Source organism: Microbispora sp. CA-135349 (assembly GCF_050947365.1).
GTDB lineage: Bacteria > Actinomycetota > Actinomycetes > Streptosporangiales > Streptosporangiaceae > Microbispora.
This window is the reverse complement of the sequence record NZ_CP192001.1, coordinates 2782616-3009782: the sequence shown is the minus strand read 5'-3', so window position 1 is coordinate 3009782 and position 227167 is coordinate 2782616. Positions and strand designations below refer to the sequence as shown.

Genomic DNA, 227167 nt, shown 5'->3' with positions numbered 1-227167 from the left:
GCGGCGGCGCCGGGCCTCACGTCCGGCGCCGCCGGAAGCTCCGGTCCTTCCCACCACCCGCTATGGGCGAACAGCGGGTTGTTCGCGCGCAATCGAGGCGTGGGCAGGCACCTGTCCATCCATTGGGCCCTTCGTTAGGTGTCGCTCCTGTGGTCCCGTTGCGCCACGTGTTGGGATTTATGCGTGACCCCCCACCACACGTACCAGCGGGGTCGCGCCCTTGGCCCGCTTAAGGCCTGCGGCTCCCTGTGGTTTCCTACGCAAGGAGTCATATGTTCCGGCACAACCGTCGCCTGCAGTTCGAGGCCCGGCCAGAAAAGCCCGACCCCGTGTACGCGCGCAAGCTCCAGGAGCTCATCGGCGGTGCCTTCGGCGAGATGACGGTCACCATGCAGTACCTGTTCCAGGGCTGGAACTGCCGCATGCCCGGCAAGTACAAAGACCTGATCATGGACATCGCGACCGAGGAGATCGGGCACGTCGAGATGCTCGCCACGATGGTCGCCCGCCTCCTCGAAGGCGCGCCCTCGACCGCGGTCACGAAGATGGCCACCGCCGACCCCGTGCTCGGCGCGGTGCTCGGGGGAATGGACCCGCAGCAGGCCATCGTGGCCGGGGGCGGGCCCCTGCCGGCCGACAGCAACGGGTACCCCTGGAACGGCCGCTACATCGTCGCGAGCGGCAACCTGCTCGCGGACTTCCAGGCGAACGTCGCCGCCGAGGCGCACGGCAGGCTGCAGACCGCCCGGCTGTACCACATGACCGACGACCGGGGCGTGAAGGACATGCTGAAGTTCAACCTCGCCCGCGACACCCTGCACCAGAACCTGTGGCTGAAGGCCATCGAGGAACTGCGGACGGACGGCCTGGAGGACGTCGTGGTGCCCAACGCGCTGTTCGACGAGGAGCACGCCGAGCACGCGGAGACGATCTGGGACGTGTCCGACGGCACCGAGGCCCAGGCGGGCGGCTGGGCGAGCGGGCCGCAGCCCGACGGCCGCCACCGGTTCGCCTATCTCCTCAACCCCGAGCCGCTCGGGGATCCCGCCATGGCCCCGCCGCCGGACCCGAAGCTGTACGACACCTACGACGGCAGCATGGGCGAGCCGAAGGGCCCCGCCCTCGGCACCGAAGTGGGGCCCGTGGGGAAGCTCAAGGACAAGCTCACCTGACCGGCTCCGCCGAGGCGTGAGCGAACGCGGAGGCCGGTCGGGCACCGGCCCTCCGCTCCGGCCGCTCATCTCACCCCCGGAGCCCGCACGGGCCCGCGTGCCGCGCCCGGTGGGCCTGAAGGCCGCCCCGGCGGGGCGCTTGTTCCACGACCGCCTGCCCCGATGGCCGCGCCGATCGTCGGCCCGCGGCACCGCGCCGCGCCATGCCTGTGGGCCGCACGGCGTCACCCTGTGGGCCGCACGGCGTCACCCTGTGGGCCGCACGGCGTCACCCTGTGGGCCGCACCGCGCCACGCCTGTGGGCCGCACGGCGCCACGCCCCAGCACGGCGGGCCGCGACCGCCATGCCGCGAGGCCGCCGCCTCCCGTCCAGACCTGTTTCCTGTGAGGCTTTCGTGCTCGACTCCCGCCGTCCCGTGAACGGGCCCGCGCCCGCCGATCCCGCCGCCGCCGTCCCCGCCACCGCCCATCCCACGGCCGATGCCACCGCGCTTCCCACCACCGCGGATCCCGCCGCGCGGCGGTCGTCGCCGGGCCGCCTGGCGCGGCTGGCCGGCCTGTGCGGCCCCGCCTTCGTCGTCTCCGTGGCGTACGTCGACCCCGGCAACTTCGCGACCAACATGTCGGGCGGCGCCCAGTACGGCACCATGCTGCTGTGGGTGATCGCCGTCGCGAACGTGCTGGCCATGTTCGTGCAGGCGCTGTCGGCCAAGCTCGGCATCGCCACCGGCCGCAACCTTCCGGAGCTGTGCCGGGACACCCTGCCGCGCCGGGTGAGCCTGCCGCTGTGGGTGCAGGCCGAGCTGGTCGCCGCCGCCACCGATCTGGCCGAGTTCATCGGCGGCGCGATCGCCCTGAACCTGCTGTTCGGTGTGCCGCTGCTGCCCGCCGCCGCGATCACGGCCGTCGTCTCCTCGCTGCTGCTGATGCTCGCGCCGCGCGGGCGGCGCAGGTTCGAGGCGACCGTCACGGCGATGCTCGCCGTGGTCCTGGCCGGTTTCGCCTACCAGGTGCTGCTGTCGGGGTCGCTCGCGGGTGTGGCGGGCGGTTTCGTGCCCCGCCTGGCCGGCACCGACAGCCTGCTGCTGGCCACCGGGATCATCGGGGCGACCGTCATGCCCCACGTCGTCTACCTGCACTCGGCCCTCACCCAGCACCAGGGCGGGCACGGGGAGGCGGCGCGCAGGGAGGCCGTGCGCGCCAGCCGGATGGACATCGCCGTCGCCCTCGGCACCGCCGGGCTGGTGAACATGGCGATGCTGACCGTCGCCGCCGCCACGTTCGGAGGCGGCGATCCCGGCAGCCTGCAGGCCATCCACGCCGGTCTCGGGCAGGTCCTCGGCCCCGGGGCGGCCGTCGCGTTCGCGCTCGCCCTGCTCGCCTCCGGACTGGCCTCCTCCAGCGTGGGGACCTACGCCGGGCAGGTGATCATGGCTGGGTTCCTGCGCCGCAGCGTGCCGCTCCTGGCGCGGCGCCTGGTCACGATCATCCCGGCCATGGCGGTCCTGGTCGCAGGGGTGGATCCCACCCGGGCGCTCGTCCTGAGTCAGGTCGCGCTGTCGTTCGGCATCCCGTTCGCCCTGGTGCCGCTCGTGGCGTTCACCGGCAGCAGGAAGCTGATGGGCGACCTCGTCAACCGCCGCCTCACCACCGTCGCCGGCGTCGTCGTCGCCGCCGTGATCAGCGCGCTGAACGGCTTCCTGCTGGTGGAGGTGTTCACCGGCTGAGGTGGCCTTCCTTCACCGAATCCTCCGGAGGAAGCCCGGTCCGCAGCCGGGAAACGAAGTCAAAGCAGTGCGGCGAACCGGGTCGCGACGAGGTCCCAGCGCCACTCCTCCTCGATCCAGGCCCGGCCCCGCTCGCCCATCGCCCGGGCGCGGGCCGGGTCGGCCAGCAGATCGCACAGCGCCCGGGCCACCGCCGTGTGCGACGTGCCGTCGACCACCAGGCCCGTCTCGCCGTGCCGTACGGCGTCGGGGGCGCCTCCGGAGGACCCGGCGACCACCGGCAGCCCGGTGGCCGACGCCTCCAGGTAGACGATGCCGAGGCCCTCGACGTCCAGGCCCCCGAACCTGCTGCGGCAGGGCATGGCGAACACGTCGCCCGCGTCGTAGTAGGCCGGGAGGGACGCCCAGGGGACGGACCCGGTGACGACCACCGAGCCGCGCAGGCCGGCCCGGGCGACCGTCCGCTCCAGCGACCGTCGTGACGGGCCGCCGCCGACCAGGAGCAGGGCCGCGCCGGGGACGCGCCGCAGGACGAGCGGCCAGGCCCGCAGCAGCACGTCCTGGCCCTTGCGCGGCACCAGCCGCGAGACGCACACGACGACCGGGCGGTCTCCCAGGCCGAGCGACGCGCGGACCCGGTCGCCGCCCGCTCCCGGGCGGAAGGCTGTGGTGTCCACCCCCGGCGCGAGCCGTACCAGCCTGGATGCGGGAACGGCCCGCGCGATCCGGCGGCGGGTGTACTCGCCTAGGTAGGTCACGACGTCGGCCCCCGCGCCGATGCGGCCCAGCAGGGCGCGCGCCCCCGGCAGGCGGGCCCACGACGCCTCGTGCCCGTGGGTGAGCATGACGATCCGGCCCGCGCCGGCGGCGCGCAGGGCGGGGGCGAGCAGCCCCAGCGGCGCCGCCGCGCCGAAGACGACGGTCGCGCCGTCCTCGACCAGCGCCGCCGCCCTGCTCGCCACCGAGCGCGTCGGCAGCATCAGCGAGGAGGGATGACGGACCACCTCGTACGGCTGGCGGGCGTCGAACTCCTCGCAGCCCTTCCAGCACGGGGCGTACACGACCACGGAGCCGGGCGGCCTGCGCGAGGCGAGGCCGTGCACGAACGCCTGGATGCCGCCCGGTCTGGGCGGGAAGTCGTTCGTGATGATCAGCGTCCGCTTCGTCATCCTCACCCCCGCTGCCGGCGTGGCCGGGCGGTCCGCCCGCGCGCCGCCCGAGAACGCATTGTCGCAGCCGCGGCCTCGCCGTCGCCCTGTGAAAACGCCCTGTGGTGATCAGGACGGGGCGAGCTGCTCGCGCGTGTAGGACCGCCATTCGCGGGTCAGGCCTTCGGCGGTCAGCCCGAGCACTTCGCGCAGGGCCGCGCCGATCTCCTCGCGCGACGCGGCGCGGTAGAGCGCGACCAGGCTCCGCTCGCCGAACCGGACGGCGATGTAGCGGCAGGCCAGCCACGCCTCCTCATACGCCTGGGCGGGCCTGGCGGCGAAGTCGGCGGACCCCGGCAGATTGTGCAGCGCCGCCTTCCCCGCGGCCACGTCGGCGGCCAGCTCGGCGGCGATCGTCCGGACCGGCAGGCCGCTGTCCAGATAGCCGACATAGTCGGCGAAGCCCTCCATGAGCCACATCGGCACGGCGCGGGGGCCGGCGGTCGCGACGTGCGTCAGCTCGTGGGTCACGACCACCAGACGGCCGGTCGCGGTCAGGCGGGCGAACGCGGCCGGCTGCACGATCACCCGGCCGGCCGTGGCGACGGCCGCCAGATCGTCCACCTTCGCCGGCGCGGCCAGCACGGCCGCCTGCTCCTCGGTGCGCGGCACGAGGACAACCGCGCCCTCGTGCCCCCGGCCGTGGTTCCCCCAGACCCTCGACACCGTACGGTCCGCCTCGCCGGCCACCGCGGCGATCCCGGCGATCAGCGACCCGGGCGATCCGACGACGACGACGCGCTCGCCGCGGACGACGGAGGCGCCGGTCCACATGTCCGGATGCTCCCGCACGGCGGCGCGGGCACGCGTCAGCAGGGGACGCAGCGGGTCGGGCGGGGCCGCGGCGGCAGGCCCGGCCAGCAGCACGGCCAGCGCGACGGCGACGGCCGCCGTGCGGCGGAGACGGAACCTGTGGGGCGGGTCTGCGGGGTGGCGCCGATCGGCCCGCGCAGGCGCCGCCACGCTCCCGGGCACCGCGGAGGCCTCGCCGGGCGCCGCCCGCGGAGCCGTCCGCTCTGGCGAGGGGACTGCCGGGTCCATCCGGCAGGGGGACATCTCAGCCGGACAAGGCAGGAGACCGTCCCCTTCAGGGGATGGAGGAGTCACGCCGTGCATGCTAACCAGCACATGTCACGGCCCCGCCCACCTCGGCGAGGTGGGCGGGGCCGTAGGGACGGCGCCGGTCGAGGGGGCTGGTGACCGGTGCCCGTCAGACGCCCGGACGGACGGCACCGACGAAGGTGCTCCTCCGGTAGGCGTCCAGCTTGTCGATCCGGACCCGCGTGCCGGTGTGCGGAGCGTGGATCATCTTGCCGTGCCCGACGTACATGCCGACGTGGCCGCCGCCGCTCGTGAAGATCAGGTCACCGGGCTCGAAGTGACCCCAGGACACCTTCTTCCTGACCGCGCTGCGGATGGACCACGTCGTGCGCGGCAGCCGTACGCCCGCCTGGCGCCAGGCGTACTGGACCAGGCCCGAGCAGTCGAACGCGCCCGGTCCCGTGGCGCCGTAGCGGTAGGGGTCGCCGATCTGCTTCTTGGCGGCCTTGACCGCGCGCTCGGCCTTGACCTGCTGGAGCACGCCCCTGCCGATCTTCCGCTTGGCGGCGCGTTGCCTGGTCTGCTGCTTCTTCACGGCGGCCTTGCGAGCGGTGGTGCCGGTGCTCGCCTTCGTGTCCGTCTTCGTGGTCGTCTTCGCGGCGGTCTTCGCCGCTGTGTCCGTCTTGACGACCGTGACCGTCACCGTGTCGGCCGCCGCCGGCTGCGCACCGGCGACCCCTACGGATGCCGTCAAAGCGGCACCCCCAAGGGCAATTCGGGCAAGACGGGACAGACTAGCGGGGGTGGTAGACAGGATCTCTCCTCGGGTCTTCCGCTCACGCCTACCGGGTTAGCTGACGGGTTCGGGCGGGGAAGTCGCCCTACGGCGCGCGACGCGCCGATTCACCCCGGACCTTCGGTGAAGGTCGATGGTTCCCCGGCTCCGTGCCTCCTGACTGCACGGACTCGGCATGCCACCGGCGCCGGGGGGATCCCGCGAAGGGGAGAGTGGTGAAGGGCGCCGATGACGGTGGATGACTGCGCGACCGGCCGGCCGGACCGGGCTCGCGACGGCGAGGCGTGCTCGCCGCGGCCCAGAAGCTACCGAGGACCCGCCGCGTTCGGCAAAGCCCTCCCGCCGCGTAAAGATCAGATAACGAAGGTCACCAAGAAGAAACGGCAGCGTACCCGCAGGGCGAAAGGGCTAAATGTGACTCTGCTCACAATCCTGGCAACGAGCGGCGAATCCGGTCACAGCAGCCACAAAAAGCACAGAAGTCGCGGACGTCAGGGGCGGACGGCGCCGATCGCGTGATACTCGGCAAGTGTGACAATCTTCACAACATCGCCGGTCTGCGGGGCGTGGACGACCTTGCCGTCACCGGCGTAGATGCCGACATGCCCGTACCCGGCGTGCCAGAGCAGGTCTCCCGGCTGGAGCTCGTCCAGCGAGACCCGGCGGCTCGCCCCCCAGGCCCACTGCTCGTAGCTGGTCCGGGGCAGGGTCACCCCGGCCGCCGCCCAGGCGCCCTGCACGAGCCCTGAGCAGTCCCATCCGTCCGGTCCGGTGCCCCCGTAGCGGTACGGCTTGCCGACCTGCTTGTAGGCGAACTGGAGAGCCGCGAGCGCGTTGCCGGACGCGGGCCCGGTGTAGACGACGCCGGGGCTGTTGGGGTTGCCGGGGTTGAACGTCCCGAGTGAGCGCAGGAGCTTCATCTGCTCCCTGACGAGCTTGTCGACCTTCTCCTTCTCGCCGGCGAGCTCGCCCCTGACGTCGGTGGCCTCCTTGTAGAGCGCCTTGCTCCGGTCGCGGCGGTCCTTGAGGTCCTTGATGGCGCTCTCGTACTCCTTGAGCCGCCCGGCACGCTCGGCGGAGATGTGGTTGAGCGTCGCGAGGCCGCTGAGCATCGCGTCGGGGTCGCCGCCGGAGAAGACGCCGCCCAACGACCCCATGTCGCCGACCTGGTAGCTGTTGACGGCCATCGTGACCAGCCCGGAGCGGAGCGCCTCCACCCGGACGTTCTGCTTCTTGTAGTCGCCGTTGATCGCGAGGTACTTCTCCCTCGCCTTCTTCCACTTCTCGTTGGCCGCGTTGTAGCGGTCCACGATCGTGTCGGCCTGCTTGTTGAGCTTGCTCAGCTTCGCCTTGGCCTGCGCGACCGTGGGCTTCGGATCCGCCTGCGCGCCCGTCACCGGCGTCAGCAGGACCACCGTGGCCAAACCGGCGGCCACCGGCACACGCCCTCGCACTGAGCCCCCTCTTGGATCAACGAAACCTGCGGCGCGACTCTATCTAGGCGATCATGAAGTCTCAACCTATTCGCAGGTATTCGCGGCAGTCATCACGCGCGGCGACGACGCCGGAGCGGAGCGTGCGCACGTCGTTCAGCTTCGGCCGAGCCGGCGCAGCAGGAGGAGCGAGGGCACCGGCCGGGCGCCCATCCGGCGCACCGACTCGGCCACCTCCCGGTCGGAGGAGACCACCGCGATGGCCCGCCCCGGCGGCTCCGCCCGCACCAGCGTGCGGATGAGGTCGTCGGCGATCTCCCCGGGCGGGCTGAACACCACCCGCACCCCGCGGGGCGCGGACACCTGGACGGGCCCGTTCAGCTCGGCGCCGTCGAAGACGCAGGTCACCTCCGCCCGCGTCTGCACGGCGAGCCCGCCGAGCCCGGTCAGCAGCCGGGCCCGCTGGTCGGCGAGGGTCAGCGACGGGTAACCGGTCTTGGTCACGTTGTAGCCGTCCACAACCAGGTGCAGGTGGGGGATGGCCAGAAGCTGGTCGAGGAGCTGGGGGTCGTCGTTGGCCAGCGCCCGCGCGGGCACGGCCGTCACCCCCGGCTCACCCGGCACCACCGCGTTCACGTAGTCGGCCGGCCTGCTGATCGTCGTGGGCAGCCCGAGCTCCTTGCGCAGCCCCGCGGCGGCGTCCTGGAGCGCGTCCAGCAGCACCCGCACCCGGGCGTCCTCGATGCTGCGGCCCTCGCGGGCGGCCCTGCGGCTGGTCTCCAGCTGGCGCTCGGCGTCCGCCAGGCGATCCCTGAGCCTGCGCAGCTCGGTCTCCGCCGCGCCGTTGGCGTTCGCGGCCTTGGCCCGCGCCTCGGCCGTCTCGGCCTCCAGCTCCGCCGCCCTGGCCTCGGCGGCCTTGACTCGCTCACGGGCGTCGTGAAGCTTGCGCCGCAGGTCGGAGTTCTCCGCGCGGGCCGCTTTGAGCTGCTCGCGCACCCGGTCGATCTCCTCCTTGGCGGAGGCACGCTGCGCCGCGAGTTGCTCGCGCAGCCGCGTCTCCGCCTGCTCCCGCTGAGTGCCCGCCGCCGCGGCCTGCTCCAGGTCGGCCCGCGCCTGCTCGACCAGCTCCGGCCAGCCGGGCGGGCGGGTCAGGTACGCCGCCGCCGCGACCAGCACCGGCTCGGCCGCGGGGGGCACCGTGCCCTCGGCGAGGCTCCCCACCAGCTCGGGCCAGGCGGTCTCCACCGTCTCGGCCACCCGCTCGCGGAACTCCTTGTCGTTCTCCAGCTGGGCCGCGATCGGAGCGCTGCCGAGGCGGGCGCGCTTGCGAGGGTCGAACTTGGCGATGTTGCGCAACGGCGGCGGCACGGCCGCGGCGGGCATCGAGCCCAGCACCTGCGCCGCGACCTCCACCACGTGTAAGCGGACCTGCTCGGGCAACGGACGAGACAGGCCTTCTCCGGCTGAACTCATCTCGTCGCTCCTCGGCCGTGTCCTACAGATCTTCTGCCCACTGGGGTCGCCCCGGCGGCGCCTCGCGGTGCTGTCGCCCCCGAGTGCGAGAACGTCCCGATGCCCGCCGTCCGCGAGGCACGAGGCACGCGGCGCGCCCACCAGGCCGCCCTCACACGGCAAGATCTGCGAGACACTCCCATGTTCCTGTCTTCTTTCAAGGGTACGGCCGTCGCACCGTGTCCACGTCGCGTTCATGATCTGTCACCGCGGCCCGGCGCCCGTACGGACCCGCGCGCCCGGACCGCGGGGCGGGACACCGGCCGCGAACTCGCTGGCGGGGGCCGGGCTCCGTCCCTACGCTCTGCGGCGTGTACACCCCGCCGTATCCCATCACGACCTCCCGGCTGGTCCTTCGCCCCTTCACCGAGGCCGACCTCGACGACCTCCACGCCTTCCACTCCCTGCCCGAGGTGACCAGGTATCTCTACTGGGACGCCCGTACGCGGGAGGAGACGAAGGCCACGCTCGACCGGAAGATCGCCTGCGCGTCGCCCGGGGAGGACGGCGACGTGCTCAGCGTGGCCGCCGCACTGGCCGGCGGCGGGCCCGTGATCGGGGACCTCACGCTGTTCCTGCGCAGCCGCGAGCACCGCCAGGGCGAGATCGGCTTCGTCTTCAACCCGGCCCACCAGGGCCGCGGCCTGGCCACCGAGGCGGCCCGCGAGATCCTGCGGATCGGGTTCGAGGGTCTCGGGCTGCACCGGATCCACGGCAACTGCGACGCGCGCAACACCTCCTCGGCCCGCCTCATGGAGCGGCTCGGCATGCGCCTGGAGGCCCGCCTGGTGGAGAACGAGTTCTTCGCCGGCGCGTGGAGCGACGAGCTGGTCTACGCGATGCTGGCCCGCGAGTGGCGCGCCGGAGCGGCCTCCGCGTAGCTCCTCACCTGGCACATCCTTTGCCATCGCATGGGGCCGGTACGGCAATTGTCGGTCGGAATCTCTATGGTCATGGGCGTGGATGCGGTACAGGGCACGCTGGACGAGCTCGGAACTCCCCTGCGGGAGGTGACGTTCGTCGTCTTCGACCTGGAGACCACCGGCGGGTCGGCCGCGGAGCACGCCGTCACGGAGATCGGCGCCGTGAAGGTGCGCGGCGGCGAGGTGATCGGCGAGTTCGCCACGCTGGTCGATCCCGGCGGCCCGATCCCGCCGTTCATCTCCGTGCTGACCGGCATCACGGACGCGATGGTCGTGGCCGCGCCGAAGTTCTCCGAGGTGCTGCCGAGCTTCCTGGAGTTCATCGCCGGGACGGCGCTGGTGGCGCACAACGCGCCGTTCGACATGTCGTTCGTGAAGGCGGCGTGCCAGGTGAACGGCTACCCGCCTCCGGTCAACCCCGTGGTGGACACGGCCGATCTCGCCCGCCGGGTGCTGACCCGCGACGAGACCCCCAACTGCAAGCTCGCCACCCTCGCGCGGGTCTTCCGCAGTTCCACCGAGCCCTGCCACCGGGCGCTGGCCGACGCGAAGGCCACGGTCGACGTGCTGCACGGCCTGATCGCGCGGGTCGGCTCACTCGGCGTGCACACGCTGGAGGACCTGCGCGGCTTCGTGCGCGCCCCCACCCCGGAGCAGCAGCGCAAACGCCATCTCGCCGACGGGGTGCCCGGCGCGCCCGGCGTCTACGTCTTCGAGGACGCCAAGGGCGAGGCGCTCTACATCGGGAAGAGCTCCAACCTGCGCAATCGCGTGCGCAGCTACTTCACGGCGAGCGAGACCCGCTCGCGCATACGCGAGATGGTCGGCATCGCCGAGCGGGTCAGGACGATCGTCTGCGCCACCGCGCTGGAGGCGGAGATCCGCGAGCTGCGGATGATCGGGACGACCAAGCCGCGCTACAACAAGCGGTCCCGCTTCCCCGAGCGTGCGGTATGGCTCAAGCTCACCGAGGAGCCCTTCCCCCGGCTCAGCGTCGTCCGGGAGGTGCGCGACGACGGAGCGGCCTATCTCGGCCCGTTCGGCAGCAGCCGCACGGCCGACGACGCGCGGACGGCCATGCACGAGGCGCTGCCGCTGCGCCAGTGCACCGAACGGCTCTCGGCCCGCGTGCGGAGGCCCGCCTGCGCGCTCGCCGAGATCGGCCGATGCGGCGCGCCCTGCGAGGGCGGCGAGAGCGAGGAGAGCTACGCCCGTCACGTCCGCCGCGCCCGGCACGCGATGGAGCTCGACGCGGAGGCGGTCTTCTCGGCGATGGAGGCGCGGATGAGCCGCCTGTCGGCCGAGCAGCGCTACGAGGAGGCGGCCGTCGACCGGGACCGGCTCGCGGCCTATGTCAGGACCGCCGCGCGCATGCAGCGCCTGCGGTCGCTGACCGGCATCCCGCAGATGGTCGCCGCCAGTCCCGCGTTCGACGGCGGCTGGGACATCCACGTCATCCGGTACGGCAGGCTCGCCGCGGCCGGGGTGATGCCCCGGGGCGCCCATCCCACTCCGTACGTGGACGCCCTGGTAGCCACGGCGGAGACGGTCGCCCCAGGTCCCGGCCCGACTCCGGCCGCGAGCGCCGAGGAGACCGAGTGCGTGCTGCGCTGGCTCGACTCCCCCGGCGTGCGTCTCGTCCAGGTCGACGGCACCTGGAGCCTCCCCGCCTACGGCGCGGGAAGACTGATGGAGCGCATCGAGCGCGCCTACCGGCACCAGCGGAGCGACCGCCGTGAGGGGCGGCCGCTGCGGTGACGCTAGTCTCGGGGGCGACAAGCCGAAGCCGCGAGACAGCAGGAGAGACGCGAATGGTCACCGCGATCGTCCACATCAAGGCGGACGTCGACCGGATCCCCGAGGTCGCCGAGGCGATCGCCGAGATCGAGGGCGTCAGCGAGGTGTACTCGATCACCGGCGAGTTCGACCTGCTGGCCATGGTCCGGGTCGGCCGGTACGAGCAGGTGGCCGAGGTCGTGCCCGGCCGCGTGAACAAGGTGCCCGGCGTGCGCCACACCGAGACGCACATCGCCTTCCGCACGTACTCCCGCCACGACCTGGAGGCGGCCTTCTCCATCGGCCTCGCCGACGCGGACTGATCCCACCCGGCCGGCCGGAGCGGGCAGCCGGACAGAAAGACAAAGCACGGCAGGCCGGGCAGAGCAGGGCAGGGCAGACAAGGCAGGGCCCGGCCGGGCGAGGGCCGAGCAGTCCGGCCGGACGAAGCACGCGGCGGAAGGGCTCCGTGAGGGCGCGGCGGTTCAGGCGGGACGCAACAGCCGGACCCGGACCTCGAACCCGCCGGGGAGCGGGTGCGCGGCGACCGCGCCGCCGAACAACGCCGCACGCTCCCAGGTGCCGATGAGCCGGTCGCGGGGCAGGCCGTCGTCGTGGACGACGACCTCCAGGACGGCGGGCAGCCACCGCAGCGTGACCGTCGCCGTACGGGCCATGCCGTACCACAGGGCGTTGCCCAGCGCCTCCTCCACGATGCGATATGCCGACAGCTCCAGGGTGGGGCCGCTCCCCCGGGCGCCGGCCTCCGCGAACGAGACGGCGAGCCCGCTCGCGCGGAAGTCGTCGATCAGCACGGGCAGATCGCCCAGGCACGGCTGGGGGCCGCGGCGCTGCCCGTCCATGCGCAGCAGGCCCATCATCCGGCGCAGGTCGGACAGCACCCGGCGGCCCGACTCCTCGGCCTCGCGGAAGGTCTGCCGCGCCCGTTCCGGGTCCTTGTCCATGATCATGCGGCCCGCTCCCACTCCCAGTGTCATCACGCTGAGATCGTGGGCCACCAGATCGTGCAGTTCCGAGGCGATCCGCAGGCGTTCCCAGACGACATCGTCCTCGTCCGCTGGGTGAACCGTGCGCCCGGGCGCCGCCGTCTCCCCGTCCGCCACCCGCACCGGCCGGCCGCCCCTGCCGCGTTCCGGTCCCGGGGAGAGCATGCGGGAGCGAACACCGGCGGAGGGCGCACCGCGGAGACCGGCGGCGAGCAGGGTCATCCGGCCGCGGGCCGACGCGGCCCAGCGGCGGATGACGCGAAGGGCGAACACGCGCATCATGGCGGGCACGGTACGGCTCGGGCCGAGCCCGGCACGTCCCCATCACGGCGGACGCCTGATCCCCCCCGCGGTGGAGGCGATTCTGATCAGGAGCGCGGTCAGGCCCTGCCGCCGAGCGCGCGGCTGATCTCGATCCAGCGCTCCAGCGTCTGCGCGGCCCTGCCCGAGTCGACCGCCTCGGCCGCGCGGGCGTACGCCGCGCGCAGGTCGGCGACCAGGTCGCCGCCCGGGCCGTCGTAGGCCACCAGGCCGGCCGCCGCGTTCAGCAGCACCGCGTCGCGTACGGGCCCGGTCTTGCCGCGCAGCAGGTCGCGGACCGCCGCGGCGTTGAACTCGGCGTCGCCGCCGCGCAGGTCGCCCGGCTGCGAACGGGGGATGCCGAGGTCGGCCGGATCGATCGTCGTCTGGGTCGCGGTGCCGTCCCGGACGACGAAGACCGTCGACGGGGCCGCGGTGGACAGCTCGTCCAGGCCGTCGTCGCCCCGGAAGACGAGTGCCGACACGCCGCGCTCGGCGAAGACTCCGGCCATGACCGGCAACATGCGCGCGTCGAACACGCCGATGGCCTGGGCGGCGGGGCGCGCGGGGTTGGCCAGAGGCCCGACGAAGTTGAAGACCGTCGGCACGCCGATCTCCTTGCGCGGCGGGCCGGTGAAGCGCAGCGCGGGGTGGTAGTGGGGCGCGAAGCAGAACGCGATGCCCGCCTCCACCGCGACCCGGGCGGTGGTCTCCGGGGTCAGGTCCAGGGCGACGCCCAGGTGTTCCAGCACGTCCGCCGCTCCGCACAGAGAGGAGGCGGCGCGGTTGCCGTGCTTGACGACCCTCGCTCCGCCGGCGGCCGCGACGATCGCGGCCATGGTCGAGACGTTGACCGTGTGCGCACGGTCGCCGCCGGTGCCGACGATGTCGAGGACCGGCCCCTCCACCGTGAGCGGGGTGGCCAGCTCGAACATGGTGCGGACGAGTCCCGTCACCTCGGCGACGGTCTCGCCCTTCGCCCGCAGGGCGACGGCGAAGGCGGCGATCTGCGCCGGGGTGGCCGCCCCCGACATGATCTCCCCCATGACCCAGGCCGTCTCGTCGGCCGTCAGGTTCTCACCCGCCAGCAGGGCGTTGAGCGTGGAGGGCCAGGTGGTGCGCGTGTCCATGTGGGCTCCGCGGGTTCGATGTCAGGACGGTCGGATCGGAACGGGTCGGGACGGAACGCTCTTCGTTGCGGTGCTGCCGGCTGGGCGTCGGCACGCCCGGGTGATGCCTGTGCCCATTGCGCCGTGGGGCCGTTGAGCCGTGGGGCCCGTCGAGCTGTGGGGCCCGCCGGGCTGAGGCGCCACGGCACGCCGGGTCGCACCGCAGGCGATCCCCGGCGCCCGTGGTGGGATGCGCCGCGCTCGGTGGACCCGTCTCAGCGGGCCCCCTCGTGGGCCCCTCTCAGCGGGCTCCTCTTATTGGGCCCGGGTGAGGCTGAGGCGGCGCCGCATCAGGTCGGCCACGGCCTCGGCGAGGACGACGGGGTCGATGGGCTGCGCGACGACGCCGTCGGCACGGGACCAGTTGGCCAGCCAGCGGTCGTCCCTGCGGGCGATGAGCACCAGGATCGGCGGGCAGTTGTGCACCTCGTCCTTGGCCTGCCGGCAGATTCCCATGCCGCCGGCGGGCTGCGCCTCGCCGTCGAGGACGGCCACGTCGATGTCGCCGGAGTCGAGGTGCTTGATCACGGCCGGCTGGGTCGCGCACTCGACGATCTCGACGAGGGGCACGTCTGCGGCGGGGCGCCGCCCGATGGCCAGCCGCACCTTCTCCCGGGTGCCTGCGTCGTCGCTGTAGACGAGAACCCTCATTTCACGCTCACTGTCGAATCGCGGGGTATGGTCATCGTGATGCTACCGGCGCGGCTGCAGGGCTCGCAGCCCCGGGGCGATTGCCGTGACATGCCCGTTTCGTAGGCGCGTGTGGACCCTAGCGGGGGGTCGTGGGGCGACCCGACCTGGGGAGCCGCAATAATGCTGGGCGTGGCGACAGCATCCGCAATTACTACGACGACGAGACCGCACGGGTCCAGCCGGCCGAACCTGGTTCAGGTCGGGACCATCGTGTGGCTGTCCTCTGAGCTCATGTTCTTCGCGGCGCTGTTCGCGATGTACTTCACCATCCGGTCGGTCAGCCTCGGACAGGGCACCCACTGGCCCGAGGCGCACCTCGAAGTCCCGTTCGCGACCTTCAACACGACCGTTCTGGTCCTGTCGAGTGTCACGTGCCAGCTGGGCGTGTGGGCCGTGGAGCGAGGCCAGGTCAAGAAGCTGCGATTCTGGTATGTCGTAAGCTTCCTGATGGGCGCCTTCTTCGTGGGCGGACAGCTCTACGAGTACGGGAACCTGGCGCGCGAGGGCCACGTCCTCTCGCACTCCCCGTACGATTCGGTGTTCTTCCTGACCACGGGCTTCCATGGCTTGCACGTGACGGGTGGTCTGATCGCGTTCCTGTTCATCCTGGGACGCACGTACGCCGCGAAGCGCTTGACGTATGAGCAGCAGACCAGCGCGATCGTCGTGTCCTACTACTGGCACTTCGTCGACGTGGTCTGGATCGGCCTTTTCGCGACCATCTACATCATCAAATGATCGGAACGGGGATTTCGGTGAACTCCATCACCGCCCGACGGCGCCATCCCCTCGCGCGAGTCGCCGTCGTGGCGCTCGCGCTGGGCCTGCTCGGCGGCGGCTACGCGCTCGCGGCGCCGAACGGCAGCACCGCGGACGCCGCGATCGCGTCCGGCAAGGCCGACGACGTGGCGCAGGGCAAGAGCCTCTTCGTGGCGCACTGCGCGAGCTGCCACGGCATGAACGCCGAGGGCACGAAGAAGGCTCCGACGCTCATCGGCGTCGGAGCCGCCGCCGTGAACTTCCAGGTCAGCAGCGGTCGTATGCCGGCTGCCGACGCGGGTCCCCAGGCTCCGCGCAAGCCGCTCCCCGAGTGGGCGGACGAGCAGGCCATCGACCAGCTCGCGGCGTACGTCCAGTCGCTGGGCGGCGGCCCGACGGTGCCCAGCGCCGAGCAGGTCGACCCGGCCAAGGGTGACCCCGCCAAGGGCGGCGAGCTCTTCCGCGCCAACTGCATCCAGTGCCACAACTTCACTGGTTCGGGCGGCGCGCTGACCTACGGCAAGTACGCGCCGCCGCTGAACCCGGCGACGCCGACGCAGATCTACGAGGCGATGGCCACCGGCCCGCAGGCGATGCCGGTGTTCAACGACTCGACGATCACGCCGGAGCAGAAGCGCGACATGATCGCGTACATCACCCACGTGCGGTCGCAGGTCGACCCGGGCGGTTCGGGTCTGGGCCGGATCGGCCCCGTCACCGAGGGCCTTGTAGCGTGGGTCGTGGGTCTCAGCCTCCTGATCCTGGCCTCCATCTGGATCACAGCGAAGAAGCGACGGGCGGCATGACAGAGCACAACGAGTACCCCGAGAGCGGCCGGGTGCGCGAGCGCGTCCTCGGCACGCCGCCCGCGGACGCGCCGATCGTCGACACCGATCCGATCCGCGCGCCCGAGGGCGTTCCCGGCGTGATCCCGCAGGACCCCGTCAAGGCCCGTAAGGCCGAGCGCCTCGTCTCGCTGCTGTTCCTGGTCACCTTCCTGGCCGGCGCCGGGTTCATCGCGTCGTACGTGATGTTCCAGGTCGGCACGATCGGCAAGACGGCCACGTCGAACTACGCACTCGGCGGCACCCTGGCCCTGGCCCTGCTCGCGCTGGCCGCGGGCCTCACGGTCTGGGTGCGGCAGGTCATGCCGAAGTACAACCTCGTCCAGGAGCGCCACGAGATGCGCTCCGACGACGGCACGCGTGAGTACGTCAAGGAGACCTTCCTCCAGGGAGCCGACGAGAGCGGGTTCGTCAAGCACAGGCTGCTGCGCCGCACGCTGCTGCTCGCCGCCGCCCCGCTGGGCCTGGCCCCGCTGGTGCTGCTGAAGGACCTCGGCCCGCTTCCCGGGACCTCGCTCAGGCACACCGTCTGGGGCGAGCCCACCAAGAACGGCAAGCCGCGCCGCCTCGTGGTCGAGGGCACCGGCCAGCCGATCCGCGCCGCCGACTTCAACTCTCCCGGCGGCATCCTCTCCGTGGTCCCCGAGGGCTACGAGGAGGACCTGAACGCGCTGGCCAAGGCGACGCTGATCCTGCTCAAGTTCCGTCCGGAGGAGATCAAGTCCGGCACGAACCTGAACTGGACGCACGACGGCATCGTCGCCTACTCCAAGATCTGCACCCATGTGGGCTGCCCGGCGGCGCTCTACGAGCAGACGACCCACCACATCCTCTGCCCGTGCCACCAGTCGACCTTCGACGCGGCGGACGGAGCGAGGGTCGTCTTCGGCCCCGCCGCCCGGCCGCTGCCGCAGCTCCCCATCGGAATCGACGAGGAGGGCTACCTCGTCGCGAAGTCCGACTTCAAGGTCCCCGTCGGTCCCAGCTTCTGGGAGCGTGGCGACGCTGAAGCCGAAGCTAGGGAGAACGCATCATGAACGCTCCCCCGAAGGCCATCGCAGGCGTCTCGACGTTCGTCGACGACCGCATCGGCGCGGGGAACTTCCTCAAGCGCAACCTGAGGAAGGTCTTCCCCGACCACTGGTCGTTCCTCCTGGGGGAGATCGCGCTCTACTCGTTCATCATTCTGCTGCTGACCGGTACGTTCCTGACGTTCTGGTTCAAGCCGAGCATGGGCGAGGTCGTGTACACGGGCAACTACGCCCCGCTCTACGGCGTGAAGATGTCGGAGGCCTACGCCTCGGCGCTGCACATCAGCTTCGACGTCCGTGGCGGTCTGCTGATGCGGCAGATCCACCACTGGGCGGCGCTGCTGTTCGTGGGCGGCATGACGGTTCACATGCTCCGGATCTTCTTCACCGGCGCGTACCGCAAGCCGCGCGAGCTCAACTGGATCATCGGCATCCTCCTGCTCTCGCTGGCGCTTCTCGAGGGCCTCACCGGATACTCCCTCCCCGACGACCTGCTCTCCGGTGCGGGTCTGCGGATCACCCAGGGCGTCGCCCAGTCGATCCCGATCGTGGGCACCTACGTCTCGTTCTTCCTGTTCGGCGGCGAGTATCCGGGCCATGACGTCATCTCGCGGTTCTACTCGATCCACATCCTGCTGATCCCGGGCATCCTGCTCGCGCTCGTCTCGGCGCACATGATCCTCATGTGGGTGCAGAAGCACACGCAGATGCCGGGCAAGAACAGGACCGACAAGAACGTGGTGGGCGCCCCGTTCTACCCGGCCTTCATGATCAAGTCGGGCGCGTTCTTCCTGTTCACGTTCGGCGTCATCGCGCTGCTCGGCACGTTCGCCCAGATCAACCCGATCTGGTTGTTCGGGCCGTACACTCCGGCGGACATCTCGGCCGGCTCCCAGCCCGACTGGTACATGGGCTTCCTGGAGGGCGCGCTCCGTCTCATGCCGTCGTGGGAGATCAACTTCCTCGGCCACACGGTGACGCTGAGCGTGCTGATCCCGGCGCTGGTGCCACTGGGCCTCGTCATGACGGGCCTGGCGCTGTATCCGTTCCTGGAGCAGTGGGTCACGGGCGACCGCCGCGAGCACCACGTCGCCGACCGGCCGCGCAACAACCCGCACCGCACCTCGATCGGCATCGCGGGCATGACGTTCTACGGCATCCTGTGGCTGCTGGGCGCCAACGACGAGATCTCGGCGAACTTCCACCTCGACCTGTACACGACGACCTGGTTCGGGCGGATCGCCATCTTCGTCGGCCCGGCCATCGCGTACTGGATCACCTACCGGGTCTGCATCGGCCTCCAGCGCAAGGACGCCGAGGTGCTGTCCCACGGGGTGGAGTCCGGCGTCATCAAGCGGCTGCCGAACGGCCAGTACATCGAGGTCCACACGCCGCCGGCGGAGGACATCGCCGAGCACATCCGCGGCAAGAAGGAGATCCCGGTTCTCGAGAGCGCCGAGGACGGCGAGGGCATCCCGCCCAAGGGCGCCCGCAGCCCGCTCGGCCGGCTCCGCGCCAAGATGAGCCAGGCGTACGGGACCGACCATGTCCCGCTGACCGACGGCCACCACGAGGAGGGCCACGAGGAGGAGCACGCGGGCGTCGGCGCCGGCGACCGCAAGGAGCTCCACTGACGAGCGCCTGACCGACCGGCACGAAACGGCCCGGCAGGGGGAACCACTCCCCCGCCGGGCCGTTGTGTTTCCCGATCGGTGTTTCCCTGTCAGTGTTTCCCTATTGAGGGGTCGGTGACACGAGGCACGCCTCGTAGGCGATGATGACGAGCCGCACGCGGTCGCGGGCGTCGAGCTTGGCGAGCAGCCGCGTCACGTACGTCTTGACGGTGGCGGTGCTGATGAACAGCTCCGCGGCGATCTCCGCGTTGGACATGCCGCGCCCGACGAGGGTCAGCACCTCCGCCTCCCGCTCGGTGAGCCCCGCGACCCGGCGGGGCCGTGGTCCGGGCGCGATCCTGCCGGCGAACCGCTCGATCAGCCGGCGGGTGACGCGCGGGGCGATCAGGGCGTCGCCCGCGGCGACCACCCGGACGGCGGCGAGGATGTCGTCCAGGGCCATGTCCTTGACGAGGAACCCGGACGCGCCGGCGCGCAGCGCGCCGTAGACGTACTCGTCGTCGTCGAAGGTCGTCAGCACGAGGACTCGGGCACCGCTGCCTTCGGTGATCAGCCGGGTGGCCTCGATGCCGTCCATACCGGGCATGCGGATGTCCATGACCACCACGTCGGGCCGCAGGTCCTCGGTCATCCGCACCGCCTCCGCGCCGGTGCCCGCCTCTCCGGCGAGGTCGAGGCCGGGCGCGTCGGCGATGACCATCTGCAGGGCGGCGCGAACCAGGGGCTGGTCGTCGGCGAGCAGCACGCGGACGGTCATCGGACTCCCGCGGGCACGGGCAGCCGGGCCTCGACGCGGAAGCCTCCCTCGGGACGCGGCCCGGCGGCGAAGGTCCCGTGCAGGACGCCCACCCGCTCGCGCATTCCGATCAGGCCGTAGCCGTTTCCGGCATCACCGCCGCGTCCGTCGTCGAGCACCTCGATGCGCACCTCGTCGTCCCGGTAGTCGACCGACACCCGGCAGGATGCCGTGCCGGCGTGACGCACCACGTTGGTGACGGCCTCCTGGATGATCCGATAGGCCGAAACCTCGATCTCGGGCGGGAGCGGACGCGGCTCCCCGGCCCGGGAGTCCGCAGCGCGCCGAGCATCCGGCGCAGCCCGGACAGCGTCTCCCGGCCGGCCGTCTCGATCTCCCCCAGCGCGTCCCGCGCCCGCTCGGGCTGCGTGTGGATGACCCTCCGGGCCGCGCCGGCCTGGAGCGCGATGACCCCGATGCTGTGCGCGACCATGTCGTGCAGCTCGCGGGCGATCCTGAGCCGCTCGTCGGTGACCGCCTGGGCCGCCGCGCGGGCGCGCACCTCCTCGGCGTGCTCACGAGACTCACGCACCGACTTGCCGAGCAGCCAGGCGATGACGGTCGTCAGAGCCACGGCGGTCTCGGACGACGCCGAGATCGGCCACCCGCACAGCAGCCGCACCCCCAGGTAGCCGCCCAGCGCGGCGAGGGCCACGAGAACGGCGACGACGCCGGTCGCGCGAGGCCGTCCGGTGGCGATGAAGAACACCGCGACCTCGGCCGCGAGAAACTGGGGCAGCGGAATCTCCGCCACGCCCAGGGGCGTCGTCCCGAGGACGGACGCGGCGATCAGCAGGACCAGAGCCGGCAGCGGTCTGCGGCGCAGCAGAGCGCCCCCGGCCAGCGCGAGTGCGGTGGCCGTCGCCGTGGGGGCGAGGCCCTCCCACCGGAAGAACTGCGCCCCGGGGCGTGCGGCGGGATACCACTCTCCGGGCAGCCGCATCCGCATCAGGAACGTGAACGCCGTTCCCCCGCACCAGGCGAGGACCACCCAGGCCCCGGGAGGCAGCCGCTTCAGAAGGGGACTCGGGGGTGTGACCTGCATGATCAGAGCGTAACCGGACGTCCCTTCTGCGGGCATCCGACCAGAGGTCTACGTCCGTGGTCGACCGGTTGCCGCGGCGAATGTCCCTCGCAGTCCGATGTGCTCGGGACCCGCCACTCGGCAGCGTGAACCGGGTGATCGACACCGCACAGCCGCCGGAGGCCCGCGACCGGCCGGCGCCGCTCCCCCTCCCCCACGGCGGCACGGGCGCACGCCGCGTCCCGCCCGCGCGCCTTCGCCCCGGCCCGATCCGGAGCCGCCTGCGCCGGATGCTGCTCACCGCGCTCTTCGCCGCCGCGCTCGCCGTTCCGGTGACCGGCGCGGCCCGGCCCGAAGCGGTCCCCGCGCCCGCCCCGCCGCCTCTGCCCCCGCTGCGGGCCGCGACCACCGCGAGCCTTGCCGAGCGATACGCCTCCACCCGCCGCGCCGTCGAGGCGGCGGCCTGGACCGCCGCGGCGACCGGCCGGCAATGGCGGGCAGCGATGGTGCGGGCGATGGCGGACCCCGCGCGGCACTTCCTGTCCTTCGACGGACGCGACGGCGGCCGGGCCGTGGAGGTGTTCGGCGACCTGGCCGCCGCCGACCGAATCGCGGTCGTCGTCCCCGGATCGGGCACCGGTCTCGACACGTACGGGCTCCTGCGCGGCGGTTCGATGAGGCTGCAGCGGGCGCTCGGCGAAGGGGGCGCCGTGGTCGCCTGGCTCGGATACCGGACCCCGAGCACCGTGAGCCTCGAGGCGCTGACTCCCGGCCGTGCGGACGAGGCCGTCCCCGCCCTGCGCGCCTTCGTCCGCGACCTTGCCCGGCTCAAGCCCGCCGCCCGCATCAGCCTGTTGTGTCACTCGTACGGCGGCGTGCTGTGCGGCCGCGCCGCGCCCGGGCTGGCCGTCGCGGACATCGTCCTGTACGGCAGCCCCGGCGCGGGCGCGGACGACGCGGCGGCGCTGCGCACCCGGGCCGCCGTGTGGGCCGCCCGTGGCACCGGGGACTGGGTGGGTCACCTGCCGCACGCGACGATGCGCCTGCCTTTCGGCACGATCGGGCTCGGGGAGGACCCCATGTCACCCCGGTTCGGGGCGCGGATCTTCGCCGCGGGCGACGGCGGTCACAGCGACTATCTGAGGGACGGATCCCTCGCGCTGGCGAACATCGCCCTGATCGTCTCCGGACGCACTCCCGCCGGGGTGAGCCGTGATTGACGACGTCGTCAGGCACGCCGACGCGGCGGCACCGGCCCGGCACCACCGCGCCGCAGAGGATCCCCGCGACCCCGCCACAGAGACCCCACGCGGCCCCGCCGCAGAGACATCGCGCGACCGCGCCGTCGACGCCCTTCGCGCCGTAGCCATCCTCGGTGTGGTGCTCGGCCACTGGCTGGTGACCGCCGTGGTCGCCGACGGCGGCGCCCTCCGCGTCACCAGCCCGCTGAAGTATCTGCCGCAGCTCACGCCCGTCTCCTGGCTGCTCCAGACCATGGCGGTCTTCTTCTTCGTCGGCGGCCGGGTGGCCGTGGAGAGTCGCGGCCGTGCCCGGGACCGGGGCGCCGGCCACGGGCGGTGGGCCACCGCCCGGATGGCCCGCCTGTTCCGCCCGGTCGCGCCCCTGCTGGGGGTGTGGATCACGGCCGCGGTGGCGATGCTCGCGTGGGGCGCCGACCCTGGGACCGTGTACGCGCTGGTCAAGCTGGTGTGGTCGCCGATGTGGTTCCTGCTGGTCTTCACGGCGCTGACGGCGGCGACCCCGCTCGCCGCCCGGCTGCATCCGGGGTGGCCGCTCGCCGCCGTCGCGGCCGCCGATCTCGTGCGGTTCGGCCTGGGCGGCCCGTCCTGGATCGGCTGGATCAACCTGGGGACAGGCTGGCTGGTGCCGTACTGTCTGGGCGCCCGCTGGGCGTCCGGGCGGCTGGACGGCCGGATGACCGGCTGGGCCCTGCTGCTCGGCGGGGCGGCCGCCACCGCGGCCCTCGTCCTGTGGGCCGGCTATCCGGCGTCCATGGTCGGGGTGCCGGGCGCCCCGGTCTCCAACCAGGCCCCGCCCACACTGGCGGCCGTCACGTTCGGGCTGGCGCAGTGCGGAGCGGCCCTCGTGCTGTCCGGGCCGCTGCGGCGGCTCCTGCGCCGCCCCGCCGCCTGGGCGCTCGTGGCGGCGGCCAACCTCACCGCGATGACGATTTTCCTGTGGCACCAGACCGCGATGATCGCCGTCACGGCGACGGCCCTGCGGCTCGCGGACCGGGCGCTGCCCGGCCTGCACACCACCCCCACCGATCCCGGGTGGGTGGCCGCCCGCCTGGCGTGGCTGCCGATGTTCGCGATGGCCTTGACGGGGTGCCTGGCGGCCTTCCATCGCCGCGAAAGGCACGCCGTACGCCCCGAGGGATGAAGAGCGGTCAGGGGCGCAGGCGGCCGTGCTTGAGCCGGGGATCGATGCGCCGGCTCTGGACGCCGGTGGTGACGGGGTCGGGCGTCAAATATTGATCAAGCCCCATGTCGCCAGGTGTTGCGGGGCCGCTGATACGAGGACCGATCTGGTGAGCTTGTGAGCCACGGCGGAGGAGTGCTGGGCGTACAGGCGCGCGTTTCGCGCCCGCCCGTGCATCGTCTTGTCCGCGCATTCCGCCCAGCGGATCTCGGATGACCCGATGTGGGTGGTCCAGGTCTGCCCGCCCAGGGATCACGTCGCTTCCGGAGGGTTTGCTATGGGCGTCGCGCTGGAGGCCGCTCCGTATGTGGACACCGGGAAGGTGGACCACCCGCCGTCCGCATCGCGGGTGGCGTCCGCGCCTTTCCTGCTGCTGGTCGCGGTGGGCGCCGGGCTGTCGGCGGTGTCCGTGCCCATGCTGGCCACGATGGTGTTTCCCGGTTTCGGCGCCGCACCGATGGTGTGGTGTACGTGTCTCCTGTTCGTGCAGGCCATGCTCTGCGTGGGCTGTTGTTGTGCACACGTCGCGCATCGGCTGCTCGGTGTGCGCGCCCAGGTGTGCGTCCTGGCGGCGGCACTGATCATTTCCACGGTGACGCTGCCCTTCGCCGTACCGGCGTGGTCGGAGCCGCGGGGACCCGCACCGGTGCTCTGGCTGCTCCTTGTCCTGACCGCGGTCGCCGGTGCCCCGCTGTCGGCCGTCGGCATGGCCGGGTCGCTTGTCGTCGGCTGGCACTGCGGGACGGGCGGCGGGACCGGCCCGGGCGGGGGCGTGCGCCTGTGTGTCGCCGGTGCCACCGGTGGCATGCTGGCGCTGATGGCGTATCCGTTCGTCATCGAACCCATGGCGGAGCCGGTCGGCCAGGCGGGATGGTGGAGCGCCGGTTACGCAGTTTTCGCCGTTCTGACGCTCGTGTGTGGGTGGATCGCCGGATTCCGCATTCCCGGATGCCGGCTTTCACCGACTGCACCGAGTGCGCGGCGGGTGTCATCGGAGCGGCGGGCACGCCGGCTTTTCCTGGCGTTCGTGCCCTCGGCCCTTGTGCCGGCCGCCACCGGCGGTGTCCAGGCGGGGTCCGCGCCGGCCTTCACGGCGGGCTTGGTCCTGTTCGCGGCCGGGATGGCCGCCATGGCCGCCTCGATCCCGATCAGCAGGGCGCGTGTAGTGGAGCGGTGCCTGACGGCGGCGGCCGTCTGCTCGATGGTGTTGCCGTGGACGATGTATGTGGCGGGGTGGCGTGCGCCGTTCGCTGCCCTTCCGCTGACCGTGGCCGTGGTGGGCCTCAGCGGTCTGGTGTGTTATGCACTACTGGCTGGTGATCTGCGCGACTCCTCCCACCTCAGTGAATTCCTGCTGGTCGTCTCGCTGGGAGGCGCACTCGGTGCGGCGTTCAGCGTGGTGGCCGGGCCGATGGTCTTCGGCTGCGACGCCGCGCTGCCCGTCGCCGTCACCGCCCTGGCGATCCTGCCTCTGCTCGGCGACCGGCGGGCGGACACCGGCGTACCCGTGCGGTGGCCGGGGGGCACGGCGCTGGTCAAAGCGGTGGTGATGGGCGGGCCACTGGTCGCCGTGGGGGTCTACCTCACCCTCGGCGAGGCATGGCTCGTCGTCGTGGTCATGATGGGATGCCTGCCGTGGTGCGTTCTGGCGGTCCGGCGCCCGCAGGTGATGGCGACGGGCGCCGCGCTGACCACAGCCGTCCTGCTGTGGTACCAGATCCCGGATGACGCCGTACGGGAAAGAACCCTGTTCGGCGCCTACCAGGTCCATCCCGACAACGGGTGGCGGGTGCTGTCCGATGGCACGACATTGCACGGCTACCAGTACCCCTCGGGTCCGCAGCGCACGACGCCCGTGTCGTACTACGGCCGGCCCGGGCCCCTGGGAGACCTGTTCACCGCCTACGGAGACCACAGCGCCCGCCTCGCCGTCGTGGGTCTGGGCACGGGCGTGGTCGCCGCGTACGGCCGCCCGGGACAGCGCATGGACTTCTATGAAGCCGACCCGGCGCAGGTGGACATCGCCACCGAGCGTTTCACTTACCTGACCGACAGTTCCGCCGCGATCACGTTGATCGGCGGGGATCCGCGACGCCGGCTCGCGCAGAGGCCCGCCGGCGCCTACGGCATGGTCGTCGTGGACGCGTTCACCACCGCCACTCCGCCCCTTCACCTGCTGACACGGCAGGCGCTCGAGACCTTCGCCCGCGCGCTGAAGCCCGGCGGCGTGCTGGCCTTCCACCTCACCAACCCGCACGTGGATCTCGTGCCCTCGCTGGTGGCCACCGCCCGTGCGGCCGGCCTGACCACGCTCGTCGGGTACGGCCAGGCCGACGCCGGCCGTGTCTACCAGGCCTCGGCATGGGTGGCCGCCGCCCGTGGCGCGGCCGATCTGACCGCGCTCGCCGCCGGGACCGGACGCTGGCAGGCGCCTGCCACCGACGGGTCCGTACGGACCGACGCCCACCCCGGACTGTTCACCTCGTCCCGATAGGCCTCACCCGATGCGTACAGACGAAATCACCTCCGCGACGCGCGCGTCCGACCGGCGTGACCAGGACACGGGCCCGGGCCCGGGCACGGTCACACGGGTGCCGAACCGGGTGTGGTCAGCGCTGATGCTCGCAGGCTGGGCCGGTCAGGTCGCCATCCGGGTGTGGAGCACCTGGCGCCAGGCGATGCCCAGCCTCACCCCCGACGAGACCGGCTACCTGATCGGTGCCCGCGTCCTGGCGGGGGGAACGAGTGCCGACCTGTCGGGGAACGGGCTCTACCGGGCGGGCTACTCGCTGCTCATCTCCCCCGTCTACTGGCTCACCGACGACCCGCACCTGGTCTACCGGCTGGTCGTCCTGCTCAACTGCCTCATCAGCTCGGCCGTCTTTCCTTTGGCCTATGCCTTGTCGCGCCGCCTGTCGCTGCCGCGCGCGGCGGCCGGCGCCCTCGCCTTCGCCTGTGCGCTGCTTCCCGCCGTGGTGTACTACGTCCAGTTCGCGATGGCCGACGCCGTCCTGCCGGTCGTCGTCCTCGGATGGCTGCTGCTGACGCACCGCTGGATCAGCGACGGGCGGCTGCGATACGGCATCGCGGCCGGCGCCCTGGCGTCGTACGCCTACGCGGTCCACTCCCGCGGGACCGTCATCCTGCTGGTCCACGCCGGGCTGCTCGGCGTCGTCCTGCTGCGCCGTGGAGCCACCAGGCGCGATGTAGCCGTCGCCGCCCAGGTCATGGCCACCACGGCGGCCCTGGCCTGGGCGATCAATCACTGGCTCCAGTCGCGGGTGTATCCCGGTGGGATCCTGTCGATGTCGGATTACCTCGTCGACCGGCTCACCAGCGTCGACGGGCTCGTCTGGACGTTGTCCCTGACCGCCGGCCAAGTCTGGTACCTGATCACCGCCACCTGGGGGCTGGCCGGTCTCGGCCTGCTCGCCCTCACCTCAACGGTGATCAGCCGCACGGCACCGCCGGCGATACGGACGATGGCCGCGATCGTGCTCGCCGTCGTGCTCGGCGTCGCGCTGGGCAGTTCGGCCGCGCTGCCGGACGAGCACAGCGTCAACAACTTCTTCTACGGCCGCTATCTCGCCTGCGTGGCACCGGTGCTGTTCGCCATCGGGGCCGCCGTTCTCCACCTGCGCCGCACCAGGCTGCCGCGGGCGTTCGCCGCCACCGCCGCGGGCGCGATGCTGTGCGGAGGCATCGCCTCGCTGTACGCCGGGGAGCGCCTCACCGCCTACCCGTACCTGAAGTTCAACTTCCCGGAGATATCCGCCCTGACCAGGCAGTGGTCCTCCCTGCACGTGGGACAGGCCACGGCCGGCGCGATCCTGCTGCTGGCTCTGGTCATCGCGATCACGGCAACAACAGGCCGGGAAAGCACGATCCTCACCGCGACCGCCCTCGCTTTCCTCAATTTCGCCGCCGTCATCGTCGTCACACTGAATATCTCCTGGCCCATGGCGGCGAGTACTCGCGCCGCCGCCGACCTGACCGACGCGGGAATATCCAGTGACGACAGGATCGCGATCGACCGAAATGGTGTCAATTTCCGAATCTGGATGCTCCATGCATTTCAGGCACCCTGGCACCCGATCACACCAATGCGTCCCACCGATCCCACATCACTCCCCTCCGAAACCACCCTGGTCATCGTGCCCAGAAGCCCGGGCACCTCCGAAAGGTCGAGCTGGCCGGCCGCCCCGGCCGCCTGGCATCCGGTGCTGGCACGCGACAGTTGGGTCGCCTGGCGCCCCGCTTCAAGGTGAAGGGCAGGCCGGCGGCCGGACACCTGACCGGCCCGGGATGGAAATAACGGGAATTGGCAGCAGGGCGATGGGCAATAGTCCGATTTGATCGACCCGTCGCGACACAACACAGCTTTTCTGGCCAATCCTATTTTGCCCAAGCACGACCTGTGCCGCCAATTCCCCTCCCTTCTTTCCGGGTACGCATGCACTACTTCCTGACATGCGTGAGACCAAAAGTCCGATTGGCCGTTTTTCTTGAGGGAAACGAGCGTGACTCGCGTGAACAAGCTGGCTACCTTCGCCAGCCGATACCCATGGGCCTTGGGCGTGGCGACGGTGCTGGTCAGCGGCCTCGCCCTGGCATCGATGCACCGTTCGTCCGGCAACTCCGGCCATGCGGCGGCCGGCCTCACGACTACCGGCTTCTCTGGCCGCTGGTCCCTCTGCGCGTCCCACCCGAGCGACTGCGAGTTGCGGATCCGCCAGGGAGGACCGAGAGGTCGCCACAAGGATCCGCGCGGCAGCCGGACCGGCGGAAGGACCAAGCTGCCCAAGAATGCCCTCGGCGATTCCCATCGACTCGAGCACACCCAGCGCGGGCATCGCAACGAGGGGACCTCGCGACGCCGCCAGGCCGATCGGCGAATCCCAGTACTCGACCTGAGGACCGAGGGGAGAAAAGAGACCAGGGTAATCGCGCCGAAGCGCTGGTTCCCGGACTTCATCAACTCCTCGGGCCCCTTCTGGTACTTCACCCCGGGTGGGCCAGGCTTCGTCACGCCCGGCCTCGCGGGAACAACCGGCAGCCCGCGACCTATCGGACCAGCTGGCGCTACCGGCATACCCTGGCTCCCCCGACCTGTAGACCCAGCGGACCCGCCCGGAACAGCAGGACTGGCGGGCGACCTCGGGCCGGCCGGCGCCACCGGGCCGACCGGGCCCACCGGGCCGACCGGGCCCGCCGGACCAGCAGGCACAACGGGGCCGGCCGGACCGACAGGGGACACCGGACCCACCGGACCCGCCGGACCAGCAGGCACAACGGGGCCGGCCGGACCGACAGGGGACACCGGACCCATCGGACCCACAGGCGCAACCGGAGCCACCGGACCAACCGGACCGACAGGACCCACCGGCGCAACCGGAGCCACCGGACCAACCGGACCGACCGGACCCACAGGCGCAACCGGAGCCACCGGACCGACAGGACCCACCGGCGCAACCGGAGCCACCGGACCAACCGGACCGACAGGACCCACGGGACCGACGGGCGACACCGGACCCACCGGAGCCACCGGCGCGACAGGACCCACCGGATCCACCGGGCAGACCGGCGCGACGGGCGCGACGGGCGACACCGGACCCATCGGACCAACCGGACCAACCGGAGCCACCGGACCACCCGGACCAACCGGACCAACCGGATCCACCGGACCAACCGGACCCACGGGACCGACGGGCGAGACCGGACCCACCGGACCAACCGGAGCCACCGGCGCGACCGGAGCCACTGGAGCCACCGGACCAACCGGACCCACCGGGCCGACCGGAGCCACGGGCGACACCGGACCAACGGGAGCCACCGGACCAACCGGACCAACGGGAGCCACCGGAGCCACGGGCGACACCGGACCAACCGGACCCACCGGACCAACCGGACCCACCGGGCCGACCGGAGCCACGGGCGACACCGGACCGACCGGGCCGACCGGACCCACCGGACCCACCGGCGCGACCGGCGCCACCGGACCAACCGGGCCGACCGGACCGACGGGAGCCACCGGACCAACCGGACCAACCGGGCCGACCGGACCAACCGGACCAACCGGACCGACGGGAGCCACCGGACCCACGGGAGCCACCGGAGCCACCGGAGCCACTGGAGCCACCGGACCAACCGGACCAACCGGGCCGACCGGACCCACGGGAGCCACCGGACCAACCGGACCCACCGGACCCACCGGACCCACCGGACCCACCGGACCCACGGGAGCCACCGGAGCCACGGGAGCCACCGGAGCCACCGGACCGACAGGACCAACCGGGCCGACCGGACCCACGGGAGCCACCGGAGCCACCGGAGCCACCGGACCGACAGGACCAACCGGACCAACCGGACCAACAGGCCCCACTGGGCCGACAGGGCCTACTGGACCGGCGGTGAGCAATGGCACGGTGGTCAACGACACCACCGAGTTCATCGGGCTCGTGCAACCCGGCGGGGTGCTGATGATCCGTGATCCTCGGACGGCGCCGCCATGGCACAATCTGACAACGCTGACCGGTTATCCTGCGGGCGTGGTCGACGTGTCCCTGTCCAGCCAGAACACCGTGGTTTATGTGACGGTCAACACGTCCACCGGTGGCGTATTTCAGACCACCTGTACGGTTCAGCCCACTCCGGGCACCAGTGGCAACCCCGCCTGGCCGGGCAACTGCACCGCGTTCGTCAACGTCACTCCACCGCTGTAGACCCGAGCGCGACAGTGAGCCCTTCGGCCTGTGCGGCACAAGCGCAGGTCGGCGGGATAGTCGTGGTTCCCATTCCTGTCCCCGCCGGAGCGAGTCGATCCTCCGGTGGGGACAGCGGCCCGCTCAGGGCCAAGCAGCGGTCGCGGCGCACACCGGCCCATACGAGGTCATGATTGTGGTGACTGAACAGCGGAGTTGGGCCGGGCGGCGTGCTTGTTCGCCGCCCGGCCTGCATCCGGTGGTCAGAGGCCCGCCGTACGCCCTGAAGGATGACGGGCGATCAGAGGGCGTCGGAGGGGGCGGCGCGCAGGCGGCTGTGCTTGAGCCAGACCGGCCAGGAGTCCTGCCAGTAGCTCCAGCCATTGGTCGCCTCCAGCCGGCGTGGCGTGCCCTCGACGATGATCGGGTCACCGATCAGGGTGTTGTTCTTGAACCACTTGGCGTTCTCCGGGCTGACGTTCACGCAGCCGTGGCTGACGTTCGAGTTGCCCTGGTCGCCGACGGACCACGGGGCGCCGTGGACGTACTCGCCGGTGTTGGAGATGCGGACGCTGTTGTACACGGTCGTCTCGTAGTAGCCGGCCTGCCCCGGCGAGGCGTCCGGCGAGGTCATGACCGTGACGTCCTCCCTGGACATCGCCACGTGGATGCCGCTGGTGGTGTGGTGGCGGAGCACGTCGCCCATACCCGCGCTGATCGGCATGTTCTTGATCTGCTTGCCGTCCCGCTCGATCTTCATGTGGTGGGTCTGGGTGTTGGCCACGCTGATCTGCGAGCGGCCGATCTCGAAGTCCCGGACGTAGTCCTGCTTGCCGTACATGCCCTCGCCGCCCCTGGTTCCGGCCAGGCGTGCGGTGACGCGGACCTTCGTGTACGTCGGCCAGTACTTCTCGGGGCGGAAGACCACGTTCTTGTCGTCGAGCCAGTGCCAGGCGCCCTCGATGGGCTTGGACGCCTGCAGGATCAGGTTGCGCTCGACGGACACGCGGTCGGTGATCGGCTTGTCGAAGGTGATGATGATCGGCATGCCGACGCCGACCGTCAGGCCGGTGTCCTGTTTGTTGGGCAGCAGGGTGGAGATGCCGAAGGTCTTGGCGGCCTGTTTCGTCGCGAAGCGGACGGTCCTGGTGGCCGAGCCACCGGAGCCCGCGGCCGTCGCCTCGACGCTGTAGGCCGTTCCCGGGGCCATCGGGCGCTCGCTGCGCCACTGCGTGCGGTCGGGACTGAACACCCCCGCCACGGGCCGTCCGGCGGCCTTTACGGCCACATGAGTCAGCTTGCCGTTCGCCGTGCCGATCAGGATCGGAAGCTCGGGCGGCAGATCGGCGGCGCCGTCGAGCGGGCTGATGCTGATGGCCGTTCCGGACCCGCGATCGTCGTCCCGCCCACCTGACGTGGAACACCCGGCAACCACCACGAGAAGGGCCAGCGCCCCCGCACCAGCACGCACGTTCGTCCCCCTAGCGTCGCTTTCCGGGGGTTATTCCCAGGTGACGTACCGTTCGGGCAGCCTGGGGACCGCGTGGCGGCAAAGAACGCGGACGGCCGGTCGGCGAGATCGCCGACCGGCCGTCCGACGGGGTTCACGTGATCAGTGCGAGAAGTTGCCCCGGTAGTACTGGAACACGAACCCGATCATGCTCATGACCGTGCAGAACAGGCCGATGAAGAACAGCCACCAGCCGACCGCGAAGCCGAAGAAGGTCAGCGCGGCCGACAGGCACACGAACAACGGCCACCAGCTGTGCGGGCTGTAGAAGCCGATCTCGCCCGCGCCGTCGCTGATCTCGGCCTCCTTGTTGTCCTCCGGCTGGTCGCCGATGCGACGCGCGGTGAACAGCAGGTAGTAACCGATCATGAAGGCCAGGCCGACGGAGATCGCCATGGCCGTGGTGCCGGTCGGCTCCTTGGACCAGAACCAGTAGACCACGTCCGCGGCGGCGAAGAAGATGCCGCAGAGCAGGAACATCCATCCCTGGATCTTCATCGGGACTCCTCCACCAGCTCAGGCTTGGCGGTGATGTGCGGGTACTTGAGGTCGAACGCCGGGCGCTCGGACCGGATGCGCGGCAGCGACAGGAAGTTGTGCCGCGGCGGCGGGCAGGAGGTCGCCCACTCGAGCGAGCCGCCGAAGCCCCACGGGTCGTCCACGGTGACCTTGGGCGCCTTCCGCCACGTCACCCAGACGTTGTAGAAGAACGGCAGCGTGGACAGGCCCAGCAGGAGCGCGCCGGCCGAGGAGACCATGTTCAGGTCGGTGAAACCGTCGGTCGCCGAGTAGTCGGCGTAACGCCGGGGGAAGCCGATGACGCCCAGCCAGTGCTGCACCAGGAAGGTCAGGTGGAAGCCGAAGAACAGCAGCCAGAAGTGAAGCTTGCCGATCTTGTCGTTGAGCATCTTGCCGGTGAACTTCGGCCACCAGAAGTAGAACCCGGCGAACATCGCGAACACCACGGTGCCGAAGACCACGTAGTGGAAGTGGGCCACGACGAAGTAGGTGTCGCTGATGTGGAAGTCCAGCGGGGGCGACGCCAGGATGACGCCGGTGAGACCACCGAACAGGAAGGTCACCAGGAAGCCCACCGCGAACAGCATCGGCGACTCGAACGACAGATGACCCCGCCACATCGTGCCGATCCAGTTGAAGAACTTCACACCGGTCGGCACCGCGATCAGGAATGTCATGAACGAGAAGAACGGCAGTAGCACCTGTCCGGTGACGAACATGTGGTGCGCCCAGACGGTGACCGACAGGCCCGCGATGGCGATGGTCGCGCCGACCAGGCCGACGTACCCGAAGATCGGCTTACGGCTGAAGACCGGAAGGATCTCGGTGATGATGCCGAAGAACGGCAGCGCGATGATGTAGACCTCGGGGTGCCCGAAGAACCAGAACAGGTGCTGCCACAGCATCGCCCCGCCCGTGGGCGAGTCGAAGATGTGCGCGCCCAGCTTGCGGTCGGCCTCCAGGGCGAGCAGCGCGGCCGCCAGCACCGGGAAGGCCAGCAGCACCAGGATGCTGGTCAGCAGGATGTTCCAGGTGAAGATCGGCATCCGGAACATCGTCATGCCGGGGGCGCGCATGGTGAGGATCGTGGTGATGAAGTTCACCGCGCCGAGGATCGTGCCGAGGCCGGACAGGGCCAGGCCCATGACCCACAGGTCGCTGCCGAGGCCGGGCGAGGTGACCGCGTTCGACAGCGGCGCGTACGCGGTCCAGCCGAACGACGCGGACCCGTTCGGGGTGAAGAAGCCGGAGACGGCGATCGTGCTGCCGAACAGGTAGAGCCAGTAGCTCACCATGTTCAGCCGGGGGAACGCCACGTCGGGGGCGCCAATCTGCAGCGGCATCAGCTCGTTGGCGAAGCCGGCGAACAGCGGCGTCGCGAACATGAGCAGCATGATCGTGCCGTGCATCGTGAACAGCTGGTTGAACTGCTCGTTGGACACGACCTGCAGCCCCGGCTGCGCGAGCTCGGCCCGCATCACCAGCGCCATGAGGCCGCCGATGAGGAAGAACACGAACGACGTGATCAGGTAAAGGTGCCCGATCACCTTGTGGTCGGTCGAGGACAGCCACTTGGCGATGACCGTCCCCTTGCGGTACGGCCGTACGGAGACGCCGACCGGTTCCTGGATGGCGGTCACTGCGCACTCCCCGCCTGGCTCTTGATGTACTGGTCGAACTCGGCCTGCGGGACGAGCTTCACGGAGAACAGCATCTTGCTGTGGTCGGTGCCGCAGAGCTCGGCGCATCGGCCGATGAAGACGCCCGTCTTGTCAAGCGTCGTGATCTGGAAGTGGTTGTGCACGTTGCCCGGGAAGACGTCCTGCTTGAACAGGAACGCCGGCACCCAGAACGAGTGGATGACGTCGGGCGAGTGCAGGTCGAACTGCACCTGGGTGTTGACCGGGAGCACGAGCTGCGGGCCCTGCGGGTTCTCCGCGCTCTGCTTGCTGAGGTCCACCGGCACGCCCGCGACCACGGCCTTCTGGCCCTGGTATTCGGTCGTGAAGCGCCAGCTCCACTGGTAACCCTCGACGGCGACCTTGACCGGGGCGGCCTTGGTGATCCGCGTGATCTCGGTCTCGTCACGGGCCGTGAAGTAGAAGAAGACCGCCACCATGATGACCGGGACCACCGTGTAAAGGATCTCGATCGGCAGGTTGTAGCGCACCTGCGGAGGCAGCTGATCGGGGCTGTTCTTCTTCTTGCGATGGAAGATGCACGCCCAAAGGATCAGTCCCCAGACGACCACACCGGTGGCGAGAGCCGCGATCCAGCTCCCGTTCCAGAGCGTCTGAACGATGCCGGCCTGCTTGGTGACACCTTCCGGCATGCCCCCACGGGACCACTGATCGATCGCCTGGTTGCTACACGCCGTCCCGGACGCCACCAGCAGCGCCACGGCGGCGGCTCCGGGCAACCGGCGGCGTGCCCACGGTCGCCGTGTCGTACGGCGGGTCGGACTCACGGATCGCCTACCCCACAGATGAAGCCCAAGGGTTCCTCCCTTGGGCGGTTTTTCCAATTGACCCTTGGGTGAGACCGGCGCCAACGTTCTGGCCGGTCTGCCCTTTACTTGGTTGAGTTCACGCTGGGGGACACATTAGCGCGGACCGGCGCCGCCCCTCTGAGCAGCCCCCGTTAATGTCCTAACTGTGGCCTACCTCGACGCGGCTTCGACCGAGCCTCTCCATCCCGCGGCCCGTGACGCCTTGCTGGCGGCGATCGACGCAGGTTGGGCCGATCCCGCCCGCCTGTACGGCACGGCGCGCCGCGCCCAGATGTTACTGGAGCGCGCGAGGGCGGAGGTAGCCGAACTGATCGGCGCCCGGCCCGACGAGGTGTCGTTCACCACGTCGGGAACGCAGGCCGTCCACCTGGGGGTGCTCGGGACGCTGGCCGGCCGCCGCAGGGCGGGGACGCGCCTGGTGGCGGGCGCCGTCGAACACTCCAGCGTCCTGCACGCGGGCGCCCTCCACGAGCGCGCGGGCGGCGAGGTGGAACTCGTGGGCGTGAGCCGTACGGGCCGGGTGGACGCCGACGCGTTCGCCGGGGCCGTGGCGCGGCCCGGCACGGCCCTGGCATGCCTGCAGACGGCCAACCACGAAGTGGGGACCCTCCAGCCGGTCGAGGAGGCGGCGCGGGCCTGCCGGGAGGCGGGCGTGCCGCTGCTGGTCGACGCCGCTCAGTCGGCGGGCCGGCTGCCGGTCCCCGAGGGCTGGTCGGTGCTCACCGCCAGTGCCCACAAATGGGGCGGCCCGGCCGGGGTGGGCGTGCTGGCGGTGCGCAAGGGCGTGCGCTGGCGCTCGCCCCTGCCCGAGGACGAGCGGGAGCGGCGGCGCGTGCCGGGGTTCGAGAACGTGCCCGCGATCGTGGCCGCCGCCGCGGCGCTGCGCGCCCGGGCCGAAGAGGCGGAGGCCGAGGGGCGACGGCTGTCGGCCCTGGTCGACCGGATCCGCGCCGAGGTCCCCCGCCTGGTGCCCGACGTGGAGGTCGTCGGCGACCCCGCCCTGCGGTTGCCGCACATCGTGACGTTCTCCTGCCTGTACGTCGAGGGCGAGGCGCTGCTGACGGAGCTCGACAAGTCCGGTTTCGCCGTCTCATCCGGCAGCTCCTGCACGGCGAGTACGCTTCGTCCATCGCACGTTCTGGAGGCAATGGGCGTGCTTACGCATGGGAACGTGCGGGTATCGCTGCCCCGTGGCGCGTCCGAGGACGACATCGATCGCTTCCTCGCGGTGCTCCCGGACATCGTGCGGCGGATCCGGTCGAGCTTGGGGGTGCACTGATGTGGCGCAGACGGACGGGCGGCGGCGCCAGGCGCTCATCGGAGACGGCTCGGGAAACGGCCCGGGAGGCGGCGCAGGACGGGCCCGCCGAGCCTGTACGGCCGGCTGAGCAGCCCGCGCTGACGATCGACGCTCTGGGCCGCAAGTGCCCGATCCCGATCATCATGCTGGCCGAGCGGATCAACCAGGTGGCGACGGGCGGCGTCGTGGCCGTGCTGGCCGACGACCCCGCCGCGTTCACCGACGTTCCGGCCTGGTGCCGGTTGAAGTCACACGAGCACGTGGGGAGCTACGAGCTGCCGCAGGGCGGCTGGTCCATCCACGTGCGCCGCAACTACTGAGAGCCTGTCTCAGGCGTGGTGGCAGCGGGCGTGCGCGCCCACCTCGTCGGCCGCCTCGGAGCCGTACGCCGCCGCGAACCGCTCCAGGAAGACCCGCTGGCTCAGCTCGTACTCCTGGCAGCCGACCCGCTCCAGCACGTGGGTGGCGGTGAGGTTGCCGATCTGGCCGCAGCGCTCCAGGGACAGTCCCCACGCGAGGCCGGCGAGGAACCCGGCACGGAAGGCGTCCCCGACGCCGGTCGGGTCGGCCTTGCCCAGCTCGGGCGCCGGCGGGATGTGCAGCGGCGGCTCGCCCTTGCGGTCGATCCTGGCGCCCTTGGGGCCGAGGGTGGTCACCCGGACGCCGACCCGGTCGAGGATCTCCTCGTCCGACCAGCCGGTCTTCTGCCCGATGAGCCCCAGCTCGTAGTCGTTGCTGAACAGGTACGCCGCGCCCTCGACCAGCTGGCGGATCTCCTCGCCGGGCATGCGGGCGAGCTGCTGCGACGGGTCGGCGGCGAACGGGATGCCCCGCTGGCGCGCCTCGTCGGTGTGCCGCAGCATGGCGGCCGGGTCGTTGGGGCTGATCAGGACCAGGTCGAGCCCGCCGAAACGCCCGGCGACCGGGCCCAGCTCGATCTCCCTCGCCTCGGCCATCGCACCGGTGTAGAACGAGGCGATCTGGTTGTGGTCCTCGTCCGTCGTGCACAGGAACCGCGCGGTGTGGTGCAGTTCGGAGATGTGAACCGAGTCGCAGTCGACGCCGTGGCGCTCCAGCCAGGAGCGGTAGTCGGCGAAGTCGGTGCCGACGGCGCCGACGAGGATCGGGGCGAGCCCGAGGCAGCCCATTCCGAAGGCGATGTTGGCCGCGCATCCGCCACGGCGGATCTGCAGATCGTCGACGAGGAACGACAACGACACCCGGTCGAGTTGCTCGGCGATGAGCTGGTCGCCGAAGCGGCCGGGGAACGTCATCAGGTGGTCGGTGGCGATGGAGCCGGTGACGGCGATGCGCACGGGGTCATTCTCCTCGTTGTCAGCATCAGGGAGACGGGGGCAGGGATGGTGGTGATCCCGCCGAACCTACTGAGCGTACCGTCTCGGAACATGACGACGCCCCGCACGAAAGAATCCGTGCGGGGCGCTGCGTGCACGTCGCGCCGGGGGCGGTCCGGGCGTCGCCGGACGCGCGCTCGCCGTCGATCGCGGCGCTCGGCAGTTGCGCCGTTCGTCAGTTGAACGAGTCGCCGCAGGCGCACGATCCCGTCGCGTTGGGGTTGTCGATGGTGAAGCCCTGCTTCTCGATGGTGTCCACGAAGTCGACCGTGGCCCCGATGAGGTACGGCGCGCTCATCCGGTCGGTGACGACGTTCACGCCGCCGAAGGTGGAGACCACGTCGCCGTCCATCGACCGGTCGTCGAAGAAGAGCTGATAACGCAGGCCGGAACAGCCACCCGGCTGGACGGCCACCCGAAGCTGCAGCCCTTCCTCGCCCTGCTGCTCGAGCAGGCTCTTGACCTTGGCGGCGGCCGCGTCAGTCAGGATCAGGCCCTGCTGCGTGGTCTCGCTGCTCTCAACCGTCATGTGCTGACTCCCGCGTCTGCGCCAACCGCCCATCGGGGCGGTCGATTGGTTCTGACGTCCTACCTAGACGCTACCAACACCCGTGCAGCCCTACACATTCCATGTCCCGTTCCCCACCGGCAACCTCGCGACGAACCACGCGGCGCGTTGTGTAATGATTAGTCGTCAGTTAGACGATAAGTCCCCGAGGGGGTGTGGTCGTGACGATCACCGAGACCGGCCTTCCGCTCTTCATCCTCGGCCAGGGCACCGACCCGCACAGCGAACGCGGCGTCGACTGCCCGGGCGAGCTGCCTCCCGCGTCCGACCCGACCCTCGTGGAGCGCGCCCGCGCGGCCAAGGAGCGGCTGGGCGACCGGCTGTTCGTGCTCGGTCACCACTACCAGCGCGACGAGGTCATCCAGTTCGCCGACGTGACCGGCGACTCGTTCAAGCTGGCCCGCGAGGCCGCCGCCCGGCCCGAGGCCGAGTACATCGTGTTCTGCGGCGTCCACTTCATGGCCGAGTCGGCCGACATTCTGACCAGTGACACACAGAAGGTGGTGCTCCCCGACCTGGCCGCCGGCTGCTCGATGGCCGACATGGCGACGTTCACCCAGGTCGAGGACTGCTGGGACGCCCTGGAGGACGCCGGCATCGCCGACCGGGTGGTGCCGATCACCTACATGAACTCCAGCGCGGACATCAAGGCGTTCTGCGGACGGCACGGCGGCGCCGTGTGCACCTCCTCCAACGCCCGGCGCGCCCTCGACTGGGCCTTCGAACAGGGCGAGAAGGTCCTGTTCCTGCCCGACCAGCACCTGGGCCGCAACACCGCGGTGCTGGAGATGGGGCTGTCGCTCGACGACTGCGTGGTCTACAACCCGCACCGCCCGAACGGCGGCCTCACCCGCGAACAGCTCGAGAACGCGAAGATGATCCTGTGGAAGGGCCACTGCTCGGTCCACGGGCGTTTCTCCGCCGCGTGCGTGGACGAGGTGCGGGCCCGTATCCCCGGGGTGAACGTGCTCGTGCACCCCGAGTGCCGCCACGAGGTGGTGACCAAGGCGGACTTCGTCGGCTCGACCGAGTACATCATCAAGAAGCTCGACGAGGCCCCGGCCGGGTCCGCCTGGGCCGTCGGCACCGAGCTCAACCTGGTGCGCCGGCTGGCGAACCGGTTCTCCGACAAAACCATCACGTTCCTCGACAAGACCGTGTGCTACTGCTCGACGATGAACCGCATCGACCTGCCGCACCTGGTCTGGGCCCTGGAGTCGCTGGCCGGCGGCGAGGTCGTCAACCAGATCACGGTGGACGCGGACACCACCCACTGGGCCAAGGTCGCCCTCGACCGCATGCTCGCCCTGCCGTGACGCCCGGGCGGGCGGCCACCCGGCTCGATCCGGGTGGCCGCCCGGCGGGCCGGGTGTGATCGGCTCAGGTGATCCGGGCGCGCTCGCGCCAGAACCGCAGCAGTTCGTCGTCGCCCCGGACCGCGTCGGGCTCGCGCCGGTTCCACAGCGTCAGCATGAGGTCCCCGGCCGTCGGCGCGCTCACGGTGACGTCGGCCGGGCCTTCGGACCTCTCGTAGGTGAATCCCGTGTGGGTCAGCCGGACGAGCCAGGCCCGGCCCGTGCCGGTCCGCCAGGCGATCGCCTCCCCGTCGCTTCTCAGCTCGGCGACGAGCGGCTGCCATCGAACGTACGGGAGCACGTCGAAGAACTCCTCCACGCCGTCGGCCGCGACGTCCTCGTCGATCCGGGGGGCGATGCCGAGGGCGATCTCGGCGTCCGCGCGGTGGACGACGGTCTCGTGGAGCTGACGCCGGGACCAGAACCGGGCGTGCCGGTCCCCCGCCCATCCCCACATCTCGGTGTCCGGGTCGCGTCCCTTCAACGCGTCCGTGAGCAGGACGCCTCCCGCCTCCAGCCAGCCGGCGGCCTCGGCGAAGTCCTCGGGAAAGCCGTGGTCCATGGCCTCGCGGTCGTACCGGCGCGGCGCGGCGTCGCGCACCATCGCGGCCGCCCACCGGTGGATGGCCCCCGTGTGCTCGACCAGGGCGCGCAGATCCCAGCCGGGACAGGTCGGGACGGGGATGGTCGCGTCCCGGCCCCTTACGGCCTCGGCCATGCGGGCGATCTCCGCGGCCGCCGCCTCGGTGTGCCGCAGGTGGGTCCACTCGGTCATGAAGGCTCCTGGGACGGTCAGAGGCCGGGGGCGCCCCAGACGGGGAACCAGCTCGCCAGCTCGGGTTCGATCTTCAGCTCGCGCTCCAGGACACCGCGGACCTGCAGTTCCAGCGCGTTGTCGCGGCGCGGTTCGCCGGTGGGGGCGAAGGGGTAGAACGTGCCGCGCTTGTAGAGGTACACGATCGCCAGCTTCCGGTGCGAGGGATCGGCGAAGGTGACGAGCGAGCACAGCAGCGACGGGCCGAACCCGGCCGACTCCAGTGACGAGTTGGCGGCGTGCAGGTCGGTCACGAGCCCGGCCACGTCCGGGTTGCGCACCTGCAGCCAGGTGTAGCCGTAGGAGTCCCGGGAGACCTCGACCCTGCCCATCAGGGCCTCGATGTCCTGTTCCAGCCGGGCGAAGGCGCCGCCCTCGGCGGCGCGGAAGCACACCGAGCCGGTGCCCGCCGGGGCGAAGCCGGTGGCCGCCTGCAGCGTGACGGCGGCGGACGGCAGGGCGAACAGCGCGTCCAGGTCGGGCCTGGCGGGTTTGGAACGGCCGAGCAGGGCGTCGAACCAGCCCATCAGCGTGTCCCCGGCATCAGCGGCGCCCTCATCAGCGCCCCAGCGCCGCGGAGATCCTGGACAGCTGCTCCAGCCTGCGCTCCAGCGGCGGGTGGGTCGACAGCAGCGAGGCGACGCTCTGGCCCGACAGGGCGGGCGCGAAGAAGAACGCGTTGAACGGCTGGGCCTCCCGCAGGTCCCTGGTCGGGATCCTGCCGATGTCACCGCTGATCTTGACCAGGGCGCTGGCCAGGGCGCTCGGCTGCTGCGTCAGCAGTGCGCCCGCGCGGTCGGCGGCCAGTTCGCGGTAGCGCGACAGTGCCCGCGTCAGCAGGAAGCTGACGGCGTAGACCAGGCCGGAGACCGCGAAGATGATCAGCCCGATCGGGGGGCCGTTGTCGTTCCTCCGGCCGCCCAGACCGGTGTAGAGCGCGAAGCGCGTCATCAGGCCGGCCACGACCCCCAGGAACGAGGCGATCGTCATCACCGCCACGTCCCGGTGGGCCACGTGGGACATCTCGTGGGCCAGCACCCCTTCGAGCTCCCGCGCGTCGAGCCTGCGCAGAATGCCGGTGGTCACGCAGACCACCGAGTTCTTCTGGTTGCGGCCGGTGGCGAACGCGTTCGGCATGTCCGAGTCGGCGATCGCCACCCGCGGCTTCGGCATCCCCGCCATCGCGCTCAGCCGGTCGATGATCCCGTGCAGCTCGGGGGCCTCCTGCGGCGAGACCTCCCGTCCGTGCATCGCGAACAGCGCGATCTTGTCGGACAGGAAGTACTGCGCCAGCAGGAGGACCCCGGCGATCACGAGCACCGTGACCGCCCGCACACCCGCCGCGACCAGGACGGCCACGAACGCGACATAGAGCAGCCCGAGCAGGAACATCGTCACGGTCATCCGGACGCTGAGGCCGCGATCAGGGGCGAACCGCGTGGAGGCCATCAGCCAGGGATGAGCCCGGTGTCCCCGAGCATCTCCCGCACTTCCTCGATCGAGGCGTCGGCCGGCGGCAGGATCAGCTCGGACGGCTCGAGCGAGTCGTCCGGAAGAGCCTTGCCGACGTGACGCACCTTGTCGAGGAGCGCGTGCAGCTTCGTGCGGAAGTCGTTCTCGTCGCCCGACTCGATCGCGGCTTCCAGCTCGCTGTCGAGCTCGTTGAGGACGTCGATGTCGGCGGCGCCGATCTCGACCTGTCCCTCACCCATGATTCTGACGATCACAGTCCCTCCCCCGGCTGGCGCAGCTGCTGCGTGTGCTGCGGGCTGGACGGCGCGGCCTGGCCCTGCTGCTGGCCGGGCTCGATCGCGCTCCTGGGCGCCGGGCCCTGGCCGAGCTCGGCCTTCATCTTGGCGAGCTCCAGCTCGATGTCCGAGCCGGCGCCCATGCGGTCGAGCTCCGCCTGGATGTCGTCGCGCTGCCCGGTGAAGTCGTCCAGGGCGCCGCTGGCCAGCAGCTCGTCGATGGCGCCCGCGCGCGCCTGCATCTGCGCGGTCTTGTCCTCGGCCCGCTGGATGGCCAGGCCGACGTCGCCCATCTCCTCCGAGATGCCGGAGAACGCCTCGTTGATCCGCGTCTGGGCCTCGGCCGCCGTGTAGGTGGCCTTGATGGTCTCCTTCTTCGTACGGAAGGAGTCGACCTTGGCCTGGAGCCGCTGGCTGGCGAGGGTGAGCTTCTCCTCCTCGCCCTGCAGGTTGCTGTACTGGATCCGCAGGTCGGCGATCTGGGCGTTGAGGCCGTTGCGGCGGGTCAGCGCCTCGCGGGCCAGATCCTCGCGCCCGGCCGACAGGGCCTGCCTGCTCTGGTTCTCCAGCTTCGTGGCCTGCCCTTCGAGCTGGTTGATCTGCAGCTCCACCCGCTTGCGGCTGGTGGCCACGTCGGCCACGCCCCGGCGGACCTTCTGCAGCAGCTCAAGCTGGCGCTGATAAGAGTAGTCCAGCGTCTCCCGCGGATCCTCCATCTTGTCCAGGGCCTTGTTGGCCTTGGACTTGAAGATCATGGAAAGTCTCTTCATCACGCTCATGCGCGTCGGCCGTCCCCTTCTCCAAGGTTGTGCGTGGGTGATCCCAGCCGTCTCAAGCCCCTTGTCAGGCGGCGTAACCGCCTGGGTTCACCCTACGCATAACGCGCGAGGGCGTCACTAAGTTGCACTCCCGGTAGGCTGGGCGACGTGTTCCGACGTCGCACTCAGACCTCAGCGGAGGACTCCCCCGTCCCTGTAGAGGATCCTAAGCCCCAAGGCACCCCGGGGAAGGGCCGTCCCACCCCGAAGCGGCGCGAGGCGCAGGGCCGCCGCCGCTCCCCGGTGACCGCCCCGGCCAACCGCAAGGAGGCCTACCGCCAGGCGCGCGAGCGCGACAAGGCGCTGCGCGCCAAGCAGCGCGAGGCCATGCTGCGCGGCGACGAGCGGGCGCTCCCCGCGCGCGACCGCGGCCCCGTGCGCAAGTTCGCGCGCGACTGGGTGGACTCCCGGCGGCTGCCGGGGCAGTACTTCCTGCCCGTCGTGTTCGTCATCATGCTGTTGTCGATGGTGCCGTTCCCGATTCCGGTCCGCTCGGCCGTCATGCTGGCCTACACGCTGTCGCTGCCGATCGTGATGGTGCTCGTGCTGGCCAGCTCGTTCTACGTGGCGGCGAAGGTCAAGAAGGACGCGGCGGCGAGATTCCCGGGCGAGGACCTCAAGGGCATCGGCTTCTACGCGGCGATGCGCTCGTCCCAGATGCGCCGCCTGCGCTTCCCCAAGCCCACGGTCCTGCCCGGCGGCATCCCGGTCGCGCTCAAGGACACGGCCGGCGCGAAGAGGTGACCCTCACGGCCGGCACGGCCTGACCGCGGGGGTCTCCGGAGCTCTCCGACGGTCCTCACCCCCGGCACGGGTGATCGTGGCAGGCGTCCGCCGACGGCTCCGCCGTCACGCCTCGATCCACTCCAGCGCGCCGTTCCTGGTCCTGGGGACGAGGCCGTCGAGGGGCGCCCCGGAGACGAGCGTGTCCGCCGTGGCCTTGAGCAGCGCGTAGTACGACGACCAGCCGGCCTCCTCGTCCGGCAGGTCCCGCACGTCGCCGCGGGTCGGATCGGCCACGAGATACCCGTCGCCCCCGTCGTACGCGAAGGGCAGGCCCGGACCCGTCACGCAGGACGTCCGCCACAGGACGACCATGTCGCGGGCACTTGCGAGGACCTGCCGCGGAGGGAACCGGAAGGCCCCGGGCCCGCGGGCGCCGTCGTGGCGCAGCAGCGAGGCCCGCAGCGAGTCGGGGATGGGCATCCCCAGCCGCGCCTCGGCCCTCGCCAGCAGCCGCTTGCTCGCCGGCCCGTTCAGCGAGGCGTACGTTTCTGGCGCATGTGCCTTGAGCCATCTCTCGATGCGCCGCCACTGCCGGTTCACCGCGGTCGTCACGCGGCGCGAGATCGGCCGTACGACGGGAGTCGTCGATGCCTTCCGGACCTCGCACGCGGGATCGGCGGACGGCGCGGAGTCCGGCGCCATCCCGCACCCGGCCGCCGGACACGACCGGCCGTGCCGGCCGGAAACCACCGCATTCCCCGCCACCGCGTCCCCCGCCACCGGGCAACCGGCCGCGAGGCAGGGCCCTGCGGAATCTCCCACGTACACCGTCCAGCCGAACGACGCCTCGGGCGCCGGGCCGAACACGGAGTCGTCCAGCATCTGCGCGCCGATGGCCAGCAGGCCGAGCGCCGCGGCCGCCACCACCCAGCGGCGCGGCACGATCCCGCGCGGCCGCTCGCCCCTGGGAAGCCCGGCGAGGAGACGAGCGATCGGCGCGCCGCCCTCCGGCCGGTCGTACCTCTCGAGGTCTTCCGCCGTGGGCCACCCGAGCACGGGCTCGGGGCCGCGCCCGGCCGGCTCCGGCACGGTCTCCTGCCGCTGGTCCGCGCGCGAAGCGGACGGCACCGGCACGGCGACGCGGCGCCGGCGAACCGCGATGACCAGCCCGGCGGCGACACCGGCGGCCAGCGCGACGACCAGGGCCAGTCGTACAGGGCGAGAGATGATCAACCGGCGCACGCCGGGCACCCTACCGCGAACCACCCGAAGGGCTTGTCCCGGCGAGATGACCTAGGGTCAGAGGCATGGAATACCGTCATCTTGGCCGCAGTGGCCTCATGGTCAGCGAGATCAGCTACGGCAACTGGATCACCCATGGGTCCCAGGTGGAGGAGGACGCCGCCGTCGAGTGCGTCCGGGCGGCTCTCGACGAGGGCGTCACGACCTTCGACACCGCCGACGTCTACGCCGGAACCAGGGCCGAGGAGGTCCTCGGCCGGGCGCTGAAGGGCGTACGCCGCGAGTCGCTGGAGATCTTCACCAAGGTCTACTGGCCCACGGGTGAGGGCAAGAACGACCGCGGTCTGTCCCGCAAGCACATCATGGAGTCGATCAACGGGTCGCTCCGCCGGCTCCAGACCGACTACGTCGACCTCTACCAGGCGCACCGCTTCGACGTCGAGACGCCGCTGGAGGAGACCCTGCGCGCCTTCGACGACCTCGTCCGGCAGGGCAAGGTGCTGTACGTCGGCGTGAGCGAGTGGACGGCCGACCAGATCGCCCGGGCGCTCAAGATCGCCGACGAGATGGGGTTCGACCGCCTGGTGTCGAACCAGCCGCAGTACTCGATGCTCTGGCGGGTCATCGAGGCCGAGGTCGTGCCGCTGTGCGAGAAGGAGGGCCTGGGCCAGATCGTCTGGTCGCCGATCGCGCAGGGCGTGCTGACCGGCAAGTACCAGCCCGGCCAGCCGCCGCCGGCCGGGTCCCGCGCCACCGACCCCAGCGGCTCCGGCTTCATCAGCCGGCTGCTGGAGGACGACGTGCTGCGCCGGGTGCAGGACCTCAAGCCGATCGCGGCCGACCTCGGGCTCACGATGGCCCAGCTCGCCGTGGCGTGGGTGCTGCAGAACCCCAACGTGTCGTCGGCCATCGTCGGGGCCACCAAGCCCGAGCAGGTGCGCGACAACGTCAAGGCCTCGGGCGTGAAGCTCGACGCCGAGGTGCTCAAGAAGATCGACGACGTGCTCGGTGCGGTCGTCGAGCGTGACCCGGCCAAGACCGTCAGCCCGTCCGCCCGTCCCTGATCCCGGCTCCGGTCCTGCCGATCGGCAGGGCCGGCCGGGGGTGGCGGGAGCGCGACCGCACCCGCCGCGGTCGCGCCCCCGCCGGGACCGGGCCGCGGGCGGTCATTCGGCGCGCAGCGACATCCCCGAGTATTCGACCCGCTCGTCCTCCATGAGCGAGACCTGCTCGACACCGGACTCGAGCAGCTCGCGCCAGCTCTCCCCCAGCCACGACTCCGCGTCCGACTGGCTGGAGAAGATCTCCCGCGGCAGCGGCCGGTCCGTGACCTCGCCGCCGTTCGCGTCCTCGTAACGCCACCGCCAAATCATCCGCACCCGCTCCTTCGGTTCCTCGCCGTCCCGCGCCGGGGCTCGCGCCCGGGCCGGTACGGCACAAAGACCGTGCAGCCGGACCCTATCCTCTCTGCCCGGACGTTCACTCCCCCTGTCGACGCCCCCTGTCGACACCCCCTGCCGACGCGGGGACCCGGCGACGACACGGACGTGGAAAGGCAACGGCATGAAGATCCGTCTGGAGGGGACCGCGGGCCCGGAGGGCTGGCCCGTCCCCGGCTGCCCCTGTGCGTCCTGCGGCCGGCTCGCCCCCGGCCACCGCCGCCCGGTTTCCGTCGTCGTCGACGACGGCGTACGGCTGCCGGACCCGGCAGCGGGACCGGCGCGGGGCGGGGCGGCGCCCGCGGGTGCGCCGGGACGGCCGCCCCGGCCGCGGGGTCCCCTCCCCGGCGGGCATGTGATCCGCCACACCGCCGACGGCTGCGAGGTCACCGGACCCGACGGCGGCCGCCTGCTGTACGCCGTGGGGCCGGCCACCGGCTCCCCCGGGCCGGACGCGGGCGCGCCCTTAGACGTGGTGCTCATGGACCTGCCCGACCGGCCGGAGCGGCTGGGCGACCTGCGTCGCCGCGGGCGCGTCACACCTGCCACCCGGATCATCGCGCTGCACCTCGATCACCGCGTCCCGGCCGAGAGCGAGCTGGCCCGCAGGCTCGGCTTCTGGGGCGCGGCGGCCGTACCCGACGGGACCGTCGTGGACACGGCGAGCGCGCAGGCGGTGCTCCGGGCGCAGCCACGCCGGACGCTGCTGCTGGGCGGGTCACGCTCCGGCAAGTCCGAGGAGGCCGAGCTCCGCCTGGCCGCCGAATCCGAGGTCACCTACGTCGCCACCGGTCCCTCGGGCGGGGACGACCCGGCCTGGCTCGCCCGCGTACGGGCGCACCGCGAACGGCGCCCGGCGCACTGGCGGACCATGGAGACGACCGACCTCGTGACCGTCCTGTCCGGCGGCCGGGGGACGTTCCTCGTCGACGGGCTCGGCACCTGGCTGGCCGCCGTGTTCGACGAGTGCGCCGCATGGCCGGACGACGCGCGTCCGGACGACCACCGCCCGGCCCTCGACCTGGTGGCGGAGCGGTGCGACGCCCTGGTGGCCGCCTGGCGCGGCACCCGCGCCCGGGTGGTGGCGGTCAGCGACGAGGTGGGCCTCGGGGTCATCCCCGCCACTCCCGCAGGGCGGCTGTTCCGTGACGCGCTCGGCCGCCTCAACCAGGCACTCGCCCGCGAGTCGGAGGACGCCGCCCTTGTGGTCGCCGGCCGGGTCGTCCCACTGCCCCTCTGAGAACTACGATCTTCCCCTGTGCCCGACGAACCTCGGATAAGCGGCCTCGGCGCGGCCTGGCGGCTCGCGGTCGGGACCTTCACGGTCCTCCCCGTGCGGCCGGTGGAGGTCGATCGTGCCGTGGCGGGACGCGCCATGGCGCTGGCGCCCTTCGTCGGGCTGCTGCCCGGCCTGATCGCCGCCGTGGTGCTCGTGGCCGCCGGTGCGGTGTCGGGCTCGCCGCTGATCGGCGCCGTCCTCGCGGTGGCGGCGCTGGCCTGGCTGACGCGAGCCCTGCACCTCGACGGCCTCGCGGACCTCGCCGACGGGCTCGGCAGCGGCAAGCCGGCCGACGGGGCGCTGGACGTGATGAAGCGCTCCGACATCGGCCCGTTCGGGGTCGTCACCGTCGTGATCGCTCTGTTCGCCCAGGTGGCCGCGCTGTCACGGGACGACTCCGTCGCCTGGGTCGCGCTGGTGACGGCCGTCGCGACCGGCAGGCTGGCGGTCACCTGGGCCTGCCGCGAGGGCGTGCCCGCCGCCCGGCCCACCGGCCTCGGCGCGCTCGTCGCCGGCACCGTACGGCGGGGCGTCGCGATCGGGGCCTCCCTCGCGACGGCCGCGGTGATCGCGGCGCTCGCACTCGTCGCGGCCGACGGCCCCCTGGTCCTGCGCACCCCGGATCTCGGCGGGTCCGAGGTCGCGGTGGACGTCGGAGCAGCGCTCGATCCGGCGAGTTCCTTCGGCGGCCTCTACACCGACTACGGCTATCCCGACCGGGCCTTCTCCCCCGGAGAGGTCTACGAGTGGGCCGCCGACGCGGGGGTGCGGCCCGCCGGGTTGCTGCACCGCCTGTCGGACGATCCGTACCTGATCACGGCGGCCGGGCTGCTGCTGGCGATGGCCGCCGGTCTGGGGGCGGCCGCGCTGCTGCGCCGCCGGGCCGTACGACGGCTGGGCGGCGTCACGGGTGACGTGCTCGGCGCCCTGGTGGAGACGGCCACGACGGTCACGCTGCTGGCCGCCGTCCTGCTGCTGTGACGCCGCGTGACGTGCGCGTCAGCGCGGCGCGGTGACGGGACGGAGGCGGTGGACGACGAGAGCGACGACCGCGAGCAGCACCCAGCCGACGATCCCGCTGATCCCGGCGAGCGCCGGGTTGGGCGGGGCCGCGGCGTCGCCGAGGAGCAGTGCCAGGCCCGTCGTGGCGTTCACCGAGGCGTGCGCGACGACTGCAGGCCACACGCTGCGCGAGCGCAGCCGCACCCAGCCGAGCAGCGCGCCGAAGATCACGCAGAAGCCGATGAACACCGGCGCGGCCCAGGCGCCGAGCGCCGGGTAGTTGTACCCCTTGAGCGTGAGCGGAGCGTGCCACAGCCCCCAGATCACCCCGGACAGCACCAGCGCCGGCCACACACGGGCGGGCCGCCACTCGCCCGGGCCGCTCTCCCCCGCAGCGGGGCCCGGCGGATCCGGCGCGTGGCCCGGCGACACCGTCCCATGGCCGGGCGAGACCGCCGGGTCGCCGAGCAGGCGCGGCAGCAGCCAGCCCCGCCAGCCCCACTCCTCCCCGAATGCCGGGATCGCGTTGAGGAACGGGGCGATCAGCACGGCCTGCACGGCCTGCACGACGTACAGGACCCGCGGGTCCAGCGGCACCTGGCCGAGGGCCGCGCCCAGTTGCGCGCGGTACAGGCTCAGCCCGGCGACATCGAGGCGCGCGACGCCCGCGGCGGCGCTGGCCAGGAGGGCGACGGCCACGAGGAGCGGCACGCCGAGCAGGGCCGCCGCCAGGAGCGCGACGGTCCTGCCCCGCTTCGGGCCGAACGTGAGACCGGTCGCCCACGCGAACTGCCGCGGCGTCGTGCCGCGCCGCCGGGCGAACCGCGCGGCGAGTACGCCCAGGGAGGGCGTGAACATGATCACGATGCCGAGGAGCTGGAAGGCGGGCGTGCCCAACCGCACGGCTCCCGTCCAGACGGGCAGCGCGATCAGCCACGAGACCCCGAACGCGACGAGGAGGAAGAGCCAGACATCGGCGTGGCGCCGGATCACGGTCATCACCTTCCGGCAGGGGGGCGACGGCGGGCGGCAAGGGCGTTGATCAGGGCGGCGCCCGCGGCGGCGTCGTCCACCGTGATCGCCAGCTCGCCGCCGGAGGTGTACCGGACGACCAGGCACTCGCCACCGCGAATCATGATGGTGGCGTGTCCGGGAAGGCCGCGATAGCCCCAGCCGCCGACCTGGCCCGGGTACCGTTCCTCCGACCAGGCCCGCTCCACGCGGTCGAGCCGCACCCTGCGCGAGGGCCACCTCAGCGGGCCGACCGACACGGTCAGCGCTTCGGGGACGACCCGCACCGAGACCGACGACAGCACCGCGCCGACCACACCGGTCAGGGCGAGCGGCACCACGGCGGCCCAGCCGCCGGGGAACCGGCCGGACAGGGCCAGGCCCGCGACGACCAGCGCGGCGGCGACGGACACGAGCGCGAGCCAGGCCGCCCAGGGCGCGGCAGTGGTGGAGACCCACACCGGGCGCTTCCCCGGATCCAGGTCGATCAGCGCTCCCGGCTGCGGCGCCGCCGGGGAGACGTCGGGGCCGCGCCGTCCGGCGAGCCGGCCCAGCGCCCCGAGCACGAGCGGGGCGGCGACGACCACCGCGACCTGCCAGCTCATGTTCGCCGCGCGGGTCCAGTCGCCGCGGTCGAGGTTCGCGGCGATCGTGAAGACCTGTATGAGGACCACGAACCCGCCCGCCCAGGCCAGCCCGGCGCAGGCCCAGGCGCGCGGCGCCCGGCGGACCAGCGTGCGGGCCCGCGCCGCGACGCCTGCGCCGACGAGCCCCGCGACGACGGCCCACAACACGACCGGAAAGAGCACGAAGGCCCCGAACGCCATGGAGCCGTCGGGCCGCCCCGACGCCCCCCAGTGAGTGGCAAGCGGGTCCGGCAGCCGGTCGGCGAACGCCAGCGGCACCGCGACGAGCACGGCGGCGACCAGGACGGCCCAGGCCGCGGAGGCCAGCAGGAATCGGGTGCGGAAGCCGGTCACGGTGTCGTGCTGGGGGCCGGTCATGCCATCTCCTCGCTGATGTCCTTGATGAGGGCGACGACCTCGTCCGCGCTGACGCCGTACTCGGCCGCCTCATCCAGCAGCTCTCGCGCACGCGCCCTGAGCACCTCACGCCCGTCGGGCCGTCGCAGCACCGACACGCCTCGCCCGCGGCGGAACTCCAGCAGGCCCTCGTCCCGCAGGTCGCGCAGCGAGCGCAGCACCGTGTTCGCGTTGACGCCCAGCGCCTGGGCCAGATCGCGGGCCGGCGGCAGCCGGTCGCCCGGAGCGACGTCACCGGCCCCGATCGCGCGCCTGATGGCTGCGGCCACCTGTTCGTGCAGGGGCCGCGGATCGTTGAGGTCGAGTGTGAGCAACATGGTGCTATTCACATTAGCACCATGCGCCAGGAAGGTCCGAATGGAGCTACTTTCATTGGCATCATCCGGCGCGAGGATAGGTGGGATGAACCCTCGTTTATGCGTAGCCGAGTGAGCCCAGCTAGCATCGGCTCACGTGACCACAGTGCGCATAAACGCATCTGACGCGGTCTCCATCGAGACCGGTGCTCTCATAATCGGCGTCCACACGACCCCGGAGGGTCCACGCCCGGCCCCCGGAGGCGAAGGCCTCGACCAGGCCCTGGACGGACGACTCGCCGAGATCCTCACCACCATGGGGTTCAGCGGCAAGGCCGAGGAAGTGGCGAAGTTCCCGACTTTCGGGGCGCTACCCGCACCCGTCGCCGTCGCCGTGGGCCTCGGCGACACGCCGCAGGGCGGCCCAGAGGACGGCCCAGAGAACGGCTACGACCTGGAGACCCTGCGCCGCGCGGCCGGGGCGGCCGTCCGTTCCCTCGCCGGTACGGCGTCCGCGGCGCTCGCGCTGCCCGCCCGTACGGCCGCCGAGGCGGAGGCCGTGGCGCTGGGCGGCCTGCTGGGCGCCTACGACTTCACGCGGTACCGCACGGGTGGTGACCGCAAGCAGCCGGTCGGGGAGCTGACCGTCCTGTCCGGCGCGGCCGGGGCCGAGGAGGCCCTCGCGCACGCGGCCACGCTCGCCGACGCGGTCACCCTCGTCCGCGACCTGGTGAACACGCCGCCCTCGGACCTGTGGCCCGCGCGTTTCGCCGAGATCGCCCAGAAGACGGGCGGCGAGGCCGGTCTGTCGGTCGAGGTGCTGGACGAGACCAGGCTCAAGGAGGACGGCTACGGCGGCATCATCGGCGTCGGCCAGGGCTCGGTCAATCCGCCGCGTCTGGTCCGCGTGGCCTACAGCCACCCCCAGGCCACCCGGAAGGTCGCCTTCGTCGGCAAGGGCATCACCTTCGACTCCGGCGGCCTGTCGCTCAAGCCCTCCGCCTCCATGGACTGGATGAAGTCCGACATGGGCGGTGCGGGAGCCGTGTTGGGCGCGCTCGTCGCGATCGCCCGGCTGGGCCTGCGCGTCAACGCGGTCGGCTACCTCTGCCTGGCCGAGAACATGCCCTCGGGCAGCGCCCAGCGCCCCTCCGACGTCCTGCACACCTACAGCGGCAAGACCGTCGAGGTGCTCGACACCGACGCCGAGGGCCGCCTGGTGCTGATCGACGGCATCGCCCGCGCCGCCGAGGACGAGCCCGACGTGATCATCGACGTCGCCACCCTGACCGGCGCCCAGATCGTGGCGCTCGGGTGGCGTACGGCCGGTGTGATGGCCAACGACGACGATCTGCGCGAGGAGATCGTCCGCATCGCCGGCGAGCAGGGCGAGGGCGCCTGGGGCATGCCGCTGCCCGCCGAACTGCGCAAGGGGCTCGACTCCGCGGTCGCCGACATCGCCAACCTCCAGCCCGAGCGGTGGGGCAGCATGCTCGCCGCGGGCATCTTCCTGCGCGAGTTCGTCCCCGAAGGCGTCCCGTGGGCGCACGTGGACATGGCCGGGCCCGCGTTCAACAAGGCCGAGCCGCACGGCTACACGCCCAAGGGCGGCACCGGCGCGCTGACCCGCACGCTCGTCGCCGTCGCCGAACGCTACGCGGGGAACGGCACGTCCGCGCAGGCTGTTTAAACAGGAAGACGGCTCCGCCGCGGCGGGCCCGCGGGCACGGGGCGGGGCCACGAACTTCCGGGACAAGTGAAAAGATGCTGCCGGGTCCATCCGGCGGTGCGAATACGACCAAGGAGCATTCCAGTGGCTGATGGCAGCGGCCCCTACGACATCGTCGTCCTAGGTGGCGGTAGCGGTGGTTACGCCTGTGCCCTGCGGGCGGCCGAGCTCGGCATGAACGTCGTCCTCATCGAGAAGGACAAGGTCGGGGGCACCTGCCTGCACCGCGGCTGCATCCCCACCAAGGCGCTGCTGCACGCGGCCGAGCTCGCCGACCAGGCTCGCGAAGGCGAGTCGTTCGGCGTCCGCACCCGGCTGGAGGGCATCGACGTCCCCGGCGTCCACGCGTACAAGGACAAGGTGATCGGGGGCCTGTACAAGGGCCTGGCCGGCCTCATCAAGAGCAAGAAGATCACCGTGGTCGAGGGCGAGGGCCGCCTGGCCGGCCCCAACCGCGTCGTGGTCGGCGACCAGGTGTACGAGGGCCGCAACGTCGTGCTGGCGACCGGTTCCGTGCCGAAGTCGCTGCCCGGCCTGGACATCGACGGCGAGAAGGTGATCAGCAGCGACCACGCGCTGGTCCTCGACCGTGTCCCGTCCTCGGTCGTCATCCTGGGCGGCGGCGTGATCGGCGTCGAGTTCGCCAGCGTGTGGCGCTCGTTCGGCGCCGAGGTCACGATCGTCGAGGCGCTGCCGCACCTGCTGCCGCTGGAGGACGAGTCCAGCTCCAAGCTGCTGGAGCGCGCCTTCCGCCGCCGCGGCATCAAGTACGAGCTGGGCGCCAGGTTCGAGAGCGTCAAGACCACCGACACCGGGGTCGTCGTCTCCCTGGAGAACGGCAAGACCCTCGACGCCGAGATCATGCTGGTCGCCGTCGGCCGCGGCCCGGTCTCGGCCGGCCTCGGCTACGAGGAGAACGGCGTCACGATGGAGCGCGGCTACGTGCTCGTCAACGAGTTCTGCCAGACCAGCGTGCCGGGCGTCTACGCCGTGGGCGACCTGATCCCCACGCTGCAGCTCGCCCACGTCGGCTTCGCCGAGGGCATCCTGGTCGCCGAGCACATCGCCGGCCTGAACCCGGTGCCGATCGACTACGACGGCGTGCCCCGCATCACCTACTCCGAGCCCGAGGTCGCGTCGGTGGGTGTCGCCACGTCGGTCGCCCGCGAGCGCGGTCACGACGTCGTCGAGCTGAACTACAACCTCGCCGGCAACGGCAGGAGCAAGATCCTGCAGACCCAGGGCGAGGTCAAGGTCGTCGCCGAGCGCGACGGCCGCGTGCTCGGCGTCCACATGGTCGGCAGCCGGGTGGGCGAGCTGATCGCGGAGGCCCAGCTGATCTTCAACTGGGAGGCCACGGCCACCGACGTCGCCCAGCTCATCCACCCGCACCCGACCCAGTCCGAGGCCCTCGGCGAGGCGATGCTGGCCCTGGCCGGCAAGCCGCTGCACGTCCACAACTGAAGCCCTCCTAGCGAACGCGAGAGAAGACACACCATGCCGGTCTCCGTAACCATGCCCCAGCTCGGCGAGAGCGTTACCGAGGGCACCGTCACCCGCTGGCTGAAGAAGGAAGGCGACCGCGTCGAGGCCGACGAGCCGCTCCTCGAGGTGTCGACCGACAAGGTCGACACCGAGATCCCTTCGCCGTCCGCGGGTTACCTCACCAAGATCATTGTTGCCGAGGACGAGACGGTCGAGGTCGGCGCCGAGCTCGCCCTGATCGACTCCGAGGCGGGCGCCGCTCCGGCCGCCGCCGAGCCCGCGGCTCCCGCCCCGCAGCCCGAGCCCGAGCCGGAGCCCGCTCCGGCCCCCGCGCAGGCGGCGGCGCCCGAGCCCGCGCCGATCTCGTCGATCCCGCAGCCCGCGCCCGCCGTGGTGACGCCGCAGCCGGCGCCCCAGGCGCCCGCCCCGGCTCCGCAGGCTCCGGCTCAGCAGGCTCCGCAGCCGCAGGCGCCCGCCCCGGCCGCGCAGCCGAGCGAGCCGACCCCGCTGCCGTCCGGCGAGAGCCCGTACGTCACGCCGCTGGTCCGCAAGCTCGCCGCCGAGCACGGCGTCGACCTCGACGCGCTGACCGGCACCGGCGTCGGCGGCCGGATCCGCAAGCAGGACGTCATCGAGGCCGCCCGGGTGCAGCGTGAGCAGGCCGCCGCCGCTGCCGCCGCTCCGGCTGCCCCGCAGGCGGCGCCCGCCGCCCCGGCCCAGGCGCCCGCCGCCCCGGTCGCCGCCTCCGCCCCGGCTCCCGAGGTGCAGGCCGACACCACGCTGCGCGGCCGTACGGAGAAGATGTCGCGCCTGCGGCAGACCATCGCAAAGCGCATGGTGGAGTCGCTGCAGGTCTCGGCCCAGCTCACCACCGTGGTCGAGGTCGACGTCACCCGCATCGCGCAGCTCCGCAACCGGGCCAAGGACGAGTTCCTGCGGCGCGAGGGCGTGAAGCTGTCGTTCATGCCGTTCTTCGCCCAGGCGGCGATCGAGGCGCTCAAGCAGCACCCGAAGCTGAACGCCACGATCAACAGCGAGACCAACGAGGTCACCTACTTCGACGTCGAGCACCTGGGCTTCGCGACCGACACCGAGCGCGGCCTGCTCGTCCCGGTGATCAAGAACGCGGGCGACCTCAACATCGCCGGGCTCGCCCGTAAGATCGCCGACCTCGCCGAGCGCACCCGCACCAACAAGGTGAGCCCGGACGAGATCACCGGCGGCACGTTCACGCTGACCAACACCGGCAGCCGGGGCGCGCTGTTCGACACGCCGATCCTCAACCAGCCGCAGGTCGGCATGCTGGGCACCGGCGCGGTCGTCAAGCGCCCGGTCGTCGTGGACACGCCGGAGGGCGAGGTCATCGCGGTCCGCTCGATGGTGTACCTGGCGCTCAGCTACGACCACCGCCTGGTGGACGGCGCCGACGCCGCCCGTTTCCTCACGACGATCAAGCACCGTCTCGAGGAGGGCCGCTTCGAGGCCCAGCTCGGCCTGGCGTAGCCGTACGCCCGGGGCCGGCGTGAGCCGCACGCCCCGACGCCGTTGGGCCGTCCCGCACGTCGCGGGGCGGCCCTCGCCGTTTTCCGGCAGGTCCACGGCACAGCCGGGCGGCCCATCCAGCCGGCACAGTCGGACGGCGCAGCCGGACGGCACAGTCGGACGGCACAGTCGGACGGCACAGTCGGACGGCGCAGCCGGACGGCACAGTCGGACGGCACAGTCGGACGGCACAGTCGGACGGCGCAGCCGGACGGCACAGTCCGCCCTCCTGCGGCGCGTGCGCCGGCGGCGGGAGCGACGTCCCGGATTTCCTGCCGCGCCCGGCTCGATCAGCGCGCCCGTCGCGCGGTGAAACCGCTCCCCGCGTGGTAGTGAACTGTGCGTGGAGACGATGACGGCAGTGGTGACGGGCTCTTCTGGACTGCTCGGAACGGCCCTGGTCGGCGCGCTGCGCGCCGACGGGCACGAGGTGCGCCGGCTTGTACGGCGCACGCCCGCCGGGCCCGACGAGCGCTTCTGGGACCCGGCGAACGGGATACTCGATCCGGCGGCGCTGGAGGGCGCGGACGCCGTCGTCCACCTGGCCGGCGCCGGGATCGGCGACCGGCGGTGGTCCGAGGCGTACAAACGGGAGCTGGTGGACAGCCGCGTCGGCGGCACGCGCACCCTCGCCGAGGCGCTGGCCCGGGCGGAGGGGGGACCACGGGTGCTGCTGTCCTCCTCCGCGATCGGCTTCTACGGCGACACCGGCGACCGGGAGGTGGACGAGTCGGCGCCGCCGGGCCGGGGCTTCCTCGCCGATCTCGTACGCGGCTGGGAGACGGCCACCGAGCCCGCCGGGGAGGCGGGCGTGCGGGTGACGCTGCTGCGCAGCGGCATGGTGCTCACCGGCCGGGGCGGCGCGCTCGCCCGGATGCTGCCGATCTTCAAGATGGGCGCGGGCGCCGTGCTCGGCAGCGGCAGGCAGTACGTCTCATGGATCTCGCTGCCCGACTGGGTCGGCGCGGTGCGCTTCCTGCTCGCCCGCGAACTGGCCGGGCCGGTGAACCTCACGGCTCCCGAGCCGGTGACCAACGCCGACTACACCGCCGCGCTCGCCAGGGCGCTGAAGCGCCCGACGATGCCGGTCCCGGCCCCGCGGTTCGCGCTGCGCCTCGCGCTCGGGGAGTTCGCCGACGAGGCCCTGCTCGCCGGGCAGCGGGTGCTCCCCCGGCGGCTGCTCGACGCAGGTCACCGGTTCGCCCATCCCACCATCGGCGAGGCTTTGGCCGCCGTACTCTGAAGAGTCATTCGATCCGGGAACGGGAGTGGTGGGGCATGAGCCGCATCGGGCAGTCGCACATCGTCGCCATCGGAGGCGGATCATTCCGGCAGACGGAGCGGTACGGGTTCGTCGAGCCGACCGCGCTGCTGCGCTACGTCCTCGACCTGACCGGGCAGGACCGGCCCAAGCTCGGCCTGCTCGCCACCGCCACCGGCGACGACGCCGACTGGCTGCTCAAGATGTACGGCGCGTTCGCCCGCTGGGACGTCGAGGTGAGCCACCTGACGGTCTTCCCGATGCCGAACGTCGAGGACCCCCGCGAGTGGATCCTGGAGCAGGACGCGATCTACGTGAGCGGCGGCAGCGTCGCCAACCTCGCCGCGCTGTGGCGGCTGCACGGCCTGGACGAGGCGTTCGCCGAGGCGTGGCGGGCCGGGATCGTGCTGTCCGGGCAGAGCGCCGGCGCGCTGTGCTGGCACGTCGGCGGCAACACCGACTCGTTCGGGCCGCGGCTGCGCCCCTGGGCCGAGGGCCTGGCCCTGCTCCCCCACTCCTGCGGCGTCCACTACAACTCCGACCCGCAGCGGCGGGCGCTGCTGCACGAGTCGGTCGCGTCGGGCGAGCTGCCCGAGGGGTACGCCGCCGACGAGGGCGTGGCGCTGCACTACGTGGGCACCGAGTTCATCCAGGCCGTGACCATCGACCCCGAGGGGTACGCCTACCGGATCGAACGGGACGGTCCCTCGGTCAAGGAGCTGCGTATCGAGCCCCGGCTGCTGACCTCTACGCTGTGACCGTGAAGGGCGATGGGAATGTGAAGGGCGTGGCCATCGTCCGCCTGGGGGTCGACGTACCGTACGAGCAGGCCTGGACCCTGCAGCGGCGGCTGCACACCCGGCGGGCGGCCGACGAGATCTCCGACCTGTGCCTCATGCTGGAACACGCCCCCGTCTACACGGCGGGCAAGCGGACGCTGCCGCACGAGCGGCCGGTCGACGGCACGCCGGTCATCGACGTGGACCGGGGCGGGAAGATCACCTGGCATGGTCCGGGTCAGCTCGTCTGCTACCCCATCATCCGCATCGGCGACGTGGTCTCCTACGTCCGTTCCCTGGAGGAGGTCCTGATCCAGGTCTGCGCCGACTTCGGGCTGACGGCGCGGCGGGTCGAGGGCCGCGGCGGGGTGTGGGTGCCCGGTGATCCCGGGCACGGGCTGCCCGACCGCAGGATCGGCACGATCGGCATCCGGGTCTCCGGCGGGGTCACCATGCACGGCTTCGCGCTCAACTGCGTCAACGACCTGAGCTGGTACACCCGCATCACCGGTGACGACGCCGGCGTCACGTCGCTGTCGGCCGAGACCGGCCGCCGCATCACGGTCGACGAGGTCATCCCGTTCGCCGGCAAGCGCCTCGCCGAGGCACTCGGCCAGGAGCCGTACGACCTGTACGAGGAGGATCTCACCTGACGGGCGGGCCGCCTCGCGCCCGCCGCCGCCGTCCGTGCGGCGCCTTCCCACAACCGCGGGACACGGCTACACGCCGCGGCCCTTGCGGCGGATCTTGATCTGGCGCATGTCGGTCACCGCGATCCGCAGGATCTCGTACGGGTGCCCGTGCGCGTCCAGCGCGGCCATCGCCCCCAGCGCGGCCTCGTCCTCGCCGTCGTCCGGGCCCGCGGGCACCTGGCAGCGGAAGGTGAAGGCGGACACGCTCGCGTCGTGGGTGAACGAGCCGTCCTCGGTGTAGGCGGCGCCGCCCGCCGCCATCACGGCGACCCGGCCAGCGTCGTCGAGGCCCCCGAACTTCCCTCTGATCGTCACTCTGAACACGTTGATCCCTCTCGTACGGCGTAGGTGCGGACGCGCTCGCCCAGGAGGCCCTCGGCGACGTCGAGCAACTCCAGCACGGCGGCCGCGACGGCGTCCGGGCTCTCCCCCGCCGCCGTACGCCGCCCGATCTCGGCGTACACCAGCGAGTGGAGGCAGCCGATGTGCCAGGCGACCACGCGCGGCAGCGGATCACCGGCGTCCGCGCCGGTCTCCTCGGCCAGAATGACCGCCAGCGCCTCGGTCATCTGACGGCCGAGGTCCTCCAGCCGCGCGGTCAGCGTGGGGGCGGCCCGCATCATCTCCAGGACACGCCCGAATCCCGCGCTCAGCCCGACGCTGCGTTCGCGCCCGTGGATCTCCCGGCGCAGGCGCTCCAGCACCGCGACGGCCGCCGGCTGCCCCGGCGGCCGTTCCCGCACGATGTCGGCCAGCCGCCGGGGCGACGCCTCCTCGGGCGGGAGGACCAGGTCCTCCTTGGCCTCGAAGTAGTTGTAGACGGTGTTGACCGAGACCTCGGCGGCCTGCGCGACCTCTGCCATCGTGACGTTGTCGAAGCCGCGCTCCACGAACAGCCCGACCGCCACCTCGGCGATGCGCTGCCGGGTCTGCCGCTTCTTGCGCTCTCGTAGCCCCTCGGCCATTCCTGCACTCTATTGCAAGGTTGCAGTCGATTGCATTTTTCCGGTTGGGCAGCGCATTGGGCAGGGTGCGGCGGCGGCCCGTGCTGCTCGTCGGCCTCCCACTGCTGCTCACCCTGACGCCGCGCGAGCGGGCGGGCATGCTCGGCGCGGAGCTCGCGCGCGACGTCAGCGGCGACCCCGGGCGCGGCCTGCTCGTCCCGGCGGCGCTCGTCACCACGGGCAAGTGGCGGCACGCCCTGGTGGACATGCGGGTGGACCGGTTCCCCGACTTCGGCGACCCCCTGCTGGCGCACCACGGCGGACCGGGGGGCAGGATGGCGTCGCAGGCGATCGGCAAGGTCGCCGGATGGGTGCTGGTGTGGCCGCTCCTGCTGGCCGAGCTCGCGTTGCGCCGGCTCGTCTCCGTCCAGGCACAACACGCCGTCCACTACGCCGACCAGGTCGCGGCCCGCGCCGTCTCGTCGCGCGCCGTCGTCGAATACCTCGACGCGCTCACCATGGCGGAAAGCCGCCTCACTCCGGTCATGGCCGCGGCCAGGCGCGGGGAGACGGCCGAGGAGATCCGCCGCGCCGTGCTCTCCGGCGACGCCGGCCGCGAACTGATCACCGCACGGCGGGAGGACTCCCTCGCCGGGCAGGGCGCCTGGCAGGCGGAGCCCCCGGCGGCGCTGCGGGCCGTCCTCCTCGAATCCGCCGGCGTCGGCGACGGCCCGGTGGGTCTCGGCCCGGTGGGTCTCGGCCCCGGCGAGTCGGACCGGATCGACGCCGAGCTGTCCCGTCACCTCGCCCGCGCGGTGCGGGAGCTGTCCCACGGCACCTGATCGCCGGGCCGGAAATCGCGCCCTCACGCGTGAGGTTCCCCACGTCGCCGCCGCCTCCGGCGCGAGAGGCCAGAGGGCCGGGCTTCCTCCGGAGGTTCCGGTGAAAGCAGGTAATAAGCTGGGTTTGTGAACGAGCGTTCCGACAGGCACGCAGGCCCGCGTACGGCGCCGGGCCCCGTGTTCCCGCTCGGACCCCGGGCCCGCGGACCGCTGCCGCGGAGTGCTGCGAAGGAAGTCGAATGACCGTCGCTCCTGAAGGCCGAAAGCTCCTCCGCCTGGAGGTGCGCAACAGCCAGACCCCCATCGAGAAGAAGCCGCCGTGGATCAAGACGCGGCTGCGCAACGGCCCCAACTACAACGAGATCAAGTCGTTGGTGAAGGGCGCGGGGCTGCACACCGTGTGCCAGGAAGCGGGCTGTCCCAACATCTCCGAATGCTGGGAGGACCGCGAGGCGACCTTCCTCATCGGCGGCGACCAGTGCACCCGGCGGTGCGACTTCTGCCAGATCGACACCGGCAAGCCGGCGGAGTACGACAGGGACGAACCGCGCCGGGTCGCCGAGTCGGTGCTTCAGATGGGCCTGCGCTACGCCACGGTGACCGGCGTCGCCCGTGACGACCTGCCCGACGGCGGCTCCTGGCTGTACGCGGAGACCGCCCGGCAGATCCACGAGATGGTGCCCGGCTGCGGCGTCGAGCTGCTGGTGCCGGACTTCAACGGCGACCACGGCCAGCTCGAAGAGGTCTTCTCCAGCAGGCCCGAGGTCTTCGCGCACAACATCGAGACCGTGCCCCGGATCTTCAAGCGGATCCGGCCCGCGTTCCGGTACGAGCGCTCGCTGCAGGTCATCAGCATGGCCCGCGAGGCCGGGCTGGTCACCAAGTCGAACCTCATCCTCGGCATGGGCGAGGAACGGGAGGAGGTCACCCAGGCGCTGCGCGACCTCCACGAGGCCGGATGCGACCTGGTGACGATCACCCAGTATCTGCGCCCGACCCCCCGCCACCACCCCGTGGACCGCTGGGTCAAGCCCGAGGAGTTCGTGGAGTTCCAGCGGGAGGCCGAGGAGATCGGTTTCGCCGGCGTCATGTCCGGTCCGCTGGTGCGCTCGTCCTACCGGGCCGGCCGTCTGTACCAGCAGGCCGTCGCCGCCCGCGTGGGCGAGTCTCGTTTTCATTAAGTCAGCTCGGCGTTTGTATCCTTCACACCATGGCGAAAGACGCAGCGGCTCCGGGACGCCTCAAGCAGCTCCGGATGGTCGCAAAGATCATTCAACAGGCAAACCCCAAGGGCATGCCGATCGTCTACGCGTCGGCTCTGGCAACGCTCGTCCTGTTCGTCGTCATCGGCGTGATCTTCAGCTGGACGTGGATCGTGTTCGGCGTCTTCGCCGCCGTACTGGTCGGGATGATCGTCTTCAGCCGCTTCGCGCAGAGGTCGCAGTACTCGATGCTCCACGGCCAGCCGGGGGCGACGTACGCGATCCTGCAGAGCCTGCGCGGCACCTGGTACGTCGAGGAGAAGCCGGTCGCGGTCAACCGCGACCAGGACCTCGTCTTCCGGGTCGTCGGATACCCCGGGGTCATCCTGGTCTCCGAGGGCCCGCCGAACCGGGTGCAGCGCATGCTCGTCGCGGAGAAGAAGCGTGTCCAGCGAGTGGCGATCGACGTGCCCGTGTACGACGTCCAGTGCGGTGACGCCGAGGGCCAGGTCCCCCTGGCCAAGCTTCAGCGGCACATGATGAAGCTGCCCCGCAACCTCAAGAAGGGCGCGGTGTCCGAGGTCAACAACCGGATGCGTGCGCTCACCCCGGCCGTTCCGATGCCGAAGGGCCCCATTCCCAAGGGCGCCCGCATGCCGCGCGGCCCCAAGATGCGCTGACGACGTTGAACCTCGTGGGAAGGCGGCCGGTCTCCCGGTCGCAGACCTCCCGGGCCAACCGGGGCTGGTGGGACGGCGCGGCCGACGAGTACCAGGCCGAGCACGGCGGGTTCCTCCGCGACGACGGCTTCGTGTGGTGCCCGGAAGGGCTGGACGAGGCCGAGGCCCGGCTGCTCGGCGACGTGGCCGGGCGCCGGGTCCTCGAAATCGGCTGCGGCGCCGGCCAGTGCGGCCGATGGCTGCTGGGGCGGGGCGCGGCGGCCGTCGGCGTCGACCTGTCCCACCGGCAGCTGCAGCACTCCCGGCGGATCGACATGTCCGCCGGGGTGCGGTTGCCCGTCGTCCAGGCCGACGCCGAGACGCTGCCGTTCGCGGACCGGTCGTTCGACCTCGTGTGCTCGGCCTACGGAGCGCTGCCGTTCGTCGCCGACGCCGGGGCGGTGCTGGCCGAGGTGCGCCGGGTGCTGCGCCCGGGCGGCCGGTTCGTGTTCTCCGTCAGCCACCCCGTCCGGTGGGCCTTCCCCGACGATCCGGGCCCGCGCGGCCTGACCGCCGACCGCCCCTATTTCGACCGGTCGCCGTACGTGGAGTTCGGCGAGGACGGCGAGCCGTCCTACGTGGAGCACCACCGGACGATGGGCGACTGGGTGGGCCTGATCGCCGCCTCCGGCCTCGTGCTGACCGGCCTGACCGAGCCGGAGTGGCCGCCGGGCCACGACCGTGCGTGGGGCGGCTGGAGTCCGCTGCGCGGCCGCCTGCTGCCCGGCACGGCGATCTTCCAGTGCGTCAGGGCCGCGTCGTAGCCCGGCATCAGGCGAAGTAACGCAGCCAGACGTACACCCAGGCCATCGTGATGCTGAGCGCGGTGACGAGGATGCCGTACCTGGTGAACTGCCAGAAGCCGATGCGGTGGCCGGTCCGGGCGGCGATGCCGACGGCCACGACGTTGGCGCTCGCCGCCACCGCGGTGCCGTTGCCGCTGAAGTCGGCCCCCAGGGCGAAGGACCACCACAGCGCCTGCCCGGTCCGCGCGTCCGGGACCTGCGCGACCATCTCCTCGACGACGGGCACCATCGTGGCGACATAGGGGATGTTGTCGAAGAACGCGCCGAGCACGCCGGACCCGAACAGCAGCGCCGTGGCCGCGAGGAAGTGGTCGTCGCCGAGCGCGCCGACGGCCCAGCCGCCGATCGTCGCGATGACACCCGTGTTCACCAGCCCGGCGACCATGACGAACAGGCCCATGAAGAAGACCAGGGTGCCCCACTCGACCTCGCGCAGGACTTCCTGCACGTCGGCGCGGGACACCAGCAGCATCACCCCCGCGCCCACCAGGGCGACGATCGACGGCTCCACGTGCACCACGGAGTGCAGGCAGAACCCCGCGACGACCCCGCCGAGGACGATCAGGCACCGCGCGAGCAGGCGCGGGTCGGTGATCGCCCGTCGCTCCTGCAACGCCATCACCGCGGCCACGCGATCCGGGTCGTAACGGAACGACCCGCGGAACAGCACCCGGGTGAGCAGCACGAACACGACGAAGATGACGACCACGACCGGTGCCATGTGGACCAGGAAGTCGTTGAACGTCAGGCCGACACGGCTGCCGATGATGATGTTGGGCGGGTCGCCGATGAGCGTCGCCGCGCCGCCGATGTTGGACGCGAGGACCTCGGCGATCAGGTACGGCTGGGCGGGGATGCGCAGCCGGTCGCAGACGACCACGGTGACCGGTGCGACGAGCATGATCGTGGTGACGTTGTCGAGGAACGGCGAGGCGATCGCGGTGATGACCATCAGCATGATCATCAGCCGGTACGGCCGGCCCTTGGACTTCTTCGCCGCCCAGATCGCGAGGTAGTCGAAGACCCCTGTGTGCTTGACGACACCGACTATGATCATCATGCCGAGCAGCAGGAAGACGACGTTCCAGTCGATGCCGGCGGTCTCGGAGAAGAACACCTCGTCGCCCGGGATCAGCCCCAGCACGGCCATCGCGCCGGCGGCGACGAGGACCACCTTGACCTTGTGCACCTTCTCCGAGGCGATGAAGGCGAAAGCCGTCAGGAAGATCGTGAAGGATGCGACGGCGCTCACGTGCGGCGTCCCGGAGGTCCGGGGGTGAGCGAGCGTCGTACGGACTTCCGGCACGGCGTGCCGGGGTGAAGGCGCCGCGACGACGGCGGCATGACGGAGCGGTGAATGATCGAACCTCCGGATCACGGACATGTCGCGTGACGCGACGCGGCGGAAGGGACGAGGACGGCGGCCGAAAGGACGGCGGCCGGAAAGCGCGGGGCGGTCCCGCGGCTCCCGCGGCGGGGGTCAGTCGCCCGGCGGGACAAGCGCCAGACTGGTGAGCAGCCGCTCCAGCGTGATCGCCCCGGCCAGGGTGCCGTCGCGGCCGACGACCGCGGCGATGGGGCTGCGCAGCCGGGTCATGAGGGCGGCCACTTCGAGCAGGGTCGCGTCGAGGGGCACCGTCACCGGTCTGGGCGGCTGGGGCGGCAGGCAGTCTCCCACCGTTATGCCGGCCAGCTCCTGCCAGAAGCGGTCGGCGTGGGCCTCGTCGATCGCCCGGGCCAGGGCCGGGTCCTCCTGATAGGCCCCGGGAACCGCGAGACGCAGGACCTGGGTGCCGGGAAGCACCCATCCCGGCCGTCTCCCGGCGTCCACCACGATCAATCCGGGCATCCGGTTCAGCACCATGATCCGTACGGCCCGGGCGACGGGGTCGTGGACGGTCACCGTCGGCAGGTTCACGACGACGTCGCGCGCTTGCATCAGATCACCACATCTGTCGGAAGGTCGGAGTGTGTGCGGCATGGTCACCGAGCCGCCTCGGTGAACTCGGCGAAGCGGCGTTCGAGGCGGGCGAGCCGATCGAGGACGGGCCCGCTGTGCAGGATGTCGGCGAGCTGATCGGCCTCGCGCTGCTCCAGGATGATCGCCTGGAGTGGCGTGTCGGGCTTCGCGGGGTCGTAGACGAGGAGCCGGCGACGGCCGGACTTCTCCACGAGCACGCCGAAGCGCCGGCCGTCGCGGGTGACGCACTGGTACACGGCGGCGACGCCGGGCAGGGTGACGCGGGTCACGTCCATCTCAGGTGCCTCCGATCGGTGACAGGCCGGGATCAGGGCCGGTTCCGCGCCTCTTCCGCGCGGGTCGCGACGCCCGCCGGCCCAGCGGACGAGCCGTCGCTGTCTGTGCTCCAGTCTTCGAGACGGCCGTGGGCCACCACCATCGGGTCGGGCACCCATATCGGGAGAGGTAAGACATGTAGGGACACCCAGAAGATGGGAGGCACCCCGCATGGACACCTCCGTACGAGAACGAGCAGGCTGTCAGCCGTGAAGGAGCACACCGACCGGCGGACCGGCCGGCCGCCGAGGGAGCCGCGGCACCCGGCCCGGGCCCTGTTCTGGCGGCTGTTCGCGATCAACGGCCTGGTCTTCACCGTCGGGACGTTCGTGCTCGCGCTCTCCCCGGCCACGGTGTCCTCACCGGTCCTGCTGACCGAGATTCCGGTCCTGACCGTGGGGCTGGCTTTGATCATCACGGCCAACGCGCTGCTGATCCGCAAGAGCCTGGCCCCGCTCGACGCGCTCACCACCCTCATGCGGCGGGTCGACCTGCTGAGGGCGGGCGACCGGCTCACCGACAGCGGCAACGGCGACCTCGCCCAGCTGATCGGCACGTTCAACGAGATGCTCGAACGTCTCGAAGCCGAGCGCAGCGCCAGCAGCGCGTACGCGCTGGCCGCGCAGGAGGGGGAACGACGGCGGATCGCACGCGAGCTGCACGACGAGATCGGCCAGAGCCTCACCGTGGCGCTGCTGGGGCTCAAGCGCGTCGTCGACCGGGCGCCGGAGGATCTCCGGGATGAGCTGTGCTCCGCCCAGGAGACGGTCCGGGCCAGCCTGGACGAGGTGCGGCAGGTGGCGAGACGGCTGCGGCCCGGGGTCCTGGAGGACCTCGGGCTGCACAGTGCGCTGAGCGCGCTCGGCAGCGACTTCTCGCAGGCGAGCGGGATCCCGGTCACCCGTGAGGTCGACACCGGCCTGCCCGCCCTCAGCGGAGAGGTCGAGCTCGTCCTCTACCGGATCGCACAGGAGGGACTGACGAACGTGGCCAGGCACTCGCACGCCCGCCATGTGGAGTTGTCACTCAGGCAGGAGAGGGGACAGGTCATGCTGCGCATCAGCGACGACGGGCGCGGAGGCGCGCGCAAGGAGGGCGCCGGCATCCGCGGAATGCGCGAGCGCGCCCTTCTCATCGGCGCCCGGCTGACCGTCGACTCCCCGCCCGGCGGCGGCACGGACGTGCGCCTGGTCATACCCCCGCACGCGGTTGAGGAGAGCTGAGCCGTGGAGAGCCGCACGACCCGCATCCTGCTGGCGGACGATCACGCGCTGGTCCGCCGCGGGCTGCGGCTGATCCTCGACGCGGAACCCGATCTCACGGTGGTCGCGGAGGCCGCCGACGGGGCCGAGGCGGTCGAGGCCGCCCGCTCCGAGGAGATCGACCTCGCCATCCTGGACATCGCGATGCCCCGCATGACCGGGATCCAGGCGGCACGCGAGATCTCACGGCGCGCACCCGGCATCCGCATACTGATCCTGTCGATGTACGACAACGAGCAGTATTTCTTCGAGGCGCTCAAGGCCGGCGCCTCCGGTTACGTGCTCAAGTCGGTCGCCGACCAGGACCTCCTGGAGGCCTGCCGGGCGGCGATGCGCGGAGAGCCCTTCCTCTACCCCGGCGCGGTCACCGCCCTCATCCGCGACTACCTCCAGCGCGCCCGGCAGGGTGAGCGCATGCCGGACAGCATCCTGACGCCGAGAGAGGAGGAGATCGTCAAACTCATCGCCGAGGGCAACTCCGCCAAGGAGATCGCGGAGACGCTCTTCATCAGCGTGAAGACGGTCGACAGGCACCGCGCGAACATCCTGCAGAAGCTGGGCATGCGCGACCGGCTCGAACTGACCCGCTACGCCATCCGCGCCGGTCTCGTCGAACCATGACCCCGGCCGCCCCGCGGGCCCGGGCGACCGGCGCCGCGTGGTCCGGTTCCGGTCGTCCGGTCAGAGGTCGACCACGACCGTTCCGCTCGCGCGGTCGTGCAGGCCGCGCCGATCGCGGTCCCAGATGAGCGCGGGCACGGCGAGGCACAGCAGCAGCGTGCGGACCAGCACGCCGAAGAAGCTCGGCCGCCCGCCGTCGAGCCCGGCCACGCGGATGCCGAACAGACGCATCCCCAGCGTCATGCCGATCGTGCCGACCAGCAGGACGTACTCCGCGGCGAAGATCCCGAGACCGACCGAGGCGACGTCGTTGCCCTGAAAGCGCAGCAGGCCCCCGGCGATGGCCCAGGTGCACAGCAGCCAGTCGACGACGACGGCGCCGATCCTGCGCCCCCACCCCGCGACCGATCCGGGGCCCTGCTCGGGCAGACCGAGGCGCTGCCCCGGGTATCCGAGGTCCACCCCGGCGGCCCGCGGGCCCCCCATCCAGGTCTGCGTCCATCGCGGCTGCCGGTCACTCATGGTTTCCCAGCGTATCGGGGAGGGGCACCGGTCTGGCGTCCGCCCGCGAAGCCGGACATCATGGGCAGGCCATCGCATGAAATCCCGGTTATCGTGAATCGTTCCGACATGAACGCTTTGGAGGGAACCGTGCGGCCGGCGGACCCGGATGACATCGACGCGCGCTTCGAGGCGCTGGTCGCGCAGTTCGACGAGGACGAGATCCGGCGGATGACCGCGGCGGCCGAGTCGGACTCGTTCATGCCGGGCCGGCGCCGCCGCCCGGCCGTGCTGGTCGCGATCGCGGGCCTGATCGTGCTCGTGGGGCTCGTCGTCACCATGCGGCCGGACGTCCTGGACAAGCTCCGCATCGCCCGCTCGCCCGCGGGAAACGAGGACCTGATCGTCTCCGGCCCGGTGATCGCCCGGCAGGCGCCCGTGACGACGCCGATCCCCGACGGCGAGGAAGGCCTGTTCGACCACGGCCCCGTCCCGGCGCCGCCCGCCGGCCTCTTCGCCGGCACTCCCGCCGCCGACTACGCCGACGGGGAGCAGGGGCTGGTCATGCCCGCGGCGCGCGCCCTCGGCGGGCTCACGCGGGAGGAGGTCGGCCGGGCCCTGTCACGCGTACGGCGACTGCTGTCCGCCGCGCACCTCGACCCCGCGGCGGTGCGGGGCGAGCGCCCCGAGGAGTTCATCCGCCTGCTGCATCCCCGGCAGCGCGAGGCGTTCCTGCGCCGCCTCGACGACAGCGGCCCTTCCGGCACCCGGTCCTGGCTGTTCAGCCTCGCCCCGGGCACGGCCGAACCGGCCGGGGACGTCGTGAAGGTCTCCGGCGAGACGACGATCTCCAAGAGGGCCGGCGGAGGCGTCACGATCGAGGCGGACTACCTGTTCGTCCATCCGGTCAGCCGCCCCGGCGCCCCCTCGACGGTGACGAGGATCGTCGAGCACCACAGGAACGAGTTCAGCGCATACCGGGAGGACGGCGGGCTCGTCGTCTGGCTGGCCGCGGACGAATCGGCGGTCTTCGGCGCGAATTGCACCGAGGATGACGGATTCGTTCACCCGCGGTTCCCCGGCGATCCGCAAGGATCGCGGCCGTCCGGCGAGCCCGCCGATCCCTACGACCGCGCCTCCGGCCTCTCCGGACAAACGCGCTGCCCGGCCGCGTTAGGGTCCTGACCTGCGAGAAGGCCGTACGATGGAGCCCGGGGAACGGCGGGCCGACGTTATCGCCGCGCCTGCGTGGGTAGCGCTTTCCCTTAACACGCGCGAAACAGTCGAGACACGGGGCGGAAACGGCACCGGCCTACCTTCGGCATGCTGGCCCATGCCCCTGGGAGGTTCGAGAGTGTTCAACTCAGCCGATGACGTCCTCAAGTTCATCCGGGACGAGGGTGTGCAGTTCGTCGACGTCAGGTTCACCGACCTGCCGGGGACGACGCACCACTTCACCTTCCCGTCCGAGAACTTCGGGCCGAACGTCTTCACCGACGGCCTCATGTTCGACGGCTCGTCGATCCGCGGGTTCCAGGCCATCCACGAGTCGGACATGCTCCTGCTGCCCGACCCGACGACGGCCGTGCTCGACCCGTTCCGTCAGCACAAGACGCTGAACATCAACTTCTTCGTGCACGACCCGCTGACCGGTGAGGCCTACAGCCGCGACCCGCGCAACGTCGCCCGCAAGGCCGAGGAGTACCTCAAGGGCACCGGCATCGCGGACACCGTGTTCTTCGGCCCCGAGGCCGAGTTCTACATCTTCGACGACGTCCGCTTCGAGACGAAGCAGAACGCCGGCTACTACTACATCGACTCCATCGAGGGCGCCTGGAACACCGGCAAGGCCTCCGAGGGCGGCAACCTGGGCTACAAGCCGCGCTACAAGGGCGGCTACTTCCCGGTCCCGCCGATGGACCACTTCACCGACCTGCGCTCGGAGATGGTGCGCAACCTCATCGAGGCCGGCATCGAGACCGAGATGCAGCACCACGAGGTGGGCACCGCGGGCCAGGCCGAGATCGACTTCAGGTTCGGCACGCTGCTCCAGACGGCCGACAAGCTGATGCTGTACAAGTACATCATCAAGAGCACGGCCATCCAGGCGGGCCGCACGGTCACGTTCATGCCCAAGCCGATCTTCGGTGACAACGGCTCCGGCATGCACTGCCACCAGTCCCTCTGGAAGGACGGCGAGCCGCTGTTCTACGACGAGGTCGGCTACGCCGGTCTGTCGGACATCGCGCGCTACTACATCGGCGGCCTGCTCAAGCACGCCCCGTCGCTGCTGGCCTTCACCAACCCGACGGTGAACTCCTACCACCGCCTGGTGCCCGGCTACGAGGCCCCGGTCAACCTGGTCTACTCGCAGCGCAACCGTTCGGCCTGCGTCCGCATCCCGATCACGGGCTCGAACCCGAAGGCCAAGCGCATCGAGTTCCGCGTGCCGGACCCGTCCTGCAACCCGTACTTCGCCTTCGCCGCCATGCTCATGGCCGGCATCGACGGCATCCGCAACAAGATCGAGCCGCCGGAGCCGGTCGACAAGGACCTGTACGAGCTGCCGCCGGAGGAGGCCCGCAACATCCCGCAGGTGCCGGGCTCGCTGGAGAAGGTGCTCGACGCGCTCGAGGCCGACCACGACTACCTGCTGGAGGGCGGCGTGTTCACGCCGGACCTCATCGAGACCTGGATCTCCTACAAGCGCGAGAACGAGGTCGACCCGATCCGCCTCCGCCCGCACCCGCACGAGTTCGAGCTCTACTACGACGTGTGATCGGCGACCGCGTGACGTCAGCGCCCGAGACGATCAGGAGCGACGCGAGGTAGTGCCGCAAGTCGTGGAAGCGGAAAGCCCGTGGGAAGGTCCTGCACCTTGCCGCGGGCTTTCCGCATCGCGCGCTCAGGCTTCCGGGGACCGGCCTGCACGCCGTTGTCGTCGCACAACGGAAAACGGACGCGCGGCCAGGGCATGAGCAGTGTCAGGCTGTCCGGGTGACCTCAGCCGAGACAACCCTCATCCGTGCCGCCGCAGCTCGAAACAACGCCGACTGGTGTGCCTCGGTCTGCCGGTCTCACGGCATTGCGAACAGCTTCGGCGAGACGGCCTGGCGCAGTGCCTGTCGCACGCCGCCGTACTATCCCGACGTTGTCACCTTGCGCCCCGACGCAGTGCCGGCCGACTTCCTTTCCGAGATCGACACGGCCTCGGCCGGGTGTTCGATCAAGGACAGTTTCTCCGCTCTCGACCTCACAGTGGACGGCTTCGTCGAGTTCTTCACCGCCCAGTGGGTGTACCGCAAAGCAGGGCTCCCCGGACCGGCAACGCCGCCCCTGCCTGCCGAACGGGTCTCCACGGCCGCCCGGCTTCGCGACTGGCAGGCCGCCTGGCACGGCGGTGACCCGGCCCCGGATGTCTTCCGGCCAGCGCTGCTGGACGACCCGTCCGTGCTGGTGCTCGCCCTTCACGACGGCGAGGACCTCCGCGGGGGTGTCGTCTTGAACCGCAGCTCCGGGCTGGTCGGCCTCTCCAACCTCTTCGTCGCCGACAGCAGCGACATTGCCGCGGCCTGGTCATCAGCGATCACCGCAGCTGCCGACCACTTCCCGGGCCTTCCCCTGGTCGGCTACGAGCGCGGTGACCGTCTCACGCACGCGCTCGCCAGCGGCTTCAGCGCGATCGGTCAACTCCGCATCTGGGTGGCGAGCGAACACGTCAACGACGAAATCGTCGCTGACCTCGTGGACCTTTGAGCATCGGCCCGCTGCCGCTCCGCGGCGGGGTCGAGGCGGACGGGGTGGGGCAAGGGTTGCGGCGTGATGGCGAACTCTCCGGCCGGCTACGTACGGCGATCTGGATGAGCGCGATCGCGTTGCCTTCGGGGTCGGTCACAGTGGCCTTACGCCCGGCGTCACCGACCGTCTCGATGGCGCCGCTGCTGATGCCCCGCGCGCCCAGCTCGGCCACCGCTTGGTCGAGATCCGACACGGAGATGGTGACCAGGCTCCGGCCGGCGCGTCCGGCGTCCTCGATGACGTACAGCCACGCGGTGTCGGCGACTCGCCACATGACCTCATTGTCGGCCACGACGACATCGGCGGTCCTGCCGAACAATCGGGCGTACCATTCGACAGCGCCGGGAAAGGCTTCGACCGCTACTCCCGCGAAGAGTGTGTCCATCCTCATGGGCGCAGCCTGACAGAGGAATCGCGACGTCGTCGATCTCTCCGTGCACGTTCACGTGCGATGGTCGGCCGGGCGTCTTCCCTGATGATTTCCACCATGTCATCGAATTCGGGCAGGTGGGACGAGGACCGCGGGGACGAGTACGCGCACTGGGGAACCTGCACGTTCTACCTGGCGCTGGACCACGAGGGGTACGCCCACGTGCAGGTCGAGGCCTACGCCGACGGCACCGTGATCGCCTATGACGCGGATCACGCCGAGGACGGGTACGGCTTTCTGACCTACGCTCAGGTGGATCTCGACGAGTTCTCTGCGTACGAAGTCAGCGAGCAGGAGTTCCGCGAGGAACTGAGCCGCCTGCAACCGATGAACAGGCGGGCTCGTGAGGCCCCCGATCGGACGGTGCGCTGATGGATCTGTCCGGTCTCGAGGGCCTGCGTCTGGCCGCGGTCACCGCGGCCCTGTTCACTCACCAATCCGACGCTCCCGAACTCCTGCACGTATGGCTCCACCTTGAGACGACGACCGTCGTGGTCCGCGACACCGCCGACTGGGCTCTGCGCGTCACGCCGGACCAGCCGGGAGAGAGCTACATCATGGAGGAGCTCGGTAGCCGTGTGGACATCGTGCCCGCCCCCGCCGAGGTGCCCTTCATCCGGCATGTCGGCGAGCGGCTCGTCCGGGTGACAAAGGGCTTCGACACGGAGGATCCCGCCCAGTGGGTGAAGGCGGAGTTCGTCTTCGAAACGGGATGCGTCATCGCGGCAGCCTTCGGAGGCGACCTCCACCTGCGTCACGGACTGCGGTGACGGCGAGGCCGGCACGAACCGACCTGGAATCACCGGCGGGTGCCGCTTACTCCACGCGGAGAGCCCACGGCAGCGTGACCGTTCACAGGCCCGAGGGATGCGTGGACAACCAGTCCCGATGCCGCTCCTTGAGAGCGTCGCGTGCCGCGCGTGTGGACGCGATCACGTCGGCGCCCCCGTCATAGGGGTGATAGAGCCAGCGCAGGTCCGGGGGGCCGAGGATCACGCCGCCGATCTCGTCGTCCGCCACGGCCCGGAGCAGATCGTCGACGACGCCGGGCCGCCAGGGTCGCGCCTCGGCGTAGAACTGCGTGTAACTGCGGTAGCGGGGATCCTCGTCGGGCTCTTCGAGGAGGGTTCGCCAGTGCCACGCCGCCGGTGCGACCTCTGATCGCCGCGGCCACGTCTGGGGCGTTGTCGCCGGCGTGTCCGTGTATTCGGCCGTGATGACCAGAAGGTGCGGCCCGGGATCGAGTTCGGCGAGCACGGTGTGGTGACGGCCGAGCACCACCGCGTACTCCGCCTCGCTGTCGGGATAGCGCTTGGACTCCGGCAGGCTGTGGAACCTGACCCAGCGGTCCGGATAGTGGTCGCGGAGCCAGTGGGCGAACGGCGGGCACTCGGGCCACCGCCGATCCCACAGATCGGTCAGCGTTGGGGAGTCGAGCGCGCTGTCGGGGGTCACCCTGGTGTTATATCCGACGCAAGGGCGGGGGTCCTGCGCAGCAGAAGGGTGAGGGCGCCGGTGGCGGTGAGCAGGAGCACGGCGAGTGCGACCACGCCCGGCCACCCGGCGTCCGTCCAGGCGCGGCCCGCGAGGCTGCCGAAGACGGAGGACCCGAGGTAGTAGGTGAACAGGTAGAGCGACGCGGCCTGACCCGTGGACACTCCGCCCGCGTACGCCCGGGCCGGGACCCATCCGCTGGCCACCCCGTGGACGGCGAAGAAGCCCGCGGTGAGGAGCGCGAGCCCGACGACCACGACCGGCAGTGAGGACGACAGCGTGACCAGGGCGCCGGCGACGACCAGGAGACAGCCGAGCGGCGTCACGTTCCGGCGCCCGTAGCCGTCGGCCAGCCGGCCGAACACCGCGGAGCTCACCGAGCCGAGGGGATAGACGAGGAACATCAGGCCGGCGGCTCCGACGCCGAGATGGAACGGCGCGCCCGCGAGCCGGAAGCCCAGGGTGTTGAACACCGCGACCAGCGCCCCCATCGAGCAGCCGCCGATGCCGTACAACGCGAGCAGCCCGCGGTCCGACACCGCGCGCAGGCTCCCGCGGAGCAGGGCACGGACGCCCGCCGGGGCCGCGGTGAAGCGCCGGGAGACCGGCAGCAGCACGCGTACGGTCAGGGCGCACAGCAGACCGAGCACGGCGGCCGCGGCCAGGGCCCACCGCCAGCCCGCGGCCTGGGCGACCCCGCCGGTCAGGAGGCGACCGGCCATCCCGCCCAGCGCCGTGCCGCCGACGTACAGACCGGCGGCGCGGGCGTGCGTGGACGGGTGCAGCTCCTCACGCAGGTAGGCGGTGGCCACGGCGGGAAGCCCTGCCAATGTGACGCCCTGGAGTGACCGCAGGACCATGAGCGCCGGCCAGCCGGGCGCCAGCGCGCACGCCGCCGCGACGACGGCGGACGCCGTCAGCGACAGATGGATCAGCCGGGTGCGTCCGACGACGTCGGACAGGGGACCGGCCACCAGCAGCGCGACGCCGAGCCCGAGCGTGGTGAGCGACACGCTCAGCGTGCTCTCCGCGGTGGACAGCCCGAACTGCGCGGCGAGCTCGGGCAGGATCGCCTGCGTGCTGTACAGCAGCGCGAAGGTCGCCACCCCGGCCGCGAACAGCGCGACGACGACGCGCCGATACTCGGCGGTCCCCGGCAGGTGTCCGTCCACGGCAGAGGTCTCAAGAACAGCGGTCACCTCAACGACTGTGCGCTTCCTGCCGCTATGCGTCCAATGCCACAAACCGACGGTTTCGATACGCGATGCGTATGATGGCGGGCATGCTGCTCCGGGACCTGTCCTGGCTGGTCGCCCTCGCCGACCACCAGCACGTGACCGACACCGCCGCCGTCCTCCGCACCAGCCAGCCGACGCTCTCCCGCGCCCTCGCCCGGGTGGAGGCCGAGCTCGGCACCCGGGTGTTCGAGCGTGCGCCGGACGGCGTCCACCTGACGCCGAACGGGAGACTCGTGGTGACGGCCGCACGCGACCTCACGGCGCGCTACGAGCAGTTGCTGGCCGATCTGCGGAGCCTGCTCGACCCGGACAGCGGTGTGGTGCGCCTGGCCTTCCTCGACTCCATCGCCACCTCTCTCGTCCCGCGGCTGTTGCGGTCCTTCCACGAGCACGCTCCCCGGATGCGCATTCTGCTGCGCCAGGAACCCGCGCACGAGATCGTCCAGGACCTGCGCACCGGGGCCGCCGACCTCGCGATCACCTCCCCGCGTCCCCCCGGAGATTTCGGCTGGCATCCCCTGCAGGAGGAGCGGCTGGTGCTCGTCGTGCCGCCGAGCCACCGGCTACGCGACCGGGAGGAGGTGGAGCTCCGGGAGCTGGCGGACGAGGAACTCGTCACCACTCCGGTCGGCTTCGGCTACCGTGTCCTGGTCGACGCGCTGCTGCGCGACGCCGGGGTGTCCCCGGCGGTCTCCTTCGAGAGCCAGGACCTCGCGACCATCGAGGGCCTGGTCGCCGCCGGGCTGGGCGTGGCCATCGTCCCGGAACCCTTCGCGGGCCAGTCCGGCACCGTCGGCGTCAGGATCGCGGCGCAGGCCGCCCGCCGCACCATCGGCCTCACCTGGCGTACGGACCACGTCCTGGCCGCCCCCGCCACCCGCTTCCGGGATTTCGTCATGACGCCCGCCCTACGGTGATCCGATGCGCCACGCCGACTCGAAGCCGTACTGGAACACGAACGTCGCCCGGCACCCGGGCATCCTCCGCGCCGTCCCCGAAGGATGCGGCGACGCGCTGGACGTCGGTTGCGGGGACGGCCTGCTCGCGCGGAAGCTGACCGCCCGGGCCAAGCGCGTCACCGGTGTCGACAGCTCGCCGGAGATGATCGCGCGTGCCCGCGAACTGTCCGCCGGTCAGCCGGACATCACCTTCGTCGAGGGCGACTTCCTCACCGCCGCCCTGCCCGCCGAGGGGTACGACTTCGTCTGCTCGGTGTCCACGATCCACCACATGGACTTCGACGCGGCCCTCATCCGGATGCGCGAATCGCTGCGCCCCGGAGGCATGCTGGTGGTGGTCGGCCTGGCCCGCGAGGCCTCCCCCGCGGAGTGGGCGGCGACGATCGCGGCCGCTCCCGTCGTACGGGTCACGAAGGTGCTGCGCCGCGCGCGGGGGCCCGAGGGGATGCCGGTGGCCGAACCGCGGATGAGCTACGGGCAGGTGCGGGCCGCGGCACGCCGACTGCTGCCCGGCGTGCGCTACCGCCGGCACGTGCTCCGCCGGTACTCCCTCACCTGGACGAAGCCCGGCCGCTAGCGTCCACGAGTTTCTGGGATTCCAGGCGGCGGCGGAAGCTGGTCGGCCAGGATACGAGGATGGCCCGCACGGGGACGGACGGGAGGGATTGGTGGTGGCGCTTGGCGCTCACCACGCCGATGGTCGCGGCCTGTGTCCTGACCATCGTCGCCGCTGCTCGCCCTGGCGGCAGCTTCGCGCTGATCCTGGTGATCGTGCCCGCGTGGTTTCTGTCCGGCCTGATGTGGCTGGTGCTCCTTTTCTACCGTAACTACAGGCGCAGTCTCTGGGCCCTCGTGCCGCCCCTCGCCGGAGCCCTCACCCTCGCACTGGTGGGCTTCGGCATCCCTGTGAGGCTGGCCTTTCTGGTCTCCGAACCGGCCCTCGCCCGCTACGCGCGGTCGCTGCCGGAAGACGAGCGCTGGCTGAGCGTGAGAGAACGCGTCGGCCTGTTCGCCATCAACGGCGTCCAGCGCTGGAACGGTGTCACGCAGCTTCGTGTGGCCGACTCCGGCGGCATGCTGGAGCAGTGTGGCTTCGCCTACCTGCATGGCGGTGAGGTGCGTGGTCTCGACGTCTCCAGTGCTGAGCGTCTGTCGGATGACTGGTACGCGGTCTGCGTCGACTTCGACTGACACCGGGCGCCGGCCGCTCCCAGGATCCCGTTCAGGATTCGCTCTCGTCCGTACGCAGGAACTCGGGGCGGGAGCGGTGCCAGTCCGGGGCGTCCAGCGCGTTGAGCGCCGAGACGATCCGCTTCTCCTCGTAGACGAAGTGCGTCTCCATGAGCGCGGCCACACTGTCCAGCTCACGGCGCACCTCGGCGGGGTCCGCCGCCTGGTCCAGGGCGCCGACAAGGGCCTGGAGCCGCCGGAGGCAGTCCTCCACCAGGCGGTGGTCGCGGCGCAGTTCCTCCAGCACCGGGCGCAACTCGGGGAACCGCCGGGCGAGCTCGGGGAACGCGCCGTCGTCCTCACCGGTGTGGTGACGGTTCAGCGCGGAGCAGAAGGCCAGGCAGTGGGCCCGAAGTTCGCGCGGCCGGGTGCCGCCGGCCAGATGGGCGTCGATGCTCTCGCGCAGCTCCGCGAGCTCCTCGCGGAGCCAGATGTGTACGTCGATCAGTTGGTTGCCGAACGCCACCAGGCGTCCATGCGATGTCGTCAAGGTCATCCCTTGTACCGGCGCCTCCATGCCCTCGGCGGCCTGTTTGCCGGGTGCACCGCGGCGCTGGTAAAGGATCTATCACCCCGCCGATCGACGAGTCAACGGTGCAGCTCCCGGCGGTAGCGGACCTCGGTCAGCGGGAAGCCGTCCGACTCGTCCCGCTGTACGGCGCCGTCGGGGCGCCAGCCGCCGCGCTCGTAGAACCGCCGCGCGCGGCTGTTCCCGTCGACGACCCAGAGAATGGCCTGCTCATACCCGGCGGCGGCGAGGCTGTCCAGCGCGGCGGCCATGAGACGCCCGCCGATCCCGGCGCCCCACACCTCGGGCATCAGGTAGATCGCCGAGACCTCCCCCACCGAGGCGGGGTCGACGTCCTCGTCCCGTCCGGGGCCGAGCGAGGCGAACCCGGCGACGGCGCCGTCCGTCTCCGCCACGAGCACCTCCGTACGCCGTGGGGAGGACTCCCCCAGCAGCCGGTTCCAGACGGGCAGGCGCGTGGCCGGAGTGAGCCCGTCGAGATAGGCCTGGGGCATGAGCCCCGGGTAGGCGGCCTGCCACGACCGCACGTGGACGGCGGCGATCGCCTCCGCGTCCGCGGGTTCGGCACGTCTGATGACCGTGGACATGACGTCGCCTCCGGCTAATGAGGCTGGCCGAGCGGCCGGACGACGACGGTGTTGACGTCGACGCCGTCCGGCTGCCCGACCGCCCACACGACGGCGTCGGCGATCTGGTCGGAGGTGAGCAGGTCCCCCTCCGGGAGAGCACCCCGGCCGTCCCAGAAGGGGGTCTTCACCCGCCCGGGAGCGATCAGGGTGACGCCGACGCCGTCGCCGGTCACCATCAGCACCATCTCCCGCCAAGCGGCGGGATCGCCGTCGGCGAGGGTGTCATGGGTGCTGAAGCCGGCGTTGGCGACGGCGGTGTCGAGCCGTCCGAACTCCCTCACGGTCGACTCCACGGCCGAGCGGACCGCGTCGTAGTCGGACGCGTCGGCGGGGATCGTCGGCAGGCCGTCAGGATCGCCGAGGGAGCGTGCGAACCGCCGCAGCCGCCCCTCGTCACGCCCGGTCACCGTCACGCGCCGGCCGAGTGCCAGCAGTCGCCGGGCGGTCGCCGCCCCGATGCCGCTGCCGCCTCCGGTGATCAGCGCGACCGGACAATCCGTCATGAGCACCCCCAGAATCGAATCGGAGAGATCCGGGCCCGGCGTGGGCCGCAGCGCGGGAGCCGTTCGGCAGCGGGCGCGGCCGCACGGCCGTGCCCGGCGAGGCGGCCCGGCCTCTCTCGGCTACTCGGGCCGCGTTTGCGGCTTTGACCTTACCGGGTGAGGACAAGGCCGGCAGCCCTGCGTCCTCGATCACCTGCCGGTGCCGTGGTAGGTCCACATTTCGGCGAGCAGGCCGTCCCGCACGCGGATGAGCCAGACCAGCGGGGTTCCGTCCGCGTCCTGGCCACGACCGGCGTTCCCGACGACGGCCACCAGGTCGCCCTCGCCGAGCACGGCGTCGATCCGGAACCGCAGGTCCGGCCGCGCGCCGCGGATCCGCTCGACCGCCTCCCGAACGCCCTGCGGCCCGGCCACCTCCGGATGCGCGTGATCCACCCAGTCCGGGCTCAGGATCTCCTCGGCCGCCGAGGCGTCGCCGGTGTTCCACATCTCGAAATAGCGCGTCGCGAGCCGCCGGGAAGAGTCGTCGTTCACGGTGTTCATCTCACATCCAAGGTCCGTACGGGTGACAGGAACAGCAGGAGCGGCCACAGCAGGGTCGCGCCGCCCAGGATGATCAGGGCCGGGCGCGGGCCGATCCAGGTGCCCAGAGCGCCGGCCAGGAGCGGCCCGAGCGGCAGCAGTCCCGCCTGCAGGAAGTGGGTGGAGCCGTTCATCCGGCCGAGCATGCCGGGCGGGCACAGCAGCTGGCGCGCCGTCTGGGCCGCGGTCGTCTGGACCATCCCGGCGGCCGTCAGGAAGGTGAAGACCAGCCCTACGGTCCACTGGCCGGCCAGGCCGGGCGGCACGAGGGGGGTGACCAGTTCGAAGGGGGCCGACAGCAGGGCGCCGAGGACGATCACGCGGCCCATGCCGAGCCGGGCCGTCACCCGCCCGGCCACCATGCTCCCGGCGATCCCGCCGACGAGGCTCAGGCCGTAGACGAGCCCCGCCGCCCGGGCGCTCCAGTCCAGCTCCCGCACGACGTACAGCAGCCACACCGAGCTGATCCCGCGCAGCAGCACGGCGCTGACCGCCCCGGAGAGGGCGAGCACGCGCAGCACCGGCTGGGCGAGCACGAACCGCAGCCCCTCGGCGATCTCGCCGAGGAAGCGCCCGCGGCGCGGGGAGCGCTCGGGCTTCGGCTCCCGCAGGCGCATCGACGCCAGGGCCGCGGCGCTCACGGCGTACGAGAGGGCGTCCGCGGCGACCGCGCGGGCGGCGCCGACCAGCCCCACCAGGACGCCTCCGACGCTCGGCCCGGCCATCTCGGCCAGGCCGCGCGCGGTGTTCATCGTGGCGTTGGCGTCGGTGAGCCGGTCCCCGCCGAGCAGCACCGGCGTCAGGCTGCCCGCCGCGGTGGCGAAGACCACGCCCAGCGCGCCGACGACCAGGGTGACCCCGTAGAGCTGGGCCATCGTGACCCGGCCCGCCACGGCGGCGACCGGCACCGACGCCATGACCAGCGCGCGTGCGGCGTCGCAGGCGATCATGAGCCGACGCCTGCGGTGGCGGTCGGCCAGCACGCCGGCCGGCAGCGAGACGAGCAGCGCCGGCAAGGTGCTCATGGTCCCCAGCAGCGCCACCTCGAACGTGGTGGCGTGCAGCACGGCGACCGCGACCATCGGCAGGGCGATCCAGCTGATCTGCGAGCCGAACAGGCTCACCGTGTGGCCGCTCCACAGCAGCATGAAGTCCCGGTGCCGCCACAGCGACCCGGCCGGCCCTCGCCCGCGCACCCGGCTGACCGTACGCACGCGGATCCGGCCGCCGCAACCGGATATCGCCGTCGCGGCCCCCGATATCCGGGCGGGCGTGTCAGGAGGGGGTGGAGCCGGAGGCCCGGGTGCGCAGGCCGCTCAGGCGGCGCAGGATGTCCCACCAGAACGGCGCGCCGAACAACAGGGCGACCAGGGTGATGAGGAATCCCGGCCAGTGGCCGGGCGATGTGACACGCCGCCACCAGTCCCCTCCGTGCCAGGCCCACGCCGGCCCGCCGGACCCGTCCATCGTGACGCTCACCGGAGCGTGCGTGAAGATCTTCACGAACGCCGGGGTGCTCAGCACGTCGGTGACGCACGCGTACGTGTCCTGGCCCGGCTCGCACTGCTCACGCAGCGGTTCCAGCGCCTCGGGGCCCGACTGGCCGAACGCGGACACCGCGCCGCGGTAGGCGTTGTCGCGCAGCAGGGTCTTGCCGTACTCCAGGGAGTCCATGCTGAACACCAGCGTCACGGCGAGCCCGAGCGCGACGAGGACCCAGCGGACGTAGCGGCGGTAGAGCAGGCTGAGCCTTTCCATCTCGCCGTCGAACCAGTCCTCGACGCCGCGGCGGAACGCCTCCAGATCGTGGCTCGCCCTGTCCCACACGGCCTTGAGCGGGCGGGAGAAGGGGCTCTTGAGCGCGTCGAGGTCCCGCATGAGCACCTCCACACCGCCGTGCTCGGTGGCGATCTCCATGACGGCGACGGCGAAGCGCGCGGGCGGGATGTCGGCGATGCTCGTCCTTCCGCGCTTGGCGTGGTCGATCTCCTGCAGCCGTTCGTGCAGCAGTTCGGCCATCGACTTGCCCTCGCCCGGCGGCAGCACCCCCTCCGCGCGGTCCGCCGGCGGGTCCGCCGTGACGACGGCGGTCTCCACCGGATCGGCCTGTGCCGCGGGGTGAGCGGGGTCCGCCGACTGCCTGGCCGTCATCGGTCCGGCGGCCATCTGCTCGGCGGCCACGGACCCGGCCGCGGCGGCGAGCGGCGGGCTCTCCACCGGCGGCGGCTGACGGCTGAAGGCGGGCCGCGGATCCCGGCCGAACGGCAGCCGCGCGAACACGCCCATCACACTGGCCGGCAGGCGCGAGCGGCCCTCCTCCGCCGCCTGCGTCAGCGGCGTCCGCGCCTTGCGCCCGAGCCTCTTGAGCGCGTCCAGGACGCGGTCGAGCCGCGAGGTCCCGTCCGCCGTCTCCGCACCGTCGAGGGTGTCACGCAGGTATGCCCACAGGAACTTGCTGCGGATTCCGAGCAGCCTGACGATGCCCTCGTTGATGCCGCTGACGAGAAGCGACAGCAACAGGAAGGCCAGGATCAGCCCGATGGCCAGATCGGCGTAATACGAGATCAAAGAGATCACCCGTACCGTTGATACAGCGTCACCCTTCGCGAGGGCAACGCTTTCCGCGACCTCCGATATCGATAGGAATTCCACGACTTCAATTCGATCAAGCGGCCTCGGCGCGCCGGGGCGAACGGATAAGATCAATTAAAACCGCCTCCCCTCTTGGAGTACGGCATGGCCGACGACGCGCCTGTGAAGCTCAACACCTCGGTGCCACATCCCGCCCGGGTGTACGACTACTGGCTGGGCGGCAAGGACAACTTCGAGGCCGACCGCAAGGTCGCCGAAGCCGTGATCACCGCCTCCCCCGGCATCGTCGAGGGCGTCCGGGACAACCGCGCGTTCCTGGGCCGTGCCGTACGGTTCCTCGCGGAGCGGGGCATCACCCAGTTCCTGGACATCGGCACCGGCATCCCGACCCAGAACAACACCCACGAGGTCGCCCAAGCCGTGAATCCCGCGGCCAGGGTCGTCTACGTCGACAACGATCCCATCGTGATGGTCCACGCCCGCGCGCTGCTGCGGAGCAGGCCGGAGGGCAGGACCGCCTACGTCGAGGCCGACCTCCGTGACCCCGACAGCGTCCTCAAGCACCCGGACACGCTGGCGACGCTCGACTTCGAGCAGCCGATCGGCCTGGTGATCGTGGGCACCCTGATGTACATCAAGGACGAGGACGACCCGTTCGGCGTCGTCAAGCGCTACACCGACGCGCTCGTGCCCGGCAGCTACCTCGCCGTCTCCCACGTAACCGGCGACTTCGCCCCCGAGAGCCTGAGGGCCTTCGCCGAGGCGTACAACGCCGGGTCCGTACCGCTCGTCCTGCGGACCGGCGCCGAGATCAGCCGGTTCTTCGAGGGCTTCGAGCTCGTGGAACCCGGCCTGGCCGCGCTCGGCGAGTGGCGTCCGGACCCGGACGACGTCCCTCTCCCGGCCGACCACGTGCACGGCGCGTACGGAGTCGTGGGCAGGAAGCTCTGACCCTCCCGGCCCGGGCCCCTGGTCAGCCCTCGGGAGAAGTGGTCAGTCCTCGTAGAAGACGCGCTCCACCACGGTCCTGGCCCGCCGGGTGGCGCGCCGGTAGTCCTCGACGAAGTCCTCGGTGCCCTCCGGCGGATAGCCGAGCGCCCGCGCCAGCAGCACGCGTTCCTTGACCGGCGTGGGAATGCTGTCGGCCGCCCGGCCGCGCACCAGCATGATGGCGTCGCGGATGCGCGAGGCGAACAGCCACGCCTGCGCGAGCACCTCCTCGTCGGCCGGATCGAGCAGGCCCTCCCCCGCCGCCGCGCGCAGCGCGTCCAGCGTGCGCGTCGTGCGCAGCGCCGGTACGGCTCCCGCGTGCCGCAACTGGATGAGCTGGGCCGCCCACTCCACGTCGCTCAGCCCGCCCCTGCCGAGCTTGGTGTGCAGGGCGGGGTCGGCGCCGCGCGGCAGCCGCTCGGCCTCCATGCGCGCCTTGAGCTTGCGGATCTCCCGTACGGCGTCGGCGGAGATGCCCTCGGCCGGATAGCGCAGCGGGCCGACGAGCGCGACGAACTCGCGGCCGAGCTCGGCGTCGCCGGCGCAGAACCGGGCCCGCAGCAACGCCTGAGCCTCCCAGTGCGAGGCCCAGCGGTCGTAGTAGGCCCGGTAGGAGGCGATCGTGCGCACGAGCGGCCCCTGCCTGCCCTCCGGCCGCAGGCCCGCGTCGATCTGCAGCGGCGGGTCGGGGGCGGGCAGCGCGAGCAGCCTGCGCGTCTCCTCGGCCACGGCGTGCGCGGCGCCGGTCGCGTCCCGCTCGGCCACCCCCGGCAGCGGCGCGTGCACGAACATCACATCGGCGTCGCTGGCGTAGGAGCTCTCCAGGCCGCCCAGCCGGCCCATGGCGATCACGGCCATCCGGGTCGGGAACGAGGCCCGCCGCTCCAGGGTGACCTTGTTGATCGCCGTGTCCAGCGCCGCCTGGATCGTGACGTCGTTCAGCGACGAGAGCGCCTGGCCGACCCCCTCGATGTCGATCAGCCCGGACAGGTCGGCGCAGGCCGTACGCAGCAGTTCCCTGCGGCGCAGCGCCCGGACGGCGGCGACGGCGGTCTCGGCGCTCTCCGCGTGACGGCCCACCGCGGCGGCGGCCTCGGCGGCGAGCGTCGCGGCCGGCCGTACGGCCAGCTCGGCGGGCGAGCCCAGCATCGCGACGGCCTCGGGGGCGTGCAGCAGCAGCCCGGTGACGTACTTGCTGGTGCCGAGCAGGTGGGCGAGGCGCTCGGCGACGGCGGTCTCGTCGCGCAACAGGCGCAGATACCACGGCGTGGTGCCGAGCTTGTCGCTCACCTGGCGGAAGCCGAGCAGGCCGGCGTCGGGGTCGGGGGCGTCGGCGAACCAGCCGAGCATGACCGGCAGCAGCGTCCGCTGGATGGCCGCCCGGCGGGAGACGCCGCTGGTGAGCGCGGCGATGTGTCGCAGCGCGCCCTCGGGGTCGGCGTATCCGAGCGCCTGCAGCCGCGCGGTGGCGGCGGCCGTGGACAGGCGGGCCTCGGTTTCGGGCAGGCGGGCGACGGCCTGCAGCAGCGGCCGGTAGAACAGCTTCTCGTGGAGCCGCCGCGCCTCCAGCGCGTGCCGCTTCCAGACGGTGGTGAACGCCCCGACGGGGTCGGTCGTCATGCCCAGCCCCCGGCCGAGCCGCCGCAGGTCGGCGGTGTCCGACGGCACCACGTGGGTCCGGCGCAGCCGGTGCAGCTGAAGCATGTGCTCGACCTGGCGCAGGAAGGTGTAGGCCTCTGCGAGCGCCTTGGCGTCGTCGCGCCCGACGTAGCCGCCCCTGGAGAGGGCGGCGAGGGCCGAGAGCGTGGCCCGGCGGCGCAGCAGCGGGTCGGAGCGGCCGTGCACGAGCTGGAGGAGCTGGACGGCGAACTCGATGTCCCGCAGCCCGCCCGGCCCGAGCTTGATCTGCCGGTCGGCCTCGCCCGCGGCCACGTGCGCCTCCACCCGGCGGCGCATCGCCTGCACGTCCTCCACGAAGTTGGGCCGGGCGGCGGCCTGCCAGACCAGTTCGTTGACCGCCGCGACGTACTCCTGGCCGAGCTCCAGGTCGCCGGCTACCGGGCGCGCCTTGAGCAGCGCCTGGAACTCCCAGGTCTTGGCCCACCGCCGGTAATAGGTCAGGTGGCTCTCCAGGCTGCGCACGAGCGGGCCCATCTTGCCCTCGGGGCGCAGGTTGGCGTCCACCTCCCACAGCGCACCCTCCGGGGTGCTCGCCGAACAGGCCCTCATCATGCCCTGTGCGAGGCGCGTGGCGGTCTGCAGCGCCTTGGTCTCGTCCGCGCCTTCCCTGGGCTCGGCCACGAACACGACGTCGACGTCGGAGATGTAGTTCAGCTCGCGGGCGCCGCACTTGCCCATGCCGATGACGGCCAGCCGTACGTCGCCCGCGTCGGCCACCTCGGCCCTGGCGATCGCGAGGGCGGCCTCCAGCGCGGCCGAGGCGAGATCGGCCAGCGCGGCGGCGACCTCGGCCAGGGTGCACTCGCCGGTCACGTCGCGCGTGGCCAGGTGCAGCAGACGGGTTCGATAGGCGACGCGCAGCGCCTCCAGTGCCGGGCCCGACGTGCCCGGCCCGGCGGTGACCCCTTCGGCCACGGGCTCGGCCGTGCCGGGGTCCGCCCCGACCGCGAGGAGCATCTCCTCACGCAGCTCGGCGACGGTGGGCCACCGCGTCCACTGGATCGACGGCAGGCACTCCGGGTGCCGTACGACGTGCTCGCCGAGCGCCGCACTGAGCCCGAACACGCCGAGCAGCCGGCGGCGCAGGTCAGGGTCGGCGCGGAACGCCCCGAGCACGCTCGGGTCCCGCTCGACCACGCGGCTCAGCGTGGTGAGCGCCAGATCCGGGTCGGCGGCCCTCACGAGGTCGTCGAGCAGCGCGAAGTCGCCGACCGCCTCCGGGCCGAGCTCGTCGAGCAGCCGTTCGGCCCGCGCACCGTCGGCGAATCCGAGCGCCGCCAGGCGCCCTGCCGTCGTCTGTATCCGAGGCGCGGCGTTCACCGATCCTTCCTCCACTCCGACGTCGATCACGTCGGCCCCCCCGAGACGAACCTTCCCAGTAACCGTACACATGGGACGGAAGCCTCCTCGCAGAGATCGGCTCATCCGGCGGGCCGATCCTCATGGACACCCGCACCACGGGCGCCCCCACCTTGGATGTCGCGGCTCGGCACGTGACCGGGCTCAGCGCACACGCTAATCCTGTGCGCCGCGCGCGTCCTTAGCGGTTTCTCTGCGTAATCGGCTCATCACGCGTTTTCCCCGCGCGCCCTCCCGTCATGTCGGTCGATGTCAGCCCACGTCAGCGCGGGCGAGCTGAGCCGCGAACGCCTCGGCCAGCGGCTTCCAGGTGCGCTCAAGCTCGTCGCCGGCCGCCTCGACCTGCGCGTTCAGCTCCTCGGCCCGCTCGGGCGGCAGCTCACCGCCGCCGGTCCAGGAGGCGAAGATCGCCGCGGTGGCCTCGGGGTGGAACTGCACGGCCCAGGCCCGGTCGCCGAGCCGGTACGCCTGGTTGGCGTACCTCGCGCCGGTGGCCAGCCGTACGGCGCCCGCGGGCAGGGTGGTCATGGCGTCGTGGTGATACTGGACCGCCCGGACCGGGCCGGGCGGCAGCGCCGACAGCAGCGGGTCGGCGGCGGCCTCGGGCAGCGGCTCGATCTCCCCCAGGCCGATCTCCAGGCCCGCGTCGCCGCGCTCGACGGTGCCGCCGCAGGCCATCGTCATGAGCTGGGCGCCGAGGCAGATGCCGAGCGTCGGCACGCCCTCGTCCACGGCGCGGGCGATCAGGTCCCTGGTGGCCGGCAGCCAGCCGTACCCCTCGTCGTCCCAGGCCGCCGCGGAGCCGCCGAGGACCAGCAGCCCGAGGGCGGCACGCTCGGGCACCGGCTCCCCCTTGTACGGCCGGACGACGTCGACCTCGACTCCGGCGGCCTCCAGCCATCCGGCGAAAAAGCCCAGGCCGGCGTCGGCTTCGTGCTCGATGACGATCAGACGTTCACGCATATTGGAGAGCTTAAAGACACGTATCGGGACAGGCGATATCCGAGAGGGCCGTATCGTACAGTCCGAACCATGAACATCGATGAGGTCGCCGTCCCCGGCGGACGGCTGCGGATCGCCCGGTTCGGTGACGGTCCCCGCCTGATCATCGCGGCGCACGGCATCACCGCCTCCCTCATGGCGTGGGGGGCGGTGGCCGAGGCGCTGTCCCCCGGCTGGTCGCTGATCGCCGTGGACCTGCGCGGGCGCGGCCACAGCGCCGATCTGCCCGGCCCGTACGGCCTGGACCGGCACGCCGAGGACCTGGAACGAGTGGCCGGGCACGTCGGCGCGGACGGCACGAGCGTGCTCACCGGGCACTCGATGGGCGCCTACGTCGCGGCCCTGCACGGCGCGCGGCGCCGCTACGCCCGGGTGGTGCTCGTGGACGGCGGACTGCCGCTGCCGCTGCCGCCCGGCGCCGACCCCGACGAGGTGCTGGAGGCGACGCTCGGCCCGGCCATCGTCAGGCTCTCCCAGACCTACCCGAGCGTGGACGCCTACCTCGACTTCTTCCGCGCCCATCCCGCGCTCGCCGACGACTGGTCGCCGCTCGTCGAGGAGTACGTCCGCTACGACGCCACCGGACCGGACGGCGCCGTCCGCTCACGCGCCCGAGAGGACGCCGTACGGCAGGACGGCCGCTGGCTGCTCACCGAGCACGAGGCGATCATGACGGCGCTCACGGCGATCGAGCCGGCGCCGCTCCTGCTCCGGGCGCCGCGAGGGCTGCTGAACCAGGACGTCGGGATGCTCCCGGACGACCTCACCGCGCGGTGGGCGGCGGACCTGCCCGGCCTGCGCGACGAGGTCGTGCCGGACTGCAACCATTACACGATCCTGTTCGACCCCCGCTGCGCCGCAGTCGTGGCCGCCCGCCTCACCGGGTGAGCGCTCCTGAGGCCGCAGACCGCGCCGCCGGACACCGCGTCCGCGCGACGCGGGCCGGCCTCCGCGTCACTGGCGGGGCAGGATCCAGGTCGCCTTGGCGGCGGCGACGAGCGTGCCGTCCACCTCGTAGACCGCGCTCGTGCCGAACAGCTTGCGTCCGTCACGACCCTCCGCCCGCGCCACGACCGAATAACGGCCCATCGGGTAGACCCGGCGGAACACCTGCCCGGTCAGCCGCCCCAGCAGCGGGGGCTGAATGGGCCGCCGATCCGGGAAGCTGCGGTGGTGCGCCCACCCCGTGGCGCAGTCCAGCGCCGCCCAGACGATCGAGTCGGGGACCACGCCCTGCTCGTCGGTCACGTTGAACGGCACCCGCCAGCCGGCGGCCACGAGCTCGGTGCCGTCCGCGGAGTTCTCCACGTGGTCCTGCACGGGGTCCTTCACCGGGTCCTTCACGGGGCCGGGGAAGATCCGCAGCCCGTCGCCCGGCTCACGCAGGCCGCAGGCGAAGCAGCCCGCGATGGCGTGGCCGTTCCTGCCGGGGAAGCCCGCCTCCGCGCGGGCCGCGTCGGTGAACCGCACGAACGGCGGAGGCGTCAGTGTCTCCGCGACGGGGATCGCCTCGACGAGATGGCCCTCGCCCTGGTTGAGGACGACGGCGTTGCCGACGTGTTCGACCAGCAGGGCGGTCTCCAGCGGGACCGGTTTGCGAAGGGTGACCTCCACCGGCGAGTCGTGACCGCCTCCGGTCAACGTCCCTGCGAGGGTGCCCGAGATCCACCCGCCGTTGGCGGTGCCCTCGGGTCCCCGGAAACGCTTCGGTACGGTCAGAACGGTCTGCAGCCCCGCAGCCGCCGTCATATGGCCCACGCCCTCCCTGAGTCACGTCTTGGCACGGCTCGCCCGTAGAAGTCGTAACAAGTGAGCCGATAGTACTGTTCCGGTATAGGGATCAGCCAAACAGACGAGAGTGTCAGGAAGATTTGCAACCTGTAACGCCGCGGTGACGGAGTGACCCCGATCAGAGCACGGGCAGGTAGCGGCCGAGCTCATACTCGGTCACCTGGCGGCGGTAATCCTGCCACTCGGCGCGCTTGTTGCGCAGGAAGAAGTCGAAGACGTGCTCGCCCAGCGTCTCGGCGACCAGTTCGCTGTGCTCCATCGCCGCGATCGCCTCGTCCAGCGACTGGGGCAGCGGCTGGATGCCGAGCGCCCGCCGCTCGGCGCTGGTCAGCGCCCACACGTCGTCCTCGGCTCCCGGCGGCATCTCGTACCCCTCCTCGATGCCCTTGAGCCCCGCGGCCAGGATGACGGCGAAGGCGAGGTAGGGGTTGCAGGAGGAGTCGACCGACCGGAACTCGATGCGGGTCGAGCCGCCCTTGTGCGGCTTGTACATCGGCACGCGCACGAGCGCGGAGCGGTTGTTGTGCCCCCAGCAGATGTACGCGGGGGCCTCCCCACCGGCCCCGGCGATCGCCTCGGCGCCGCCCCATAGCCGCTTGTAGGAGTTGACCCACTGGTTGCACACGGCGGTGATCTCCGCGGCGTGCCGGAGCAGGCCGCCGATGAACGACCGGCCGATCTTGGACAGCTGGTAGTCGGCGCCCGGCTCGTAGAAGGCGTTGCGGTCGCCCTCGAACAGCGACATGTGCGTGTGCATGCCGGACCCGGGGTAGTCGGTGAACGGCTTGGGCATGAACGAGGCCCACACGCCCTGCTCGAGCGCCACCTCCTTCATGACCAGCCGGAACGTCGTGATGTTGTCGGCCGTGGTCAGCGCGTCGGCGTAGCGCAGGTCGATCTCCTGCTGACCCGGCGCGCCCTCGTGGTGGCTGTACTCCACCGAGATGCCCATCGACTCCAGCATCATGATCGCGTTGCGGCGGAAGTCGTGCCCCGCGCTGTGCGGCGTGTGGTCGAAGTAGCCGCCGTCGTCGATCGGCTGGGGCCTGTCGCCCTTCTCCGGCCGGTTGCGCAGCAGGAAGAACTCAACCTCGGGGTGGGTGTAGAACGTGAAGCCCATGTCGGCCGCCTTGGCCAGCGTCCGCTTGAGCACGAAGCGCGGGTCGGCGTGCGACGGGGAGCCGTCCGGCATCAGGATGTCGCAGAACATGCGGGCGGCGCCCGGCGACTCGCTGCGCCACGGCAGGATCTGGAACGTCGACGGGTCGGGCTTGGCCAGCATGTCCGACTCGTAGACCCGCGAGAAGCCCTCGATGGCCGAGCCGTCGAAGCCGATGCCCTCGGCGAAAGCGCCCTCCAGTTCGGCCGGCGCTATCGCCACCGACTTCAGGAAGCCGAGCACGTCGGTGAACCACAGCCGGATGAACCGGATGTCTCGCTCTTCGAGCGTGCGGAGGACGAATTCCTGCTGGCGGTCCAAGGCGTACCTCACGGAGTCACAGGTCTGGTCGGCTACCAGTCTGCCTCCTGAGTGTTTCACAAGGGTTACGAGGGGGTGTGAGCCGATGGTCCTGCGGATCACCACGGATGCGGGACGGCGACGGCGCCCGGACAGACGGGTGGAAACAGTGACGCAGATCACAGCGAACAAAACTCCCGGACGGGGCGTCGTTGCTGTTGATCCGGCGTTGATCGGGTGTCGACCCGCACGCCTTACGGTCCCGGCATGCCCGTGCACAACCCGAAGGAGCCCCCGTCCGTGGCACCACCGCTGCTCGACACCGCGGAATCCCGGCCCGGCCCCTCGGATGAGCCGGCGCCCGCGGCTCCCGGCACCGTGACCGGCCCGCGGGACCGCCCTTCCGGCACGTCCGGCGCGCCCGGCCCGGCGCCGGGGGCGGACATCGAGGACGGCGTCGCGGATCCGGCGCGACCGGCCGGGCGGCTCCGGCGGCTGCGGGGGCTCGACTGGCCGGGCCGGGTGCGCGTGCTCGGGCCGGCCGTCGCGGTGGCGATCGCGGGAGTGGCGGTCTGCCTGGAGCTGGCCGACATCTGGGTGACCGCCCAGTTGCCGGACGCCCCCTACACGCCGCTGCCGTTCGCGCCCGAGGACGTGGCGGGCACCACGTTCCCGATCTTCGGCGCGCTGCTGGTGATCTCGCGCCCCCGGCTGCTGCTCGGCTGGCTGCTGTGCCTGGGCGGCCTCGGCTCGGCCGCCAACATCCTCACCGCCAACACGGCGACGCTGCTCGTCCACAACGGCGGGCATCCGCTGGTCCACCCGCTCTGGGTGTTCGCCGACGGCGTGTGGAACCTCACGACGTACGCGCTCGGGGTGCTGCTGCCGCTGCTGTATCCCACCGGGCGCATTCTCTCGAAGCGGTGGTGCGTGCCCGGGGGCGTGACCGCCACGGCGCTCGCCCTCGACTGGCTGTGCTCACTGATCGCCCCGTCGAGCGTCCGCACCGGGCACAACGCGCTGGAGGTGGCGGCCTTCACGCCGTACTACCAGGAAACCCGGCAGGTGCTGCACACGGTCGTCGCGGTGGGCATGGCGCTGGCGTTCTCCTCGCTCGTCGTCCGCTTCACCCGGGCCGACGGGATCGAGCGCCGCCAGATCCTGTGGCCGCTGGTGGCCTTCGCCGGTCTGGTCGTCCCCTGGGTGATCGGCTACCCGGTCTGGTGGCTGGCCTCACTCACCCTCCCCCTGGTGCCGGCCGCGATCGCGGTCGCCGTGCTGCGCTACCGGTTGTACGGCATCGACACGCTGATCAGCAGGACGCTCGTCGGTGCGGGCCTGGTCGGCGTCGTGGCCGCCGTCTACGTGCTCGCCGGGGCGGGCTCCAGCCTGATCCTGTCCGGCGTCGACCGGTTCGCCGGCCTGGGCGCGGCCCTGTTCGCCGGGGCGTTCTTCCATCCCATCCGCGCAGGCCTGCAGCGCCTCGTGGACCGCGCGCTGTACGGCACGGGCGGTGATCCGCTCGCGCTCGCCGCCGGGCTGCGGCGGCGGCTGCAGCACGCCGACCCCGCGCACGCCCTGATGGCCGCCCTGGAGGTGCTGCGCGAGGGCCTGTCGGTCACGGGCATCGCGGTGGAGATCGACGGGACCGTCACGACGAGCGGACGACCCGATCCCGTGGCGCGGGAGATGCCCCTGGTCTGGCACGGCGAGCCGGTCGGGCGCCTGCTCATCGGCCCGCCGGGCGGGCGCCGCTTCCCCGCCGCCCACGACGAGCGTGTGATCGCGGTGCTCGCGCCGTACGTCGCCGACGCCGCCCACACGGTGTCGCTCACCACCGCGCTGCAGCGCTCGCGCGAGCGCATCCTGACGGCCAGGGAGGAGGAGCGGCGGCGGCTGCGCCGTGACCTGCACGACGGGCTCGGGCAGACGCTGGCCTCGATGGCGATGGCGATCAACATGGCGCGCCACACCCTGGAGCGGTCCCCCGAGACGGCCGACGCCCTGCTGCGGGACCTGCGCGAGGGCATGAACAGCGTCACCTCCGACGTCCGCCAGCTCGTGTACGGCCTGCGTCCTCCCGCGCTCGACGATCTCGGGCTGGCGGACGCCGTACGGGCCCTGGCCGAGGAGGCGCGCCCCGGCCTGGCCGCGGGCGAGGAGTCGGTGGCCGAGGTCGAGGTGGCCGGGGACATGTCCGGGCTGCCCGCCGCCGTGGAGGTGGCGGCCTACCGGATCGTGCAGGAGGCGCTGACCAACGTGCGCAAGCACGCGCGGGCCCGGCGCGTGCGGGTGATCCTGCACAGGAACGGCGAGCTGCGGGTGACCGTGGCCGACGACGGCGTGGGGCTCCCGCCGGGCCGCAGATCGGGCGTGGGGATGAGCTCGATGGCCGAGCGGGCGGCCGAGCTGGGCGGCACCTGCGCCGTCACCTCCGGACCCGGCCGCGGTACGACCGTCACGGCCCGGCTGCCCGCCGTGCCCGCCCCGCCCGGCCTCGCCGATCAGCAGACGGTGGCGAGCGACTCGCCGACGGGTGTCCGCCGGTAGAGCACCTCGCGGCCGAGCCGCCGCCGCGCCACCAGGCCCGCGCCGGACAGCACGGCGAGGTGCTGGCTGACCGCGCCCGGCGTGAGGCCGAGCCGCCGGGCGAGCCCGGTGGTCGAGCCGGGCTCGGCCAGCGCGGTGAGCACCTGAGCCCGGGTGCGGCCGATGAGCGCGGCCAGCGCCTCGGGGGTGCAGGGCGTGCCGTCCGACCACAGCGTCCCGACGCCCCGCGCCGGGTAGCACAGCATCGGCGGGTACGGCTCGTACATCACCCAGACGTCCGGCCAGGAAAAGGCGCTCGGCACGAGGACGAGGCCGTCCCCGCCGAGGTCGCCGTCATAGTCGCAGTTCTTGGCCGTGACGAGCCGGTCGCCGCGCCAGGCGACGCCCGGGTGCAGGTCGGCGAACAGCTCGCGCACTCCCCCGGCCGCCAGTGTGCGGGCGCGCCACATGACGTCGGCCTCCAGTAGCGCGCGGATCCCGGGCCAGAACTCCTCGAACGCGACCGTCCAGTACTCCCGCAACTGGCCGGCCACCCGCCGCACGCCCTCCGCCGGGTCGTCGGCGAACCGCCGCAGCGCCGCGGGATCGGGCGTCTGCACCCAGACCATCTGCTCGTACGCCGTGGCGGGCGGCGTGGCGCGCACCCGCTCCAGCTCGGCGGCGAAGTCCGGCAGCGGGGTGTCGGGCGGCGGGGTGAGGAAGTCGGGTACGTAGCCGTTCACCGGAACGAGCGCGAACAGATCCCTGAGATCCACCGCACGAAGGCGGGGCCGTGCGGCCCGCAGCCACGGCAGGTGCAGCGAGTGGCGGCCGGGGGCGCGCAGCACCCGGAGGCTGGCGACCAGCTCCCACATCGGGGAGAACGCGAAGCGCAGCCGCGCCACGTCGTCGGGCGTGAACCGCCACTCCACCGCCACGACCACTCCCCAATCTTTTAGCCGAGCCTAAAAGATTGGCACGGCGAGTCCCGATTGTCCAAGGGTGGACGCCGTGACCACAGTGATCAGCAAACCGGGCTTCATCCAGTCGAAGGTCGGCGGCCTGCCCCGGCCGTTCTGGGTGCTGTTCGGCGGAACGTTCGTCAACCGGCTCGGCACGATGGTGGAGCCGTTCATCGGCATCTACCTCACCCAGGCGCGCGGCGTCTCCCTCGCCACCACCGGGCTGGTCATGACGATGTTCGGCGTGGGGTCCCTGCTGTCGCAGCCGGTCGCCGGGTGGCTGGCCGACCGCCTCGGGCGCCGGATCACGCTGACGGGCGGCATGGTCGCCACGGCCGTCACCATGGTCGCGCTCGGCTACACCACCAGCGTGCCGGGGCTCGTCGCGGGCATGTTCGTGCTGGGCATCGTGGTGGACGCCTACCGCCCGGCCTCGCAGGCGATCGTCGCCGACCTGGTGCCGCCGGAGGACCGGCCGCGGGCGTTCGGGCTGCTGTTCTGGGCCATCAACCTCGGCTTCTCCGTCGCCATGGTGGCGGGCGGGTGGCTCGCCCACTCGGGCTTCACCGTGCTGTTCTGGGTGGACGCCGTGACCTGCCTGATCTTCGGCCTTCTCGTGTGGCGGGCGATCCCGGAGACCCGCCCGGCCCGCGAGGACGCGCTGCCCGGCCGGTTCGCCGACGTGCTGCGCGACCGGCTCATGCTGGTCTTCGTGCTGGGCAACCTGGCGTACTCGCTGGTCTACCTGCAGGGCTACACCACGCTGCCGCTCGCCATGACCGGCCAGGGGCTGCCCGCGAGCGCGTACGGCATGGCGATGGCGGTCAACGGCCTGCTGATCGTGGTCGTCCAGCCGCTCACCAACGCGTGGCTGGCCCGGTTCGATTCGTCCAAGGTCCTCGCGTCCGGGTTCGCGCTCGTCGGCGTCGGATTCGCGGTGACCTCACTGGCGTCGTCGGCGGCCGGGCACGCGGCGGCCGTGGCCGTCTGGACGCTCGGCGAGGTGCTCACGGCCGGGATCCCGGGGGCGATCGTCGCGACGCTCGCGCCGCCCCACCTGCGCGGGCGCTACTCGGGCCTGTACGGCCTGTCCTGGTCGGCCGGAACCCTGCTCGCGCCCCTGGTGGGCACCCGGCTGCTGGCCGACGCCCCCGGGCTGGTGTGGCCCCTGTTCGGCGGCCTCGGCCTGCTCGCGGCGGCGGGCCAGCTCCTCATCGGCCGCGCCGTCCGCCGCCGCGCCGCCCGGACGGCGTAGGCCCGCAGAGACGTACGCGCTTGCCGTTTCCTGGTCAGAGCGGAACCGGACAGGACATAATCCATCACAGGATGGACGAGAACCCCCCAGCCTTTCCCGCGCGGGCGGTGGCCTGGGTGACGGCGGCCGTGGCACTGGTCCTGACCCTGCTGGGGGTGCTGGTCCAGGTCCGGATCCCCGCGCAATGGCAGCCGCACCCCCCGTTGACGCCGGATTTCGGCGTCGCGCTCACGTTCCCGGTCACGGGAGCGTTCCTGGTCTCCCAGCGGCCCCGGCTCAGCCTGGCGTGGCTGATGTGCGGGGGCGGCCTGCTGGCCTCGGCCAACGTCGCCTTCACCGCGCTCTCCTTCTACTGGGCCTCTTCGGGCGAGATGGGGGCGGCCAACGCGGGCCGGGCGATCGCCGTCGTGTCCTGGGCCGTGGCGGGCCTGATGCTGGCGATCCTGCTGCCGCTCTGCTCGCCCACCGGCCGGCTCCCCTCCCGCCGCTGGCGCTGGGTGGTCGTGCTGGCCGTCGCCGCCAGCGTCGCCGAGGCCGCCCTGGGCGTGCTGAGGCCCGACCCCGACCCCGCCGCGTACGCCTGGCCCGAGGTCATCCACAACCCGCTGGAAGTCAGGGCCCTCGTGCCCGTCTACGCGACCGCGTTGACGGTTCTCGCTCACGCGATCCAGGTCTGCGTCGTCGCCGCGCTCGCCTCGCTCGTGCTGCGCCTGCGGCGTGCCGACCCGGTGACGCGGCGGCAGATCGCCTGGCCGCTCACCGCCTTCGCCGGATATGTCGTGTGGTTCCTGATGGGCGAGTCGATGTGGCTTCCCGCGACGCTGTGGACGGCGCTCATCCCGTTCACGATCCTCTTCGCGGTGCTGCGTTACCGGCTGTACGGCATCGACACGGTGATCAGCCGGACGTTCGTCACCGCCGGGCTGCTGGGCATGGTCGGCGCCGTCTACTTCGGGGTCGGAGGGGTCTCCAGCCTGGTCGTCTCCGGATATCACCAGGTGGCCGGGCTCGCGGCGGCGCTGTTCGCCGGCGGGTTCTTCCAGCCGCTGCGCCGCGCCCTGCAACGCGTGGTCGACCGCGCGCTGTACGGCCGGGTGGGCGACCCCGCGCTGCTCGCCGAGCGGCTGACGCAGGAGGTGCGGCGGGCCGACCCCGCCGACGCGCTGGCCTCGGTGGTGACGGTCGTGCGTGAGGGCCTGGCCGTGGACGGGGTCGCCGTCGAGATCGCCGACGGCAGGCCGCGGTACGTCGAGAGCGGCCAGATCGGGCCGTCACCCCGCGAGGTGCCGCTGGTCTGGCACGGCGAGCCGGTGGGCCGGCTGCTCGTGGGCCCGCCGGGGGCCCGGCGGTTCGCCGCCGCCCACGACGAGCGGGTGCTCGCCACGCTCCTCCCCTACGTGGCCGACGTCGCCCACGCCGTGCGGATGGCCGCCGACCTCCAGCGCTCGCGCGAACGCATCCTCGCCGCCCGTGAGGAGGAGCGCAGGCGGCTGCGCCGCGACCTGCACGACGGGCTCGGCCAGACGCTCGGGGCGATGGCGATGACGATCAACATCGCGCGTCACAGCCTGGAGCGGTCCCCGGAGACGGCCGACAACCTGCTGCGCGACCTGCGGGTCGGCATGGACGCGGTGGCCGGCGACATCCGCGAGCTCGTGTACGGCCTGCGGCCCCCGGCCCTCGACGACCTGGGGCTGGCGGGTGCCGTACGAGCGCTGGCGGAGGAGACCCTGCCCGCGGGCACGGACGGCGTCGAGGACGTCTCGGTGCGGGTGGACGGCGACCTGGCCGGGCTGCCCGCCGCCGTCGAGGTCGCGGTGTACCGCATCGTGCAGGAGGCGCTCAACAACGTACGCCGCCACGCGCGGGCCACGCGCGCCGAGGTCCGCGTCACGCGTTCCCCGGCCGGGGACGGCGGCGGCGAACTGCGGGTGACGGTCGCCGACGACGGCATCGGCCCGCCCGCCCGGCTCCGTGCGGGGGTGGGCATGTCCTCGATGCGCGAGCGCGCGGCGGAGCTGGGCGGAAGCTGCGTGGTCACCGCCCCGGAGACCGGCGGCACGGTCGTCGAGGCCCGGTTCCCGCTCACCGCCTGAGCCCGCGCCGTCCGGCTCGTGACCCAACCGAGAGGCTGCAGGAACGCTCTGGGGAGTCACTGGCTCTACGCTTACCGTGCGATGGTGACTTTTCGTGCTCTTGGGCCGTTTGAGGCGATTGCCGATGGTGAGACGCTCGACCTGGGCGGCCAGCGGCAACAGGCCGTGCTCGCCCGGTTGCTCGTGGCCGGAGGGCGTGCCGTACCGGTGAGCGTGCTGATCGACGAGCTGTGGCCCGGCGAGCCGCCCGCCCAGGCGCTGTCCACCGTCCAGGGATACGTCTCCCGGCTGCGGCGGGCGCTCGAACCCGCCCGCGCGCCGCGCGAGGAGGCCTGCGTCCTGGTGTCCGCTCCCCCCGGCTACGCGCTGCGGGCGGACGTGGAGGACGTGGACTCCTGGCACTTCGAGCACCTGGTCAAGAGCGACCACGACGGCCCGGCCGCGACCCTGCAGCGGATGGAGACGGCCCTCTCCCTGTGGCGCGGGCCCGCCCTCGCCGAGTTCCAGGAGCTGGTCTGGGCGCACAGCGAGGCCACACGGCTGGACGAGTTGCGCCTGCTGGCCGTGGAGCGCCGCGCGGACGCCGCGCTGCGGCTGGGCCGCACCGGCCCGATGATCCCCGATCTGGAGGCGCACGCCTCGGCGCACCCGCTGCGGGAGGAGGCCTGGCGCCTGCTCGCGTTCGCGCTCTACCGCGCCGGCCGGCAGGGTGACGCGCTCGGCGCGCTGCGGCGGGCCCGGGAGGCGCTGCGCGACGAACTCGGGCTCGACCTCGGCCCCACCCTGCAGCGTCTGGAGCAGGACATCCTCGTCCAGGCGAAGCATCTGGACGCTCCCGACCCGGCCGCGGCCGGATCGGCCTCCGCTGCCGCGCCGAACGCGCGGAACGCACCGGCTGCGCCGAGCGGGCCGAACGGGCCGTCCGCGTGGGGAGAGGCGTCGGCGCCGGAAGGGGCGGCGACCGCCGCGGCGGCCCTGCGCGTGCTCATCGCCGACGATCAGGCGCTGGTGCGCACCGGTCTCAAGGTGATCCTGGACAGCGAGCCGGGGCTCGACCTCGTCGGAGAGGCGGAGAACGGCGAGCAGGCGATCGCGCTCGTCCAGTCGGCACGGCCCGACGTGGTGCTCATGGATATCCAGATGCCGCGATTGGACGGCCTGGCGGCGGCCCGGAGGATCCTCACGGCCGAGGCGCCGCCGAAGGTGATCATGATGACCACCTTCGGCACCGACGAGAACCTCTACGCCGCGCTGCGGGCAGGCGTGAGCGGCTTCGTGCTGAAGACCTCCGCCCCCGAGCAGCTCATCGCGGCCATCCGGGCCGCGGTCGAAGGCGACGCGCTGATCGACCCGGCGGTCACCACGCACCTCATCGCGGCCTTCGCCGGGCGGCGCGATCCGGCGGCGCCGGAGGGCCTGTCCGACTCCGACATCGACCTGATCAAACTCGTCGCCCGGGGTTTCACCAACCGGCAGATCGCGATGACGCTCGCCGTGCCGGAGCGGGAGATCGCCGACGAGGTCACGGCCCTGCTGCACGACCTCGGCCTGGTCGACCGTGCCCAGCTCGTGGTTCTGGCGTACGAAAGAGGGCTGGTCAGCCCGGGATCGCCCGGCACCTGACCCTTATCGTCGCTTTGACGACAAATAATCGGACACCTTAGGGTGGGACCGTGGCTCAACTGCGTATCGCTCTCGCCCAGACCAATCCGGTCGTCGGTGACATCGCCGGCAACGCCGACATGCTCGTCGAGTGGACCCGCAGGGCCGCCGAGCGCGGCGCGCACCTCGTGGTGTTCCCCGAGATGTTCCTGACCGGCTACCCCGCCGAGGACCTGGTGCTCCGCTCGTCGTTCGTCGAGGCGTCGGTCACGGCACTGTCGAAGGCGGCCACGCGGCTCGCCGACGAGGGGCTCGGGCACCTCCCCGTGGTGGTGGGCTACCTCGACCGGGCCGACCTCGCCCCGCGCGTGGGACAGCCCAAGGGCGCCCCGCTCGACGCGGTCGCCCTGCTCCACGAGGGCCAGGTGGTGACGAAGTCGGCCAAGCATCACCTGCCGAACTACGGGGTGTTCGACGAGTACCGCTACTTCGTGCGCGGCGACCGCCTGCCGATCTTCCGCCTGCACGGCGTGGACGTCGCCGTGGCCGTGTGCGAGGACCTGTGGCAGGACGGCGGCCCCGTCTCGGTGGTCGCCGAGGCCGGCGCCGGCCTGCTCGTCGTCCCCAACGGCTCGCCGTACGAGACGAACAAGGACGACGTGCGGCTGGAGCTGTGCGCGCGGAGGGCGCGCGAGGCGGGCTGCGCGCTCGCGTACGTCAACATGGTCGGCGGCCAGGACGAGCTGGTCTTCGACGGCGACTCGCTCATCGTGGACGCCTCCGGTGAGCTGGTCGCCCGCGCGCCGCAGTTCGAGGAGGACCTGTTCGTCACCGACCTGGAGCTCCCGGAGGGCACGGGCGAGCTCGGCGAGTCCCGCCACGACGCGCACGACGGGACCGTCATCACGGCCGAGCGGGTGCTGCTGTCGGGCGCGCCGGTCGAGCCGTACGAGGCCGAGGCGCCGGTCGTCGCCGAGCGGCTGGACGACCTGGCGGAGATCTATCAGGCGCTCGTGCTCGGCGTGCGCGACTACGTGCGCAAGAACGGCTTCCGGTCGGTCATCCTCGGCCTGTCGGGCGGCATCGACTCCGCCCTCGTCGCCACGATCGCCGCCGACGCCGTCGGGCCCGAGCGGGTCCACGTCGTGCTCATGCCCTCGCGTTACTCCTCGGACCACTCGATCACGGACGCTGAGGAGCTGGTGCGCCGCCAAGGGGTCAACTCCCAGGTCGTCCCGATCGCCGACATCGTCGCGGCGTTCGAGAAGGAGATCGAGCTGCACGGCCTGGCGGCCGAGAACCTGCAGGCCCGCGTGCGCGGCATGCTGCTGATGAGCCTGTCGAACGAGCACGGCCACCTGGTGCTGACCACCGGCAACAAGAGCGAGCTGGCCACCGGCTACTCCACCCTGTACGGCGACTCCGCGGGCGGGTTCGCCCCGATCAAGGACGTGCTCAAGAGCGTGGTCTGGAAGCTCGCGGAGTGGCGCAACGCCCAGCCGGGGCAGCCCCCGATCCCAGAGAACTCGATCACCAAGGAACCGAGCGCGGAGCTGCGGCCCGACCAGCGCGACACCGACTCGCTCCCGCCGTACGAGGTGCTCGACCGGCTGCTGCGCGACTACGTGGAGCGAGACATGGGCCGCGACGAGCTGGTCGCCGCCGGTCACGATCCCGAGCTGGTCACACAGATCATCCGCCTGGTGGACCTCGCCGAGTACAAGCGTCGCCAGTACCCGCCGGGTCCGAAGATCACGCCCAAGAACTTCGGCCGCGACCGCCGCCTGCCCATCACCACCCGCTGGCGCGAGCGCCTCTAGTGCTCCGGTGACACTGAGATCACGGCCTGGACCTGCGCTGGTGGTGGGTCACGATGATCTACGGGCGTGGCGCCTGGGGCTACTACCGCCAGCCGGCCGAGGGCCGGGGGTGGTGGACGGCCTCCTCGCAGCTGTCGACCTCACTGATCTGAGGGCGGGCGTTCGACGACAGCGGCGATGAGAACAGGTAGACGAAGCACCGCGCCTTCACCGGCGTCGTCGGCATGGTCCGCACCACCACCCGGATCTGGCTCGCACTTCGACCCGCATGCCACGGGAAGCCCCTGGTGGCGCTGTTGATTTCCGCGTCGGTGAGCGTGCCGTCACGGCTGCCCTCGTACAGTGCCTCACCGACGAGGATCGCCTGACGGTCCATCGCCGCTCGATCTCGCTCCATCAGCTCCGTCTGATGGGACTTCAGAGCCGAAGTCCACCATATGACCAAGCCGACCGCGCCGAGGGCCGCCGCGACCACTGTCGCGACGACACCCGTCAGAAGCCAGAAAAGGCAGGATTTTCGCGTCCCACCTCGATCGTTGTAGCCGGGCAACTCAGCTCGCCTACGCGCTCTTGTCGCCGGGAGAGTTCTGCTTCATCACGATGGCCACGATGGCACAGCCGGATGTGCGGCGCGCTCGAGGCGGGCCTGACGCAGGAACGCCGTGACCGGTGCCGGGCAGGGCCCGGCACCGGTCAGGGGGTCGTTGGAGACGGCCTCGTCGGCAGACGGCCGTCCGTCCTCGCGTCCATGCCCGCCAGTGGTACCCGGATCCCACCGAGACGCGGGCCGGCGCGTTGCGCCGCTCCGCGAGCCCGCGGGAGCCTGTCGGAGGCCGTGGTGAGCCTGTGACGGCTCACGGCTCACGGCTCACGGCTTGGAGGTGAAGGGCCGCATCACCATGCGGTGCAGACCCGGGTCACGGCTCGGGGGTGGAGGAACGGGTCACGGCTCGGCGATGGGGACCCGGGTCACGGCTCGGCGATGGAGGGTCGGGAGCGGAAGCCCTTGAGCGCCTCGTCGATGATCCGCTCCGGGAGGTCGGCCTGGGAGGCGTCGGCGTGGGACCACTTCGTGAGCCAGATCATCGCCCCGCTGAGGAGCGCCAGTGCCATGTCCACGTCGAGGTCCGCTCGCAGTTCCCCGGTTTCCATGCCACGCCGCAGGACGGCCGCCACCACCGCCCTGCGCGGCTCCACGGCCAGCTGGCGGAACCGCTCCGCCAGCCGGGGGTGCCGTTCGGAGTCGCTCATGGCGATGTTCATGATGCAGCGGGTGCGGTGGTGGCGGGTTTCCTCCTGGATCACCCGGAGGTAGGTCACCAGGTCGTCGCGTACGGTGCCGCCCTGCGGCAGCGGGATCGGCGGCTTGAGTGTCGCCAGGGCGTCCACCACCAGGTCCTCCTTGTTGGACCACCGGCGGTAGATCGTGGTCTTCCCGACACCGGCGCGGCTGGCGATCGACTCGATGGACAGCTCCGAAACTCCGATGCCCTCACCGAGCAGTTCGAGAGTCGCCTCGATGATCGACCTGTCCGCCTTCTCGCTGCGCGGGCGGCCCGCCGGGCGGGCCGCCCCCTCAGCCGTCTGCTGCGTCTTCATGGCAGGTTCACACTACCGCTGCTTCCTTTTCGGTTTCAGCCCTGGTGACAGCGGCGTCCACCGAGGCCTTGCCCGGCATCCAGCGGGCCACCACGACGGTGCCGACGAGGGCCACGAAGGCCGACCCGAGGGCCGCCCAGTGGACGCCGGTGACGAACGCGGCGTTCGCGGCGTCGAGCAGGCTCGCCCCCCGCGCGCCCAGTTGGCCGGCGACGCCGGCGGCACCGGAGATGGACTCGGTCACGACGTGGCGGAGCTGCTCCGGCAGGGCGGTGACCTTGTCCTCCATGTCGCTGCGGTAGCTGGCGGACAGGACCGCGCCGAGGATGGCGATGCCCAGCGTGCCGCCGACCTGCCGGACGACGTTGCTCATCGAGGAGCCCACACCGGCCTTCTCACGCGGCAGCGCGTTCATGATGGCCGTGGTCGCCGGGGGCATGATGTTGGCCATCGCCGCACCCTGGACGAAGCCGAGGGCCAGCAGGATCCAGATCGGGGTGTCCACCTGCACGAATGCGTAGCACGCCAGGGCCAGCGTGATGACGAGCATCGCGACCGTGCCGACGGCCCGGGCGCCGTACTTCTGCACCATGCGCGCGCTCTGCGGCGCGAAGATGAGCTGAGCGGCCGCGAACGGCAGCACGAGCGCCCCCGACTGCAGCGGCGAGTAGCCCCGGACGATCTGCCAGTAGAAGGCCAGGAAGAACATCACGCCCATGGCCGCGAAGAACACGAGGCCGACGGTGGCGATCGCGGTGGAGAAGCCGGCGTTGCGGAAGTTACGCACGTCGAACGCGGGGTGGTCGATGCGGCTCTCGTACCAGACGAAGGCGGCGAGGATCGCCAGACCCAGCAGCGACGGCACGATGACCGAGATGTCGGCGACGGTGCCGAGGTCGCTGATCCGGACGATGCCGTAGACGAGGCTGATCAGGCCGAGGATGGACAGCAGCACGCCGACGGGGTCGAGACCGGTCTTGTTCGGGTCCTTCGAATCGGGCACGATCGTGGCGATCAGCGCGAGGCCGACGAGCACGATGGGCACGTTGACGAGGAAGACCGAACCCCACCAGAAGTGCTCGAGCAGCACGCCCCCCGTGATCGGGCCGATCGCCACGGCGATGCCGACGCCGCCTGCCCAGATGCCGATCGCCTTGCCCCGCTCGTGGATCGGGAAGACGTTCGAGATGACCGCCAGCGTGGCCGGCATGATGGCGGCGCCGCCGAGGCCCATCAGGGCCCTCGCCGCGATGAGCTGCATCGGGTCCTGGGCGTACGCGCTGGCCAGGGACGCCAGCCCGAACAGGACCATGCCGGCCATGAGCATCCGCTTGCGCCCATAGCGGTCGCCCAGCACCCCGAAGGTGAACAACAGGCCGGCGAACACCAGCGTGTAGGAGTTCATCGCCCATTCGAGCTGGCTCTGGGTCGCACCCAGGCCGTGAACGGGATCGGCGATCGTCTTGATCGCCACGTTGAGGATGGTGTTGTCGAGAACGACGGCCAGCAGGCTGAACACCATCACGCCGAGGACCTGCCATCGGCGTGGGTGACCTGTATGAGCGTCTGTTTGAGCTTCCAAGGAGTCCCCCATGATTTCGCTACGCGTGAGTTTCGCAACGCAAGCGTAGCGCTCTTTCATTCCGATACGCAACGGGACCGTTTCATAATCCATCCGGCGCCGCCGCACCCGCCGGCCAGCTGGACGAGATCGCTCGGCCGGGTGCCGGCCCGCACACCGCTCGTCTCAGACGCGCGTCCGCCCCGGCACGCCCCCGAGCGCCGGGGCGCACGGCGTCTCGCGCGGCCATCCGGAGCGGGCGGCGCACGGCGTCTCGCGCGGCGGTCCCGGGGGACGGCCGCACGCACCCCCTGTACATCCGCGCGGGGGCCGGTTCTATTCCCGGCCCGGGCGGAAACGATTCCCCCCGCCCGGCCCGGTCCTCCTCCCTACTCCACGGCGGGAGCGGGGAGGGGCGCCGTAGCGGCCGGAGCACCGCGCCAGACCAGGGCGGCGAACATGGCCAGCGCGAGGCCGACCGCTCCGGACACGGCGAAGGCCCAGGCGGGGCCGTGGGCGTCCAGGAGCCCACCGGCCAGGGGTCCCGCCAGGGCTCCCCCGATCGTCAGCGACGTGCCGTGCAGGCCCATCGCCTCGCCCCGCGCCGCCGCCGGGACGCGCCGGTTGACGGCGTCGACGGTGGACGACAGCGCCGGCGCGCACAGCAGCCCGCCCGGCGCCAGCGCCAGGCAGAGCCAGCCCCAGCCCCCGCCGACCAGGCCCACGGGCGCGGTCAGCACCGCCAGGCCGCCCGCGAGCACCGCGGGTGACAGCCCCCGGGGCAGCCCGCCGTACACGAACCCCCCGACGAGCGAGAACGCGCACCACAGCGCGATGACCAGGCCCGTCCAGGCGGTCGCGCCGCCGGCCTTGAGCATCGCCACGACGCTCAGCTCGGTCGCGGTGAGCACGAAGGTCAGCCCGGACACCAGGCAGAGCAGGGCGAGCAGGCCGGGCCGCAGCCACTGCCGCCGGGGGACGGCGCCCTCGTGCCCCGCTTCCTCCTCGGCCGACCGCGTGGGCGGGTTCAGCAGGTACAGCGCCACCCCCGAGCCCACCAGGCCCACGGCCACGCCGTACATCGTCGCGGTGCTGCCGAACGCCGTCACGCTCGCGACGGCGAGGGCGGGCCCGACCATGTACGACAGCTCCACGCCCATCGAGTCGAGGGCGAAACCGGTCTGGTGGTTCTCCACGGGCACCATCGCGGCCACGCACTGCCGGATGGCCCCGAACACCGGCTGGCTGAACAGCCCTCCGATCAGCGCGCCCGGCAGCAGCACGGCGTACGGCATCGCCGGCGCGGCGCACCACAGGCACAGCTGCACGGCGGTCGTCACGGCCAGCACCGGCCGCAGCCCGCGGCGGTCGACGAAGCGGCCGACGAGCGGCGAGCCGACCGCGGTGCCCGCCATCGAGGCGGTGCCGACCAGACCCGCCTGGAGAAAGCCCAGGTGCTGGCTGTTGACCACGTGCAGGGTCAGGGTCATTCCGGTGCCGGTGAGGGGGATTCTCGCGATCATGCCGACCAGCAGCAGCGCCCGCACGCCCGGCAGGGCGAGCACCCGCCGGTAACGATCAAAAGCCATTGTGGTTCCTTACCTCCGCACGGCATTGTGCCGGGCGCCTCCGACAATCGCGCGGCCGGGTCGGCTCATTCGTCCCACTCGTCCCAGCCGTCGCAGGGCCGGATTACGCCGCCCGTCCGGGGTGTTCCACGCCATGTCGGCATGCAATGATCTGACTGTCCGGGGACGCCACAGGGGCGCCACGAGGCCTGGAGGTAGCCATGTCCTCTGTTTCCGTCGTGTCCGAACCCGCCCTTTACGGCGGGGCCGCAGGGCGCAGGGTCACCGTCCGCGACATCGCCGCGGCCAAGGAGCGCCACGAGAAGTGGCCCATGGTGACGGCGTACGACGCCATGACAGCGCGGGTGTTCGACGAGGCGGGCATCCCGGTGATGCTCGTGGGCGACTCCGCCGCCATGGTCGTCTACGGGTACGACTCCACGCTGCCCGTCACGGTCGACGACCTCATCCCGCTCACCGCGGCGGTCGTACGCGGCTCGTCGCGGGCGATGGTCGTGGCCGACCTGCCGTTCGGCTCCTACCAGGCCTCGCCCCAGCAGGCCCTGGAGACCGCGGCCCGCTTCATGAAGGAGGCCGGCGCGCACGCCGTCAAGCTGGAGGGCGGCCGCCGGGTCCTCCCGCAGGTCGAGCTGCTCGTGTCGGCCGGCATCCCGGTCGTGGCCCACCTCGGCCTGACCCCGCAGTCGGTCAACGCCTTCGGCGGCTACCGGGTGCAGGGCCGCGGCCAGGCGGGTGACGAGCTCATGGCCGACGCCAAGGCGCTGGAGCACGCGGGCGCCTTCGCCGTCGTGCTCGAATGCGTGCCCGCCGACCTCGCCCAGCGGGTCACCACGTCGCTGAGCGTCCCCACGATCGGCATCGGCGCGGGTCCCCACACCGACGCGCAGGTCCTCGTCTGGCAGGACCTGATGGGCCTCACCCCGCAGCCCGCGAAGTTCGTGAAGAAGTACTTCGACCTGGCCGGCGAGATGGACCGGGCGATCCGCGCGTACGCCGACGAGGTCGTCTCCGGGGTCTTCCCCCGGCCCGAGCACAGCTACCGCTGACCCCCCGGCCGACGGCCGCCGCGCCCGCGGCGGCCGTCGCCCGAGGGCGGCTCAGATCGCGTCGAGCGCCTGGGCGAAGTCGGCCCACAGGTCCTCGGCGTGCTCGATGCCCACGGCCACCCGGACCGTCCCCTCGCCGATGCCCGCCGCGGCCAGGCCTTCGGTGCTCACCGTACGGTGCGACGTGGTGGCCGGGTGGAGGATCAACGTCTCCACGCCGCCGAGCGAGGGCGCGAGCAGCGCGAGCCGCACGTTGCGCATGAACGCCTCACCCGCGGCACGCCCTCCGGCGAGGTCGAAGGAGAACACCCCGCCGAAGTCGGGCAGGAGCTTCGCCGCGAGCTCGTACGACGGGTGCGAGGGCAGGCCCGGCCAGTGCACCGCGGCCACGGCCGGGTGATCGGCGAGCCGCGTCGCGAGCACACGGGCGTTGGCGCAGTGACGCTCCATCCGCAGCGGCAGCGTTTGCATCCCCCGCAGGGTCAGCCACGCCGCGAACGGGTCGGCCGTGGCGCCGAGCTCCACCGCGTACGACCACACCCTGCGGTACACGTCCTCGGAGGCGAAGACGGCGATCCCGCCGAGGACGTCGGTGTGCCCGGACAGATATTTGGTGACGGAGTGCACCACGATGTCCGCGCCGTGCTCGATGGGGCGGCACAGGACCGGCGAGGCGAAGGTGTTGTCGACCACGGTGAGGATCCCGGCCTCGCGCGCCGCCGCGCACATCCCCGGCAGGTCGGCCACCTGCGTCATCGGGTTGGCGATGGTCTCCAGATACAGCAGCTTCGTCGTCGGCCGCACGGCCTGCCTGACGGCGTCGGGGTCGTCCTGCGGGACGTGGGTGACCTCGACGCCGAAGCGCCCGGCGAGGCCGGTCAGCGCCTGCGCGGTCGCGCCGTACAACGCCGACTGGGCGATCACGTGGTCGCCCGACTTCAGCAGGCCGAGCAGCACGGCGTTGATCGCGCCCATGCCCGAGCCGGTGGCCACGGCGGCCACGCCGCCCTCCAGCCCGGCGACGGCCTCCTCGACGGCGCGCACGGTGGGGTTGGAGAGCCGGCCGTAGACGTACGCCCCGTCGGGCCGCCCCATGCCGTCGGCGAAGACGGCCGGGTCGTCGAAGACGAACCCCGAGGTCTGGTAGATCGGCATGGCGATCGGCGTGCTGCCCTCCGGCGTGGGCCGGGGCAGGTGGACGACGCGCGTTTCCGGATGCAGGGAGCTCATGCCGTCCAGAATGACCCAGAAAAGCCACTCTTGTCAGATTGGCCCGCCACCGACCATGTGCTGCCCGGCCCGGTGGCCCGTCAGGCGGTTGTGACCAAGCAGCCGCGGCCGTGTGAGCCTCAGATGTCGGTGACCCGGATGCCCGCGTGGGCCTTGTAGCGGCGATTGACCGAGATCAGGTTCGCCGTCAGCGCCTCGACCTGACCGGCGTTGCGCAGCCGTCCCGCGTAGACGCCGCGTACGCCGGGAATGCGGGCGGCGAGCGCGCGTACGACGTCGGTGGCCTCACGGTCGTCACCGAGCACGAACACGTCGAGGTCGATCTCCGCCACCGAGGGATCGAGCAGCAGCACCGCCGACACGTGGTGGAAGGCCGCGACCACCCGGCTGCCGGTCAGCACCGCCGCCGCCTGCTGGGCCGCGCTCCCCTCCTCCACGGGCAGCGCGTAGGCCCCCTGCTTGTCGAAGCCGAGCGGGTTGACGCAGTCCACCACGATCTTCCCGGTGAGCGGTTCGCGCAGGGACTCCAGCAGGGCCTTGTGCCCCTCCCAGGGCACCGCGACGATCACGACGTCGGCCTCGGCCGCCACCTCGGCGTTCGCGGCCCCGCGCACGCCGACCTCACGCGCCGCCTCCTGGGCGCGCTCGGCGCTGCGCGAGCCGATCAACACGGTGTGCCCTGCCAGCGAGAACCGGCGGGCCAGTCCCTTGCCCTGGTCACCGGTGCCGCCCAGGATGCCGATGGTCAGCCCGGAGACGTCGGGCGCATCTACGGTGGTGTGCTCAGCCATGCGTCAGATCATGCCAGCAGACCGCGGCCGGGAGCGCCCGGGCCCGGCCCGTGGGAACCCCACGTGTTTCACACGTCCCGGCGGTGATACGCGGACACCGCGGCGACGATCGAAACGATCGCCCAGGCCGTGAGCAGCAGCGCCCCCTGTGCCGGTGTCACCGCTCCCGCCTCGTCCGCCGCCGGGAACCACAGGGCGAACCCGGCGCTGTCCGGGAGGTATCGCGCCACAGGGGTATGGTCGCGCAGGAGCGGCCCGGCGACGAAGAAGTACCCCAACAGGACGACGACCGCCGCGAGGGTCCGGCGGACCAGGGCGCCGACGGCTGTGCCGATCGACGTCGTGAGCACGAGGCAGCCGGTCGCGCCGCTCAGCGCCCCGGCGACACGGCCCGGCGTCATGGGCGCGGCCGTGTCGCCGAGCACGCCGGTGGCGACCACGACGCCGGACGCGGCCGTGATCGCGGCCGCGGGCAGCACGACGATCACCACCGCGAGGTGCTTGGCGGTGAGCTGGAGGGCGCGGCGGGGCATCGCGGTCAGCGTGGTGCGGATCTGCCCTCCGTCGTACTCGGAGCAGGCGGCCAGGACGCCGAGGACGACGAAGCCGGCCTGCGTGTAGCCGATCGAGGCCAGCCCGATGTCGACGGCACTCGTGGTGCCGGTCGCACCCCGCAGACCCGCGAGCGCGAACGCGAACGTGAGGATCAGGTTCACCGCCGCGGCGCCTCCGAGGGTGAGCCAGGTCGCCGGAAGAGACACGAGTTTCGACAGTTCCGCCGCGAGCGCCCTGGCCGCGTCCCGGCCTCGGGTGCGGGCCGCCGGCGTGGGGACGGCGGTCACGCGTCCCTCCGCGTGAAGGCGACGACGGCGATCACGAGCAGCGCCGCCACCCAGCCGGTCATCACGAGGCATCCGGCGAGCGGGCCGATCCCGGCGGTGCCGTCGTCGAGCTCGCGGATGAACATGCGCACCCCGGCCATGTCGGGCAGGTAGTTCGCCAACGGTGTGATCTTGGTCAGCAGGTAGGTGACGGTGACGACCGAGGTGTTCACGACGAACACCGCGAGCGGGACGATCCCGTGGCGGGTGAGCACGGTGACCCCGAAGGCGAGGAGCGCGGTGTAGACCCAGTAGCAGACCACACCGGCCAGCCGCGGGACGTCGCCCGTTCCCAGCGCCGGGGCGTGCTCGCCGAGCACGACACGGATGACGGACATGGTGACCGCCGACGCGGCGACCGCGAGCAACGCGCTCGCGATCGCGACCGCGGCTGTTTTCGCGAGCAGCAGCCGGAGGCGGGAGGGGACGGCGGTCAGGCTGGTGGTGATCTGACGCCCGCCTCCGGACTCCGCGCTGTCGGTGAAGTACTCGCTGCTCATGGCGACGACACCGAGGATGATCGCTCCCACCACGCCGAAGGCCAGCTCCTGATAGCCGGTGTCGATCCCGGCGGTCGTCCCTGCGCCACGGGTGATCGCGCCGAGGGCCGAGGAGGCGGTGATCGCGGCGATCACGCCCGGCACGAGCACCCCGGCCGCCGCCGCGATCCACACCGCCGGCAGCGAGGCGAGCTTCGAGACCTCCGCCGCGAGCGCCCTCACGGCGCACCACCCGTGGTGAGGGCGAAGAAGGCGTCCTCAAGGGTGCGATATGCGCCGGTGACCTCCTCAAGGGTGCCGTCCGCGACGATCCTGCCCCCGTCGACGACCACGACGTCGTCCACCGTTTCCGCGAGCTCTCCCATCAGGTGGCTGGACAGCAGCACGGTCCGCCCGGACGCGGCGCGTTCGCGGAGGAAGGTCCTGATCCACCGGATGCCGTCCGGGTCCAGCCCGTTCACCGGCTCGTCCAGGATCAGGATCTCCGGGTCCGCGAGCAGCGCCGTCGCCAGCGCGAGGCGGCGCCCCATGCCCAGGGAGTAACCGCCGACCCGCTTCGACGCGGCGTCCGTCAGGCCGACGATCTCGAGCACCTCGTCGACGCGCGTACGCGGCAGTCCCGCGGACCGTGCCACCCACCTCAGGTGCGCCCGGCCCGTACGCGCCCGGTGCGCGCCGGAGCCGTCCAGCACGGCCCCGACGGTGGCGAGCGGGTCGCGAAGCCTCGCGAACGGCACGGAATCGATGAGCGCCGTGCCGGAGGTCGCCCGGTCCAGGCCCAGCAGGATGCGCAGCGTCGAGCTCTTGCCCGCGCCGTTCGGCCCGAGAAATCCGGTCACCCTCCCCGGGCGGGCCCGGAAGCTGATGCCGGCCAGGATCTCCTTGGAGCCTCGCCGTTTGACGAGGCGATCAACCGTGATCATGTCTCCATGGGATCCCGGAGCAGGAGGCCGATGCATCGGGCCGGAGACCGGACTCCTTGCCGCGGCTCGGACCGGGGACTCTCGGACCCTGGTCCGATGCCTCGTTCACCGGCGAGTCCTTAGAGTTTGGGGAATGGCGGTGAACCACGCACTCCCGAGACGCGGGCGACGAGTCTGGCCATCGGCCGTCGCCGTTCACGTCGTGCTCCTGCTCGCCCTTCTCGCGGTCAACCGCGCAGGCGCCACCGCGATCGTCCTCCCGGCGGTCATCACCGCGCTGGCGTTGACGGTCACCGTATGGGCGCTTGTGCGTTCGCGCCGCCAGCGGATCACGTACGAAGCCCGGCTGGCGGCGTGGGCCGGCGAACGCGCGGCGCAGGCGGAGCGGCTCCGGATCACCCGCGAGCTGCACGACATCGTCTCCCACGGCCTCGGCCTGATCACCGTGCGGGCGAGCACGGCGCGCTATACCGGCGCGGAGGACGACAGCTCCGCCGCGCTGGCGGACATCGAACGCATCGGACGGCAGACCACGACGGAGCTGCGCCGCATGCTCGACGTGCTGCGTGACCCGACCGGCGCGGCCCCGCCTCTTCGGCCCGCGGAGTCCCTCCACGACCTGCCGGCCATCGTCGAGGACGCCGAGAGGGCGGGCCCGACCGTCACCGTCGAGCTCGGCGACGTCGACGACGTCAGCCCCGGGGCCCAGCTCGCGGTCTGCTCCGTGGTGCGGGAGGCCCTCACGAACACCGCCCGCCATGCCGGGCCCACCGGCGCGAAGGTGTACGTCCGCCGCGACGGCGACTGGATCGTCGCCGGCGTCAGGGACGAGGGTCCGGTCGACGGGTGGACGCCCCATCCGGGAGCCGGGCACGGGATCGAGGGCCTCAGAGAACGCCTCCACGTGCTCGGCGGGACCCTCCACGCCGAACACGTGGAGAACGGGTTTGAGGTCACGGCCCGCATTCCGGAGGCCCGGATCTCGTGAATGACCGCGAAGAACCGATCCGCGTCGTCATCGCCGACGACCAGCCGTTGCTGCGCCACAGCCTCGCCGCCGTCGTCAACGCCGGCCACGACCTGACGGTGGCCGGCGAGGCGGGCACCGGCGACGAGGCCGTGAGGCTCAGCGCCGAACTGCGTCCCGATGTCGTGCTCATGGACATCCGGATGCCGGGCACCGACGGAATCACGGCCACCCGCCGCATCATGGCCGACGCGGGCATCGGCACGGTGAAGGTCATCGCTTTGACGATGTTCGGGCTTGACGAGTATGTCCGCGCCGCCCTCCACGCCGGCGCCGCTGGCTTCCTGCTCAAGGACTGCCACCCCCGCGAGCTCCTCGACGCGATCCGCCGGACTCATCACGGTGAATCGCCGTTCTCCCCGAAGGTCCTGTCCCGCATCGTCGAGGCCTACATCGCCCAGCCCACCGGCGCGAGGCCGGCGAGCCTGGGCCTTCTCACCGAGCGGGAGACCGAGGTTCTCACCCTGGTCGGCCACGGGCTGTCCAACGACGAGATCGCGGCGAGGCTCACGATCTCGATCAAGACGGTCAAGACACATATCGGCAGCCTGCTGAGCAAACTGCGGGCACGAGATCGCGCGCACCTCGTCATCGCGGCCTACGACGGCGGCCTCGTCCGGCCGGCTCGCTGAACACACGTGATCCGCGGGACGGCCGCGACGGTGAACCGAGCCGGTCGACGGGGTTCCCGGCGGCGACGGCCCCTTCTGGAACCGCCTGCCGGAGACCTCGCCCGCGGCCGCCGCCGGCGGTCCCGCGCCCGCGGAGACCTCCGGCGGCGCCCCAGGGGTCAGCAGTTGGAGATCGCGGGGAGACCGGCGACCCGGGTCGCCAGCCAGGCCACCGCCAGCGGGGCGCCCTCGACCGCGCCGAGCACGTGGCTGCCGACCGGCAGGGCGGTCCACAGCACGTTCACGCCTCGCGCGCAGTACTCCCGCCGCAGGGTGCGGCCCACCTCGTACGGGATGAGCTCGTCGCCCTTGGCGTGGTACAGGAACAGCGGCACCCGCGGCGCGGACCCGCCGAGGCGGTTCTCGGCGAGCCGGGCCCGCCAGGCCGGCAGGTTCGTGACGTCGGCCGTGGTCAGCTCCGCCAGCCGCCGGCCGCCGAACTTGGCACGCAGATCGCTCACGCAGTCGTCGCGCGCGTCGCCGAACAGCGCCGCGCCCTCGGACGTCAGGTACTTCTCCAGGTGCAGTTCGGGATAGGCGGCGTTCATCCCGATTCCGGCGGCCGCGGCCAGCCCGAAGTCCGGCGTGCCGTCCAGGTGGTCGGCCACGGCCCGCAGATCGGCCGGCACTCCGCCCGCGGCGACCCCCTTCAGCCGCAGTTCGGGCGCGTACGACGGCTGGAGCTGGGCGGCCCAGGCCGCCGACGACCCGCCCTGGGAGTAGCCCATCACCACGACGGGGGCGGCGCCGGACAGGTTCGCCTCCGGCACCCGCGCCGCCGCCCTGATCGAGTCGAGCACGGCGTGCCCCTGGGACAGGCCCGCCATGTAGGTGTGGTCGCCCGGCGTGCCCAGACCCTCGTAGTCGGTCACCGCCACGGCCCAGCCCTTGAGCAGCATCAGGCTCATGATGGCGAGCTCGGCCTCGGTGCCGCCCGCCATCGCGGCCGACGGCGCGCATTGGTCGCCCAGGCCGTGCGTCCCCACGGCGTACCCGACGATGGGCCGCGTGCCGTGGGAGTAGGAGGACCCGGGCACGAGCAGGGTGCCCGAGACGACGTTCGGCTCTCCCGTGGCGGACGTGGACCGGTAGCGCAGATGCCACGCCTTGACCGGCACCTCCAGCAGCTTGCCGGGCGCGAGATAGACGGTCGTGGGAAGGGCTTCGACGACGTCCCCAGCGGAGGCCGCGCGTGCGGTGCCGCCCAGCGCGGGCAGCAGGAGGAAAACCCCGATCATGGACAGGGTGGCACGAACGCGAAGGTTCATGTAGTCGCCTTCCGGCTGTCGGATCACGTTCCAGGTTCGGCGCCGCGCACTGATCGTTACGTGTTGGTAACGGTGTGTCAAGAACCCGATCGGCGGGACTTAACGCGCCCCGTCGGGCACCATGGCGTGCATGGACGCCGCATCGGTGAACCTGCTGCGCGAAGTGCTCGCCTCCACCGGATGGCTCGAACGCACCAGGGAGCTCGGCCTGGCCCTGCGGGCGACCCGGTCGCCCGGTGGGCTCCTCGTCGTCGGCACCCCCGACGACGAACCGTGGCACGTCACGGCCCATCTCGCGGACGAGGCCCGGCTGTCGGGGCTCGCCCAGCTCTCCCCCACCCTCATCCGCTGGGCGCCGCCGCCGGGCGCCCCCGCCCACCTGCGGATCGGCATGGAGCGCCTGCGGAGCACCGGCAGGGGCGAGACCCTCTTCGTGGTCGCCGAGCAGCGGGCGCCCGTTCCCCTGCTGGAGCGTGTGGAGGACGCCCGCCGCACCGGCGCCACCATCCTCGCCGTCGACGGCGGCGATCCCGAACTGGAGTCGCTGGCCCACGACGCGATCGCCGTACCGGCCGAGGGGGCCGCCTTGAGCTTCGACGCGGCGCAGCACCTGGTGAGCAGCGCGGCCGGGGAGGTGCGGCGGCTCGGCCTGCGGGAACGCCTCGCCCGCCTGGCCGATCGCATCACCGGCCCCCGGGTGAGCGACTGAGATCGAACAGGCCGACCTCCCGTTCGAGCCGGGCGAGTCGCCGAGGAGACGGCTACTTGCTCTTCACTCTCCACGGGCACGATCATCGCGCCATGACCATCTCCGTGGACGGCGAGTCGTTCTGATGTCCGCCTTCATCACGATCATCGGCACCGTGGGAGCCGTCGTCCTCCTGCTCGCGTACGCGCTGGTGTCGTCCGGCAGGATGTCCGGGAACGGCCTGCCGTATCAACTGCTCAACTTCGGCGGGGCGGCCACCCTGATGATCAACAGCGCGTACCACTCGGCCTGGCCCTCGGCGATCCTCAACCTGGTGTGGAGCGGCATCGGCGTGTGGACGCTCGGCCGGCTCGTCGCCCGCCGCGCGACAGCACGCAGGCAGGCGCCCGAACCCGCCACGACCCCGGGACGGTGACGCGGGGAGAACCGGCCCGGGGGCGCGGAGAAGGCCGGGTGCGGCAGGAGTCAGGGGGTCAGTCGTCCCATTCCTTGTCCTGCTCGGTCCAGCTCTTGTTGCGCTCGGCCGCCGTCTGCAGGGCGTGGGCGGCGGCGTCGCGGGAGTCGTAGGGGCCGAGCCGGTCCTTGTTCGGGCAGCCCTTCTCGGGCTCGACGGTCATGTGCTTCAGGCAGAACCACCATTGATCGCTCACGCTCATAATCGTGCCCCCTTGACGCGCAACTAGACTTGGCCGCATGACCACGCTGCTCCGCCCCGGGCGCATCTCGCCCACCCGCAAGGTTCCCGCCCACATCCCCCGCCCCGAGTACGTGGGGAAGGCCGAGCCCAAGAAGGGCGACAGCGACGTCAAGACCCCCGAGACCATCGAGAGGATGCGGATCGCGGGCCGGATCGCCGCACAGGCGCTGGAGGAGGTCGGCAAGCACGTCGCCCCCGGCGTGACGACCGACGAGCTCGACCGCATCGGGCACGAGTTCCTCTGCGACCACGACGCCTACCCCTCGACGCTCGGCTACCGCGGCTACCCGAAGTCGCTGTGCACGTCGATCAACGAGGTGATCTGCCACGGCATCCCCGACGACACCGTGCTGCGCGACGGTGACATCGTCAACGTCGACATCACCGCGTACATCGGCGGCGTGCACGGCGACACCGACGCCACCTTCCTGGTGGGGGAGGTCGACGAGGAGTCCCGCCTGCTGGTCGAACGGACCCGCGAGGCGACGATGCGGGCGATCAGGGCCGTCGCGCCGGGCCGCCAGCTCAACATCGTCGGCCGGGTCATCGAGGCGTACGCCAAGCGCTTCGGCTACGGCGTCGTCCGGGACTTCACCGGGCACGGCATCGGGGCCTCGTTCCACTCCGGGCTCATCGTGCCGCACTACGACGACCCCTCGCTGTCGGTGACCCTGGTGCCGGGGATGACGTTCACGATCGAGCCCATGCTCACGCTCGGCACGATCGACTACGAGATCTGGCCCGACAACTGGACCGCGGTGACCAAGGACCGCAAGCGCACCGCGCAGTTCGAGCACACGATCGTGGTGACCGAGACGGGTCACGAGATCCTGACCCTTCCCTAGCCGAGCTCCACGACGGGTGCGCGGCGCTTCGCCCGTTCCGGCGAGGCGCCGCGCGACTTCGGCGACGGCCTACCCGGCGGCCGTATCCCGCTTGTTCAGCTTCGTCAGGTAGTCGTTGTAGGCGTCGAGCTCCGCGTCCCCGGTGCCGCCGGACTTGGCGGCGACGGCGTCGGCACGGCGCTCGGCCCGGCGTGCGACCCGCTCGTCGTCGCGCCACCACTGGAAGCCGAGCGCGAGCAGCACGATCAGCGTGGGGATCTCGCCGAAGGCCCAGGCGATCCCGCCGCCGGTCTGCTGGTCGGTCAGGGAGGAGACCCCCCAGGTGCGCCCGAGCTGGTCGTAGTAGCCGGACGCGAGCACGGTGCCCATGCTCATCAGGGCGATCCCGAAGAACGCGTGGAACGGCATGGTCACCATGAGCAGCAGCAGCCGCCCGTAGTGGGGCAGCTTGTACGGCGCCGGGTCCACCCCGATGATCACCCAGAAGAACAGGGAGCCGCTGAGCAGGAAGTGCACGGTCATCGCGATATGACCGAGGTGTTCCTCCATCGCCGCGGCGAACAGCGGGGTGAAGTACAGGGCGAACGTCGACACCACGAAGATCGCCGTCGCGATCGCGGGGTGACTGACGACCTTCATGACCCTGCTGTGCAGGATCACCGTGAGCCACTCGCGCGGCCCCCGGTCACCCCGCCGGACGGCGGACTTGAGCGCGCGCAGCGCCAGCGTCACCGGCGCGCCGAGCACCAGGAAGATCGGAACCAGCATCGACAGGATCATGTGCTCGGTCATGTGCACGCTGAACAGCACCGGCGAGTAGCGCGCCACTCCGCTCTGCGTGGACAGGACGAGGATGACGACGCCGATGGACCAGCTGACCGTGCGGCCGACGGGCCACCGGTCGCCCCTGCGGACCAGCCGCACGACCCCCGCGGCGTACAGACCGGCCATGACGACCGCGAGCACGGCGAAGAACAGGTCGAACCACCACAGCGTCAGCAGGTTCCCGAGCGAGATCGGCGGCGGGACCAGGTAGCCGAGCAGCTCGTACGCGCGGTCGACCGGCGTGTCGACGGGCGGCGGAGCGGTCCGGGACAGCGCCACGGCCAGGCCGATCGTCGCCCCCATCAGCAGGACCTCGTTGAGCGCGAGGCGGAGGAAGGCGTGCGGCTCCCCCGCCGACAGCCTCGGCAGCGTACGGCCGCGGTGGCGCCAGCCGATGAACCCGAGCACGGCGAACGCGGCCGACTTGGCGACGATCAGCAGGCCGTACGACGTGGTGAACACCGCCTCGGGCGAGGCGAGCCGGGCGAAGACGCTGGCGAGACCGGAGAGCCCGACGCCGAGGAAGCACCACAGGGCCATCCGGGAGAAGCGCGCGGCGGCGACGTCCAGGAGCGGCTGCCCGCGCAGCGCGTGGACACTGACCACCCCGAGGCCGCCCACCCACAGGGCCAGGAAGAGCAGGTGCATGGCGACCGAGGTGGTGGCCAGCCCATGGTTGGGCGAGGTGGCCTGGTGCCCGGTTAGCGCGGGCGGCAGCAGCGTCACGAGCGCGAAGGCCAGCAGCCCCCCGGCGGCGCCCGCCGTGATCGCGCCCCGGGCGAACAGCGCGATGGCGACGGCGAACAGCACGACCAGGGTCAGCGCGATGCCCTGCGGCACCTGGCTGGCGTAGCTGGTGAGCTCGTTGCCCGCGAGCACCTGCCCCACCGGCATGCCGAGTGTCTCCGAGAGGCTGAAGACCAGCGCCACCGCCGCGGCGACGGCCCAGGCCAGCGCGGACCACGACGCGCCCTTCACGTAGCTCTGTGCCTGCTTGCCGAGCAGGCCCTTGTCGCTGGGCAGGAACGCCGCGGCCGCGGCCAGCAGCCCGACGGTCAGGACGCCGGAGACGTCCATCGCGAGCTTCGACAGCGGCAGCATCCAGCGGGTCAGCGTGCCCTCGTCGGGCAGGCCGGGGATGATCCGCGGCGTCGCGGCGCCGCCGGCCACCATCGCGATGACGAGTGCGCCGACGGCCGCGCAGAGCGCGGCGGCGGTCAGGCGCACCGCCCTGTTCACGGCTTCTTCCGCAGACTCAGGAACATCCCGATGCCGACACCGGCGATTCCGAAGATCACCGCCCAGACCCAGCCGGGGACGCCCTTCTGCCCGCCGTCATCGGCCTGCACGGCCGGTGCCGTCGCGGGCGCGGACGCGGAGGACGAACCGCCGGGAGCGGCCGCCGAGGTCGCCGCCCCCACGGACTGGTCGCCGACCACGGTGAACGGGATCTCCCCCTCCAGCGGGTGCCCGTCAGGGGAGACCACCCGCCAGGCGATCGTGTAGCGCCCCGGGGGAACCGGCTCGGTCACGGCAGCGGTGACCTTGGGCCCGTCGACGACCGGGCCGCCCTTCTCGTAGCGCTTGCCGTCCTCGCCGCGGACGACCACGACCGGGAACTGAACGGAGTCCGCGAACTCGAGTGTGACCTCGTGCAAGGTCTTGACCTGGGCGTTCTTCTGCGGGTCGCTACTCTTGAGCGACGTGTGCGCCTGGGCCGGCGCGGCGCACAGCAGGAGAGCCGCCACGATCGCGGCGACGGCGGCGAGGAATGGTCTTTTCATGGCACTTCCAGGCTACCGACGCGGGGCTCCGGTCCGTACCCCGCACCGGAAGACCGGGGACTGCCCGAAGGAGTCCCTGATCACGCCCGTTGCCGGCCCTTCACACGGCCGCTCGCACGACGGGCACCGCATCGCGCGAGCCGATCACACAGCCCCGGCCGATCCGCTCGCGGACCGCCCTCGTCTCCGAGATGGGCGCGAATAGGGAGCGAGCCGGGCCGGAGGGCGAGCAGCCCCCGGCCCGGCAGAGCCCGATGCCCGTAGGCCCGGCGCCCGTGCGCGCGGTCAGAGCCCGGCGCAGGCGAGCGCCCGCTGGTAGGCCGCGACGCTCTGCTCGTCGTCGCCGATCCGCCGCCGCATCTCCGCCACGTTCATCCAGTCCTCGGCGGCCTTCAGGGTCTGCGGCGCATCCTGCAGCCAGCCGGTGACCAGGTCGAGCGCCGCCGCCGCGTCCCCGTCCTGGTGGAGCAGGAAGTACGCCTGGCCGAGCAGAAGGTTGGCGCGCCCCGGGAGACCGCTCTTGGTGTGCTGCACCTGCGCCAGCGCGTTCCTGAGGTGGTCCACAGCCTTGTCCGGGCGCCCGAGGACGATCTCCGCCGAGGCGAGGACACAGGCGGTCCGCGCCCGGTCGAAGGCGCTGGTGGCCGATTCCTCCTGCTCCCGCTGGGCCCTCAGGAGCAGCTCTTGTGCCCGCTCCGCCTCCTCGGGACGCACCCAGAGCAGCATGGTGGCGTATGCCTGGCGCAGCCGCGCGAGATTGCGGGGTTCGCCGTTCTCCGACTGGTAGGCGAGCGCTCGTTCGAGGAGCGCCATGCCCTCCTCGCCCCGGCCGCTCTTCTCCAGCACCTGCGCCGCGTTCCAGCACGAGGCCACCATCGCTCTTGGGGTGCCGAGAGTCTCGGCCGCGGCCAGTAGCTCATTCGCGAAGTGCCCCGCGCGCAACAGGTCGCCGCGCACCATGTACGCCGCCAGAAGGGTGGCGCCGAGCTCGACCAGTTCGTCGCTCCAGCCGCTGCGGGCGAAACCGGCCAGCGCCCGCTCACCCACGTGCACGGCGGCGGAGTAATCACCCCGCTCACGGTGGCACCGGCACAGGGCCAGCGCCACGGCGATCTTGCGCTCCTGCGGCATCGCCTCCGCCTCGGAGCCGTCGAGCTCCTCGAGAACCGAGATCGCCTCACCGAGCTCGCCGCACGCCTCCAGGGCCAGGGCGTACCCGTAGCGGGCCTCCACCCGCAGCGCGGTGAGACCAAGCAGGTTGCCGTCCCCGAGCAGTTCGGCGTACCTGCGGCGGGCCTCGGCGACCTCGCCGTTCTCGAGCGCCATGCGCGCGAAGCTGAGGCCGACCTCCAGGTCCTCCATCTGCTCGGCCGTCACGCCGTTGACGAGGTAGGTGAGCGAGCAATCGAGCTTCTGGGCGAGCAGTTCGAGAACGGCCGGCGTCGGCGTCCTCTTACCGCTCTCGATGAGCGATACGTAACTGTCGGAAAGTTCAGGATGCGCCAACTGCGCTTGCGAGAGCCCGCGCTGCCGTCGTATCGCCTTGATGCGCTGTCCGACCAGATCTTGCGCGGCCATTGGCAACTCCTGAAATATTGTAGGCCAGGCAGTTCCGAGTTGATGGGAGATCCATAGTGCGCCGCCCAGCCTCGTATCTACTTACCGCCCTGATTGTGGCCCTTGTGACCCTTGGTGGCAATGCTACGGCCAACAGTGCCGCCCCGTCTCCTCCTCAGCAACGCTGGATGGACGCCATCAACTGCTGCTGAGCATGTAACTGCTGCTGGAGGCGGACGGGCCGCTCCCGGCAGACCCCTGCTGCCAGGGAGCGGCCGCCCGCCCGGCCCGGGCCGGGCGGCGGACAATTGATCAGCGGAACAGGGCCGACTTCTTGACCGGCTGCACTCACAGTTCGGGTCACAATTTCTGACAGGAGTAACCCGGCACTCAATTCACGCGACGGCATCGGCACCTTCCCCCGCCCTGTTTCGGAAGACCACATGAAACGACCGCTTTTTCGAATACCCGGTACATGCGCGCCAATTCCAGGATATTTGCCAGAATTCCCGACCGCCACGCCGACTTGTGGCGGTCCCGGAAACCAATACGAGCGAGCGCGGGTGCCCGCGGGGACGCGACTCGGATCACGCGAGGGCGTGATGCCCTAGCGCGTCCTCCGGCTTCTCCGCCGGCTCCGACTGTCACGGGAACAGTGGAGGCGACCGCCGGCCCATATCTTCGACGGCGGCCGGTAGGCCCGCTCGCAACCCCGGCATGAAAGCCGTGCGGACACACCAGATCGTCACACAACGGGCGAACGTGCCTATTCGCGCGAATCGTTCCCCCGCAATTTCGCGTCCGTACATCCGGCGGCGCCGATCCCGAGGCAGGCGAGATCGAGAACACGAGACCTGCTCGGATCAGGACTGGTCAGCCGGGGTCAGAGCATGCGGTGACCACTGCCCGGTGACTGCCGGTCCCGGCCAGGACGGCAGTCACCGGGTAACGCTCCCGCTGCGGCACCGGGTCGTCCCACAACCGCGACCCGTAACCCCCACTCAGGTCATCCGGGCAGGTCAAACGATGTGACCGGCGGGCTTACCAGGCAGTAGAAAACTCCGGGCCAACCGGGACTGGCGCATTGCCGGAAGCGTCTAGACGATATCTAGATGGAAGATGGCATATTTGATGCTCTGCCGGAAGGGTCCAACGACGTGCCCGATGACCGGCGAACACGGGGATGTCATCGCGAAGCCACAGTTTTGGGGGAACAGCCGGGGTGCAGTTGCGACGAGTGCAGCGGCGACTCATCGCGCGTGCTCGGCGTGCGAGCGCCATTTCACCCGACCCCGGTCACCCACAGAATGCATCGGCGCCGTTACCAGGTGGAGTTCAGACGTATGGATAGCGCGAATGAGCGTAAAACGTCCGGGCACTCGCCCTGCCGCCTGCGGATGCTCGGGCCCCTCGCCGCGTGGAGGGATGGGCGGAGCGTCGACCTCGGGCCTCCTCTGCAGCGCGCGGCCCTGTGCATGCTCGCCGCGCACATGGGACAGGTCGCGACCAAGGAGGCACTGATCAGCGGGCTCTGGGGGGAACGCCCGCCGAACACCGCCGAGCAGAGCGTTTACACCTACATCGCCGGGCTGCGGCGGATCCTGGAGCCGCAGGGGGGCCGGCGGGGTTCCTACTCGGTCCTGCTGTCCCGGTCGGGCGGATACGTCCTGGCCCGCGGGCCGGTGGAGGTGGACGTCGAGGACTTCGAGCGCCGTCTGGCCGAAGCCCGCCGGCTGGACGGCGACGGCGACCTGCGCGGCTGCCTCCGCGCCCTGAACGCCGCCGTGGGGTGCTGGTCGGGCCCCGCCCTGTGCGGCGTCCCCGGTCCGTTCGCCCAGGCGGAGCGGGCCCGCCTCGAGGAGTTGCGCCTGGCCGCGCGTGAGGACCGCGCCGAGGTGCTGCTCCGCCTGAACCTGCACCAGGAGGCGGCGGCCGCCCTGACCGAGCTCGTCGGCGAGGCACCCCTGCGGGAACGCGCCCGCGACCTGCTCATGCTCGCGCTCTACCGGTGCGGCAGGCAGGCCGACGCCCTGCACACGTACATGGACATCAAACGGCTCCTCGCGGAGCGGCTCGGGGTCGATCCCGGCGAGACGCTGCGGGAACGGTACGAGCTGATCCTGCGGGCCGATCCCTCGCTCAACCAGGCGGGCGCGGCCGCCTCCGACGCGCGGTCCTCCCGTCCCCCGCGCCAGTTGCCCCGCGCCGTGAGCGGCTTCGTCGGCCGTGCCGAGGAGGTGGTGCGGCTGCGATCGCTGCTCGCCCCCTGGGACGGCGGCGCCCCGCAGGCGGTGATCGCCATCACCGGCGCCCCGGGAGCGGGAAAGTCCGCCCTGGCCGTCCACGCCGCCCACGCCGCCGTCCACGCCTTCCCGGACGGTCAGCTCTACGTGAATCTCCTGGGGGCGACTCCGGGTGTGGAGCGGCTGAAGCCGATCGACGTGCTCGGCAGGCTCCTGCGCGCCCTGGGGCTGCCCAGCGAGGCCGTGCCGCCCGACGCGGACGAGGCCGCCGCGATGCTGCGCGACCGGCTGGAGGGGCGCAGGACCCTCATCCTGCTCGACGACGCGGCGGGGCCCGAGCAGGTCCGCGCTCTCCTGGGTCTGCCGGCCGGCACCAGCGTGCTGATCACGAGCCGGGAGTCGTTCGCGGTGACCGACGACTGCGTCCAGCTCGTCCTCGGCAGGATGCTGCGGTCGGAGGCCGTCACCGTGCTCGCGAAGCTCGTGGGGGCCGAGCGGATCGCGGCCGACCCGGCGGCTGCGGCCCGCCTGGCCGACCTGTGCGGGGGGCTGCCCCTGGCCCTGCGCCTGGCGGCCGCACGGCTCATGGACCGGCCGCAGTGGACGCCCACGGAGCTGGCCGACCGGCTGGAGGACCGGCGTCGGACGCTGCACGAGCTGGAGGCGGGCAAGACGGCCGTGCGTTCCAGCCTCGAACTCAGCTACGAGAGCCTCGCCCGGGGAAAGTCGGTCCTCGACCGGCTGGCGGCGCGGGTCCTGTGCCACCTCGGCCTTCTCCATGTGGCGGATGTGACCGCGCACGTCGTGGCCGCCCTCGTGGACGAGCCCGCCGACGCCGCGGAGCGCGCGCTCGACCGCCTCGTACGCGCGCATCTGCTGGAGGCCGCGGGCACCGGCCGGTTCCGCATGCACGACCTCGTACGGCTCTACACGATCGAGCTGGCGGACACCCACCTCGCGCCCGAGGCCCGCAAAGACGCCCTCCTGCGAGCGCTCGGGTTCTACGGCGCGACGGCACGGCAGGCCAGCACCGTGCTGGACCCGCACCGCGTGCAGCTCCCCTGGCCCGCCGTGCCGCAGCGACCCGTCGCGCTCGTCTCTCTCGCCGAGGCCAGGAACTGGCTGGAGGAGGAGCTGGCGAACGTCGTCGCGGCCGCGTCACAGGCGCTGGTGAGCGAGGACGACGACATCGCGCGCAGGGGAGTTTACGTCGGGTTCTCGCTCCACTGGCAGCTGTCGAGGGGCGCGCACCGGTCCGAGCAACTTCATCTGAGCAGGCGGGCCTTGGCCGTGGGCGAGCGGACCGGCGACCGGGAAGTCATGTCGTTGGCGCACGGTCAGGTCGCCTCCGCCCTGCTCCACTACGGCAGGGCCGCCGAGGCCATGCCGCACCAGTGGGCCGAGCTGGAGCTCAAACGCGTGCTGGGGGACCGATTCGGCGAGATGCGCGCGCTGGGCAACCTGGCCGTCACCCACCTGAGGCTGGAGCAGTACGCGAAGTCGCGCGAATGCACCGAGAAACAGCGGGTGATCGCCAGGGAGATCGGCTCCGACGTCGGTGAGCGTCACTCGTTGCTGATCGGGGGCGAGGCATGCGTCAAGCTGGGCGAGCTGACCGAGGCGCTGAGTCTGCTGCGCGAGGGGCTCGCGCTCGCCCATGCCGCACGAGATCGCTACCACGAGACCGTGGGCCTGGCGATCCTTGCGAGGTTTTACCTGGACTGTGGTGATCCGCTCAGCGCGAAGTCCAGCTTGGAGCGCAGCGTGCGATGCGCGCTCGAAATCGGCTACCGGCTCCAGGAGTGCCAGTCCCTCACCCTGCTCGGCAGAGCGCACCGCCTCCTCGGCGAGCCGGAGCAGGCTCTTTCCCATGTCCAGAGCGCGCTGGCGATCGCACGGTCCCTGCAGGACGACGAACTCCGCCACGAGGCGGAGGCCGAACTGCAGGCCATCCGCGCGGCCTTTCCCCGGCCGGACTCCGCCCGGCCCCGGCCGGCGCACCTCGTGTGCAGCCGCCGCTGAACGCCACACCACGAAAGGAGGGACCCCCGACCATGGCGAGCGACGGTGCGTTACGGACCGGTCTCCGCCTCCGGGTCCTCGGGCCGGTGACGGCCTGGATGGAGGACCGGCAGGTGAACTCGGGACCGCCGCTGCAGCGGGCCGCCCTGTGCGTGCTCGCCGCCAGAGCCGGCCGCATCGTCCCGAAGGAACGGCTCATCGGCGACCTGTGGGGCGGCGCCGCTCCGCAGACGGCCGAGCAGAGCGTCTACACCTACATCGCCGGGCTACGGCGGGTGCTCGAACCGGACCGGGGCAGGCGCGGGCCGTTCAGCCTGCTGACCCACTCGGCGAACGGCTACAGCCTGGCCAGGGACGCGTGCCGCATCGACGCCGAGGACTTCGAGCAGCGTCTCGCGCAGGCCCGCCGCCACCGGGCCGAGGACGACCTGCCCGCTTGGCTGCGCGCACTCGAGGAGGCGCTGGGGCTGTGGACGGGCACCGCCCTCGGCGGGCTTCCCGGCCCGTTCTGCGCGGCCGAACGGGCCCGGCTGGGGGGACTGCGCCTGACGGCGCGGGAGGACCACGCCGACGCGCTGCTGCGGCTGGGCCGGCACCACGAGGCCCTGGAGACGCTGACCGGGCTGATCACGGAGGACCCGCTGCGGGAGCGCGCCAGGGAGCTGACGATGCTCGCCCTGTACCGCTGCGGACGGCAGGCCGAGGCGCTGGAGGTCTTCCACGACATACGGCTCCTGCTCGCCGAGCGTCTCGGCGTCGATCCCGGCGAGTCCCTGCGGCGGACCCACGAGCTCATCCTGCGCGCGGACCCCTCCCTCACGGCGGCGCCGTCCTCCACGGCGGTCATCGCCCCCGCAGAGGCCCTCCGGCCGCGTCAGCTCCCGCGGGACCCGCAGATCTTCGTGGGGCGGACGGAGACGCTGGTGCGCCTGCGCGCGCTGCTCGCGCCCTGGGACGGAAGCGCCCCCCAGGCGGTGGTGGCCGTCACCGGCACGGCGGGAGCGGGGAAGTCGACGCTCGCCGTCCACGCCGCCCACGCGGTGAGCGAGCACTATCCGGACGGCCAGCTGTATCTGAACCTGCTCGGGGCGACACCGGGAGTCGGGCGGCTGAACCCCCTCGACCTGCTCGGCAGGCTGCTGCGGAGCCTCGGCGTGCGCCCCAAGGCGGTTCCGTCCGATCCGGACGAGGCCGCGACCATGCTCAGGGACCGCCTGGCGGGCCGGCACACGCTGATCGTGCTGGACGACGCGGCCGGCCCGGAACAGGTCCGGCCTCTGCTGGGCCTGCCGGCCGGGAACGCCCTGCTCGTCACGAGCCGGGAGTCGTTCGCGGTGGCCGACGACTGTGTTCAGCTCGTCCTCGGCAGGTTGCGGCGCTCGGAGTCGGTCGCCATGCTGGCGAAACTGATCGGCGCCGAGCGGGTCGCCGCCGACCCTGCCGCCGCCTCCGAGCTGGCGGACCTGTGCGGCGGGCTGCCCCTGGCCCTGCGCCTCGCGGCGGCGCGTCTCATGGAGAACCGCCACACGCCCCTGGCCGAGCTGAACGCCCGGCTGCGCGACGAACGGCGGGCGCTGCACGAGCTCGAGTCGGGCGATCTCGCGGTGCGCGCCAGCCTCCAGCTCAGCCACGACCTGCTGGCGGGGAGCGGGCACGAGCTCGACCGGACGGCGGCCGCGGCCCTGTGCCACCTGGGCGTCCTGCACGTGCCGGACGCCACACCCGAGGTCGTGGCGGCCCTTCTCGACGTGCCGCGGGACGAGGCCGAGCGAGCCGTGGCCCGCCTGGTCCGGGCGAATCTGGCCGAGCCCGGTGAGCGGGGCCGGTTCCGCCTCCATGACCTGGTCCGGCTCTTCGCGATGGAACTGGCCGAGCGGCGTCTGGGCGAGCGTGACCGCGACGACGCGCTCGACCGCGTGCTCGGCCTGTACGGAACGACCGTGCGCCTGGCGATGAAGCTGATCGACCCTCATCGGACGCATCCCCCGCACGAGTTCGCCGAGCGCGAGCCGTTCAGCCTGGCCGACAGCGCGCACGCGGCCGCGTGGCTGGAGAGTGAACGCCCCAACGCCCTCGCCGTGGCGGCTCAGTCGATGGCGTCGCGCAACCCCTCCCTCGCGTCTTCCGGCGCCCACCTCGGCTTCTCCTTTCACTGGCCTCTGGAATTCACGGGTCACCATGTCGACACCGTCACCCTCAACCGTCAGGCGCTCGAGGTGGGCGATCGGCTCGGCGACCCGGAGATCTCCGCCCTCGCGAACGGTTACCTCGCCCTCGGCCTGGGCCATGCGGGACGCTTCGAGGAGGCACTCGTCCACCAGCGCGCCGAGGTGGCCCTGCGGCGCGCGTCCGGCGCCACCTTCTCCAGGATGAGGGCCCTGGGGAACCTCGCCAACATGCTCAACGCGCTGAAGCGGCATGATGAGGCCCTGTCGTCGGCGCGGGAGCAATTGCGCATCGCGCGGGAGATCGGCGCGGCAGTGGGCGAACGCTACTCTCTCATATGTGCCGGCGCGGCACTTCTCGGCCTCGGAGATGCGGCTGCCGCCATGGCGGCGTACGTCGAGTTGGGGACACTCGCGAAAGAGGCCGGGGACGCGATGCATTTGTCGAACGCGCTCATGGGCATGGCCGATGTTCACCTGAGGCAGGACGACCCCCAGTCCGGGGCGGTGCTTTACGAGAAAGCCCTCGCCCTTATGAGGGAACACCACTCCCGCACCATGGAACCGAGATGCCTCGGCCGGTTGGGCCAGGCCGAACGCCTCATGGGCAGGTTCGACGAGGCACGCGCGTACCTACGGGAGACTTTGGCCGTTGCGGAGAAGTACGGCGCGGAATACTGGGTGACCTTCGCACGCGAGGAACTGGCCCTCCTGGATGCCGGAAACGCCGCCGAGGACGGTTGACCGGCGCGGGCGGCCGATCGGCGCGAAGAACCAAGCAGGGCTCAGCCGGCGCGCAGGGCGAGGAACAGGTCGACCCGGTCGGCCATGGACGACAAATCCTTGCCGGTCAGCTCCTCGATCCGCCTGATCCGGTAGCGCACCGTGTTGACGTGAACGTGCAGCCGTTCGGCGCAGGCGTTCCACGACCCGGTGCAGTCGAGGAACGCGCCGAGCGTCCGCACCAGCTCGGCGCCGTGCCGCCGGTCGTAGTCGAACAGCGGCTTCAGCAGCCGCTCGGCGAACGACGAGCGCACGTCGCCGGGCACGGTCGCCAGCAGCAACGCATGCGTGTAGATCTCGTCGCTGGTGGCCACTCCCCCGCCGCGCGCCTCGGCCATGCGCCGGGCGTGGCCCGCCTCCTCCACCCCTCCGCGGATGGCCTGCGGCCCGGTCAGCGCGCCGCTGAGCCCGGCCGACACGGTGACCGCGGGCAGCCCCCCTGCGAGCACGGCCGTACGGGCGCGCAACGCCGCCGCGAGCGCGTCGCGGTCGCCCCAGTGGGTGACGCCGCGCAGCGGGACGAGCGCCACCGACGCGTCGGCGCCCGCCGCGGCCACCACCCTGCGGTCCAGCAGCTCCTCCAGCACCCGGCCGCCCAGCAGGGCGGGGTCCGGGCCGTCCGTCGCCCCGCGCCTGCTCACCGTGGCGGTGACCACCGCGTACGGCTCGGCCGGATCGATGCCGCAGGTCCGCAGCCGGGCCGACAGCTCCGCGAGGTCGCCGCCCGCGCAGGCCAGCGCGATGAGCTGCTCGGCCAGCCGGCGCTCCACCCGGCGGCCCTCCTCCGCCCGGGTCCGCTCCATGGCGACGCACGCCGCCAGCTCGTAGCCGATCTCCGCGTCGACCTCGCCCCGGCAGACCAGGGCCCAGCCGGCGGCCCGGTGCGAGCGGTCCACGGCGAACAGCGTGAACGGCCCGCCGCGGTCCACGACGACGGGCAGGCGAACCGCGGTGAGGTAGTCGCGGGCCAGCCGTACGGCCCGCTCCTCGGTCAGGGCGCCCGCGACGATCGTGCCGCAGGCGGACACCACGGCGGCCGTGACGCCGAGCTCGGCCTCGACCAGGGCGAACAGCTCACCGAGCCCGGCCCCTTCGGCCACCGCCGCGACGATCCTGCGGTGCCGTCCGAGCGCGCCGCGCAGGTCACCCGCCTGGTCGGCCGCGACGCGCCTGCCGACGAGCTCGGTGACGGCTCCGAACGACACCTCGACGGGCACTTCGAGCAGTGGCAGCCCACGTGCCCGGCAGGCCTCCACCAGGTCGTCGGGCACCATGCCGAGCCGCGCGTCGCCCGCGCCGAGCGCGGCCACGCCGGCCTCGGTCAGGGCGTCCACGAACCGGGCGGAGTCCGCGGGCGACCGGCGCCACATCAGGCCGGTCAGCACCAGTTCGCCGCCCGACAGGTATCGCCGGGGATCGGGCAGGTCGGTGATGAGCACGCCCTTGATCTCCCGGTCCAGCCGCTCGTCGCCCGTGAGCAGGGTGAGCCGCAGGTCCGGGGCGGCGAGCAGATCATGCAACAGCACGCGGACAGCGTATTTGGAGATATGTACAACCATCGACCCCACCCGCCGCCGGGTTTCATGACCGCGCCGATAGGCCCGGCCCACGCCCGGTTGCTCTACTACGACCGTGGAGCAGCGGATGACGACGGAGACGGCGACGGAAACCGGCCGGCGCTCGGGCCTCGGCGAGAGCGCGCCGCGCCCCGACGGCACGCTGAAGGTGACCGGGGAGTTCGCGTACTCCTCCGACCTGTGGCTGGAGGGCATGCTCTGGGGCGCCACGCTGCGCAGCCCGCACCCGTCGGCGTGGATCCGCGCGATCGACGCCGGTCCCGCGCTCGCGATGCCCGGCGTGTTCGCCGTGCTCACCCATGAGGACGTGCCCGGCGAGAAGTTCTACGGGCTGGAGCGCCGCGACCAGCCGGTGCTCGCCGTCGACCAGGTCCGTTACCAGGGCGAACCCGTGGCGATCGTGGCCGCCGACCATCCGGAGACCGCGCGCCGCGCCGCCGCCGCGATCGTGGTGCGCTACGAGGAGCGCGAGGCGGTGACCGACCCCCGCCGGGCCGCCTTCGACCCGTCCTGTCCCGCCGTCCACCCGGAGGGCAACGTGGTACGGCACCAGCCGGTCAGGGTGGGGAACACGTTCGAGGCCGAGGTGGTCGTCACCGGCGAGTACGAGGTCGGCATGCAGGACCAGGCGTTCCTCGGGCCGGAGTCTGGTCTGGCCGTGCCCGCCGAGGACGGCGGGGTCGACCTGTTCGTCGCCACCCAGTGGCTGCACGTCGACCAGGACCAGGTGGCGCCGTGCCTGGGCCTGCCGAAGGAGAAGGTGCGGCTGGCGCTCGCCGGGGTCGGCGGCGCGTTCGGCGCCAGGGAGGACCTGTCGATGCAGGTCCACGCCTCGATGCTGGCGCTGCGGACCGGCCGCCCGGTCAAGATGGTGTACGGCCGCGAGGAGTCGTTCTTCGGTCACGTCCACCGGCATCCGGCGCGGATGCGCTACGAGCACGGCGCGACCGCCGGCGGGCGGCTCGTCTACGTCAAGGCGGAGATCCTGCTCGACGGCGGCGCCTACTGCTCGTCCACTCCCGCCGTGGTGGGCAACGCCGCGTCGCTCGGCGTCGGGCCGTACGAGGTGGGCAACGTCCGGATCGACGCGTACGGCGTCTACACGAACAACCCGCCCTGTGGTGCGATGCGCGGGTTCGGGGCGGTTCAAGCGTGCTACGCGTACGAGTCGCAGATGGACCGGCTCGCGGCGGCCTGCGGGCTGTCACCGGTCGAGATCCGCATCCGCAACGCGGTGTCGCAGGGGTCGCGTCTGGCCACCGGGCAGGAGATCGACAGCCCCGCGCCGCTCGCGGACATGCTCGCCGAGCTGGCCGCGATGCCGCTGCCGCCGCCCGCCTCCACGGACCTGCGGGCGCTGCCGGGCGGCGTCGCGCAGACCACGCACGGCGAGGGGGTACGGCGCGGCGTCGGCTACGGCGTCGGCATCAAGAACATCTGCTTCTCCGAGGGCTTCGACGACTACTCCACGGCCCGGGTGCGGGTCGAGTCGGCCGGGGACGAGCCGCACGTCCTCGTGCACACCGCCGCCGCCGAAGTCGGCCAGGGGCTCGTGACCGTCCAGGCCCAGATCGCGCGTACGGAGCTCGGGATCGCCCGGGTCACGGTCGCCCCGGCGGACACCGCGGTCGGCTCCGCCGGGTCCTCCTCGGCCTCCCGCCAGTCGTACGTCACCGGCGGAGCGGTCAAGACGGCCTGCGAGGCGGTGCGGGGACGTCTCGACGCGCTGCGGGCCGCGCATCCGGACCTGTCGCTCGTGGAGGTGCTGGAGCGGTTCGGACCCGTCGAGGAGACGCGGGAGTACCGCCACCGGCCCACCTTCCCGATGGACCCCGTCACGGGCCGGGGCGACTCGCACACGCAGCTCGCGTTGTGCGTGCACCGGGCCGTGGTCGACGTGGACGTCGAGCTGGGCCTGGTCAAGGTCGTCGAACTGGCCGCCGTGCAGGACGTCGGGAAGATCCTCAATCCTCTCGCCCTCGAGGGGCAGATCCACGGCGGCTCGGCGCAGGGCCTGGGCCTGGCGCTGATGGAGGAGATCCAGGTCAGGGACGGCCGGGTGCTCAACCCGTCGTTCACCGACTATCTGATCCCCACCATCCTCGACATGCCGCCGATGCGGCTGTCGGTCCTGGAGAACCCCGACCCTCACGCGCCGTACGGCCTGCGGGGCGCGGGCGAGCCGCCCACGCTGTCGTCGACTCCGGCGGTCGCGGCGGCGGTCAGGGCCGCGACCGGGCTGGATCTCCCCCGCGTGCCGATCAGGCCCGAGGACATCGCCCTCGCGACCGCGCCCGCCTGAGCACCGCCGTCGTACGCGCGGCCCGGAGCCGGCCGGCTGGGGTCAGTCCGCGATGTAGCCGATGGAGGTCACCTCGTAACCGCGGCTCTTCGAGCCCCGCACGTGCATGAACATGCCGCCGCCCTCGTAGGAGTAGGCACAGCTGTAGCCCTTCGGCTCCGATCCGCAGCCCTGGAAGAAGTACTTCACGCCCTTCGGGTCGTACTTCGTCCGGAACAGCGTCTTGACCGCCGTGGTCGTGGCGACCTCCAGGCCCCGGTTGCGGTCACCCCTGCGCCAGGCGTCGAACAGGTGCCCGGCGGCGGCGGACGGCTTGACGAGGTGGCGCGACCCGTACACCTTCGTGACCTTGCCGCCCGACACGATCATCAAGATCCCGCGCAGCCCGCCGGGCACACGCACGCTGGTGTGGACGAACCGGCAGGCATTGCCCGAGCAGCCCGCGAACTCGTCCGGGGCGCGGAAAGGATAGGAGAAGAGCGTGGCGGTCGCGCCTGCGGTGGCGACCCGGGAGGCCGCAGGGCGGTCCCGGCGCAGCCACGCGTCGAGCAGCTTCTTGGCGACCGTCGCCGGTGCGGGCCCGGCCTGCGGCGAAGCCTGGGCGGAAACCGGCGCGGCGTGCGCGAGGGCAGGGGCGGCGGCGAGCGGGGAGGCGGGGAGCATGAACGCGGCGGTCGCGGCCGTGGCGACCGCGCCTCGCAACCATCGAGCTGTCACGCACCATACGTTAGAGGGATTTACTTGCACCCGGATTGACCCCCGATTGAACCCGCCTTGCACCCCCACCCCCCTTTCGGGGGGTAGGGGTCAGCCGAAGGTCTCCTGGCCGCCCTGCTGGGTTCCACCCTGCTGAGTTCCACCCTGCTGAGTTCCACCCTGCTGGGTACCGCCCGGCTGGGTACCGCCCGGCTGGGTACCGCCGGGCTGGCTGCCGCCGGGCTGGCTGCCGCCGGGCTGGGTGCCGCCCTGCTGAGTCCCGTCGGGCTGGGTGCCGCCGGGCTGAGTGCCGCCCTGCTGAGTCCCGTCGGGCTGGGTTCCACCGGGCTGACCGGCGGCAGGGGCGGAGGGCGAGACGGCCGGGTTCTGCTGCCCGGCGGGGGCGGATCCCGTCAGCAGCGCCATGATCGCATCGGCCTGCGCCTTGTCGAAGCCCGCGATCCCGAGGCTGTCCTGAGTGATCTCCTGGGCCACGCGCGGAGCCGCCACCACCTTCTCCCCCACCACGATCGCGAGCTGCTGCTTGACCGTCTCGCGGGTGAGCGCGGCGATCTGCTCCCTGCTGGAGGGGGACAGCACGAGCCGGATCGAGTAGGTGCCGTCGCTGTCCGGCACCTCCTCGATCTTCTGCACGGTCGTGACCGTGACTCCCGGGTCGAGTTGATAGCAGCTACTGCCCTTGTCGTCCGGGATCGCATCGGTTCCGGTGCAGGGCGCGGGCCCCACTCCGTTGACCGGGGCGAAGTGCACGGACGTCAGGAGGGTGCGCACAGGCGTCTTCGCGAGCGGCGGGGCGTCCGGGTTGCGGGTCATCAGCACGGCGACGGCGCCGAGGACGCCGGACATCACGACCACCAGCACGAGGGCCACGACGAGAGTGATCGTCGTCCCCCTGGCCGCCCTGGGCTCCACGGGGCCGGTGGAGGCGGGTGGCCCGTCACCCGGCCCTGCGGTCCCGTCCGGAACCACAACACCCGGCGCGGCCTCCACACCGGGCGGCACACCGTCCGGCACAGCGGGCGGAACGGGCTCTACCGGCTCGACGGGCGGGATCGCGACGAAGGCATCGGGGTCGCCGGGCACACCGAGCGGGCCGGGTTCGCCGGGCACACCGAGGGGGCCCGTGGGTTCGCCCGGCACGCCGAGTGGGTCAGCGAGCGGATCACCGAGCCCATCGGGCTCACGCGGCACACCGAGCGGATCACCGTACTCACCCGAGCCGCCGGGCACGCCGAGCGGATCACCGGGCCCGCCAGGCTCACGCGGCGGGCCGGCCGGCCCGCTCAGCGGGTCGCCGGGTCCGCCGTACGGGTCACTCGGCCCGACGTCGGCGACGCCGGGCAGCACGGACGTCTCTTCCACGGCCGCCGGCCCACCCCTCGTGCCGCCGAACCAGTCGTACCCTCCGGACGTCTCGGCGGGCATGCCGCCGCGTTCCTCGGGGACGGCCTGCTTCGGCATGGGCGCCGTCTCGGCTCCCGATGCCGGGCCGCCGGGCCACGGACCGGGTTCCTCGTCTCCCGACACGGGCGCGTTGTGCATTCCCACCTCGATCCCTTACACCGCTCGCAGAGCCTACCGAGGTCTGCCAACCGTGGGTAACCGGCCGACCATGGACCAGCCAACGCACCCCTGAATTGACAATTTGTCATGAATATCCGCCAAATGGTTGCCCGTTGCCCGATGTCCGGACGGGCATCGTGAGCAGACAGTGAAAACATGAAGGTGGGAGTTCCCCGAGAGATCAAGACTCACGAATACCGGGTCGCGCTCACACCCGCGGGGGTCAACGAGTTCGTACGCAAGGGTCACCGGGTCCTCATCGAACAGGGCGCAGGGCAGGGGTCGGCGATCCCCGACGAGGACTTCGCGGCGGCGGGGGCCGTCATCCTCGGCACGGCGGACGAACTGTGGGCCGAGGGCGACCTGATCCTGAAGGTCAAGGAACCGGTGCCGGACGAGTACCACCGGATGCGCAAGGGCCAGGTGCTGTTCACCTATCTCCACCTGGCCGCCTCGGAGCAGTGCACCCGGGCGATGCTGGAGTCGGGCGTGACCGGCATCGCGTACGAGACCGTGCAGAAACCCGACCGCACGCTGCCGCTGCTCGCGCCGATGTCGGAGGTCGCCGGACGGCTGGCCCCTCAGGTGGGCGCCTACCACCTGATGCGCCAGGGCGGCGGGCGCGGGGTGCTGATGAGCGGCGTTCCCGGCACCTATCCGGCCAAGGTGGTGGTGATCGGCGCGGGCGTGTCGGGCATGAACGCGGCCGCGGTCGCGATGGGCATGCGAGCCCAGGTGCTGCTGCTCGACCGGGACGTCGACCGGTTACGCCACGCCGACCTCGTCTACCGGGGCGGCTGCCAGACCGTCGCGTCCAACGCGTACGAGGTCGAGCGGGCGGTGGTGGACGCCGATCTGGTCATCGGCGCGGTGCTGGTGCCGGGCGCCAAGGCGCCGACCCTGGTGAGCAACGACCTCGTCTCCCGGATGAAGCCGGGATCGGTGCTCGTGGACATCTCCATCGACCAGGGCGGCTGTTTCGAGGACTCCCGGCCGACCACGCACGCCGACCCGGTCTACCGCGTGCACGGCTCGGTGTTCTACTGCGTGGCCAACATGCCGGGGGCGGTGCCGCACACCTCGACGTACGCGCTGACCAACGTCACCCTGCCGTACGCGCTGGCGATCGCGGACCTGGGCTGGCGCGAGGCGCTGACCGCCGACGCCGCGCTCGCCCTCGGGCTGAGCACTCACCAGGGCCACCTCACGAGCCGCCCGGTGGCCCAGGCGCACGGGCTGGAGTCGGTGCCCGTGGACCGCGTGCTGGTCCCGTGAGAGCCCGGCCGGGAGGACCCGGCCGGGCGGTGGGACCGATCAGGAGGACGGGGCCGTGCTGGGCATCGGCTCCTGCGCGGTGTCACCCTGCGGCGGCGGGAGGGGCTGCTCCTCGGTCGTGCCGATGCCGCCCGAGCAGGAGGCGCCGTACTCGGGAGTGGTGGTCGGGTTCTGCTTGTACTTCTTGACGAACTCCTTCAGGCGGGGGTCGTCCGCGGAGTCCAGCGTGATCTGGTGGTTCCAGGAGCTGGCGGCGATCTTGGACGGCAGGCCCGGATAGGGGCTCAGCAGCATGTAGTCGGCGGAGGCGATGGTCTTCAGCTTGTCCACCTCGGCCTTGGGCAGGTCGGGGCGGTAGGTGATCCACACCGCGCCGTGCTCCAGGGAGTGGACCCCGTGCTCGTTGTGGATGGGCTTGTCATAGATGCCGCAGTTCTGCCAGTAGAAGTTGTGCTGGCCACCGACGGGCGGAGTCTCCTTGTAGGAGACCTTGTTCCAGGAGTGGTCGGAGCCCTTGTAGGTGAACGTCTTGACCGCGCTCAGCGACTTGGCCGAGCGGTCGTTGACCACGTACACCGCGACGAGGGCGACAAGGACGACGATCACGAGGCCGCCTATCCCCCACATGAGAAGCGCAGCGCGCCGCTCCTTGCGCTTCTGATCGGCGCGCATACGGGCGAGGTGCTCACGCCTCGCCTGCGTCTTCTCCTTGGTCATCGCTCCTCCATCCGCAAATTACTTACACCCCCGCTGCGTATGGAGAATAGTGGCTAAAGGTATCGCTCCGGGCAGGGCGACAGCCGTGGCGAGTAGCCTGTGGGCGATGAGCACTGACATCGACGCTCCGCCGGAGACCGCTCCACCGGCCCGGCGCCCCTTCCCCGTCCTCGGGCTGGTCGCCGTCCTCCTCGCGGCGGCGGCGCTCGTGGTGTTCTTCACCAGGTCGGGAACGCCGGGTGACGCGTCCCCCGAGGCCGGGTTCGCCAGAGACATGGGAGTGCACCACGCCCAAGCCGTGGAGATGTCCTTCGCCCTCAGGGACAAGACGTCCGACGGGCCGCTGCGCAGCCTGGCGTACGACATCATCACGACGCAGAGCACGCAGCGTGGAATTTTCATGGGCTGGCTCCAGCAGTGGGGCCTGGACCAGAGCTCCGACCGCCCGGCGATGGCCTGGATGTCCGGGCACGGGCACGGCGGGGCGGCCATGTCCGCCGCGACGCCCGGGACGATGCCCGGCATGGCGACGCAGGAGGAGATGAACCGGCTCAGCCAGGCCACGGGCAGGGACGCGGAGATCCTGTTCCTCCAGCTCATGATCCGCCATCACCAGGGCGGCGTGGAGATGGCCGAGGGCCTGCTCAAGCTGTCGGACCGCGACGAGGTGCGCGCCCTCGCCCAGCACATCGTGGACGGGCAGAACGCCGAGATCCGCACGATGAAGGAGCTGCTGGCCCAGCGGGGAGCCCAGCCGCTCCCCGCGCCGTGATCCTCTCCGGCCGGTCCGGCGGTCTCGTTCAGTCCGCCCGCGCGGCGTGGATCGCGGTGAAGGCCAGCAGCGGGCCGGCGGTCCGCGGCGAACGCCCTGCATTGTGGCGGTGAGCGTGTGGTAGGTCATCATGCGCACCTCGTCCAGCAGCTCCCGTGGAATCTGATAGCCCGCGCGGCTGAAACCGGTGCTCGCGAACCGGCGGATCTGCTCGTCGGTCGGCGGCCATTGCGACGGTGCGATCGCGGCGGACCCCGATGCGATGAAGGCGTCCATGCCGGGTCCGGTGTTGATGAGCGCGAGCGCGGTAACCAGGTCGGGTCGTCGCTCGGCGAGAGCGGTGGCGACCACGCCGCCGCTGGAATGACCGGCCACGATCGCGCGCTCGACGCCGAACCGGTCCAGTGCCGCGCCGACCCGGCGCCCCTGCTCCGTGGTCGCGTAGCTCGGGCCGGCCGGTTTGGCCGACCGGCCGTGCCCGAGCAGGTCGATTCGGATGACGTGGTGCGAACCGGTCAGCAGCGGAACCAGACGGTCCCACGAACGGGTCGAGGAGGCGGACCCGTGGATCAGCAGGAGTGCCGGGGCGTCGCGGGGGCCGTCCTACCGCCGGCCTCGACGGCGCCGTGGTGGCCCTCGACGACCTGTGGGGCCGGGAGGCGTCACAGATCCGTGAGCGACTGGCCGATGTCTCCTCCTGGGAGGACCGCTTCGCGCTGACCGGCGCGCTGCTCGCCCGCCGGTGCGAGGCGGGGCCGCCGGTGGATCCGGAGGTGACGTGGGCCTGGCGCCGGATCGTCGCGGGCCGCGGCCTGGTCCGGGTCGACCGGCTGGCCGCCGGAGTGGGATGGAGCCGTAAGCGCCTGTGGTCCCGGTTCCACACGCAAATCGGCCTGCCGCCCAAACGCGCCGCGACGCTGGTCCGCTTCGACCACGCCGCCCACCGCCTGGTCGCGGGCGCGAGCGCGGCCCGGGTGGCGGTGGAGACCGGATACGCCGACCAGTCCCACCGGCACCGGGACGTCATGGCCTTCATCGGGGTGACCCCGGCGCGCGTGGCGGGCGAGCCGTTTCTGGCGGTCGACGACATCGCCTGGCCCATCCAGGAGGCTCCCCGCGAGCCGGGCCTCCCACCGGCCGCCGGCCCAGGCGCCGCCTGAACGCCAGCGCGGTGACCGGCCCGGCCGCCGGTCACGATCAGGCGCGCAGTTCCTCGGCGAGCGCCGCGGCGAACGCGTCCACGTCGGCCTCGGTGGTGTCGAAGGCGCACATCCACCGCACCTCGACCATGCCCCCGCCGACCTGCTCGTTCCAGTTGTAGAACCGGAACCGCTTGCGCAGCCGGTCGGCCACGTCGGCCGGCAGGACCGCGAAGACCGCGTTGGCCTCGACCGGGCGCGGCACGCTCACCCGGGGCAGGTCCCGTACGGCGTCCGCGAGCCGCCGGGCCATGGCGTTGGCCCGGCGGGCGTTGCGCAGCCACAGGTCGCCCCCGAGCAGGGCCTCGAACTGCACCGACACGAAGCGCATCTTGGAGGCGAGCTGCATGCTCGTCTTGCGCAGGTAGGGCAGGCCCCGCGACGCCTCCGGGTTCAGCACGACGACGGCCTCGCCCAGCAGCAGCCCGATCTTGGTGCCGCCGAACGACAGCACGTCGACCCCCGCGTCCGTGATCAGGGCGCGCAGCGGGACGTCCAGGGCCGCGGCGGCGTTGGTGATCCGCGAACCGTCGAGGTGGACGAACATTCCCAGCTCGTGGGCGTGGTCGCAGATCGCCTTGATCTCGGCCGGGGTGTAGAGCGTGCCCAGCTCGGTCGCGTTGGAGATCGACACGACCCGCGGCTGCGCCCGGTGCACGTCGCCGAAGCCCCACGCCTGCCGGTCGATCAGGTCCGGCGTGAGCTTGCCGTCCGGAGTCGGCACGGTCAGCAGCTTCAGCCGGCCGGTGACCTCGGGCGCGCCGCCCTCGTCGGTGTTGATGTGCGCGCTCTCCGGGCAGACCACGGCCTCCCAGTGGGCGCACATCGAGCGCAGCGACACGACGTTGGCCGCCGTGCCGTTGAACACGGGGAACACCTCGGCCTGCTCGCCGAAGTGCCTCCGGAAGACGCCCCGCACCGCCTCGGTGTAGACGTCGTCGCCGTAGGAGACCTGGTGTCCGCCGTTGGCGAGGGCGATCGCCTCGAGGATCTCGGGGTGCACCCCGGCGTAGTTGTCGCTGGCGAACGTCCGGCTCGCCGGGTCGTGCCGGCGCACGGCATCGGTTGTCACGAGATGTCTCTCCATCGCGGTTTCAGGCTCCGCGGCCGGCCCGAGCAGGCCGGCCGTGAAGCCGGATCGGCAGCGTAGATCAGGGTGTGAGGTCGATCCTGCGGCCGTTGACCGCCGCGGGCACCTCGTCCCACAGGCCCGCGACCGCCGCGGCCAGGTCCTTCACGTCGGTGAAGGTCCGATACGGCTTGTCCGGGTTCGCGGCCCTCATCTCATCGTGCACCAACGCGTTCACCACCAGGACCACCGCGGCGGCGGAGGTGTCCTTCAGCGCGTCGGCCAGCGACAGCGTCCACGCCTCGGCGGCGGCCTTCGCGGCCGCGTACGCCGCGCCGCCCTGCGTCGGCTTCTGGGCCGCCCGCGCCGACACGATCACGAAGCGGCCGTCGCCGCTCTCCCGCAGCAGCGGCTCGAACTCCAGCGACACGTGCTGCAGGGTCCTGATCAGCAGGTCGTGCAGCAGGTCCCAGTCGTCGAGCGAGGTGCCGGCGAAGGTCTTCGACCCGCGCCAGCCGCCGACCAGATGGACGACGCCGTCCACCCGGCCGTGCTCGGCCCGCACCCGCTCGGCCAGGCCGCGTACGGCGTCCCGGTCGAGCAGGTCGACGGCCAAGCATCCCTCGGCGCCGGACTTGTCCACGCCGACGACCGTGTCGCCGAGCTCGGTGAACTTCCCGACGACGGCGCGGCCGGCCGGGCCGCCCGCCCCCGTGACCACGATCACCCTGCTCATCGCACGCTCCTCCCGATCTCGTCCACGCGGGTCCCCGCTCACGCCCGGATGCCCCGGGTCGACTCCACCACGTCGGTGAGCTTACGGCGCAGGGCCTCGTAGAACATGCTCAGCGGGAACTCGTCGGGCAGCACGGCGTCGACCATGGCCTTCTGCTCGGCGGGCAGCGCGTGGACGCCCTGCTTCCACACCGAGGCCGGGTCGGGCTCGACGTACGTGGCGACCAGCTCGTGGGCGGCGAGCCAGTGGGCGCGCTTGGACCGGTCGATGCCGTCGCGGTAGAGCTTCTCCACCTCGCCGCGCAGGTCGGCGACGCCGTCGGCGACCCGCGACCAGTCGATCGTAAGCCGGTTGTCGGTCCATCGCACGACGCCCTGCCGGTGCAGGTAGGCGAACAGCAGCTGGCCGCCGAGCCCGTCGTAGTTGCGCACCCGCTCACCCGTGATCGGGAAGCGGAAGAGCCGGTCGAACAGGATGGCGTACTGCACGTACCGCGCGTGCGGCACGCCCGCCGCCTCCAGCTTCACGGCCTCGCCGTACGCCGTGAGGTCGCAGCGCAGCTCCTCCAGGCTGTAGAGCCAGTACGGCATGCGCTGCTTGATCATGAAGGGGTCGAACGGCAGGTCGCCGTGGCTGTGCGTGCGGTCGTGGACGAGGTCCCACAGCACGAACGTGTCCTGGGCGAGGTCCTGCGACGCCAGCAGCCTGGCGGCGTCCGGCGGCAGCTCCAGCTTCAGCGTGGCCGCGGCGGCCTCGCTGACCCGGCGGAACCGGGCCGCCTCGCGGTCGCAGAAGATGCCGCCCCAGGTGAAGCGCGGCGGGGTCTCGCGCACGACCACGGTCTCGGGGAACAGCACGGCCGAGTTGGTGTCGTAGCCGGAGGTGAAGTCGACGAACGTGATCGGCACGAACATCGGGTTGTCGTAGCCGTTCCGCTCCAGCTCGGCCAGCCACTCGGGCCACACGACCCGGATCCAGACCGCCTCGACGTTGCGGTTGGGGTTGCCGTTCTGGGTGTACATCGGGAAGACGACCAGGTGCTCCAGGCCGTCGACCCGCTGGGCGTCGGGGTGGAAGACGTTCAGCGAGTCGAGGAAGTCGGGCTTGCCGAGCCCGGCCGCCACCCACGCGCGGAAGTCCTTCATCACCGCGTCGAGATACTCGGCGTCGTGCGGGAAGTGCGGCGCGAGCCGGGCGATGCCGTCGACGATCTCGCTGATGCACGCCACGGCCTCGTCGTGGTCGCCGGTGACGGAGCCGTCCTTGGCCTGGAGGGGGCGCAGCCGCTCGACGGCGGCCTTCAGCCGGGCGAACTCCTCCGCCAGCTCGGGGCGGGACGCGCGCGCGGCCCCGGACGCCTCGGGCACGCGGGCGGCCCAGGTCACCAGGTTGCCCCACAGCTTCTCGTGGTCGTAGTCGCGGATCGAGTCGTCGCCGAACAGGTCGGAGTCGGCTAGGACGACCACGCGCCCCCTGCCGTGCCGTACGGCGGCCACCAGCGGGGCGGACGCCGGGTCGGCGGACGCGGAGGTCTCGAACAGGACGCTCGCCCCGGCCGGCACGCCGAGCGTGCCCGCGCGGTAGAAGCAGGCGCGGCGGACCTCGGCCAGCAGGTCCTGGGCGACGCCGCCCCGCCCTGTCACGGCCTGCCCTGTCACGGCCTGCCCTGTCACGGCCTGTCCGGAGGGAGCGCCGAGGATCCAGGTGGCGACCTTGTTGTGGCAGTTCCCGGGGTCCTGCACGGTCGTGTGCTCGACCGTCACCCCGAAGCGGGCGAGCAGGTCGGCCAGGTTGCTGCCGTACTTCTCCTGCTCGTGCTCGGCCAGCACGATGAGCCCGCCGCCGCCCGCGACGTACGCCTCGATGGCGTCGATCTCCCCGGCGGCGAAGACCGGGCTGCCGACCCCGGTGGTGCGCTCCCAGCGCCCGGCCGAGGGGTGCGCGACCACGAAGACGTCACATCCGGCCAGCACGTCCGGGGTGACCGGCCCCTCGGTGTGCGCGCGCACCGTGTGGCCGAGCCGCCGCAGCGCCCCGGCGGCCTCCGCGTAGCTGTTGTCGTCGGGGTGGGCGGGATTCATCGACTCGGCGACCTCTCGCCGGATCGTCCACGCCTCGCTGTGCGCCTCGTCGAACAGGACCGCCGGGAACGCCTTCATGAAAAATCTCCCGTAGTGTGAGCCATCTCCCGGAAAATATACACATACCTCGCTCTATGGCGATAAGTAGCTCTAGCGGATGAGGAGACATCACCCGAGCGGCGGACGAGCCCCCGCGGGTCGCTCACCTACCGTCACCGGCCGTAGGAGACAGACCCGAACGAGGGGAAAGATCGATGTTCAAGCTGTCGGACTCCACCGACTTCCGGCGCTCGGCCGTCGGGGCCGCGCTGCTGATCTCGCCGGTGTTCCAGCTCACCGCGACGGTGGTCGACCCGGGCACCTGGGGCGACCCGCGCGAGGCGGTCAGCTACGGCGACAACCCGCCGCTGGCCCAGCTCCAGTCCGCGCTCTACCACTGGAGCTGGGTGCTGCTTCCGCTCGCCCTGCTCGGCCTGATGCACCTCACCCGCAAGCGGGGAACCGTCCTCGGGCACATCGCGGGGCTGTTCGCCGTGCTCGGCTTCATCAACCTGTCGGCGCTGCTCATGGGCGACGCGGTCGAGTGGTGGTTCGGGCAGCACTACCCCGCCGAGCAGGCGGAGAAGCTGTTCGACGAGGTGTTCAACCTGCCCGGGGTGATCTTCGCGTTCCAGATGCCGTGGGTGTTCCTCGGCCCGATCGGGCTGATCCTGATGATGATCGCCCTGACCAGGGCCGGGTTCGTCCGCTGGTGGCTGCCGGTGGCCGGCGCGGTCGCGTGGCTTTCGCCCTACGTCACGGACTACGGCCCGCTGGCCTTCGTCTGGGGCGGCGGCAACATCGTGGTGCTCGGCTACCTCGGCCTCAAGGTGCTGCGGATGAGCAACGCCCAGTGGGCGTCGTACTACCCGAGCGCCGACCCCGGCGTCACCACGCCCGACTCGTACGCGAACACGACCGCCTGAGCGCGGTCGCGCAGGTTCAGTTTCATGAGCACACGGGCGACGTGGGTTTTGACCGTGGCCTCGCCGACGAAGAGCTCCTTGGCGATCTCGGCGTTGGTGAGGCCGCGGGCGAGCATCCGCAGCACCTCCAGCTCGCGCGGGGTCAGCTCGGCGAGCTGCGGCGGGCGCACCGGCTCGTGCCGGCCGGCGAAGGACGCGATCACCCGCGTGGTGACGGCGGGGTCGAGCAGGCCGTCACCGGCGGCGACGACCCTGATGGCCTCCACGAGCTGCTCGGGCGGCGACACCTTCAGCAGGAAGCCGCTGGTGCCCGCGCGCAGCGCGGCGTACAGGTTCTCGTCGGTGTCGAACGTCGTGAGCATGATGACCTTGGGCGGGTGCGGCGCGTCGAGCAGCTGCCTGGCCGCGGTGAGCCCGTCCATGCGGGGCATCGAGATGTCCATGAGCACGATGTCGGGCCGCACCCGGCGGGCCAGCGCGACCGCGTCGGCGCCGTCGGCGGCCTCGCCCACGATCTCCATCCCGGGCTCGCTCTCGACCACCATGCGCAGGCCGGCCCGGATCATCGCCTGGTCGTCCGCGAGGACGATGCGGATCGTCAATTCGTGGCCTCGCTCATCGGCACTCCCTGGGAGATCGGCAGCGTCGCGCGGACCCGGAATCCGCCCTCCGGCAGCGGCCCGGCGTCGAGGGAGCCGCCGAACAGCTCGGCCCGCTCGCGCATGCCGATGAGCCCGTTGCCGGTGGACAGCGCCGGTCCCGCGCCCCCGCCATTATCGGTTATCTCCAGCTCCAGCCGATCGGGGCGGTAGGCGATCCGGATGCGCACGTCGGCCTCCCCGGCGTACTTGACCGCGTTGGTGAGGGCCTCCTGCACGATCCGGTAGGCCGACAGGTCGAGACCCGGCGCGAGCCGTACGGCGTCGCCCTCGGCCTCCAGCGTGACGCGAAGCCCCGAGGACCCGACCGTCGAGATGAGGTTGGGCACCATGTCGAGCCCCGGCTGCGGCAGCGCCTCGTCCTGCGGCATCCGCAGCGCGCCGAGCATGATCCGCAGCTCCTCGACCGCCTCACGGCCCGCCTGCTCGATGCCGGCGAGGATCTCGGTCTCCGGGGAGCCCTGGCCGTCCCGGGCCGCGCCCATCCGGCGGCGCAGCACCCCGGCCTGCATGACCATCATGCTCACGCTGTGGGCCACCACGTCGTGCAGTTCCCTGGCGATCCGGTTGCGTTCGGCGGCCACGGCCTCGGCCGCCCGGCGTTCCCGCTCCATCTCCAGCCGCGCCGCCCGCTCGGCCATCCGGTGCACGCGCAGCAGGTAACCGCGCAGGGCCAGGCCCGTGACGTACGCCGAGCCGAACATCACCGTCAGGAAGATGACCTCCTCGAACGGCAGGAAGCGGTGGTCGACGGCACCGGAGTCGAAGACGAGGATGCCCACCAGGGCCCAGGTCCCGCCCGGTCTGAACGGCAGATGCGCGCCGACCGTGTGAAAGACGATGAGCAGCGCGGCGAGCTGCCAGACCGGACAGTGTTCGTTGCCCTGCCGATGCCAGGCGTACTGCGCGAGGATCATCAGGATGAACACCGCCACCGGCGCCCTGCGGCGATACCAGACCAGGACTCCGGTGACCAGCGCCTGCCCGACCCACCACAGCTGGGGGTTCTGGGCCGCGCCGTACTCCGTGGCGACAGTGAACGCCTCAAGGGTGCCCAGCGACATGATCGCGATACCGATCAGGAGGTCGACGCGGGGGACCGAGCGGAGGGGGGGCATGCGCATGACGCGCAGAGTAATCCCTGCCCGGCATAGTGCGCACTAGGGAACATACGCCCCGCAATTGGTCTGCAAGTCATCGTCAAGTGACCGCGCGATCATCGCCCTGTATCAAGTGGGTGTCGGTCACGAGACTCACCTTGTCGAACACTGTCCGCGCTGAGACGCTTGAACCTCCGAACAGGCCTAGGAGAAGCAGATGCCCCGCCTGCACTCCCTTATCGCGGGGCTGGGCGCGCTCGCCGCGCTCGGTGCGCCCATGCTCCACCCGCATCCCAGCGGTTCCACCGACCGGGTCACCCCCGGCGCCGTACGCGTGGAGTCCTCCTCACACGTGCGCATCACGCTGCTCGACGACCGCGGCGTGATCAAGCAGATGGTCCGCGATTATGACGTCGACCTGGCGAAGGGCAGCGGGTTCACGGTCGCGCCCGACGGTGTCGTCGTCACCGCGACCCAGGTCGTGCAGCCCGCGGACGACCCCCGGGTGTACGCGGCCAACCGGGTGTTCGCCGAGTACTTCAAGGTGAAGGTCCCGGCCGACTTCAAGCGGCACTCGCTGGACGACCCCGACCTCGACCGGCGGCTCAAGGCGTGCTATCCGCCGCAGCAGACCGACTCGACCTGCATCGCCCAGGTCACGACGAACGTCACCGTCCACCCCTACCTCGACCCGCCGCCGCCCGGGGGACTGCCCGCGCAGATCCTGACCACCGGGGCGTCCCCGGCGGCCCCCGCCGTGCTGAAGGTCACCAAGGGCGGCGAGAAGCAGTCGCTGCCCACGGTCCCGCTGGGCACCGCGATCGGCGGCGCCGTCGAGTCGCTCGACGTGATGGCGCTCCCCGGCAGACCGTCGGCGAAGCTGCCGCCCAAGCTCGACACCGCGCACCTCACCCCGCCGGGCAGCAGGACCGTCAAGGAGCGCGACAAGGTTCTCAAGCTGCTCGACGACGGCGCGGTCGGCGCGGCCCTCATCGACGACGGCAAGAGCGAGGTGGTCGGGTTCGTCTCCGGCGGCGGCGACCAGCCCCTGACCATCACCCCCGCCGACGAGATCCGCAGCGCGCTGGTCGCCGCCGGGGTCACCCCGCGCCGCGGTCCGGTCGACGTCGTGTACGAGAACGCGCTCGCCTCCTTCCACAACAAGCTCTACACCGGCGCGGTACCGGCGCTGCAGCAGGTGCTCAACCTGCGGCCCGACCACGCGGTCGCGGCCGACCACCTGCGGGTCGCCCAGGCCAAGGCGGGCACGGCGGAGGACGCCGGCGCCAGGCCGGTGGCGCGTCCGGTGCGCACGGAGAAGCCGGAATCCTCGGTGCCGCCATACGTGTGGGCGGCCGGCGGCGTGGTGGTGCTCGCCCTGCTGGCCGGTGGCGTCGTGCTGCTGCGCCGCAGGAGCGCCGCGGCCGCCGCGGGACAGGACGGCGACGGCCTGCCCGGCGAGGTCCACCCGAACGGCGGTCAGACGGACCCCGGGCTCGCCGGGCACGGTGTGGGCGGGCACGGTGTCGGTTCGGACGGTGCCGATGCGGACGGGGGGTTCGCGGGCGAGGCCGCCGCGGTCCCGTCCCAGGAGACCTCCTGGCCGCCGTACGCCGTCACCAGGGTGTTCGGCGCCGAAGCCGCCCGGTCGCCCGAGGTCGTCGGACCGGCCCCACAGCAGGGCACCCAGCCGGTCACTCCGGCGGGCGCGGAGCCGGCGGGCGTCCAGGCGACGGCCGATCCGTCTCCGCCATGGGGACGTTCGTACCCGCCGGACCCGTCGCCGCCGCACGGGCATTCGTACCCGCAGGACCCGTCCCCGCCCAGAGGACAGGCGCAGGTGCAGTTCTGCACGCAGTGCGGGATGCGACTGGGCCAGGGACACCGTTTCTGCGGCTACTGCGGGAACCCGACCGGCTCGTGACCAGGGGAATGTTCAGGGGGGATGCCGGATGACCGAGGGGCCCGCGACGCCGCCGCTCGTCGGGCGGCGGCTCGGCGACTACACGGTCGAGGCGGTCGTCGGGCGGGGCGGCATGGCGACGGTCTACCGCGCGCGCGACCAGCGGCTCGGCCGGGCCGTGGCGCTGAAGGTGCTCGCGCCGCAGCTCGCGCACGACGATCGCTTCCGTGACCGGTTCGTGCGCGAGTCACGCATGGTGGCGAGCATCGACCACCCCAACATCATCCCGGTGTACGAGGCCGGTGAGCGCGACGACCTGCTGTTCATCGCCATGCGTTATGTCGAGGGCAGCGACCTGCGCAAGCTCGTGCAGTCGGAGGGCCCGCTGCCCGTCGGGCGGGCCAACCCGCTGTTCGCGCAGATCGCCTCCGCCCTGGACTCCGCGCACGCCCACGGCCTGGTGCACCGCGACGTGAAACCGGCCAACATCCTGGTCACGCGGTCCGATCACGTCTATCTCACCGACTTCGGGCTGACCAAGAGCTCGTCGGCCGAGGCCGGGCTGACCAGCCACGGCCACTTCATGGGCACCCCGCGCTACGTCGCCCCCGAGCAGATCCGCGGCCTGCCGGTGGACGGCCGCAGCGACCTGTACGCCTTCGCCTGCGTGGTGTACGAGGCGCTCGCCGGGCAGCCGCCGTTCCAGCGGGACACCGAGCTCGCGCTGCTCTACGCGCACGTCTCCCACGACCCGCCGCCGCTCACGCCGTACCGGCCGGACCTGCCGCACGCGGTGAACGCCGTGATCGCACGAGCACTGGCCAAGTCACCGGCCGAGCGGTTCCCGACGTGCCAGGTGTTCGTGTCCGCGCTGCGCGACGCGATCAGCGGCGGAGCGAGCGGTCCGGCGGGGGCGGTCTCTCCGTCCTATCCCCCGGCGTCCGGGCAGTCCCCGGAGGTTCCCGGCCCTTCGGGGTCCCGGCCGCACTCCTCGTATCCGCCGGCCGCGCCCTCCCATCCTTCCGCCTCCGCCGCGTCCGTTCCCACGCTGTCCGCACCCTCCTCGGTGCCGCCCGACTCCAGGCCGCCCGGCGCCCGGTCCTCGGGCTCTGTACCACCCGGCGCCCGTTCCTCGGGCTCTGTGCCCCCCGGCGCCCGTTCCTCGGGCTCTGTGCCACCCCATTCGGTGCCCGGGCCGCAGGGCGCCGTGCCCTCGTCCCGCCCGCCCACGAGCTACCCGCCGGACGCGCGCGCGACCGCTCCGGGACAGGGGCACGGCTCGTACCCGCCCGGATCACCGCACGCCCAGGTCACGGTCGCGTCGAGTGGCACGGCGCCGTCGGGCAGGGGCGGCCGGCGCCGGGTGCCGCTCGGGCCGCTGATCGGCGGGCTGGCGGTCCTGGTGGCCATCGCCGTCGCCGCCACGTTGCTGCTCACGCGGGGCGGGGACACCGCCGCCACGTGGAACACCTACCCGGGCAGCACCGCGGCGCCGTTCACCATGGCCTACCCCGCGGCCTGGGGCGAGGCCAGGACCAACGCCGACCAGTGGATGATCGCCTCACCGGCCGTCGACGAGTTCGACGCGCTGTTCGCGGTGCCGGGCAACACCGACTGGTCGAAGGTGAACCCCCTCATCACGGCCCATCCCGACCGGGCCACTGGCGTGTTCGCTCAGGTCAGCAACACCCTGAGCACCTCGGACTCGCCGATGGAGCTCCAGGAGAGCCTGGGTCCCGCGCTCCCCGGCGTGACCACCTACTACGGCGTGCCTTCGCCCACGACGGTCGGAGCCAAACCCGGGTTCCGGATCGAGGGCGTGCTCAGCGACCCCCAGCAGGCCGGAACCGGACGGCTCGATTTCATCGCCTATCTGGTCCGGCAGGGCGACACCGGCACCACCGTCCTGATCGCGTTCTTCTGCCCAGCGGGCCGGTGTGACAGCTCGAACATCGACCACATGGTGAACAGCATCACGTTCACGTCCTGAGGGTCATCTCCGGCCGCTGATCCGAAGGGGCGGTCGCACGCGTACGCACGGGAAGATGCGCGCCCCTCCCCGCGAGGCGCTCCGGCCGCCAGCGGCCACCACATTCGGCGCAACCTGAGACCGCGGACGGCCCGCGAGTCGCCACCCGTAAGGCCGGCTAACCGGCCCGGCGGGCGCGCCAGTCGCGCGCGCCGTCGAGGACGGCCCGGTGGACCGCGCGGGCGATCCGCGCGCCCCAGACGGAGCGCGGGCCGCCGAACGCCTCCGCCGGGCCGTCCTCCCGTACGGCGACGCAGACCGCGTCCGACGCGGTCCCCGTGCAGGGGAAGCCCGCATCCAGCAGCGCCTGCGTCTTCGCCTCGGTCACCGTCATGACGGCGTTGACCAGCGCCGGGTCGGAGAACGCGACCGGCACGGCCACCAGGATGTTGATCGTCCCGGGGCGCGGGGCGGCCCGGCGCGGCACGCACGCTCCCGCGTCGCCCGCGCCGACGGTCTCCCGTCCGGGCTCCGGCGCGACCAGACCGGCGACGGCCCGCGCGGTAGCGGGGGTGACGTCCTCCTGGGCGGGCTCGCGCCCGGACTCCTCCCCGGCCTTCCGTCCGGGCTCCGAAGCGGCCGGCACGCCGGGGTCGGGCACGCCCTCGGGCGAGGCCGCCCAGGTCGGCACGCCCAGGCCGACCGTGGCGACGGCCTCCGCTCCCCCGTCGGCCGCCACGGCGTACCGGTCCACGAGCGCCGCCGTCATCATGCCGACCCCCGGGCCGCCGGGACCGAGCGCGTCCATGTGCTCCACCGGGTCCATGCGCGAGTACCCGGCGGCCACCTGCGCGTTCAGCACCCACTCGCGGCGTCCGACGCCGCCGCCCAGCATGGCCGAGGAGATCATCCGCCAGCCGGGGCCGAACCGCCACAGCAGCACGCCGAGCCGCAGGCCGTCCTCCATCCGGTACGTCAGAGACGGCGGCGGCAGGCCCGTCACCCCTCCTCCGCAGGCGTCATCCGGGAGGTCCGCGGGCGGACCAGGTGGACGAGCGGGCGCCCGTCGGCGCCGGTCTCCACCCGTACGCTGGCGCCGAAGTGCTCGGCCAGCAGCGGCTCGGCCAGCACCCGCCCGGGCGGCCCGGCCGCGACCGCACGCCCCGCGGCGAGCAGCACGATCGCGTCGGCGTACTGCCCGGCGAGGCTGAGATCGTGCAGCGTCGTCACGACGGTGAGGCCGTCGGCCAGGCGCAGCCGGTCGACGAGTTCGAGCACCTGCTGCTGGTGGCCCAGGTCGAGCGCCGTGGTGGGCTCGTCCAGCAGCAGCACCGGCGCCTGCTGCACCAGCGCCCGGGCGAGCACCACCCGCTGCCGCTCGCCGCCGGACAGGTGCCCGAGCGGCCGGGACGCGAAGCCGTCCAGGTCGAGCCGTTCCAGCACCGACCGCGTCACCTCGCGGTCCCGCGCGCTCTCGCTGCCGAGATAGGGGATGTACGGCGTGCGGCCCAGCAGCGCGTAGTCGTGGACCGTCATGTCGGGCGGCAGCGCCGGGCTCTGCGGGGCGTAGGCGATCAGCCGGGCCCGCCGCCGCGGGCGCAGGTCGTCCACGGCCGTCCCGTCGACGAGCACCTCGCCCTCCTTCGGGACCAGCCCGGCGACGGCCCGCAGGAGCGTGGACTTGCCCGCGCCGTTCGGCCCGATGACGGCCAGCCATCGGCCGGGCGCGGCCGACAGCGTGACGTCCGTGAGCACCCGCCGCCCGCCGAGCGTGACGCCCACGCCGCGCGCCTCGATGGCCGGGACACCCCGGCCGCTCACGTCTCCACCCGCCGGGTCAGGCGCAGGACGGTGACGAAGAAGGGCGCCCCGACGAACGCGGTGACCACGCCGATCGGCAGTTCGGCCGGCGCGAGCACCGTACGCGCGATCGTGTCGGCCAGCACGAGGAACGCCGCGCCGCCGAGGAACGACAGCGGCAGCACGATCCGGTAGGACCAGCCGGCGAGCCGCCGGACCACGTGCGGCACCACGATCCCGACGAACGCGATCAGCCCGCTGACCGCCACCGCCGCCGCGGTGGCGAGCGAGGCTGCCAGCAGCACGACGAAGCGCACCCGCGCCGCGCGCAGGCCGAGGCTGACCGCCTCCTCGTCGCCCACCGACAGCACGTCGAGCAGCCGCCCGTGCAGCAGCATGACGACGGTCGACACCACGGCGTACGGCGCGATCATGCGGAGCTGGTCCCAGCCGCCGCCGACGTCGCCGAGGATCCAGGCGTAGATCCGTTGCAGCTCCTCCACCTTGAGCTGCTGCACGAAGGTCTGGATGGCGGTGAGGAACGAGGTGACCGCGACCCCGGCGAGCACGAGCGTCGCGGTGCCGCCGCCCCGGCCCGCCGTGTGGCCCAGCGCGTACGCGAGGAACACCCCGCCGACGGCCCCGGCGAAGGCGGCGATCGGCACCGCGGTCACCCCGGCGTCGCCGCCGAGGAAGACCACGACGAGCGTCACGGTGAGGCCGGCCCCGGCGGCCGCCCCGAGCAGGTAGGGATCGGCCAGCGGGTTGCGGAACACACCCTGGTAGCCGGCCCCGGCCGTGGCGAGCAGCCCGCCCACGACGGCGGCGAGCAGCACCCGCGGCACCCGGAGCTGGAACAGCAGCCCCTCCTCGACCGGTGCGAGCCCCGAGTGCGCGGACACCAACGGCAGCCGGTCGAGCAGCGCCAGCGCGATCGCGCGGGGCGACAGACCCGCCGCGCCCGCCATCACGCCGACGGCGAGACTGGCCACAAGCACGGCGGACGCGACGAGCAGCGCCCGGCCTCGTGGCCGTGCCGCGGGGGTCCGCGTCACCACAGGATCAGCTCGCCGCCTTCTGGACGGCGTCGCTGACGGCCTGCGCGAGGTCGGCGACGCGGGGCCCCCAGCGGGAGGCGATGTCGTCGTCCAGCTCCACCACGCGGCCCTTCTTCACCGCGGACAGGCCGGACCAGCCAGGCCGCTTGGCCAGCGCGGCGGCGTTCTGGCCGCAGCACTTGGTGTCGCCGAGGAAGATCAGGCCGGGGTCGGCCTTGGCGATGAACTCCGCCGACAGCTTGGGGTAGCCGCCCGCCGCGTCGGGCGCCTCGTCGGCGATGTTCTTCAGCCCGAACAGGCTGTAGACCTGCCCGATGAACGTGCTCGACGTCGCCGCGTAGGGCGTGGTGTCCAGCTCGTGGTAATACGTCAGGTCCTTGCCCTTGGGCGCCGCGGCGACGAGCGCGTCGATCTTCTGCTTGACGCCGCTCGCCACCTCCTCGGCCTTGTCCGCGTTGCCGGTGGCCGCGCCGAGGTCCCTGATCTGGTCGTAGGTGTCGTCCAGCTTGGTCGCGGCGGGTTCGAGCAGCACCGGCACACCGACCTTGCCCAGCCCGGCGACCACGCCCTCCAGGTCGTTGGCGAGCACGACGAGGTCGGGCTTGGCCGCGACGATCGCCTCGACGTTGGGCTTGAACCCCGACAGCGACGTCTTGGGCGCCTCGGGCGGGTAGTTCGACTGGTCGTCCGCCGCCGTCACCTGCGCGCCCGCACCGATCGCGAACAGGATCTCGGTGGCCGTCGGGGACAGCGACACGATGTGCTCGGGCTTCTTCTCGATCGTCACCGCGCCGTTGCCCGCCTGGATGGTGACGGGGAAGGCGCCCTGTCCCCCGCTGTCCGGGGTGCTGTCCGAGGCTGCGGGGGTGGGGGTCGCGGACGTGGCGGCGCCGTCGGTCTGGCCGCAACCGGCCAGAGCGAGCACGCCCAGCACCACACCCGCGACGGCCGTGCGTACGGGCCTCACGAGGTCCTCCATCAGGGGGAATGCCGGGAATCGAGGGACCCGCTGGAAGCGACGGATCACCCTTTTCCACGAGGGTCGATGGCGTCGGCGCGCAGCGCAGGCGACCTGGCTCGTCCCCGGGGGCGGGGAACCACAGTTGCGGGACAGCGCCGGGTTCTCACCGGACTTCGCTGCGTGGCGCGCGTCGGACGCAACGGTACCAATCCCTCACGTGGCGTCCACCCCCGCCCCGCCCCCGGGCTCCGCCCAGCCGGCACGTCGCGAGACGGCCGCACACCTGGGCTACGACCGGCACAGCCCTGCAGGCTGCAATGCGACAAGCACCGTCCTGGGCATCTGGATGGCCAGGACCGCCACCGGCGGCGGCTGCTCGTCAGGACGGCGGCGGCCGTAGGCCGCACCAGGCGTCGGCGCAGGTGAGGACGTGATAGGTCGGGGTTCTCCTGCCATCGATCGCGCCGTACCAGACGATGCGCGCGCGTCGGTCGGGACCGATGGCGACGTCCACCTCGCCCACGTGGGACGTGGGGACCAGGTGGGTGACGCCTCTCCCCACGCAGCCGTCGTCGCGGCAGGACAGGACGGCTACCGGCGGGTCGGCCGCGTCGTATCCGGCCAGAACGGGACGGCCGGCCGGATCCAGGGCCAGGCCGGGGGCGCTCCGCGTGACCAGCTCGGAGGCCGACACCGTCCGCGGGGTCCCGGAGCAGGACGGATCGCGGCAGATCATGATCGTCGTGTCCCCGGTGCCACCGCCGTTGTGGACGATCACCGGCCTGCCGTCCGGCCTGACGGCGACCTGGAGCCGCAGATCGTCGAAGGACCTCCGGGGGTCGTACCGTGGCGAGGACCTGTCGGACATGTCGAACGCGCGAAGGGCCGGGTGCCCGCATGCCACGGTGTCGCAGATCGCGATGGTGGCCTTCCGCGTGATCAGGTCCGCGTATGCGATCACCGGGCGCCCGTCCGGAGACGCCGCGACGGCGAGGGCGCGGGGCTTGTGGTTCATGACGTCGCCCGCGACGGTGAGGTCTCCCACCGTGATCGTCCGGGGGTGGACGCAGGCGAAGTCCGGGCACCGCGTGAGCGTCACGCGCGCGGGAGTCGGGTACCGGTCCGCGGAGACGGGGGTGATCGAGGCGACGGCGATGCCGCCCCGCGTCGCGACCGCGGTGGCGTTCACGGGGGCCACGTCCAGCCGGAGCACGTCGCCGGGCGCCGTCCTCAACGGCGGGCCGGGACGCCACGTGCAGCCGTCGGGCCGGCAGGAGAACAGCTGGAGCTCCCGCCGCCGTTCGACCTCATCGGGCTCCCTCACCCAGCCCGCGAACACCACCGAGCCGTCGGGGGTGACCGTCGCCCCGGACTGCTCCTCGAAGGAGACGTCCAGGATGACGGTGGTCTGCGTGCCGCAGGTGCCGTCGCCGCAGAACGTCACCTCCTGGAACCCCCGGTCGCGGATGACGATCGGAAACCCGCGAGGGCCGAAGACGATCTGGACCTGTCCCGGGCCGCCCTTGCCGGAACCCGAACCGGGGTCCTCACCCGCGATCTCGTTGTCGGTCACGCCGGTGAGCGGACCGGCCACCGCGTAGCCGCCGTACAGCAGGCCGGGCAGAAGCACCAGCCCGACCGGCCACCAGCGGGTGCGCCGCCCGCCGGGTGCGCCGCCGGTCGCGGTCGCGGACGACCCGCGCCCACCTCTGTCTCTCCGGATCGCCAGGGCTCCCCAGCGCGCCTGGTTCTTCCGATGGAGCCGCGCGTAGCAGCAGCCGAGCACCGCGGCCTGGAACGGCAACAGCAGGATGGCCGCCGTCATCCGCAAGGCGTCGCCGATCTGCACGCCGGTCGGGACGGGGAGCGTCGCGCAGAGGAGGTGCAGACCGAGCTGTGCCAGGCCAGGAACGGCGGCGAAGGCCACCACGATCGTCCGGATCGTCCACCGGTAGTCGTAGGCCGCCAGACGGTACGCCGTCGTCAGCGGGGGAATCCGGTCGGGCAGCGCCGTCCAGGCGAGTACGGCCGGGAGCGCCAGGAGGACGAGCAGCACCCCCAGGATCACCGCCGCGACGATCGATCCCGTCCCATGGGCCACCACGGCCATGACGCCGGCCTGCACGGCGAGAATCACCACGAGATTGACGGTGAGCAGCAGCACGGCGTGCGGGCGCCGGAGAACGGCCAGCACGGCACGCCCCGCCGACAGGGGGCGGCCCTCGATGTGGCCCACCACGAGGTGGCTGCCGGCGGCCAGGCAGGCGAACCCTGCCACGAAGGCCGTCAGCACGAGTCCGGCGAAGATCCATAGGACGGCCGGTGAGGGCACGAGGAGCACAGGAGCTCCGTTGACGAAGGAGATCCGGTGGCCCAGAGCCACCAGCACGGCCACCAGCGCCACGAACGGCGGGACGAGGACCAGGGCGCACACCGCCAGCAGGTGCCGGTAGAGACCGACGGCCGTGCCGTACATGATGCGCAGACCGCGAAAGCCCTTCAACCGGTCGAACGCGTCATCCGGCCAGGCGGCGGGCGACCCCGTCGCGCTCACCGGCGTTCCGAGACTCATGTCCCTCCTGGTGATGTCCGGGCGTTTCGTTCAGGACTTCAGGCAGTACGGGTCGGCGCAGGTGAGGACGTGATAAGCGGGCGTCCCCCCGCGATCGGGCGTGCCGTACCAGACGATGCGCGGGCGGCGGTCGGGGCCGACGACGAGGTCGAGGGGGCCGAACGCGTTCGCGGGAATGAGGTGGGTGAGCCGGCGGCGGGCGCAGCCGGTGTCCTCGCAGGCCAGGACGGTCACCCGAAGGTCCTCCGTGTCGTAGCCGGCCAGGATCGGACGGCCGGCGGCGTCGAGGGCCAGGCCGGGAGAGCTCCTCGTGGCGATCTCGGACACGGTCACGGACCGCGGGGGCCGGAAACACGCCGGGTCGGGGCAGAAGAGGATTTTCGTGACCTCACGCTCCGGGTCATTCTCGACGATCACCGGCCTGCCGTCCGGCCCGATCGCCATCTGGATCCGCAGTGAACCGGTGAGCCACCCCCACAGGACCGGCTCGGGCGACTCGGATGCCGTGAACGCATGGGTCCGCGGATGCGGGCAGGCAGGCGAGTCACAGCTCACCACGGTCGTCTCCCGCGAGACCCGGTCGACGAAGGCGATCACCGGGCGCCCGTCCGGGGAGACGGCGACGGCGATGGTGCGGTTGTCCACACTGACGGCGGCCCTGTCGCGGAGGCGGCCGACAGTGACAGTCCGCGGGGCGGCGCAGGCGGCGTCCCGGCAGAGCGTGAGCTCGACGCGCGCGAAAGCACCGTCGGAACCGGGCTCCGGGGCGATCGACGCGATGGCGACGCCGTCCGGTGTCGCGGCCGCGGCGACGTTCACGTGGAGCCACCCTTTCCGCGCCAGCCGCAGCGGACTTCCGGGGCGTCGCGCACAGCCCCCGGGGCGGCAGGAGAACAGGTGGAGCTCGACGTCGTCGCTCGGCGACGGCTCGTACACCCATCCGGGGATCAGCACCGAGTCGTCGGGCATGGAGGTGGCGACGGACTGCCCGTCCAGGTAGGCCCCCAAGGGGACGGCGGCCTGCCGCGCGCAGGCGCCGTCGCCGCAGAAGGCCGGCTTCAGCGTGCCGCGGTCGGTGATGACGACCGGCCGGCCGCCGGAACCGGTGACGATCTGGGCGCTGATCGGCCGGTCCGGGTACCGCTCCCTCGCGATGAGCTCGTTGTCGACCACCTCGGCCCGCCCGAGCGGGTTGGCGGCGGCGAACACCCCGTACAGCAGGCCGGGGAGCAGCGCGGCCACGACAGGCCAGGACCTGGTCCGCCGCCTGGCGGGTTCGCCGGTCGTCGTGGGCTCCGGCGTGCCCCATCTTCTGAGGTAGGCGTAGCAGCATCCCAGCGTGGCCGCCTGGAACGGTGCCAGCAGGACCGCCGCCGTCACCCGTACGGCGTCGGCGATCGCCACGCCGGTGGGAACCGGGAGCAGGAAGCGCAGGCCGTATAGGGCCGCCTGGGCCAGGCCGGGGATGACGAGGTACGCCAGCGCCACCCTCCAGGCCGTTCCCGTGTAGTCGCGGGCGGCCAGGCGGAGCGCCGTTCTCAGCGGAGGAAGGCGCCCAGGAGACACAGTCAGGGCGAGCAGGGCGGGCAGCGTGAAGAGGCCGGCCACCGCGGCCAGGATCAGCGCCAGAACGATCGACTCCAGCAGCTCCGCCACGACGACGAACAGGACGAACTGCGCTCCGGCTGCCAGCGTGAGCTCGGCGGCGAGCAGCAGGAAGGCGTGCGGGCGGCGCAGGACGGCCAGGACGGCACGCGCCGGCGACGACGGACGGCCGTCGATGTGATCGACGACGAGGCGGCTGCCCGCGGCCGAACACGCGAGTCCGGCGGCGATCATGATGAGCGTCGCTCCGGCGTACGTCCACAGGACGCGCGGCGACGAGGTCAGGAGCAGCGGGGTTCCGTTGACGATGGCGATCCGGTCGCCCAGGGTCACGACCACGGCCGCCGCCGCCATGAGGGCCGGGACGACGGTCATCGCGCACACGGCCAGCAGCGGCCGGTAGAGGCGGCCCGCGGTGCCGTACACGATCTCAAGGTTGCGTCCGCCCCACACCTCGGCGAGCGTCTCCTGCGACCATGCTTCCGATCGGGACCTCGGGCTTGTGGACGATTCGAGACTCATTTCCCCCCTTGTGGCCGCGGGCCGGTCGCGTGAACCCGGGCCGCGGGCAGATCGGCGCCCCGGCCCCCGTTCCTCATGGGGCGCAGTGCGGGCCAGCGCAGGTGAGCAGGTGGTACGCGTTGCCGCCGGCCGGATCGGCCGTGCCGTACCACAGAATGCGCGGCCGCTGGTCGGGGCCGATGGCGAGGTCGAACTGCCCGACCCCTCCGGCGGGCAGCAGAGGGGACGCGGAGCGGCGGGCGCAGTCCTGGTCCCGGCACGCGACCAGATCGATCACCATGGCGCCCTTCCGGCGGTAACCGGCCAGCAGAGGGAGGCCATGGGCGTCCAGGGCGAGGCCGGGCGCGCTCACCGCGACGACCTCGGGCACCGGCACGAAACGAGGCGTGCCGGAACAGGCCGGATCGGAGCAGAGCATGATCGTCGAGGTGTGGCCGTCGCCGGGGTCGCTGTACACGATCACCGGCCGGCCGTCCGGCCGCACCGCCACCTGCGTGCGCAGGTTGCTGGTCAGCCAGGTGTACCTCGTCAGCGCGGGCAGGCCGAACGCATGGATCGACGGGTGGGCACACGCCGCGGACTCGCAGCTCGCCACAGTGATCTTGTGGGTGCGCCGGTCGGTGTAGGCGACGACCGGCCGCCCGTCCGGGGCGGCGGCGACGGCCAGGACGCGGGCGTCCATGTCCTCCAGCGTGAAACCGTCGACGATCTCGCCCACCGGGACGACGCGACGCCGGGCACAGGCGACGTCGTCGCACAGCGCGAGCTCGACGCGGGAGAGCGGCTTCTTATTGTGGCCGGGAAGGCGGACGCTCCAGGCGATGGCGAGGCCGTGCGGTGTCCCCACGGCGGCGGCCCGCGCGTCCGACGACTCCTCGGTGGCCTTCAGCGGCTCGCCCGGCCGCCGGACGCAGCCGTCCGGGCGGCAGGAGAACATCACCAGCTCCATCCGGGAGGCGCCGATCTCACTCGTCCAGCCCGCGACGACCAGCGAGCCGTCGGGCGCGACCGCCGTCGCCGGATGGGTGCGGAAGTACTCGTCCAGCGTGACGCTCACATGGTCGCCACACGTGTCGTCGCCGCAGAACACCACCACCGGGCGGCGCTCGTCGCGGAAGACGACGGGCTTCCCGCCGGGGCCGAGCATGATCTCGGTGCGTGACGGGTAGTCCACGTACTCTTCCTTGACGCCGATCTCGTTGTCGACCATTCGGGCCCATGAGAGCGGCTCGGCCGCGTACCCGGGGTACAGCAGGCCGGGCAGCAGGGCGACCAGCAGTACGGCCGGCCACGCGACGATCGGCGGGATCGGAGGCCACCACCGCCGCCCGGCGCGCTCGTGGCCGCGGTCGTCGCCCTTCTCCCGGTCGAGGTCGTGACCAGTGGCCGGGCCCAGCCGGTGCAGGTAGGCGTAGCAGCAGCCCACGGCGGCGGCCTGGAGCGGCGTCTGCAGGACGACCGCGGCCAGCCGCGCCGCGTCGCGGAACAGCCCGTCGGCGGGGACGGGAAGCAGCCCGCCCAGTGCGAAAAGGCCCAGTTGGAGCAGGACGGGAACGGCGAGGTATCCCAGCGCCAGCATCCAGACCGCTCTGCCGTAATCGCGGGAGATCAGCCGCCACGTCGTGCGCAGCGGAGGCACCCCGTCGGTCAGTGCGGCCCACGCGATCATCAGCGGCAGCGTGGTGACGCCGACCGCCGTCACCACGATCACCGCCGGGACGACGGACGACGCCGAGGCCGTGAACGCCGCACCGATGGCCACCAGCACGACGACGGCCGTCACGAACAGGATGACGAGCATGGCGAACGTTCGCGGCCGCCGCAGGACGGCCGTCACCGCGAGCCGGGCCGACAACGGACGGCCGTCGATGAAGTCCAGCACGAGACGGGCGCCGCCGGCCAGGGCGGCGAGGCCTGACGCGATCGCGGTCACCGCGGACAGGGCGAGGATCACGCCGAAGGCCGGTGACGACTCGACGAATCGCGGGACTCCGCCGACGACCGCGACCCGGCCGCCCGCGGCGACGAGCACGGCCAACGGCGCCACAAAGCCCGGGACGAGAGTTATAGCGCATATCGTTAACAGGTGCCGATAAAGGCGGCGGGTCGTGCCGAAAATGACCGAAACGCTGCCGCGGGTAGCCATTCGTGGAAATGTACCCGCGGGCCGGCCTTCGGATCGCGTCGTCGCGCTCGCGAGCGGTTCGATATCCATTCTTTCCTCGCGGGCGCCTGTTTCGGACGAACGACCGGTCTGCCTCGGGTGATGCTCGCATGGCGAAGTGCCGGAAACCAGGCCAGACTAGTCCACCAATCGACATCGCGCATCCCATGACTTTCTCGTGATACCGATTTCGACGGACGGCCGAATTACGCTTTCGCGACGATCGCGCCTCCGGCCGATGCATTCCCTCATAGACCGGGCCCGCCATTCACGACGCGCGTGCGCAGGTGATGCCGTGCACCGGCGCGGTCCCGGCCCGGCCTGGTCACCGCGCCGCGAGCATGGCCACCGCGCCGCGGGCATGGGCGGCCGCCTTCCTCGCATCCGTCCACCTGGGCGTACGCGGGGATGGTAGGGCTGGCCCTACCCCGGTGGTAGGGGGGCGCCCATGATCAGAAGTAGGGACCGCGTCGCTGTGCCGGACGGGGCCGCGGCGGGACGCTTGGAGTGTTCGACGGGCCGGAACTCCGAGGTGGTCTCAGCGCCTCGGAGACCCGGGCTTCAAGGACCCCGGCCCTGAAGGCCCCCCGTCCCGAAGGCCCCCAGTCCTGAAGACTCCCAGTCCCGAAGACTCCCAGCCCCGAAGACTCCCAGCCCCGAAGACTCCCAGCGCCCGGGACTCGCGCGCTCGGAGATCCCAAGCCCGCGACCCCCGCCGCTCAAGGGTCGACCACCCCAGGCGGCCCGACACAGCGAAGGCGACCCCCCATGTCCCTGACCATGCTTCCCCCCGCCCCCGAGAGGGCCCTGGCCGCGCCTCCGCCACGGGACCGCTTCATCGACGTCCTGCGCGTCTTCGGGATGGTCCTCGTGGTCGTCCAGCACTGGACGATGCCGGTCCTGTCGTACGCCCAGGGACGGCTGACCACCGGCAACGCCCTGGCGGGGGTGCCGTACGTCACCTGGATCTCACAGGTCATGCCGCTGGTCTTCTTCGCCGGGGGCGCGGCCAACGCGATCAGCTTCCGGTCCGCCGTCCGCCGGGGCGGTACGGCGCGCGAATGGACGGCGCGGCGGGTGCGCCGCCTTGCCTGGCCGGTGGTGCCGCTCGCGGTCGTGTGGCTGCCGCTCCCCCACCTCCTCGTGGCGCTCGGTGTGCCCGCGCAGCCGGTGGAGGTGGCCGCGCGGACGGTCGGCCAGTTGCTCTGGTTCCTCGCGGTCTACCTGCTGGCCGTGGTGGCCACGCCCCACCTGCTGCGGGTGCGGGCCGGGGTCGCCCTGCCGGTGCTGGCGGGCGGCGCGGTGCTGATGGACGTGGTCCGGTTCTCCGGTCTGGAGGCGGCCGGCTATCTCAACGTCGCGTTCGTCTGGCTGGCGGTCCACCAGGTCGGGTTCCGGTACGCCGAGGGCGGCCTGGCGTGGCTGACCGGGCGCCGCGCCGCCGGGCTCGCGGTGGCCGGGTTCGCGATGGTGGCGGCCCTCGTCGCGACCGGGCCCTATCCCGCCAGCATGATCGGGATGCCCGGGATGATCTCGAACATGGCTCCGCCGAGCGCCTGCCTGCTCGCGTTGTTCGCCGGTCAGCTCGGCCTGGCGATGCTGCTGCGCCCCGCACTGAACGCGCTGGCGGCCCGGCCCAGGGTCGAGGCGGTGCTCACCGCGCTCGCGCCGCGCATGATGACCGTCTACCTGTGGCACATGACCGCCCTCGTCGCCGTCGCGGGCACGGCGACCGTCGGGTTCGGGCTGGCGACCCCGGGCGCGGGCTCGGCGGGCTGGTGGAGCGCCGTCCCGCTGTGGCTGGCCGCCCTGGCGCTGGTCCTGGTCGCGCTGACCGCGCTGCTCGGCAGGTTCGAGGAGCCCAGGGGTGCCGCCGCCCACCGGCATGCACTGACGGCCACGCCGCTCGTCGGCGGCGCGCTGCTCACCCTCACGATCACCGGCTTCGCGCCCGGCCCGGCGCCGGTGATCGCGTCCGCCGCCCTGGTCGCGGGCCTGGCCCTGGTCAGCCGGCCCGCAGCTGCCGCTCCACGTCGTCGATGATCTCCTGCAGGCGCAGGCCGTGGCGGGCGTCGAGCGGATGCCCGCCGCCGTCGCGCACCGTACCCGCGAACTGCCGGACCACCTCGGGGAACACGTCGCCGAGTTCGGAGCCGAGCAGCGAGGCGCTGCCGAGCCGTCCGTAGACGTCGATCCGGCTGGGCGGGGTCTCGCCCTCGGCGGCCATGCACAGCGACGCCTCGCTGACCGCGCCGCCCTCGTGCTCCAGCAGAAGGCCGACCCAGCCGAGCGGGTCGCCGTGCGCCCTGACCGCGACCACCCGGCCGAGCGCGGCGTCGAGCAGGTCGACCGTGTGCGGGCCCACGTCGAGCACCGCCCCGCGTTCCAGCCGCCAGGGGGTGGCGAAGGGGCCGCCGCGCAGGCTTCCGGAGATGTTGGCGGCGTGGCCGCCGAACGGCTCGATCCGCCGGACCCGGTCGAGGAACTCGGTGGTCGCCGCGGAGTAGCGGAACGTGAAGAGCATCTGGGAGGCCACGCCCGCCTCCTCGATCGCCGCGGCCAGGCGCCGGGCGCCGTCGAGGTCGGCCGCGAGCGGCTTCTCCAGCAGCAGCGCCCTGCCCGCCCGGGCCGCGAGCACGCCCAGCTCGGCCTGTACGGCGGGCGGCACGCAGAACGCGATCGCCTCCGACGCCGCGAGCAGGTCCTGCAGCCGCTCGAAGGAAGGCGCGCCGTGGGCGTCGGCCAGCGCCCGCGCCGCCGCGGGCCTGCGCGCCCAGACCCCGGACAGCGTGGTGTCCGGGCCGGCCGCGAGGGCGGGCGCGTGGACCATCTCCGCCCACGGTCCCGCACCGACGAGTCCCACCCGCACCGGCTCCATGGCGCCCCCTTCCCCGCAGCGACCTTACCGCCGGCCCCCCTTGACGGGACAAGGCATCGCAAAGGGAACGCCGCGGCAGGGCGCGGCATCGCCCGGGCCGGTCCTTCGCGCCGATACCGCCGGCCCGGCGCGACAGGCCCGGCGCGACAGGCCCGGCGCGACAGGCCCGGCGCGACAGGCCCGGTGCGACAGGCCCGGTGCGACGCCGTGCGGCGGCTCGGGCGTCAGCCCGCCGGCCTGGTGCGGAGCCCGAGCAGGACGTCGATCGCCAGGAACGCGGCCAGGGAGATGCCCATCAGGGGCAGGTAGTAACCGACCACGACGGCGAGCAGGGCCAGCGGCGCGACGAGTCCCCAGTGCAGGCCCCGCCAGCCGCCCCGAGGGTAGGGCCGGCCGAAGCCGCGAGTCGGGCGGCGCCGCCACCACATGCGATAGCCCAGCACGATCAGCGTGATGAGCCCGGCGGCGATCGCGGCCAGGACGATCTGGTTGGCCAGACCGAACAGCAGCCCCATGTGCGCGTCGATGCCCCACTCGGTGAGCTTGGCGGCCAGCGGATAGTCGGCGAACCGCAACTCGCCCACGACCTGCCCGCTCGCGGGGTCGAACGCCAGCTGATCCAGTCGCGTGGGAGCGGTCTTGCGGATCTCCTTGACCACGTACGCGGCCCCGGGCTCGCCCGGCGGGACGATCTCCAGCGGGCCGGACAGCCGCCAGCTGGCCGCCGCCTGCGTGATCTTGTCGATTCCCACGTCCGGGGTGTTCCCGGCCTGACCGCCGCTCGCGGCGGCGTGTCCCGTGTGCCCGGCGTGCTCACCGAGATCGGTGCTGATCGACGGGGTGGCCCAGCCGAAGGCGGTGCGAAGTTCGTCGATGTTCGCTCCGGCGTACTTCGACCAGGTCAGGCCGGTGGCGGACAGGAACAGCAGGCCCAGCAGCGCCCAGAGGCCAACCGAGCCGTGCCAGGACAGCGTGCGGCGCAGCCCGGTGGCGGCGCGGTCCGGTGTGAACAGGCCAAGACGGCGGCCGTTGCGGCGGCGCCTGCTCAGCCACAGCGCCAGCCCGCCGAGGGCGACGACCCACAGCCAGCTGGCGGCAAGCTCGCTGTAGATCCGTCCGGGCTCGCCGAGTTGCAGACGCCGGTGCAGGTCGGAGATCCAGGCGCGCACGGGCAGCGCGCCGGAGCCACCGTAGCTTTCCAGCGTGCCGCGCACCTGACCGGTCCCCGGGTCGACGAAGACCGCCATCTGCGTGCTTTCCGGCAGGTTCGGCACGTCCAGCAGAACCCTGGTGGTCAGGCCGGGCTCGGCCGCGGGCCGTACCGCGGTGACCTTCCCCTCGGGCAGTGCCTGGCGCGCTGCGGCGACCTGCTCGCTCAGGGGGACGGTGGTCTGGCTCACCGGCGCGGTCAGCTCGTGCCGGTAGACGACGTTCTCGATCTGGAAGGAGGCGGCGTACAGCAGGCCCGTGGCCGCCGCGACGAGCAGGAAGGGGGCGACGAGGATTCCGGCGTAGAAGTGCAGGCGGACCACGAGCGGGCGCAGCGCCGCCCAGGTCGCGTGTCTGCGGCGGGGAGGCCGCGGGGGATCGACGGCAGGATGGACGTCGGTGGTCGAGGTCATGGGGGGTTCTCCGTTCGGCCGTGAGCGCGCGCCCGCAGGCACGCCTCACGAAGGCAAGGGGAGTGTCCGACGATCGCCGCCCGTCGCGAGCGGGGATCCCGGCGTACGCATCGGGTGGGGGTGACACCACGGCGAGACGCCTTCCGGGCCACGCACGGCGGGCGTGAGCGTCAGACACGAGCCGCGACCGCGCGGCGCGGTTCAGGGCGGCGGAAACGGGCGTGCGGCATGACGACAGCCGCCGCCCAGAGGGGGCGAGCCCGGGTCAGAGGAGGGTGACGACCGGAGGCGGACCACGCCGGGCGACCACCACGGCGAAGTCGGATCGGCGCGGGAGCGGAAGGGAGAACCGCCCCGGGACGCCCGGAGGGAGCGGGGCGGCGCCGGCCGGCGCGCCGGCGAGGACGACGGCCATCGCCCACAGACGGCGCACGGGCGTGACGGCCAGATGCACGATCACGGCCAGCGCCGATTCACCGCGTTCCAGGGCCCAGGCGGACAGGAGCGCCGTCGCGGCGTGGATCAGCAGCATGCCCAGCCCGGTGTGGTGCTCCCCCGTCCACGTGGGCGGCGAGGTGTGCGCGGCGCCGAGGGTGAACAGATGGTGCAGACCGTACTGTGCGGCGAAGCACGCGCCCAGCAGGACGTCCATCCCCCGTCGGCGGCCCGCGAGCAGGAACGCGCCCAGCCAGGTCAGCGCCAGCGCGGCGGCCAGGGCGCCGGCGCGTACGGGAGCCCCTCCGGCCAGCGTGTGCAGCGTGGCCGAGACCAGCACGCACGCCGCCGCGAACACCGCGGCGCGCAGAGCGCGCAGTGACGACCGGCCGGCAGACATGGCGCAATCGTGGCAGAGCGTCGGTGTCGCTGCCATCCTTGACTTGTTTGGATGCGGTCGGCTATATCTGTCCGTTTCCCGGCGCAGCGGCGCGGGCGGCTTTCACCGCGTGTGGCAGCGGAGGAGACGCCCGACGGCCCTCGTGACACGTGCTCTTGCGGGCCGCCGGCCTCGGGAAGGCCGCACGCACGTCCATCCGGCCCCCGGAGGGCGGCCCCGGACCTCGGTGGCCTCGCATCTCGGTGGGGGCGGTGGGATTGGAGCGCGCCGTGTCGGCAAGAGTGGGGTGCCATGAACGTCATCCTGCTGAGACACGGCGAGACCGAATGGAGCAGGGCCGGGCGGCACACGGGCCGTACCGACCTGCCGCTGACGCCGCACGGCGAGGAGCAGGCGCGCGCCCTGTCCCGCCTGGTGGCGGGCCGTTCGTTCGCCCTGGTGCTCGTCAGTCCCGCCCTGCGGGCCCGCCGTACGGCCGAACTGGCCGGCGCCGGGTCGTACGAGGTCGACCCGAACCTGTGGGAGTGGGACTACGGCGGCTACGAGGGCATCTCGACCGCCGACATCCGCGGGTCACGCCCCGGCTGGTACGTCTGGCGGGACGGCGTCGTCCCGGGAGACGAGGCGCACCCGGGTGAGACCGTCGAGCACGTCGGGGAGCGGGCGGACAAGGTCCTCGCCCGGGTCCGTCCGGCCGACGGCGACGTCCTGGTCGTCGCCCACGCGCACATCCTGCGCGTGCTGGCGGCCCGCTGGCTGTCGCTGCCCGCCGACCACGGCAGACACCTGCGCCTCGACACCGGCACGTACTCCGTCCTCGGCTACGAGCACGGAGACGAGCCCGTCCTGCTCCGCTGGAACGCGCCGGTGTGACGATCACGCTCTGACCGTCAGACCTGGGCGACCGGCTGGGGTTGCGGCCCTCGGCCGGTCAGCCATTCCAGGACCTTGCGGTGGCCGCGCCGGGCGTCCTCGAAGTGCCCCCACCGCCAGTACCTGGGCTGCTCCCGCACCCCGGTGACCCACGTCCGGTACGCCACCGCCCTGGGCCTTCCGTCCGCGGGGTCGGCCGGTGAGGCGACGCCGTAGGTGCGGATCACCACGCGGCCTCCGGGTGCGAACAGCACGTCGTCGGCCACCGGGTACACAGTCATCTGGTCCAGCACGGGGTCCCCCTTGTGAGCGTTCCTGGGACTCACTGTGCCGGATCCGTGTTACGCCTCCCGCGTCGCGCTGTTACGCCCGTGAGAATCGGGTGAACACGGAGTTACACCAGGCCGGACCAGAGCCGGATCACACCAGGAGGCCGTCGAACTCGCCGTCCTTGACCCCGAGCACCAGGGCCCGTATCTCGTCCCGTGTGTAGATGAGCGCCGGCCCGTCGGGATAGCGGGAGTTCCTGACGGCAACGCCGCCGTCGGGAAGCTCGGCCAGTTCGACGCAGTTGCCGGTCGAGTTGCTGTGGGCGCTTTTCCGCCAGGTGACGCCGGCGATCTCGGTTGCGGGCATCCCGTTATATGTCTGCATTTATGTCTCTCTGAGAAGTTCGCCGAGGATCTCGGCGGTGCCACCGGGCGTGGTGCTCTCCACGCACAGCTGCTCCATGGCCGTGAGGTAGGGATCGACGTCCTCACGTTTGTCCAGATAGAGCGCACCCCAGAGCTGCTCGACGTAGACCACGTCCGAAAGATCGGACTCCGGGAAGCGGAGGATGGTGAACGCGCCTCCCTCGGCAGCGTGCATCCCATAGCGGAGGGGCATCACCTGAAGGGTGATGTTGGGCAGCGTGGAGACCTCCAGCAGATGCTGGAGCTGATCCCGCATCGTCGCACCCCCTCCGATGGGCCGCTTGAGCGCGGCCTCGTCGATGACGGCCCACAACCGGGGGCCGTCCTTGCGCGTGAGCCTCTCCTGCCGCTGCATTCGTAGATGGACGCGCCGTTCGATCTCGTCATCCGAGGCGTCCGGATGACCGAGCCGGATCACCGAGCAGGCGTAATCCGCCGTCTGCAGCAGGCCGGGCACGAACTGCACCTCGTAGGTGCGGATCACGCTGGCGGCCTCCTCCAGGCCGACGTAGGTGACGAACCAGTTCGGCAGCACCTCGCCGAACTTGTGCCACCACCCGGGCGTGTTCGCCTCGCGGACCATCTCCAGCAGTCCACGCCGCTCGTCGTCGTCGTGGACGCCGTACAGCGTGAGGAGGTCTTCGACGTCGCGTGTCTTGAACCCGACCCGGCCGAGCTCCATCCGGCTGATCTTCGACTCCGAGGCACGGATGTGGAATCCGGCGACCTCGCGGGTGAGTCCCCGCTTCTCACGCAGCCGGCGAAGACTCGCGCCGAGCATGATGCGTCGAACGGTGGAACCGGATCCGGGCGGATCTATGGACACGTGCTATTCCTCCGCTTTGTGGACTGGTTCACAGTCTGTCAAAGATCGCCCCCTTCGTCCCAGTGGTGTCGGGGGTAACCGTAGCGCTTGCACAACCCGCTTGCACGTGCATTCGCTCTTGCACATGCACAGGAGTGTCCCTCATCATGATCTCGTGCAGCCCACGAACCTGACTCGTGGCCAGAACCAGTGGTCGGCGCTCGACTGGTGGCCGCCCATCGGCTGGTGGCCGGAGCCCGCGCGCGATCTCCTCGAACCCGGGTCGGCCACGGCCAGCGCCACCTTCGTCCTGCCGCCCCGCGCGGAGTCGGTCCACTCGGCGCGCAGCTTCGCCGCGGGGACGCTCTCGGGCTGGCGGCTGGCGGACCTGCTCGACGGGATGGAACTGGTGGTCTCCGAACTGGTCACCAACGCGCTCAGGCACGGCATGACGATCGCCGACAGCCGCGCACGGGAGGCCATGCGGCTGTCGCTGATCCGGCGGGGCGCGCACGTGACCTGCGCGATCACCGACCCCGGATCGGCCGCGCCGGTGATGCGGGATCCCGCGCCCTTCGAGCCGGGCGGCCTCGGGCTGCACATCGTGGAGTCGCTGAGCGTGTGCTGGGGATGGTGCCCGCTCGCCCCGCAGGGCAAGGCGGTGTGGGCCGTACTGGCGGCCTGAGCACGGGCCGGCGGACGGACGGCGGGGCCGGACGCCTCGCCGGGGCTCACCGCCGCCTCGGTCAGGGGATAGCGACCCCCTCCCTCGAGGCGCCGGGAAACCTAACCCGAGCGCCAGAACTCCCTATCGCCGGTCATGGTCCGCCGGCTGAAGAGCGCTCCCGTGCAGCCCGGAATGCATGGGAGCGCCCTCCGGCCGGCGGCCCGGATTCCCCGGAACCGCCCCGGACGCCGGGGGCGGCACGGGATGATGTGCGCAGAGCGGGCCACGGCGGCCCGGAGTGCTCGCTCCCCTTCCACCGGCGGCGGAGAATTGTGATCTTGGGACCCGTGACGTTGCGTTCTTTGTTCTCTCACGGGCCCCGCCGAGACCGCGATCTGCACTACGGTGGCTTCCTGGGACTCCCGAGAGATTCACAATGGACGATCACCTCATCGGCTGGCTGACCAGTCTCGACGAAGACAGGCTCGCCCGCGTGCTGGCCAACCGGCCGGACGCGATCGCCGCGCCGTGGCCCCGGCGCCTGGACGCCCTCGCGCAGCGGCTGACCGACACCTTCGCCGTCATGGAGGTCATGCGAGGCCTCCCCCTCCCCCCGCTCGAACTCCTGCAGGCGTGCCTGGTCATCGGCGGCCGTCCGACCGAGGACGAACTCGCCCGCTTCCTCGGCGTGAGCACCTCCGCGGTGATCGCCTGGCTCGACCGCCTGTACGACCACGCCGTCGCCTGGCCCGGCCGCGACGGCAGGATCACGGTGGCCGAGGCCGTCGCCCGCTGGTGGACCGCGCCCTGCGGCCTGGGCGAGCCGCTCAGCGCGTACCTCGACTCCTGGAAGCTCAGCACCGAGGCGCTGCGCCGCGTGTGCCGGATGCTCGACCTGTCCCCGCAGGGCGGCAGGCGCCAGGTGATCGCCCGGATCACCGCCGTGCTCGGCGACTGCGAGCGCCTGGGAGCGCTGCTCGACGACGCCCCCGACGGCACGCTCGGCATGCTCGACGACTTCGCGTGGGACGGCCCGGTCCGCAGCGTGAACGGCAACCGGTTCATCGCCCCGGGGACGCCGGAGAAATGGGCCCTCGACCGCGGCCTGCTCTTCCGCACCCAGTGGGATCTGGCCGAGATGCCGCGCGAGGTCGCGCTGGCGCTGCGCGGCCCCGACTACCGCGGGCCGTTCACGCCGTATCCGCCGGACCTGGCCACGACGGAGGTGGACGCCGACGCCGTCGAGCACGCGATGTGCCTGGCCGCGCCGCACGTGCTCGACCGGGCCACGGCGCTGCTGGAGAACGTCGACAAGACGCCGCTGCCGCTGCTCAAGAACGGCGGGGTCGGGGTGCGGGAGATCAAGCGGCTGGCCAGGGAGACCGGCTGCGCCGAGGACGAGACCCGGCTGCTGCTGGAGATCTGCGCCGTCGCCCGGCTGATCGCGATCGACGAGGAGGCGGGCGGGCTCACGCCGGCCGGCCGGTACGACACGTGGCGGCTTGAGGAGGCTCCGCTGCGGCTGTGCGTCCTGCTGGCGGCCTGGTGGCGGATGGAGCGCTCGTCGCTGCGCCGGCTGGAGGGCCGCCACCCCACCGCGCTCGGCGACGACCCGTCCGGCGAGACGATCGCCAGGATCCGGTGGGCCCTGTTCGCGGCGCTCGCCGAGATCCCCGAGGGCAGGGGCTTCGCGACGCTGCGTGAGCTGATGCAGCGGGTGCACTGGCGCGCCCCGCTGCTCGACCGGGAGCTCCTGGACGGCTGCGCCGCCGCCGTGCTGGAGGAGGCCCGCCTGCTCGGGCTCGTGGCCTGCGACGCGCTCACCGGCCTCGGCCGGGCGCTCGCCCCGCTGGCCGGCGTGGCCGGGAACGAGAGCCGCGAGTGCGTGCCCGAGGTCGAGCACGACCCCGCACTGGGGAAGGCGGCCACGCACGCGATGGCGAGCGCACGGCGCACGGCACTTTTCGGCGCCGACCTCACCGCCGTGGTGACCGGCCCGCCGTCGGTCGAGCTCGCCGCGCTGCTCGACCGCGCCGCGGACCGGGAGTCGCAGGGCGCGGCGTCGGTGTGGCGGTTCGGCCCCGAGAGCGTACGGCGGGCCCTGGACGCGGGCGACACGGCCGACACTCTCATCGCGGACCTGTCGGAGGCCGGGACACTCCCCCAGCCGCTGACGTATCTGATCAAGGACGTCGCGCGGCGGCACGGCGAGGTCACGGTGTCGTCGGTCGGCTGCATCGTCCAGGGCTCCGACCCCGCGCTGCTCGCCGAGATCGCCGCGCACCGCAAACTGAGCAAGCTGGGCCTGCGGCTGCTGGCGCCGACCGTGCTCGCCGGCGCGGCGCCCGCCCGGGCGACGCTCGCCGCCCTCAGGGAGGCGGGCTACGCCCCCGTGCCGGTGGACGACACCGGTGAGATCACGATCCGGCGCGAGCCGCAGGGCGGGCGGCTGATCCTCCTGCCCGGCGGACGGGTCGCCGAGCTCGAACCTCCCGGCCCCCTGCTGGAGCCACCGCCGGACCCGCGCGAGCACGCCAGGCGGCTGCTGGTCGGCGGCGCCCCGATGACCGCCTCAGCCCAGCCCCGCCAGACGTGGGCCGTCATCGGGCGCATGGCGACCCGGCTTCCGGCGGCGCAGCAGTCGCTGCTGGGTTTCGTCGTGGACCGCGACGTCCGCGCGATGATCACGCTGGCCGACGGGGTCACCGCCACGGTCAGCCACGGCGAGCTGCGCAGCGGCGTGCTCGACGCGTGGTGCGAGGAGGCCGGCGACTACCTGGAGTTTCCGCTCAACGAGATCGCCTCGGTCACCGCCGACTGCTGACCCGCGTGGCCTCTTGCGCGCGGGGCCTCCCGCACTCGGCGCGCGGGGCCTCCGGCACTCGGGTGCTCTGAGCCTTCCGGCGCTCGGACGCTCTGAGCCTTCCGGCGCTCGGACGCTCTGAGCCTTCCGGCGCTCGGACGCTCTGAGCCTTCCGGCGCTCGGACGCACCGCGCCGGCGCTCAGCGGACGCCGCAGCGGCGCAGGACGAGCAGGGCCAGGGCCCGGGTGACGTCGCGGACCTCCCGCAGGTCGACCTGCTCGCGCGGGGCGTGCGCGAACCGGACGTCGCCCGGCCCGTAGTGCAGGGTCGGCACGCCCGCCCCCGCGTACAGGCGCAGGTCGCTCCCGTACGGCGCGGCGGTGCGGCCCGGACGCGTTCCGGTCACGTCGGCCACGGCCCGGGCCGCCTCCTCCGCCAGCGGGTGCCCCTCGGGCAGCCGGCCGCTGGCGAACTGCCCGCCCGGCCAGGTGACGCGTACCGGGTTGTCCCGCAGCCAGGGGTCGTCCAGATCGGCGAGCGCCGTCTCCAGCGCGGCGCGGGCGTCGGCCGGGTCCTCGTCGAGCCGGACGCCCAGCCGCCCCTCGGCCACGAGCAGGTCGGGCACCGTGCTCGCCCAGTCGCCCGCGCGCACGGTGCCGATCTCGATCGGGTACGGCAGCGGGTTGCCCGCGAAAAGGGCGCCGGGGTCGGCGTTGCGCTCGCGTTCGAGCCGCCGGACGGCCTGGAGCACCGGCACGAACGCCTCGACGGCGTTGACCCCCTCGTAGCGGGTGGCGCCGTGCGCGGCCCGGCCGGCGACCTCGAGGCGGAAGGTCAGCGCGCCGGCGTTGGCGGTGATCAGCTTCCCGCTCGTCGGCTCGGTGATCACGGCCGCCTCCCCGGTGTGGCCCCTGGCCAGGGTGGCGAAGGCGCCCAGCCCGCCGTCCTCCTCGCTGACCACGCAGTGGACGGCCAGGGGACGCGCGAGCCGTACGCCGGCCACGCGCAGCGCGCGCACGACGGCGAGGTTGGCGGCGAGACCGGCCTTCATGTCACAGGCGCCGCGGCCGTGCAGAGTGGTCGCGGTCAGGCGGGCGCCGAACGGGTCCTGCCCCTCCCATTTGCCCGGGTCGCCGATCGGCACGACGTCGGCGTGCCCCTGCAGGATCAGCGCGGGCGTGCCCTCGCCCTCGGTGACGCCGACGACGCCGTATCCCTCGGCGCGTTCCGCCTCCGTGCCGGGGAACCCCTCGCGAGAGCGCAGATCGTCGAGGTCGAGCTTCCACATGTCGACATCGAGGTCCCATTCGGCGAGCATGCGGGCGCACCTGTCCTGCAGGTCCGATTCGGCGTCGGTGCCGGTGACGCTGGGCACCCGGACCAGGCCGGCCAGCAGGCGCACGGTCTCCGCCTCGTCGATGGCGTCCAGGACTCTCGTTTCGGCATCCATGCGGCAGACTGTACGGCGTTCCCCGGTCGCCTCCGGAAGCCCAGGCCGCACGTGCACGAGCGCCGTACAGTGGATCTTTCACGAAGGAGTCCGGGATGGCGAGACCGACGGCGGGACGGGCAGGCCGCCCGGGGGTGTGGCGCGGCCTGCTCGCATGGTCGGCGGTCGCGCCGTTCGCGCTGTGGGCCCTGCTGCGGCTGGTGCCCGGCGACGTGCACTTCCGGTGGGTGCAACTGGTCGCGTTCACGCCGTACGCCGCCCTCGCGTCGGTCGCCGCGCCGCTGGTCGCGCTGCTCGTGCGCCGCCGGGCGGCGCTGGTCACGGGCCTGGCGATCACCACGGCGCTCGCGGCCTGCGTGCTGCCCCGGGCGCTGCCGGACCCGGACCCCGTCGACTCGCCCGGCACGGGCGTGCGGGCGTCCGGCGCCACCGGCCCGGTCCTCCGGGTCCTGTCGGCCAACCTCCTCTACGGCTCCGTCCCGCCCGTCGCGCTGGTGGACCTCGTACGGCGGCTGCGCCCCGACGTCCTGACGCTGCAGGAGCTGACCCCGGAGGCCTCGGCGGGCCTGCGCGGGGCGGGCCTGACCGCGCTCCTGCCGTACGCGGACGACCGGGCCCAGGAGGGCTCGGGCGGCTCCGGGCTCTTCACGCGGTTCCCCCTCCTGCCGGAGAACCTCGCGGACTTCGCCGGCCGCCGGCAGGCGGCGGGCATCGTCGAGGTCCCCGGCGCCGCGCCCGTCGCCGTCGTGTCCGTGCACCCGTGCGCTCCGCGCTATTCGTCCCGGTTCAGGTGCTGGTCGAAGGGGCTCGCCTCGCTGCCCGGCCCCGGCGGGCCCGTACGGATCCTGTCCGGGGACTTCAACGCGACGCTCGACCACTCCAGGGTCCGTCGCCTGCTGGACGCGGGCTACCGGGACGCGGCCGACGCGACCGGCGAGGGCCTGACCGGGACCTGGCCGTACCGGCCGTGGGACCTCAGGGGCCTGCCGGTGCCGCCCGTCACGATCGACCACATCCTGGTGGACCCGCGCGTCTCCGTCCGGGCGTTCGGCGTCCACCGGCTGCCGGTGACCGACCACCGCGCGATCTTCGCCGAGCTGGCCGTGCCTGCGATTCAGGGGCGCGCGGCCCGTTCCGACGCCGGGAAGGCGAACCTCGGCTCCCCTCCGGACCACCACACGCCGATCGCGAGCGCCGCGGTCGCCTCCAGGTAGGCCGCACGGGACAGCCCCCCGCAGGGCATCGGCGTGCATCCCATCGACCTGATCAGCGCGGCGGTCCGGTCGAGGCTCCCCTGGTCGTCGCCGCAGAACGGCACCGCCAGCGGGACGCCCTCGAACGCCGGCCGTGGCAGCGCCCAGATGCTCTCGTGGCACAGGTTGAACGCCTTGACCACATGGGCGCCGGGCGCGGCGTCCGCCATCAGCCTGGCGATCGAGACCGTGCCTCCCGAGATTGGGCCGCCCGTCGTCAGCATCGGCCCTCCGGGGCCGGGTGCGAGGGGGTTGGTGCAGTCGGCGACGGTCCGTCCGGCGAGTACGGCCGCGAGCCCGTTCACCAGTTGCGGCGCCACGCCGGCGGGAACCGCCGCGAGGACGAGGTCGCCGTGGGCCGCCGCGTCCGCGAGGGCGCCGTGCCCGGCGGCGCCGATGCGGGCCGCCGTCGCGGCGGCCGCGGCCCGGTCGCGTCCGCCGACGAGCACGTCGTGCCCCGCGCGTGCCCACGCGCCGCCCAGCGCCGTGGCCATCGCGCCGGTGCCGAGGATGCCGATCCGCATGGCAAGTCTCCGTTTCCCAGGTGAATCAGGTGCCGGTCCGCGACGCTAGGCGAATCGACGCACACCAGACGGTGTCCTTCGGAAGCGGCAGGATGAGGCCATGGACACGCTCCCCGACGAGACGGCGTACACCTCCGACTGCCGGGCGCGGCTGGCGTTCGAGGTGCTCGCGAACCGCTGGGACAGCGTCGTGGTCTACACGCTCGGCGAGGCGGGTCCGATGCGGCCGCGGCGGCTGCTGGCCAGGATCGGCGGGATCGGCCCCAAGGTCCTCAACGAGGCGCTGCGGCGGCTGGAGTACAACGGCCTGGTCGAACGCCGCGCCTACGCCGAGGCGCCGCCGCGCGTCGACTACGCGCTGACGGAGGCGGGCACCGCGCTGCTCGCCCCCATGCGCGCGATGGGCTTGTGGGCCGCGTCCTACGGGGACGCCGTGCTCGACGCCCAGGACCGGTTCGCGGCACGCGGGCGGGAGCGGCGCCGAATCGGCACGTGATTCCGGTTCACGGGCCGACGGGAACGGGCACCGCACCGTGCCGCACCGCACCAGGACGTGACGGCTACGCCAGCGACACGCGGGTGAAGCGGGTCTCGAAGCCCTTGCCCGTCGGGGCGGCGCACATGACCCCGGCGAGGGCCGGCACCTGCGGCGGGAAGTAGGCCAGGCGCAACATGTGCTCCGGCTCCGCGCCGTTCACGCCGCACCGGACGGTCACGGCGTCGCCGGCCCGTTCGAAGTCGAACGTCGCGGAGACGAGGCCGGCGGGCGCGGGGGTGACGGACCAGTCGGAGAAGCCGCGGGTGACGACGACGCTGAGCTGGTGGCCGCCGTCGACGAACTCGACCCCCGCCTTGATCCAGTTCTCCTCGTCGATCCGCAGCACGGCCCCGGCCTGGTCGTACTGCTCCGCGTAGTCGGCGTCGAACGTCACCGTCAGCCGGACGTCCCCGGCGACCTGGCGGCCGAACATGTGAGCGGTGTCGAACGAATAGCCGTAGTGCGTCTTCTGCCACAGGTCGGTCTGGGCGCCGGCGACGGCCCGCAGGCCTTCCCCGGTCCGTGACCACTCGGCGGGCTCGTTGGTCCATGTGAAGCCCTCGAACGCCATGCCGCCCCCTTGCCTCCGCTTTTACCGATCTCGCCATGAGAGCGGCTCCCGGGACTCCACGTCAAGGACGATCTACCTGCAATTTAGATCGATTTGTCCTCTTTACTCCCTCTTTCCCTATACTCGTGCTCCACATCACCTTTGGCCCTGTAAATCCCATACCTCGCACAACCGTCGTCTCCCTGCCCCCAGGGAACGCGCCGCCCGCTTCCGGAGCCTTGCCCCTCTTCGAGGGCGCTCCACCGTGCCGGGCGCGCACGCGGAACCCGCCGGTCGGCGGGACTCCTCGACGACGGTGAGGCCCTGTTCCCCGAGGGCCGCCCCGCGAGCGAGACGAAAGGAAGCCCATGCACAAGCGAGCCCGTCAGGCGATCACCATGGCGATGACCGCGACCACGCTCGTCTCCGGTGCGGCCACCGCCGCGCAGGCCTCGGTGATCCCGCAGGCTCCCTCTTCCCCGCCGCTCTCCCCGCCGTTCTCCCCGGCGACGGCCGCCGCCCGCCCGGCCCCGGCCGACGCGGCCTCCCTGGATCTGGCCTCCCTGACCGCGGCCTTCAACGCGGCCCTCCGCACGGCGTACAAGGACGTGAAGAAGGCCGCCTCCCTGCCCTCCGGCGTCTCCACCGCCACGTCCTTCTGGGACGCCGAGACCGCGTCCGGCAAGCCGATGCGCTACAAGACCCTCGCAAGCCCCTACTGGCCCCTCGGCACCGAGGTGCGGATCACCTACAAGGGGAAGAGCACGATCGGTGTCGTCGAGGACTTCGGCCCGGCCGAATGGGCCGTGGCCCAGCACGACATTCCCGCGATCATCGACCTGTCCGAGAAGATGATGGCCGACCTGACGGGCGTCGCCTCCAACACCGTCCACGTTCGGTTCCAGGTGCTGAAGTGGGGCAAGGGCGGCGTCTACCGCCGCTCCGGGACCGGCTACGACCTGGCCATGGGCCGCCGGTGAGCCCCCGCCGCCGGTGAACCTCCGATGACGGTGCCCGGGGCCGCTCCGCGTACACTGCCAGCGTGGCTGACCCGAAGTTCGAGATCCAGATGCTGCACGACCGCGTGATGGTCAAGGTCGAGCGGGAGCTTGAGGAACGGCGCAGCAGCGCGGGCATCGTCATCCCGGCCACGGTCAAGATGGCCAACCGGCTCGTCTGGGGCGAGGTGTCCGGCGCCGGCGCCAGCGTCAGATCGGTCAAGACCGGCGACAAGGTCCTGTTCAACCCCGAGGACCAGTACGAGGTGGAGGTCCAGGGCCAGCTCTACCTGGTCCTGCGCGAGCGCGACCTGCACGCCGTGGCGACACAGCAGACCGACCACGGCACCGGCCTCTATCTCTGACCCCCCCGCCGGCCGTTCCGCCGGCCCCGCCTCCCGGGAAGTTTCGGGACGCGGGTTCGGTCCGGGATGAGCCGGGACGCCAGCCTTCTCGCGCCACAGGTGGACCATGACCCTCCAGGACGACCTCGTCGAGCTTCGCCGCGCGCTGCACCGGGAGCCGGAAATCGGCCTCGACCTGCCCCGCACACAGGAGAAGGTGCTCGCCGCGCTCGACGGCCTGCCCCTGGAGATCACCACCGGCGAGCGCCTGTCGTCGGTGACCGCCGTCCTGCGCGGCGGCCGCCCGGGCCCCGCCGTGCTGCTGCGCGCCGACATGGACGCGCTGCCGGTGCACGAGAAGACCGACGTGCCCTACCGGTCGCGCTTCGACGGCCGCATGCACGCCTGCGGGCACGACCTGCACACGGCCATGCTGGTGGGAGCCGCCCGCCTGCTCAGCGAGCGCCGCGCCGACCTCGCCGGAGACGTGGTGCTGATGTTCCAGCCCGGCGAAGAGGGCCAGGAGGGCGCCCGGCTGATGATCGAGGAGGGGGTGCTCGACGCGGCGGGGGCCAGGCCCGTCGCGGCGTACGGCATGCACGTGTTCGCCACGACGATCCCGCGTGGGCTGTTCCTGACCAGGGGCGGGCCCGTGCTGGCCGCGTGCGACACGCTGACCGTGACCGTGCGCGGCAGAGGCGGTCACGGATCCGCCCCCCACCGCGCCCTCGACCCGATCCCCGCGGCCTGCGAGATGGTGACGGCCCTGCAGACCCACGTCACCCGGGGGTACGACGTGTTCGACCCGGTCGTGGTGACCGTGGGCAGCTTCCACGCCGGCACCACCGACAACGTGATCCCGGACGAGGCCGTCTTCGAGACCACCGTGCGTACGTTCTCGACCGGCTCACGCGACCGCGTCAGAGAGGGCCTGGTCCGGCTCGTCCGCGGCATCGGCGAGGCGCACGGGCTCACCGTCGAGTGCGCGTTCGGCATCGGCTATCCCGTGACCGTCAACGACGACGCCGAGGCCGAGTTCGCCGCCATGACCGTGCGGGAGACCCTCGGCGAGGACCGCTACTTCCCGCTGCCCACCCCGGCGACCGGCTCGGAGGACTTCTCGTACGTGCTGGAGCAGGTGCCGGGCGCGTTCCTCGTGGTCGGCGCCTGCCCGCCCGGCCGGGATCTCGCCACGGCCCCGGCCAACCACTCGGCCGAGGCGGAGTTCGACGACGCCATCCTGTCCGACGGCGCGGCACTGCTCGGCGAGCTGGCGATCCGCAGGCTGGCCCGCGGCTGACGGTCAGCCCAGGAGTTCGCGGGCCTTCTGTATCAGGTCGATGCCGAGGGTCAGCCGGACCGACACCCAGACGATGGCGCCGGCGCAGAGCAGGGTGAGCGCGCTCGCGACGATGCGGACGAACCAGTTCTGCCGCTTGAGCCAGCCGGTCGCCGCCCTGACCTTGTCCTTGGCGAACTCCAGCAGCCGGGACGCCCAGGGAAACTCGGTGGCCAGGACGGCGAGCCCGGCGAAGACCACCAGCCAGCCCGGCCCAGGGAAGGGCACCATGATCAGGCCGGCGATCACGAGAGCGGCGCCGATCACCCCGATGACGATCCGCAGCGTCAGCCGGCCCGCCGGAGTCGCGCGGACCCGGTCGAGCCAGCCCGGCGAATCGGCGGTCTCCTCTTGTCCACCCGTACGACTGTCCTCAGCCGTCGCCACACGGCTCACCCCCATTCGCTGACCACGATAGCCAGCGGACGACCGCGGCGATCGGCGGGTTCACGCGTCCCCGAGGCAGGCGGCGGTCTGCTCGGCGATCTCCAGTTCCTCGTTGGTGGGCACCACCAGCACCGTCACCTCGGCACCCTCCGGGGAGATCACCCTGGCCTCCGCCGACTCGGCGGCGTTGCGATCGGGATCGATCTCGATTCCGAGCCGGATGAGCCCGGTCGCCGCGAGCGCGCGGACACGGGGGCTGTTCTCCCCCACGCCGCCGGTGAAGACGAGGGCGTCCACGTCGCCGAGCGCCGCGTAGTAGGCGCCGATGTAGGCGCGCACGCGGTAGCCGTAGACGTCGAGGGCGAGCCGGGCGTCCTCGTCGCCGGAGTCGGCCAGCCGCCACACCTCCCGCATGTCGTTGGCGCCGCACATGCCGAGCAGGCCGCTCTCCTTGTTGAGCGCCGCGTCGACGCCCGCGAGGTCCATGCCGGCGACGCGGCCGAGGTAGGCGCCCAGAGCCGGGTCTACGTCGCCGGATCGGGTGCCCATCACCAGCCCGGCGAGCGGGGTGATGCCCATCGAGGTGTCCACGCTGCGCCCGCCCCGCACCGCCGTCGCGCTCGCGCCGTTGCCGAGGTGCAGCACGATCGAGTTCACCTCGTCGTACGGCCGGCCCAGCAGAGCCGCCGCCCGGCGGGAGACGTACGCCGTGGAGGTGCCGTGGAAGCCGTAGCGGCGCACGCCGAGCTTGCGGGTCCACTCGCGGGGGACGGCATAGGTGTGCGCGTGGGGCGGGATCGTGCCGTGGAAGGCGGTGTCGAAGACGGCGACGTGCGGCAGGCCGGGGAAGGCCCGCCGGGCGACCCGGATGCCCTCCAGGTTGGCCGGGTTGTGCAGCGGCGCCAGGGGCGCGATCTCCTCGATGGCCCGCTCGACCTCGTCGTCGATCAACACGGGTGTGATGAAGCGGCTGCCTCCGTGGACGACCCGGTGGCCGACCGCGACGACGCCGTCGAGCGGCGGCCCGTGCTCGGCGAAGGCCGCGAGCACCGCCTTCAGCCCCTCCTCGTGGTCGGCCACCCGGCGCTCGGTCCGTACGCCGTCGTGGGTGAGCACGCTCTCGTCCTCGCCGATGCGCTCGATCAGCCCACCCGCCACCGCCCGGCGCGTCCCCATGTCGATGAGGCGGTACTTGATCGACGACGACCCCGTGTTCAGGACGAGGACCTGCCCGCTCACTGTGTCTCCTCCCGCGCCTGCGCGCTCGCTGTGCTCTTCATCGCGCCTGCGCGCTCGCTGTGCCATTCATCGCGCCCGCGCGCTCATTGTGCTTCCCGGTGCGCCTGCGCCTGGATGGCCGTGATCGCGACGGTGTTGACGATGTCGCCCACGGTCGCCCCGCGGGACAGGTCGTTGACCGGCTTGCGCAGGCCCTGCAGGACCGGCCCGATCGCGACCGCGCCGGCGCTGCGCTGCACGGCCTTGTAGAGGTTGTTGCCCGTGTTGAGGTCGGGCACCACGAACACCGTCGCCCGACCGGCCACCGGGCTGCCCGGCATCTTGGTCCGCGCCACGCTCGGCTCGGCCGCGGCGTCGTACTGGATGGGGCCCTCGACGGGCAGGTCCGGCCGCAGCTCGCGGACCCGCGCGGTGGCCTCGCGCACCTTGTCCACCTCGGGCCCCGCGCCGGACTCGCCGGTCGAGTACGACAGCATCGCCACGCGCGGCTCGACCCCGAACGTGGCGGCCGTGGCGGCCGACGAGATCGCGATGTCGGCGAGCTGGGCGGCCGTGGGGTCGGGGACGACGGCGCAGTCGCCGTACACGAGGACGCGGTCGGCCAGGCACATGAAGAAGACGCTGGACACGACCCCGACCCCCGGCGAGGTCTTGATGACCTCGAACGAGGGCCTGATCGTGTGGGCGGTGGTGTGGGCGGAGCCGGAGACCATGCCGTCGGCCAGCCCGAGGTGGACCATCATCGTGCCGAAATAGGAGACGTCGGTCACGATGTCGCGGGCCTGCCCGACGGTCACGCCCTTGTGCGCGCGCAGCCGGGCGTACTCCTCGGCGAACAGCTCGCGCAGCTCCGGGTCGAACGGACTGACCACGCGGGCGCCGTCGACGGCCAGGCCCATCGTGGCGGCCGCCAGCCGGATCTCCCGCTCGTCGCCCAGCAGGGTCAGCTCGGCCACGCCCCGGCGCAGCAGGCTGTCGGCGGCGCGGAGGATCCGCGGCTCGGCGCCCTCCGGCAGCACGATGTGCCTGCGGTCGGCGCGGGCGCGGTCGAGCAGGTCGTACTCGAACATGAGCGGGGTGATCGCCGCGGCCTTGGTGACCCGCAGGCTGCGCAGCAGCGCCCCGGCGTCGACGTGCTCGGCGAAGACCCCGAGCGCGGTGTCGATCTTGCCCTTGGCGTCCGGGCTGAACCGGCCCTCGGCCTTCGACAGTGTGGTCGCGGTCTCGAACGTGCCCCCGCCGGTCGTGATGATCGGCAGCCGGATGTCCATGCCCTTGAGCAGGCGGACGACCGCGTCGGGCAGCTCCAGCCCGCCGTTGAGGATGATCGCCGACAGGGCGGGGAACGTGGGGGCCTTGTGCGCGGCCAGCAGCCCCGGCACCAGCGCGGCGGCACGATCGGCGGGGACCACGACCGCCAGGCCCTCGGTGAGGCGCTCCAGGATGTTCGGCAGCGACATGGCGCCGATCATCAGCCCGCCCGTCTCCCGGCCGAGCTGATCGTCGTCGCCCATGAACAGCTCGCCGTCGCAGGCGGCCATCAGGTCGCTGACCGTCGGCGCGGACAGCCGCCGCACCTCCGGCAGGACGTACGCGGGGACGCGGGCGGCGACCTCGTCCACCAGGCCGGGGGCGACCCGGGTGACGACCGTGGCCAGCTCGGTGGCGTGCCGCTCGGCCAGCTCCTTGCGCGACATCTCGACCGCCGCGGCGATCTCGTCGGGGGTGCGGTCGAGCCCGGTCACCACGTTCATCACCGGTGTGCCCAGGTTGGCGGCGAGCTCGGCGTTGAACACGAACTCGGTGGGCGCGCCCACGTCGGTGTAGTCGGTGCCGATCACCACGACCGCGTCGCACCGCCCGGCGAGCGCCCGGTAGCGGGCCAGGATCTCCCCGGCCGCGCGCTCCTCGTCGGCGTGCACCTCCTCGTAGGTGGCGCCGGTGCACATGGCGTAGGGCAGGCCGATCCCGAAGCGGCTGCGCGCGGTGTTGACCAGGCTGTCCTCGCGGCCGGACCGGACGACCGGCCGGAACACGCCGACCGTGCCCACCTGGCGGGTCAGCAGCTCGATCATGCCGAGGGCGATCGTGCCCTTGTTGCTCCTCGCGTCACCGGCAGCGACGTACACACCGATCGCCATCGCGTCTTCACCCCTGTGGTCCGGCGCGGCCCGGCGGCCCGCTCTGGCAAGGCTACGCGAAAGGCCCTACGGACATACCAGCCGGACGTCACAGCGTACGGCTCTTCCCCACGGGTCGCGGTATCTCGCAGGCGTCCGCCTCGCAGGTTCCCCGTCGGACGCGGATTAGTCATGGGAACATCACCCAGAGTGATGTGCGGAGCGGTCTTCCGAGGTATGCTTGTAGACGCCGCCCCCTGCGAGGGGGAGAGGAAGTGAGCCCGGGCTTACCGCCGGAATTGACGGGAACCCGGGCTTCGCGTTTTTCCCATCATTCACATGTCACGCGCTCGCTCACATGTCCGCCGCGGAGCAGGCTCCAGAAGGTGTCGTCGCCCGCCTCGGCTCTAGCAACTGTTCCCGCGACGACATCAGGAAGCCACAGGAGTTCCTCGATCAGAGGGTCGCCCCACTCGACGTTCATGTCGTGCGGCAGCGCTTGCTGAGCGCGGAGGGCGTTGACCAGGTCAAGGTCCTCTTTGTCGCCTTCGGTATTCCGCCGCTCCATAACTACCTGGCGTACGCCATGCAGCGCCAACTGCCACAGAAGTCGCTCCAGGCACTTGCGCCGGGCCCGCCTCTGCTTCGCCGGCAGGAGCCCGGTGCCGATCACGATGGCCGTGGTCAGCGACAGGGCTGCGATGGCTCGTGCGATTTCCAGACGCCGCTTCCGGCCTTCGTCTCGCCAGTGCAAGCGTGGTTGCTTGGCCAGTAGGAGATCACGCAGGACTGCCCGGTGCTCGGCGGCACGACCGGCGGGCACGATGACAGCGGCCAGCACGTAAAGACCCTCGTCGACACGCATCGACTCGTCCACGTATGCGCGTGACTCACTGTACATGAGCCATTACTATACGTTGACCTTCTGAAACCGTGCCACGATTCGGACAACAGGACGAGGGAGCCTCGAAGGCTCCGGCCGTTCTCACTGGGCTGAAAAATGGGCCGTGCTATCTCACGAGGCGGCGCAGGTCACCGGCGACGGCACGGCGTTGGCGCCGTTCCAGCTCGCCTGGAATCCGAACGTGGCGGACGCCCCGGAGCCGACCGAGCCGTTGTAGCTCACGTTGGTGACCGTGACGTTCGCCCCGGACTGGCTCACCGTGCCGTTCCAGAGCTGACTGATCGTCTGGCCGTTCGCGAAGGCCCACTTGACGCTCCAGCCGCTGATCGAGGCGCTGCCGGTGTTCTTCACCGTGACCTCGCCCTGGAAGCCGCCCGGCCACTGGTTGACGACGTTGTACGTCGCCGAGCACGCCTTGCCGCCGCTGCCCGACGGGCTCGCCGAAGGCGACGGGCTCGGGGACGGGCTGGGCGAGGGCGACGGGCTGGGCGAGGGCGAGGCGGACGGGGACACAGAGGGGGACGCGGAGGGAGACACGGACGGGGACGCCGACGGTGAGACCGAAGCGGACGCCGAGGGCGAGGGGGACGGCGAGGTCCCGCCGGTGCGGTCGCCGTAGATGACGCCCCGGCCGTTGGTGCCGAGGTAGACCCTGCCGTAGATCCGCGGGTCGCCGGTCAGGGCCTCGCCCGCGTTCCCGTACTGGTGCTGGTCGTCGTTGATGCGCACCCAGCTCGCGCCGGTGTCGTCGGACCGGAACAGGCCCTGCACGCCGTCCACCGTGCCCATCAGGTAGAGGGCCTGGTAGGTCTTGCCGGGCGCCGCCTTGCCGAAGCCGATGTTGATCGAGCTGCCGACGTTCGACAGCTTGGTGAACGAGGCGCCCGAGTTGGTGGAGTGCCACAGGCCGCCCTCACCGGCCAGCCAGATGTCGCCCTCCTTGCCGGGCAGCGCCTTGAAGTGCACGCCGGTCGTGGGCAGCCCGGTCGCCGCGGTGGCGGCAAAGCTCGCACCGCCGTTGCTGCTCACGTAGAACTTGCCGCCGGAGAAGGCGTAGAACTTCTGGGCGTTCACCCGGTCGGACTCGACGATCGCGCCCGCCGGGACGCCGCTGGATGCGCTCCAGCTGTTGCCGTAGCCGACGGAGTAGACGACCTGTATGCCGGGGTCGCCCGGCGCCCACACGAAGCGGCTGCCGTCGGCCGCCGCGGCGACGGTGCCGCCGTTGTTGACGCCGCCCGGCTCGGTGCCCTGGAACCAGTTGGCCCCGCCGTCGGTGGAGAAGGCCACGTGGCTGTCGTTCGGCCGGTCGGAGTCGGTGAAGTTGCCGGCCCGCACCATCACGCTCGGGTTGGTCTCGGCGTAGTCGAGCGAGGTCGTGGAGGTGAAGACGGGCTGGGTGAACATCATGGACGGCACGGCGTCGAGGTTGGTGTGCCGGAAGCCGCCGATGTCGCCGAGCGCGCTGATCAGCGGGGCGCCGGTCGGCGGGCTGATCAGGTCGAGCACGGCGGTCTCCTCCAGGCCCTTCACCATCGGCTTGATCGTGAACTGGCCGCCGGAGTCCCACTTGGTGAGGTCGGTGGTGCCGTAGATCGTCGCGCCGGTGCCGTACATCATCCGGTCGGAGTTGAACGGGTCGATCTCCACCGACTCGTTCATCCAGCCGAGCTTGGGCGTGACCTCCGGGGGCTGCGGGTTGGTCCCGAAGGTCAGCCACGGCGCGGACGAGATGTCCATCTTGTAGCGGAAGCTGCGGTTGGGGTAGGACGTCCAGTCCCAGATGCGGGTCCAGGTCGCGCCACTGTCGTTGCTCCGCCAGAAGATGGCGTCGGGCCACCAGGAGACCTGGGTGGCGACCATGATGGTCTTCGGGTTCTGCCGGTCGATGGTCAGGCCGCTGTAGCCGAAGTAGTCGTCGCCGCTGCTGGACGGGATCGGGCTGATCTGGGTCCAGGTGCCGGTTGCGGTGGCGTAGCGCCACACGTCGCCCTTGCCGCCGTCGTACGGGCCGCCGGTGTCGCTGGTGGCGATGTAGAGGTAGCCGTTGACCGTGTCGAGCACGCCCTTGTGGGCGATGTAGCCGGTGGGCTGCCCGGCGACGCGCTCCCACGAGGTGCCGCCGTTGGTGGTGCGGTAGACCGTGTTGCTCTTGTCGGCCACGCCGACGTAGATCGTCTGCGTGGCGTTGCCCGACGTGCCGGTGCGCTTGTCGAAGGTCACCCAGACGACGCCCTGGTTGTCACCGTTGTAGGCGTCCCCGGGGCTGGCGACGTAGTTGCCGGCGTTAGGGAAGTTCGTCACCTTGGACCACGTCGCGCCGGAGTCGGTGCTCCGCCACAGGCCGTTGCCGCTGGGCGCGCCGAAGTAGAGGACGCTGTTCTTGTTCGGGTCCACGGCGAGGCGCTCGCCCATGCCGCGGCCGGGCATGTTGCCGCCCAGCTTGAACGGCAGCGGGGCCACCTGCCAGGTGTCGCCCTTGTTCGACGAGCGCAGGATCGCGCCGTTGTTGGGGTCCCAGCTGTTGGTGTACATGCCGACGGCGGCGTACACCTTGTTGGCGTCCACCGGGTCGGGGGCCACGCTGACGACGCCGTTGTAGCCCCAGTTGGACTGGCCGACCCAGTCGAGCAGCGGCGTCCAGGTCTGGGACGACTGGTTCCACCGGTACGCGCCGCCGATGTCGGTGCGCGCGTAGATCAGGTCCTTCTGGACGGGGCTGAAGACGATGCCGGGCACGAAGCCGCCCCCGGCGATCTGGACGTTCTTGAAGGTGTACGGATCGGCCGTGACGGCCGACACCGGGCTCATCCTGATCACGGCCGTGACCAGGGCCACGGCGGCGACCACGAGCATGGTTGCGAATCTTCGCATGGACGGTTTTCCCTCCGAGCATGGACAACCGGCCATGCACGACCAGGTGGGGACCCTGACCGTCCTTCTGCCACGTGCATGGAAATCTGAAGGGAAGATTCACACATCCGCCGAAGCCGCGTCAATAGTTTGGCGTCCAGACAAATCGCAACCGGTTTCAGCGCCCGGCGGACCGCCTCCATGCAGCGCGTTTTGTCATGATTCGGCCGGAGTACGGCGACTGGTGGAACATAATTCCGGCATGACTACTGCTCTCGTGCTCGGCGGCGGAGGAGTCGCCGGCATCGCCTGGGAGGCGGGAATCGTCACCGGCCTGCGCCGCCTCGGCGTGGACCTGGGGACGGCGGACCGCATCATCGGCACATCGGCCGGCTCGGTCGTCGGCACGCTCGTCGCCACCGGCGCCGACCTGGAGAAGGCCGTCGCCCACCAGGCGAAGGTGGACACGGGCCCGCCCCCGGCCATCGATCACATGAACGAGGTCATGCAGGCGTTCGCCATCATGTTCGACCCGAACCTCGACAGGCGGGAGGCCCGGCGGCGGGTCGGCCAGATGGCCCTGGCGGCCAGGGTCGACCATTACGCCGACCGGCTCGCGGCGGTCGGCGAACGGCTGCCGGTCAAGGAGTGGCCCGAGCGCGAGCTGCTGATCACCAGTGTGGACGCGGCCACCGGTGAGTTCGTGGTGTGGGACCGGTCCTCCGGCGCGCCGCTGGTGCTCGCCGTCGCGTCGAGCTGCGCCGTGCCGATGGTCTTCCCGCCGGTGGAGATCAACGGCCGCAAGTACGTGGACGGCGGGGTCCGTTCGGCGACCAACGCCGACCTCGCGGCGGGCGCCCGCGCGCTCGTGGTGCTCGAACCGCTCGGCAACCTGACCCCCCGGGCCGTCCTCGACGCCGAGATGGCGGAGGCGGGCGCGGCGGCGTCGCACGTCGTCCATCCGGACGAGGCGGCGGTCGCGGTGTTCGGCCAGAACGTGCTCGACCCGGCCCTGTGGGGACCGGCCTTCGAGGCGGGGATCAACCAGGCCGCCGCCCTCGCCGAGCCGATCGCCGCCGTCTGGTCCTGACCAGCGCCCCCTGGTTCGCGCCCCCTGGTTCGTGCCCCCTGACCCGCGCCTTCTGACCCGCGCTCCGGCCGCGCCGAGACACGAGGAGGCGACGCGAGCGGGCGGCCGGCGCGGGAACGCCTCGTCCCGCACCGGCCGCCCCACGCCGGGACCACCTCTCACTTGGCCTCGGTGACCGCCTTGCTGACCGCGTTGGGGCCGTCGTACTGCCGGTCCGGGATGCGTTCCAGCGCGTTGATGACGGTGTCGTCCGCGCCCTGGTCGCGGGCCGTGCGGATCAGGTCCGACTTGCCCGCCGGATAGTCGACGCCCTTCAGGTGCTTCTGCAGCTGGATCGGGTTCGGTGTGTCGGCCATGACGTGCCTCCCTTCGTCGGTGTCGTCCTGCTCTCCCTCGCCTACCCCCCTGCTCCCCCGCCACTCAGGACTCCGCCGTGCGCCTTCCACCGGCTTTGCGCTGTCCTCACCTGGGCTTTTGTCACGATTGGGTATACAGGGGCGACGGTTGTGAAAGGCCGATACCTGCGGGTAGCTGGCGTGGCGTGCCTGATGCCCAATTGCTGGCCGCACAGGATCTGCGGCTCGACGTCAACGTCCTGGACTACGTGATCCTCGCCCTGTACTTCCTCGTGGTACTGGGAATCGGCTTCGCCGCCAAGCGGGCCGTACGGACGAGTCTGGACTTCTTCCTCTCGGGCCGCGCACTTCCCGCCTGGATCACCGGCCTGGCCTTCATGTCCGCCAACCTCGGCGCGACCGAGGTCCTCGGCATGGCGGCCAACGGCGCGCAGTACGGCGCGATGACCCTGCACTACTACTGGATCGGCGCGGTCCCCGCCATGGTGTTCCTCGGCGTCGTGATGATGCCGTTCTACTACCGGTCCAAGGTGCACAGCGTCCCCGAGTTCATGCGCCGGCGCTTCAACGGGGCGACCCAGCTGCTCAACGCCGGAACCTTCGCCGTCGCGCAGATCCTCATCGCCGGGATCAACCTGTACGCGCTGGCGCTCATCATGGACGCCCTGCTCGGGTGGCCGCTGTGGCTGTCGATCGTCGTGTCGGCCGCGATCGTGCTGGCGTACATCACGCTCGGCGGCCTGTCCTCGGCGATCTACAACGAGGTCATGCAGTTCTTCGTGATCGTCGCCGGGCTCGTGCCGGTGGTGATCATCGGTCTGACCCGGGTCGGCGGCTTCTCCGGACTCGGCGAGAAGGTCAAGCAGAGCGTGCTCGGCGAGGGCGGGCTGCACACCTGGGCACACACCGCCGGCACCGGCAACCCGCTCGACGCCAACTGGATCGGCATCGTCTTCGGCCTCGGCTTCGTGCTGTCCTTCGGCTACTGGACCACGAACTTCGCCGAGGTGCAGCGCGCGCTGTCGGCACGCAACACCAACGCGGCCCGGCTGACCCCGATCGTCGCGGCCTACCCGAAGCTCGTGATCCCGATCGTCACCGTGATCCCCGGTCTCGTCGCGCTCGTGCTCTTCAACAACCTCGGCAAGGACGGCGGGCCGACGTACAACGAGGCGATCCCGCTGCTCATGAACGAGTTCCTGCCCAACGGCGTGCTCGGCGTCGCGGTGACCGGCCTGCTCGCGTCGTTCATGGCCGGCATGGCCGCCAACATCAGCGGCTTCAACACGGTCTTCACCCAGGACATCTGGAAGGCGCACATCAACGGCGACCACCCCGACGAGTGGTACGTGCGGCTCGGCCGCGTCGCGACCGTGGTGGGCGTCCTCGCCGGAATCGGCACCGCGTTCATCGCCGCGGGCTTCGGCAACATCATGAACTACCTGCAGTCGCTGTTCTCGTTCTTCAACGCCCCGCTGTTCGCGACGTTCATCATCGGCCTGTTCTGGCGGCGGATGACCGCCTGGGCGGGCTTCTGGGGCCTGCTGAGCGGCACGGTCTGCGCCTTCGCCTCGTACATCCTCTACAAGGCGGGCGTGTTCGACTTCGGCACCGAGCTGAACGCGAGCTTCTGGGGCGCCGGCATCGCCTTCGTGGTCGACGCGATCGTCTCCGTCGTGGTCACGCTCGCCACCACCCCCAAGCCGGACAGCGAGCTGCGCGGGCTCGTCTACGGCCTGAGCGACGCGTCCGTCTCCGACGACGCGCTGGCGGGAGACGCCGCCTGGTACCGCTCCCCCGTGATCCTCGGCGCCGGGGCGGTGGTCCTCGCCGCGGCGTTCTACCTGCCCTTCCTGTAGGAGGTTTCCATGGCCGCCCCGCAACGGCTGTTCGACATCCGCCGGGTGATCGGTGGTCTGTTCCTGGTGTACGGACTGATCCTCACGGTCACCGGCCTGTTCGACGGCGCCCAGGAGATCCAGAAGGCCGAGGGCATCCGCATCAACCTGTGGACGGGCATCGCGATGCTCGTCGTCGGCGGCGCGTTCCTGCTCTGGGAACGACTGCGCCCGTCCGACGCTCCCGCCCCCTCCGACGAAGAGGAGTGAGACTCCCCCGGCCGCGGTCGCATCGCCGATGCGACCGCGGCTCTTTCATTCCGGCGTCCCTTCCGGCGTTCCCTTCGGCGAGCCGGCGGCGGGCGGACGGCGGCGCCGGGGCATCCTCAGGGTGAGCAGACGGGCGCGCGGCGCGACCCGCGCCGCGAGGCCGAACAGCGCCTCGGTCCGCGTACGGTCCGCGTCGAGGTGCGTGAACAGATTGACGCCCAGGTAGAAGGTGATCGCGGCGTACGCCACGTCACGCGGCGGCATGAGCCGCGCCAGCGGTGAGCCTCCGATGACCCGCTCCAGCGTCTGCTCCACGAAGTCGATCCAGGGATCGGCCCGTTTGACGATCTCCGCGCGCAGCTCGGGGCGGGCGATGCTGGCGCCGACCAGCTCGGAGAACAACGTGATGTGCCCGCCGTCGATGTCGGCCCTGTAGACCCTGGTCGCCGCCTCCACCAGCTCCTCCAGGGTCGAGGCCCCCGCGACCGTCTCCCGGTGGGCCCGCATGCGCTCCTCCGACGAACGGTCGAACGCGGCCAGCAACAGCGGATCGACGCCGCCGAAGTGGTAGAAGACCAGCGCCGAGTTGACGCCCGCCGTCTTCGCGATCGTCCGGGCGCTCGTGCCCGCGTACCCCTGGGTCCTCAACGTCTCCGCCGCCGCCTCGATGAGCCGGTCGCGCGTCTCCGCGCCCGAGTCCCGCTTGCCCGTCAATCCGCCTCCCTTGACAACACCCTCGATCCTCATCATACGGTTTAATCAATCGATTAAATCCATCGCTCAAGGAGCGCCGTATGGAGACGGAAAACCGGGGGCGGCCGCGGCTCGTCCTGGTCGTGATGCTGGCCGGGCTGTTCGCCGCCTACCTGCTCTACGTGGTGCTCCACGCGGGCCGCCTGGAGCAGACCTCGCTGTTCTACGTGGGCATCCCGATGGCCATCGCGATCACCGTGGCGCTGACGGCGCGGCCGAAGAGCGCCACAGGCGTCGCCATGGCCACGACCACGATCGGCCTCGCACTGGCCGGGCCGATGCTCGGCGAGGGCGTCGTCTGCCTGCTGATGTCGGCTCCGCTCTTCTTCCTCGTCGCCTTCATCGTCGGAAACGCCGTCGACTACGTCCGCCGTCAGAACCGGCACGCCGTGGCCGTCGTCGCTCCGCTGCTGCTGGCCGCCCTGCTGGAAGGCGCGACGCCGTTCACCTCGCTGCCGCGCGACGAGGAGGTCACGGCGGTCGCCACGGCGACGCGGGACGTCGACCTCGAGGCCGCCCTGGCCCGCCCGCCCGCCTTCGGCCCGGTCACCTCGCCGCTGCTGCGGCTCGGTTTTCCCCGGCCGCTCGGCGCCGAGGGGCACGGGCTCGCCGTCGGGGACACCCGTACGATCACGTTCACGCCCCGGCGGTCCCTTGGGATCAACGCCCCGCTCGAACCGCGCGCCATGACGCTGCGGGTCGCCGAGCGCTCCCCCGGCCGTGCGGTCTTCCGGGTGGAGCGCGACACGACCCTCGCCCGCTGGATGGACCTGCGCGAGGCCGAGTTCCGCTGGCGGGGACGCCGCCTGGAGGTCGCCTTCCGCTACCGGCGCACCTTCGACCCGGGCTGGTACTTCGGGCCGCTCCAGCGGTACGCCGCGACGCAGGCGGCCGGTTATCTCGCCGCGACCTTCACCTCATGATCACGAACGCGCCGGCACAGGTGACGGATGCCGCTGTCACGCTCCTGCGCGGCGCGGCCCTGTTCGGCCCGCTCGCCGCCGTCCTGGCCGCGACAGCCGTACGCCGGCCGTCCGAGCGGGCGGTCGCCGCGATGATCCTCGCGACGGCCTGGAACCTGCTCGCCCTCGCCCCGGTCAATGTGATCGCGGTGCGGGCCGGCTGGTGGTCCTTCTCCGCCCAGGGCGCGGTGGTGGAGGGGGTCCCGGTGGACCTGCTGTTCGGCTGGGCGCTGCTGTGGGGGGCCCTGCCGTGGGGGGTGCTGCCCGCGCGCGCGGCCCGCCGCCTCCCGCTTCCACTGACCGTCCTCACGCTCGCCTGGCTGGACCTCGCCTTCATGCCCTTGGCCCGCCCGCTCGTCCGGCTCGGCGGCGACTGGTTGTACGGCGAGGCGCTCGCGGTGGCGCTCGGTCTGGTGCCCGGCCTTCTGCTCGCCCGCTGGACCGTACGCGGCGTCGCCGTGGCCGGGCGGGCGACGCTCCAGGCGATGCTCGCGGGCGGGCTCATGCTCGGGCTGCCGGCCGCGCTCACCGGGGTGTGGCGGCAGCCCGGCTGGCTCGCCGGCCTCGGCGTCCAGGTGCTGGCCGTGCCGCTGACGCTCGGCCTGGCGGCCGTCCGGGAGTTCGCGGCGGCCGGCGGCACGCCGCTGCCGTACGACGCGCCGCGCCGCCTCGTCACCAGCGGGCCGTACGCCTATGTGCGCAATCCGATGCAGGTGTCGATGGTCGCGAGCTACCTGCTGCTCGGCGTTCTGGACGTCCGCTTCCTCGCGGCGGCATGCGTGACCGTCGCGTACGGCGCCGGGCTCGCGGCATGGCACGAGGGCGAGCAACTCGCCGGCCGCTTTGGCGGCGCCTGGGTCGCCTATCGGGCGTCCGTACGAGCCTGGCTGCCCCGCCTGCGGCCGTCGCCCGTCATGACGGCGGCGGTCGTCCACGTGTCGGCGACGTGCGGGCAGTGCGCGCCCGTCGGCGGATGGATCCTGCGCCACGCCCCGGTCGCCCTCCGGGTGCGCCCGGCCGAGGCACATCCCCATGGCCTGCGCCGGATGACGTACGAGCGCGCGGACGGGCTGCGGGCCGAAGGGGTGGCGGCCCTCGCCCACGCCGCGTCGCACCTCCACCTCGGCTGGGCGCTCGCCGGCTGGGTCCTGCTGCTGCCCGGCCTGGGCTGGTTCGCACAACTGTGCGCCGACGCCTTCGGGGCCGGGCCGCGGAGCGTGCCGTCCTGGTCCGCGGACCGGGGGACGGACCTGGACGGCAGGCATACGGCTCGCGAACGAACCGGATAGTTCATCCGATTGTGCTACCGTCCCACTTACCGGATGAACTATCCGGTTATCTGGATGGAGGGGCTCATGACGAAGACAGCCGTGGTCACGGCCGGCACAGGGGGCATCGGCCTGGAAACCGCGCTGGGGCTGGCCGCCGCCGGGTTCGCGGTCACTGTGGTCGGGCGCGACCCCGGCCGGGGAGCCAGGGCGGTTGAGCGGATCAACGCGACGCGACCGGCGCACCCCGGCCGGTTCCTGTCCGCCGACCTCGCCTCGCTCGACCAGGTCCGCGCGCTGGCCGGCCGCATCGCCGCCGAGCACGCCGCGTCGGGGGAACCCTTGACGGTGCTGGTCAACAACGTCGGGGCGATGTTCGCCGAGCGCACCGACCTGGGCGGCGTCGAGGCGTCGTTCGTCGTCAACCACCTCTCGCCGTACCTGCTGACCGAACTGCTGCTGCCCACGCTCACCGCCGGGGCGCCGAGCAGGATCGTGAACGTGACCTCGGGCGCGGTCGGCACCGCCAAGCGAGTGTTCGACGCCGTCGAGCCGCCGGGCGGCTACTACGGCTTCCACTGGTACGGCCGCGCCAAGCTCGCCAACCTCGCCTACACGCTCGACCTGGCGAGGCGGCTGGACGGCACGGGCGTGTCGGTCTTCGCCGCCGATCCCGGGGGCGCCGCGACCGACATGACCAACGGCACCCTGACCGACCCGAGGATCGTCTCTCCCGCCCTGCGGCTGCTGTGGCCGCTGGTGCGCCGCACGTTCGAACGCTCCACCTCCGGTCCGGCGTCCGCGGCGGCCAGGCCCTCGATCACCGCCGCCACCGACCACGCGCTGACCGGCCGGACCGGTCTCGTCATCGGGCCCCAGGCTCACCCCGTCGCCCCGTTCCGCGCGGCGACCGACCGCCGCATCGCCGAGGCCGTACGCCTGCTCAGCGAAACCCACGCGCCTGTGGCGGCCGGAACGGACGCCTGACCATCCGCAGGCGCGTCCCCGGGCGCCCGCCGTGTCGCCCTGTCAGCGCCGGCTCGTTCTCGTCGCTCTCCCGGGGCACACGCCGGGCTCCCACCCCGGAACGCCCGCATATGATCGGACGAGCCCGTGAACCACGACGAGCATCCAGGATTCTTCCCACATGACGAGCACGCAGCTGCGCAAAGACGCCGCCCGCAACTGGGAGCGGATCGTCGCCATCGCCCGAGACCTGGTCGACCAGGGCACGGCATTGCAGCTCAACGACGTCGCACGCCGGGCAGGCCTCGGCGTCGCCACGGTCTACCGGCACTTCGCCACCCCCGAGGCACTGCTGGAGGCCGTCGCCGCTCCCTGCCTGGAAGCCCTGGCCGCGCACGGCGAGCAGGCTTTGGCCGACGCCGACCCCCGGCGTGCTCTGGAGGGCTTCCTGCACCGCATCGTCGAAGCACAGGTCACCGACGCCGCCCTGCCCCCGGTCGCGGCGGCGACCACGGACGCCCTGCCGCGCACCACGGAACTCAAGAAGTCGCTGGCGTCCGCCGGCACGGCGCTGCTCGAGCGGGCCCGCCATGCCGGAGTCGTCCGCCCCGACCTCGCCGCCACCGACCTCGTCCCGCTCATGTGCGGCATCGCCCACGCCGTGACCGTCCACGGCGGCACCCCCGCCGACCGGGTCGACACCGCCCGCCGTTACCTCGCCACCCTGCTCGAAGGCATGCGCCCCACACCGCATGCCGGCTGAGCGCGGACGTATCAGTGCGGGGGCGCGCTCTGTCTGCGGGCGGTCCCGTGCTCGGGGGCCTTGTGAGTCGCCGTTCTCGTGACCACGGCGGGCGGGACCAGCACCGCCGGGATCGAAACCGTCGTCCCGTTGGCCACGACGGCCGTGCCGTACACCGTCCTGCCGCCCGCGAGCTCGACCGCCAGCTTGGCGGCGGCGGACGCCTCGGCCGCGGCGTCGGTGCCCACAGTGGCCGTCTGCGTGCCGGCCCTTACACGTCCCAGCGCGGCGGGCCGCCCGCCATACCCGATCAACGGCACCCCGGCCATTCCCGTCCTCGCCATGGCGGCCGCGACGGCCTCCGCCGCCGCTTCGCTCGCGCAGCACACGCCCGCCACCTTCGCGGGCCCACCGAGCGCGGCGACGGCCGCCGCCACCTCGCCCACCGCCTCCTCCGGCCGTGCCACGTCCCGTTCCCAGCCGACCCTCACCCGGCCGTCGAGCACGGCGTGCAGGCCCCGCTTCACCCTCGCGGCGTAGGGGTCCGAGGCGGGTCCGTTGAGAAGCAGCACCGGCCCGGCGACCTTCATGGCCCCGAGCAGCGCCAGTGCCTGCTCCCGCCCGACGCGTGCCGGATCCGTCGCGACGTAGGCGTCCACCGGCCCGTTCGCCAGCCGGCCGTACGCGATGACCTTCGCCCCCGAGAGCTTGGCCCTGGCCACCCAGGGGGCGGCGACCTCGGGATCCACCGCGCCGAGGACCAGCACCCGCACGCCGTCGGCCAGCATCCGGCCGATCTGCCGTCCCTGCCGGGCCCGATCACCCCCGGCGTTCGCGTACTGGACGTGGCAGCGCGGGCACAGCGACGCCAGGGCCCGGGTGAACAGAGGCCGGTCAGGTCCCTCGCCGGGAAGCAGCAGGCCGACGGTGAAGCCCTCGCGCACGTCACCGACCGCTCCGAGTTCCGCTCCCGGCTGCGGCCCGCCCTGCCCGCAGGCGGGAAGGGACATCAGGAGAAGCACGCAGACGCCCGCCAGTCGTCTCCCCACGGGGCACCCTCCGATTCGTTGCGGAGCCACGTTTCGCAGAGCCGTCGTGTGGCGCGATGTCGCCTCATACGTCACATACCCGGACATACGGCGCATGACTCGCAGAGGAACAATCAGGCCCCAGCGCGGACGATCAACCGACAGGACGAGCCGGGTGTGATTACGCCCAGGGCCGAAGGCCGCCGCTCACCTCCGCGCGCCGATCCCCTCTCCCGCTAAGTTGTGAGAGACTCCACCATTGCGGGGCGGTAGCTCAGCCGGTCAGAGCATCGGACTCATAATCCGTGGGTCGTGGGTTCAAGTCCCACCCGCCCTACCAGGTTTGATCAGGGATACCCTGCCTGATCTGCGGTTTCTTCATGGATCATGGTCACTGGGCATGCAGCCGTAGGCCGCCGAGAGCCGCCGTTTGTCGCCAGTCGCGGGATATACGCGGGATGACGCGGACCGCGTTTTCCCAGGTCGCGATGCGGTTTCCGGTGCCTCTGCGGGATGGGTACCCGCGCCTGGAAACGCCGAAGGGTCCCGGAGTGACCCGAGACCCTGAGACGAGGCTGTAGGCGTTCACCCGACGAGGGCCGCCTGTATCCGCTGATTGGCGATCTCACGCTGTCCGTCGATGCACTTGGCGTAGACCCGAAGCATCACGTCAATGCCGTGACCGGCGTGCTCCGCCGCTTCCGGAGCATGGACACCCGCGTTCAACCAGAGGGACACGGCCGCGTGGCGCAGATCGTACGGCCGGGCCGCGAGGGGCGAGGCGACCTGCTCGGGCGTCAGCGCGTACGTCCGAGCCTCCTTCCAGATCTTCGCGTAAGCCGAGGCCGAGATGACCCCGCCCGTTCGCGTGCGAAACAGCCGGCCGTCCTTGGCCGTGCCGTACGTCTCCAGGTGCGTGCGCAGGATCGCGACCAGTTCCGGCGGGATGGGGACGATGCGCGTGATGCCCTCCGCACGGTGCTTGAGGCCCCGTTCGTCGAACCCCTCCCCCGAGTCGGTGAACCGCTTGCCGCTCTGCGGCCGGGTCTTCTCCAGCGTCAGCAGGCCCCAGCCAGACGAGGGCAGGTGACAGTCCTTCTCACGCAGCCCGGCCGCCTCGGCGGGACGTAGGCCACCGAAGTACATACAGGCGAACATCGCGGCCAGCATCGGCCCGCGCGTCCGGCCGCAGTAAGTGAGCGCGACGAGGAGCTCCCTCGCCTGGGCCGGGTTGACGACGGACCGCCGGTCTACCTCGCCGCTCGTCTTGGGACGGCGCAGTTTCACCCGGTCGAGCGGATTTGCCGAAAGCTCTTCCAGCTCCACCGCGTACTCCAGGGCGTGATGGAACACCGCCCGCTTGCGCCGAAACGTTGACGTCGCGGCGGCCTTGCCGTCGAGGAGCAGCGCGAGAGCGTCCAGGGCCGCCCTGGCGTACTTCGCGTCCTCCAGCGCGGTCAAGGGCAGCGAGGCCGCTTCCAGCCAGCGCAGTGCCGCCGTGATCTCCGGCGAGGGGGCCGGGCGACGGTCGGCCGGGATGAAGGCGTACTCGCGCAGCGCCCGCCGCAGGGTCTCGTCATCGGGGCGGCCCGGCCGGTCGCTGGTGAGCACGGGCGTGACGTTGGACAGCGCGTCCGTCATGCCCTCCCGGCTCTTGGCCGCCGAGTGAGGCCAGCGGGTCTCGACGTAGGCGACGGCGAAGGCGAACCAGGTGCGCGCCTTCTTGGCCTTGAGCATGGATTCCGGGAGGCCGGTCTCCACGTCGAACGCCTCGCCGCGCTTGGCGGCCTGCCGGAGGTCGGACAGCCAGTTGTCCGCGAGCGCCTTTGTCCCGAAGCTCTTGGACTTCTCCCGGCCGCCGACCTTCCAGCGCACCTCATACGACGGTTTCTTGCTCGACTTGTTCCGCCTGGTCTCCCAGAACTTCACGTCATAGGAGGCGTTCACGCGACCTCCCGGAGGCTCTCAAGCCAGGCGGTGAACTCGCTGCGGTAGATGCGGATCTCCCCGTTGGGGAGCTTCAGGCCCTCGGGAGCCTTGCCGATCTCGCGCCAGCGGTAGAAGGTGCGGCGGGAGATGCCGCCAAGCTCGGCGAGGATCTCGGGAACCGTCATCAGTTTGTCGTCCTTCTTCACGCCGCCCTCCCCTCAGTTGCCGGAAGTTCGAGGCCATCCGCTTCGGCCTGGAGCCGGTCGAGATGGTTGCGCCAGCGCTGGCGTTCGTGGACCGAGCGGAGCAGTCGGACGCCGATCGGGGCGAGGTCGGGGTCACCGGGCTTGACGGGTCGCCAGATGTAGCGGTGGGGGTCGACCGGCTCGTCTGGCAGGCCGAGGGCTTCCAGGACCCAGGTACGGCGGTCCTGCTTGTGCTCGGTCGGGGACTTGTTGGACCACTTCCGCGAGACGAGCACGCGTCGGCCCGCGTAGCCGAGGTGATCGGGCTTGTGCGCCTTGCCCCTGCACCGGCCGGGAGTCATGCCGGGCTTGGCGCCCTTGGGCTGCACGCCGTACCGGAGCCAGTTCGGGCAGGTCGGCGCGCACGGCTCGAACCGCAGCGCCTCCAACAGCCGTTCGGCGTGAACCTGCCGGCGAGGATCATCAGTGCCGAGGTCGTCGCCCAGGCTCTTTGTCAGGTACTTCGACAGGTAGCCGATCAACTGGTCAGCGTCCGGCGTTCCGGCGAGCACGCCCTTGATGTCGAGCTGGTCGCCGAAGCGGAGCACGTGCAGGGGTTCGGCCTCGTCGTCCTGGTCGAGCTTGTCGAGGGCCTGGTCCCAGGTCGGCAGGACTTCCCCCGTGGTCGGGTCAAGGTAGTCGGCCCCGTCATGCCAGACCGGCAGGTGGTCCCCCTCGAAACGAACCTCATCGGTCGACGGCCACCACACCTGGTGGTACGTCGCGGCGATGATCTGCCGCAGCTCCGCACGCGGAAGGGTCCCGCGGATCGCCATGTGCAGGTGCGGAGCGAGGCGCTTCTGAGGCTCGACGGTGGCGAAGTACTGCACGTCATAGCCCGCCACCCGGCGGAGGTTCTGCACGAAGCGGTCCACGAGCTTGGAGAAGTGCAGCGCGTCCCGGGCCGCCCGCGCATAGTCGTAGGCGTCCGGGTCGAGGGGCGCGCCCTCCAGCACCCGCCCGTACGAGGGCAGCGTGAGCGTGACGAACATCGACGGCCGGTAGACCTTGCCGTCCGAGCCGGTGAAGGTCCGCCCGAGCGTGGTCTTGGTCATCTGCCGCTTGGGCAGATCCGGTGCGTCCTGCCGCCGCTTCGTCGAACGTGTGCGCTTGCCGGAGGCGCGGCCGAGGACGTTGCCGCGCATCCCGGCCCGGTTGATCTCCTCGTCCAAGTCCTCAATGGCGGCGTCCAGGTCGGTGGTGTCACCGCCGGCCTTTTCCACCTCATCCCGCCATGCCTCGGCGTCGGCCCGCAGCTCGACAAGGTGCCGCTGATACTCGTCGGCGTTGTCGGGCAGGTTCACGGGCTCGGCTTCCAGGTGCCAGCCTTCCCGGCACTGCGCCCGCCGGAGTTGCCGGTTGCGCTTGGCACACGGCGGGCACTTGCTCTCCAAGGTCGCCCCACACGGCACGTCGATGACCTCAACCTGGCCGGTGAGGATGTCCTGCCGCCGGAGAGGCACCGGCCGGATGCACACCCCGTACTGCTTGGCGATCTCCTCGACGACATCTCGGGCCAGTGGCATCGCCATGCGGACGGCGCGTGGGGTTGCCCTGTCGTTGGTGACTGTCATTGGTCACCGCCAGAGGGCTCGATGATCACGATTGCCTTCTCGCCGCACTCGCGGCACTCGATGACGCCCCGGATGGGGTAGAGCCACAGCGCGTTACGGGTGCCGCAGGACGCGCAGGTGAGCTCGTCGAGGAGGTGAGAGATCTCAACCACGGGCATGCGCCCCCGCCCTGCCGGTCGAGAAGCTGGCGACCATGGCGCGGATCTCCTCGTCGGAGACGTAGGCCGCACGCACGCGGATCGGGTCGGGTGAGGTCTCCAGCCGGACGTAGCCGACGCCCGCGCCCAGCTCAGGGACCGGTGAGATGTGGTCGGCGAGCGCTCCCCGGTCGCGGGCGCCGTCGCCGAGGACCATGTCCACCTGTTCGGACTCGTCGAGTCGCAAAGCGATCTTGTCGGGGAACAGGTTGCGGATGTTCATGACCTCCTTGCGCGGGTCCTGGAGTGCGGCCATGACGCCGACACCAACGGCGCGGCCTTGTGTGGTGAGCGTGGCGAGCGCCGCTTTGGTTCGCTCGCGGAGGCCCTTGTCGGACTGGTAGGCCGTCAGGAAGGCGACCTCGTCGACGACGACCAGGACGAAGGGGTCCGCCACGGTGGGTGTGTGGGAGCGCTGGTTGCCGCCGAACCGGTCGGCCCGCTCCTGCATGACCGAGACGGCCGACTCCAGCAGGTCGGCGCACTCAGCGGGGGTGGCCGCGTAGCGGGAGCCGAACAGCGCCCGGCCGAAGGACAGTTCCATCCGCTTTGGGTCGAGCGCCCAGACCTGCACCAGCCCGGCCAGCATCGCGGGAAGCAGGCCGCGGATTGCACTCCACAGGTAGGAGCCTTTGCCCGCGCCCGTCGCGCCCGCGATCAGGACATCCGTTCCGTGGACCTTGAGCCGGTACGGTGTGCCGTCCTCACACCGGCCGATCTCGACCGGCCCCACCGAAGGCGTCTCGGGGATCGGGACGGCCGGCAACGGCTCGGCGAGGGGGTCATGCCGGGGCAGGGTCAGCACGAGGCGACCGGCCCGCGCGATCGACACCCGGCAGCTTCGGGCGCCGAAGCCGTGGGCGAGGTGATCGGCCCGGTCGGTCCAGTCCTTGACCGCCTGCCCGTTCAGCATCTTCACGGACACCAAGTCGGCCCAGGAGGTACACCGCACCTTGACCATGCGGGGCAGGTAGTCCCGGCCGCGTAGGTGCCGACCGAGACCGGAGACGATCATCGCCGGTTGCCAGTGCCTCCGGTACACCCACACCAGTCGCCACCAGGCCAGCAGCGGCCAGCCGACCACGCGCAGGAACGAGTCCCGCTCCAGCAGCACCCACGACAAGCCCATCGCGGGAAGGAAACCGGCCAGGACCACGGCCATGCGCCACCCATAGGTGAGGGTGACCACAGCCGGGGCCAGGGCTGCGGTGCAGGCGATCGGGTGACGCCAGAGCGTCCGGACGAGCCCGCGCAGCAGGCGGGCCAGCCAGATCACGATGGTGACGATCGCGGGGGTTTGCATGACGGCCGGGCGGAAGACGACGGCCGTGTCGGGAGTGGTGGAGACGAGGTTACGTGCCTCGTCTCCGGGCAGTCTTCTCAGCATTAGGCTGGAGTCCTCTCAAGCATTGGCGTGCGTGGGAGATCCGAGGGGCCGCCGGAAGTTCCCGCTTCCAGCGGCCCCGCTTACGTGTCAGGCCGCCGAGCCGTCGACGCAGGGAAGGGCGAGCTGGTCGGAGTCGGCCGGCTGCTGCCCGATCAGGCGCTCGCACTCGGCGAGGTAGCGCGAGGCGGCCTGGACGATCTGCCGGGCGATCTCGACGTCCCTGGGGGTGACCGGCCCGGCTGCGGTGGTCGAGACGGTCACGTCCACGCTCGGGCTGGTGATGGCGAAGTAGGGCCGCCCGGAGTCCAGCACCGAGGCCCCGGCCCGCAGCTCGGGCGAGTAGAACGAGATGCCGACGTTGGCCGGGTTGCCGGGGCTGAGCGAGAGCGTGACGTAGGTGTAGGGGTCTCGGAGCATCAGGCCGCCACCTCCTTACCGGCCGCGCCGGTCTGCTTGGTCGAGGCGGCCCCGGTGCGGGGAGCGCGCATCGCCCTCGCTCGCAGGGAGTAGGCCAGGCGTCCGGTGGTCTGGTGGACGTACGGCGTGACCGTCATCTGCTCGAACTCGACCGGCGTGATGGGCAGGCCAGGCGTGGCGGTCGGCGGGACCGGCTGCGCCGGGGCGATGATCTTCACCGCCACCGTCTTCTGAGCGAGCTTGGCGGCCGGGTCGGCGTCCATGACGGCGACCTGCCAGACCAGTTCGCCGGTGGTCTTGTCCTTGGCGAACACGGTGCGCCCGCCAGTTGAGGCGGTGAAGTCCTTGACCTGCTCCACCTCCCCCACGAGGTAGCAGCCGTGCGGGAAGACGTGTTCGAAGGCGATCGGGATGGGTCCTGCAATTGCCATGTGCGTGATTCCTTTGCTCAGGATGAGCACCTCATGCGCTCGTCCACTTGTCCGACCGAGTTCTACTGTAAGTCTTGCTCACTCGTCCGCACAAGTGACCGAGCGAGACGAGCGGGGTAAGACTTAGCTATCCACTGGGTTAGCCCGACGCTCAGGTGCAGCGAAGGTCGAGTCCTGCGCTGGTCCCGTCGTAGAGTTCCACGATCGCTACCGACTCGCCCGGGTAAGCGGATCGCTTGGACGGCTCCGCGAACCAGACCGTGATGCTCGGCCGCCTCTTCTCGACCCCCTCGATCCTGGCGTGCTCGTAGTACTCAGCGAGCTCAGGGCCGGTGAGCTGGGTCCTGAATGTCCATCGGGCGCGATAGTCGCAATGGTTGCCATTCCCGCGAAGGGCGATCGAAGCATCGGGTTCGCTGTAGTCCAGTCGCTCCGTCTTCGGGGGAAGCGGATAGCTCTCGAACCGGTCCACCAGGGCGGCCAGCTTCGCGTCGTCCACCCACTGAGGGATCTTGACCAGGAAGAACAGCCCAACCGCAGGAAGAAGGATCATTAGCGCCGACACAAAGACATAAGCCCCCTTTCGACTGCGCCAGAACGGCCGCTTGATGATCGGCTTCTCATCCACGACAGAGGACACAGTCTTCACGGCACCTCCCGAAGTCGGTCTATGCCACGGGATAGACATCTTCTAGCTCATGAAGATCACCAGGCAAGGCCACGCTCATCACGAGGAGCACCGTCCCGCCCGGGTCGTGCACAGTGGCCAGCACCCCGAGAACCGGCGACGAGGAGCCGAGGAGTTCGGCTTCCTCCTTGGTCGGCTTCCGCGCGGTCAGGCGTTCCGTTACGTGGTCCACACGCAGATGCTTGACCGCCTGGAGGTGCTGCCGGACGCCATGCCGCAGCGGATCAGGCTTATCCAGGTCGGTGCCGAGGGCGATCTCCAAGGGGAACCACAGCGTTTCCGCCGCCGATACCCGGTCGCCCTGCCGCGTGACGCGGTGACGGGCGATCACGGGGGTTCGCTCATCGACGCCCATCAGCTTGGCGACGTGCCGGGGAGCCGGCACCCGGGCGACGCCGACGATGTTCTCGGCGTTCTCGGGATGCTCGGCGCTCGACAGGCCGGGCCGTACCCGCTCGGCGGGGCTTTCCGGGCGGCCCTTCACGAAGGAGCCGCGGCCGTGCTCGCGCTCGATCCAGCCTTGCATGGCAAGGGTCTGAAGCGCCCGCACAACGGTGGTGCGGCCGACGCCGAACTCCCGGACGAGTTGCGTCTCCGAGGGCAGCATGTCGCCGGGCGCGTACTCCCCGTCCCGGATACGCTGCTGAATCGCCGTCATCACCTGGGCGTACTTCGGCGGGGCGAAGTCCATGCTCATGTTAGGCGCCCAATCACTTTTCCACTTGTCTGCATAAGCACAGTAGCGGCTAAGCACAGGCCTGTCAGGACCCTCAGCCACCAGCGGGAAGGCTATTGAGCCCGCCCGGACAGCAGCGCCAGCCACACGGCCCGCGCCTCGGCCTCCCGCCAGGCATGGGTGTGCGCTACCTCCGGCTTCAACTGGTCTCCCTTGAACCTGCGGATGTAGGCCAGTCCGCCCGCCGCGCACAACTCGTACCAGGTGTTGCGGTGCTCGTGGCAGGTCCAAGCGAGCACCCGCGACCAGGCGAACTGTCCCGGCTTGTGCCAGGCGAGCGGCTTGGCGCCCTCCATCAGAGGCGGGAGATGCGGGGATGGGCACGGCCCGCCCCATGCCCGGGTGCGGTTGCTCACCGGTCGGTCCGTTCGAAGCGGACCTGTCCGGCCGCATCGAGCGTCGCGCGGAAGATGATCCGGCGGGACCAGTCGTCCGGCACGGTGCCGAAGTCGTAGACCCGGTGCGTGATCCTTCCCCACGGCTGCCGGGCCGGGTCCATCCGGCGCAACGCCATACGTAGCTCGTCCATCGAGGCGGCCTGCTGAGCACTGGTCCCGCACGGTCCGAGTTCGTCGGTCCCATTGCCCGTGAGGAAGACTTCCCACTCGAACATCTCCACGGGCACCTGGCCGCCGTCGCAGTACAGGCAGTCCTCCCGCGACGAGGTCGCCAGCCCCAGCGACACAGCCGCGACCTGCCCGCGCCGGGTGACGATCTTCCAGCCACGACCGTCGCACGCGGTGCACTTAACTGGTGTGGTCATGCCGGAAAGAATGGATCGCAGACGAATCCAGTCCTATTCCCACGGGATATACCACCGGGAGATATAGAGTTCTCAGCACGAGCCAATGCACCACCAGCCTGGGCGAACGACCGGAGGCCGGAATGCACGGGAACGCTTTCGAGCCGATCCAGCTACCCGAATGGGTATGGGACCGTGACGAAAGCAGGGAAACGCTCAAAAACCGTGACGTAGCGGGTCTGTTCAATCTTGCTGTCAAGTACGCAGGCACCAGCCAGGTCCGCCTCAGTGCCGCCACCGGCATCGCCCAGGGCCGGATCAGTCAGCTCATGCGCGGTCAGCGCCAGGTCACAGACCTTGAGGTCTACGAGCGCATCGCCGCCGGTCTCGGCCTGCCCGACCACGCTCGCATGCTGCTCGGCCTCGCCCCGCTCGACATCGCCTCACCCACCGGCAACCGCGGCGACGAGCACCAGGAGCAAACCGAGGAACTCACCGCCCGCATCGAGGCCGCCGCCGCCATCGACCCCACGATGGTGATGATCCTCAACACCGACACTAACAATCTGCGCCTACTGGACCGCCGACTCGGCAGCGCCGCCATCGCCGACAAAATGCGCGCCCAAATCACCCAAATAGAACGCGCTCACCATCACGCGATACGGCCCGGCATACGGGCCAAGTTGGCGCACGCGCTCTCCGAAACCGCAGCCCTCGCGGGATGGCAGGCTATCGACACCTGCGCATTGAAAGACGCCTGGGACTACCACGAGCGCGCTATAGCTGCAGCACGCGAAGCCGAAGACCCGGCTCTCCTCGCCTACGCCTGCGGACAGCAGGCATACGTTCTGGTCGACCTCGGAAGGCCAGCAGAGGCAACCGAACTACTTCAGTACACCCGGGCCTCGTACGACCGCCGCGTTCCCGGCCATCTGCGCACGTGGCTTGCTGCTGCCGAAGCAGAGGCCGCCGCCATTCTCGGAGATGAGGCGACCTGCCGGACCGCTCTCGACCAGGCCGCCGCGCTGCTCCCCGAAGGGGACGCCGATCCGAGCCTGCCGTACGTCTCCCTCAACCGGCACCACCTCGCCCGCTGGCGCGGCAACTGCCTCGTCCGCTTCGGTGACCCCGAGACGATCGAGGACCTACGCTCGGCTCTCGCGGGCATGGACGGGACCTATAACCGGGCCGAGGCCGGATTGCGCTGCGACCTCGCTAACGCTCTATTGGCCCTGGGCGAGCTGGACGCCACACAACCGCATCTCTACCGAGCCGAGCAACTCGCCACGATGATCGGCTCTCGCCGGCACGCCCGACGCATTGAAGAACTGACCCGGGCCGCTACCCGCGCGACTCGTTGAGCCGCTCTCGCGCGTAGAGCAGCCCGATCAACACACCAGAGTTCCAGACGTCACCACGGGCGATCATGTCCGGGATCTCCTTCATCGGAATCCACTCCAGCCGATCGGCCTCCACCTCGCCGACCGGCTCACCGACCAGTTCAGCGCCACGCCCAAGAAACACGAGATGCTCGGAGTCGACCATGCCGACCATCGGCTGAAACGTGATCAGGTGCTCGACCTCCCTGGGCTGGTAACCGGTCTCCTCCTCCACCTCACGAACGGCGGTGTCCTTCGGGTCCTCACCGACCTCCACCAGGCCACCGGGCAGCTCCCAGCCCCACCGGTCGAAGAGAAAGCGGTGACGCCACATCATCAGCACGCGCTGTTCGTCATCCACGAGCACCGTCATGGCCGCCCGGCCCAGATGCACCGCGTGATGCTCGAAGCGCTCCCCATCCGGGATCTCGACATCCACCAGGCCCAGCCGGATCCACTCGTTGTCGTAGATCAGCCGCTCCCCGTGCACGACCCACCGCGACCGCTCTTCGTTGGTAGCCACACAGCGAAGCTACCGCCCAACATCGTCGACGTACACGGGAAACATCGATCGCGTCCCCGAGGGGGTCAGTTCGCTTTCGCGCTAAAGCGTTAGCTGTAAGTCCCCGAGGACGAGTCGCCTCCCTGGATCGACTTCAGCCGATTGATCTGCTTGTCGAGGTTTCGCACCTGGGTTGAGTCGGCGCCGAAGGCATCGGCCAGAAGAGGGCGGACGGCTTTGAGCTCCGTCAGCGCCTCATCAGGACGGCCGGAGCTGGCGAGCATCTGGGCGATGACGAAGCGCGACTCGCGGATCTGGTCTGCCGTGTCGTCGTTCCCCGAGGCGTTGGCGTTCTGCACGTAGAACCGCAGCTGTGGCAGGGCCTTGTCAGGCTTGCCGATCTCGGCATAGGCGTGGCCTGCGTGGTAGGAGCAGTCGAGTACGTACGAGTCGCTTGGGGGTAGATACCTGCGATAGTCGCGTCCGACGACTTCGAACAGTGACGCGGCGCGTGTGTACTCGCCGGCATAGAACTGTGCGGCGGCCAGGAAGTGACGCAAGCGCAGCTCCAGGAACGAGTCATGGGCGGCGCGTGCGACGCCGTCCTCAAGGAGGCTGATCGCCTCGGACGGTCGGTCGTTCTCCAGGAGGGCCTGGACGTTGGCCTTCAACTCTTCGGCTTCGGTGTCGGTGAGCTTGCCCCGGCTGGTGCTCTGTTCCCGACGCTTGGCCGGGGCCAGCAGCGGTCGGCGGAAAGGGCGCGTCGGGTCGCGGTTCTCATCGTTCCCAGATGGCTCGCCCGGCGTCGTCACCAATGGCAGCAGCGCCTCGTAGACGGCCTCCGCCGATGGCCGAGCCTGTGGGTCCTTCGCCAGCATTGACGCCACCAGCGCGTCGAGTGCCCTTGGAACGTCCCCTCGTGGCACGCGCACCGACGGCGCGGGCGACTGAATGTGGTGGGCGCGCAATGGCATGTCGGTCGTCCCGTGGAAGGGCACATCGCCGGTGAGTAACTCATACAGCAGGCAGCCGAGCGAGTAGATATCCGATGCGGGAGTCACCGCCTGACCGAGACACTGCTCCGGCGACATGTAGGGCGGTGTGCCGACGGTCCGATCGACCTGTGTCAGCCGCGGCAGTGCCCCCGCACCACGCAGGATCGCGATGCCGAAGTCGAGCACCTTCACCAGGCCGCCGTCGACGACCATCACATTGGCCGGCTTGATGTCGCGGTGGACGATATCGACCCGATGCACGTCGGCCAGGACCGCCGCGATCTGCGCAGCAATTGACGCTGCCCATAACACGCTCGGTGCCGAGGTGAGGTACTCCGTGCGGTCGAGCATCGATTCCAGCGTTGAGCCGCGTAGCAGCTGCATGACGAGCCACAGTTGCGTGCTGCCGTCGGGCGCCGTGTCGACGCCCGTATCGTAGACCGCCGGGGTACCGGGGTGCTCCAGCTGGGCGGTGGTGCGAATCTCGCGCAGGAACCGCTTGCGGTCGCGGTCCAGAGCGTCGAGGATCTCCACTGCCTCCGGGCTGTCCGGTGCGGCCGGGACCGCCCCCGGCGACGACGGCCGTAGCAGCTTGATTGCGACACGCCGGTCCAGACGCTCGTCGTAGCCGTAGAAGACCTCGCTCATGCCGCCACGGCCGAGCGATCCGTCTATGCGGTAGCGCCCGGCCAGCAATCGTCTCTCGACCGCCCGGCCGGTCCCGTCCTCCACGCCCCGCCACCCCTACCCCATAGATCAGAACTTTTGACTGAACCACCTACCACGGCGACCGTCGGACGGGGCGGTCACTGTCCGGCTTGACCGCCGGTCTCTTTCAGCATCTCCGCGCGCAACCGCGCCAGCGCCTCGTCCCGCGCCGGCTCGGTGATGATTCGGTATGCACGCTTACGCGCCGCCTCCTTGATCGCCTTCTGGAACTCATTGTTGTCGAAGTACAGCTTCATGAACGCGGTGTTGCGCTCGGCGTTCTCCGCGACGATGTCATCGAGCCGGTCGTCGGCGACCTGACCGAACCGGGCCTCGTCGTTCATGAGTGCGATCTGCTGCATCGCCGTGTCCTCGACCAAGCCAACAACCTGCTGGTAGACGAGGATCTGGTCGGAAGTGCCCAGGTCCAGCCCGAACCGTTCGTTCAGCTCTTCGATCACCTCCGACAGCGGCTTCATCTCCGGTTCCCGGTAGCCACCGCCATCGGCGGCATGGCCCCGTACGTCGCGATCGCCGACGGCCGTCAGCGACACGTTGTGCCGACCGGTGAATTCCAGCCTGAAGTGGCTCAGGTCCGCATCGCCGATGTCAATGGACGTTGAAGGCCTCCCGGGCAGGCGGATCAGCAGGATCCTCCCGTACTGGTAGAGGCGTTCGAGATCCCGGTCACCCCAGTCGACGATCTGGGCAATGAGGCTGTAGGCGCGCACGTAGTCCTGCAGCGCGCCTCGGAAACCTTCACGCTCGTCATCGGTCTCGAGCGCATCGAAGCGGTCGAGTGCCGGCTTCAAGTATTCGTGCAGCTCGGCATGGAGCTTGCGTTCGGCTGCGTCGGGCATCCGCCCCGGCCCGGCCGCGGCCAGGACCCTGATGAACGCCTCCATCTCCGATGCGACCAGCAGCCCGTACTCCATCACCTCGCGCTGCTTGGTGTAGAGCAGGTTCGGATCGCTCGGCTCGGTGATCGTCGTCTCGAACCAGTTCTCGAACGCGGCCTGGATGTCGGCGGCCTGATTGGCGAAGTCCAGGACGTGGACGTCGTCCTGCGATTTCAGCGGATGGATTCGGTTCAGCCGCGACAGAGTCTGCACGGCCGCGACGCCGGTCAGCGGCTTGTCGACGTACATTGCGCACAGAAGCGGCTGGTCGAAGCCGGTCTGGTACTTCTCCGCGACGACTAGCAGCCGATACTCGTCCTGGTTACGCGCGACCGCCTGCGAATCGTCGGCCTTGGTGTAGGCGAACCGGTCCGGCAGTTGGCCATCGGGGAAGCCGTTGAGCTGCGCTTCGGTGAACTCCAGGCCAGCATCATCTTTCAGCTGCCCCGAGAACGCGACGAGCGTGCCGCAGTCGGTGTACCCGCGCAGCGCGACGTAGCTGCGGATCGCCTGGTACAGGTCGAGCGCGTGCTGACGGCTGCTGGTGACGACCATCGCCTTGGCCCGGCCGCCGAGCCGTCCGGCGATATTCTCACGGAAGTCATCGACGATCAGCCTCGCCTTCTGCTCCATCGACTTCGGGTGCAGTTCGGCGAGGCGGACCAGCTTCGCCTTCGCCTTGGCCGCGTCGACCTCCGGGTTGGCGATACGAGACTCGGCCTGCTCGACGGCGGCGTTGCGCAGCCGCCACTTGGTGTCGTACGTGATGTAGTTGGCGAGCACGTCGAGGATGTAGCCTTCGTCGATCGCCTGCCGCATTGAGTAGATATGGAAGGGCACGTACATGCCCTGCTCGCCAATGCGCGGGTTCACCTTATCCGGGTCGAAGGTGCCGAACAGCTTCAGCGTTGCCGACGTGGGAGTGGCGGTGAAAGCGAAGTACGACAGGTTCGGCTGCCTGCCACGCACCCGCGTCATATATTCCAGGTCGCTCTCGTCCCCCTCGGGCGGCGTCGCGTTGGATCCGAGGGCCTGCTTCAGCTGAATCGCGGACTCGCCGCCCTGCGAGGAGTGCGCTTCGTCGATGACGACCGCGTACCGCTTGCCGGCCAACCCCATGCCTGCGATCTTCTTCAGCACGAAGGGGTACATCTGCATGGTGCTGATGACAATCTTCGAGGTGGCGTCTTCGAGGGCCGCGGCGAGCTGAGTCGAGTCCTCGTCAATTTTTTTGACGACACCAGGGGTGTGGTCGAACTGGAAAATGGTCTTCTGCAGCTGCCGATCGAGTACGACCCGGTCAGTGATCACGATGATCTTATGGAAGACCGGCTGATTGCCGGTGTCGAACAGGTTCGAGAGGCGATGCGTCAGCCAGGCGATCGTGTTCGACTTGCCCGACCCCGCCGAGTGCTGAATCAGATAGCTGTGCCCGGCGCCGTTCGCCTGCGCGTGAGCGACCATCTTCTGTACCGCGTCCCACTGGTGGTAGCGCGGGAAGATCCGCGGTGAGATGTGCGGGTTCGCCTTCACGCCCTTCCTATCCGACACTTGGATGTGGATGAACCGGTGCAGGATCTCCAGCCAGTTGTCACGCTGCCAAATCTGCTCCCATAGGTAGGCGACGCTGTAGGAGCCGGGGATGGCAGGCGGGTTACCGGCCCCGCCGGCCGCACCGGGGCCGTTGGAGCCGATGTTGAACGGCAGGAATTCCGTATCGGCGCCCCGCAGCCGCGTGGTGATGAAGGTGCGGTCGGGATCGACCGCGAAGTGGACCAGCGCCCGCTTGGCGAAGAACACGTCGTTCGGGTCACGGTCGTGCCGATATTGCGCGATGGCGTGGTCGGCGTTCTGCCCGGTGTTCGGGTTCTTTAACTCCACCGTAGCGACCGGGAGCCCGTTGACGAAGAACGCCATGTCGAGCGACCGGTGCGGGTAGCGCACGCTGTAATGCAACTGTCGCGCGACCGTCAGTATGTTCGCGTCGTACTCGGCGAGGGCGCCGGCGGCCAGGGTGTGACCGGGCCGGAAGTAGGCCAAGTCGATCTGCACACCCCGGTCGCGCACGCCCTGGCGCAGCACGTCCAGCACACCGCGCGCGTCGATCTCGGAGGCGACGCGCTGGGCGAATTGACGCTGGGCGGTCGACTGGTCGCCGCCGTAGAAGCCGACGAGCTTGTCCCAGCTCTTCTGCTGCGTCACATCGATGAACCGGTACATCTCACCGGTGTCGATGCCGAGTTCGACGTTGAAGGTACCCTGCGCGCGCGACCAGCCGCGCGTGAGCAGCTCGGCCTCGACGCGGTTCTCGAAGGCACGCTCGGCGTGGGCTCCGGAAGTCATAGGGACGCACCTCCGGGCGAGGACAGGCGGCGTGCGGTCGTGACGTCAATCTGGCCGGTGACGGCAGCGGTGATCAGCGCCTGACAGCGCTCGGCGAGGAGAGCGAGCTGGCGATCACGAAATGTGCTCTCAGCCGTGATCGCTGTGAGTCCGTCATTAATATCTGCCACTAACCTCTGCTGTTCGCCGATCGATGGGAGAGGAACGACAAGATTTCGAATGTCTCCCAGTGAGAGCTGAGTTTTGGTCCCGCCATACTGGCTACCTAGCAGTAGTTCTTGAACCTGCGGGGCAGACAGTGCGTACGCAAGCCATCGTCCTTCGATAGCTTTGCCTGGCCTGACAAGGCAAACATGCTGGCTCACGTTTGCCTGAGCAATTCGCTGATCCACGAGCGAGACCCAGCCCGCATTCGCACCTGTGATGCCGATCAAGACATCGCCCGCACGAACCCTAGAGCGTGCAGCCTCGGCGGATGCCGACGGCGGTGCGTCCGCCAATGCCAGCGCTTCGAGATTCGGCTCGATGCTATCTCGCCGCAGATTCGCACTTCGAAAGAATGGCGTACCTTTGGAGCCAACGTAGTCACCCCAGCCACGTGGACCGCTAGTAACCAAATCTAGGTAGTAGCCTAATCGAACGTTACCGCATCCGTGATCAGGAAAGACAGACATGAGTAGCGCGCGACGTTTGTCTTGGAGAAGATTTATGCTCTCGGACATCGAGCTAGCGAGGAGGTCGATCCGAGCCGTCTCGGCATCGAGGAATTCAGCGATACGCCGCTGCTCCTCGATTGCCGGAAGCACGATCGGAATATCCCCGAGATCGTCGGGATTAATCCGGGGGGTTCGAACTCCTCCATTATCAGAACTTCCGATTCCTCTAAGGCGCGATGACATCTCGCCTACGAACCACTTTGAGCGAAACAGGTGATGCAAGTACCGACTCTCCACCTCGCCCGATGGTCGCATCACCAAGTAGTCAGGGCTCACGATTCCGACTTCCGAGCTACGACCGACTGCACCCTGGTAGGCACTCATGCGGTTCAGAACGATATCGCCAGCTCGACAGACTTTATAATTGCTAAACTCCTCAGCTCTCGATGGTCCGTCGACGATTGAGTCACGTCGCACAACTCCATACCGGGCCGAGACCGAGAGCAGAGGAAGCTCGCGCTTTCCAGCGCGCTCGTCAACGATTGAGTAGTAGAACTTGATACGCTTGGACTCGTTCACCCCGTCACCTCACCCAGCAGTTTCTGGATCTGTGTCTCCAGGTCGCATAGTTCCGCATCGATCTCCGCCAGCGGCCGTGGCGGCATGTACACGTAGAAGTGACGCGTGAACGGGATCTCGTAGCCGACCTTTGTCTTGTCGTGGTCGATCCACGCGTCCGGGACGTGCGGGGTGACCTCGCGGGCGAAGTAGGCGTTGATGTCCTCGTCCAGCGGGACGTTCTCGTAGTCTCGAAGGTCCGGGTCCGGCAGCACCGTCCCGTCCTTGGCCCTCTGCACCTCGCCATCGGGGTCGGACACAGACACCGCGCCCCAGACGCCCTTGAGCAGCGCCGCCGTACCCGGCCACTGTGCACCGCCTGCAACGGCGATCGCATGCAGGGCATTGGTGGCTTCCTTTTTGGTCCACCACACCGAGCCGACCGACTGGCGCAGCGCCGCGACCAGCGCCTCACGCCCGCTCCACTTGGCCAGTGCCTTCGAGTCCTCCAGTGCGGCCAGTGTGTCCTCGGTAATCTCGAAGCGCAGCTTGAGCGGACGCTCAACGGTGATGCGGTGGTAGCCGAAGTCGCGGGTGCCGAAGACCTTTACCTTGCCGTGGTCCGGGTGCCCGGCGTCCGCCGCGACCGCCAGGGCGTCGACATACAGCTCGGTAATGTGCTTGATCTGCTGATCGCTGATCTGCTTGCGTTTGTCGCCGAGGGACTTGCGCATCTTCTCCCACTGGTCGCGGGCGTCGAGCAGGATCACCTTGCCGCGCAGCTCCTCGGCCTTCCGGTTGGACAGGATCCAGAAGTACGTAGAGATCCCGGTGTTGTAGAAGAGCTGGTCCGGCAGGGCGACGATGCCCTCCAGCCAGTCATTCTCCAGAATCCACTGGCGGATCTTTGACTCGCCGGACTCGGCCGCGCCAGTAAACAGGGGGGAGCCGTTGAAGACGATCGCCAGGCGTGCCCCCTTGCCCTCGACCGGCTCCATCTTCGAGAGCATGTGCTGCAGAAACAGGAACGAGCCGTCGTTGATGCGCGGCGTGCCGGCGCCGAAGCGACCGGCGTGGCCGAGCTCAGCCTCGGCCTCCACCGTGTCCTTGACCTTCTTCCACTCCACGCCGAAGGGCGGGTTGGCCAGCATGTAGTCGAACTTCTTGTCCGGGTGGCCGTCGTCGCTGAAGGAGTTGCCGAAGTGGATGCGGCCGCGCTGGTTGCGCATCAGCATGTCCGACTGGCAGACCGCCCACGACTCCGCGTTGAGCTCCTGGCCGAAGAGGTAGACCTCGGCCTTCGGGTTGATCGACTTGATGTGGTCCTCGGCCGCGGTCAGCATGCCGCCGGTGCCGCAGGCCGGGTCGAGGATGTTGATGACCTGGCCCGCGCCGGCGACGGTGTCGGCATCCGGAGCGATCAGCAAGTTCACCATCAGTTTGATGACTTCGCGCGGAGTGAAGTGCTCACCGGCGGTCTCGTTGGAGTCTTCGGCGAACTTGCGGATCAGGTGCTCGAAGACGTACCCCATGTCGTGGTTGGAGAGTTTGTCGAGGTCGTGCATCGCGGCGAACCTGCCGACGACCTGATAGAGGATCTTCGCGCCCGCTAGCCGGGTGATCTCGTTGTCCAGGTCGAAGCGGGCCAGGATCTTCCGGACGTTCGGGGAGAAGCCGTTGATGTAGTCACGGAGGTTCTTGGCGACGTTCTGCGCGTCGGAGGCGATCGTTGAGAAGTCCTGCTCGGAGGTGTTGTAGAACGGCAGCTTCGCCGCGATCTCCAGCAGCCTCTCCTTGTTCTGGATGTCGAGCGAAGCATTGCGGGCACGCACTGCCTGCCGCGTCGGGGCCATCACCGCGTCGAGGCGGCGCAGCAGCGTGAACGGCAGGATCACCTGGCCGTACTCGTGGCGCTTGTAGTCACCGCGCAGCAGGTCGGCGACCGACCAGATGTCACTCGCCATCCTGGTGTGCGTGGGTCCTGAGGTCACAGGTCTCTCGTCTCCTCGTCAGCCTCATTGGCGTCATCAGTGTTCTTCATCACGGTGAAATCCGGTGCCAGAACGCCGGTGGTCAGTCCGTGGACGGTCTGGTCGATCACGTGCGCACTCGCCTTCGCCAGCCCGGCGAGCACGCCTTCCAGCTGTTGCAGGTACCGAAACGCGTCGCCGTAGCGCCGCTGTTCGGGCAGGGACAGGCGGGGAACGCGGCAGCGGCGCAGGTCGTCGCGGTTGAGCGCGCCGAGGGTGTTGGCTACGGGCAGCACGTTGGCGTCGGTCCGCAAGAAGGTCGCGAGGAAGTGCGCGTCCAACCGGGTGGGGTCGATCTCGACGACCTGCGCGACACCCGTGTCATCGTCGGCGGTACCGGTCGCGACGGCCGGTGGCCGGCCGAGAGTCCGTACCAGCAGGTCTCCGGCACGCGGCGTGGCATCGCGGGAACGGATCGTCAGCGCACCGGCACGCTCCAACTCGCCGAGGGTGACGTACGAGTGGCGGGTCGGCGCCATCGGCGTGGTGAACTGCGGCAAGCCCTGGCCGACGCGTGCGTAGAGGGCTTGCAGCCGACTGGTGACGCGGGCAAAGTCGTCAGCGCTCGCCTCGATGTGCGTGGTGACATAGCGGGACGGCAGGAGGTTGACGTCACCGTCGAGGAGTTCCAGGCGTGGGATGGCATGGGAGATCGTCGGGTCGGCATCATCAAACAGCCGCTGCCAGGCAGCGAACTCGTGCGGGACGTCGGCCGCGTCACCCAGCCTAGACAGGTCGACCATCCGCACTGCCCGATGGTCGGGAGCACCGTAGGGCCGTTGCAGGACCCAGAGATAGACGTCGGTGTCGGGTACCGAACCCATTCCCTTTGGTAATGCGATCACGTCACGTAGGGCACCGGAGCGCACCAGTGCCGCACGGATATGCTGCCCGGAGGGCTGAATACAGGTGCGTGGCGTCACGGCGATGACAGCCACGCCGCGCGGTCTCAGGTGCGCGTAACAGTGCTGAACCCAAGCCAGCTCACTGTCCCGGGGGGCCGGAATGCCGAACTCCCAGCGCGGATCGGTGGTCAGCTCGATCGAAGGCCACTGTGGCATGTCGAAGGGCGGCTCGCAGACGACAGCCGCAGCCGCGCCAAGGTACATGTTCAGCTGGTTGTCTAGCAAAGAGTCGCCGGTATAGATCTCATACGGCACACCGAGGCAATTGCTGCGCAGATTCAGCGCGGCGACTGCAGCGGCCGACTCTTGGATCTCCTGCCCGGCGAGCTTGACGCTGTCACCAAAGCGGTCGGCCACGGCCATCAGCAGCGTGGCGTCGGAGCACGCCGGATCGAGCACGGCGGGCACGCCGGCATCGTCGGCGGTCGCCGGCCGGACAGCGGTCGTCGAACGCGGCAGCAGCGACACCATGATTTTAGCCAGCAACTGGCCCGAGGTCAGGTCGGCGATGCTGCGCTCAGGCAACTGCTCGGGGGCGCGCCGCATCCGCTCGTCGCCTGGGCCGCTCAGGAAGACCGACAGATCGTCGATACGTTGCGTGCCAGTGTCAGTACGGCCGGCCGTCGCCAGTTGGTCGCCCTTCCCAGTCTCCTTCAGCCACGCCTCGACCTCGACCCGAGAGAACGTCGGGCTGTGCTGACTGCCGCCGACCGGCTTCGGGAACCCCGGATAGCGGCGGCGCCAGTTAGCTACGGCGGCACGGCCAACGCCAGCCAGCCGCGCGATCGCGGCAGCCGTTAGCTCGTCGTGCTCATCGGGAGTCATGGGGCGACCATACAGGGCAAAGCAATCTTCAACAAGGCCTTGTGAACGTTGTTGCCGACGTTCACAAGGCCGTGATACGTTGACTCGCGCACGATAGAAATCGTCCCGTGGGTCGCTCAGTTCACAAACTCGCACGTAGTAAGCCCCCAAGGCCTGGACTGACGAGGTTGGAACCGCGAGTAGGTCATGCCTGTGAACACGCACTGAGCTGCTCTTCGTGGAGGGACAGGCTCACCTCCAATCACGGGAAGCACGTCCCTGCCTTCCCCCGATGTGTCTGGACCGCCCAGACCCTCCCCCAAGCGAGGTATCACGTGATCACCGAGAAGCTCGACGCGCCAGTTGCTACTAAGAAGATCAAGAAGCCCCCGACCACCCGTAGGACCTCGCTCTACCGGCTGCGCGGCACGGGTCCGATCGCGGACGAAGACCTGCGCTCGTTCGTTCTGCCGCGCTACCTGGACCGCGAAGGCTTCAAGGCCCGCGAGATCGACCAGGACGGTATCTCCGGTCTGCTTGTCTCCGGCACGATCGCCCCGGGCCAGGCCGACTGGTGCGACGCGCTCAGCGCCCTGACGGGGCAATCCGTTGCAGAGGAAAATCGAACCGCTCTCGCCCTCCTCCTGGTTCGCACCAAGCGGGCGGTCTATGGCCTCACTTACGGTATGGGTCACCTGATGGTCGATCCGGTCCGAATCGACCCTGGATTCGGCATCGAGTTCGCCGTCCGCTGCCTGAACGAGGACCGCATCACAAAGGTCCGCCGCCAGGTCATGGATGCCCGAGGCCGGACCGACGAGAATTCCGCCACCAGCGGAGAGCACATCCGCGGCTTCGGCATCGAGCAGTTCGGAGAGATTGTCAGCCAGATCTCTGGTCAGATCAGCAACGTCCCGCTCACCTTCACCCGAGACCGCACCCGGCCGGCGCATGTAACCGGCAACGACCGCTCGGTCAAGCTGCACCTCGGCAGCACGCCCGCCGCCCTGCTGCACGATCTACAGCAGATCGAGGAGGTGTGCGCCCGCCCCAACCCGCTGCCGGAATTCGAGTTCATCACCCAGATCCGCCCGCTCAACCCAAAATCCGAGCAGGCGCAGCTGCTCGACGCCCGCCTCGACGCCATGCTCGCCGAGGGCGAAGCGAATCGCATGGCGCTGGCTGTGCCTAGCGTGTGTCGGGACCGATTCGAGTTCGCTGAGTCCTTTAAGGTGACGCTGGCGGGGAGGCCACAGCACTACACCGAGCTCGATCTCGACCAGTTCATCACGGCTGTTCAGGGCAGGCCTGAGGGGAGCCGCTTGCTGACGCTGCGCAAAGGCCGCATTCAGATGTTCGCTGGCGCCGATGATGCTGAGCCGATCAGCACCAAAGTCGCGGCCGACCACTGGCTCACTGCAGAGGTGCCTGATGGGGTGGTTCACTACTTCTACTGGCAGGGGCGGTGGTACGAGATCGGCGCGGAGTACCTCATCGTCATCGAACACCGGATCATTGAACTCCTGGCGCGCCCCGTGAGTGTCACGATGCCGCCCTGGACCAACCACGAGAAGCACAACAAGCACGACGAGGACTGGTACAACAAGCAGGTCGCCGACCAGGACGGGTACGTGCTACTCGACAAGGACACCGTGCGTACCAAGCGCCTGCGTGGCGGTGGTCTCGAACTCGGCGACGTCCTCGGCCCGGATGGCCAGTTCATCTGCGTCAAGAAAGCCGACAAAACCGCCGAACTGAACCACCTCTTCGCGCAGGGCCGTGTCGCCATCGAAACCTTGCGCTACGACATCGAGGCCCGTAAGAAGTTTCTCGCCAAGCTCGACAAGCTTGCCCCCGGCCACCCCCTGGACACCTCGTTCAGTTCCCCGACCCTCGTGTTCGGCATCCTGCTGAAGGATGGGGAGCCTGTGACCCCGGACTCTCTGTTCGCCTTCGCCAAGGTCTCGCTGCTGCACACGGCGACAGCGCTGGAGGGGATGGGCGCCCGCTTGGAAATCGTCTCCATCTCCCGGACTTCAACGACCGGAATGGCCGCGACACCCTGACACCCTTTAGCGATCGCAGGCCAAGGGCAAATGGTTCCATTCCTGGGCTATGCAAAGTGGGCCTCAGACAAACTCCTCTCTATCGCTCTACGTCATTTCGACCTCGGGCGCGACGTGGTCATGGTTGGCGTGTCGGTCAACTCACCGCCATCAACAACCGCCGCACCCACGACGTGCGCCGCGAGGATCGCACCTACCGGCGAGCTACACCGGCACCTGTCAAACATGTCCTGGGACTGATGTGTCAAGCATGTCCCGGGACACGACAACGGCGACTGCGCTAGTCTTGCCGAATTGTGCTTGTAGGGATCAAGGGCGGCGCTGCGCGCCGCCTCGCGGCCCTACACCCGCTCGGCGGCCGGGCATGCGGCCTGGGGGGCCGGTCCCGACCGCCGGCGGCACCGGGCCGCCTTGCCGCGACACACCCCGATACACATGGCAGAAAAATCACTCGACTGGCAATGTCACCGGCAATCTCTCTCCAGGCATCACCCGCCACTCTGCAAGTTGGCGGCGCCACTGCTTGTTCACCGATATCCCATACTCCGGATCGCTCTTCTTCTCCACATAGTCTCGATCGACAAATGGCGGGATCGGGTTGCGCCAGACACTTGCGGGGATGAGAAATAGCTCTGGATGGTCTGCGTCTGCAGGGAAGACGAGCAATGCCAGTGCCCGGTATTCATCCAGGCTGAAACCAGATTTGCGCATGTAGACGTACCCAGCACCCCGAACAGATTTCACCTGCACAAGCAGATGACGCCCCGACCCGAGATCCACGAGGAGATCGACTCCTCGATCGTCCGCTAAGGGCCGGAAGACCCGATAGCCCGACAAAGCAAACTCAGCAGCCACGATCAACTCTGCTGCTGCTCCGACGTGAGCGCGATTCGCGAGATGCCAGCGCGACATACGGCCAAGGCTAATCCGCCTCCGGCGGGGGCGCTCGGCTCCGGGATGATCGACCACGCGCACGCTGGCGTCCGTAGCTGGCTGAGGTGGGAGCCTGATCGTCCCTCCTGCCGCGACCCAGGCAGAGCCCAGCAGACCGCCTCCTACGGCTCAAGCCCGTCTGTGACCGTTGGCATCTGATGATCGAGGAACGGCGACCGGCTGACGTACACGCAAAGACGGGCTTGCCCCTCCGTCGTCGGCCCGCTGCCGCTTCGCGGTGGGTCGAGGCATACGGGACGATCAGGCGGGCGAGACGTGCGCGGACGCGCAGTTCAAGATCCGGCACATACGCGGAACGCCGTCGAGGCAGCGTGATCAACGTCTCGCCAAGGTGCAGCTCAGCGCACCACTCCCCCGATAAGATCAAGTCCACTCATAATCCGTGGGTCGTGGGTTCAAGTCCCACCCGCCCTACTCTTCAATACCGCGTTCGACCTGGGGTTTCTCGGTTTTCGCCGACCCCTGATCCCGTTGTGGATCATGGTTGGTTGCTCGGTGGTTGCTCTTGTGTACGGTCCGTGTACGGCGGTAGATCATTTAGACCGCCATCGTCAGTTCAGACCCCAGCGACGATTACCCGAAGATCAAGCCAGATGGTCTGCACGGCGTTGCTGGTCAGCGCTGGTCTTATGTGCGGTCAAGCCTTGTCCAAGCCGGCTCGTCCTGCCCATCAGGCCGCTCGTGACCAGCAGATAAAAGATCCGCTGCTTCTCGCGGCGATCCTCTCGGCCCCATTTACAGCACGGGCTAGGGATCGATCGGCTGCATCACCTGCACGACAGCGCTGAGGACAAAGACACAGGCCCGCCGAAGAAACGACGGGCCTGCTGGGTTCGGTGGTTCAGGTTGTGGCGTCGCCGGTGTGGGTCGGCAGAGTGATCAGCCGGGCTGTCTGCGCACCTGCGGCTGCGGTGTTGACGAGAGCGGCGGTGGATTCCGCGGCGGCCCGGGCCACCTCCGGGTAGACGCTGGTGTAGGTGTCACGGGTGAAGGTGGATGAGACGTGGCCGAGGGTCTCCTGCACGACCTTCAGGTCGACCCCGGCAGCGAGCATGAGCGAGGCAGCCCCATGGCGCAGGTCATGCAGCCGCACTGGCGGCAGCCCCGCCTGGAAGGCCAACTGGTAGAACTGGTCGCTGACCTGCTGCGGATGCAGCGGCCGGCCGATCTCGTCAGTGAAGACGAACCCGCTGTCCGTCCATGCCTCGCCTACGGCCAGCCGCTCGGCGGCTTGGCGCTTGCGGTGCGCACGCAGCGCGGTGACGGTGTCCTCATCCAACGCGATGGTGCGGTCGCTGGCCTCGGTCTTCGGCCTGCCCTGCACCGGCTCCCAGCCCAGCTGGGTGATCTGCCAATGCACCCCGGCCGTCCCGGCGGCCAGGTCGACGTCCTTCCAGCGCAGCCCGACCGCCTCCCCCCGGCGCAACCCGCGCAGGGCGATCAACCGGTACAGCGCGAACAGCCGGTGGGTGGCCGCCTGGGCGAGAAAGGCGAAGGTGTGTGAGGGCGTCCACACCATCACCGGCGACGGCCGCGGCACGGACGCGTACACGTTGATCATGCTGGCCCGGCTGAGCCGGGCCCCGCGCCGCCGCTCCTCGATGTCGAGCCGGTGCTGCAGGTCGCGGTTCCAGTCGGCGACCCGCTCGTCGGTCCACACCAGCGCCTTGGGGCGTTCGGCATCGGGGAGTTCGACGACCGCGGCGGGGTTAAAGTCGATCAGCCGATCCTGCTTGATCGCAATGTTGAGGGCGTGCCGGAGGGTCGCACGGATGCGGTGCATGGTCGCCGGGCCAACCGGCCGCCGATACCGCACCTTGGCCCGCTCCTCGGGATCACCGCTGGCGCGGGCGGTGGTGATGACGTCGTTGAACTCCTCGATCGCATCGAACATGCCCGCCACATCCGACACCCGCAGCCGATCCAGCCGGATATCGCCCAGGTAGGGGGCGAAGTACAGACGGATGTGCGCCTCGTAGGAGCGGCGGGTGGTGACGTCGATCTTCCGCTTGCGCCGCAGGAACTCCTGCATCCACTCGGCCACGGTCACCGTGGGGTTGAGGTCCTGGCGGGTGCGGACCTTGCGCCGTACTTCTTCGACCGGCGGCAACGCCTTGGTGTCCTTGAGCACCGACAGCATCAGCTCGGCGATCTTCCGCTAGGAGCACGGCCGATCATCATGCCGCACGTGGTCCCTCTCCTGGTGGCCGGAATCGCTTCACGCGGCGCTAAGCCATGCAAGGCCATGACCTGGGCGGATGACATTATCGGCAGGCGCAAGGACACTGCCCCTTTTCTCTCGTACTTGGTACTGGCCCCCGTCCAGACGAGCCGCGACCGCCTGGCCGAGGCGGTGCGGGAGCGGTGCCGGAGCAGGGGCCGGCGGTGGAGCCCGGGCCCGCGGGGGTACGGACGGAGTACCGCCTCTTGACCTTCGGTGCCTTGCCGGTGGTCAGACCTGGCCGATCCCGCCGTCGACGGGCAGGTCGATGCCGGTGACGAAGCTTGAGTCCGCGGAGGCCAGGAAGAGCGCCGCGGTGGCGATCTCGTGCTCGTCACCAAGGCGGCCGACGGGCACCCGCGAGGCAATCTGCTCCTTGAACCCCGGCGGGAGGTCCGCGAACGCGGCGGTGTCGATCGCGGCGGGGCTGAGGACGTTGACCCGGATTCCGCGCTGCTTCAAGTCGGTGGTCCAGGTCCGGGCGAACGACCGCAGCGCCGCCTTGCTCGCGGCGTAGACGGTCGTTCCCGGATCGCCCTTGTCCGCGGCGCCCGACCCGATGAGCACGATCGAGGCGCCGTCGGACAGCAATGGCAGCAATTTCTGCACGGTGAAGAACGTCCCGCGCACGTTCACCCCGAACACGGCGTCGAACGACTGCTCGGTCACGTCGCCGATGTGCTCGTTCCACGTCCAGACGCCGGCGCTGGCGATGAGCACGTCCACCCGGCCTGCTTCGACCGCCACGACCTCGGCCAGGCGGGCCGCGTCGGAGATCTGGCCGACGTCGCCGAGCACGCCGGTCACGCCGTGGCCGATGGCGGCCACCGCCGCGTCCAGCCGCTCTTGGCGGCGGCCGGTGATGACCACGTGCGCGCCCTCCCGGACGAACAGCTTCGCCGTCGCCAGTGCCAGCCCAGAGGTTGCGCCGGTGATCACCGCGACCTTCCCGCCGAGCTTCGCCATGTCGCTCTCCTTGTCTCGAAAAATGAGCATGCTCTCATTTTTTGGTGCTGCTCACTGTAGCGAAGATGAGAGCACCCTCAAAGTCGAGACGTATCGCACTTTGCTACGGTGACCTCATGCCTGCCACGGGGAACCTGCTGCCCGCTCGCCGGGATGCCCGCCGCAACCGCGAGCGGCTGCTCGAGTGCGCCCGGCGCGCGTTCGCCGAGCAGGGCGCGCAGGCCGCCCTCGACGGCATCGCGCGCGAGGCGGGCCTGGTAGTCGGCACCCTCTACCGGCACTTTCCGACCCGCCTGGACCTGCTGTGCGCGGTGCTAGAGCCGAAGCTGCGCCATGTGATCGAGGAGGTGGAGGCCGCGCTCGGCCTGGAGGATCCGTGGCAGGCCTTCCGCGGCCTGCTCGAAGTCCTGTGTACGGCCCAGGCCGGGGACCGGGCGTTCGCCGACTTCCTGGCGCGGCGCTTCCCCGGCAACGACGGCACCGAGACCGCGCACAGCGAGATCTGCGCGCTCGCGCAACGGGTGCTGGGGCGGGCGCAGGCGGCCGGCGCCGTCCGCCCGGACGTCACCGGCGCCGACCTCTTCCTGCTGTTGTGGGCGAGCAGCACAGTAGCCGAGGCCACCCGGCACGCCGCCCCGTCCCTGTGGCGGCGCCACGTTCACCTGGCGCTGGACGGGTTCCGGGCGCCGGACCGGCTCGACCTGGGAGAACCCGCGTGGGACGCGGACCGGCTCTGCCATGCGATCGCCACCGGGCCGTCATGGCAGCCATGACGAAGCTTGCGATCGCGGTTCCGCCGGTCTTCCTTCTGGCCGTGCTCGGGTGGAGCGCGCGAACGCCTGCGTGAGCAGGTGGCCAAACTCAAGGAACTCCGCAAGGAAGACCAGGACGAGCTGTCCCGGCTACGCGCCGACATCAACGCCCTCGTCCGCGTCGTCAACCAGTCGACTCTGGAGCACCGGCAACTATACGGTGTCGACTCAAACTGATCACGGTTGACCGCTGACCGTACGTACGCCCACCGGCCGAAATGGGTTCCAAGATCGGCTCATGGCCGTATCTCGGCTCGATACGCAATGTGGAACGAAATCCGGGCGTCAACGGGGTTCCCACTGGTCAGTGAGTCTTAGTTGACTCCCGCTTACGGAGGACTTGCGCCGGATTCCGATCGAGCTCACAGTGTGACTTCGATCTACGTGTCGCGTGCGGCGAGCCGGGCGAGCGCCACGGCGCTGGGGCTGCCCGGTCGCGCGGTGTAGATCACCATCCGCAGATCGGTGCCGGGCAGCAGCAGCGTCTGGCAGTCCAGCTCCAGGGCGCCCAGCTCGGGGTGGTGCAGGTGCTTGCGCAGCGTCGGTACGGGGCGTACCTCGTGGTTGCGCCAGCTGGCGGCGAAGTCGGGGCTGTGCGCGGCGAACTCGTTGACCAGCTCGCCAAGTACGCGTTCGGCCGGGTACCGGGCGCTGGCCGCGCGCAGCTGGGCGGCGGTCTGCCGGGCGTATTCGCCCTGCGAGCCGTCGGCGGCCGAGCAGAGGGTGCCGTTCAGCCGGATGGACAGCCGCACGGCGTTGCGTTCCCCGGCGGGCAGCGATCCGAAGTCGATGATCAGGTCGGCTGCCGCGTCGTTCCAGGCGACAATGTCCTGGCGTTCGTCGGTGAGGTAGGCGGGCATCGGCCCGAGCCGGTCCAGCAGCTCGCGGGCGAAGGCGGGCACCGGCGCCCGGCCGGCCTCCGGGGCGAGCGGGGCCTGCCCGGCCAGCCGCGCCAGGTGCTCGCGCTCGGCGTCGGTGAGCCGCAGTGCCGTGCCCAGCGCGGCTATGACCTGCGGGGACGGATGCGGAGCGCGGGCCTGCTCAAGTCGTTCGTAGTAGCTGGTGGAGACCCCGGCCAGCGTGGCCACCTCTTCGCGGCGCAGGCCGGGAGTACGGCGGGCGCGGCGGCCTGGCGGGTGGACGGCCGTGGCCGGCAGCTGGTCCGGGCGCAGCGCCTCCCGCCGGCGACGGAGAAAGTCGGCCAGTTCAGCTCTGCTCACCCGTCCAGGCTGCCACAGTGGCGGCCGCCTTAGCCACGGACCAGGGGTCCGGGGCTTACCCGTCCGTTCCGCGGCGCCCGGATCCGCGGCCAGGCTGGCATGACCACATTTCACGGGACACCGGAGGACGAACATGCCACGCACTCCTGAGGAGACGATCCGCCGACTGCTGGATCTGCTGCTGGCCAAGGATATGGATGCCATCGCCGATCTGTGGGCGGAGCAGGGCACCGGCGAGTTCCCGTTCGCTGCGGGGGACGCGCCGCGGCGGCTGGCGGGGCGGGATGCCGTCCGTGACTATCTGGCCGGATATCCGGAACGGATGGATGTACGGGAGATACCTATAGTGACCGTGCATCACACGCAACGGCCGGACACCATCGTGGTGGAGTTCACCGCGCACGGGTACACGGTGCGCACCGGCGAGCCCTACCGCATGGACTACATCTCCGTGATCACGGTCCATGATGGCCTGATCACGCACTACAGGGACTACTGGAGCCCGCTGGCCGCCGCCTCGGCGACCGGGACGCTGCCCGAGTTGCTCGGCTCGCTGCGCTCGGGGGCCGCCCGATGAGCGGCGTGCTGGTCACCGGCGGCACCGGGAAGACCGGCAGCGTGCTGGCGGAGCTGCTGCGGGGCAACGGCGTACCGGTCCGGGTGGCCGCTCGCAACCCATCTGCCGGGGATCCTGACGCGGTCCGGTTCGACTGGAACGACCCGGGCACGCATCGGGCCGCACTGCACGCGATGGACCGCGTTTATCTGGTGCCTCCGGTGAACGCCGTGAATCCGATGCCGCTGGTCGACCCGTTCCTGGACGAGGCGGAGCGGCTCGGCGTGCGCCGCGTGGTGCTCCTCGGCTCCGCCATCGTGCTGCCGAACGCCCCCGGCGCGCTTGAGCTGGCCGCACGGGTACGGACTCGGCCCGGGTGGGTCGTGCTGCGCGCGTCCGGGTTCATGCAGAACTTCCTGCGCCCGCATCCGCTGGGCGAGCGGCTCCGGCGGCACGGCGAGATCCACACCGCGGCCGGTGGCGGCCGGCTGGGCTGGATCGACGCGCGCGACATCGCGGCCGCCGCCTCCGCCCTGCTGACCAACCCCGATGACGGGTCCAGCGAGAGGCCCAGTGGAGGGCAGGGTGAGTGGCCCGGTGAGAAGCGGGGTGAGTGGCCCGGTGAGAAGCGGGGTGAGTGGCTCAGTGATGGGCCGGGCGACCGGCGCGACTACCTGCTCACCGGGCCGAAAGCGTTGAGCTACCGGGACGCGGCAGCGATCATCACCGCCCGCACCGGCAGGCCGATTCAGGTGCTGCCCGTCGAAACCGACGAGCTGGCGGCCGGCTACCGGGCCGCCGGCATGCCGGCCGAATTCGCCGCCGCCCTTGCCGCCGTGGACGCCGGCCTCAGCGCCGGCCGGGACGACCTGGTCAGCACCGCGGTGCTGGACCTGACCGGCCGCCCGCCCCGCTCCTTCGACGAGTTCGTCCATGACCACGCGTCCGAGTGGGCAAACGGCGTGGCACACTAGCCCGGTTCTTCGCAGGTAGGTGAATGCTGTCGCTGGCTGGTCGTCTGGATCATGAATTACAACATCAGCCAGCGTGGCCGGGTGGGATCGACGTTCAGCAACTCCAGCAGCCGGTGCTGCAGAAGGTCGGGAATCAGGACCTGGGGTGAACTGGTGGCGGTGGCGGAGATGAGCCGGATGCGTACCAGGGCGGTGAAGATCAGTCGTCCGGTGGGCCGGTCGGGGCTCTGCTCGGCTATCTGGTATGGCGCGATACCAAGGCCGCCCTGCTGATGTTCATTCGGACCAAGGACGTGACGGCGACCGTCCAGTCCGCCACGGACGCCATCGAAGCGCACCCCAACTACAAACGGCGCGGTGCCCACGACAACGACGGCCGCATCGACGTTGTGATGCATGCCAACGGCGATCCCGACCGCGAGATCAAGCTCGCGTTCCTGCCGTTTCCCCGCCACGAGACGCCACCGGCCGCTTCGCCAAAGCCAAGCGCTGACCGGCCCGCGGAACGACCCGTCCCACGGCGGCGATCGATCAATCACGCGGAACGGTCAGAAGCCGACACGGGGGTTGAGCAGCACGCGAACGAAAAGTCGCCGGTAACGGGCCGGGCAGAAGTGGCTTGGCGTGACATTCCGTTCCCAACTCATCTGGACGAGAACGATGCCAGTAAGCCTTTGAGTGGCCCATCGCTTGCCGAGCTGGAGGTGCGTACTCCCGCTGCGCTCGGGCCCGGCCGCGTCTGGCAGGCGGGCCCGATCTTGGACGCGGTGGTCCCGGCGGCGGCGAGGCCGACCCGGGTGGGCTATGCACGGTGCAGTACGGCCAGCAGGAGCTGGACAGTCAGCTCGACGAGCTGACGGAGGCGGGCTGCGAACCGGTCTTCGCCGAGAAGATCAGCACCCGCATCAGGGTGCGGCCGGAGTTCGCCAAGGCGATGGACTACGCCCGCACGATCAAGCAGGCTGTCCCGCACCAAAGGGTGATCTTCACGGTGCATGAGATCCCACGGACGGTGGCCAAGTTGGACGCCAGTCTGGGCTCGACCGGCCTTGACCTGCACCCCTGTTTTCCCTGCTCAACACGGCAAGATCAGTAGCCTATTCCACGCTGACAGCGCGGGTTCGATGCCCGTCCCCCGCTCCACACGGAAGTCTGGTCCCCAACGGTCCGCGAATACAGGTTCTGATCCTGGCCGACCTGATCAAACCCGCGCCCTGAGAAAATCGCTGGGAGATGAGCCCTTTGATCCGTCCAAGAACCATCAAGGATCTGCGTGCCTGCATCGATGCTCTCGCCACCGTGCATGCTTCCGATCGCTACCCAGTGGACTGGCCCGCCGATCCCAGGCGATGGCTGACACCTTCCAACCTTGTTGAAGCATGGGTGGTGGTTGAAGGATCTGACGTCGTCGGACACGTGGGGCTCTCACAACTGGACGCGGCAACGCTTGAGCCGCCCCTCGCCCGAGCCATCGGTACGTCGGCCGGTCCGGTCGGATCGATCACCCGGCTCTTCGTCACTCCTCAGGGGCGAGGCTACGGGCATGCCACTCGCCTCCTTGACGTGGTCAGCAGGAAGGCCGCCGATCTAGAAATACCTCTCGTGCTCGACGTATCCGACGACGGCCACGCGGCCATCGCCCTGTACGAACGTGCCGGATGGCGACGTGTGGCAAGCGCCCGCGCCGAGTGGCTGAACGCAGCAGGCGAACACGCTTTGCTGCACTACTACGTGAGTCCCGAGAAAACGCGAAAGCCGGCCCAGAGCGAGTAGACGCCTTCAAATCGACGACAGACGGACCCGCAAGCGACCGGATGACCGCCAAGTGCTGCAGGGCCTCGTGTTCGTCCTGCACACCGGCATCGCCTGGGAACACTTGCCGCAGGAACCGGGCTACGGCTCAACCGCAACGAGGCCACCCAGCTCGTCCCCCTGCTGGAGGTCATCCCACCGGTACGCGGCAGGGGCGGCCCGCCCCGTCGTCGTCCTCGGCGGTGGTTACGACCACGACAAGTACCGCAGGTTCGTCCGGGCGCCGGGCGTGCGCCCGCAGATCGCCCCGTCTCGCGGGCATTCCCCGGTCGCGAGCCTCCGAACGCGGCGGCGTACCGCACCATGGCTCTCGCGGCGCTTCGTCACGTAATCGGAAGCTACCCGGTCTTAGACGGCGAACCGGTGGCAACAGGCCGCCGACAGTTCCTGGGAAGGGCGCGATGACTCTCAAACGCTTAGCCCGCGTCGCCGCTGCCGCGATGACCGTGGCCGTCGTCGGCACGGCTCTCACCACGCAACCCGCCGCAGCCGCCACCACCGTCAACTACAAGCACAGCCAGGCTCAGTTCGACAACAATCCAGGCAACGGAGCCGAGGCCTGGGTCTGGGTCTGGACCAGTGCCAGCAAAGCCGAGCTGCGCTGGGAGTACTACGACAGCAGCGGCGGCACGCTCGTCACCGGGCCGGGTTCCGGGTCGACGGCGAGCCTGTCCAAGGACGTCTGGAGAATCTCTCTCTGCGAATACTGGACTGAGTGGGACTACAGCTGCTCGAACTGGAAGAGCTGATCCGGCCGGGCCGCTCCGCCCAAAGCCGCTGAGCGCTCTTTCGAAAAGAACACCTTCACCGCAGCGGCAGTGACGAAACAGCAAGAAAAGCAGGTCCGCTGACGTTTCCAGCGGACCTGCCTCGCGTTTTGGGTGGACCCGGGATCAGGGATCGGGGCCGACAGCCAACCTCGTCCGCGTCACCTCTCATGAGAACGACCGCCGGGCGGCCGCCGTCCGTGCCTCTATTCACGCCGTTCCGCGGAGACCGCCTCGCGCCGCCTCGCCGACGTCGCCTGTGCGAGCAGTCCGTCGACTAAGGCCTCAAGCCCCTGAGGGTAGGTGTCCTGCGCGGCCAGCCTCGGCCATTGATCGCCGAGGGCGACAAGGCGTGGCATGCGGGACTTGTCGACGCCTCTGAAGAAGGGGTTGGGGTCGATGGGCCGCTCGTCGTCCGAGGGCCGGCGAGCGGAGTGGGCACGGACGAGGATCTCGCCGACCGTGTAGTACCAGATGCTGCGGAAGACGTGGACGGCCTGTTCAGGTGTGCATCCGTGGTCGATGGCGCCGGCCACGATGGTCTCGACCATCCACAACGATCCGCCGAGACGGCCGATGAACCCGTCGGACGTGAGGACCTCCGCGGCCCACGGCCAGGCCGCGAGGGCATCGTGGATCAGGATCGAGGTCGCGATGATGCGGTCCCGCGGCTCGCTGGGCAGGTCGGGGTACGGGATCTGGTCCGCGTATTCGCTGATCAGCAGGAGCAGCAGGTCCTCTTTGTCGCGTACGTGGTGATACAAGGTCATCGTCCCGATGCCGAGCTCGGAGGCGAGCCGGCGGATGGTCAGCTTCTCCCAGCCGTTCTGATCGATGAGCCGGCGGGCCGCGGCCAGGATCTGCGCGCGGGAGGTCACCGGTGGACGGCCGGTACGGCTGTGCTGTGCATTGCTTTGGGACACCCTCCCATCATGCGGTCCCGCCACTCCCTTCTGCCAACCCGGGCGACTTCGACTGTCGACACGGAGCCGATCTCGGTGCTATTTTCAGTACGTGTACGAAAAACTGGCCACGAGAACAGCCCAAGGGACTGAACCACGGTGACAAACGCACAATCAGCAAGCGGACGATCGGTCATCGAACCGGCCGCACGGACAGGGCTCATCCTGGCCGCGGTGGCTGTCGTGCAGTTCATGGTGTCGGTGGACCTGTCGGTCGTAAACCTCGGACTCCCGCAGATCGCCGTCGGCCTCGGCTTCACCGGAGCGGGCCTGACCTGGGTGATCCACGCCTACGCCCTCACCTTCGGCGGCCTTCTCCTCCTGGGCGGCAAGATCGCCGACCGATACGGTCACAAGCGCATCCTGCTGCTCGGGCTCATCCTGTTCGGTCTCGCCTCCCTCGCCGGAGGCTTCTCCCAGGAAGCCAGTCACCTGGTGGCCGCCCGCGCACTGCAGGGCATCGGAGCCGCCGCACTGTCTCCGGCCGCACTGGCACTGCTGGCCGTGACCTTCCCCTCCGGCAAGGAGCGCGTCCGCGCATACGGCATCTGGAGTGCCATGAACGCCGCCGGCGGCGCTCTCGGCGTGCTGATCGGCGGCGTGCTCACCGAGTACGCGAGCTGGCGCTGGGTGATGTTCGTCAGCGTTCCCATGGCCGCCATCGCGCTGGCCCTGGCCTGGCGTGGTGTCGCCGACGCTCCGCCTCTGGCTCCCAGCGGGCGTCCCGACGTGCTGGGCGGCATCCTGGCCACGGCGGGAATGACGCTGCTCGTCTTCGGCGTCGTCCGCACCGACCAGTACGCGTGGACCTCGGCGACGACCCTGCTGACCCTGGCGGGCGCGGTCATATTGCTGGCCGCGTTCGTCTACGTGGAGCGGACGACCACCCGCGACCCGCTGATCCGGCTCGGCCTGCTGGCCAACCGCTCGGTCTCCGGCGCCAACGCCTACAACCTCCTCCTCGGCGGCGCGATGGCGGCGTCCTTCTACTTCGCCTCCCTCTACCTCCAGCGCATCCTCGGGTACAGCCCGACGGTGGCCGGGCT

205 protein-coding genes, 1 tRNA gene, 3 pseudogenes and 1 riboswitch (1 of these 210 only partly in view) are annotated in these 227167 nt (G+C 71.2%); of the genes and pseudogenes, 91 read left to right on the top strand and 118 right to left on the bottom strand.

The features are described 5' to 3' along the window. Positions 1-272 precede the first annotated feature (272 nt). A complete protein-coding gene (locus ACQPZZ_RS14155; RefSeq protein ID WP_432932260.1) occupies positions 273-1172 on the top strand; it encodes a manganese catalase family protein in 900 nt (299 codons plus the stop codon). A gap of 395 nt (positions 1173-1567) precedes the next feature. Beyond that, the gene (locus ACQPZZ_RS14150; RefSeq protein WP_432932258.1) at positions 1568-2899 is read left to right on the top strand and encodes an Nramp family divalent metal transporter; all 1332 of its coding nucleotides are present in this window, start codon (positions 1568-1570) and stop codon (positions 2897-2899) included. A gap of 59 nt (positions 2900-2958) precedes the next feature. Here ACQPZZ_RS14150 and ACQPZZ_RS14145 read toward each other — a convergent pair whose 3' ends face one another. The 5 genes from ACQPZZ_RS14145 to ACQPZZ_RS14125 form a co-directional block, all read right to left on the bottom strand. Next, complete coding sequence (locus ACQPZZ_RS14145; protein WP_363637050.1) at positions 2959-4068, bottom strand: glycosyltransferase family 4 protein; 1110 nt, start codon at positions 4066-4068, stop codon at positions 2959-2961. A gap of 108 nt (positions 4069-4176) precedes the next feature. Continuing rightward, positions 4177-5070 (bottom strand): hypothetical protein, encoded by an 894-nt coding sequence (locus tag ACQPZZ_RS14140; RefSeq protein WP_432932256.1) that lies wholly within the window; start codon positions 5068-5070, stop codon positions 4177-4179. A gap of 247 nt (positions 5071-5317) precedes the next feature. After that, positions 5318-5902 carry a C40 family peptidase gene (locus ACQPZZ_RS14135; RefSeq protein WP_432932254.1) on the bottom strand — a complete coding sequence of 195 codons (585 nt, stop codon included), beginning with the start codon at positions 5900-5902 and terminating at the stop codon, positions 5318-5320. Between the two features lie 74 nt (positions 5903-5976). Then, a riboswitch (cyclic di-AMP (ydaO/yuaA leader) is annotated at positions 5977-6130 on the bottom strand. 305 nt (positions 6131-6435) lie between these two features. Then, complete coding sequence (locus ACQPZZ_RS14130; protein WP_432932253.1) at positions 6436-7398, bottom strand: C40 family peptidase; 963 nt, start codon at positions 7396-7398, stop codon at positions 6436-6438. Positions 7399-7533: 135 nt separating this feature from the next. Then, positions 7534-8850, bottom strand: coding sequence for an NYN domain-containing protein (locus ACQPZZ_RS14125; protein WP_432932251.1), 1317 nt, complete (start codon positions 8848-8850; stop codon positions 7534-7536). A gap of 350 nt (positions 8851-9200) precedes the next feature. Between ACQPZZ_RS14125 and ACQPZZ_RS14120 the strand changes: the two genes are divergently transcribed. The 3 genes from ACQPZZ_RS14120 to ACQPZZ_RS14110 all read left to right on the top strand — a co-directional run bounded on the left by ACQPZZ_RS14120 (position 9201) and on the right by ACQPZZ_RS14110 (position 11911). Then, positions 9201-9770, top strand: a complete 570-nt coding sequence (locus tag ACQPZZ_RS14120; protein ID WP_432932250.1) for a GNAT family N-acetyltransferase — start codon at positions 9201-9203, stop codon at positions 9768-9770. Between the two features lie 72 nt (positions 9771-9842). Further along, on the top strand, positions 9843-11570 hold the full coding sequence (locus ACQPZZ_RS14115; RefSeq protein WP_432932248.1) for a DEDD exonuclease domain-containing protein: 1728 nt from the start codon (positions 9843-9845) through the stop codon (positions 11568-11570). 53 nt (positions 11571-11623) lie between these two features. Next, on the top strand, positions 11624-11911 hold the full coding sequence (locus ACQPZZ_RS14110; RefSeq protein ID WP_363637064.1) for an Lrp/AsnC family transcriptional regulator: 288 nt from the start codon (positions 11624-11626) through the stop codon (positions 11909-11911). A gap of 162 nt (positions 11912-12073) precedes the next feature. On the opposite strand, the gene ACQPZZ_RS14105 is transcribed toward ACQPZZ_RS14110, so the two are convergent. The 3 genes from ACQPZZ_RS14105 to ACQPZZ_RS14095 form a co-directional block, all read right to left on the bottom strand. Continuing rightward, on the bottom strand, positions 12074-12877 hold the full coding sequence (locus ACQPZZ_RS14105) for a sensor histidine kinase (protein WP_432932245.1): 804 nt from the start codon (positions 12875-12877) through the stop codon (positions 12074-12076). 98 nt (positions 12878-12975) lie between these two features. Beyond that, on the bottom strand, positions 12976-14025 hold the full coding sequence (gene trpD / locus ACQPZZ_RS14100) for an anthranilate phosphoribosyltransferase (RefSeq protein ID WP_432932244.1): 1050 nt from the start codon (positions 14023-14025) through the stop codon (positions 12976-12978). 294 nt (positions 14026-14319) lie between these two features. Then, positions 14320-14715: a hypothetical protein gene (locus ACQPZZ_RS14095; RefSeq protein ID WP_432932242.1), complete on the bottom strand. Its 396-nt coding sequence runs from the start codon at positions 14713-14715 to the stop codon at positions 14320-14322. 162 nt (positions 14716-14877) lie between these two features. On the opposite strand from ACQPZZ_RS14095, the gene ctaE reads away from it, so the two are divergent. The 4 genes from ctaE to qcrB are packed head-to-tail and all read left to right on the top strand — an operon-like array spanning position 14878 to position 19026. Beyond that, entirely contained in the window at positions 14878-15495 is a 618-nt protein-coding gene (gene ctaE, locus ACQPZZ_RS14090) for an aa3-type cytochrome oxidase subunit III (protein WP_327045001.1), read from the top strand. A 17-nt stretch (positions 15496-15512) separates the two neighbouring features. After that, positions 15513-16322 (top strand): cytochrome bc1 complex diheme cytochrome c subunit, encoded by an 810-nt coding sequence (gene qcrC, locus ACQPZZ_RS14085; RefSeq protein WP_363637074.1) that lies wholly within the window; start codon positions 15513-15515, stop codon positions 16320-16322. Continuing rightward, the gene (gene qcrA / locus ACQPZZ_RS14080) at positions 16319-17398 is read left to right on the top strand and encodes a cytochrome bc1 complex Rieske iron-sulfur subunit (RefSeq protein ID WP_432932239.1); all 1080 of its coding nucleotides are present in this window, start codon (positions 16319-16321) and stop codon (positions 17396-17398) included. The genes qcrC and qcrA overlap by 4 nt, the downstream gene beginning before the upstream one ends. Then, a complete protein-coding gene (qcrB, locus tag ACQPZZ_RS14075) occupies positions 17395-19026 on the top strand; it encodes a cytochrome bc1 complex cytochrome b subunit (protein ID WP_432932238.1) in 1632 nt (543 codons plus the stop codon). The genes qcrA and qcrB overlap by 4 nt, the downstream gene beginning before the upstream one ends. Before the next feature lie 100 nt (positions 19027-19126). Here the strand turns inward: qcrB and ACQPZZ_RS14070 are convergent, their stop codons facing one another. The 3 genes and pseudogenes from ACQPZZ_RS14070 to ACQPZZ_RS14060 form a co-directional block, all read right to left on the bottom strand. Then, positions 19127-19783 (bottom strand): response regulator, encoded by a 657-nt coding sequence (locus tag ACQPZZ_RS14070; protein WP_432932236.1) that lies wholly within the window; start codon positions 19781-19783, stop codon positions 19127-19129. Continuing rightward, the gene (locus ACQPZZ_RS14065; protein WP_432934383.1) at positions 19780-20010 is read right to left on the bottom strand and encodes a sensor histidine kinase; all 231 of its coding nucleotides are present in this window, start codon (positions 20008-20010) and stop codon (positions 19780-19782) included. The genes ACQPZZ_RS14070 and ACQPZZ_RS14065 overlap by 4 nt, the downstream gene beginning before the upstream one ends. 140 nt (positions 20011-20150) lie before the next feature. Next, positions 20151-20255: pseudogene (locus ACQPZZ_RS14060) on the bottom strand (histidine kinase); the annotation flags it as partial. A 746-nt stretch (positions 20256-21001) separates the two neighbouring features. Between ACQPZZ_RS14060 and ACQPZZ_RS14055 the strand changes: the two are divergent. The 5 genes from ACQPZZ_RS14055 to ACQPZZ_RS14035 all read left to right on the top strand — a co-directional run bounded on the left by ACQPZZ_RS14055 (position 21002) and on the right by ACQPZZ_RS14035 (position 30010). Further along, positions 21002-22066 (top strand): alpha/beta hydrolase, encoded by a 1065-nt coding sequence (locus tag ACQPZZ_RS14055; protein ID WP_432932234.1) that lies wholly within the window; start codon positions 21002-21004, stop codon positions 22064-22066. Continuing rightward, complete coding sequence (locus ACQPZZ_RS14050; protein ID WP_432932232.1) at positions 22059-23249, top strand: acyltransferase family protein; 1191 nt, start codon at positions 22059-22061, stop codon at positions 23247-23249. The genes ACQPZZ_RS14055 and ACQPZZ_RS14050 overlap by 8 nt, the downstream gene beginning before the upstream one ends. 316 nt (positions 23250-23565) lie before the next feature. Then, entirely contained in the window at positions 23566-25782 is a 2217-nt protein-coding gene (locus ACQPZZ_RS14045) for a spermidine synthase (protein WP_432932230.1), read from the top strand. A gap of 10 nt (positions 25783-25792) precedes the next feature. Then, a complete protein-coding gene (locus tag ACQPZZ_RS14040; RefSeq protein ID WP_432932229.1) occupies positions 25793-27556 on the top strand; it encodes a hypothetical protein in 1764 nt (587 codons plus the stop codon). Positions 27557-29698: 2142 nt separating this feature from the next. Further along, entirely contained in the window at positions 29699-30010 is a 312-nt protein-coding gene (locus ACQPZZ_RS14035) for a hypothetical protein (protein ID WP_432932227.1), read from the top strand. A 280-nt stretch (positions 30011-30290) separates the two neighbouring features. Here ACQPZZ_RS14035 and ACQPZZ_RS14030 read toward each other — a convergent pair whose 3' ends face one another. The 4 genes from ACQPZZ_RS14030 to ctaC form a co-directional block, all read right to left on the bottom strand. Beyond that, positions 30291-31460, bottom strand: coding sequence for an Ig-like domain-containing protein (locus ACQPZZ_RS14030; RefSeq protein WP_432932225.1), 1170 nt, complete (start codon positions 31458-31460; stop codon positions 30291-30293). A gap of 141 nt (positions 31461-31601) precedes the next feature. Next, positions 31602-31997, bottom strand: a complete 396-nt coding sequence (locus ACQPZZ_RS14025) for a cytochrome c oxidase subunit 4 (protein ID WP_363637096.1) — start codon at positions 31995-31997, stop codon at positions 31602-31604. Further along, entirely contained in the window at positions 31994-33658 is a 1665-nt protein-coding gene (ctaD, locus tag ACQPZZ_RS14020; RefSeq protein ID WP_363637098.1) for an aa3-type cytochrome oxidase subunit I, read from the bottom strand. The genes ACQPZZ_RS14025 and ctaD overlap by 4 nt, the downstream gene beginning before the upstream one ends. Then, positions 33655-34419: an aa3-type cytochrome oxidase subunit II gene (gene ctaC / locus ACQPZZ_RS14015; RefSeq protein ID WP_432932223.1), complete on the bottom strand. Its 765-nt coding sequence runs from the start codon at positions 34417-34419 to the stop codon at positions 33655-33657. The genes ctaD and ctaC overlap by 4 nt, the downstream gene beginning before the upstream one ends. Before the next feature lie 253 nt (positions 34420-34672). Here ctaC and ACQPZZ_RS14010 point away from each other — a divergent pair, with 253 nt between their 5' ends. Both ACQPZZ_RS14010 and ACQPZZ_RS14005 read left to right on the top strand, forming a co-directional pair. After that, positions 34673-35806 carry a cysteine desulfurase family protein gene (locus ACQPZZ_RS14010; protein ID WP_432932221.1) on the top strand — a complete coding sequence of 378 codons (1134 nt, stop codon included), beginning with the start codon at positions 34673-34675 and terminating at the stop codon, positions 35804-35806. Then, positions 35806-36147: a sulfurtransferase TusA family protein gene (locus ACQPZZ_RS14005; protein WP_363637104.1), complete on the top strand. Its 342-nt coding sequence runs from the start codon at positions 35806-35808 to the stop codon at positions 36145-36147. The genes ACQPZZ_RS14010 and ACQPZZ_RS14005 overlap by 1 nt, the downstream gene beginning before the upstream one ends. A gap of 9 nt (positions 36148-36156) precedes the next feature. Here ACQPZZ_RS14005 and ACQPZZ_RS14000 read toward each other — a convergent pair whose 3' ends face one another. Both ACQPZZ_RS14000 and erpA read right to left on the bottom strand, forming a co-directional pair. After that, positions 36157-37143, bottom strand: coding sequence for a carbohydrate kinase family protein (locus ACQPZZ_RS14000; protein WP_432932219.1), 987 nt, complete (start codon positions 37141-37143; stop codon positions 36157-36159). A gap of 214 nt (positions 37144-37357) precedes the next feature. Further along, complete coding sequence (erpA, locus tag ACQPZZ_RS13995) at positions 37358-37711, bottom strand: iron-sulfur cluster insertion protein ErpA (RefSeq protein WP_079313357.1); 354 nt, start codon at positions 37709-37711, stop codon at positions 37358-37360. Between the two features lie 200 nt (positions 37712-37911). Here erpA and nadA point away from each other — a divergent pair, with 200 nt between their 5' ends. Next, complete coding sequence (nadA, locus tag ACQPZZ_RS13990; RefSeq protein ID WP_432932217.1) at positions 37912-39066, top strand: quinolinate synthase NadA; 1155 nt, start codon at positions 37912-37914, stop codon at positions 39064-39066. Between the two features lie 64 nt (positions 39067-39130). On the opposite strand, the gene ACQPZZ_RS13985 is transcribed toward nadA, so the two are convergent. Genes ACQPZZ_RS13985 through ACQPZZ_RS13965 form a run of 5 tightly spaced genes read right to left on the bottom strand, consistent with a single transcriptional unit; the run spans position 39131 to position 42446 of the window. Continuing rightward, positions 39131-39880, bottom strand: coding sequence for a maleylpyruvate isomerase family mycothiol-dependent enzyme (locus ACQPZZ_RS13985; protein WP_432932215.1), 750 nt, complete (start codon positions 39878-39880; stop codon positions 39131-39133). 17 nt (positions 39881-39897) lie between these two features. Beyond that, positions 39898-40446, bottom strand: a complete 549-nt coding sequence (gene pspAB, locus ACQPZZ_RS13980; RefSeq protein WP_432932213.1) for a PspA-associated protein PspAB — start codon at positions 40444-40446, stop codon at positions 39898-39900. A gap of 31 nt (positions 40447-40477) precedes the next feature. Beyond that, positions 40478-41368 carry a zinc metalloprotease HtpX gene (htpX, locus tag ACQPZZ_RS13975; RefSeq protein WP_432932212.1) on the bottom strand — a complete coding sequence of 297 codons (891 nt, stop codon included), beginning with the start codon at positions 41366-41368 and terminating at the stop codon, positions 40478-40480. Then, the gene (gene pspAA, locus ACQPZZ_RS13970) at positions 41368-41646 is read right to left on the bottom strand and encodes a PspA-associated protein PspAA (RefSeq protein ID WP_346225732.1); all 279 of its coding nucleotides are present in this window, start codon (positions 41644-41646) and stop codon (positions 41368-41370) included. Before pspAA ends, htpX begins: the two co-directional genes overlap by 1 nt. Next, the gene (locus ACQPZZ_RS13965; protein WP_363637118.1) at positions 41643-42446 is read right to left on the bottom strand and encodes a PspA/IM30 family protein; all 804 of its coding nucleotides are present in this window, start codon (positions 42444-42446) and stop codon (positions 41643-41645) included. The genes pspAA and ACQPZZ_RS13965 overlap by 4 nt, the downstream gene beginning before the upstream one ends. A 147-nt stretch (positions 42447-42593) precedes the next feature. Here ACQPZZ_RS13965 and ACQPZZ_RS13960 point away from each other — a divergent pair, with 147 nt between their 5' ends. Continuing rightward, on the top strand, positions 42594-43229 hold the full coding sequence (locus ACQPZZ_RS13960; protein ID WP_432932209.1) for a DUF3043 domain-containing protein: 636 nt from the start codon (positions 42594-42596) through the stop codon (positions 43227-43229). A gap of 105 nt (positions 43230-43334) precedes the next feature. Here the strand turns inward: ACQPZZ_RS13960 and ACQPZZ_RS13955 are convergent, their stop codons facing one another. Then, positions 43335-44453 carry a hypothetical protein gene (locus tag ACQPZZ_RS13955; protein ID WP_432932207.1) on the bottom strand — a complete coding sequence of 373 codons (1119 nt, stop codon included), beginning with the start codon at positions 44451-44453 and terminating at the stop codon, positions 43335-43337. Between the two features lie 65 nt (positions 44454-44518). Here ACQPZZ_RS13955 and ACQPZZ_RS13950 point away from each other — a divergent pair, with 65 nt between their 5' ends. Next, a complete protein-coding gene (locus ACQPZZ_RS13950) occupies positions 44519-45517 on the top strand; it encodes an aldo/keto reductase family protein (RefSeq protein WP_432932205.1) in 999 nt (332 codons plus the stop codon). A gap of 102 nt (positions 45518-45619) precedes the next feature. Here the strand turns inward: ACQPZZ_RS13950 and ACQPZZ_RS13945 are convergent, their stop codons facing one another. Next, a complete protein-coding gene (locus ACQPZZ_RS13945; RefSeq protein WP_363637126.1) occupies positions 45620-45826 on the bottom strand; it encodes a hypothetical protein in 207 nt (68 codons plus the stop codon). Positions 45827-46016: 190 nt separating this feature from the next. On the opposite strand from ACQPZZ_RS13945, the gene ACQPZZ_RS13940 reads away from it, so the two are divergent. Both ACQPZZ_RS13940 and ACQPZZ_RS13935 read left to right on the top strand, forming a co-directional pair. Then, positions 46017-47132 carry a bifunctional adenosylcobinamide kinase/adenosylcobinamide-phosphate guanylyltransferase gene (locus ACQPZZ_RS13940; RefSeq protein WP_432932203.1) on the top strand — a complete coding sequence of 372 codons (1116 nt, stop codon included), beginning with the start codon at positions 46017-46019 and terminating at the stop codon, positions 47130-47132. Positions 47133-47150: 18 nt separating this feature from the next. Further along, positions 47151-48152 carry an adenosylcobinamide-GDP ribazoletransferase gene (locus tag ACQPZZ_RS13935; protein WP_432932201.1) on the top strand — a complete coding sequence of 334 codons (1002 nt, stop codon included), beginning with the start codon at positions 47151-47153 and terminating at the stop codon, positions 48150-48152. Between the two features lie 18 nt (positions 48153-48170). Here the strand turns inward: ACQPZZ_RS13935 and ACQPZZ_RS13930 are convergent, their stop codons facing one another. The 3 genes from ACQPZZ_RS13930 to ACQPZZ_RS13920 are packed head-to-tail and all read right to left on the bottom strand — an operon-like array spanning position 48171 to position 50556. Beyond that, the gene (locus tag ACQPZZ_RS13930; RefSeq protein ID WP_432932199.1) at positions 48171-49166 is read right to left on the bottom strand and encodes a lysostaphin resistance A-like protein; all 996 of its coding nucleotides are present in this window, start codon (positions 49164-49166) and stop codon (positions 48171-48173) included. A 5-nt stretch (positions 49167-49171) separates the two neighbouring features. Then, entirely contained in the window at positions 49172-50188 is a 1017-nt protein-coding gene (locus ACQPZZ_RS13925; RefSeq protein ID WP_432932197.1) for a DUF1648 domain-containing protein, read from the bottom strand. After that, positions 50185-50556 (bottom strand): GntR family transcriptional regulator, encoded by a 372-nt coding sequence (locus tag ACQPZZ_RS13920; RefSeq protein ID WP_432932195.1) that lies wholly within the window; start codon positions 50554-50556, stop codon positions 50185-50187. Before ACQPZZ_RS13920 ends, ACQPZZ_RS13925 begins: the two co-directional genes overlap by 4 nt. 124 nt (positions 50557-50680) lie before the next feature. On the opposite strand from ACQPZZ_RS13920, the gene ACQPZZ_RS13915 reads away from it, so the two are divergent. The 6 genes from ACQPZZ_RS13915 (at position 50681) to lipB (ending at position 57972) form a co-directional block, all read left to right on the top strand. Next, on the top strand, positions 50681-52213 hold the full coding sequence (locus tag ACQPZZ_RS13915) for a leucyl aminopeptidase (RefSeq protein ID WP_432932193.1): 1533 nt from the start codon (positions 50681-50683) through the stop codon (positions 52211-52213). A 123-nt stretch (positions 52214-52336) separates the two neighbouring features. Then, positions 52337-53716 (top strand): dihydrolipoyl dehydrogenase, encoded by a 1380-nt coding sequence (gene lpdA / locus ACQPZZ_RS13910; RefSeq protein WP_432932191.1) that lies wholly within the window; start codon positions 52337-52339, stop codon positions 53714-53716. Positions 53717-53749: 33 nt separating this feature from the next. Further along, on the top strand, positions 53750-55240 hold the full coding sequence (sucB, locus tag ACQPZZ_RS13905) for a 2-oxoglutarate dehydrogenase, E2 component, dihydrolipoamide succinyltransferase (RefSeq protein WP_432932189.1): 1491 nt from the start codon (positions 53750-53752) through the stop codon (positions 55238-55240). A gap of 391 nt (positions 55241-55631) precedes the next feature. After that, the gene (locus ACQPZZ_RS13900) at positions 55632-56522 is read left to right on the top strand and encodes a TIGR01777 family oxidoreductase (RefSeq protein WP_432932187.1); all 891 of its coding nucleotides are present in this window, start codon (positions 55632-55634) and stop codon (positions 56520-56522) included. Positions 56523-56557: 35 nt separating this feature from the next. Next, complete coding sequence (locus ACQPZZ_RS13895) at positions 56558-57298, top strand: Type 1 glutamine amidotransferase-like domain-containing protein (protein ID WP_432932185.1); 741 nt, start codon at positions 56558-56560, stop codon at positions 57296-57298. 2 nt (positions 57299-57300) lie between these two features. Then, positions 57301-57972: a lipoyl(octanoyl) transferase LipB gene (gene lipB / locus ACQPZZ_RS13890; RefSeq protein WP_363637149.1), complete on the top strand. Its 672-nt coding sequence runs from the start codon at positions 57301-57303 to the stop codon at positions 57970-57972. Between the two features lie 66 nt (positions 57973-58038). On the opposite strand, the gene ACQPZZ_RS13885 is transcribed toward lipB, so the two are convergent. Together ACQPZZ_RS13885 and ACQPZZ_RS13880 are read right to left on the bottom strand one after the other, a co-directional pair. Beyond that, complete coding sequence (locus ACQPZZ_RS13885; RefSeq protein WP_432932183.1) at positions 58039-58326, bottom strand: DUF6204 family protein; 288 nt, start codon at positions 58324-58326, stop codon at positions 58039-58041. Further along, positions 58323-58976 (bottom strand): TetR/AcrR family transcriptional regulator, encoded by a 654-nt coding sequence (locus ACQPZZ_RS13880; RefSeq protein WP_432932181.1) that lies wholly within the window; start codon positions 58974-58976, stop codon positions 58323-58325. The genes ACQPZZ_RS13885 and ACQPZZ_RS13880 overlap by 4 nt, the downstream gene beginning before the upstream one ends. Before the next feature lie 44 nt (positions 58977-59020). Between ACQPZZ_RS13880 and ACQPZZ_RS13875 the strand changes: the two genes are divergently transcribed. The 4 genes from ACQPZZ_RS13875 to ACQPZZ_RS13860 all read left to right on the top strand — a co-directional run bounded on the left by ACQPZZ_RS13875 (position 59021) and on the right by ACQPZZ_RS13860 (position 62482). Further along, positions 59021-59797, top strand: coding sequence for a hypothetical protein (locus ACQPZZ_RS13875; protein WP_432932179.1), 777 nt, complete (start codon positions 59021-59023; stop codon positions 59795-59797). 239 nt (positions 59798-60036) lie between these two features. Beyond that, positions 60037-60978 carry a lipoyl synthase gene (lipA, locus tag ACQPZZ_RS13870; RefSeq protein ID WP_363637157.1) on the top strand — a complete coding sequence of 314 codons (942 nt, stop codon included), beginning with the start codon at positions 60037-60039 and terminating at the stop codon, positions 60976-60978. Between the two features lie 29 nt (positions 60979-61007). Beyond that, entirely contained in the window at positions 61008-61679 is a 672-nt protein-coding gene (locus ACQPZZ_RS13865; RefSeq protein WP_363637159.1) for a DUF4191 domain-containing protein, read from the top strand. A gap of 5 nt (positions 61680-61684) precedes the next feature. Further along, positions 61685-62482, top strand: coding sequence for a class I SAM-dependent methyltransferase (locus ACQPZZ_RS13860; RefSeq protein WP_432932177.1), 798 nt, complete (start codon positions 61685-61687; stop codon positions 62480-62482). Between the two features lie 7 nt (positions 62483-62489). Here the strand turns inward: ACQPZZ_RS13860 and ACQPZZ_RS13855 are convergent, their stop codons facing one another. The 3 genes from ACQPZZ_RS13855 to ACQPZZ_RS13845 all read right to left on the bottom strand — a co-directional run bounded on the left by ACQPZZ_RS13855 (position 62490) and on the right by ACQPZZ_RS13845 (position 64780). Beyond that, a complete protein-coding gene (locus ACQPZZ_RS13855) occupies positions 62490-63776 on the bottom strand; it encodes an SLC13 family permease (RefSeq protein WP_432932175.1) in 1287 nt (428 codons plus the stop codon). 228 nt (positions 63777-64004) lie between these two features. After that, complete coding sequence (locus ACQPZZ_RS13850; RefSeq protein WP_363637164.1) at positions 64005-64463, bottom strand: CBS domain-containing protein; 459 nt, start codon at positions 64461-64463, stop codon at positions 64005-64007. A 44-nt stretch (positions 64464-64507) separates the two neighbouring features. After that, positions 64508-64780 carry a hypothetical protein gene (locus tag ACQPZZ_RS13845; RefSeq protein WP_432932173.1) on the bottom strand — a complete coding sequence of 91 codons (273 nt, stop codon included), beginning with the start codon at positions 64778-64780 and terminating at the stop codon, positions 64508-64510. Between the two features lie 249 nt (positions 64781-65029). On the opposite strand from ACQPZZ_RS13845, the gene ACQPZZ_RS13840 reads away from it, so the two are divergent. Next, complete coding sequence (locus ACQPZZ_RS13840) at positions 65030-66043, top strand: HAMP domain-containing sensor histidine kinase (RefSeq protein WP_432932171.1); 1014 nt, start codon at positions 65030-65032, stop codon at positions 66041-66043. A gap of 3 nt (positions 66044-66046) precedes the next feature. Continuing rightward, entirely contained in the window at positions 66047-66703 is a 657-nt protein-coding gene (locus ACQPZZ_RS13835) for a response regulator (RefSeq protein ID WP_432932169.1), read from the top strand. 60 nt (positions 66704-66763) lie between these two features. Here the strand turns inward: ACQPZZ_RS13835 and ACQPZZ_RS13830 are convergent, their stop codons facing one another. Continuing rightward, positions 66764-67225: an RDD family protein gene (locus tag ACQPZZ_RS13830; RefSeq protein ID WP_363637172.1), complete on the bottom strand. Its 462-nt coding sequence runs from the start codon at positions 67223-67225 to the stop codon at positions 66764-66766. Positions 67226-67333: 108 nt separating this feature from the next. Between ACQPZZ_RS13830 and ACQPZZ_RS13825 the strand changes: the two genes are divergently transcribed. The 3 genes from ACQPZZ_RS13825 to ACQPZZ_RS13815 all read left to right on the top strand — a co-directional run bounded on the left by ACQPZZ_RS13825 (position 67334) and on the right by ACQPZZ_RS13815 (position 70960). Continuing rightward, positions 67334-68389, top strand: a complete 1056-nt coding sequence (locus ACQPZZ_RS13825; protein ID WP_432932167.1) for a hypothetical protein — start codon at positions 67334-67336, stop codon at positions 68387-68389. A gap of 169 nt (positions 68390-68558) precedes the next feature. Beyond that, positions 68559-69983, top strand: coding sequence for a type I glutamate--ammonia ligase (glnA, locus tag ACQPZZ_RS13820; RefSeq protein WP_030508854.1), 1425 nt, complete (start codon positions 68559-68561; stop codon positions 69981-69983). Positions 69984-70201: 218 nt separating this feature from the next. After that, positions 70202-70960, top strand: coding sequence for a hypothetical protein (locus ACQPZZ_RS13815; protein WP_432932165.1), 759 nt, complete (start codon positions 70202-70204; stop codon positions 70958-70960). On the opposite strand, the gene ACQPZZ_RS13810 is transcribed toward ACQPZZ_RS13815, so the two are convergent. Further along, positions 70923-71393, bottom strand: a complete 471-nt coding sequence (locus ACQPZZ_RS13810) for a VOC family protein (RefSeq protein ID WP_432932163.1) — start codon at positions 71391-71393, stop codon at positions 70923-70925. The two genes, ACQPZZ_RS13815 and ACQPZZ_RS13810, sit on opposite strands and share 38 nt — an antisense overlap. A 96-nt stretch (positions 71394-71489) precedes the next feature. Here ACQPZZ_RS13810 and ACQPZZ_RS13805 point away from each other — a divergent pair, with 96 nt between their 5' ends. Together ACQPZZ_RS13805 and ACQPZZ_RS13800 are read left to right on the top strand one after the other, a co-directional pair. Then, entirely contained in the window at positions 71490-71804 is a 315-nt protein-coding gene (locus tag ACQPZZ_RS13805; protein WP_432932161.1) for a hypothetical protein, read from the top strand. After that, positions 71804-72202, top strand: coding sequence for a hypothetical protein (locus ACQPZZ_RS13800; RefSeq protein WP_432932160.1), 399 nt, complete (start codon positions 71804-71806; stop codon positions 72200-72202). The genes ACQPZZ_RS13805 and ACQPZZ_RS13800 overlap by 1 nt, the downstream gene beginning before the upstream one ends. Positions 72203-72284: 82 nt before the next feature. On the opposite strand, the gene ACQPZZ_RS13795 is transcribed toward ACQPZZ_RS13800, so the two are convergent. Next, positions 72285-72887 (bottom strand): DUF3885 domain-containing protein, encoded by a 603-nt coding sequence (locus ACQPZZ_RS13795; protein ID WP_432932158.1) that lies wholly within the window; start codon positions 72885-72887, stop codon positions 72285-72287. Then, positions 72884-74125, bottom strand: coding sequence for an MFS transporter (locus ACQPZZ_RS13790; protein WP_432932156.1), 1242 nt, complete (start codon positions 74123-74125; stop codon positions 72884-72886). The genes ACQPZZ_RS13795 and ACQPZZ_RS13790 overlap by 4 nt, the downstream gene beginning before the upstream one ends. A gap of 83 nt (positions 74126-74208) precedes the next feature. Between ACQPZZ_RS13790 and ACQPZZ_RS13785 the strand changes: the two genes are divergently transcribed. From ACQPZZ_RS13785 to ACQPZZ_RS13775, 3 genes are all read left to right on the top strand, one after another. Continuing rightward, positions 74209-75081, top strand: coding sequence for a LysR family transcriptional regulator (locus tag ACQPZZ_RS13785; protein ID WP_432932154.1), 873 nt, complete (start codon positions 74209-74211; stop codon positions 75079-75081). 4 nt (positions 75082-75085) lie between these two features. Further along, positions 75086-75700: a class I SAM-dependent methyltransferase gene (locus tag ACQPZZ_RS13780; protein ID WP_432932152.1), complete on the top strand. Its 615-nt coding sequence runs from the start codon at positions 75086-75088 to the stop codon at positions 75698-75700. Between the two features lie 101 nt (positions 75701-75801). Further along, on the top strand, positions 75802-76314 hold the full coding sequence (locus tag ACQPZZ_RS13775) for a hypothetical protein (RefSeq protein ID WP_432932150.1): 513 nt from the start codon (positions 75802-75804) through the stop codon (positions 76312-76314). A gap of 31 nt (positions 76315-76345) precedes the next feature. On the opposite strand, the gene ACQPZZ_RS13770 is transcribed toward ACQPZZ_RS13775, so the two are convergent. The 6 genes from ACQPZZ_RS13770 to ACQPZZ_RS13745 all read right to left on the bottom strand — a co-directional run bounded on the left by ACQPZZ_RS13770 (position 76346) and on the right by ACQPZZ_RS13745 (position 81173). After that, a complete protein-coding gene (locus tag ACQPZZ_RS13770; protein WP_432932148.1) occupies positions 76346-76843 on the bottom strand; it encodes a hemerythrin domain-containing protein in 498 nt (165 codons plus the stop codon). Between the two features lie 98 nt (positions 76844-76941). Next, on the bottom strand, positions 76942-77469 hold the full coding sequence (locus tag ACQPZZ_RS13765; protein ID WP_432932146.1) for an N-acetyltransferase family protein: 528 nt from the start codon (positions 77467-77469) through the stop codon (positions 76942-76944). Between the two features lie 14 nt (positions 77470-77483). Beyond that, positions 77484-78014 carry an SDR family oxidoreductase gene (locus ACQPZZ_RS13760; protein WP_432932144.1) on the bottom strand — a complete coding sequence of 177 codons (531 nt, stop codon included), beginning with the start codon at positions 78012-78014 and terminating at the stop codon, positions 77484-77486. A 189-nt stretch (positions 78015-78203) separates the two neighbouring features. Next, positions 78204-78557, bottom strand: coding sequence for an ester cyclase (locus ACQPZZ_RS13755; RefSeq protein WP_432932142.1), 354 nt, complete (start codon positions 78555-78557; stop codon positions 78204-78206). After that, on the bottom strand, positions 78554-79792 hold the full coding sequence (locus tag ACQPZZ_RS13750; RefSeq protein WP_432932140.1) for an MFS transporter: 1239 nt from the start codon (positions 79790-79792) through the stop codon (positions 78554-78556). Before ACQPZZ_RS13750 ends, ACQPZZ_RS13755 begins: the two co-directional genes overlap by 4 nt. A gap of 79 nt (positions 79793-79871) precedes the next feature. Beyond that, the gene (locus tag ACQPZZ_RS13745) at positions 79872-81173 is read right to left on the bottom strand and encodes a hypothetical protein (RefSeq protein WP_432932138.1); all 1302 of its coding nucleotides are present in this window, start codon (positions 81171-81173) and stop codon (positions 79872-79874) included. Between the two features lie 159 nt (positions 81174-81332). Between ACQPZZ_RS13745 and ACQPZZ_RS13740 the strand changes: the two genes are divergently transcribed. Next, complete coding sequence (locus ACQPZZ_RS13740) at positions 81333-82139, top strand: SAM-dependent methyltransferase (protein ID WP_432932136.1); 807 nt, start codon at positions 81333-81335, stop codon at positions 82137-82139. A gap of 42 nt (positions 82140-82181) precedes the next feature. Here ACQPZZ_RS13740 and ACQPZZ_RS13735 read toward each other — a convergent pair whose 3' ends face one another. Further along, positions 82182-85178, bottom strand: a complete 2997-nt coding sequence (locus tag ACQPZZ_RS13735) for a bifunctional [glutamine synthetase] adenylyltransferase/[glutamine synthetase]-adenylyl-L-tyrosine phosphorylase (protein WP_432932134.1) — start codon at positions 85176-85178, stop codon at positions 82182-82184. A 291-nt stretch (positions 85179-85469) separates the two neighbouring features. Beyond that, entirely contained in the window at positions 85470-86180 is a 711-nt protein-coding gene (locus ACQPZZ_RS13730; RefSeq protein WP_432932132.1) for a type 1 glutamine amidotransferase, read from the bottom strand. 69 nt (positions 86181-86249) lie between these two features. Here ACQPZZ_RS13730 and ACQPZZ_RS13725 point away from each other — a divergent pair, with 69 nt between their 5' ends. Continuing rightward, a complete protein-coding gene (locus ACQPZZ_RS13725) occupies positions 86250-87107 on the top strand; it encodes an alpha/beta hydrolase (protein WP_432932130.1) in 858 nt (285 codons plus the stop codon). A gap of 66 nt (positions 87108-87173) precedes the next feature. Here the strand turns inward: ACQPZZ_RS13725 and ACQPZZ_RS13720 are convergent, their stop codons facing one another. Together ACQPZZ_RS13720 and glnA (ACQPZZ_RS13715) are read right to left on the bottom strand one after the other, a co-directional pair. After that, the gene (locus ACQPZZ_RS13720; protein ID WP_432932128.1) at positions 87174-87968 is read right to left on the bottom strand and encodes a hypothetical protein; all 795 of its coding nucleotides are present in this window, start codon (positions 87966-87968) and stop codon (positions 87174-87176) included. A gap of 160 nt (positions 87969-88128) precedes the next feature. Continuing rightward, a complete protein-coding gene (gene glnA / locus ACQPZZ_RS13715) occupies positions 88129-89490 on the bottom strand; it encodes a type I glutamate--ammonia ligase (RefSeq protein WP_363637216.1) in 1362 nt (453 codons plus the stop codon). Positions 89491-89736: 246 nt separating this feature from the next. Between glnA (ACQPZZ_RS13715) and ACQPZZ_RS13710 the strand changes: the two genes are divergently transcribed. Continuing rightward, on the top strand, positions 89737-92019 hold the full coding sequence (locus ACQPZZ_RS13710; protein ID WP_432932126.1) for a histidine kinase: 2283 nt from the start codon (positions 89737-89739) through the stop codon (positions 92017-92019). On the opposite strand, the gene ACQPZZ_RS13705 is transcribed toward ACQPZZ_RS13710, so the two are convergent. Further along, positions 91974-92936 carry a DUF5937 family protein gene (locus tag ACQPZZ_RS13705; RefSeq protein ID WP_432932125.1) on the bottom strand — a complete coding sequence of 321 codons (963 nt, stop codon included), beginning with the start codon at positions 92934-92936 and terminating at the stop codon, positions 91974-91976. The genes ACQPZZ_RS13710 and ACQPZZ_RS13705 overlap by 46 nt on opposite strands. Positions 92937-93009: 73 nt before the next feature. On the opposite strand from ACQPZZ_RS13705, the gene ACQPZZ_RS13700 reads away from it, so the two are divergent. The 4 genes from ACQPZZ_RS13700 (at position 93010) to ACQPZZ_RS13685 (ending at position 99733) form a co-directional block, all read left to right on the top strand. Continuing rightward, positions 93010-94215: an MDR family MFS transporter gene (locus ACQPZZ_RS13700; protein ID WP_432932123.1), complete on the top strand. Its 1206-nt coding sequence runs from the start codon at positions 93010-93012 to the stop codon at positions 94213-94215. Between the two features lie 71 nt (positions 94216-94286). Beyond that, positions 94287-96311, top strand: a complete 2025-nt coding sequence (locus tag ACQPZZ_RS13695) for a sensor histidine kinase (protein WP_432932122.1) — start codon at positions 94287-94289, stop codon at positions 96309-96311. Positions 96312-96392: 81 nt separating this feature from the next. After that, positions 96393-97934: a BTAD domain-containing putative transcriptional regulator gene (locus ACQPZZ_RS13690; RefSeq protein WP_432932120.1), complete on the top strand. Its 1542-nt coding sequence runs from the start codon at positions 96393-96395 to the stop codon at positions 97932-97934. Between the two features lie 50 nt (positions 97935-97984). Next, on the top strand, positions 97985-99733 hold the full coding sequence (locus ACQPZZ_RS13685; RefSeq protein ID WP_432932118.1) for an NAD+ synthase: 1749 nt from the start codon (positions 97985-97987) through the stop codon (positions 99731-99733). Positions 99734-99815: 82 nt separating this feature from the next. Here the strand turns inward: ACQPZZ_RS13685 and ACQPZZ_RS13680 are convergent, their stop codons facing one another. The 4 genes from ACQPZZ_RS13680 to ACQPZZ_RS13665 all read right to left on the bottom strand — a co-directional run bounded on the left by ACQPZZ_RS13680 (position 99816) and on the right by ACQPZZ_RS13665 (position 104482). Then, positions 99816-100130 (bottom strand): hypothetical protein, encoded by a 315-nt coding sequence (locus ACQPZZ_RS13680; protein WP_432932116.1) that lies wholly within the window; start codon positions 100128-100130, stop codon positions 99816-99818. A 572-nt stretch (positions 100131-100702) separates the two neighbouring features. Continuing rightward, positions 100703-101332, bottom strand: a complete 630-nt coding sequence (locus tag ACQPZZ_RS13675; RefSeq protein ID WP_363637232.1) for a TetR/AcrR family transcriptional regulator — start codon at positions 101330-101332, stop codon at positions 100703-100705. 7 nt (positions 101333-101339) lie between these two features. Continuing rightward, positions 101340-102854, bottom strand: coding sequence for an MFS transporter (locus tag ACQPZZ_RS13670; protein WP_432934380.1), 1515 nt, complete (start codon positions 102852-102854; stop codon positions 101340-101342). 428 nt (positions 102855-103282) lie between these two features. Then, on the bottom strand, positions 103283-104482 hold the full coding sequence (locus ACQPZZ_RS13665; protein ID WP_432932114.1) for an MFS transporter: 1200 nt from the start codon (positions 104480-104482) through the stop codon (positions 103283-103285). Between the two features lie 200 nt (positions 104483-104682). Here ACQPZZ_RS13665 and panB point away from each other — a divergent pair, with 200 nt between their 5' ends. Continuing rightward, positions 104683-105528 carry a 3-methyl-2-oxobutanoate hydroxymethyltransferase gene (panB, locus tag ACQPZZ_RS13660; RefSeq protein WP_432932112.1) on the top strand — a complete coding sequence of 282 codons (846 nt, stop codon included), beginning with the start codon at positions 104683-104685 and terminating at the stop codon, positions 105526-105528. A gap of 51 nt (positions 105529-105579) precedes the next feature. Here the strand turns inward: panB and ACQPZZ_RS13655 are convergent, their stop codons facing one another. From ACQPZZ_RS13655 to ACQPZZ_RS13635, 5 genes are all read right to left on the bottom strand, one after another. After that, the gene (locus ACQPZZ_RS13655; protein ID WP_432932110.1) at positions 105580-106758 is read right to left on the bottom strand and encodes a trans-sulfuration enzyme family protein; all 1179 of its coding nucleotides are present in this window, start codon (positions 106756-106758) and stop codon (positions 105580-105582) included. 119 nt (positions 106759-106877) lie between these two features. After that, complete coding sequence (gene npdG, locus ACQPZZ_RS13650; RefSeq protein ID WP_363646047.1) at positions 106878-107549, bottom strand: NADPH-dependent F420 reductase; 672 nt, start codon at positions 107547-107549, stop codon at positions 106878-106880. 68 nt (positions 107550-107617) lie between these two features. After that, positions 107618-108391, bottom strand: a complete 774-nt coding sequence (locus ACQPZZ_RS13645; protein WP_432932107.1) for an ABC transporter permease — start codon at positions 108389-108391, stop codon at positions 107618-107620. Further along, positions 108388-109152 carry an ABC transporter permease gene (locus ACQPZZ_RS13640; RefSeq protein WP_432932105.1) on the bottom strand — a complete coding sequence of 255 codons (765 nt, stop codon included), beginning with the start codon at positions 109150-109152 and terminating at the stop codon, positions 108388-108390. The genes ACQPZZ_RS13645 and ACQPZZ_RS13640 overlap by 4 nt, the downstream gene beginning before the upstream one ends. Further along, complete coding sequence (locus ACQPZZ_RS13635; protein WP_432932103.1) at positions 109149-109853, bottom strand: ABC transporter ATP-binding protein; 705 nt, start codon at positions 109851-109853, stop codon at positions 109149-109151. Before ACQPZZ_RS13635 ends, ACQPZZ_RS13640 begins: the two co-directional genes overlap by 4 nt. Positions 109854-109986: 133 nt before the next feature. Here ACQPZZ_RS13635 and ACQPZZ_RS13630 point away from each other — a divergent pair, with 133 nt between their 5' ends. Further along, entirely contained in the window at positions 109987-110841 is an 855-nt protein-coding gene (locus ACQPZZ_RS13630; protein WP_432932101.1) for a sensor histidine kinase, read from the top strand. Beyond that, positions 110838-111512 (top strand): response regulator, encoded by a 675-nt coding sequence (locus ACQPZZ_RS13625; protein WP_432932099.1) that lies wholly within the window; start codon positions 110838-110840, stop codon positions 111510-111512. The genes ACQPZZ_RS13630 and ACQPZZ_RS13625 overlap by 4 nt, the downstream gene beginning before the upstream one ends. Positions 111513-111670: 158 nt before the next feature. Here the strand turns inward: ACQPZZ_RS13625 and ACQPZZ_RS13620 are convergent, their stop codons facing one another. After that, entirely contained in the window at positions 111671-112819 is a 1149-nt protein-coding gene (locus ACQPZZ_RS13620) for a lipase family protein (protein ID WP_432932097.1), read from the bottom strand. A gap of 130 nt (positions 112820-112949) precedes the next feature. Here ACQPZZ_RS13620 and ACQPZZ_RS13615 point away from each other — a divergent pair, with 130 nt between their 5' ends. Then, positions 112950-113528 carry a hypothetical protein gene (locus ACQPZZ_RS13615; RefSeq protein WP_432932095.1) on the top strand — a complete coding sequence of 193 codons (579 nt, stop codon included), beginning with the start codon at positions 112950-112952 and terminating at the stop codon, positions 113526-113528. Between the two features lie 124 nt (positions 113529-113652). Next, on the top strand, positions 113653-113943 hold the full coding sequence (locus ACQPZZ_RS13610) for a CBU_0592 family membrane protein (protein WP_432932093.1): 291 nt from the start codon (positions 113653-113655) through the stop codon (positions 113941-113943). Between the two features lie 58 nt (positions 113944-114001). On the opposite strand, the gene ACQPZZ_RS13605 is transcribed toward ACQPZZ_RS13610, so the two are convergent. Further along, a complete protein-coding gene (locus ACQPZZ_RS13605; RefSeq protein ID WP_432932091.1) occupies positions 114002-114178 on the bottom strand; it encodes a hypothetical protein in 177 nt (58 codons plus the stop codon). A 43-nt stretch (positions 114179-114221) separates the two neighbouring features. Between ACQPZZ_RS13605 and map the strand changes: the two genes are divergently transcribed. Further along, positions 114222-115070: a type I methionyl aminopeptidase gene (map, locus tag ACQPZZ_RS13600; protein ID WP_363646057.1), complete on the top strand. Its 849-nt coding sequence runs from the start codon at positions 114222-114224 to the stop codon at positions 115068-115070. A gap of 69 nt (positions 115071-115139) precedes the next feature. Here map and ACQPZZ_RS13595 read toward each other — a convergent pair whose 3' ends face one another. From ACQPZZ_RS13595 to ACQPZZ_RS13585, 3 genes are all read right to left on the bottom strand, one after another. After that, entirely contained in the window at positions 115140-117134 is a 1995-nt protein-coding gene (locus tag ACQPZZ_RS13595; RefSeq protein ID WP_432932088.1) for a cytochrome c oxidase assembly protein, read from the bottom strand. Then, on the bottom strand, positions 117131-117679 hold the full coding sequence (locus ACQPZZ_RS13590) for a copper resistance CopC family protein (RefSeq protein WP_432932086.1): 549 nt from the start codon (positions 117677-117679) through the stop codon (positions 117131-117133). The genes ACQPZZ_RS13595 and ACQPZZ_RS13590 overlap by 4 nt, the downstream gene beginning before the upstream one ends. A 285-nt stretch (positions 117680-117964) precedes the next feature. Continuing rightward, positions 117965-119257 (bottom strand): helix-turn-helix domain-containing protein, encoded by a 1293-nt coding sequence (locus ACQPZZ_RS13585; RefSeq protein ID WP_432932084.1) that lies wholly within the window; start codon positions 119255-119257, stop codon positions 117965-117967. 1322 nt (positions 119258-120579) lie between these two features. Here ACQPZZ_RS13585 and ACQPZZ_RS13580 point away from each other — a divergent pair. Both ACQPZZ_RS13580 and ACQPZZ_RS13575 read left to right on the top strand, forming a co-directional pair. Further along, positions 120580-123501 carry a BTAD domain-containing putative transcriptional regulator gene (locus tag ACQPZZ_RS13580; protein WP_432932082.1) on the top strand — a complete coding sequence of 974 codons (2922 nt, stop codon included), beginning with the start codon at positions 120580-120582 and terminating at the stop codon, positions 123499-123501. A gap of 32 nt (positions 123502-123533) precedes the next feature. Then, entirely contained in the window at positions 123534-126410 is a 2877-nt protein-coding gene (locus ACQPZZ_RS13575; protein ID WP_432932080.1) for a BTAD domain-containing putative transcriptional regulator, read from the top strand. 41 nt (positions 126411-126451) lie between these two features. Here the strand turns inward: ACQPZZ_RS13575 and ACQPZZ_RS13570 are convergent, their stop codons facing one another. Next, positions 126452-127975 carry a PucR family transcriptional regulator gene (locus ACQPZZ_RS13570; protein ID WP_432932078.1) on the bottom strand — a complete coding sequence of 508 codons (1524 nt, stop codon included), beginning with the start codon at positions 127973-127975 and terminating at the stop codon, positions 126452-126454. Between the two features lie 118 nt (positions 127976-128093). On the opposite strand from ACQPZZ_RS13570, the gene ACQPZZ_RS13565 reads away from it, so the two are divergent. After that, complete coding sequence (locus ACQPZZ_RS13565) at positions 128094-130328, top strand: molybdopterin cofactor-binding domain-containing protein (protein WP_432932076.1); 2235 nt, start codon at positions 128094-128096, stop codon at positions 130326-130328. Positions 130329-130370: 42 nt separating this feature from the next. Here the strand turns inward: ACQPZZ_RS13565 and ACQPZZ_RS13560 are convergent, their stop codons facing one another. Continuing rightward, positions 130371-131045, bottom strand: coding sequence for a hypothetical protein (locus tag ACQPZZ_RS13560; RefSeq protein WP_432932074.1), 675 nt, complete (start codon positions 131043-131045; stop codon positions 130371-130373). Between the two features lie 90 nt (positions 131046-131135). Beyond that, positions 131136-132587 (bottom strand): SecDF P1 head subdomain-containing protein, encoded by a 1452-nt coding sequence (locus ACQPZZ_RS13555; RefSeq protein ID WP_432934378.1) that lies wholly within the window; start codon positions 132585-132587, stop codon positions 131136-131138. Between the two features lie 177 nt (positions 132588-132764). Here ACQPZZ_RS13555 and ald point away from each other — a divergent pair, with 177 nt between their 5' ends. Continuing rightward, positions 132765-133883 carry an alanine dehydrogenase gene (gene ald / locus ACQPZZ_RS13550; RefSeq protein WP_363646067.1) on the top strand — a complete coding sequence of 373 codons (1119 nt, stop codon included), beginning with the start codon at positions 132765-132767 and terminating at the stop codon, positions 133881-133883. 39 nt (positions 133884-133922) lie between these two features. Here ald and ACQPZZ_RS13545 read toward each other — a convergent pair whose 3' ends face one another. Next, positions 133923-134600: a DUF3105 domain-containing protein gene (locus ACQPZZ_RS13545; RefSeq protein ID WP_432932072.1), complete on the bottom strand. Its 678-nt coding sequence runs from the start codon at positions 134598-134600 to the stop codon at positions 133923-133925. A 106-nt stretch (positions 134601-134706) separates the two neighbouring features. Between ACQPZZ_RS13545 and ACQPZZ_RS13540 the strand changes: the two genes are divergently transcribed. Beyond that, on the top strand, positions 134707-135372 hold the full coding sequence (locus tag ACQPZZ_RS13540; protein WP_432932070.1) for a DUF305 domain-containing protein: 666 nt from the start codon (positions 134707-134709) through the stop codon (positions 135370-135372). Here the strand turns inward: ACQPZZ_RS13540 and ACQPZZ_RS13535 are convergent. Further along, positions 135358-135903: pseudogene (locus ACQPZZ_RS13535) on the bottom strand (alpha/beta fold hydrolase); the annotation flags it as partial. The gene ACQPZZ_RS13540 and the pseudogene ACQPZZ_RS13535 overlap by 15 nt on opposite strands. 47 nt (positions 135904-135950) lie before the next feature. On the opposite strand from ACQPZZ_RS13535, the gene ACQPZZ_RS13530 reads away from it, so the two are divergent. Beyond that, positions 135951-136532 carry a helix-turn-helix domain-containing protein gene (locus ACQPZZ_RS13530; RefSeq protein WP_432932068.1) on the top strand — a complete coding sequence of 194 codons (582 nt, stop codon included), beginning with the start codon at positions 135951-135953 and terminating at the stop codon, positions 136530-136532. Between the two features lie 37 nt (positions 136533-136569). Here the strand turns inward: ACQPZZ_RS13530 and ACQPZZ_RS13525 are convergent, their stop codons facing one another. From ACQPZZ_RS13525 to ACQPZZ_RS13515, 3 genes are all read right to left on the bottom strand, one after another. After that, the gene (locus ACQPZZ_RS13525) at positions 136570-137658 is read right to left on the bottom strand and encodes a threonine aldolase family protein (RefSeq protein ID WP_432932066.1); all 1089 of its coding nucleotides are present in this window, start codon (positions 137656-137658) and stop codon (positions 136570-136572) included. Positions 137659-137722: 64 nt separating this feature from the next. Continuing rightward, complete coding sequence (locus ACQPZZ_RS13520) at positions 137723-138376, bottom strand: SDR family NAD(P)-dependent oxidoreductase (RefSeq protein WP_432932064.1); 654 nt, start codon at positions 138374-138376, stop codon at positions 137723-137725. A gap of 38 nt (positions 138377-138414) precedes the next feature. After that, on the bottom strand, positions 138415-140535 hold the full coding sequence (locus tag ACQPZZ_RS13515) for a DUF6421 family protein (RefSeq protein ID WP_432932062.1): 2121 nt from the start codon (positions 140533-140535) through the stop codon (positions 138415-138417). Between the two features lie 176 nt (positions 140536-140711). On the opposite strand from ACQPZZ_RS13515, the gene ACQPZZ_RS13510 reads away from it, so the two are divergent. After that, positions 140712-141422 carry a hypothetical protein gene (locus tag ACQPZZ_RS13510; RefSeq protein ID WP_432932060.1) on the top strand — a complete coding sequence of 237 codons (711 nt, stop codon included), beginning with the start codon at positions 140712-140714 and terminating at the stop codon, positions 141420-141422. Here the strand turns inward: ACQPZZ_RS13510 and ACQPZZ_RS13505 are convergent. Together ACQPZZ_RS13505 and ACQPZZ_RS13500 are read right to left on the bottom strand one after the other, a co-directional pair. Further along, positions 141362-142024: a response regulator transcription factor gene (locus tag ACQPZZ_RS13505; protein ID WP_363646077.1), complete on the bottom strand. Its 663-nt coding sequence runs from the start codon at positions 142022-142024 to the stop codon at positions 141362-141364. The genes ACQPZZ_RS13510 and ACQPZZ_RS13505 overlap by 61 nt on opposite strands. After that, positions 142021-143205, bottom strand: a complete 1185-nt coding sequence (locus ACQPZZ_RS13500; protein WP_432932057.1) for a sensor histidine kinase — start codon at positions 143203-143205, stop codon at positions 142021-142023. Before ACQPZZ_RS13500 ends, ACQPZZ_RS13505 begins: the two co-directional genes overlap by 4 nt. A gap of 193 nt (positions 143206-143398) precedes the next feature. Between ACQPZZ_RS13500 and ACQPZZ_RS13495 the strand changes: the two genes are divergently transcribed. Together ACQPZZ_RS13495 and ACQPZZ_RS13490 are read left to right on the top strand one after the other, a co-directional pair. Then, complete coding sequence (locus ACQPZZ_RS13495) at positions 143399-145105, top strand: hypothetical protein (RefSeq protein WP_432932055.1); 1707 nt, start codon at positions 143399-143401, stop codon at positions 145103-145105. 28 nt (positions 145106-145133) lie between these two features. Continuing rightward, positions 145134-147074, top strand: a complete 1941-nt coding sequence (locus tag ACQPZZ_RS13490; protein WP_432932053.1) for a protein kinase domain-containing protein — start codon at positions 145134-145136, stop codon at positions 147072-147074. 157 nt (positions 147075-147231) lie between these two features. On the opposite strand, the gene ACQPZZ_RS13485 is transcribed toward ACQPZZ_RS13490, so the two are convergent. The 7 genes from ACQPZZ_RS13485 to ACQPZZ_RS13455 all read right to left on the bottom strand — a co-directional run bounded on the left by ACQPZZ_RS13485 (position 147232) and on the right by ACQPZZ_RS13455 (position 157618). Next, positions 147232-148056, bottom strand: a complete 825-nt coding sequence (locus tag ACQPZZ_RS13485) for an adenosylcobinamide amidohydrolase (protein ID WP_432932051.1) — start codon at positions 148054-148056, stop codon at positions 147232-147234. Further along, entirely contained in the window at positions 148053-148874 is an 822-nt protein-coding gene (locus ACQPZZ_RS13480) for an ABC transporter ATP-binding protein (RefSeq protein ID WP_432932049.1), read from the bottom strand. The genes ACQPZZ_RS13485 and ACQPZZ_RS13480 overlap by 4 nt, the downstream gene beginning before the upstream one ends. Beyond that, positions 148871-149908, bottom strand: coding sequence for a FecCD family ABC transporter permease (locus ACQPZZ_RS13475; RefSeq protein ID WP_432932047.1), 1038 nt, complete (start codon positions 149906-149908; stop codon positions 148871-148873). The genes ACQPZZ_RS13480 and ACQPZZ_RS13475 overlap by 4 nt, the downstream gene beginning before the upstream one ends. Positions 149909-149915: 7 nt before the next feature. Then, a complete protein-coding gene (locus ACQPZZ_RS13470; RefSeq protein ID WP_432932045.1) occupies positions 149916-150878 on the bottom strand; it encodes an ABC transporter substrate-binding protein in 963 nt (320 codons plus the stop codon). 373 nt (positions 150879-151251) lie between these two features. Further along, positions 151252-153444, bottom strand: a complete 2193-nt coding sequence (locus tag ACQPZZ_RS13465; RefSeq protein ID WP_432932043.1) for a hypothetical protein — start codon at positions 153442-153444, stop codon at positions 151252-151254. A gap of 30 nt (positions 153445-153474) precedes the next feature. Continuing rightward, entirely contained in the window at positions 153475-155571 is a 2097-nt protein-coding gene (locus ACQPZZ_RS13460) for a hypothetical protein (RefSeq protein ID WP_432932041.1), read from the bottom strand. Between the two features lie 73 nt (positions 155572-155644). Continuing rightward, a complete protein-coding gene (locus ACQPZZ_RS13455) occupies positions 155645-157618 on the bottom strand; it encodes a hypothetical protein (RefSeq protein WP_432932040.1) in 1974 nt (657 codons plus the stop codon). Between the two features lie 885 nt (positions 157619-158503). Between ACQPZZ_RS13455 and ACQPZZ_RS13450 the strand changes: the two genes are divergently transcribed. Beyond that, the gene (locus ACQPZZ_RS13450; RefSeq protein WP_432932038.1) at positions 158504-159778 is read left to right on the top strand and encodes an acyltransferase family protein; all 1275 of its coding nucleotides are present in this window, start codon (positions 158504-158506) and stop codon (positions 159776-159778) included. On the opposite strand, the gene ACQPZZ_RS13445 is transcribed toward ACQPZZ_RS13450, so the two are convergent. The 3 genes from ACQPZZ_RS13445 to ACQPZZ_RS13435 all read right to left on the bottom strand — a co-directional run bounded on the left by ACQPZZ_RS13445 (position 159741) and on the right by ACQPZZ_RS13435 (position 163070). Further along, positions 159741-160613: a Gfo/Idh/MocA family protein gene (locus tag ACQPZZ_RS13445; RefSeq protein ID WP_432932036.1), complete on the bottom strand. Its 873-nt coding sequence runs from the start codon at positions 160611-160613 to the stop codon at positions 159741-159743. The genes ACQPZZ_RS13450 and ACQPZZ_RS13445 overlap by 38 nt on opposite strands. Before the next feature lie 224 nt (positions 160614-160837). Further along, a complete protein-coding gene (locus tag ACQPZZ_RS13440; protein WP_432932034.1) occupies positions 160838-162235 on the bottom strand; it encodes a PepSY-associated TM helix domain-containing protein in 1398 nt (465 codons plus the stop codon). Between the two features lie 265 nt (positions 162236-162500). Beyond that, on the bottom strand, positions 162501-163070 hold the full coding sequence (locus ACQPZZ_RS13435) for a hypothetical protein (RefSeq protein ID WP_432932032.1): 570 nt from the start codon (positions 163068-163070) through the stop codon (positions 162501-162503). 291 nt (positions 163071-163361) lie between these two features. On the opposite strand from ACQPZZ_RS13435, the gene ACQPZZ_RS13430 reads away from it, so the two are divergent. Then, positions 163362-163943, top strand: a complete 582-nt coding sequence (locus tag ACQPZZ_RS13430) for a histidine phosphatase family protein (protein ID WP_432932030.1) — start codon at positions 163362-163364, stop codon at positions 163941-163943. Between the two features lie 17 nt (positions 163944-163960). On the opposite strand, the gene ACQPZZ_RS13425 is transcribed toward ACQPZZ_RS13430, so the two are convergent. The 3 genes from ACQPZZ_RS13425 to ACQPZZ_RS13415 form a co-directional block, all read right to left on the bottom strand. Then, on the bottom strand, positions 163961-164236 hold the full coding sequence (locus ACQPZZ_RS13425; RefSeq protein WP_363646093.1) for a hypothetical protein: 276 nt from the start codon (positions 164234-164236) through the stop codon (positions 163961-163963). A 127-nt stretch (positions 164237-164363) separates the two neighbouring features. Then, positions 164364-164597, bottom strand: coding sequence for a DUF397 domain-containing protein (locus ACQPZZ_RS13420; RefSeq protein WP_363646094.1), 234 nt, complete (start codon positions 164595-164597; stop codon positions 164364-164366). Next, positions 164598-165419, bottom strand: a complete 822-nt coding sequence (locus ACQPZZ_RS13415) for a helix-turn-helix domain-containing protein (protein ID WP_363646180.1) — start codon at positions 165417-165419, stop codon at positions 164598-164600. Between the two features lie 199 nt (positions 165420-165618). Here ACQPZZ_RS13415 and ACQPZZ_RS13410 point away from each other — a divergent pair, with 199 nt between their 5' ends. Together ACQPZZ_RS13410 and ACQPZZ_RS13405 are read left to right on the top strand one after the other, a co-directional pair. Further along, complete coding sequence (locus ACQPZZ_RS13410; RefSeq protein ID WP_432932028.1) at positions 165619-166128, top strand: ATP-binding protein; 510 nt, start codon at positions 165619-165621, stop codon at positions 166126-166128. Between the two features lie 418 nt (positions 166129-166546). Next, positions 166547-168934, top strand: a complete 2388-nt coding sequence (locus tag ACQPZZ_RS13405; protein WP_432932026.1) for a helicase-associated domain-containing protein — start codon at positions 166547-166549, stop codon at positions 168932-168934. A gap of 179 nt (positions 168935-169113) precedes the next feature. Here ACQPZZ_RS13405 and ACQPZZ_RS13400 read toward each other — a convergent pair whose 3' ends face one another. Beyond that, complete coding sequence (locus ACQPZZ_RS13400) at positions 169114-170364, bottom strand: ArgE/DapE family deacylase (protein ID WP_432932024.1); 1251 nt, start codon at positions 170362-170364, stop codon at positions 169114-169116. Positions 170365-170459: 95 nt separating this feature from the next. On the opposite strand from ACQPZZ_RS13400, the gene ACQPZZ_RS13395 reads away from it, so the two are divergent. Then, entirely contained in the window at positions 170460-171578 is a 1119-nt protein-coding gene (locus ACQPZZ_RS13395) for an endonuclease/exonuclease/phosphatase family protein (protein ID WP_432932022.1), read from the top strand. Here the strand turns inward: ACQPZZ_RS13395 and ACQPZZ_RS13390 are convergent. Further along, positions 171479-172147, bottom strand: a pseudogene (locus tag ACQPZZ_RS13390) (NADPH-dependent F420 reductase); the annotation flags it as partial. The gene ACQPZZ_RS13395 and the pseudogene ACQPZZ_RS13390 overlap by 100 nt on opposite strands. Before the next feature lie 94 nt (positions 172148-172241). Between ACQPZZ_RS13390 and ACQPZZ_RS13385 the strand changes: the two are divergent. Beyond that, on the top strand, positions 172242-172637 hold the full coding sequence (locus ACQPZZ_RS13385; RefSeq protein WP_432932020.1) for a winged helix-turn-helix transcriptional regulator: 396 nt from the start codon (positions 172242-172244) through the stop codon (positions 172635-172637). A 64-nt stretch (positions 172638-172701) separates the two neighbouring features. Here ACQPZZ_RS13385 and ACQPZZ_RS13380 read toward each other — a convergent pair whose 3' ends face one another. Then, positions 172702-173250 carry a DUF1349 domain-containing protein gene (locus tag ACQPZZ_RS13380; protein WP_363646100.1) on the bottom strand — a complete coding sequence of 183 codons (549 nt, stop codon included), beginning with the start codon at positions 173248-173250 and terminating at the stop codon, positions 172702-172704. 347 nt (positions 173251-173597) lie between these two features. Between ACQPZZ_RS13380 and ACQPZZ_RS13375 the strand changes: the two genes are divergently transcribed. The 3 genes from ACQPZZ_RS13375 (at position 173598) to ACQPZZ_RS13365 (ending at position 175871) form a co-directional block, all read left to right on the top strand. Next, on the top strand, positions 173598-174209 hold the full coding sequence (locus ACQPZZ_RS13375; protein WP_432932018.1) for a hypothetical protein: 612 nt from the start codon (positions 173598-173600) through the stop codon (positions 174207-174209). A 62-nt stretch (positions 174210-174271) separates the two neighbouring features. Next, the gene (locus ACQPZZ_RS13370; protein WP_139578087.1) at positions 174272-174592 is read left to right on the top strand and encodes a GroES family chaperonin; all 321 of its coding nucleotides are present in this window, start codon (positions 174272-174274) and stop codon (positions 174590-174592) included. Between the two features lie 106 nt (positions 174593-174698). After that, positions 174699-175871: a M20 metallopeptidase family protein gene (locus ACQPZZ_RS13365; RefSeq protein WP_432932016.1), complete on the top strand. Its 1173-nt coding sequence runs from the start codon at positions 174699-174701 to the stop codon at positions 175869-175871. 3 nt (positions 175872-175874) lie between these two features. Here ACQPZZ_RS13365 and ACQPZZ_RS13360 read toward each other — a convergent pair whose 3' ends face one another. The 5 genes from ACQPZZ_RS13360 to ACQPZZ_RS13340 form a co-directional block, all read right to left on the bottom strand. Next, entirely contained in the window at positions 175875-176297 is a 423-nt protein-coding gene (locus ACQPZZ_RS13360; RefSeq protein WP_432932014.1) for a TIGR02611 family protein, read from the bottom strand. A 60-nt stretch (positions 176298-176357) separates the two neighbouring features. Beyond that, entirely contained in the window at positions 176358-177536 is a 1179-nt protein-coding gene (locus ACQPZZ_RS13355) for an acetate/propionate family kinase (protein ID WP_432932012.1), read from the bottom strand. An 83-nt stretch (positions 177537-177619) separates the two neighbouring features. Beyond that, complete coding sequence (gene pta / locus ACQPZZ_RS13350; RefSeq protein ID WP_432932010.1) at positions 177620-179677, bottom strand: phosphate acetyltransferase; 2058 nt, start codon at positions 179675-179677, stop codon at positions 177620-177622. Positions 179678-179987: 310 nt separating this feature from the next. Beyond that, positions 179988-180521: a hypothetical protein gene (locus ACQPZZ_RS13345; RefSeq protein WP_432932008.1), complete on the bottom strand. Its 534-nt coding sequence runs from the start codon at positions 180519-180521 to the stop codon at positions 179988-179990. A 150-nt stretch (positions 180522-180671) separates the two neighbouring features. Next, the gene (locus ACQPZZ_RS13340; protein WP_432932006.1) at positions 180672-183434 is read right to left on the bottom strand and encodes a cellulose binding domain-containing protein; all 2763 of its coding nucleotides are present in this window, start codon (positions 183432-183434) and stop codon (positions 180672-180674) included. Between the two features lie 241 nt (positions 183435-183675). On the opposite strand from ACQPZZ_RS13340, the gene ACQPZZ_RS13335 reads away from it, so the two are divergent. After that, positions 183676-184503 carry a patatin-like phospholipase family protein gene (locus ACQPZZ_RS13335; RefSeq protein WP_363646109.1) on the top strand — a complete coding sequence of 276 codons (828 nt, stop codon included), beginning with the start codon at positions 183676-183678 and terminating at the stop codon, positions 184501-184503. A 158-nt stretch (positions 184504-184661) separates the two neighbouring features. Here ACQPZZ_RS13335 and ACQPZZ_RS13330 read toward each other — a convergent pair whose 3' ends face one another. Beyond that, on the bottom strand, positions 184662-184859 hold the full coding sequence (locus tag ACQPZZ_RS13330; RefSeq protein WP_432932004.1) for a DUF2795 domain-containing protein: 198 nt from the start codon (positions 184857-184859) through the stop codon (positions 184662-184664). A 185-nt stretch (positions 184860-185044) separates the two neighbouring features. Here ACQPZZ_RS13330 and ACQPZZ_RS13325 point away from each other — a divergent pair, with 185 nt between their 5' ends. Continuing rightward, entirely contained in the window at positions 185045-186718 is a 1674-nt protein-coding gene (locus ACQPZZ_RS13325; RefSeq protein ID WP_432932002.1) for a sodium:solute symporter family protein, read from the top strand. Between the two features lie 9 nt (positions 186719-186727). Further along, entirely contained in the window at positions 186728-186967 is a 240-nt protein-coding gene (locus ACQPZZ_RS13320; RefSeq protein ID WP_363646112.1) for a hypothetical protein, read from the top strand. A 45-nt stretch (positions 186968-187012) separates the two neighbouring features. On the opposite strand, the gene ACQPZZ_RS13315 is transcribed toward ACQPZZ_RS13320, so the two are convergent. Continuing rightward, the gene (locus ACQPZZ_RS13315) at positions 187013-187714 is read right to left on the bottom strand and encodes a TetR/AcrR family transcriptional regulator (RefSeq protein WP_432934376.1); all 702 of its coding nucleotides are present in this window, start codon (positions 187712-187714) and stop codon (positions 187013-187015) included. A 47-nt stretch (positions 187715-187761) separates the two neighbouring features. Between ACQPZZ_RS13315 and ACQPZZ_RS13310 the strand changes: the two genes are divergently transcribed. From ACQPZZ_RS13310 to ACQPZZ_RS13295, 4 genes are all read left to right on the top strand, one after another. Next, positions 187762-188643 (top strand): hypothetical protein, encoded by an 882-nt coding sequence (locus tag ACQPZZ_RS13310; protein ID WP_432932001.1) that lies wholly within the window; start codon positions 187762-187764, stop codon positions 188641-188643. Next, the gene (locus ACQPZZ_RS13305) at positions 188640-189971 is read left to right on the top strand and encodes a methyltransferase family protein (RefSeq protein WP_432932000.1); all 1332 of its coding nucleotides are present in this window, start codon (positions 188640-188642) and stop codon (positions 189969-189971) included. Before ACQPZZ_RS13310 ends, ACQPZZ_RS13305 begins: the two co-directional genes overlap by 4 nt. A gap of 66 nt (positions 189972-190037) precedes the next feature. Beyond that, positions 190038-190937, top strand: coding sequence for an SDR family NAD(P)-dependent oxidoreductase (locus ACQPZZ_RS13300; RefSeq protein ID WP_432931998.1), 900 nt, complete (start codon positions 190038-190040; stop codon positions 190935-190937). A gap of 160 nt (positions 190938-191097) precedes the next feature. Continuing rightward, positions 191098-191679, top strand: coding sequence for a TetR/AcrR family transcriptional regulator (locus ACQPZZ_RS13295; protein ID WP_432931997.1), 582 nt, complete (start codon positions 191098-191100; stop codon positions 191677-191679). 11 nt (positions 191680-191690) lie between these two features. Here ACQPZZ_RS13295 and ACQPZZ_RS13290 read toward each other — a convergent pair whose 3' ends face one another. Continuing rightward, on the bottom strand, positions 191691-192707 hold the full coding sequence (locus tag ACQPZZ_RS13290) for a substrate-binding domain-containing protein (protein ID WP_432931995.1): 1017 nt from the start codon (positions 192705-192707) through the stop codon (positions 191691-191693). Positions 192708-192949: 242 nt separating this feature from the next. Here ACQPZZ_RS13290 and ACQPZZ_RS13285 point away from each other — a divergent pair. Next, a tRNA-Ile gene (locus tag ACQPZZ_RS13285) sits at positions 192950-193026 on the top strand. Positions 193027-193271: 245 nt separating this feature from the next. Here the strand turns inward: ACQPZZ_RS13285 and ACQPZZ_RS13280 are convergent. From ACQPZZ_RS13280 to ACQPZZ_RS13230, 11 genes are all read right to left on the bottom strand, one after another. After that, complete coding sequence (locus tag ACQPZZ_RS13280) at positions 193272-194633, bottom strand: tyrosine-type recombinase/integrase (RefSeq protein ID WP_432931993.1); 1362 nt, start codon at positions 194631-194633, stop codon at positions 193272-193274. Further along, a complete protein-coding gene (locus ACQPZZ_RS13275; RefSeq protein WP_357041402.1) occupies positions 194630-194821 on the bottom strand; it encodes a helix-turn-helix transcriptional regulator in 192 nt (63 codons plus the stop codon). The genes ACQPZZ_RS13280 and ACQPZZ_RS13275 overlap by 4 nt, the downstream gene beginning before the upstream one ends. After that, complete coding sequence (locus ACQPZZ_RS13270) at positions 194818-196434, bottom strand: replication initiator (protein WP_432931991.1); 1617 nt, start codon at positions 196432-196434, stop codon at positions 194818-194820. Before ACQPZZ_RS13270 ends, ACQPZZ_RS13275 begins: the two co-directional genes overlap by 4 nt. After that, positions 196431-196592 (bottom strand): hypothetical protein, encoded by a 162-nt coding sequence (locus tag ACQPZZ_RS13265; protein ID WP_432931989.1) that lies wholly within the window; start codon positions 196590-196592, stop codon positions 196431-196433. The genes ACQPZZ_RS13270 and ACQPZZ_RS13265 overlap by 4 nt, the downstream gene beginning before the upstream one ends. Then, on the bottom strand, positions 196579-198018 hold the full coding sequence (locus tag ACQPZZ_RS13260) for an FtsK/SpoIIIE domain-containing protein (protein WP_432931987.1): 1440 nt from the start codon (positions 198016-198018) through the stop codon (positions 196579-196581). Before ACQPZZ_RS13260 ends, ACQPZZ_RS13265 begins: the two co-directional genes overlap by 14 nt. An 87-nt stretch (positions 198019-198105) precedes the next feature. Next, positions 198106-198435 (bottom strand): hypothetical protein, encoded by a 330-nt coding sequence (locus ACQPZZ_RS13255; RefSeq protein ID WP_432931985.1) that lies wholly within the window; start codon positions 198433-198435, stop codon positions 198106-198108. Continuing rightward, entirely contained in the window at positions 198435-198866 is a 432-nt protein-coding gene (locus ACQPZZ_RS13250) for a plasmid replication, integration and excision activator (RefSeq protein WP_432931983.1), read from the bottom strand. Before ACQPZZ_RS13250 ends, ACQPZZ_RS13255 begins: the two co-directional genes overlap by 1 nt. Positions 198867-199017: 151 nt before the next feature. Beyond that, complete coding sequence (locus ACQPZZ_RS13245) at positions 199018-199515, bottom strand: hypothetical protein (protein WP_432931981.1); 498 nt, start codon at positions 199513-199515, stop codon at positions 199018-199020. Positions 199516-199534: 19 nt separating this feature from the next. Then, on the bottom strand, positions 199535-200251 hold the full coding sequence (locus ACQPZZ_RS13240; protein ID WP_432931979.1) for a GntR family transcriptional regulator: 717 nt from the start codon (positions 200249-200251) through the stop codon (positions 199535-199537). A gap of 92 nt (positions 200252-200343) precedes the next feature. Next, the gene (locus ACQPZZ_RS13235; protein ID WP_432931977.1) at positions 200344-200646 is read right to left on the bottom strand and encodes a hypothetical protein; all 303 of its coding nucleotides are present in this window, start codon (positions 200644-200646) and stop codon (positions 200344-200346) included. Continuing rightward, on the bottom strand, positions 200643-201053 hold the full coding sequence (locus tag ACQPZZ_RS13230; RefSeq protein WP_230984204.1) for a hypothetical protein: 411 nt from the start codon (positions 201051-201053) through the stop codon (positions 200643-200645). The genes ACQPZZ_RS13235 and ACQPZZ_RS13230 overlap by 4 nt, the downstream gene beginning before the upstream one ends. Positions 201054-201175: 122 nt before the next feature. Here ACQPZZ_RS13230 and ACQPZZ_RS13225 point away from each other — a divergent pair, with 122 nt between their 5' ends. Next, positions 201176-202393, top strand: a complete 1218-nt coding sequence (locus ACQPZZ_RS13225; protein WP_432931974.1) for an XRE family transcriptional regulator — start codon at positions 201176-201178, stop codon at positions 202391-202393. Here ACQPZZ_RS13225 and ACQPZZ_RS13220 read toward each other — a convergent pair. From ACQPZZ_RS13220 to ACQPZZ_RS13195, 6 genes are all read right to left on the bottom strand, one after another. Next, positions 202374-202934 (bottom strand): NUDIX hydrolase, encoded by a 561-nt coding sequence (locus ACQPZZ_RS13220; protein WP_432931972.1) that lies wholly within the window; start codon positions 202932-202934, stop codon positions 202374-202376. The two genes, ACQPZZ_RS13225 and ACQPZZ_RS13220, sit on opposite strands and share 20 nt — an antisense overlap. Positions 202935-203023: 89 nt before the next feature. Continuing rightward, complete coding sequence (locus ACQPZZ_RS13215; RefSeq protein WP_432931970.1) at positions 203024-204640, bottom strand: protein kinase domain-containing protein; 1617 nt, start codon at positions 204638-204640, stop codon at positions 203024-203026. A gap of 74 nt (positions 204641-204714) precedes the next feature. Continuing rightward, positions 204715-207858 carry a type I restriction endonuclease subunit R gene (locus tag ACQPZZ_RS13210; protein WP_432931967.1) on the bottom strand — a complete coding sequence of 1048 codons (3144 nt, stop codon included), beginning with the start codon at positions 207856-207858 and terminating at the stop codon, positions 204715-204717. After that, a complete protein-coding gene (locus ACQPZZ_RS13205) occupies positions 207855-209093 on the bottom strand; it encodes a restriction endonuclease subunit S (protein WP_432931965.1) in 1239 nt (412 codons plus the stop codon). Before ACQPZZ_RS13205 ends, ACQPZZ_RS13210 begins: the two co-directional genes overlap by 4 nt. Continuing rightward, positions 209090-211063 carry a type I restriction-modification system subunit M gene (locus tag ACQPZZ_RS13200; RefSeq protein ID WP_432931963.1) on the bottom strand — a complete coding sequence of 658 codons (1974 nt, stop codon included), beginning with the start codon at positions 211061-211063 and terminating at the stop codon, positions 209090-209092. Before ACQPZZ_RS13200 ends, ACQPZZ_RS13205 begins: the two co-directional genes overlap by 4 nt. Continuing rightward, a complete protein-coding gene (locus ACQPZZ_RS13195; RefSeq protein ID WP_432931961.1) occupies positions 211060-212832 on the bottom strand; it encodes an N-6 DNA methylase in 1773 nt (590 codons plus the stop codon). Before ACQPZZ_RS13195 ends, ACQPZZ_RS13200 begins: the two co-directional genes overlap by 4 nt. Positions 212833-213146: 314 nt before the next feature. Here ACQPZZ_RS13195 and ACQPZZ_RS13190 point away from each other — a divergent pair, with 314 nt between their 5' ends. Next, a complete protein-coding gene (locus tag ACQPZZ_RS13190; RefSeq protein WP_432931959.1) occupies positions 213147-214877 on the top strand; it encodes a DUF6119 family protein in 1731 nt (576 codons plus the stop codon). Between the two features lie 447 nt (positions 214878-215324). On the opposite strand, the gene ACQPZZ_RS13185 is transcribed toward ACQPZZ_RS13190, so the two are convergent. The 3 genes from ACQPZZ_RS13185 to ACQPZZ_RS13175 form a co-directional block, all read right to left on the bottom strand. After that, the gene (locus ACQPZZ_RS13185) at positions 215325-215789 is read right to left on the bottom strand and encodes a hypothetical protein (protein WP_432931957.1); all 465 of its coding nucleotides are present in this window, start codon (positions 215787-215789) and stop codon (positions 215325-215327) included. Positions 215790-216672: 883 nt separating this feature from the next. Beyond that, the gene (locus ACQPZZ_RS13180) at positions 216673-217971 is read right to left on the bottom strand and encodes a site-specific integrase (protein WP_432931955.1); all 1299 of its coding nucleotides are present in this window, start codon (positions 217969-217971) and stop codon (positions 216673-216675) included. A 312-nt stretch (positions 217972-218283) separates the two neighbouring features. Continuing rightward, on the bottom strand, positions 218284-219048 hold the full coding sequence (locus tag ACQPZZ_RS13175) for an SDR family oxidoreductase (protein WP_432931953.1): 765 nt from the start codon (positions 219046-219048) through the stop codon (positions 218284-218286). Between the two features lie 86 nt (positions 219049-219134). Here ACQPZZ_RS13175 and ACQPZZ_RS13170 point away from each other — a divergent pair, with 86 nt between their 5' ends. Together ACQPZZ_RS13170 and ACQPZZ_RS13165 are read left to right on the top strand one after the other, a co-directional pair. Further along, positions 219135-219791: a TetR/AcrR family transcriptional regulator gene (locus ACQPZZ_RS13170; protein ID WP_432931951.1), complete on the top strand. Its 657-nt coding sequence runs from the start codon at positions 219135-219137 to the stop codon at positions 219789-219791. Positions 219792-219797: 6 nt separating this feature from the next. Further along, positions 219798-220007, top strand: coding sequence for a hypothetical protein (locus ACQPZZ_RS13165; protein WP_432931949.1), 210 nt, complete (start codon positions 219798-219800; stop codon positions 220005-220007). 203 nt (positions 220008-220210) lie between these two features. Here the strand turns inward: ACQPZZ_RS13165 and ACQPZZ_RS13160 are convergent, their stop codons facing one another. Beyond that, positions 220211-221050 carry a helix-turn-helix transcriptional regulator gene (locus ACQPZZ_RS13160; RefSeq protein ID WP_432931947.1) on the bottom strand — a complete coding sequence of 280 codons (840 nt, stop codon included), beginning with the start codon at positions 221048-221050 and terminating at the stop codon, positions 220211-220213. A gap of 133 nt (positions 221051-221183) precedes the next feature. Between ACQPZZ_RS13160 and ACQPZZ_RS13155 the strand changes: the two genes are divergently transcribed. Next, positions 221184-221627: a nuclear transport factor 2 family protein gene (locus ACQPZZ_RS13155; protein WP_432931945.1), complete on the top strand. Its 444-nt coding sequence runs from the start codon at positions 221184-221186 to the stop codon at positions 221625-221627. After that, positions 221624-222580 (top strand): NAD(P)H-binding protein, encoded by a 957-nt coding sequence (locus tag ACQPZZ_RS13150; RefSeq protein ID WP_432931943.1) that lies wholly within the window; start codon positions 221624-221626, stop codon positions 222578-222580. Before ACQPZZ_RS13155 ends, ACQPZZ_RS13150 begins: the two co-directional genes overlap by 4 nt. Positions 222581-222636: 56 nt before the next feature. Here the strand turns inward: ACQPZZ_RS13150 and ACQPZZ_RS13145 are convergent, their stop codons facing one another. Further along, positions 222637-223035 carry a hypothetical protein gene (locus tag ACQPZZ_RS13145; protein WP_432931941.1) on the bottom strand — a complete coding sequence of 133 codons (399 nt, stop codon included), beginning with the start codon at positions 223033-223035 and terminating at the stop codon, positions 222637-222639. A 356-nt stretch (positions 223036-223391) separates the two neighbouring features. On the opposite strand from ACQPZZ_RS13145, the gene ACQPZZ_RS13140 reads away from it, so the two are divergent. The 4 genes from ACQPZZ_RS13140 (at position 223392) to ACQPZZ_RS13125 (ending at position 225141) form a co-directional block, all read left to right on the top strand. Then, a complete protein-coding gene (locus tag ACQPZZ_RS13140) occupies positions 223392-223676 on the top strand; it encodes a hypothetical protein (protein WP_432931939.1) in 285 nt (94 codons plus the stop codon). 137 nt (positions 223677-223813) lie between these two features. After that, a complete protein-coding gene (locus tag ACQPZZ_RS13135) occupies positions 223814-224353 on the top strand; it encodes a GNAT family N-acetyltransferase (RefSeq protein WP_432931937.1) in 540 nt (179 codons plus the stop codon). A 10-nt stretch (positions 224354-224363) separates the two neighbouring features. Then, positions 224364-224723 (top strand): transposase, encoded by a 360-nt coding sequence (locus tag ACQPZZ_RS13130; protein ID WP_432934374.1) that lies wholly within the window; start codon positions 224364-224366, stop codon positions 224721-224723. A 70-nt stretch (positions 224724-224793) separates the two neighbouring features. Further along, on the top strand, positions 224794-225141 hold the full coding sequence (locus ACQPZZ_RS13125) for a hypothetical protein (RefSeq protein ID WP_432931935.1): 348 nt from the start codon (positions 224794-224796) through the stop codon (positions 225139-225141). A 224-nt stretch (positions 225142-225365) separates the two neighbouring features. On the opposite strand, the gene ACQPZZ_RS13120 is transcribed toward ACQPZZ_RS13125, so the two are convergent. Continuing rightward, positions 225366-226082 (bottom strand): TetR/AcrR family transcriptional regulator, encoded by a 717-nt coding sequence (locus ACQPZZ_RS13120; RefSeq protein ID WP_363646141.1) that lies wholly within the window; start codon positions 226080-226082, stop codon positions 225366-225368. Positions 226083-226295: 213 nt separating this feature from the next. Between ACQPZZ_RS13120 and ACQPZZ_RS13115 the strand changes: the two genes are divergently transcribed. Then, on the top strand, positions 226296-227167 hold the 5' portion of the coding sequence (locus ACQPZZ_RS13115) for an MFS transporter (RefSeq protein ID WP_432931932.1). 520 nt of this gene lie beyond the right edge of the window; the window shows 872 of its 1392 coding nt (coding positions 1-872); the start codon lies at positions 226296-226298; the stop codon falls past the right edge of the window.

Coding starts and splice junctions, on each gene's coding strand:
- ACQPZZ_RS14155 (WP_432932260.1), top strand. CDS start 273: ATGTTCCGGCACAACCGTCGCCTGCAGTTCGAGGCCCGGCCAGAAAAG.
- ACQPZZ_RS14145 (WP_363637050.1), bottom strand. CDS start 4,068: ATGACGAAGCGGACGCTGATCATCACGAACGACTTCCCGCCCAGACCG.
- ACQPZZ_RS14125 (WP_432932251.1), bottom strand. CDS start 8,850: ATGAGTTCAGCCGGAGAAGGCCTGTCTCGTCCGTTGCCCGAGCAGGTC.
- ACQPZZ_RS14115 (WP_432932248.1), top strand. CDS start 9,843: ATGGGCGTGGATGCGGTACAGGGCACGCTGGACGAGCTCGGAACTCCC.
- ACQPZZ_RS14110 (WP_363637064.1), top strand. CDS start 11,624: ATGGTCACCGCGATCGTCCACATCAAGGCGGACGTCGACCGGATCCCC.
- ACQPZZ_RS14105 (WP_432932245.1), bottom strand. CDS start 12,877: ATGATGCGCGTGTTCGCCCTTCGCGTCATCCGCCGCTGGGCCGCGTCG.
- trpD (WP_432932244.1), bottom strand. CDS start 14,025: ATGGACACGCGCACCACCTGGCCCTCCACGCTCAACGCCCTGCTGGCG.
- ACQPZZ_RS14095 (WP_432932242.1), bottom strand. CDS start 14,715: ATGAGGGTTCTCGTCTACAGCGACGACGCAGGCACCCGGGAGAAGGTG.
- ctaE (WP_327045001.1), top strand. CDS start 14,878: ATGCTGGGCGTGGCGACAGCATCCGCAATTACTACGACGACGAGACCG.
- qcrA (WP_432932239.1), top strand. CDS start 16,319: ATGACAGAGCACAACGAGTACCCCGAGAGCGGCCGGGTGCGCGAGCGC.
- qcrB (WP_432932238.1), top strand. CDS start 17,395: ATGAACGCTCCCCCGAAGGCCATCGCAGGCGTCTCGACGTTCGTCGAC.
- ACQPZZ_RS14070 (WP_432932236.1), bottom strand. CDS start 19,783: ATGACCGTCCGCGTGCTGCTCGCCGACGACCAGCCCCTGGTTCGCGCC.
- ACQPZZ_RS14045 (WP_432932230.1), top strand. CDS start 23,566: ATGGGCGTCGCGCTGGAGGCCGCTCCGTATGTGGACACCGGGAAGGTG.
- ACQPZZ_RS14040 (WP_432932229.1), top strand. CDS start 25,793: ATGCGTACAGACGAAATCACCTCCGCGACGCGCGCGTCCGACCGGCGT.
- ACQPZZ_RS14025 (WP_363637096.1), bottom strand. CDS start 31,997: ATGAAGATCCAGGGATGGATGTTCCTGCTCTGCGGCATCTTCTTCGCC.
- ACQPZZ_RS14005 (WP_363637104.1), top strand. CDS start 35,806: ATGTGGCGCAGACGGACGGGCGGCGGCGCCAGGCGCTCATCGGAGACG.
- erpA (WP_079313357.1), bottom strand. CDS start 37,711: ATGACGGTTGAGAGCAGCGAGACCACGCAGCAGGGCCTGATCCTGACT.
- ACQPZZ_RS13985 (WP_432932215.1), bottom strand. CDS start 39,880: ATGACCGAGTGGACCCACCTGCGGCACACCGAGGCGGCGGCCGCGGAG.
- pspAB (WP_432932213.1), bottom strand. CDS start 40,446: ATGGGCTGGTTCGACGCCCTGCTCGGCCGTTCCAAACCCGCCAGGCCC.
- htpX (WP_432932212.1), bottom strand. CDS start 41,368: ATGGCCTCCACGCGGTTCGCCCCTGATCGCGGCCTCAGCGTCCGGATG.
- ACQPZZ_RS13965 (WP_363637118.1), bottom strand. CDS start 42,446: ATGAGCGTGATGAAGAGACTTTCCATGATCTTCAAGTCCAAGGCCAAC.
- ACQPZZ_RS13950 (WP_432932205.1), top strand. CDS start 44,519: ATGGAATACCGTCATCTTGGCCGCAGTGGCCTCATGGTCAGCGAGATC.
- ACQPZZ_RS13945 (WP_363637126.1), bottom strand. CDS start 45,826: ATGATTTGGCGGTGGCGTTACGAGGACGCGAACGGCGGCGAGGTCACG.
- ACQPZZ_RS13940 (WP_432932203.1), top strand. CDS start 46,017: ATGAAGATCCGTCTGGAGGGGACCGCGGGCCCGGAGGGCTGGCCCGTC.
- ACQPZZ_RS13925 (WP_432932197.1), bottom strand. CDS start 50,188: ATGACCGGCCCCCAGCACGACACCGTGACCGGCTTCCGCACCCGATTC.
- sucB (WP_432932189.1), top strand. CDS start 53,750: ATGCCGGTCTCCGTAACCATGCCCCAGCTCGGCGAGAGCGTTACCGAG.
- ACQPZZ_RS13900 (WP_432932187.1), top strand. CDS start 55,632: ATGACGGCAGTGGTGACGGGCTCTTCTGGACTGCTCGGAACGGCCCTG.
- ACQPZZ_RS13895 (WP_432932185.1), top strand. CDS start 56,558: ATGAGCCGCATCGGGCAGTCGCACATCGTCGCCATCGGAGGCGGATCA.
- ACQPZZ_RS13880 (WP_432932181.1), bottom strand. CDS start 58,976: ATGGCCGAGGGGCTACGAGAGCGCAAGAAGCGGCAGACCCGGCAGCGC.
- lipA (WP_363637157.1), top strand. CDS start 60,037: ATGACCGTCGCTCCTGAAGGCCGAAAGCTCCTCCGCCTGGAGGTGCGC.
- ACQPZZ_RS13865 (WP_363637159.1), top strand. CDS start 61,008: ATGGCGAAAGACGCAGCGGCTCCGGGACGCCTCAAGCAGCTCCGGATG.
- ACQPZZ_RS13850 (WP_363637164.1), bottom strand. CDS start 64,463: ATGCAAGCGCGCGACGTCGTCGTGAACCTGCCGACGGTGACCGTCCAC.
- ACQPZZ_RS13845 (WP_432932173.1), bottom strand. CDS start 64,780: ATGGACGTGACCCGCGTCACCCTGCCCGGCGTCGCCGCCGTGTACCAG.
- ACQPZZ_RS13830 (WP_363637172.1), bottom strand. CDS start 67,225: ATGAGTGACCGGCAGCCGCGATGGACGCAGACCTGGATGGGGGGCCCG.
- ACQPZZ_RS13825 (WP_432932167.1), top strand. CDS start 67,334: ATGAACGCTTTGGAGGGAACCGTGCGGCCGGCGGACCCGGATGACATC.
- ACQPZZ_RS13810 (WP_432932163.1), bottom strand. CDS start 71,393: ATGAGGATGGACACACTCTTCGCGGGAGTAGCGGTCGAAGCCTTTCCC.
- ACQPZZ_RS13805 (WP_432932161.1), top strand. CDS start 71,490: ATGTCATCGAATTCGGGCAGGTGGGACGAGGACCGCGGGGACGAGTAC.
- ACQPZZ_RS13800 (WP_432932160.1), top strand. CDS start 71,804: ATGGATCTGTCCGGTCTCGAGGGCCTGCGTCTGGCCGCGGTCACCGCG.
- ACQPZZ_RS13785 (WP_432932154.1), top strand. CDS start 74,209: ATGCTGCTCCGGGACCTGTCCTGGCTGGTCGCCCTCGCCGACCACCAG.
- ACQPZZ_RS13780 (WP_432932152.1), top strand. CDS start 75,086: ATGCGCCACGCCGACTCGAAGCCGTACTGGAACACGAACGTCGCCCGG.
- ACQPZZ_RS13765 (WP_432932146.1), bottom strand. CDS start 77,469: ATGTCCACGGTCATCAGACGTGCCGAACCCGCGGACGCGGAGGCGATC.
- ACQPZZ_RS13760 (WP_432932144.1), bottom strand. CDS start 78,014: ATGACGGATTGTCCGGTCGCGCTGATCACCGGAGGCGGCAGCGGCATC.
- ACQPZZ_RS13755 (WP_432932142.1), bottom strand. CDS start 78,557: ATGAACACCGTGAACGACGACTCTTCCCGGCGGCTCGCGACGCGCTAT.
- ACQPZZ_RS13740 (WP_432932136.1), top strand. CDS start 81,333: ATGGCCGACGACGCGCCTGTGAAGCTCAACACCTCGGTGCCACATCCC.
- ACQPZZ_RS13730 (WP_432932132.1), bottom strand. CDS start 86,180: ATGCGTGAACGTCTGATCGTCATCGAGCACGAAGCCGACGCCGGCCTG.
- ACQPZZ_RS13725 (WP_432932130.1), top strand. CDS start 86,250: ATGAACATCGATGAGGTCGCCGTCCCCGGCGGACGGCTGCGGATCGCC.
- ACQPZZ_RS13720 (WP_432932128.1), bottom strand. CDS start 87,968: ATGACGGCGGCTGCGGGGCTGCAGACCGTTCTGACCGTACCGAAGCGT.
- ACQPZZ_RS13710 (WP_432932126.1), top strand. CDS start 89,737: ATGCCCGTGCACAACCCGAAGGAGCCCCCGTCCGTGGCACCACCGCTG.
- ACQPZZ_RS13695 (WP_432932122.1), top strand. CDS start 94,287: ATGGACGAGAACCCCCCAGCCTTTCCCGCGCGGGCGGTGGCCTGGGTG.
- ACQPZZ_RS13690 (WP_432932120.1), top strand. CDS start 96,393: ATGGTGACTTTTCGTGCTCTTGGGCCGTTTGAGGCGATTGCCGATGGT.
- ACQPZZ_RS13680 (WP_432932116.1), bottom strand. CDS start 100,130: ATGGAGCGAGATCGAGCGGCGATGGACCGTCAGGCGATCCTCGTCGGT.
- ACQPZZ_RS13675 (WP_363637232.1), bottom strand. CDS start 101,332: ATGAAGACGCAGCAGACGGCTGAGGGGGCGGCCCGCCCGGCGGGCCGC.
- ACQPZZ_RS13670 (WP_432934380.1), bottom strand. CDS start 102,854: ATGGTGTTCAGCCTGCTGGCCGTCGTTCTCGACAACACCATCCTCAAC.
- ACQPZZ_RS13665 (WP_432932114.1), bottom strand. CDS start 104,482: ATGGCTTTTGATCGTTACCGGCGGGTGCTCGCCCTGCCGGGCGTGCGG.
- panB (WP_432932112.1), top strand. CDS start 104,683: ATGTCCTCTGTTTCCGTCGTGTCCGAACCCGCCCTTTACGGCGGGGCC.
- ACQPZZ_RS13655 (WP_432932110.1), bottom strand. CDS start 106,758: ATGAGCTCCCTGCATCCGGAAACGCGCGTCGTCCACCTGCCCCGGCCC.
- npdG (WP_363646047.1), bottom strand. CDS start 107,549: ATGGCTGAGCACACCACCGTAGATGCGCCCGACGTCTCCGGGCTGACC.
- ACQPZZ_RS13635 (WP_432932103.1), bottom strand. CDS start 109,853: ATGATCACGGTTGATCGCCTCGTCAAACGGCGAGGCTCCAAGGAGATC.
- ACQPZZ_RS13630 (WP_432932101.1), top strand. CDS start 109,987: ATGGCGGTGAACCACGCACTCCCGAGACGCGGGCGACGAGTCTGGCCA.
- ACQPZZ_RS13620 (WP_432932097.1), bottom strand. CDS start 112,819: ATGAACCTTCGCGTTCGTGCCACCCTGTCCATGATCGGGGTTTTCCTC.
- ACQPZZ_RS13615 (WP_432932095.1), top strand. CDS start 112,950: ATGGACGCCGCATCGGTGAACCTGCTGCGCGAAGTGCTCGCCTCCACC.
- ACQPZZ_RS13610 (WP_432932093.1), top strand. CDS start 113,653: ATGTCCGCCTTCATCACGATCATCGGCACCGTGGGAGCCGTCGTCCTC.
- map (WP_363646057.1), top strand. CDS start 114,222: ATGACCACGCTGCTCCGCCCCGGGCGCATCTCGCCCACCCGCAAGGTT.
- ACQPZZ_RS13590 (WP_432932086.1), bottom strand. CDS start 117,679: ATGAAAAGACCATTCCTCGCCGCCGTCGCCGCGATCGTGGCGGCTCTC.
- ACQPZZ_RS13585 (WP_432932084.1), bottom strand. CDS start 119,257: ATGGCCGCGCAAGATCTGGTCGGACAGCGCATCAAGGCGATACGACGG.
- ACQPZZ_RS13580 (WP_432932082.1), top strand. CDS start 120,580: ATGGATAGCGCGAATGAGCGTAAAACGTCCGGGCACTCGCCCTGCCGC.
- ACQPZZ_RS13575 (WP_432932080.1), top strand. CDS start 123,534: ATGGCGAGCGACGGTGCGTTACGGACCGGTCTCCGCCTCCGGGTCCTC.
- ACQPZZ_RS13565 (WP_432932076.1), top strand. CDS start 128,094: ATGACGACGGAGACGGCGACGGAAACCGGCCGGCGCTCGGGCCTCGGC.
- ACQPZZ_RS13555 (WP_432934378.1), bottom strand. CDS start 132,587: ATGCACAACGCGCCCGTGTCGGGAGACGAGGAACCCGGTCCGTGGCCC.
- ald (WP_363646067.1), top strand. CDS start 132,765: ATGAAGGTGGGAGTTCCCCGAGAGATCAAGACTCACGAATACCGGGTC.
- ACQPZZ_RS13545 (WP_432932072.1), bottom strand. CDS start 134,600: ATGACCAAGGAGAAGACGCAGGCGAGGCGTGAGCACCTCGCCCGTATG.
- ACQPZZ_RS13540 (WP_432932070.1), top strand. CDS start 134,707: ATGAGCACTGACATCGACGCTCCGCCGGAGACCGCTCCACCGGCCCGG.
- ACQPZZ_RS13525 (WP_432932066.1), bottom strand. CDS start 137,658: ATGGAGAGACATCTCGTGACAACCGATGCCGTGCGCCGGCACGACCCG.
- ACQPZZ_RS13520 (WP_432932064.1), bottom strand. CDS start 138,376: ATGAGCAGGGTGATCGTGGTCACGGGGGCGGGCGGCCCGGCCGGCCGC.
- ACQPZZ_RS13515 (WP_432932062.1), bottom strand. CDS start 140,535: ATGAAGGCGTTCCCGGCGGTCCTGTTCGACGAGGCGCACAGCGAGGCG.
- ACQPZZ_RS13510 (WP_432932060.1), top strand. CDS start 140,712: ATGTTCAAGCTGTCGGACTCCACCGACTTCCGGCGCTCGGCCGTCGGG.
- ACQPZZ_RS13500 (WP_432932057.1), bottom strand. CDS start 143,205: ATGCGCATGCCCCCCCTCCGCTCGGTCCCCCGCGTCGACCTCCTGATC.
- ACQPZZ_RS13495 (WP_432932055.1), top strand. CDS start 143,399: ATGCCCCGCCTGCACTCCCTTATCGCGGGGCTGGGCGCGCTCGCCGCG.
- ACQPZZ_RS13490 (WP_432932053.1), top strand. CDS start 145,134: ATGACCGAGGGGCCCGCGACGCCGCCGCTCGTCGGGCGGCGGCTCGGC.
- ACQPZZ_RS13465 (WP_432932043.1), bottom strand. CDS start 153,444: ATGAGTCTCGGAACGCCGGTGAGCGCGACGGGGTCGCCCGCCGCCTGG.
- ACQPZZ_RS13460 (WP_432932041.1), bottom strand. CDS start 155,571: ATGAGTCTCGAATCGTCCACAAGCCCGAGGTCCCGATCGGAAGCATGG.
- ACQPZZ_RS13450 (WP_432932038.1), top strand. CDS start 158,504: ATGTCCCTGACCATGCTTCCCCCCGCCCCCGAGAGGGCCCTGGCCGCG.
- ACQPZZ_RS13445 (WP_432932036.1), bottom strand. CDS start 160,613: ATGGAGCCGGTGCGGGTGGGACTCGTCGGTGCGGGACCGTGGGCGGAG.
- ACQPZZ_RS13440 (WP_432932034.1), bottom strand. CDS start 162,235: ATGACCTCGACCACCGACGTCCATCCTGCCGTCGATCCCCCGCGGCCT.
- ACQPZZ_RS13435 (WP_432932032.1), bottom strand. CDS start 163,070: ATGTCTGCCGGCCGGTCGTCACTGCGCGCTCTGCGCGCCGCGGTGTTC.
- ACQPZZ_RS13430 (WP_432932030.1), top strand. CDS start 163,362: ATGAACGTCATCCTGCTGAGACACGGCGAGACCGAATGGAGCAGGGCC.
- ACQPZZ_RS13420 (WP_363646094.1), bottom strand. CDS start 164,597: ATGCAGACATATAACGGGATGCCCGCAACCGAGATCGCCGGCGTCACC.
- ACQPZZ_RS13415 (WP_363646180.1), bottom strand. CDS start 165,419: ATGCTCGGCGCGAGTCTTCGCCGGCTGCGTGAGAAGCGGGGACTCACC.
- ACQPZZ_RS13405 (WP_432932026.1), top strand. CDS start 166,547: ATGGACGATCACCTCATCGGCTGGCTGACCAGTCTCGACGAAGACAGG.
- ACQPZZ_RS13400 (WP_432932024.1), bottom strand. CDS start 170,364: ATGGATGCCGAAACGAGAGTCCTGGACGCCATCGACGAGGCGGAGACC.
- ACQPZZ_RS13395 (WP_432932022.1), top strand. CDS start 170,460: ATGGCGAGACCGACGGCGGGACGGGCAGGCCGCCCGGGGGTGTGGCGC.
- ACQPZZ_RS13385 (WP_432932020.1), top strand. CDS start 172,242: ATGGACACGCTCCCCGACGAGACGGCGTACACCTCCGACTGCCGGGCG.
- ACQPZZ_RS13380 (WP_363646100.1), bottom strand. CDS start 173,250: ATGGCGTTCGAGGGCTTCACATGGACCAACGAGCCCGCCGAGTGGTCA.
- ACQPZZ_RS13375 (WP_432932018.1), top strand. CDS start 173,598: ATGCACAAGCGAGCCCGTCAGGCGATCACCATGGCGATGACCGCGACC.
- ACQPZZ_RS13365 (WP_432932016.1), top strand. CDS start 174,699: ATGACCCTCCAGGACGACCTCGTCGAGCTTCGCCGCGCGCTGCACCGG.
- pta (WP_432932010.1), bottom strand. CDS start 179,677: ATGGCGATCGGTGTGTACGTCGCTGCCGGTGACGCGAGGAGCAACAAG.
- ACQPZZ_RS13345 (WP_432932008.1), bottom strand. CDS start 180,521: ATGCGTGTCGACGAGGGTCTTTACGTGCTGGCCGCTGTCATCGTGCCC.
- ACQPZZ_RS13340 (WP_432932006.1), bottom strand. CDS start 183,434: ATGCGAAGATTCGCAACCATGCTCGTGGTCGCCGCCGTGGCCCTGGTC.
- ACQPZZ_RS13335 (WP_363646109.1), top strand. CDS start 183,676: ATGACTACTGCTCTCGTGCTCGGCGGCGGAGGAGTCGCCGGCATCGCC.
- ACQPZZ_RS13330 (WP_432932004.1), bottom strand. CDS start 184,859: ATGGCCGACACACCGAACCCGATCCAGCTGCAGAAGCACCTGAAGGGC.
- ACQPZZ_RS13320 (WP_363646112.1), top strand. CDS start 186,728: ATGGCCGCCCCGCAACGGCTGTTCGACATCCGCCGGGTGATCGGTGGT.
- ACQPZZ_RS13315 (WP_432934376.1), bottom strand. CDS start 187,714: ATGAGGATCGAGGGTGTTGTCAAGGGAGGCGGATTGACGGGCAAGCGG.
- ACQPZZ_RS13310 (WP_432932001.1), top strand. CDS start 187,762: ATGGAGACGGAAAACCGGGGGCGGCCGCGGCTCGTCCTGGTCGTGATG.
- ACQPZZ_RS13305 (WP_432932000.1), top strand. CDS start 188,640: ATGATCACGAACGCGCCGGCACAGGTGACGGATGCCGCTGTCACGCTC.
- ACQPZZ_RS13300 (WP_432931998.1), top strand. CDS start 190,038: ATGACGAAGACAGCCGTGGTCACGGCCGGCACAGGGGGCATCGGCCTG.
- ACQPZZ_RS13295 (WP_432931997.1), top strand. CDS start 191,098: ATGACGAGCACGCAGCTGCGCAAAGACGCCGCCCGCAACTGGGAGCGG.
- ACQPZZ_RS13270 (WP_432931991.1), bottom strand. CDS start 196,434: ATGACAGTCACCAACGACAGGGCAACCCCACGCGCCGTCCGCATGGCG.
- ACQPZZ_RS13265 (WP_432931989.1), bottom strand. CDS start 196,592: ATGCCCGTGGTTGAGATCTCTCACCTCCTCGACGAGCTCACCTGCGCG.
- ACQPZZ_RS13260 (WP_432931987.1), bottom strand. CDS start 198,018: ATGCTGAGAAGACTGCCCGGAGACGAGGCACGTAACCTCGTCTCCACC.
- ACQPZZ_RS13255 (WP_432931985.1), bottom strand. CDS start 198,435: ATGCTCCGAGACCCCTACACCTACGTCACGCTCTCGCTCAGCCCCGGC.
- ACQPZZ_RS13250 (WP_432931983.1), bottom strand. CDS start 198,866: ATGGCAATTGCAGGACCCATCCCGATCGCCTTCGAACACGTCTTCCCG.
- ACQPZZ_RS13240 (WP_432931979.1), bottom strand. CDS start 200,251: ATGAGCATGGACTTCGCCCCGCCGAAGTACGCCCAGGTGATGACGGCG.
- ACQPZZ_RS13230 (WP_230984204.1), bottom strand. CDS start 201,053: ATGACCACACCAGTTAAGTGCACCGCGTGCGACGGTCGTGGCTGGAAG.
- ACQPZZ_RS13225 (WP_432931974.1), top strand. CDS start 201,176: ATGCACGGGAACGCTTTCGAGCCGATCCAGCTACCCGAATGGGTATGG.
- ACQPZZ_RS13210 (WP_432931967.1), bottom strand. CDS start 207,858: ATGACTTCCGGAGCCCACGCCGAGCGTGCCTTCGAGAACCGCGTCGAG.
- ACQPZZ_RS13195 (WP_432931961.1), bottom strand. CDS start 212,832: ATGACTCCCGATGAGCACGACGAGCTAACGGCTGCCGCGATCGCGCGG.
- ACQPZZ_RS13185 (WP_432931957.1), bottom strand. CDS start 215,789: ATGTCGCGCTGGCATCTCGCGAATCGCGCTCACGTCGGAGCAGCAGCA.
- ACQPZZ_RS13180 (WP_432931955.1), bottom strand. CDS start 217,971: ATGCTGTCGGTGCTCAAGGACACCAAGGCGTTGCCGCCGGTCGAAGAA.
- ACQPZZ_RS13175 (WP_432931953.1), bottom strand. CDS start 219,048: ATGCTCATTTTTCGAGACAAGGAGAGCGACATGGCGAAGCTCGGCGGG.
- ACQPZZ_RS13170 (WP_432931951.1), top strand. CDS start 219,135: ATGCCTGCCACGGGGAACCTGCTGCCCGCTCGCCGGGATGCCCGCCGC.
- ACQPZZ_RS13155 (WP_432931945.1), top strand. CDS start 221,184: ATGCCACGCACTCCTGAGGAGACGATCCGCCGACTGCTGGATCTGCTG.
- ACQPZZ_RS13150 (WP_432931943.1), top strand. CDS start 221,624: ATGAGCGGCGTGCTGGTCACCGGCGGCACCGGGAAGACCGGCAGCGTG.
- ACQPZZ_RS13135 (WP_432931937.1), top strand. CDS start 223,814: ATGAGCCCTTTGATCCGTCCAAGAACCATCAAGGATCTGCGTGCCTGC.
- ACQPZZ_RS13125 (WP_432931935.1), top strand. CDS start 224,794: ATGACTCTCAAACGCTTAGCCCGCGTCGCCGCTGCCGCGATGACCGTG.